Genomic DNA, 228,772 nt, shown 5'->3' with positions numbered 1-228,772 from the left:
CCTACGAGCTCTCGGACGTCCGGCCCGACACCTACCGGGGGCAGCGCGCTCACCTCTCGCAGGTCTACCGGCAGTTCCTGGACGCGCCGGTGGACGCGATCGACGCGCTGCTCGGTGAGATGCGGCGGCGCGGCACCGTACTCGACGCCACGGCGAGCGTCGTCGGCAGAATCCCGCTCAGCCCGCCCGGCGCGGCCGGGATGGCGCGCGACGTGGTCCGGCGGCTCATCGACCGCGCCCGCCACGTGGGCGTGGAGATCTGCGCCGGCACCGACTACGAGACCCCGCCGGACGACCCCTACCCCTCGCTGCACGACGAGCTCGACCACCTCGTCCACGCCATGGGGATGCCGCCCAGGGAGGTGGTCCGCGCGGCGACCCTGGGCGGAGCCGCCGCCCTGGGACAGACGGCCACGACGGGCAGCGTGGAGGCCGGGAAACTGGCCAACCTGCTCGTCGTCGCCGCCGACCCGTACGAGGACATCGGCCATCTGCGCCACATCATCACCACGGTCAAGCGCGGGCGGCGCCATGACCGCGCCGATTACGACCGGCCTCGCGCCGGCGGCGTAGAGGAAGGGACGCGAGCATGAGCGTCGACATCACCGAGCACATCGTCGTCAACGCGCTCGGCGTGCTGGACAACCCCAACGTCGCCGGCACCGGCACGCTCGTCCAGACCAGCGACTCGCTGACCATAGACGCGCGTACGCTGGCCGACGCGCACGCCTCGGGCGTGACCGCGATCAACGTCACCCTCGGCTACACGATGGGCGACTTCGACCCCTACCCGCACACCCTGCGGGAGATCGAGACGTGGGACTCGATCATCGCCACCCACCACGAGCACCTGATGCGGATCGACACGGCCGCGGACATCGCCGCGGCCAAGTGCACCGGCAAGATCGGCATCATCTACGGATTCCAGAACGCCGCCGCGGTCGAGGACCGGCCAGAACGCGTCGCCACCTTCGCCCGCCAGGGTGTCCGGATCATCCAGCTCACCTACAACCAGGCGAACCAGATCGGCGACGGCTCGATGGCGCCGGGCAACAGAGGCCTGACGCCGCTCGGGCGGGAGGTCGTGGAGGCGCTCAACGAGCAGCGCGTCATGGTCGACCTGTCGCACAGCGGCGAGCGGACCTGCCTGGAGGCCGCGCGGCTCTCCCGGCAGCCCGTCTCGATCAACCACACCGGCTGCCGGGCGCTGGTCGACCTGCCGCGCAACAAGACCGACGAGGAGCTGCGGCTGGTCGCCTCGCGGGGCGGCTTCGTGGGCATCTACTTCATGCCGTTCCTCAACGCCTCCGGGCACGCCCGCGCCAGCGACGTGGTGGACCACATCGTGCACGCCGTGAACGTGTGCGGCGAGGACCACGTGGGCATCGGCACCGACGGGACGATCACCCCCATCGACGACCTGGACGCCTACCGGGCCCGGCTCGCGGAGCACGTGGCGCTGCGCCGGCAGGCAGGGGCCTCCGCCGCCGGAGAGCGCAGCGACACCTTCCCGTTCGTCGTCGACCTGCGCGGGGTCGACCAGTTCCGGGAGCTGGCGCGGCTGCTGGAGGAGCGCGGCTACTCCTCGACCAGGATCGAGAAGATCCTCGGCCGCAACTTCCGCGCCTACGCGGAGACGGTCTGGGGCGGCTGACCCTCGCCCTACCCCCCGGGCAGCGGCCCTCGCCCTACCCCCCGGGCAGCGACCCTCTCCTCCCAACCCCCCGACGGCAACAGGAACGGACGACGTGGACACTTACCGATTGACCGGATATCGAGCCGCGACGAGGCGGCCATGAGCGGCTCCCGGAACCGGCACGCGCTCGTCGCGGCGACGCTGGCCGTCCTCCTGCCGCTCGCGGCGTGCAGCGGCGGCGGACGCGACGACGGCAAGGCCACGGCGGGCGGCCAGGCCGCCGGGAAGTCCGGCTCGCAGACGTTCGGCGAGCTGCCGGCGGAGTCGGGCACGCCCAAGGACGGCGGATCCGTCGACATCGCGCAGCAGCCCGGGGCCGGGCCCTACTACATGCTGCCGATCGTGCCCGGCGCGTTCAACTCGACCTACGTGACCTACCAGTTCCAGCGGCTCATGTACCGGCCGCTCTACTGGTTCCCCGAAGGCGCCAGCCCCAAGGTCAACCCGGCGCTCAGCCTGGCCGAGCCGCCGGAGTTCACCGACGGGAACAAGACGGTGACCATCAAGCTGAAGCCGGGCTACACCTGGTCCGACGGCTCTCCCGTCGAGGCCGGCGACGTGGTCTTCTTCATCGACCTGCTGAAGGCGGCGCTGAAGAAGAACGCCGCCAACTGGGGCGGCTACACGCCCGGGCAGTTCCCCGACAACGTCACGAGTGCCAAGGCGTCCTCGGCCGACACTGTCACGCTGAAGCTGTCGGAGGCCTACAACCCCGAGTGGTTCACCGCCGACGAGCTGACCTCGGTCGTGCCACTGCCCGCCAAGCAGTGGGCCCGCGCCTCGGCGGACGGGCCGCTGCTCGACCCGGGCGAGCCGAAGAACGCCGAGGCCATCTACACCTACCTCGACAAGGCCTCGCGCGATCCGGCCGGCTTCGCCACCGACCCGCTCTGGCAGACGGTGAACGGCCCGTACCGGCTCAGCGGCTTCGACGTGACCACGAACTTGTACTCGATGACCGCCAACGAGGCGTACACCGGCCCGCAGAAGCCTCGCATCAAGACGCTGAACTTCCGGCCGTTCACCTCCGAGACGGCGAAGTTCAACCAGCTCCTGAGCGGCAACCTGACGATGGCCACGGTGGACCAGAGCCACGTGGGCCAGGTGCAGGCGCTCAAGGCGGCCGGGTACAACGTCTACGGCGCGCCCCGGCTGGGCTTCAACTTCATCATGCTCAACTTCAAGGACACCACCGACAACGTCGACAAGATCCTCGGCCAGCTCTACGTCAGGCAGGCGCTGCAGCACCTGATCGACCAGCCCGGCTACATCGCCAGCAAGGGCATGTACAACGGCGCCGCGGCGGAGAGCTACGGCACGGCGCCCGCGAGCTCGCCGTACGCGTCGAAGGACGTCGCCACCGCGCCCTACCCCTACGACCCCCAGGCGGCGCGCAAGCTGCTGGAGGACCACGGGTGGAAGGTCGTGCCGAACGGCACCACGACGTGCGAACGTCCCGGCAGCGGGCCGTCGGAGTGCGGGGAGGGGATCCCGCAGGGCCAGGCGATCAAGTTCAACCTCTTCTACCGCAGCGAGCCGCAACTGCACGGCGCGGTCAGCACGGCGTTCGCCTCGGAGGCCCGCAAGCTGGGCATCGCGATCACGGTCGCGCCGAAGACGTTCAGCTTCCTGATCCAGAACTACAACGTGCCGGCGGCCCCGTCGAAGGCCGGCGAGTGGGCCATGTCCACCTGGGGCGGCTTCAGCACCACCCCGTACCCGACGATGACCGGGACGTTCGACTCCAAGGGGTCGGGCAACGTGGGCGCCTACAGCGACACGGAGACCGACGAGCTGATCCGCGCCTCGGTGCACGGCGACGACCGTCAGGCCGTCCAGGCCGAGATCGAGCGGCTGCGGACCGAGCTGCCCGTGCTGTGGCTGCCCACCGCGCACACCATCTGGGCCTGGAAGAACACGCTGTCCGGCCCGCGGGACACGTTCGCCGCCCTGCCCACCACGGTGCTGACGCCGGAGTACTGGTACCTGCGCTAGCACCACAGAACGACAGGAAGGAGGGGCAGCGTGCTCCAGTTCGTGCTGCGACGGCTGGCGACGTCGGTCATCGTGGTCCTGGGCGTATCGGTGATCACCTTCATCATGCTGCACGGCATGTCCGGCTCGCCCGGCCGCGCGATCCTCGGCGTGCAGGCCAGTGCGGAAGCGGTGGCCGCCTTCGACCGGGAGCACGGCTACGACCGGTCGGTGATCGTGCAGTACCTCAGCTACCTGGGCGGGCTGCTGCAGGGTGACCTCGGTTACTCCTACAAGCTGAACCAGAGCGTGAACGCGCTGCTGGCCGAGAACGCCGGCCGGACGGCGATGCTGGCCGGCACGGCCCTGGTGCTCGCGATCGCCGTCGCGGTGCCGCTGGGCGTCTACCAGGCGGTCAAGCGCAACAGCTTCGGCGACAACGTGCTGACCACGCTCACCTTCATCGCCTACTCGATGCCCGTCTTCCTGCTGGCGATGCTGCTGATCCAGGTCTTCGCGCTGGGCCTGGGCATCCTGCCCGCGCAGGCCTCGCAGTCGAGCTCGACCTGGGTGATCTTCACTGAACCGCGCGCCATGCTGCTGCCGGTGCTGACGCTGACCGGCGTCACGGTCGCGCTGTACTCCCGATATCAGCGCTCAGCGGCGCTGGACCAGCTCGCCCAGGACTACATCAGGGTGGCGCGGGCGAAAGGACTGTCGATGCGCCTGGTGCTGACCCGTCACCTGCTGCGCAACGCCTGCCTGCCGCTGGTGACGCTGATCGGCATGACCATCCCCCTGCTGCTCGCGGGCAACCTCGTGGTCGAGTCGGTCTTCAACTACCCGGGCCTCGGGCTGCTGTTCTTCAACGCCCTGAACAACCAGGACTATCCGGTTCTGCTCGGCTACACACTGGTCGCCGCGACCCTGACCGTCCTGGGCAACCTCCTGGCCGACCTGCTGGTGGCCATCAGCGACCCGAGGACGCAGCGCGCATGACCGAGACGGTTCCCAAGCCCGCCGCGCAGCGGGCCACCAGCGGCTGGCGCCTGGCACTGAGCTCCTTCGCGCAGAACCGGCTCGCCGTCGCCGGCGTGGGCATCATCGTCCTGCTCGCGCTGTTCTGCTTCGTCGGCCCGCACCTGTACGTCACCGAGCAGCTCGCCGTCGATCCGGTGAACAGCCTGCTGCCGCCGGACGCCGAGCACCCGCTCGGCACCGACGCGCAGGGCTTCGACGTGCTCGGACGGATCATGCAGGGCGGTCAGGCGTCGCTGCAGATCGGGCTGTTCGCGGCGCTCATCGCCACCGCGTTCGGCACGCTGTACGGCACCGTCGCGGGCCTGGCCGGCGGCGTCGTGGACGGGATCATGATGCGGGTGGTGGACACGCTGCTGTCGATCCCCTTCCTGTTCATCGTGCTGATCGCCGCCACCCGGTTCAGCTCCTCGGTCCTGTCGCTCAGCCTGATCCTGGGGGCGTTCTCCTGGCTGGCGCCCGCCCGGCTGGTCAGGGCCGAGGTGCTCTCCCTGCGTTCGCGGGGGTTCGTCTCCGCCGCGACCGTGATGGGCGCGACCAGGCCGCGCATCATCGCCAGGCACCTGATCCCGAACGCGCTGGGCGTCGTGATCGTGAACATCACCTTCCAGGTGGCCGACGCGATCATCGCGGTCTCGCTGCTGGGCTTCCTCGGGTTCGGGCTCAACTATCCCGACGTCGAGTGGGGCACGCAGCTCTCCGACGGGGTGAGCCACCTGTTCGAAGGCGCCTGGTGGCTGATCTATCCGGTCGGTGGCTGCCTGGTGCTGATCGTCATGGCGTTCAACTTCGTCGGGGACGCGCTGCGCGACTCGATCGACGTACGGCTGAGGCGGCGCTGATGGCCGCCCGCACGGAAAGGGGCGAGTGATGCCCGACGACGGTGACGTTCTGGCCATCGAGCGCCTGTCCGCCGGCATCCGGCTGAGGAGGTCGACGGTCGAGGCCGTCAAGGCCGTCGACCTGAGCCTGCGCAGGGGCGAGACGCTCGGCCTGGTGGGCGAGTCGGGCAGCGGGAAGTCGATGACCGGCCTGTCGATCATGGGCCTGCTCCCGCCCGGCGGGCAGGTCACCGAGGGGTCGATCAGACTCGACGGACGGGAGCTGACCGGCCTGCCGGAACGCGAATATCAGCGCGTCCGCGGCAACGAGATCGCCATGGTCTTCCAGGATCCGATGACCTCGCTCAACCCCACCAAGAGCATCGGCGAGCAGGTCGCCGAGCCGGTCAGGCTGCACCGCGGCGCGAGCCCGAGGCAGGCGCGCGAGCGGGCGCTGGAGATGCTGGCGCTGGTCGGGATCGCCCGTCCGGCCGAGAGGTACGGCGACTACCCGCACCAGCTCTCGGGCGGGCTGCGGCAGCGGGTGATGATCGCCATGGCCCTGTCCTGTGAGCCCAAGGTGCTGATCGCCGACGAGCCCACGACGGCGCTCGACGTGACCGTCCAGGCCCAGGTCCTGCGGCTGCTGCACGACCTGAAGGACCGCCTCGGGATGGCCATGCTGCTGATCACCCACGACATGGGGGTGATCGCGCGCTGGGCCGACCGGGTCAGCGTCATGTACGCCGGCGGCATCGTCGAGAGCGCCAGGACCGGCGACCTCTTCACGGGGATGCGGCACCCGTACACGCAGGCGCTGCTGGCCTGCACGCCCCGGCTGACCCAGCGGCGCGAGCACACCCTGTACTCCATCCCCGGCCTCCCGCCCGACCTGGCCGATCCGCCGGCGGGCTGCCGGTTCGCCGCCCGCTGCGCGCACGCCTCCGGCCGGTGCGAGAGCGAGGCGCCGCCGCTGGCCGACGCGCGTCCCGGCCATCTGCTCGCCTGCTGGCACCCCGTCGAAGGGCCGCTGGCGCCCGTGGCCAGCCCCGTGGCCAGCCCCGTGGCCAGCCCCGCGGCGGCTGCGGAGCCGCGCGACGGGCAGCGCGAGGAGCCGGTGCTGGCCGTCGACGACCTCGTCAAGGAGTACGGCGTGCCGCGCCGTCTTCCGCTGCTCGGTCCCGCGCGCAGCGTCAAGGCCGTGTCCGGGGTGTCGTTCGAGGTGAGGCCGGGCCAGACCTTCGGGCTGGTCGGCGAGAGCGGCTGCGGCAAGAGCACCCTGGCCAAGATGATCGTGGCGCTGGAGCGGCCGTCCTCGGGTAGCGTCACCGCCCTGGGCGGCAAGCTGAACGAGCTGCGCGGGCGGAGCCTGCGCCGGCACCGGCGCAACCTGCAGATGATGTTCCAGGACCCGCTCGACGCGCTCGACCCGCGCATGCGCGTCGGCGCCATCCTGCGCGAGCCGTTCGAGGCGCAGGGCATCGGGACCGCCGATGAGCAGCTGGAGGCCATCAGGGAGCTGCTCGACGAGGTGGGGCTGCCGCACAGTGTGCTGGAACGCCATCCGCACGAGTTCTCCGGCGGCCAGCGGCAGCGCATCGCGCTGGCCCGGGCCCTGGCGGTCAACCCGCGGGTGATCGTGGCGGACGAGCCGGTGAGCGCGCTGGACGTGTCGATCCGTTCGCAGGTGCTCAACCTGATGAAGCGGCTGCAGGCCAAACACGACCTCACCTACGTCGTGATATCTCACGATCTGACCGTGGTGCGGTACCTGGCGGACACGGTCGGAGTGATGTACCTGGGCAAGCTCGTCGAAGTCGGGTCGGCGGACGACATCTACCTCCGTCCCGCGCACCCGTACACCGCGAGCCTGATCGCCGCCATCCCGGTGCCGGACCCCGCCGCGGGCGAGGCCGCCGACCCGATGGACATCGGCTCGGAGCTGCCCAGCCCGCTCGACCCGCCGTCGGGGTGCCGCTTCCGTACCCGCTGCCCGCGGGCGCAGGCACGGTGTGCCGAGGAGGAGCCGGTGCTGCTCGGGTTCGATCCGGGTCACTCGGCGGCGTGCCACTTTCCGCTCAGGGAGCCGCAGGCCGCGGAGCCGGCGCGGCCCTGAGCCCGGCCCCTGGGCCGCGTGCGGCGCCGCTCCCGCTTCGCCCCGGCCCGGCCCCGCAGCCACAAGCGCCTCGTCCGGCTGCCCCGCCGATCGTCACCCAGGTGACGCCCGCGGGGAGCCGCGCGCATCGGCTCAAGATGTGGTTCTCGGCCCGCGCGACATCCGCCTGACTCCGGAGGCGACAACGACCTCACGTTCACGAAGGAGCTGCTGGCGCACCGGGACGGGTCCTCGTGGTCCTGGTCATGGCAGCCGGGCAGACTCCGGCTGAGCGCCATGCCGGAGCTCGGCTCCGACGGCCGGGGCGGGGTCTGGCTGTCCGGGTACTTGACCGTCGATCGGGACGTCGACAACATGGAGGAAAATCAGATTTCCGCCCTTTGGACGACAGACGGGATTCTCTCGCCCTGAATCAGGATGATTCATCGCGGAACTCCGCAGCTCAGTAACGGTTCGTCATTCCTGGGACCGAGAATTCGCCATTGAATGTTAGCGCTAACACTCGTCGAAGGGAAAACGGGCAATGACAGCGTCCGAGAAGCCGGGAGTGAGCCGCCGCACATTCGTCCGCGCATCAGCCCTCGGCTTGGCGGTGGCCGCGACGGCCGAGCCTCTTCCGGCGGCCGCCGGGGTCAAGCAGCCGATGGGGATCCCGTACGTCGGCGCGGGAAGCAACACCGCGGTCAGGCCGTTCGCGTTGCGGGAGGTGCGCCTGAACGCCGGCCTGTTGCAGGAGAAGCGGGACCGGATGAAGGCGTTCCTGGAGGCGTACGACGAACGCCGCTTCCTCATGCTCTTCAACGACCAGGCCGGCCGCCCGAACCCTCCTGGCCTGCAACTGCCCGGAGGCTGGGAGAACGGCGGGCTGCTGAGCGGGCACTGGGCCGGCCACTATCTGAGCGCCCTCGCCCAGGCCTACGCGGACCAGGGCCAGCAGGTCTTCAAGGACAAACTTGACTGGATGGTCGGCGAGCTGGCCGCGTGCCAGGCCGCCATCACCGCGCGGATGGACGCTCCCGGCGGCGGGGACGAGCCCGAGGAGCCCGTCATCGGCCGGGTCGAGGGACGCTTCGGCAAGGGACTGCGCCTCAACGGCGGCAGCGGCGCGGAGCATCTGCGGCTTCCCCAGGAAGCGGTGTCGCAGCTCACCGACTTCACGATCGCCGCCTGGGTCAATCTCGCCGCGGCACAGAGCTGGAGCAGGGTCTTCGACTTCGGTCAGAACACCACGGTCAACATGTTCCTGACCGCCCGCTCCGGCGCGTCCGGAAATCCGCCGCGGTTCGCCATCACCGTCGGCGGCAGCGGCCAGGAGCAACAGATCACGGGCACGTCCGCCCTGCCGGCCGGGCAGTGGTCGCATCTCGCCGTCACGCTCTCGGGCTCGGTCGGAACGCTGTACGTCAACGGCGCGGCGGTGGCGGCGAACATCGGCATGACGCTCAACCCGACCAGCCTCGGCGTCCCCGGCAACCTCTGGATCGGCCGGTCCCAGTACGGAGACCCGCTCCTCGACGCGACCATCGACGAGTTCCACATCTTCGACCGGGCACTCAGCGCGGAAGAGATCCAGTCCCTGACGGATTCCGCCGCGGGGTCCACGGGAGGCGGGAACATCGCCTGGTACCGCTTCGACGAGGAAGGCGGGGCGACCGCGCTCGACTCCTCGCCCAACGGCCGCGACGCCGGAATCGTCCCCGTCACGCAGGGAGGCGGCGCGTTATGGGCGCCCACCCATCCCGGCTATCTCGGGGCCATCCCGGAGGACGCCGTGATCCGGCTCGGGCCGCCCCGCTTCGCCGTCTACGGCAGCAACCTCGACACGAACGTCTGGGCGCCCTGGTACACCCAGCACAAGATCATGCGGGGTCTGCTGGACGCCTTCTACCTGACCGGCAACGAGAAGGCTCGCGAAGTCGTCGTCAAGATGGCGGAGTGGGCGCACCTCGCCCTGACCGTCGGCGACAAGAACCATCCGCAGTACCAGGGACCCATCACGCGCAGCGACCTCAACCTCATGTGGGACACCTACATCGCCGGTGAGTACGGCGGCGCCAACGAGGTGTTCCCGGAGATCCACGCCCTGACCGGCGAGGTCAGGCACCTGGACACGGCGAGGCTCTTCGACAACCGGGAGTCCCTCTTCGGCGCCTGCGTCGAGAACCGGGACATCCTCGTGGTGACCAACCCCGCCGACCTCGGCCGGCGTCGCCCGGCCCGGCTGCACGTCAACCAGCACGTCCCCAACTTCGTCGGCTACCTGCGGATCTTCGAGCAGGGCGGCGGCCAGGACTACTTCCAAGCGGCTGAGAACTTCTACGGCATGGTCGTCCCGCACCGCATGTTCTCGCACGGGGGAACCGGCGGAAACTACCCCGGCTCCAACAACAACATCGAGATGTTCCAGAACCGCGACAACATCGCCAACGCGATCGCCCAGGGCGGCGCGGAGACCTGCTCCATCTACAACGTGGCCAAGCTGGCCCGCAACCTCTTCTTCCACACGCAGGACCCGGCCTACCTGGACTACTACGAGCGGGCCGTCCTCAACCAGATCGCCGGATCGCGAGCCGACACGGCCACCACGAGCAACCCGCAGGTGACCTACTTCCAGCCCCTGACGCCGGGCGCGAACAGGTCGTACGGCAACACCGGCACCTGCTGCGGCGGAACGGGGCTGGAGAACCACACCAAGTACCAGGAAGCCGTCTACTTCAAGTCCGCCGACGGCTCGGCCCTCTGGGTCAACCTCTTCGTGCCGTCAGCCGTGACCTGGGCGGACAAGGGCTTCGTCGTGACGCAGGAGACGAGCTTCCCGCGCGAGGCCAGGACGAAGCTCACCGTCGACGGCAGCGGCCGCCTCGACATCAAGCTGCGGGTCCCCGAATGGGCCAGGAACGGTTACACCGTGCGGATCAACGGAACCAGGACGCCGATGCGCGCCGCGCAGCCGGGCACGTACGTGACGCTGCGTCGCGTCTGGCGCCCCGGGGACGTCATCGACGTCTCGATGCCGTTCAGCATCCGGATCGAGCGCGCCATCGACCGGCCGGACACGCAGTCCGTCATGTGGGGCCCGCTGCTCATGCCGATCGTCGGCGACCCCGGCGGCGGCTACCGGGAGCTGTCGCTCTACCGGCATCTCAAGCGGGACGGCGACTACTCGCGGGCGGCCATCACACCGGCCGGCACCAGCGCGGCAGGAGACCCGATCTTCACGACGCACGGCTTCACCCTGCGCCCCTGGTACGTCGGGGACACCCAGGCCCACTCCGCCTACTTCCGCCGGGTGGAGCCGCAGATCGTGTTCGGGAGCATCGACTCCGGTGTTCCCAACGTGAAACGCGACGACGGGCTGCCCAGGTACGACGTCCCGGTCAGCGGGATTCCGTCGCCCGGCACCGATGGCCTGACGTTCCTCGACGTGGTCTGGGACCACGCGCCGTTCGCGACCCACGGGACGTTCGTGGCCACGGTCGCCAGGACGGCGGGGGAGTTCGTGGCGGCGGGGCGGCTGACGGATGAGCAGAGGGACGCGGTGGTGGCGGCTGCGGCCGGAGCGCGGAGGGAGCTGACGCCGGAGCCGTAGCGAGGCCGCGGCCGCCGTCCCGATCGATCAGGCGGCGGCTCTGCGGGTCGCGACGGCACGCAGGTCGGCGGGCCGGAAATCCTTGGTGAACGAGCCCGCCAGCCACTCGGTGAGCCATTCGCCCAGCGTCATGTGGTGCGGCGGCAACGCTACGGCCGCCGTCCCCTCATCAGGCCGGTCCGGCGGGAGGTGCGGGCCCATGGGATCCCAGATCCACATGATCCCCGCCGGATCACTGCAGTCCACGAGCGACCAGATCGCCGACCCCCACGGGCAGAGCCAGACCAGGCCAGGAGGGACGAAAGCGTCCGGGCCGGAGGTCCAGATCTCATGGCAGGTGACGATATCGGCGGAGGGATGGGTGTCCGCCGTGGGCAGCGAAAGGATGCCGCGGCCCGGCCCGATCCCTCCGTTGGCCACCTCCAGATAGATTCTGCGCAGCAGGGGCGGCAGCGAGAATCCCAGGGCCTGTTCCGCCTCGGTGACGGCGGCCTGCGGCGCCGGTGGGGGCAGGCCGGGCATGCGGGAGATCATGCGTACGATCTCGTCGTCGGCCAGACGCTGCGGCGGGGTGTAGTCCAGATCGCCGGGACGCGCGTCGAACCGGCGCCGGCGTTCGGCGACGGCGCTGAGATCCGAGGTTTCGAATGCCTTCTCCAGATTGCCCTTGACGGATTCGGCGAGCCATTCGGCCAGCGTCAGGTTCTGCGGCGTCATCGGAGATTGCTCGGGATGAACGGACGCATCGATGTTCGGATCCCATATCCACATCGGCCCGGCCGGATCCCGCAAATCCACGACGGACCATATTCCGCAACCCCAGTCGAAAAGCCACAACCTGCCGGGCCAATCGGCTCGGGTGCCCTGATTCATCTCGACGATGTCGGCGACTTCGCCATGGTGCTCGTACTGGCTGCCGGCCACCCCCAATATCCCGTCCCGGGGGCCGAAGCCGCCGTTGGCCACCTCCAGGTACAGGCGGCGCAGCAGCGGGGGAAGCGGGTGCCCGATGGCCCGCTCCGCGTCCGCGACCGCCTCGGCTGCCGCGGGAGGCAGGAGCTCAGGGGTCGCGCGGATCGCCTCGACGAGCTCGTCCTCGGTCATGCGCTCCATCCTGAGGACCTGCGCCGGGCGGGGTCAAGGACGGGCCGGGCGGCCACGGCCCGTCGCAAGCCCGGACAGCTCCTTGCCTATCGTCCTCTCACCCTTCCGGACGAGCCGCCCCTGCCCCGGAAGAAGCCCGCGAAGAATGCCTGGGACGCGACCGCGGTTGCCACAAGTCCCCGGACGCCGAAGAATCCTCTGGCCTTGCGCAGGAATTCTTTGTCTATCTGCGTCCCCGCGATCATTCCGTTCGTGGTCGGCTGAACGTTCTTACGCGGGTCGCCGATGAATTTGTTCAGCCTGCCCGCGCATGCCCGCGAGCAGATCTGAACGGTGGAGAAGGCGCTGACGACGTTGGTGATCCGGCCGCCCAAGTCTCTGGTCTGTGCCGGGACGTTCTGCCGTAACCCCGCCGCCGCCCGCTCGGCGTGGCCTTCCACGCTTCTCGGAAGTGCCGCGGACGCCTTGTAGATGATGAAACTCAGCTTGGTCAGCCGGGCGTTCAGATCTTGGGGGATGCCCGCTTGGCTGGTGAAGGCGATGAAGCGGGGCACCGGAGAGTGTTCCGTCTCCACCAGGGCCTCGGTGAGGACGACGGTGAAGTTCCCCCGGGCGGCCGGGTGCATCGCCTGGAGATGTTCTCCCAGGACCTTCAGTCCTTCGCCGTATATGACCGTCCCGGCCTGCTCGATCTCCTCCGGAAGCAATCTCCTCGGCGGTGTGCTGAGGACGGGATTATTGATCTTCTCGAATTCGGGCGGGGACGGCGGCGGGGTGCAGGAACTCCTGCCGGATCCATCACCGCAGGGGTCCGGGCCCTGGCCTTGGAGCAGGGCCGTGGTGCCGGGACGGCCGCCGGTCAGGGCGTAGCCGGACATGTTCGGCTGCGTGGCCGTCACGCTCAGCTGTGCGGCTCCGACGCCCGCCTGTGCGGGGCGCGCCGGCAGGGGCTCCGGCGCGAGTGTGGTGAGCAGACCGGCCATGGCCAGGCCCAGGCCGATCCGCAGGCCGGTCTGGTGTAATCGTTGCCGCCACATCGCAGTCCTCCTCGTATGGGGGTTGGTCACCTCGCCGTACGGGGGGAGAGGGCTGCCGGGTTCAGGTTGCAGAAGTGACGACCAGCGGTCATGCCGAGGCGGTCTATGGCTTGCGCCGACGGGCGTGGCGCTTGCGTCGTTTCCCGCGCTGCCGGTCAGCCCGGCGGTGGTTCAATGATCGGCAGCGGGTATCCGCTGGGCCGCGCTGTCAGCCGCCAAGGCCGGTGGACCTGCGCGGCAGGCACGTCCACAAGCTCAGGTACGTAACGCCGCACGTACTTACCCTCGGGATCGAACCGCTGCGCCTGACGCAGCGGATTGAACCCCCGGTTGGGACGCGTGTCGTTCCCCGTCCCCGCGACCCACTGCCAGTTCCCGCAGTTGTTGGCCACGTCGCCGTCGAGCAGGTGCTCGAAGAAGTGCCGCGCCCCGGCCCGCCAGTCGATGCCGAGCACCCTGACCAGGTAGGACGCGACGATGAGGCGGGCCCGGTTGTGCATCCAGCCCTCGGCGAGGAGCTGGCGCATGCCGGCGTCCACGATGGGCAGGCCGGTCATGCCCGCGCGCCAGGCCTGCAGAGCGTCCTCCTCCTCGCGCCAGCGGCGGCCGCGGGGCCGGTAGTCGGCCCGGTTGATGCGCGGGAAGGCGTAGGTGACCTGGTGGTAGAAGTCGCGCCAGCACAGCTGGCGGACGAACTCCTGGCCGCCGGCGGCCAGGCGGGTCAGCTCCAGCGGTGACAGGCAGCCGAAGCGCAGGTACGGGCTGAGCCGCGAGGTGCGGTCACCGGCCAGGTCGTCGTGGCCGTCGGCGTAGCCCGCCAGGGAGCGGCGGATCCACTGGTGGGCGCGGTCGCGGGCGGCCTGCTCGCCGCCGGGCATGGGGCCGGGCGCCGGAGGGTCCGGCAGGCGTCCGGCGTCGAGGTCCGGGGGAGTGGGCACGTGGCGGGGCGGTGCGAGCAGGCGGCGGTGCTCGTGCCTGGTCCAGGCGCGCCAGAACGGGGTGAAGACCCGGTAGTGATCGCCGCCGCCGGACGGTTTCAGCGTGCCGGGCGGCACCACCGTGACGCCGGGGAAGAACTCGCAGGCGATCGCCTCGCCGGCCAGCCGGTCCTGCCTGCGCCTGGCCAGAGCGGTGACGTCGGCGCTGGCGAAGACCGCCTCGGCGCCGGTCCGGCGGGCCAGTCTCATGGTCTCCGTCACCACGTCGCCGTGCCGGACGATCAGGTCTCCGCCGCGCGCCCGCAGGCCGGCCCGCAGGTCGGCCAGGCATTGCAGCAGGAAGCCGCGGCGGTTGCCGGCCGGGATGGTCTCGTCCAGCACGAACAGCGGGATCACGGCGCGGGCGCGGCGGCAGGCGGCCACCAGCGCCGGGTGGTCGTGCACGCGCAGGTCCCTGTTGAACAGGACGATCACTGTGTCCATGCGATCCTCATACAGAACTCCTTCGCAGCACTGCGGACCGTGGTTGCACGCCACCGGGAAGCATGGGGCAGGTGCCGGGGGGAAGGGTCGTGAACATGTCATTTTGCCTGGTCACCGGGGCGACCGGCTATATCGGCGGGCGGCTGGTGCCCGAGTTGCTCGCGGCCGGCCACCAGGTGCGGTGCATGGTGCGCTCGGCCGGGCGGCTGCGTGATCTGCCGTGGGCGGCGCGTACGCAGGTCGCCGAGGCCGACGCCACGGACGCCGCGGCGACGCGGCGGGCGCTGGACGGGGTCGAGGTCGCGTACTACCTGATCCACGCGATGGGGGCGAGCGGCCGGTTCGCCGAGCGGGATCGGCTGGCGGCGCGCACGTTCGCGGCGGCGGCGGCCGAGGCGGGCGTGCGGCGGATCGTCTACCTGGGCGGTCTGACCGCTGATGAGAGGCTCTCGCCGCATCTGCGGTCGCGGGCCGAAGTGGGGGAGATCTTCCTGGAGGGGGCCGTGCCGGCGGTGGTGCTGCGCGCCGCGGTGATCATCGGTTCCGGGTCGGCCTCGTTCGAGATGTTGCGTTACCTGACCGAGCGGCTGCCGGTGATGACGACGCCGCGCTGGGTGCGCAGCCGTACGCAGCCGATCGCGGTGCGGGACGTGCTGCGTTATCTCCTCGCGTGGGCGCAGGTGCCGGGGACGGTCAACCGGGGGTTCGACCTCGGCGGCCCCGACGTGCTCACCTACGCCGACATGATGCACGGTTACGCGGCCGTGGCCGGCCTGCCGCCCCGGCTGATCATTCCGGTGCCGCTGCTCAGCCCCCGGCTGTCCAGCCTGTGGGTGGGGCTGGTCACGCCGGTCCCGGCGAGCATCGCGCGTCCGCTGGTGGAGTCGCTGCGCAACGAGGCCGTGTGCGGCGAGCACGACATCGCCCGTTACGTCCCCGACCCTGAGGACGGGCTGATCGGCTTCCGGCAGGCGGTGGCGCTGGCCCTGATGAAGATCAAGGAGGCGGACGTGGCCACCCGCTGGTCCTCGGCGTCCACGCCGGGAGCGCCGAGCGATCCGCTGCCCACCGATCCCGGCTGGGCGGGCGGCAGCCTGTACGTGGACGAGCGCAGCCTTGCCGTGCCGGCGAGCGCGGAGGCGTTGTGGCAGGTGATCGAGGGCGTCGGCGGCGACAACGGCTGGTACTCCCTGCCGGTCGCCTGGAAGCTGCGGGGGCTGGCCGATCGGCTCGTCGGCGGCGTGGGCCTGCGGCGCGGCCGGCGGGACCCGGCCCGGCTGCGGGTGGGCGACTCGATCGACTTCTGGCGGGTGGAGGAAGTGGTCCCCGGCGAGCTGCTGCGGCTGCGGGCCGAGATGCGGCTGCCCGGTCTGGCCTGGCTGGAGCTGGGCGCCGCCCGCGACGGCGACCGGACGATCTACACGCAGCGGGCGATCTTTCACCCGCGCGGGCTGCTCGGTCATCTGTACTGGTGGGGAATCTCGCCCTTCCACGGTCTGATCTTCGGGCGGATGCCGGTCAACGTGGCGGCGGCGGCCCGGAGGCGGGAGCAGATCTTGTCCTGATTCTCGGTCGGCCGTGAGGGACGCTTGGCACATCACGGGGCACATGCGTCCGTGACCGGGGGCGGCTGCGAAAGACAGGGTGTGCGACAGACGCGGAGCGGACAGGAAAGACGCGCGGCCCTGCGGCCGGCCCGCGTGCTGGGCGTGCTGTTCCTGGTGGCCATGATGGGCTGCCAGGTGGCGTCCGGGCTCGACGCGCGGCCTGAACGGCTCACCACCGTGATCGTGGCCCTGCTGGCGGCGTGCGCTGTGGCGTTCGCCGCGGACGTGTGGGGCGCGGGCAGAGCGGTGGCCGCGTTCGGCACGGCCGTGCTGATCGGGTACACGGCCGAGCTGGCCGGGGTGTCGACCGGGTTCCCGTTCGGCGAGTACCGCTACAGCGGCGTGCTGTGGCCGCAGGTGGGCGGCGTTCCGGTGGTGGTGGCGCTGGCCTGGGGCGGGATGGGGCTGGCGGCGTACGCGGTGGCCGCCGCCATCGCGCCGGCCGGCTGGGCGCGGACGTTCGCGGGCGCGGGCGCGCTGACGGCGTGGGACCTGTTCCTCGACCCGCAGATGGTCCGCCTCGGGCTGTGGACGTGGGCGCAGGACGGCTTCTACCGCGGCATCCCGCTGAGCAACTTCGCGGGCTGGCTGCTGGTGTCGGCCCTGGTCATGCTGGCCGTCGGGCATATCTGCGGCGGAGCCGAGGCGGGGCGGGGGCTGCTGGCGCTGTACACGGTCATGGCGGTGATGGAGACGGTCGCGTTCGCGGCGGTGTTCGACCCGCCCGACGCGCTGGTGGCGGTGGCCGGAGGGATCACGATGGGCGCGTTCGCCGCGCAGGCCTGGAGGCGGTCATGGCAGAGGTGACGGTGGTCGGCGGCGGCGTGGGCGGCATGGTGTGCGCGCTGCTGCTCGCCAGGCAGGGGCACGAGGTGCGGCTGTACGAGCAGTCGCCGCGGCTCGGCGGCAAGCTGGCCGAGCATCGCCGGGACGGGTTCACCTTCTCCCTGGGGCCGTCGCTGCTCACCATGCCGGAGCTGTTCCGCGAGCTCGGGCTGGGACGCGAACTCATCGAGCCGGACCTGCTGTGCCGTTACCGGTTCGCCGACGGCAGCGTGCTGGACGCCCGGCGCGACCCGGATCGGATGGCCGCCGAGGTCGACCTGCTCGCCCCGGGCGAGGGACAGGCCTGGCGCGCCTTCCACCGCTGGGCCCAAGGCTGCCTGGAGGCGGCGAGGCGGACCGTGTTCGCCGGGCCGCTGATCCGCCCGCCGCACGAGGCCCGGCTGTCGGACCTGCTGGCCGTGGCCCCCGCCCACACCCTGGACGGGCTGGCCCGCCGCTACTTCACCGACGCCCGGCTGCGGCAGTATGTCGGCCGCTACGCCACCTACGCCGGGTCCAGCCCCTACCGGGCGCCCGCCGCGCTCGGCTGCGTCCCCGCGCTGGAGCACGGGCAGGGCGTCTGGTACGCGCCCGGCGGCCTCGCCCGGCTGGCCGACGACCTGGCGCTGCTGCTGAAGGCCGCCGACGTGCAGGTGCTGCTGTCCGAGCCGGTCGCCGCCGTCGAGGCCGACGGCTCCCGGGTGACGGGGGTGCGGCTGGCCAGCGGCGAACGCGTGCGGGCCGACGTGGTGGTGGCCAACACCGATGCCGCCGCCCTCTACGGCCGCCTGCTGCCCGACCGCCGCCGGCTGCGCCGGATCGCCAGGCTCGGCCGGTCGTCGTCGGCGCTGCTGATCCTGGCCGGGGTCGAGGGGCGGACGCCCGGGCTGCCGCATCACTCGGTGCTGTTCTCGTCCGACTACGAACGGGAGTTCGGCGACATCTTCGACCGTGGGAGCCCGCCGCTCGACCCCACCGTCTACCTCGGCTGCTCGGCGGTCGACGACGCCTCGCAGGCTCCGGAGGGGGCGGAGAACTGGACGATGCTCGTCAACGTGCCCGCTCGTGATCCTGGGCGGTGGCCTGTCGGGGTGGAGGCGTACCGGGATCTGGTGCTGGAGCGGCTGGCCGGGCGCGGCTACGACCTGGCGGGCCGGTTGCGGTTCGCCGACGTCTTCACGCCCGCCGACCTGCGTGATCGTTACGGCGCCTGGGGCGGGGCCATCTACGGCAGCGCCTATCGGGGGCGGCTGGCGTCCTTCCAGCGTCCTGGCAACCGCGGCCCGCGCGAGGGGCTGTACCTGGTCGGCGGGTCGGCGCATCCGGGGGGCGGGCTGCCCATGGTGACGCTGGGCGCGCGCATCGTGGCCGGGCTGGTCGCCGACGACCTGCACAGGAGCGGGCGATGAGCCCGCGCCCGGCTGCGGGATCTGCTCGGACGGCGGGCGATGGACCCGCGCCTGGGTTGGGACGGTCTGCGATGAGGCTGCTCACCGCCGCGCAAGCTGTCGCGGCCGCCGTCGTGGCCGCCAGGCTGGCGCGCGGACGGCGGCGGTTGCCGCCGCTGCGGCCCATCCCGCACGCCGGCGTGGCGATCTCCGTGGTGATCCCGGCCCGCGACGAGGCCGCCAGGATCCGTCCTTGCCTGCGCGCCGCGCTGGCGTCCCCCGCCGTCACCGAGGTGATCGTGGTGGACGACGGCTCCCGAGACGGGACGGCCGAGGTGGCCGCCTCACTGGGGGCCACGGTCGTCACCGCCGATCCGCTGCCCAGCGGCTGGGTGGGCAAGCAGTGGGCGCTGCGTCAGGGGGTGGCCGCGGCCGGCGGCGAGGTGGTGGTCACGCTGGACGCCGACACCCGGCCCGAGCCGGGGCTGTTCGGGGCGCTCGCGGTGGCCCTGGAGCGCTACGACCTGGTGAGCGCGGGCCCCCGGTTCGTCTGCGACGGCGTGCTGGAGCAGGCCTTGCACGCCTCCATGCTGGCGACGCTGGTCTACCGGTTCGGGCCGGTCGGCCCGGCCGGCCCGCCGCCGCCGCACCGCGTCGTCGCCAACGGGCAGTGCATGGCCTTCCGCCGCGCGGAGATGGCAGGCGTGGACGGGTTCGCGCTGGTCCGGGATCGGATGACCGACGACGTGGCGCTGGCTCGGTCGCTGGCCGAGCGGGGGTGGCGGGTGGGTTTCCTGGACGCGGGCGCTCTGCTGGAGGTCGACATGCACGACTCGGCGGGCGAGTTGTGGCGGGAGTGGGGCCGTTCGCTGCCGTTGAGCGACGTGACGGGGCCCGGGTGGCAGGCGGCCGACCTGGCCGTCATCTGGCTCACCGGGGCGCTGCCCGTGCTGCGGCTGGCCGCCGGTCGGCCCACCGGGCTGGACGTGGCGCTGCTGGTGGCGCGGTCGCTGCTCACGGGTGCGTTGCGGGGCAGCTATCGCGGGGCCGGCGCGGGGGTGCTGTTGTCGCCGCTGCTCGACCCGGCGTCGGCGTTCCGGCTGACCCAGGCCACGCTGCGGCCGGTACGAACGTGGCGCGGCCGCACCTACCCGGCCACCGCCAAGGGAGCGGGGAGCGTCAGCGGCGGCGCGCGGCCAGTGCGGCCTGGCCGAAACGCAGCCCGATGAGGCACATCAGCCCCCCGGTGGCCGCCACCAGCTCCACGGGCGCGAACAGCAACTGCAGCACCGGCACGCCGAACACCGCCAGGCGCGCCCCCACCGCGAACGACCGCACCGCCAGCGCCACCCCCACCAGGGCGGCGATCGCCAGCACGAACGCCGGCGGGCAGATGACCGCGATGCCGCCCGCGAACGTCAGAATGGACCGGCCGCCACGGAAACCGGCGAAGACGGGCCACGCGTGCCCCGCCATCGCCGCCGCCACCGCCAGATACACCGGCGCCACGCTCGCCCCCGTCACCACGCCCAGGGCGGTGGTGTGGGCGCCGCTGACGAGCAGCCCTACCAGGGCGGCCAGCGTGCCCTTCGCCGTGTCGCCGGCGAACACCGGCACGGCCGCCCGCCGGCCGAGCTGTTCCTTGACGTTCCAGTACCCCGGGTTGCGGTCACCGACCTGGCGCGGATCGACACCATGCGCGCGCGCCGCCAGCACCGCGACCGGCACCGAGCCGAGCAGGTAACCGGAGATGACCGCCATCAGCACGTCAACCATCGCCTCGTTCCACCTCATCCGATACGGCAGCATCCGGGAGATGCGGCACATGGCTTTCGACCGGCCGTTGCTGCGGCGCACCGGCGGGCTGCTGTTCTGGCGGCTGCTCGGCACCGGCCGGGGCCGGACGATGTCGCTGGGGGCCGACCTGCGCCGGTGGGCCATGTTCGCGTTCTGGCGCGACGAAGGTGACCTGGAGGAGTTCCTGCGCACCTCGCCGATCGCCGCCCGCTGGCGGACGGAGGCGGACGAGAGCTGGCAGGTGCGGCTGGCCCCGCTCGCCTCGCGCGGCGCCTGGGCGGGACGCGACCCGTTCGGCGGGCACCCGGCCCGACCCGGCGGTGCGGGGCCGGTGGCGGTGCTCACCAGGGCGTCGATCCGGGCCCGCCGTCTGGTCGCGTTCTACCGATCGGTGCCGCCGGTCGAGGAGCTGCTGCGGCGGCAGGACGGCTGCCTGGCGTCGATCGGCATGGGCGAGTGGCCGCTGGCCCGGCAGGCGACCTTCTCGTTGTGGCGGGATCGCGAAGCGGTGAGCGCCTTCGCCTACCGGGGACAGGCGCACCAGCGGGTCATCGAGCAGGTGCGCTCGCACGCCTGGTACGCCGAGGAGCTGTTCGCCCGCTTCGTCCCGTACGCCAGCGAGGGCACCTGGGACGGCACCGACCCGCTGCGCCAAGCCCACCGCGAAACGGACCCGCGGCGCTGAGCCCGTCACGGCGCCGTCGCCGCGCCCTCGAGCCCCGCCCCGATGCCGGCCGCCGGGTCCTGCGCCGCCAGGGCGTGGGCCACCACGCAGGCCCGCGCGATGGTGGCCGCGCGCGAGGAGCCGTGCGCGACGACGACGGTGCCGCGCAGCCCGAGCAGGGTGGCGCCCCCGTGGGTCTGCGGGTCGTAGCGGCGGGCCACCTCGGCGAGCCGGTCCGGTGAGGCGATGCCGGCCTGGGCGACCATGGTCAGCGCCGTACGGACGCAGCCCTCGACGTTCTTCAGCACCACGTTCCCGGTGAACCCGTCGGTGACGATCACGTCCACCGCCCCGGTCAGCACGTCATGGCCCTCGATGTTGCCGTGGAAGCGCACCGGCGAGGCGGCGATCAGCTCCGCGGACTGGCAGGTCAGCCGGTTGCCCTTGCCCGGCTCCGAGCCGATGGACAACAACCCTGCCGTCGGGTCGGGACGGCCGAGCACGGCTCGCGCGTACCCGACGCCGAGCAGGGCGAACTGGGCCACCATGGCCGGGCTCGGATCGGCTGTCGCGCCCGCGTCCACCAGCACGCTCGCGCCGCCCGTCAGCGCGGGCAGGGCCACGGCCAGCGCGGGCCGCAGCACCCCGCCGGCGCGGCCGATGCCGCGTACCGCGCAGGAGACCACCGCGCCGGTGGACCCGGCCGACACGAACGCCCCGCCCGCGCCCCGTCCGACCAGGTCGCAGCCCACGGCCAGGCTGGAGGCCGCCAGCGCCGCGGCGCCGGCGCCGCGCTCGGTCATCGGGACCGCGTCGTCGGCGTGCACCACGGCGATCTCGCCGGTGGCGCTGTGCCGCCGCAGCTCGGCGGTCACGCGGGGCTCGTCGCCGACCAGGGTGATGGGCACGTGGTGGGTACGCCACGCCGCCACCGCTCCGGCGACGGTCTCGGCGGGCCCGTGGTCGCCGCCCATCGCGTCCAGCACCACCGGCGGCACGGTCGTCCTGGGCGTCATGGGAGCTCCACGCGTACCCGGCGTTCGGCCCGGCCCGCCTCGGCGGAGGCCAGCAGGTGGCGGGCGAACACGGCCGCCTTGCGCCGGCGCGGCACCCGTACCCGGGCGGTGAGCACCTCGAACCCGCGGCGCTCGATCTCCTCCAGGATGCCGCCGTACAGCTCGAACGCGGCGCGCACGCACGGCTGCGACGAGGCGACGAGCAGGCCGAAGCCGCCGGCGGCGGCGCGGTAGTGGTCGCGGGCGCGACCGGCCTCGAAGGCGAGCAGATCCCGTACGCGGGCCGCCGTGTGCCGGGCGCCCAGGTCCTCCGGTTCGACGCCGAACTTGTCCAGATCTTCCATCGGCAGGTAGACGCGGCCTCTGGCGTAGTCCTCGCCGACGTCGCGCAGGAAGTTGGTGAGCTGGAAGGCCAGGCCGAGCTGGCGGGCGGGTTCGCGGGCCGCATGCTCGCGGCCGGGCGCCGGCTCCAGCACCGGCAGCATCATCGTGCCGATGGCGGCGGCCGAGCCCGCCATGTAGCCGAGCAGGTCGTCGTAGGTCGCGTACCGGGTCACGGACAGGTCGGCTCGCATGGAGACGAGGAAGGCGCCGATGTCGTCGTGGCCGATGCCGAAGGATCTCACGGTGTGCAGGAACGCCGGCAGCACCGGGCTGTCCACGTCCGCGCCGGCGAGCCCGGCCGCGACCCGGCCGGTCAGAGCGTCGAGGGCGCGGGACCGGTCGGCGGTCATCGTGAAGGAGTCGACGATCTCGTCGGCGTAGCGGGCGAAACCGTACAGGGCGTGCACGTGCCGCCGCTTCCACTGCGGCAGCAGCCGGGTGGCCAGGTAGTAGGAGCGGCCGTAGCGGGCGTGCAGCCGCCGGCAGCGCTCGTAGCTGGCGGTGAGCGTCAACGGGTCTCCTCGAGTATGCGTTCGGCGGCCAGCCGGCCGGAGATCAGCACGGGCGGCACCCCGACACCGGGTGCGGTGAACATGCCGGCGAAGTGCAGCCCTGGCACCCGCCGGGCTACGGCGGATGGGCGCAGCCACGCCGTCTGGGTGAAGCGGTGGTCGAGCGCGAACGGGGTGCCCGCGCTGTGCCCGCGCGCCGCCCAGGCGGGCGGGTCCAGCACCAGCCGGGGCGCGGCCGACAGGTCGCCGTAGCCGAGCCCGGCCAGCCGGCCGAGCAGCCGCGCCTCCAGCCGTGGTCGTAGCCGCTCCCAGCCGGCGCGTTCGAGGTTCGGCGCGGGCTCCAGGACGCTGAGCGTGGCGTGCCCCGCCGGCGCGGCCTCGCCGTCCGGCTCGGGGCAGGTGACGAGCAGGCTCGGGTCCGGCTGCGGCCTGCCCGCCGCCAGGGCGCTGAACGTGTCCTCCCAGGCACGGCCGAAGTGCAGCGTGTGGTGCGCCTGGCCGGTGGGCGGACGGTTCAGGCCGGCGTGCAGCACCAGGCAGGAGGGCGAGTGGCGAGGACGGCGCAGCCGCCAGTCGTCCGCCAGGCCGGGCAGCAGCCGCCTGGCCGCCAGCCGGTCGCACGCGACGACCACCTGCCCGGCCGGCAGCCGCTCGCCGTCCGCCAGCAGGACGCCGGTGACGCCGTCGCCGTCCGTCTCGATCTCGCGGGCGCGTACGCCGTAGCGGATCCCGGCGCCCAGCTTCTCCAGCAGGGCCGCCATGGCCGCCGGGATGGCGTGCATGCCGCCGCGTTCGGGGAAGTACACGCCGCCGACGGTGTCCATGTGCGCGATGACGGCGTAGATGCCCAGCGCCCGCTGGGGCGAGAGCCCCACGTACAGGGCCTGGAACGTGTGCGCCTTGATCAGCCGGGGATCCCTCAGATGACGGGCCGCCAGCCGGTCCAGCCGGCGGAAGCCGCCCAGCGCGGCCAGCCGCAGCAGCGCGGCCGGCCGGGCCAGGCCGCGCAGCCGCGTCATGTCCGCGTCGATGAACGCCGGCCACTCCAGCCGGAACATCTCCTCCAGCAGCCGCCGGTACCGCTCGTAGCGCGCCGCCTCGGCGGGCCCGCACACGGTGCGCACCTGCTCGGTCATCGCCTCTCGCTCCGGCAGCACGTCCAGCCGCGACCCGTCCTCGAAGACCATCCGGTAGGACGGGTCCAGCCGGCGCAGCGGCAGCCAGTGCCGCAGCTCCTGCCCGGCCGCGCCGAAGACCTCGGCCAGCACGCCCGGCATCGTCAGCACGGACGGGCCGGTGTCGAACCGGTACGCGCCGAGCCGGGCGGTGCCGCAGCAGCCGCCGGGCTCGTCGAGGGCTTCCACCACCGTCACCTGGCGGCCGGCCGCGGCCAGGTGGACGGCCGCCGACAGGCCGCCCAGACCGGCTCCGACGACCACGACAGCACTCATCACAGGCTCTTCGCCGTCGAAAGGGCGGCCAGCTCCGTCAACGCCTGCCTGGCCTCCGGCGGGATGCCGGGCGGCCGGTCCAACGCCGCGATCGCCTCGTCCGTCAGTGCGGCGATGCGCTGCTCCGCCGCCTCCAGCGCCCCGCACCGCACGATCAGCTCCCGCGCGGCCGCCACCCCGCGCTCATCGGTGATGCCGTCCAGGAGCGCGCTGCCCGTCACCCGGCGGGCGTGGGCGAGCAGGAAGGTCGCCTTGCCCTGCAGCAGGTCCGCGCAGGCCTTGCCGGTGTGCGCCGGGTCGCCGAACACGCCGTTGACGTCGTCCCTGAGCTGGAACGCCGCACCCAGCGGCAGCGCGTACGCGCTCAGCAGCCGCCGCGTACGGGGGCAGCCGCCCGCGACGGCGTGGCCGAGGTGCAGAGGCCCTTCGACGGTGTACTTGCCCGACTTGTAGAGCGAGATGACGTCCGCCTGCTCCTGCCCCTCACCTGGCCCTGCCGCGGCGGCCAGGTCGAGGTACTGCCCGCCGATCGCCTCCACCCGCAGCCGGGTGAAGACGTCCAGCGCGGCGCCCAGGCGCGGGCCCGTCTCCAGCAGGGCGGCGTCGGCCCAGCTCCACGCCAGCAGCGCGAGCAGGGTCGCCACCGACTCACCGAACCGGCCCGCGTCGCCCCGCCGTCCCGACGCGCGATGCAGGGCGGCCAGCGCCACGTGCGCCGACGGCCGGCCACGCCGCGCGGCCGCCTCGTCCATCACGTCGTCCAGCAGCAGCGCCGCCGCGTGCACCAGCTCCATCGCGCAGGCCGCGGGCAGCACCTCCGCAGGCCGCTCGCCGCCGGCCGCCCGGTACCCCCAGTGGACGAACGCCGGCCGCAACCTCTTGCCGCCGCTGAGCACGAACTCCACCAGGAACTCGCGCACCAGCTCGACGTCGTGGCCGTCCAGGAAGCCGAGCCGCCCGAGCTGCTCTTCCAGCAGCTCCGCCAAACGCTGCTCGACCAGCTCGCGCGCCTGGCCGGTCTGCGAGGTCATGGTGTCCATGCACGCAACTCCTTCTGCCGCTATAGAAAGCCTTCGCAGGAGGAGCGGACCCGGTTGCACCCGATCCGAAACGCTTCTTCACGGTAACCACCGGACGCCGAATCCCGAACGGGACACGCTCGCTTATGCGTCCGAGCACCCCCACAACCGCGAAAAGATGGTCGGACACGTCGAGCGGCAGCAGGAACCATGGGCGAGGACAAACCGGTCAGCGAAGAAGAGGCGGGTTACGGCATCGGAGCCGTCTCCCGGCGGCTGGGCGTGCCCGCGCCGACGTTGCGCACCTGGAACCTGCGGTACGGCCTGGGCCCCAGCCGTCGCAGCGCCGGCGGCCACCGCCGTTACGACGCCGCCGACCTGCGCCGCCTGGCCGAGATGAAGCGCCTGATCGCCACCGGCCTGCCGGCCGCCGAAGCCGCCAGGCTCGCCCTGACCCTCCCGTCCGCGGCCCCGTCGCCGGACCCGGCCGTCCCGGCCGCGGATCCGTCACCGGACCTGGCCGTCCCGGCCGCGGACCCCTCACCGGACCTGGCCGTCCCGCCTTCCCCCGGACGGCCCGGCGCCCGCCCGGCCACGGCCGCGCTGGCTCGGGCCGCGTTCATGCTCGACAGCCACGCCGTTTCCGCCCTGGTCGAGCAGGCGCTGGACGCGCACGGCGTGGTGTGGACGTGGGAGCGGCTGCTGCTGCCCGTCCTCGACACCATCTGCCGCCGCCAGGACGAGGCGGGGGCGGGCATCGACGCCGAGCACCTACTGTCCGACCGGATCCAGGCGGCCCTGCACCGCCGCGCCGGAGACGTCCCGGCACGCGTGGACCAAGCGGCCCCGCTTCGCCGAGTCGGAGACGTCCCGGCGGTCGCGGTTCGTCCGGTGCTGCTGGCCTGCGCCGAGGACGAGCAGCACAGCCTGCCGGTGCACGCGCTGGCCGCCGCGCTCGCCGAACTGGACGTGCGGACCCGCGTCCTGGGCGCCCGGACCCCCTACACCGCCCTCGCCCACGCCATGCGCCGGCTCGGCCCGGCCGCGGTGTTCATCTGGTCGCAGCAGGCCGCCACCGGCGACACCACCCCGCTCGCCGCCCTGCCGCGGCTGCGTCCGGCCTGCCAGATCGTCATCGGCGGGCTCGGCTGGCAGGGCGATCCACCTCCGGGCGTCATCCGCGTGTCGACGCTGCCTGACGCCGTCGCACGCATCACGTCCACGCTCAGTTAGGCCCGCGACGCCCCCGGCGAAGCTTGTGGCGGCACCCCCAACCCCGCTATGAATAAGTTTTGAATAGATTTTTCGGGTGAGGGGCAAGGCCATGGAGATCAGTGACGAGGAAGCGCTCGACGAGTGTTACCGCACGCACGCCCCCGCCCTGCGCTCGTACCTGCGCCGGTTCGTGCCTGCTCAGGACGTGGAGGACATGATCCAGATCGTCTTCGCCGACCTCTGGCGCTCGCGCCGCCGCTACGATCCCACCAGAAGCCAGGCCGCCTGGGTGTTCGCCATCGCCCACCGCCGCGCCATCGACCACCTGCGCGTCCGCCGGCCCGCCACGGTCCCGCTGGACGAGGTCGGCGACCCGCCCGTACGGGAACGGCCGGTGGCGGACGTGCTGGCCGATCGCGACCGGCTCGGCAGAGCGCTCGCCGCACTGCCGCACGCCCAGCGGCAGGCCATCGAACTGGCCTACTTCGCCGACCTGACGCAGCGGGAGATCGCCGACCGGTTGCGGGTGCCGCTCGGCACCGTCAAGGCCCGCACGACGCGAGGGCTGCGCAGGCTGTCGGCGTTGCTGGCGGGTCTCGGCTGACCCGCGCTGAATTGCCCTATAAGTGCGTTTCCTGAGAAATGTTCATCCCTAGCCTTAGGGATATCAAGACTCGTTCAAGGCGCTTTATCGTCGAGTTACCAGAAAGCACTGGACTCCACCGAGAAAGCGCAAGGAGAACGACAATGGCAAAGACGTACGCGTCATGGCAGCACGGTTTCACGGCCGTGGCCGAGAACCCCGCGACGGGCACACTCCGCCAGGGATTCGGCGTCACCTTCACCCTCCCGGCGAACGGAGGCGACTGGATCCACCTCGCCATCCCCACCCCCGTCCTCGTCGAGGACCGCCGGGCCACCCTGGACAGGGTGCTCATCCTCTTCGACGCGCGGGAGACCAGCTCCCTCCTCCACGTGCACGTCTGGGACGGCCCGAACCGCATCCTGGCCAGGGACGACCTCAAGATCGAAGGCAACCACGCCCACGGCCTGAGCGGGAACAACGTCTTCCCCGTGGGCCGCGACGGCATCAACTTCGGCTGCGGGATCTCGCTGTTCTTCGCCGCCGGCCAGATCGACAGCCACGTCTTCATCGCCGGTTTCGGCGGCGACTTCTCGCACAACATCTGACAGCGAAAAGAAAGGAAACAACGATGCGTTTCCGGGCCCGTCTATTCGCCGGCCTCGTCGGCGCCGCCTTCCTGGCGCTCGGCGCCGCTCCCGCAACCGCCCAGTCCGTCTACGGCCCTTATGCCAGTTACGAGGTCTGCTGGGTGGCCGGCAACCAAGGGCAGCAGGCCGGTCAATGGGTGTCGTATTTCTGTGCGCAGAACGGCACCCCCCAGTGGTGGCTGTTCACCACCCCCTGAACGACCGGCCGTTCACCTCGGCGGGCCCTCCCCCTCCTGTCAGAGGGCCCGCCGAGGTGCGTGGGACCTCACGTGTTGAGGGACGCGATGAGTTCGTCGCGTCCGCTGGTGCCCGTCTTGCGGAACAGCGCCTTGAGGTGGTCGCCGACCGTGTAGAGGGACAGGTCGAGCGCGCGGGCGATCTGCTTGGGCGCGGACCCGCTGTAGAGGTGCTGCATGATCTGCTGTTCGCGGGCGGTGACCCCGTACCAGTCGCAGAACGACGGCATCAGCGACCTGCCGGCCGCGCGCTGGATCATGATCGCCACGTCGCCGTCGTCGCCGAGCCGCTGGGCCTCGATCGTCGTCCACCAGCCACACCCCACCGAGGGGACGCAGAGCCGCACGTGACGCGGCTGCTCGCGGGCCGCCGCGGCCAGGCACGCGAACGAGCAGTCGGCCAGCCAGTCGGGTACGGCCAGGTGCGTCCGCATCGCCTCCAGCCACGGCTGCGCCTGCGACGTCATCATCCTGATCCGGCTGTCGGCCCCGACGACGAGCATGCCCGGCTGCGGCTCGGGCGCGAGCGACCTGGCCGGCGGGGCCGTCACGTAGTTGCGGAACGCGGCGACCAGCGCGGGCCCGACCTCGGCCAGCCGCCGTGCGTCGGCGACGCCGAACGGACGGCCGCCCGCCGCCCGCATCAGGCAGAGCACGCCCCACACACCCCGCGCGGACCGCAGCGCCAGGCACAGCTCCTCGCCGGCACTGTGCGCGTCCAGCAGCCGGTCCCGCATGCCGGGCCGCAACCGCCGGGAGAACGTCACGGGGACCTGCTGCCGCGCCAGCTGGCCCAGCTCCACCAGGTACTCGCCTACCCGGTCCGGGCTGAGCAGCTCGCGGCCGAGGTCGGGCGTGTACCCGTGCCAGAACGCCAGCGTGGTGATGCCCGGGCCCGACGACGGGCTGCTCGTCCCGCAGCGCATCGCGTCATGCGGCACCACGGGCGCGATCACCCGGGACAGCTCCGCCGCGACCGCCTCCAGCCCGGCACCCGGGACCAGCGCCGCACACAGATCCCGATACAACCGGACACACTCCGTAATCACGGTTCCAGTGTGGGGCGGAACGCGTCGTCCGGGCCAGCGATTTTTCCGACCGGGCGTTACTTCCCGGCTGCGCCGTTCTTCTTGGCGAGGGACTCCTGATAGATCGCCGCGTACGTGGGCGAATCCTTGATGAGGTCGTCGGCGAAAGCGGCGACGTCGTCGCCGATGAGCTCCAGGACGCCCTTGCCGGACGCGACGCCTTCCTCGAAGAAGTCGACGATCCCAGGGAGCAACGGCCCGTCAGGCAAGTCGACGGGGCCGACCTTGAAGAAGTACTTCTGCAACTCCTTGTAGACGATCTGATAGTCCGGGGGGAGCGCCTTGACCCGCGCCATGTGCGCGCGCCACTGCTTCTTGCCCTCGATGATGTCCTGGATGCTCACGTCAGCCTCCCAACCGGCCCAGTTTCCGTGCCACGTTCCTGTTCAACTGCTCGCGCCACCGGTCGCGGAAGTTGCGGGCGCCTTCTCCGCCGGCCAGCGCCGCGCAGAAGCCCGCGATGTCGTCACCGAGCACGTCGTGAATGCTCTGCCCGTCGGACGCTGTTTCCTCCAGGAGCCCCAGGGCGCCATCGAGAATGGGCATCAGATTGCGGCCGCTGAAGTCGCCGTACAGGACAAGGTGGCCTTTGATCTGTTCCCAGGCCGCCCGGTGGTCGGCCGGCAGTGCCGCCGCCCGGGCTTCGAACGCCTTCCATTCTCTGGTGAGATCGCTGCCTGTGATGGTCTCCCAGAAGTTCATGCCCCGCCCTCCCTGAGCTTGTCGATCCGCGATGAGACGTACTCCCATTTCGCCCAGAACGTCGCGAGCTGATTGCGGCCCGCGTCGTTGAGCGCGTAGAACTTGCGCGGCGGGCCCATCCCGGACGGTCGTTTGGTGACCTGGACGAGCTTGTTCTTCTCCAGTCGCAGCAGGATGGTGTACACCGTTCCTTCGACGACGTCGGTGAAGCCGAGTTCGTTGAGCCGGCGCGTGATGGCGTACCCGTAGGTCTCCTCGCTGCCGATGATTTCGAGCACGCAGCCTTCGAGCGTGCCCTTCAGCATCTCCGTCAGGTCGTCCATCGTGGTCCTCTTCGCCTCTTGTGGTACTCGGTAGCACCAAGTACTGCTATATCGTACCACAAAGTAGCGGGAGGTTCGTTAGCTCGCACCGCCCACCGGGGAGGGCTGGGCTGCCTGAAGTGCGGCGCGAATGGCCTGCTCCACGCTGGAGTGCACGTTGAGCAGGCCCTCGACCTCGGTGACGCGCAGCAGGTGCGCCGGGCCCGGCTGCAACTCCGCCAGGTGCAGGCCGGCGCCGTTGCGGTGGGCGAGGACGTGGGTCTGCAGCAGTATGCGCAGGGCCGAGTCGTCCAGGTACGGCACTTCGCTCAGGTCCAGCACGATGTGCTCGCCTTGATGGCGGCGGGTGCGGCTGATGTAGTCGTCGAGAAGGTGGGCGGTGGGGGTGTCCACCTCGCCGGCCGCCGCGATCACGGTCACGCCGGGCAGATGCTGGGAACTGAACGTCAGCGACGGCACAGCAGCGGACCTCCATCAAAGCCCAGGGGGGACGGGCACGTGTCCGGGGTATCGCTCACACTACGCCCTCCACATGGCTCGGGCGCTACCCCTGTGATCAGCGTGAGACATGAATGTTTCTGGCTCATCCGGGTTTGTGAGAAAAATTCTTGCGTCGTCTCTGCGAATCCGCGAAATTTCTGTGACCTGGTGATGATGGTACCGGTCGGTTCGACCTACTGTTAGAGTCGTGGATCGTACCGATCGGTTCGACCTTGATGGCGGTGACGGCATGGTCAGGTGGCGCGAAAGCCGCAGCGAGGTCGCCGAGGCGGTGCGGCTGGCCGCGGGCACCGCCTCGGCGCTGGGGCTGGCCCGCTTCGCCTACGGCCTGCTCCTCCCGGCCATGCGCGACGACCTGCACTGGAGCCTGGCCCAGGCCGGGGTGATGAGCACCGCCAACGGGCTCGGCCACCTGGCCGGTGCGCTGGTGACCGCGGCCCTGGTTCGCAGGGTGAGCACCGCGGCGGCCTTCCGCTGGAGTATGGTGCTGACAGCGGTGGCGCTGGCGGCCACCGCCGTCAGCGGCCACTATGCGGCGCTGCTGGTCACCAGGGCCGCGGCGGGCGTGACGGGGGCGGTGGTGTTCATCACCGGTGGGGTGATCGCGTCGCGGATCGCCGCCCGGGCCTCCTCCGGTACGCCGATCGTCGTCTACTTCGCCGGGACCGGGCTGGGCATCGTCCTCAGCGGCGTGACGATCCCGGCGCTGGGCGCCAACTGGCGTCTCGCCTGGGTCGGCATGGGGCTGGCCGCGGGCCTGGCGGCGCTGGTGAGCTGGACGGCCGCGAGCCAGGGCGGGGAGGAGCCGGCCGCCACCGCCGGACGGGCGCGGCTGCGTCCGCTGTGGCGCACGGCCCTGGCCTACCTGCTGTTCGCCGCCGGATACATCACTTACATCACCTTCCTGTCCGCCTATCTCGCCGAGCGCGACGCGCCCCTCGTTCAGGTGATGCTCATCTGGACGGCGCTGGGGGCGGCGGTCATGGCGGCACCGGCGCTGTGGAGCCGTCCCATCACCCATTGGCGCGGCGGCGGCGCGCTCGCCACGCTGCTGGCCCTGCTCGCGGGCGGCGCGGTGATCGCGCTGGCGGCCCCGGCGCTCGTGCTCGCGTCCTCGATCGTCTTCGGCGCGACGTTCATGAGCGTGCCCGCCGCCGTGACCGCGCTGGTCAGGGCCGCAACCCCGCCCGCCGGCTGGACGGCCACGCTGGCGGCCTTCACCACCGTGTTCGCGGTGGGCCAGACCGCCGGGCCATGGATCGCCGGGCTCCTGGCCGACCACACCTCGACCGACGCCACCCTGGCCTGGACCGCGATCCTGTGCGCCGCCGCCGCGGTGATCGCCGCCACCGTACGCCCACGACCGATCGAGACCTCAACGCCCGCCACCGGACATGGAGAACGACAGTGACCACCTTCGTGCTGATCCCCGGCATGTGCCACGGTGGCTGGTGCTTCAGCGAGCTCACCGAAGAGCTGCGCTCCCACGGGCACCGCGCACACCCCATGACCTTGACCGGCCTGTCCGAGCGCAGCCACCTCCCGCACGCCGGCGTGAACCTGGACACCCACATCCAGGACGTGACCGGCGTGCTGGCGGCCGAACAGCTCCAGGACGTGGTCCTGGTCGGCCACAGCTACGGCGGAATGGTGATCACCGGGGCCGCCGACCGGATGCCCGAGCGCGTCCGATCACTGGTCTACCTGGACGCCGTCGTGCCAGGCGACGGCGAGTCCATGTGGGACCTGGTCTCCGACCGCGAACGACAGTGGTACGCCGAGACCGGCGACGCGGTGCGCCCGCTGCCCTTCTTCGACCCTCGGGCCACCCCGCACCCCCTCGCGTCCCTGCTCCAGCCGCTGCGCCTCACCGGCGGCGCCGCCCGCGACCGCCGCGACGTCTACGTGTACGCGGCGGGCTGGCCGACCCCGTCACCCTTCACCGCCACCTACCAGCGGCTGATCCAGGACCCCCGATGGATCACCCACGCCCTCGACAGCGGCCACAACCTCATGCGTGACGCCCCGCAGGACCTGCTGAAGATCCTCCTCGCGACCGGGTGACCCGCGCGCGTCACCCGGGCGTCCGCCGCGCCTTGGTCCGCTGGTAGTGCCTGGCCGCCTTGGCCCGGTTCGTTCGGCGTGCTCCCGCTCGGCGCGGTGACGGGCGGTCTGCTGGGCGACCTGCCCGGGCTGCGAGCCGGGCTGCGGGCCGGGCTGCTGGTCGGCGGCGTCGGGCTCGCGCCGGCGCCCGTGTGCGTGGTGTTCTCTCCCGTACGCCGGCTGCGCACCGCCGAGGACGCCCGCCTCCAGCCGGCCGAGGTGAGTGTCTGAACCAGCCGGCGATCGCGACGCGGCGCGCGGGTCAGTCATCGTCCAGAGAGATGGCCTGCACGGGGCAGGCCCGGGCGGCCTCTTCGACGGCGGGCCACGACGCGTCGGCAGGCGTGGCGTCGTACAACAGCTCGTCATCGTCGTCGAGGGAGAACACCTCCGGAGCGGCGAAGACGCACTGGGCGTGGGTCTGGCACAGGGTCAGGTCGACACGGACACGCATGGTCGCCTTTCGTCAGGTGGGGTTGAACCGGGAGTACTTGCCGAACGACCACCGCTGGGGGAGGTCGCCGGTGATGTGCACGACGCGTTCCACGTCGAAGTCGATCAGGCGTTGCGCGCCCGGCACGGCGGCGGCCCTGGCCGGGTCCCAGTCGGCGCGGGCGCGGCCGGTCAGGTGCAGGGTGTGGCCGTTCTCCCAGTCCAGGAACAGCAGCCCGCAGCGCGGTTCGAGTTCGAGGTTGCCCAACGTCATGTACATCGAGTTGCCGACGTAGTCGGGCCAGGTCAGCCGGCGGTCGCCGGTCACGGTGACGAAGCCGGGGTTGCCGCCCCTGTGCGAGGCGTCGGCGCCCAGCCCGGCCACGTAGGTGGCGACGAAGAACGTGTCGGCCGCGGCGATCCATCGCTGGTGGCCGGCGGTGAGAGCGTCCGTGACCAGCGCCGTCCTGCTCTGCGCAGGGGAGTCGTCGGCGTCGGCGCGGGTCTGGATGTACTTCGGGCAGTTCGAGTAGACCTGTTCGGTGCGGATGGTGAGCCGGCCGCCGTCGCCGCGGGCGCGGCCGTTGACGCGCATGCGTCTGCGGGTGGCCGGTTCGATCGCGAGCAGGCCGACGGGTCGCTCGGCGTCGAAGAGGCCGGAGAGCGGATCGCCGGTGGCGGGCAGCCGGTCGGCGACGATGGTGCGGTCGTTGGGGACGGTGACGAACCCAGGCGGGCCGGTGAGCGCACCGGCCCAGGCGGCGCCCGTCTCGTCCGCGGCTGCGATGACGATCAGGCGCTGGCGGCTGAGGAAGTCCGCGGCCACCTGGGGGATGGTCGCGCCGACCCCGGCCGACCCCCAGCCGTCGACGGTCAGGCCGGCGCGGCGCTGTACTGCGTGTTCACCTCGGTGGAACATGAGCGATGCCCTTCCGTCGCGGCTCGGGTACCGGCGATCTTTAGAAGAAGCCACAGGTAGGGGCGCCCTGGACGGGCGCCGGTGCGGCGTCGGCGCCGGTCGGCGCGTAGATCTCCAGCCGGATGCCGTCCGGGTCGCTGAAGAACACCCCGCCGGAGGACGCGCCCTCGCCGTGCGGGACGACCCCGTCGTAGGCGAACCGCACGCCGAGACCCCGCAGGACGGTCTCGTAGCGGCGGACCTCCTCGACGTCGGGCACCTGGAACGACAGGTGGTGCAGCCCGGGGCGGTCCGTGGCGAAGTCGCCGCCGCTCTGCTGCCACAGCGTCACCACCAGGGTGCCGTCGCGGCCGAGAAGGGCGAACCTGCGGTCGCCGTCGGGCTGCTCGGCCATGGTCTCGAAGCCGAAGACCTGGTTGTAGAAGGCGGTTGAGCGGGCCAGGTCGGTGACGTTCAGGGCGACGTGCCCGGTCTGCAGGGCTGGTGCGGTCATGCGGAAACTCCAATTTCTAATGGCTCAGAGCCAGATGCGACGTTAGAAATATGGCAGAAGGTTCCTAACGGCGTCAACATGGCGGTAGCGTTAGAAAAGTGGAAGTGGCTCTCCTGGCGAACGGCGGCTCCCCGCTCCTCGGCGAACCGCCGCCGATCGAACTCGGCAACACCTCGTACGCGGCGCGCGGCCGTCCCAGGGAAGGCCTGCAGAACGCCGAGCACCTGGCCGCGTGGCTGCGCGACATGCGCCCGCGCCTGGCGGTCCCGCTCGGCGACGCCGACCTGCGAGAGGTGACGGACGGCGACCTGCGCGCCGCCAGGGAGCTGAGGGACGTCATCAGGGCCCTCGCCGCGGCGGCCGTGGACGGCCGCGACCCCGACGCGGCCACGGTCGCGGCGCTCAACCGGCACGCGGGCCAGGCCCCGAGGTGGCGCGAGCTGCGCACCGATCCCGAACCGCACGTGGCGGTCCGCACGACAGGCAGGCCCGTCGAGGCCGCGATCGCCGGGCTGGCCGAGGAGGCCGTCGAGCTGTTCGCCGGGCCGCTCCGCCGTGAGCTGCGCGCCTGCCCCGGCCCCGGCTGCGTGCTGTACTTCGTCCGCGACACCTCGCGGCGCGAGTGGTGCTCGGCGGGGTGCGGTAACCGGGCGCGGGCCGCCCGCCACTACGCGAAGGTGCGGCAGGCGGACCAGGGCTGACCGTCAGGATGGTGCTAGGTACGGTAGGGGGGTAGGGTACAGAGAGATTGTGGGAGGTGGCATGTCTCGCCCGTTGCCAAGGGGCTGTCGCCCGAGCACAGGCACATGACGGCGTCGGCGACGTCTGCCGGGCTGACGTGCGGCGCTACGGCGTTGATCTGGACGTCGGCGTGCTCCCGCGCCGCCGTGCGGGTCAGCTCGGACACGGCGGTTCGTGAGGCGGTGTCCGGTGCCAGGTTGACGATGTGGCCGCCGCCCGTGCGCCGCATCGCGGAGGCCTGGTACCGGATCGCCGTCGGCAGGTCGCGGGGCTGGACGTGGTTGACGGCGAGGTCGAGGCGGCCGAACGCGCCCAGCGTCTGCTCGACGAGCCGCCGTACGGAGGCCGGGTCGCGTACGTCCACCGGAACGGCGACCGGAGCGGCCCCCGGAGCGGCCACAGGGCGGGTGGCGTGCGGGCAGGCGGCGTGCGGGCAGGCGGCGTGCGGGCAGGCGGCGTGCGGGCAGGTGGCGTCCGCGTGGGCGGCGTCCGGGCAGGTGGCGAGGACGACGGCGGCGCCCGCTCGGGTCAGCGCGGATGCCACGACGGGTCCGGCTCCGATGACGATGGCGGTGCGGCCGGTCAACGCTCCACGCCTCACGATGGTCCCGTCCCTTGCCTGCGCGGTTGTCCGGTGCCTGACGGTAGGAGAAGCATGGCCACGACCACATCGGTGAAGTCGCCGGTCTCGTCCGGCAGGCTGGTGGGCAGGGACGACGAGATCGGGCTGCTCGCGTCGGTGCTCAGGCGAGCCGCCGGAAGCCGTGGCGGCGGGGTGATCCTGCAAGGCGAGCCAGGCATCGGCAAGACCGCGCTGCTGTCCCACACCGAGGAGCAGGCCACCGGCTTCCTGGTGTTGCGCGCCGTCGGCGCCGAGCCGGAGTCCGATCTGGCGTACGCGACGCTGCACCAGCTCCTGTTCCCCGTGCTGAGCCGGGCCGGCGGGCTGCCGGAGCCGCAGGCGCAGGCGCTGGACGTGCTGTTCGGGCGGGCGCACGGGACGCCGCCCGATCCGTTCCTCGTCGCCTTGTCCACCCTGTCGGCGCTGTCCCTGCTGGCCGGCGATCAGCCGGTGCTCTGTCTCGTCGACGACGCTCACTGGGTGGATCAGCCGACGTTGAAGACTCTCGCGTTCGTCGCCCGCCGCCTGAACGACGAGCCTGTCGCGCTGGTGCTCGCCGCGCGGGCCGACGAGGGGCACGGCGCCGACCTGCCCGGTCTGCGTCGCGTCCCGCTCATGGGCCTGGACAGGCGGTCGGCCACCGCGCTGCTGGACGGGCGGCGGCTGTCCGGCGCCGAGCAGAGCCGGTTGCTGGCGGTCACCGGGGGGAATCCGCTGGCTCTGATCGAGCTCGCCGGGACGCCGATACCCCCGGAGGGCACGCCCGAGCCGCCCGCCATGACCGACGAGCTGCAACGGTCGTTCCTGGCCAAGGTCCGGGCGCGGCACGCCGGATCCTTGCCGCTGCTCCAGCTCCTCGCCGCCGACGGCTCGGCGGGCTCGGGCAGCTCGGACGGCTCAGGCAGGCCGGGCGGCTCGGGCGGCTCGGGCGGCTCGGGCGGTTTGGACGGCTCAGGCAGGCCGGGCGGCTTGGACGGTTTGGGCGGCTTGGACGGTTTGGAGCGGGCCGCCGCGTCGCTGCGGGTGGACACCGGCCCGCTGCACCGCGCCGAACTGGACGAGCTGCTGTCCTACGACGGGACGCGGCTGGCGTTCCGGCACCCGCTGATCCGGTCCGCGATCTACCACAGCGCCACCGCCGAACGGCGCGCCGCGATCCACCGCGCCCTCGCCGCGGCCCTCGACGGCACGGCCGACCAGCACCGGCGTGCCTGGCACCTCGGGCAGGCGGCGGTCGGCCCCGACGAGCAGACCGCAGAGCAGCTCGAACGCTCCGCCGAGCAGGCCGCCGCACGTGGCGGCCCGGCCGCCGCCATGGCCGCGCTGTCGAGAGCGGCCGAGCTCACCGCGGACGCCCGGCGCAGGGGACGGCGGCTGTGGACCGCCGCGCACGCCGCCCTGGAGGGCGGGTTCACCGCCAAGGCCGTGCGACTGCTCGACCGGGCCGACCGCGAACCCCACCTGGACGAGGCCGACCGGATCCCGCTGGCGGTGATGCGCGCCGTGGTGGCCGAGTTCGCCGGCTCTCCCGAAGACGCGCTGGGCCTCATCCGGCCGTGGATCCCGCACGTCCTGCGGCTCGACCGGCGGCGGTTCGCCCCGACCGTCGCCATGTACGGGGACCTCGGCGCGCGTACCCGGCAGCCGGAGGTCTGGCACGACCTCGCGGGCTGGCTTGAGGGGATCCCGCTGGAGCCGGACGACCCGCGGGACGCGGTGCTGGTGCTGCTGCGTCATGCCGCTCAGGTTCGTACCGGACGGGAGCAGGCAGCCGCGCGGTGGGGCGGGGCCGCCGCGCTGGAGTCGCTCGCCGACCCGATCCTGATGACCATGGCGGGCGCCGTGGTGCGCGCGCTGGGTGACGTCGAGCTCGCCCGGCGGCTGTATCGCGAGGCGGGGCGGCTGGCGCGGGCCGGTGGGGCGCTCGGGGCGCTGGCGTGGAACCTCGAGTACCAGGCCGCCGACGAGCTGGCGCGGGGCAGGCTCGGGCTCGCCGAGGCGCACGCGGAGGAGGGGTACCAGTTCGCCGTCGAGGTCGGCCAGCCGAGCACGGCCTGCCGCAACCGCGGCCTGCTCGCCTTGTGCGCGGCTTTCCGCGGGCGTCCTGACGCTGCCGAGCTGGCCGCCGACGTGCTGGCCGAGGCGAGCGAGCGCCGGTTGACCGACGCGATGACGTCCGCCTGGCGGGCACTCGGCCTCATCGAGCTGGCCGCCGGAAGGTACGCCGAAGCGGTGCGGCACCTGGAGGCGGCCTGCGACGGCTCACCGCATTGGGAGGCGGCCGGCGACGGCTCACAGCATTGGGAGGCGGCCGGCGACGGCTCACCGCACTTCGGGGCGGTCGGTGGTGGGGACAGTGACCTGGTCATGGGCGTCGTGCCCGACCTCGTCGAGGCGCTGGTGCGTGCCGGTGAGCGCGACCGGGCCGCCGCTGCCGCCGCGCGCTACGAGCGGTGGAGCAGCCGCACGGCCGCACCCGAGCCCGCCGCCCTCGCGGCCCGCTGCCGGGCGCTGCTCTCCACCGGCGGCACCGCCGACGCGCACTTCGCGCAGAGCCTGCGCCTCGGCTCCGCGCTGGAGCACGCCAGGACACAACTGCTGCTCGGCGAGCGACTACGCAGGGACCGGCGACGTACCGAAGCCCAGCGGCACCTGCGCGGTGCGGCGGAGACGTTCCGCCGGCTCGGCGCGCTCGCCTGGGAGGACCGGGTGCTGGGCGAGCTGCGCGCAGCAGGGGAGTCGGCCCGGCCGCACGACACGGGAGCCCTGAGCACGCTCACCCCGCAGGAGCTGCGCGTCACCCTGGCCGTCGGCGAGGGGCTGACGAACAGGGAGATCGCCGCCCAGCTCTTCCTCAGCCCCCGGACCGTGGACTACCACCTGCGCAAGGTCTTCCAGAAGACCGGCATCACCTCGCGCGCCGAGCTGATGCGGCTGGTCCTCGCCGAGCGCCCGGCCTGACCAGGAACAGCCCAGCCTGACCCGGGACAGTCCCGCCTGACCAGGGACACCCCCCGGAGACCGGCGACTTCACTGATTCGGCGACCGGCCGGGCGTTCCTAACGTTGGCGCGGTCACTCCCGAATCGTCGAAGGAATCCCCGCATGTCCTCCGCGGACCTCGACCGGCGCGCCGGTCTCAGACAATGGGCAGGGCTGGTGGTGCTGGTCCTGCCCGCCCTGCTGCTGTTCATGATGCTCACCATCCTGTTCCTGGCCATCCCCCAACTGGCCGCGGACCTGAAGCCGAGCAGCACCCAGACGTTGTGGATCATCGACATCTACGGCTTCCTGATGGCCGGCCTGCTGGTCACCATGGGCACGCTCGGCGACAGGATCGGCCACCGGCGGCTGCTGATCGCGGGCGCGGCCCTCTTCGCCGTCGTGTCGCTGCTCGCCGCCAACACCTCCGACCCCGCCCTGATGATCGTGTGGCGGGCGCTGCTGGGCGTCGCCGCGGCCACCCAGATGCCCGCCACCCTGGGCCTGATCTTCGCCACGTTCACCGACCCGAGGCAGCGCGGCATCGCGGTCGGCGTCTGGTCGGGCGGCATCTCCGTCGGCACCGGTCTCGGCCCGGTGATCGGCGGGGCGCTGCTGGAGGCGTTCTCCTGGCGGGCGGCCTTCCTGATCGCGGTGCCCATCATGGCGATCGTCGCGATCGGCGCCCCACTGCTGCTGCCCAACCCGCGCAACCCGGCCGCCGGCCGCGTGGACCTGTTCAGCGTGCTGCTGTCGCTGGCGACCCTGCTGCCGATCGTCTACGGCGTCAAGGAGCTGGCCAGGCCGGACTCCCTGCTGCCCGCGCTGGCGGGCATCGTGGCCGGGCTGGCGTTCGGCGCCTGGTTCCTCGTCCGCCAGCTCCGCCTGCCCGAGCCGCTGCTGGACGTGCGGCTGTTCGCCAACCGCACGGTCAGCGGCGCGCTGGGCGTCTTCCTGCTCGCCGCGACCGCGCTCGGCGGCGTCTACCTGCTCTTCACCCAGTACCTGCAGCTCGTCGAGGGGCTTTCCCCGCTGCGGGCAGGGCTGTGGGTGCTGCCCGGCGCGGCCCTGCTGGTCGTGGTCTCCACGCTCTCACCCGTCCTGGTACGCCGCGTCCGCCCCGGCCACCTGATCGCGGCCGGGCTGGGCGTGCAGGTGATCGGCTACCTGCTGCTCACCCAGGTGGACGTCGCAGGCGGGCTGCCGCTGCTGGTCGTGGGGTTCATGGTGCTCTATCCCGCCGTCGCGCCGTCCATGGCGCTGACCACGAACCTCGTCGTCGGCTCGGTGCCGCCGCAGAAGGCGGGGGCGGCGTCCGGGCTGGCCACCACCTGCAGCGACCTGGGCATCTCGCTCGGCATCGCGGTCATCGGCAGCATCGGCGCCGTCGTCTACCGGGCCCAGGTGAGCACCGCGATGTCCGCCGGCCTGCCGCCCGAGGTGGCCGCGGCCGGCCGCGACAGCCTCGACGGGGCGGTGTCGGCGGCGCAGGCGCTCCCTGCCGACCTCGCCGCGGCGGTGCTCGCGCCCGCCCGTGACGCGTTCGCGGGCGGGCTGAACGTGGCGGCCGTCGTCGCGGCGGTCATCGCGGCCGGCGCCGCCGTCCTGGCGCTCGTCCAGCTCCGTCACCTCCCGCCCACCGGCTGACAAGGAGATCTTTCATGGTGTCGATCCGTCGTGCCACGACCGCCGACGCGGCGACCGTGCACGCGTTGATGTCGGAGCTGGCCGGGCATCAGGGCCAGCCGTCCGCGGTCGCCGTGAGCGCCGGCCGCATGCGCGAGCTGCTCGCCCGCCCCGAGATCGGCTACCTGCTCGCGGAGCGGGACGGGCGGGCGATCGGATACGTGTCCTGGCTCGTGCGGGTCAGCATGTGGTCGGGCGAGGACTACCTCGCGCTGGACGACCTCTTCGTCTCGGACGGGGAACGCGGCCGGAAGACCGGCGAGCGGTTGATGCACGCGGTGGCCGAGGCTGCGGACGGCAAGGTGATCCGGTGGGAGGTGGCCGCGGCCAACGTGGCGGCGCAGCGGTTCTATCAGCGCATCGGCGCCACCCTGGTCTCGAAGGTGATCTGCCGGTGGCAGGTGGAGTGACGTACGGGTGGTCACCGGGCTGCGATGCGCTGCAGGATCTTCCCCTTCGCGTCGACGAAGTCGAGTCTCCGCACGTCGGCCCCCCGGGGATACTCGACGGACCACAGCCCGAGCCCCGCTGCGACACCTCGCGTGAGGTTCCCGGGAAGCCTCCTGCCGTTCTTGGTGACAGCCCTCACCCCGTGAACGGTGCTCCTGGCGAACCCGAACCAGACGTCGACACCGCGCAGCTTGCCCTCCGTGCGGGCGAACTCGCCGGCGGCGAGCGGCCGGAAGCCGGAGCAGGAGCTGCCGTTCGGCCCGCTCTCGCACAGGAACAGCTCGTTCTTGCCGGGCGCGTCGCTCACCCACATGACGAGCGGCGGCACGGAGGCGATCCTGCCCTTGGGGGGCTGCTCCTTCTTCAGCTCCGCGAATCCCCTGTAGATGGGCTGTGGCGTGGCCGTGGCGGGCACGGCGACCTGCTCCTGCCGCTCCGGCGACGGCCGGACCGTCCAGGTGGCGAGGACCACCGCGGCCGTCACCGCCGCCGTCACCGCCGCCGTCACCGCCGCCGTCACAGTCGCCCCGGCGACGGCCGCACGGCGGCGCCGGCGCACGGCGCGTCCTGTCGCGACGGCGCGGCCGACGTCCACCGCCGCAGGCGGCTGCTCCTCGCGCGTCAGCGTGTCGAACATCTGCTTGACGTCCATCAGCATTCCTCCGCACGTGCTAGACGGGGTTCCGGCTCGCCGAGCATCGCGCGCAGGGTGGCGAGGCCGCGGGCGGTCTGGCTCTTGACGGTTCCGGTGGAGCAGCCCAGCGCGTGGGCGGTCTGCTCCACGCTCAGGTCGCAGTGGAAGCGCAGGACGAGCGTGGCGCGCTGACGCGGGGGGACGGCGGCGAGGGCCCGGCGGAGGTCCATGGCCGTGTCCCGGTCGCCGTGCTCGACCGGCTGGTGGGAGGTGGCGGGCGCCAGCCGTACCCGCGAGAACCAGCCCTTGCGCTGTTCGGCGAGGAAGACCCTGATCAGGACCACCCGTACGTAGGCGTCGAGGTCGTCGGCCGCCCGCGCCCGGCGCCACTTGACGTAGAGCCGGGTGATCGCGGTCTGCACGAGGTCGTCGGCACGGTGCCAGTCCTGGCACAACGAGTAGGCGATCTTCCGCAGCCAGGACAGCCGGCCCCGCACGTAAGTGGTGTACTCCTCGTCAAGGTCCATGGGACTCCCCGATAGATGACTTCACATGAGAGGAGATGCCGCCGGACCGGGCGGGGGTTGCATCGGGCTCCAGGCGATCGGCGGCGGATCTACGAGCGTCCGCTGCCCGGAGAGGTCGCAATGAACACCGGGTGTATATACTCAGAGTATAGTCGTCAGGCATGAGTCACTTGATCGTCCTGGCCGCGCCTCGTGGGCTGCGCGGATTCCGGGGGAGGGGTCGGCTGCTCGCCGTCGCCGGGCTGGCCGCCGTGATGGCGGCCACCAGCCTCGTCCCGGCCGCGTCCGCCTCCGCCGGTGCCCCCGCTTCTGGGACGCGTGCCGCCGCCGAGCCGTACCTGCCCGCCCCCACCGGCTCCCGGCCGGTCGGCACCACGTCCCTCCACCTCAAGGACGCCTCGCGCCCCGACCCGTGGGTCCCCAGCGCCAAGGCGCGCGAGCTCATGGTCTCGCTGTGGTACCCGGCCAAGGCGCCGGGCCGCCGGCGGGCGCAGTACATGACGCCCAAGGAGTCCGAGCTGCTGCTCAAGGACGGGGAGATCACCACCGTCCCGGCCGACACGCTGAGCAAGGTGCGCACCAACGCCTTCACCGACGCCCGCCCAGCCGGAAGCGCGCACAGCCTGCCCCTCATCGTGCTCTCCCCGGGGCACAGCAAGCCCAGGTCCGAGCTGACGGCCCTGGCCGAGGAGCTGGCGAGCCGCGGGTACGTGGTGGTCGCCATCGACCACACCTACGAGAACGTCGCCCAGACCTTCCCCGACGGGCGAGTCACGACCTGTGTCACGTGCGAGATGAAGAAGGACCTCAGCGTGTGGCAGAAGCTGGAGAAGGGCCGCGCCGCCGACGTCTCCTTCGTGCTGGACGAGCTGACCGGCAAGCACCCGAAGTGGAAGGGCTCGCGGTTGATCGACACCTCCAGGATCGCCATGTCCGGCCAGTCCGCCGGCGGCGCCAGCACGCTGGCGGCCATGGCCGCCGACTCCCGGCTGCGCGCAGGCATCGACGTGGACGGCACCGTCGAGGCCGAACTGCCCGAGGAGGGGCTGTCCCGGCCGTTCCTGCTGCTGGGCAAGCCCGCCACGTACACGCCGGGCCGGCCCGGCACCGGCGCCAACTGGGAGGGCGTCTGGGCGGGGCTGCACGGCTGGAAGCGCTGGCTGCTCGTGACGGGGGCCGCGCACACGTCCTTCACCGACCTCGGGGTGCTGGTGGATCAGCTCGGCATCGAGGACGGCGCTGACATCCCGGGCGCCCGCGCCATGGCCGTCACCCGCCGGTACGTCGTCGCCTTCTTCGACCAGCACCTGCGTAAGAAGCCGCAGCCTCTGCTGGACAAGCCGTCGGCGAGCTACCCGGAGGTCAAGTTCTGCGCCCCGGAGAAGAAGACCTGCGCGTAGCGTCGGCCTCCGGCCCGGCGGGGGCGCTGCCATCACCCCTGTTGTGAGATGCGGCGTTCGGCCTCCTGGAGTCGTGACCACTTCGCCATCGACTCCTTGATCTCCTCGCGCATGAACGCGAAGAACCGCCGGGTCTCGTCCAGCCGCCGCCCGGCGGGGGAGTCGAGGCCCAGCAGCGCGGTGCCCTCGCCGGAGCCGGCCTCGATCCGGACGAGCGTCGGGTCGGACTGGCTGATGAACTCGCTCCAGGTGTGCTCGTGGATGCGGCAGAAGTCGTGCCGGGTGCCCGGTTCGCGGCCGCGTTCGACGAGCCGTACCTGCACCAGGTACTTGACCGCGCCCGAGATCGCCGGCGCGCCGGCGCCCAGTCGGTCGGCGAGCTCGGCGGCCGACAGCCGGCCGGAGTCGGTGACCAGCAGCGCGGCGTAGACGCGCGCGGCCATCCGGGGCATGCCGGACTCGACCATGATCTGTGCGAACCGTTCACGGAAACCGGCGATGGCGCCCTCGTCCGCTCGCGTCACCGGCGGCTCCCCTCCTCGTCGTGGGCCTCACAGTTTAAGCTATTCGGACACTTCACAAATTTCGTGAAATAAGAGTAGCGTCGTTGCCGTGAAGGAGACCGAACTCGTCGGGGCGCAGAAGACGCTCAGCCCCGTCCTCAAGGCCAAGGCCCTGGACAACCGGCTGCCGGACCCGATTCTCGGCGACGAGCACGCCGAGCAGGTGATGCGCCTCCTCGACCCCGGCTACGACCAGCGCCGATTCGGCACCAGCCAGCTCGGCCTCGCGGCCGTGGTGCGCACCAAGGCCCACGACGACTGGGCCCGGAGCTTCCTGGCCGGCCACCCCGACGCGGTGGTCCTGCACCTGGGCTGCGGCCTCGACGCGCGCGCGTACCGGATCGACCCGCCCGCCACCGTCGACTGGTACGACCTGGACTACCCCGCCGTCATCGAGCTGCGGCGACGCCTGCTGCCGCCACGCGAGCACTACACGCTGATCGGCTCCAGCGTCACCGACCTGACCTGGCTGGAGCGGATCCCGCGCGGCCGCCCGGTGCTGATGATCGCCGAGGGGCTGGTGCCGTACCTGACCGAGACGGACGCGCGGCGCCTGCTCACCAGCGTCGTGGACGCCTTCCCCACCGGCCAGATCCAGATCGACACGGTGCCGGTCTGGGCGTGGCGCACCTCGAAGTGGGACCCCACGCTGCGCAAGTACGGCACCCGGTTCCACTGCGGCTTCAACGATCCGGCCGCGCTGGCCGGATGGCATCCGCGGCTCGAGTACGTGGACGAGACGCCCATGTACGACTCGCCGATCCTGATGGCCAAGGCCCCCGCGAACGTCCGCCGCATGTACCGCCTCGTGCTCCTGCTGCCGGGCATGAGACGCTCCACCCGCATCGTGCGCTTCCGGTTCTGAGCGGCCCGCGTCACGGGGTGTAGCGGTAGCCCATGCCCGGCTCGGTGATGAGGTGCCGCGGGTGCCCCGGGTCGCGCTCGAACTTCTTGCGCAACTGGGCCATGTACTGGCGCAGGTAGTGGGTCTCCTTGACGTGCTTGCTGCCCCACACCTCGGTGAGCAGGTAGCGCTGGGGGATGAGCTTGCCGGGGTTGCGCAGCAGGATCTCCAGGATGTGCCACTCGGTGGGGGTCAGCCGCAGGCCGCCCGAGACGGTCTTGCTCGTCAGGTCCACGACGTGGTCGCCGAGCTGGACGCGGGCCAGCTCGCCCTCGGCGATGGCGGCGCGGCGGGAGACGGCGCGGATGCGGGCCAGGAACTCCTCGATGCCGAACGGTTTCGTCACGTAGTCGTCGGCGCCGGCGTCCAGGGCGTCGATCTTGTCCTGGTTGCCCGCCCGCCCGGACAGCACCACGATGGGGGTTTTGGTCCAGCCGCGCAGCCCGTGGATGACGTCCACGCCGTCGAGGTCGGGCAGGCCGAGATCGAGGACGATGAGGTCGGGATGCCACTCTGCGGCCTGGCGCAGCGCTGCCGCGCCGTCGGCGGCGACCGCGACCTCGTAGTGGCGGGCGGCCAGGTTGATGCGCAGGGCGCGCAGGATCTGCGGCTCGTCGTCCACGACGAGGATCTTGGTCATCGGGTCACCGCCCGGGACGAGATGGGCATGCTGACGATCATCGTGAGGCCTCCTCCTGGGGTTTCGTCGGGCGTGAGGGTGCCGCCCATCGCCTCGGTGAGGCCGCGCGAGAGCGCGAGGCCGAGGCCGACGCCGGTGCCGTTGTCGCGGTCGCCGAGCCGCTGGAACGGCAGGAAGACGCGGTCGTGGATCTCGCGGGGGATGCCGGGGCCGCGGTCGATGACCCGGATCTCCACCTGGTCTTCGTGCCGGCTCGCCGTGATGAGCACGTTCTGATCGGCCGGGCTGTAGCGGACGGCGTTGCTCATGAGGTTGACCAGGACGCGTTCCAGCAGGACCGGGTCGGCGACGATGTCGGGCAGGTCCACGCAGATGTCGCCTTCGACGCGGTCGCGCAGCGGCCCCAGGTCGTCGATGGAGCGGGGCACGATCTCCTCCAGGGCGACGGGCTGCAACGCCAGGCCGAGCACGCCCGCTTGCAGGCGGCTCATGTCGAGCAGGTTCGCCACCAGCCGGTCCAGCCGGTCGAGTGACTCGTCGGCGGTGGCGAGCAGTTCGTCGCGGTCCCCGGGCGTCCAGGTGACGTCGTCGCTGCGCAGGCTCTCGACGGCGGCCTTGGCGGCGGCCAGGGGAGTGCGCAGGTCGTGGCTGACGGCGGCGAGCAGCGCGGTGCGCATCCGGTCGGCCTCGGCCAGCGGTCTGGCCTGCTCGGCTTCCTGCTGGAGGCGTTCCTGCCGCAGCGCGACGGCCGCCTCGGCGGCGAACGCCTCCAGCACCCGCCGGTCGCTGGCGTTCAGCAGCCGGCCGCGCGCGGCGAGCACGAGCCGGTCGTCGATCTGGACGTCGTTGTCGGCCGAAGCTGGGCTGGTGCAGGGCGCGGCGCCGGAGGTGGCGATGATCCGCCACGCCTCCGGCTCCCCCTGGTCGTCGGGGGCGGGCTCGCCGAGCCGTTCGAGCAGGGTCACCGAGTCCAGCCCGAACGTCTCGCGCAGGCGGGCGAGCAACGACGGCAGCGCGGCCTCGCCGCGCAGCACGTGCCCGGCCAGCGTGGACAGCGCCTCGGCGTCGGCGCGGGCGCGGGCCGCCTCCCTGGTACGCCGGGCGGCCAGATCCACGATCGTCGAGACCGCCGCCGCCACCAGGACGAACACGATGAGAGCGAGGAGGTTCTCCGGATCGGCGATGGTGAGCTGTCCGACGGGCGGGGTGAAGAACCAGTTGAGCAGCAGCGAGCCGCCCACGGCGGCGGTGAAGGCGGGCCAGGTGCCGCCGACGAGGGCGACCCCCACGACCAGGCACAGGAACAGCAGGATCTCGCTGGGCAGCGAGATCACGTCGCGGAACGGCAGCAGGACGGCGGTCAGCAGCGGCATGCCCGCCACCGCGGTCGCCCATCCGGCCAGTCTGCGCTTCCTGTTCAGCGCGGCCCGGGACCGTTCCGGCCGGCGGCGGCCCTTCTTGACCTCCTCGTGGGTGACCAGGTGCACGTCGATGGGGCCGGACAGCGCCGTCGTCTCCACACCCACTCCGCGCGCGAAGATCTGCGCGAAGCGACCCCTCCGCGAGGCGCCGAGCACGAGCTGGGTGGCGTTGACGCCGCGCGCGAAGTCCAGCAGCGCTCTCGGGATGTCGTCGCCGACCACCTGGTGGTAGCTGCCGCCCATGCTCTCCGCCAGGGAGCGTTGACGGGTCAGGGTGGCCGGATCGCCGCCGGCCAGCCCGTCCGAGCTGGTGACGTGGACGGCCAGCAGGTCGGCGCCCTTGGTGCGGGCGGCGATGCGGGCCGCCCGGCGCACGAGCGTGTCGCCTTCGGGGCCGCCGGTCAGCGCCACCACGACCCGTTCGCGCGCCTCCCACGTCCCGGCGATGCCGTGGTCGGCGCGGTAGCGGTCGAGCTGGTCGTCCACCTTGCCCGCGACCCAGAGCAGGGCCAGCTCGCGCAGCGCGGTCAGGTTGCCGACGCGGAAGTAGTTCGACAGGGCCGCGTCCACCTTCTCGGGGGTGTAGACGTTGCCGTGCGCCATCCTTCTGCGCAGTGCCTCTGGGGACATGTCGACCAGCTCGATCTGGTCGGCTCTGCGCACCACCTCGTCGGGGACGGTCTCGCGCTGCGGGATGCCGGTGATCTCCTGGACGACGTCGTTGACCGACTCCAGGTGCTGGATGTTCACCGTGGTGATCACGTCGATGCCGGCGTCCAGGATCTGGTCGATGTCCTGCCAGCGTTTGACGTGCTTCGCGCCTGGCACGTTGGTGTGGGCCAGCTCGTCGATCAGCGCCGCCTTCGGCGCGCGCTCGATGACCGCCGCCACGTCCAGATCGGTGAACGTGGCGCCGCGGTGCACGAAGGTCTTGCGCGGGATGACCTCCATGCCCTCCAGCAGGGACGCGGTGCGGGGGCGGTCGTGGGTCTCGACGAAGCCCACGACCACGTCCCTGCCGCGCTCGCGGGCGCGGCGGCCCTCGCTGAGCATGGCGTAGGTCTTGCCGACCCCGGGGGCCGCCCCGAGGTAGACCCGCAGGCGGCCCCTGCTCATGGCCGGTCCAGGGCCAGGTTGAGTTCGAGCACGTTCACCGCCGGTTCGCCCATGAAGCCGAGCGCGCGGCCGGTGGTGTGCTCGTCGATCAGCGCCTTCACCCGGTCAAGAGCCAGGCCGCGCTCCTTGGCGACACGGGGGGCCTGGAGCTCGGCGTAGGCGACCGAGACGTGCGGGTCGAGGCCGGAGCCGCTGGCGGTGACCGCGTCTGCGGGGACGACCGCCTTGGCGTCGCCGCGGATCGGGACGGTGCGGCCGGCCGTGTAGTCCTGGCCGGGCTGCGCGCATTGGACGGTGAGGCCCTGGTAGGTGGGGATGAACGGGGTGGCGGGGCAGGCTTGGTTGACGCTGACGGCGTGGCCGGGGAAGACCTTGAGGACCGCGCCGACGCCGTCGGGGGTGCAGAAGGGGCGGGCGCCGCTGACGCCCTCCAGTTCGCCGACCGCTGTGGAGCGGGCGCAGACCTGGGTGAGCAGTGATGGGCGGTCGGGGGTGTCGAGGACGTCCTCCGGGCCGAGGTTGCTCGCGGCTGTGGAGGTCGGGTCGTAGCCGTCGCCGGCGGCTGAGGGGCGGGACTGGAAGTACTTCCTGACCGGGTTGCCGTCGGCGTCGGTGAAGGACTGGCCGATCAGCGTGCTGCCCTGGCCGGTGGCGACCATGGAGCCGTTGGCCTGGTCGTGGAACAGGGCCTGGGCGACGCCGGTGGCGGCCAGCGGGTAGATGATGCCGGTGACCACGGTGAGCACGAGCAGCGCGCGCAGCGCGGCCAGGTGCTGGCGGACCCAGCTCGGTAGGCGGTTCATTTATGCCATCCCCGGAAGGAACTGGATGATCAGGTCGATGAGCTTGATGCCGATGAACGGGACGATGATGCCGCCCAGGCCGTAGAGGTAGAGGTTGCGGGACAGCAGCTTGGAGGCGCTGGAGGGCCGGTAGCGCACACCTTTGAGCGCGAGCGGGATGAGGGCGATGATGACCAGGGCGTTGAAGATGACCGCGGCGAGGATCGCGGACTGCGGGCTGGCCAGGCGCATGATGTTGAGCGCGTCCAGGCCGGGGTAGACCGCGGCGAACATGGCCGGGATGATCGCGAAGTATTTGGCGATGTCGTTGGCGATGGAGAAGGTGGTCAGCGCGCCGCGGGTGATGAGGAGCTGCTTGCCGATCTCGACGATCTCGATCAGCTTGGTCGGGTTGGAGTCGAGGTCGACCATGTTCCCGGCCTCCTTGGCGGCGGAGGTGCCGGTGTTCATCGCCACCCCGACGTCGGATTGGGCCAGGGCGGGGGCGTCGTTGGTGCCGTCGCCGGTCATCGCGACCAGGCGGCCGCCTTCCTGCTCCTTCCTGATCAGGGCGAGCTTGTCCTCGGGGGTGGCTTCGGCCAGGAAGTCGTCCACCCCGGCCTCATCCGCGATGGCCTTGGCGGTCAGCGGGTTGTCGCCGGTGATCATGACGGTGCGGATGCCCATCCGGCGCATCTCGTCGAAGCGCTCGCGCATGCCCTGTTTGACCACGTCCTTGAGGTGGATCACGCCCAGCACGCGGCCCTTCTCCGCCACCACGAGCGGGGTGCCGCCCGAGGCCGAGATGCCGTCCACGATGTGGCCGATGTCGTCGGTCGGGTGGCGCACCCACTCCATGACGGCGGTGGCGGCGCCCTTGCGCACCTCCCGGCCGCCCAGGTTGACCCCCGACATGCGGGTCTGGGCGGTGAACGGCACCCATTCGGCGCCGTGGACCTCCCGTTCCCGCAGGCCGTAGTGTTCCTTGGCGAAGACCACGATCGAGCGGCCCTCGGGAGTTTCGTCGGCCAGGCTGGACAGTTGTGCGGCTTCGGCGAGTTCTTCTTCGCTGACCCCGTCCACCGGGAGGAACGCGGCGGCCTGGCGGTTGCCCAGGGTGATGGTGCCGGTCTTGTCCAGCAGCAGCGTGGACACGTCGCCCGCGGCTTCGACGGCGCGGCCGGACATGGCCAGCACGTTGCGCTGCACCAGGCGGTCCATGCCCGCGATGCCGATCGCCGACAGCAGCGCGCCGATGGTGGTCGGGATCAGGCAGACGATCAGGGAGACCAGCACGATCCCGGTCACACCGTCTGAGGTCAGTGCCAGGGAGTCGGCGACGCCGGGGTTGATGGTCTTGGAGTAGATCGCGAGAGGCTGCATGGTGGCGGTGGCGATCAGGAAGATGACGGTCAGCGCGGCCAGCAGGATGTTGAGCGCGATCTCGTTCGGGGTCTTCTGCCGGTTGGCGCCCTCGACCAGGGCGATCATCCGGTCCACGAAGCTCTCGCCGGGCTTCTGAGTGATCTTGACGGTGATCCGGTCGGACAGCACCTTGGTGCCGCCGGTCACGGCCGAGCGGTCGCCGCCGGACTCGCGGATCACCGGCGCGGATTCGCCGGTGATGGCCGATTCGTCGACGGAGGCGATGCCGTCGATGACGTCGCCGTCGCCGGGGATGATCTCTCCGGCTTCGACGATCACCACGTCGCCCTGCCGCAGCTCGGGCGCGGGGACGATCTCGCCGGTGACGCGGCGGGCGGTGGTGTCGCGTTTGGCCGCGCGCAGCGTGGCGGCCTGGGCCTTGCCGCGGCCTTCGGCGACGGCTTCGGCCAGGTTGGCGAAGATCACGGTCAGCCACAGCCAGAGCACGATGGCCCAGGCGAAGACGGACGGGTCGAGGACGGCGAGCACGGTGGTGAACACCGCGCCGATCTCGACGATGAACATGACCGGGTTGCGCCACATGACCCGCGGGTCGAGCTTGCGCAGCGCGTCCGGCAGCGACCGGATCATCTGTTTCGGGTCGAGCAAGCCGCCGCCCACCCGAGCCGTCGAGGGCTTCTCCAGCACAGGGGTTGACATGTCTACAGCAGTCCTTCTGCGAGCGGGCCGAGTGCGAGGGCGGGCAGGAACGTCAGGGCGACCAGGATGATCGTCACGCCCACGACCAGGCCGACGAACTGCGGCCGGTACGTCGGGAGCGTGCCGGCGGAGGCGGGCACCGGCGCCTGCCGGGCCAGCGACCCGGCCAGCGCCAGCACCAGCACGATCGGCAGGAACCGGCCGAGGGCCATGCACAGGCCGAGCGTGGTGTTGTGGAACGTGGTGTTGACGCTCACGCCCGCGAAGGCGGAGCCGTTGTTGTTGGAGGCGGAGGTGTAGGCGTACAGGATCTCCGACAGGCCGTGGGGGCCGCTGTTCAGCATCGCGGCGCGGCCGGTCTCGGTGCCCATCGCCACCGCCGTGCCGAGCAGCACCAGCGTGGGAGTTACCAGGAAGTACAGCGAGGCCAGCTTGATCTCGCGGGCGCCGATCTTCTTGCCCAGGTACTCCGGCGTGCGGCCGACCATCAGCCCGGCCACGAACACCGTGATGACGGCCAGGATGAGCATGCCGTACAGGCCCGCGCCGACCCCGCCGGGCGCGACCTCGCCGAGCAGCATGTTGAAGATCAGCATGCCGCCGCCGATCGCGGTGTAGGAGTCGTGGAAGGAGTTCACCGAGCCCGTGCTGGTGAGTGTGGTGGCGGTGGCGAACATGCCGGAGTTCGAGGTGCCGAAGCGGGTCTCGCGGCCTTCGAGAGCCTGGCCGATCGCCTGCGGCACGGTGCCGCTCGCGCTCAGCTCGGCCCACTGGGTGACGCCGACGCTGATGATCGCGATGATCGCCATCACGCTGATGATCGCGTAGCCCTGCCGGTTGTCGCCGACCATCCGGCCGAACGTGCGCGGCAGGCAGGACGCGATGACCGTCAGCAGGAAGATCGTCAGCCAGTTCGTCCACGCCGTCGGGTTCTCGAACGGGTGGGCCGAGTTGGCGTTGAAGATGCCGCCGCCGTTCGTGCCCAGGTCCTTGATCGCCTCCTGCGAGGCGGCCGCGGCCGGGGTGAAGGTCTGCTCGCCGCCGGTCAGCGTCGTCCACGTGCTGTGGTCGGCGAACGTCTGGATGGCGCCACCGGCGACCAGCACCAGGGCGGCCACGAACGCGATCGGCAGCAGGATCCGGATCGTGCCGCGGACCAGGTCCACCCAGAAGTTGCCGAGCGTGTCGCTCTTCGAGCGGGCGAAGCCGCGCACCAGGGCGATGGCCACCGCCATGCCGACCGCGGCGGAGACGAAGTTCTGCACCGCCAGCCCGGCGGTCTGCACCACGTGGCCCATCGCCGACTCGCCCGAGTAGGCCTGCCAGTTGGTGTTGGTGACGAAGCTGACCGCGGTGTTCCAGGCCAGCGACGGCTCCACCGCGTCCATCCCGAGGGACAGGAACAGGTGGTTCTGCAGCCGCTGCAACCCGTACAGGAACAGGATCGACAGCACCGAGAACGCCAGCACGCCGCGCGCGTAGACGGCCCACCGCTGCTCGCTGTCCGGCTGGACGCCGAGCAGCCGGTAGAGCACCCGCTCCACGGCGTTGTGCCTGGTGCCTGTGTAGACGCGGTACATGTAGTCGCCCAGCGGCTTGTAGCACAGGGCCAGGGCGAGCAGCAGGGAGGCGATGAACAGGATCCCCGCCATGGTCGAGGACATCAGAAACGCTCCGGGAACAGCAGGGCCGCGACCACGAAGATCACCAGGCCGACGACCACGACGAGACCCACGGCGTTGACGGCACTCACAGCCGTTCCACCGCCTTGACGACCAGCCCGAGGATCACGAAGATCGCGATCGTCAGGGCGACGAAGATGACGTCGGTCATCCCCACTCCTCAATCTGGACAAGATGTGCGCGCTGCCCCGTTCGGGCGGCGCCGAACGCCAGCAAATCCTGACTTTTGAGGGGTTTGGTCTTTCTTGACGGGTTTCATACGGCGGGGGCCTGAATATTGACGCGCTTCGTACGCGCGGGCGCGTGGTCACCCCCCGGCGCTGAGCCGTCGGCGACGGCTCAGCGCTGTCGCGGGTCAGGGGCGCAGCAGGTTGCGGAGCCGGTCGATCGTCGCGTTCGCCCGCTCCAGGTTGTCCTGAAGAGGGCCGGTGGCCTCGCGGAGCCGTTCGCCGACGAACTGCCGTTCACCGAAGAGCGCGTTGCCCGCCCCGAGGCGCTCCTCGGCCCTCCTGCGCTCACCGGCCTCGGCCTGCTCCCTGGCCTGGCGGAGCACGTCGAGGATGGTCTCGGCCAGCCGGTCCGAGTCCATGCGCATGGCCCGGGGGTTGAGCCGCAGGTCGCGCACGCCTGCCGCGCTGTCGTACACGACGCTCACCCAGCCGTCCGCGGACTCGGCCCGCACGGTGACGGCGTCGCCGGGCAGGTCGTTGAGCCGCGCGAAGAGGCGGTCGGCGTCGGCCGCGAGGCGTTCCGGGTCGATGCCGAGCGCCTGCTCGAAGTCCTTCACGCACTACTCCCAGGGGAACGAGTAAGAGCCGTCGGCGCCCTGCTCAGGCAGGTGGCGGCCGGTGATCGCCTGGCTGCCGGTGCTGACGTCGTAGGCCGCCTTGGCGCCCGCGACCTGTGGCAACCCCGCCGGGAGCGGGCTGGAGGGGCGTCCGCCGAGGGCGTGGGCGGTGAGGTCGCGTTCGACGCGGTTGGCGGTGCCCCAGACCAGCAGCGGGCCCTGGGCCATGGTGGCGGACGCCAGGTCCTTGAGCGCCGTGTCGTCGCCGCGGAGCACCTCGCGGCCCACCTGCACGGCGACGGTGGCGGTCAGCGCGGCGGCGCAGCCGTGCAGGAGCTGGTCGAGCAGCTTCTCCGTCGTCCGGTAGACGGAGAAGAGCCTGGTCAGGCACTGGGTGGCCGCGGTTCTGGCGGCCATCAGGCTGAACGGGGTGACGGCCGCGACCAGCACCCACGCGGCCACCGCCGCCAGCGCCGCCGCGACCAGGAACTGGAACAGGATGAACGCGGCCAGCGCCGCCCCCGCCGTGTGGAGGACGAGGGCGGTGACCACGGCGCGCAGCTCGATGCCGCGCAGGCCGGCCAGGTAGGCGTCCACGCGCTGCTCGAAGGCCCGGCCGTCCTCGCTGCGCCAGCCGCTTGCGGCGACCCCGCGGGTCAGGTCCCTGACGTTCCGCCGGGTGTCCGAGGCGCGGTCGTGCACGTCCAGCCAGGCGTCGGCGGCGTCGAAGAACGCCTGCGGGGTGTACTGGTGGACGTACATCTTCCCGGCGAACGGCCACGCGGCGGGCACGCCCAGCGCCGACAGCGTGACCGCCGCGCCGGCGCCCAGCATCAGGCTGCGCTGCCCCAGGTGCGCGAGGTTCATCCGATCCTCGGCGTGCCGGCGTCCTCGGCGTGCTGCCAGGCGACGGCGGACAGGGTCACGGTGTCGCGGATGCGCTCCACGTCGTCGCCCAGGCGGCGGGCCTCGGCGATGGTGAACGCCTCGGCCTCGTTGTAGGCCAGCGCCAGGGAGTAGGTGAACGAGGTGAACGCGGCCTCCGCCACGGCGAGCCCGGCCAGGCAGGGCACCACCTCGTCGAGCGGCCGGGCGGCGGCGGGGAGAAGGGCGGCGAGCTGTCTGATCCGGCCCCTGTCGATCTCGATCTCGTTCGATCCGGCGGGCGCCGGTGGAAGCGGATTACTCGGCATGGTTCGCGCTTTCGGGTCGAGTGCGGATCTTTCCACCTTCGCGGGTGATCGTCCCTGGTGGGGACGCCCTGACGCGACCTCTACGCGAACCCTGCGCGCCCCTTCGCGATCTTGACGCGGGAAAGGGCCATCGCCCCTCCGGGAGCAGGCTGAGCGGGACGTTACCCGAGGCAGGCGCGGACGGCCCTGGCCAGGTTCGCCGCGCGTGGGTCGTCGGGCCGGTAGTTCCACAGGTTCGTGACGTAGCAGAAGCCCACGCCGGCCTCCGGGTCGGCGAAGCCGATCGACCCGCCGGAGCCCGGGTGGCCGAACGACTTCGGCCCGGTCATCGGCAGCGGCGGGCAGGCCCGCCAGAAGCCGAGCGACATGTGGAAGGAGCGGTCGGCCGGCAGGTTCAGGCCGGGCGGCAGCCCGTGCATCGTCGTCCTGCCGGTCTGGACGGCGGTCATCGTCTCGACGGTCGAGGGGTTGAGCAGCCGTACCCCGTTCACGTCGCTGACCGTGGCGGCGTACATGCGCGCCACCGACCGGGCGTCCGCGAGCATGTTCGCGGCCGGGAACTCGGCCGCTCGCCAGGCCCGCGTGGCGTAGACCGAGGGGTCGGTCAGGGCGCCGCCCAGCTCGCCCGCGCGGGCCTGGACCGAGCCCGGTGCCCACACCGCGTTCACCCAGGCGGTGACCGTCTCAGCGTCGAGACCGCTGGTCGCGATCAGCCCGGCCAGCAGCTCCTCGTAGCTGAACGGGGCGGCCTCGTGCAGCTTGGCGACCCGCTGCTCCTCCTTCGCGGGCAGCCCGATCCAGGCGCTCAGCCCGAGCGGCGCGGCCACCTCCTCGGCGAAGAAGGCGCCGAGCGACTTGCCGGTGATCCGGCGGACCACCTCGCCGACCAGGAACCCGTAGGTGACGCTGTGGTAGACGTGCTCGGTGCCCGGCTGCCACAGCGGCGGCTGGGCTTCGAGCGCGCGGATGACCGGGTCCCAGGCGCAGGCCTGCTCGAACGTCAGCGGCCCGTCCACGATCGGCAGGCCCGCCTGGTGCGACAGCAGCCAGCGCACCGGGATGTGCTCCTTGCCGGCGGCGGCGAACTCCGGCCAGTACCGGGCGACCGGGGCGTCCAGGTCCAGCAGGCCGCGCTGGGCCAGCAGGTGGGCGCAGATCGCGGTGGCGCCCTTCGTCGTGGAGGCGACCTGGACGATGGTGTTCCGGCGCCACGGCCGCCTGGCCTCGCGGTCGGCCAGGCCGTCCCACAGGTTGACGACGGGCCGGCCGCCGACGTAGACGCTGCACGCCGCGCCGATCTCGCCGGCGTCGCGGAAGTTCGCGCGGAACGCGTCGGCGACCTTGCCCCAGCCGTGCTCGACACCGCGCTCGCCGTCGTGCTCGACACCGCGCTCGACACCGCGCTCGCCGTCGTGCTCGACACCGCGCTCGACACCGCGCTCGCCGTCGTGCTTGCCGTCGTGCCCGCCGCCTGCGGAGGCGCCGGTGTGCGTGGAGGCGTCGGCGCGGCCGGTGAGGGCGGCGTGCGTGCCGGCGAGCGCGCCCGCTCCCAGCACGCCCTTCAGCACGGTCCGGCGCCCGACGTGTCCGGGCGTTCCGCCGGTCGTGTCCGTCATGACGTCAGTCCTCCCAGGTGACAGGCAGGCTCTTGATCCCGTGGATGTCGGCGGCCTCCGGGCGCAGGGGCACCTGGTCGGCCGGAACGGCGAGGCGGAGCGTGGGGAAACGGCTGAGTAGGGCGGGGAGCGCCACACGGAGCTCGACGCGGGCGAGCTGCTGGCCCAGGCACTGGTGGATGCCGTGGCTGAAGGCCAGGTGGCCGCCTTCCTGCCGGTGGAGGTCGAGGGCGTGCGGGTCGGTGTAGCGGTCGGGGTCGCGGTTGGCGGTGCTGAGCGACAGGATGACCGTCGTGCCCGCCGTGATGGTGTGGCCGCCCAGCTCCACGTCCTCCAGCGCGACCCGGAAGAACTGCTTGGCGACCGACAGGTAGCGCAGCAGCTCCTCGACAGCCTGCTCGGCGAGGGCGGGGTCGGCGCGCAGGGCGGCGAGCTGCTCCGGGTTCCGCAGCAGCGCGAACGTGCCCAGGGCGATCATGTTGGCGGTCGTGTCGAACCCGGCGGAGAGCAGGATCAGGGCCATGCCCTTCAGCTCCTCGTCGGTGAGGTCGGTGTCGAGCAGGTCGCTGAGCACGTCGTCGGTGGGGGTGGCGCGCTTGGCCGCGACCAGTTCGGCGAGGTACTCCTGGGTGGCGAGGTAGGCGGCCATCAGCTCCTCGTCGCCCACCTCGCCGCCGAGGAACTTGTCGATGTTCTCCTGGAAGCGGCCCCGGTCCTCGTACGGCACACCGAGCAGCTCGCAGATGACGACGGCCGGGATCGGCTTGGCGAACGCGGTCACCAGGTCCACGGCCGGCCCGGCCTTCTCCATGGCGTCCAGGTGCTCGGCGGTGATCTGTTCGACCCGCTCGGTGAGCAGCCGCATCCGGCGGACGGTGAACCTGCCGACCAGCGGCTTGCGGTAGCGGCCGTGCTGCGGCTCGTCCATCAGCAGGAACTCGCCGGGCGGGGCCGGGGGCACCTCGATGTCGCCGTAGTCGATGGTCGGGTGGTGCTTCATCAGCTCCCTGCGGGAGCTGAAGCGCGGGTCGGCGAGGATCTGCCGGGTCAGGTCGAACCCGGTGACGACCCAGCCCTGGTGGCCGTCGGGGAAGGTGAAGTGGCTGATCGGGCTGTGCTCGCGGGCGTCGATCAGCTCCTTGGGCGGGTCGAAGGGACAGCCGGGCTGACGGCTGGTGGGCATGGAGGGGAGGGTGTGGGTCATGTGCGGCTCCTTCAGGAGATCTTGCGGCGGTAGGTGGTCATGGCGAAGCCGTAGGCGACGACGAGGATGCCGACGCACCAGGCCAGCGCGATCCAGATGTCGTTGCCGACCGGCTGCCCGGCGAACAGGGCGCGGATGGCGTTGACGATGGAGGTCACCGGCTGGTTCTCGGCGAACAGGCGCAGCGGGCCGGGCATGGTGGCGGTCGGCACGAAGGCCGAGCTGAGGAAGGGCAGGAAGATGAGCGGGTAGGAGAACGCGCTCGCGCCCTCCATGGTCTTGGCCGTCAGGCCGGGGATGATGGCGATCCAGGTCAGCGCCAGGGTGAACAGCACCAGGATGCCGCCCACCGACAGCCAGGCCAGCACGCCGGCGCTGGAGCGGAAGCCCATCAGCAGCGCGACCAGCATGACGACCACGAGCGAGACCAGGTTGGCGACCAGCGAGGTCAGCACGTGTGCCCACAGCACCGACGAGCGGGCGGTCGGCATGGACTGGAAGCGTTCGAAGATGCCGCCCTGCATGTCCATGAACAGCCGGTAGGCGGTGTAGGCGATGCCGGAGGCGACGGTGATGAGCAGGATGCCGGGCAGCATGTAGTTCACGTAGGACGAGTCCGACCCGGTCCTGATCGCGCCGCCGAAGACGTAGACGAACATGAGCATCATGGCGATCGGCATGATCGCGGTGGTGATGATGGTGTCGGGGCTGCGGGTGATGTGGCGCAGGGAGCGTCCCAGCAGGACGGAGGTGTCGCCGAAGAAGTGCTTGGTCATGGGGGGTCCTCAGGCTTTCGTGCCGACGAGGGAGAGGAAGACGTCCTCCAGTGTCGGCTGCTTCTCGATGTATTCGACCTTGGCGGGCGGCAGCAGTTGCTTGAGCTCGTCCAGGGTGCCGTTGACGATGATGCGGCCCTCGTGCAGGATCGCGATGCGGTCGGCGAGCTGCTCGGCCTCGTCCAGGTACTGGGTGGTGAGCAGCACCGTGGTGCCGCTCTCGGCCAGCTCCTTGACGGCCTGCCAGACCTCGATGCGGGCCTGCGGGTCGAGGCCGGTGGTGGGCTCGTCGAGGAAGATGACCGGCGGGTCGCCGATCAGGCTCATCGCGATGTCGAGGCGGCGGCGCATGCCGCCGGAGTAGGTGGCCACCTTCCGCCCGCCGGCGTCGGTGAGGGAGAACCGGGCCAGCAGGTCGTCGGCGACCTGGCCGGGGTTCTTCAGGTGGCGCAGCCGGGCGACCAGGATCAGGTTCTCCCGGCCGCTGAGGATCTCGTCCACGGCGGCGAACTGGCCGGTCAGGCTGATCGACTCGCGGACGTCCGCGGCCTGGGTGGCCACGTCGAAGCCGTTGACGCGGGCGGTGCCCGCGTCGGCCCTGAGCAGCGTGGACAGGATCTTCACGGCGGTGGTCTTGCCGGCGCCGTTCGAGCCGAGCAGCGCGAAGATGCTGCCGCGCGTCACCTCGAAGTTCACGCCGCGCAGCACGTGCAGATCCTTGTAGGACTTCTCCAGGTCGTGCACCTGGATCGCCGGAGCATGGGTGGTCATGTGGGGCTCCCGTCGTCTGAGGGGGTGGTCGTCGCGGGGAAGGCCGGCGGGGGTCAGGTCGAGGCCCCTTCGGTGCGCAGCCGTTCGAGTCGCTGGGTCAGGAAGCTCCAGGTCTGCCAGAACTCCTGGAGGTACTCCCGGCCTCGGGCGTTGAGGTTGTACACCTTGCGCGGCGGGCCCTTCTCCGAGGGCGTCTTCGCCACGTCGACCAGGCCGCGCTGCTCGACCCGGACCAGCAGCGCGTAGATGGTGCCTTCGGCGATGTCGGAGAAGCCCTGGTCGCGCAGCCACGCGGTGATCTCGTAGCCGTAGGCGGGCCTGCCGGACAGGATCGCCAGGACGATGCCCTCCAGCGTGCCCTTGAGCATCTCGGTCGCGAGCTTGCCCATGAGGCACCTCCACTTCCACTATTCGGTGGCACTGACTACTGGTATAAAGTAGCACTGATTACCGGTACCTAGCAACACCGGATAGTGAGGTTGAGAAAACGGCCCGTCCACCGGACGGGCCGTCTTCTTCAGCGGTGGGGCGACTTCCCTCAGCGGCGGGAGGACGGCCCGAAGGCGGTCGCCGTGCAGCGTGATGCGGTGCAGTCCGAGGCGCCGACGATGTGCGAGGTGAAGCCGGGGTTCACGAAAAGGCCCTTGCGGCCGGTCTCCGGGCGGACGCGGACCACGGGATGCTGGACGCGCCGACGATCGCCAGGAACGAGCCGCGTGGCACGTCCAGCGAGATCGGGCCGAGCGCGGTCACCACGTCGGGGCCGCTCCCGTACACGTGAACGACCTCCCGCACGCGCACGGCGGGCTCGGGGAGAGGGCATCGGGCGGGCCCTTGGTGTAGCTGGCGTCGCGCACGGTCGCCAGGGCGGGCGCGGCCTCGATCTTCTGCAGGTCCTTGAGGAACTGGGCCGCGCTGACGAGGTTGCCGGCCGACGCGCCGGGCCGCTCCTGTCCTCGGGGGCGGCCGGGGGCGTCAGTGTCGCGGCGATATCTATGTATATACGGTAGGGAAAGTTGACTTTATGTGTGGCGGTGAGTAGCGTCAAGATCATGAGCCCTCGCCTCTCGCTGGTCTCCCGCGCGTACGTGGACTTCGGCCGCGTCGCCAGCTCCCGGTGTCGTTGATCATCCGCTGGTGTGGTGACGACACGGACTCATACAGGGAGGACGCGCGAATGGGCGCGATCGTGGTGATCGGCGCGGGGGCGGCAGGGGCGTGCGTGGTGGAGCGGATCTGCGCCAACGCCCCGCGGCCGGGCGGGGAGCGGGCGGTGGAGGTCCACGTGGTGTCCGGGATGGATGCCGCTGGGGCGGAGCACGCGTACGAGTGGACGGTGCGCGACGGGCGAGGTGGCGTGCGGGTGCGGGTGCACCGGGACCGGGCGGTCGGGCTCACCGAGTCGGCGGGCAGGCAGCTCGTGCGGCTCGCGGGCGGCGAGACCCTGAAGGCGGACGCCGTGGTACTGGCCCAGGACCGTCCCCGCGTCCCGCCCGGACGTCCTGAACACGCGGAGGCCGATTTCGCCGCCCGGCACGGCCTGCTCTACCTGCCCGGCGGGTCCTCCCAGGAGGACGTGCCGCCGGGCGAGCCGGTGCTGGTGCGCGGCGCGGGACGGGTGTTCACCGACCTGCTGGCACCCCTCACCACCGGGCGCGGCGGCCGCTTCTCCGAGGGACGCCAGGGCGAGCTGGTCTACCTGCCCGGCGGCTACGAGCCCCTCCTGTACGTGGGCTCGCGACGCGGTGTGCCCCACCACGCCCGTCCCGGATACCGGCTGACCGGCGAGGCGCGGCCACGGCGGTTCCCGGACGAGGGCGACGCGCGGCAGGCGGTGGCCAAGGAACTGGCCTACGCCTACTACCAGGAGCTGTTCATCGCGCACCCGTCCCGCACGAGGATGACGTGGGAGGCGTTCGAGGACGCCTTCGTACGCGCGGAGCAGGGCGGTAAGGAGATGCGCGCCCTGATCACCAAGTCCGTGCCGCGCTTCGCCGACCGGCTCCACCTCGACCGGCTCGACCGCCCGCTGCGCGGCATGCGCTTCGGCGACCTGGCAGGGCTGCAACGGTGGACGCACGGCTACCTCGCGGCCGACCTTGAGCGGCGGGCCGATCCAGGCTTCAGCCCTGACCTGGCGCTGGTCCGGGCCCTGCTGGACGCGGGGCTGCGGATGGCGGGCGATCCGTGGTTCGACGGGCTGTCCGGGCTGCTGGCCGACGGTCCGTCCCTGACCCGTCAGGCCGAGCTGCACGCCCTGGCCAGGGCGGGTGTCGTCACCTTCATCGGCGCCGAGCCGCGCATCGAGCAGGACGAGGACGGCTGGCGGGCGAGCGGTCCCACCGTTCCCGGCGTGACGAGGGCGCGCACGCTCATCGAGGCGCGGCGGCCCCGCTCCGGGCTGACCGGCGGCGCCGACCCGCTGATCGCGTCTCTGCGCGCCAGGGGCGAGTGCCGCGAGCCGGCGGGCCTGCTGGACGTGCGCCTTCCTGATGGCCGGCTGGTCACCGGGGACGGCGCCGTCCACGGCCGCCGCTTCGCCCTGGGCTCCCTGGTGGAGGGCGCCGACCTGGCGCGTCGGGCGGAGGCGGTGGCGCGGGCCGTGCTGTCCCAGGTCTCCGGGACGCCGGTGCACGCGGCGGCCTGACCCGGCACTCTTCACAAACCAGATCCGGCATGCCAAAGTATGCATACCCAGTAGGAAATGAGGATTATCGGATGGGGGGGCGCATGGCGGCGGGGGTGGGACTGCGCGGCCTCGGCCACACCTACGGCAACGGGCACGTCGTCCTCCGGGACATCGAGCTGGACGTGCCGCCGGGTGAGATCGTGGCCATCCTGGGCCCCTCGGGCTGCGGGAAGTCGACCCTGCTGCGGCTGGTGGCTGGCCTCGAAGCCCCGGCGGCCGGCGAGGTGCTGGTGGACGGGCACGCCGTGCGCGGGATCGACGAGCGCTGCGCCGTCGTCTTCCAGGAGCCGCGCCTGCTGCCCTGGCGCGACCTCGCCGGCAATGTGGCGCTCGGCCTGCCCAAGGGCACCGGCCGGGCCGACGGGAACCGCGTCGTCCGGCACTGGCTCGACGTCGTCGGCCTGGCAGGCTTCCACGGGCACCGGCCGCGCCAGGTGTCCGGCGGCATGGCCCAGCGCACCGCGCTCGCCAGGGCCCTGGCCCGCGAGCCCGGCGTGCTGCTGCTCGACGAGCCGTTCGCCGCGCTGGACGCCCTCACCCGGCTGCGCATGCAGGACCTGCTGGCCGACGTGCAACGCGGCGCCGGAACCACGGTCCTGCTCGTCACGCACGACGTGGACGAGGCCCTGCACCTGGCCGACCGGGTCGTCCTGCTCGGCGACACACACGGCGCGGCCACACACGGCGCGGCCACACACGGCGACCCGCTCGACGACGGCGTGCCCGATGGCGGCTCGCCGGGCGCGACCGTCGTGGCCGTGCTCGACGTGCCTCATCCCCGGCCGCGCGACCGCGCCCACCCCGAGCTCGCCGCGCTCCGCGCCGACCTGCTGGAGCGACTCGGCGTACCCAGGCCCGTCCCCGCACAAGAGGCAGCCCCGTGACCGACATGACCCGCCGTCGTCTCCTGCTCACCACCGCCCTGGTCGCCACCCTGGCCACCGGCTGCGTGCAGGGAGAGAGCGACACCGCCACGCCCGCAGCAGGGCAGTTGCGGCTCGACTACGCCTACTACAACCCGCTCAGCCTGGTCATCCGCAAGCAACACTGGCTGGAGGACGAGCTCAAGGACACCAAGGTCACCTGGGTCCTGTCCGCGGGCAGCAACAAGGCCAACGAGAACCTGCGCGCCGAGACCATCGACGTCGGCTCCACCGCCGGCGCCGCCGCACTCCAGGCCCGCGCCAACGGCACCCCCATCAAGACCATCGGCATCTACACCCGGCCCGAGTGGACGGCGCTCGTCGTCGCCAAGGGCTCGCCCGTCACCGAGGTCAAGCAGCTCAAGGGCAGGAAGATCGCCGCGACCAAGGGCACCGACCCGTACTTCTTCCTGCTCCAGGCGCTGAAGGAGGCGGGGCTCGGCGGCTCGGACGTCGAGGTCGTCAACCTGCAGCACGCCGACGGCAGGACGGCGCTCGAACGCGGCGACGTCGACGCCTGGGCGGGGCTCGACCCGTTGATGGCGCAGAGCGAGGTGGACGCCGGGTCGAAGCTCGTCTACCGGAACCCGGCGTTCAACTCCTACGGCTTCCTCAACGCCCGCGAGTCGTTCCTCACCGAGCACCCGGACCTCGCGCAGAAGGTGATCGACGCCTACGAGCGGGCGCGCGCGTGGGTCGCCGCCAACCCCGACGAGGCCGTGCGGTTGCTGGCGGCCGAGGCCAAACTGACGCCCGAGGTCGCCTCGGTGGTGTTGAAGGAGCGGACGGAGGCGAAGATCAGCCCGGTGCCTGGGGCCGAGCAGCGCGCCGTGCTGGAGCGGATCCTGCCGACCCTCGTGGGCGAGAGCCAGGTGCGGTCGGAGGCGGAGGCGCGTACGGCGCTGGACTCGCTGTTCGAGCCCCGCTTCGCGGAGAAGGCGCAGGCATCCTCGTGACCGGACGCGCCGACGCCGGGCGGGGTGGTGCGGGGCGGGCTGGTGCGGGGCGGGCTGGTGCCGGTGGGCGTTGGGTGTCGCGGCCGGGGCGGATCGCCGCCGGGCTGGTGGTGCCGCTGGTCGTGCTGGCCGCCTGGCAGGCCGCCGCCACCGCCGGCGTGTTCACCGCGGCGCAGCTTCCCGCACCCTCAGCGGTCCTGGCGGCGGTGGCCGAGCTGGCGCGGCGCGGCGAGCTGTGGCAGCACGTGGCGATCAGCGGCCGGCGGGTTCTGCTGGGCTTCGCCGCCGGCGCGTCGGCGGGCGTGCTGCTGGGCGCGGCCGTCGGACTGTACCCGCCGGTCAGGGCGCTGCTCGCGCCGAGCGTCGCCGCCCTGCGCGCGGTGCCGTCCCTGGCGTGGGTGCCGCTGCTGGTGCTCTGGCTGGGCATCGCCGAAGCCCCGAAGATCGTGCTGGTGGCGATCGGCGCGTTCTTCCCCGTCTACACCACGGTCGCCACGGCGCTCGCCCACGTGGATCAGCACCTGGTGGAGGCCGGCCGCGCGTACGGGCTGCGCGGCGTGGCCCTGCTCACCCGCATTCAGCTCCCGTACGCGGCGCCCGCCGTCCTGGCAGGGCTGCGGCTCGGGCTCGCGCAGGGCTGGCTGTTCCTGGTCGCGGCCGAGCTGATCGCCTCGTCCATGGGGCTGGGTTTCCTGCTGATCGACAGCCAGAACACCGGCAGGACGGACATCCTGCTGCTGTCGATCCTGCTGCTCGCCCTGCTGGGCAAGGCGGCCGACGCGCTGCTCGGCCTGCTGGCGAGGAACCTGTCCGGGCCCCTCGCCCACGACCCCGGCTGACCCACGTCCGGGTGGAGCCCGCGTCGCGGCGGGCGGGGGTGTCAGGCGGCTGCGGTCAGCGGGGTGATCCGCGGCGGATTGCGCCGTGGTTCGCGACCGCGAGCGGCACGTCTCTACTGGAGCCCGGACCGGACCGACGTGACGCGCCGGGTGTTGAAGCCCAGCCAGTGCATCCGGCCCACGTAACGCGCGTGCTCGACCTTGAGACAGCGGTCCATGACCACGCTCACCCCGCCGTCCTCGGCGATGCGCGCGCCCTCCTCGTTGATCACGCCGAACTGGCACCAGAGGGCTTTCGCGCCGATCGCGACCGTCTCCCGCGCGATCTCCGGCAGCGCGTCCGGCGCGCGGAAGACGTTCACCAGGTCCACCGGCTCGGGGATGTCGGCCAGGCTCGGGTAGCTGGTCTGCCCGAGGATCTCCTTCTCACGGGGGTTCACGGGGATGACCCGGTAGCCGTGCCGCTTGAGGTAGTAGCCGACGAAGTGGCTGGCCCGCAGCTCGTTGCCGGACAGCCCCACGATCGCGATCGTCCTGGTGGAGTGGAGGACGCGCTGGATCGTCAGCGCGTCCTGGTAGCGGTCGAGTGCGGTCATGCCTTGGCCACCTCTCCGACGCGGGCGAAAGCCTGCTCCAGGTCCCAGATCAGATCCTCGACGGACTCGGTGCCGACCGACAGCCGCACCGTGCCGGGCGCGACGCCGGCCGCCGCCAGCTCGTCGTCACCGAGCTGGCGGTGCGTCGTGCTGGCGGGATGGATGACCAGGCTCTTGGCGTCGCCGACGTTCGCCAGGTGGGACCAGAGCGTCAGCCCGCCGATCAGGCCCTGCCCGCCCTCCCGGCCGCCTGCGCAGTCGAAGGAGAACACCGCGCCGGCGCCGCGCGGCAGGTACTTGTCCACCAGCGGCCGGTAGCGGCTGTCCGCCAGGCCCGGGTAGGTCACGTTGGCGGCCAGCTCGTGCGACCGGAGGAACTCCGCCACCGCCAGCGCGTTGCCGACGTGGCGGTCCATGCGCAGCGACAGCGTCTCCAGCCCTTGCAGGAACAGGAACGCGTTGAACGGCGACAGCGCCGCGCCGAGGTCGCGCAGCGTCTCCGCGCGCAGCTTCATCAGATAGCCGTACTCGCCGAACGTCTCATGGAAGCGCAGCCCGTGGTAGGCGGGAGACGGATCGGCGACCACCGGGAACCGCCCGTTCGACCAGTCGAACGTGCCCGCCTCCACGACGACGCCGCCGATGCTCGTGCCGTGGCCGCCGATGAACTTGGTCGCCGAGTGGACCACGATGTCGGCGCCCCACTCGATCGGGCGGCACAGGTACGGCGTCGCGAACGTGTTGTCCACGATCAGCGGCAGCCCGTGCTCGTGCGCGATGCCCGCCACGGTCTCGATGTCGAGCACGTTCCCCGCCGGGTTGCCGATCGTCTCGCCGAAGAACGCCTTCGTCTCCGGCCGCACCGCCTTGCGCCAGGCGTCGGGATCGTCGGGATCGACCCAGCTCAGCTCCACGTTCATCTTGCGCAGCAGGTGCTTGAGCTGGTTGACCGTGCCGCCGTAGAGCGCCGAGGACGACACGACGTGGTCGCCCGGCTGCAGCAGCGTGAACAGCGCCGCCGCCTGCGCGGCGATGCCGCTGGCGAACGCCACCCCGCCGGCGCCGCCCTCCAGGTTCGCCACCCGCTCCTCGAACACCGCGACGGTCGGGTTCATGATGCGTGAGTACGTGTTGCCGTACTCCTGGAGGTTGAAGTACGCCGCCGCGGACTCAGGGTCCTCGAAGACGTAGCTGGTCGTCTGGAAGATCGGCACCGCGCGGGCGCCCGTGTTCGGGTCGGGCCGTTGCCCGGCGTGCAGTTGCCGGGTCTCGAACCCGAACTCGCGGGCCTGTTCGGCACGGGGGAGCTGGTCGGTCACAAAAGCCTCTCTCTCAGGAACCGGCGGATGATCGGCGTCTGCCGCGCCTCTTCCAGCAGGAAACAGTCGTGGCCGTACGGCGCCTCGATCACCTGCAGCTCGACCGGCTTGCCCAGGCCGCGCAGCGCCTGCTCGATCTCCTCCGACGCCGACGGCGGATACAGCCAGTCGGAGCTGAACGCGATCAGCAGCGTGCGCGCGCGGACGCCGTCGAGCGCCCGCGCGAGCGACCCGCCGCCGTGCTGCCTGGCCAGGTCGAAGTACGTCAGCGCGCGCGAGGTGTAGAGGTAGGTGTTGGCGTCGAAGCGCTTGACGAACGAGTCGGCCTGGTGGCGCAGGTAGCTCTCCACCTCGAACTCCGGCTCGGTGATCGTGTAGCGCAGGTCGTCGGAGAACTGCAGCCGCCGGCCGAACTTGTCCTCCAGCGCGGGCGCGGACAGGTAGGTGATGTGGCCGACCATCCGACCGACGCCCATGCCGGCGTCGGGCGCGCGGCCCGTGCCGTAGTAGCGGCCGCCCTGCCAGTCCGGGTCGCGCAGGATCGAGTCGCGCGCGATCGCGTTCCAGGCCACGCCCTGCGGGTGCAGGGCGTGGGTGCTGGCGATCACCACGATGGAGTCGACCTGATCGGGGAACAGGACCGCCCACTGCAGCGCCTGCATGCCGCCGAGCGAGCCGCCGGCCACCGCCGCGAGCCGCTCGACGCCCAGGACGTCGAGGAAGGCGCGCTGCGTCCGTACCATGTCGGCGACCGTGATCACGGGGAAGTCCGGCCCGTACGGCTCGCCCGTCGCCGGGTCGATCGACGAGGGGCCCGTCGTGCCCCGGCAGCCGCCGAGCAGGTTCGTGGAGACGACGAAGAAGCGGTCGGTGTCGAACGCCTTGCCGGGGCCGATCATCCCGTCCCACCAGCCGAGGTCCTTGCCGTGCCCTTCGGCCCCGAACCCGTCGCGGGTGCTCTCGCCCGAGGGTGTCCTGGACCGGCCGGCCGCGTGGGCGTCGCCGCTGAGCGCGTGGCACACCAGGATGACGTTGTCGCGCCGGGGCGACAGGGTGCCGTAGGTCTCGTACGCCACCCGGACGGGGTGCAGCTCCCGGCCGCAGTCGAGGCGCACCGGCTCGGGCAGATCGAGGTAGCGGGTCTCGACTGTGCCGACACTGCTGCCGTCACTGGCGGCCGCGAGCTCGGTGGCTGGCTGCGACATAGGACTCATGGTAGCGGCCACGGAGGGCGTATGGTCAAATACCTACCGGAAATGCAGGAGATGGCGCGGTCCCGGTGAGCTGAGCGTGCAGGCGCCTGCACTCGTGGACGAAACGGATCTTCCGGGTGCCGCGCGCGAACTCGGCGACGACAGGGAACTCCCCGCGTGCGTCGGCCCAGCGCGCCACGTCGGCCGCGAAGGCGACGAGCGCGGTGTGGGTCACGGTGATGCGCTGCCCCTCGCCCGGCAACATCTCCGGCAGCAGGGCGCGCAGGATGCGCCACACCTCGCGGTGCCCGCCCGCCTCCGCCAGCTCGGTCAGCGCCTCGATGGCGGGGCGGGTCTCCTGCCAGGTGCGGCGCAGCACCAGCGCGAGCTGTCGGCCGATCGCCTCGGCGGGCAGGTCGCCCCGCGCGGCCATGTTCAGGATCAGCGGGACCATGCCGGGCACGCCGCCGGCCAGGAGGAAGGCGAGGATCACCCCGGTGGACTCGCCCATCGGGCCCTGAGCGATCTCCAGGCCGGTGAGCTCCGCCGGAGCCGACCAGGTGCCCCAGTGGTGGCGCAGCAGGAAGGGCAGGAAGTTGACGGCCACGACCTCGCGGTGCGAGGGCAGCATGGCGGGCCACGCCCGCTGCGTGCCGCCGTGCTCGTCGACCGTCCAGTCGAACGGCTCGCGCAGCAGCACCTCGTCGATCAGCCGGTGCCCGGTCGGGGCCGTCACCCGCAGCACGGGCTGCAGCCTGACCTCGGTGAAGTGCTCCGGCTCCGCGTCGCCGAACTCGACCATGGACGCGTTCACCATGTGCCGCCACACCAGGCCGCACTCGGGGTCGGCCATGCCGCCCTCGGCGAGCCAGCGGGCGGCCGAGCGCGCCGCCTCGGAGTCGATCTTGGCGGCCCGGCCGGCCGCGTCCTGGTGGCGGCCACGGGGCAACCGCAGCAGCGCCTGCGCCAGGTCGGCAGGGAGCGGCTCCACGCCGGCGGCGGCGCAGGTCTCCAGCCGGTCGATCAGCACGTCGGGGTCGAGGTGGCCGCTCATCCAGGTCGGCGTGGCCAGCAGCACCGGCGGCAGCGTGCCGTCGCGCAGTGCCCCGGCCAGCTCCGCGTAGCGGTGCAGCAGGAAGTCGGTGGGCGGGGAGACGCGGTTGGGGTGCGGCATCCGGTTGCGCCGCCGCCACTCGTCGTGCTCCGGCAGCTCCTCGGGCAGGTAGGAACGCAGCCGGGCCGGGACGAAGATGACGGTCACCTCCACCAGCGGCTCGTCGGGGCCCGGCGGGGGCACCGGCTGCCCGGCACGCATCGCCGCGATCCTGCCGGGGTCCACGCCCAGCTCCGCCATGCGGTCCCAGGCGAGGTCGAGGACCATGTCGGGCATGGCCTCCTCGGAGTCGTCGTACATGACGCCGGGCTTCGAACGCAGCTCGGACGGCTCGGGGGCGTCCCAGATCTCCCTTTCCCGCGACGGCGGCTCGAAGTCGTCAGGGGAGCCGTTCAGGTGGATCCGGCCGTGGACGAAGGGGATCTGCTGGTCGTTCTCGCGCGCCACCGCGCCTTGCGGGCCGTCGTCGGTGTTCCAGGTGATGAAGAAGACCCGCAGCGGGGTGTCGTCGTCCAGATAGCGGCCGGGCCGGTAGGCGCCGCCGATCATGAATCGCCGCGGCGACCGCTCCTCGTCGGGCTCCTCGCCGCGGGTGAGGGGGCGCACCCGCACGGAGTGGCTCGCGTTGTCCCAGAACTGCTGCGGCCCCATCGGCGGCAGCTCCGGCACGGTGCCGGGGGTGACCAGCTCGGCGGCCAGCACCGCCTGCCAGTCGTCGGGCGAGGTGTGCGTCTCGCTGGAGCGCCAGAAGCCGTGGTCCTGCTCGACGTGCGGCTTGAGCTTGCGGCGCAGCTCCGTCCGGTCCTCGGCGATCCCCGCGACGAACGCGGCCAGCCAGCGCTCCTGGTCGATCCAGCGCTCGTGGCGGTCGGGGAAGATCGACGGCTCGGGGAAGCGCCGCGGCTCCGGCAGCTCGGGCAGCGGCGGGAACTCCTTCTCCGCCGCCGGTTCCTCCGCCGGGATCTCGCCGCCGAACCGCTCGGCCAGCTTCGCGCCCAGATCGGCGGGCAGGTGGTGAACGCCGTCGCGGATCGCCTCGGCGTGGCCGTCGAACAGGGCGGCGTGCTTCATGGTCAGCTCGACCGCGCGGTTGCGCACGTCGAAGGACTTGTGCGCGTACGCCGTGGTCAGCGCCGCCACGAAGTCGCCGGCCGCCTCTGGCGTGGCCCGGATCGCCTGGTCGAGCCAGCGCAGGCCCGTGGCGGCGAGCTTGGCCTCGTCCCGGAACGTGAGCGCGTCCACCGCTTCGACCAGGTCGGCGTGGTCGAGCGGCTTCGCCTCGCGCACCTGCGCAGCCGCGAGCTCGGCGACCGTGCCCGGCGCCGACGGCAGCAACCGCAGGTAGTCGCGCAGGCGGGAAGCGGACTCCGCGGGCGTGGGGTTGAGCAGCGTGTGCAGCCGGACGAAGAAGCGCAGGTCCTGCGGCTCACCGCCACGCAGGAAGCGGCTCACGCACCCGTCGAGCACCTGTTCCCTGGGCAGCGCGCGGGCGGCGGCGGCCAGCCAGCGGGTCGGCCGGGGCTCCAGCCGCTCGTCACGCAGGGCGCGGCCGGCGCCGTCAGCGGTGAAGACCCGGGGCAGCAGGACGGTGGTCAGCGGGTCGCCGGGCACCGTCGGCGCGGCCAGCCAGGCGGCCACCAGCGGGTCGTGGTCGGGAGGCACGGCGCCGGACTCGCGCAGCAGCGCCACCGCCAGCGGCGCGATGCGGTCGGCCGGGCGGCGCACCCGCTGGGCCAGCCGCACCGCGACCTCGCGACGCCACTCCACGGGCCGGGAAGCCGCCACCTTGCACACCCGGGCGACCTCCGGGTCCCTGGCCCAGCGGCGGTTGACGTCGCGGCTGGTCATCCAGGCCACGGCCGCCGCCGGGCCGGAGATGACGCCGACGCCGGTCAGCAGCAGCGCGCCGGCCACCTCGTCGAGCAGCTCGCCGACCTCCCAGGAGGCCAGCTCCTCGAAGTCGTCGGGATGCTCGGCCCGCACCTGCTCGGTGCGGGCCCTGCGCAGCTCCTTGACCAGGCCGGGCAGCCGCTCGGCCAGTTCGGCGCGCTCCTCGTCGGTGAGCGCGGCCAGCCGGTCGGCCAGGCGGTGGACCTGGTTGCGGACGATCAGGTCGCGGATCTCCGTCCACACAGTCATCGGGAGACCTCCACGGCGGCGCGGGCGACGATCCGGGCGGCCAGCACGTGCTTGCACGGCCCACGGGAGCCGTGATGGTCCCACCACCACTCGCAGGTGCAGGACCCGTCGGCCAGCGAGACCCGGCGCGTGCCGCCCGAGGTGCGGACGGTGGCGGAGTCGCCGTCCTCGCCGTCGAGCTGGACGGCGCCCGCCTCGACGAGCTTGCGCGCCTTGGCCAGCCGCGGGTTGAGCAGCACCACGTTGTCCTTGTCGTAGGGCAGCTCGCGGTGGAAGTGGGCGGCATCCGACAGGTCGTAGCCGACCCGGCCGGCCACGCCGAGCTGCGTCAGCGCGGCCCGTACCCGGTCGGCGGGGATGCCCGCGCGGTCGGCCAGCAGGCCGATCTCGACCTCGGGCTCGAAGTTGAGCAGCATGCCCACCACGTCGGCGTCGTTCTCGGCCTCGTCGGTGGACAGGTCGTCGAGCACCGCGCCCTCGCCGGAGAAGCCGCGCCAGCGTTCGGGCGAGAGGGTGAGCGTGTAACGCATGCCGGGCAGCTCCAGCTCCCACGCGCTGGAGGCGGCGTCGGCGGGGCCGTACATCCTGAGAGACTTCGCGAAGCGCAGCAGCGGCAGGAGCGTGCCGAGCCGGTTGGGGCCGGCGAGCTGGACCGCGCCAGGCACCGGCCGGTCGTGGACCTTCAGCTCACGGCCCGACTGCGCCACGTACACGGTGCCCTTCCTGGGCAGCCCGCGCAGGAACCGCACCGCCGCCATGCCGGTCAGCTCGCCGCGCTGGTCCATGCCCGAGGCGATGACCTGCACCTCGGCGAAGCCGCGTAACCAGCGCTCGGGCAGCGGCACCTTCTTCTCCACCACCGCGCCGTCCATCGTGGTGACGACCAGCTCGTCGAGGCCCACCCCCAGGTGCAGCGGGTCGCGCGGGCCGATGCGCGCCAGCGCCTCCCTGAGCGGCGCGTTCACGTCGACGTTGGTGGTGCCCCGGTCGAACACCTCGCCGTCGAGCGCGCCGCCGAGCAGGTCGAGCCGGGCGTACACGCCGCCGCAGGCCGAGAACGACTCGAACCGCAGCCGGTCGCCGTTGCACGTCACCACCGGGTCGCGTACCCAGCCGGGCCGCGCCTGCGGCTGGTGGTAGCGGGCCAGCGCCACGTCGGCGACGCCGAGCAGGCTCGCCGCGGCGGGGGCCGCCTGCGTCACCACGCCGCTGAAGAACCGGGGGGCCAGGGCGGGGCCGGACAGGGCACGGCCGCCGGAGGTCGCCAGCCCGAGGCGACCGTCCACGAGGGAGGAGGGCGCGGCGTACGTGTACGCCTGCGTCGCTGAAGTCATGGCCGGGACAATAGATCTCCTCACCGACAAACCGGGGGTCACGCCAGGCGGGCGGCCTCCGCGGTGACGCGTTCGACGGCCTTGACGACGACCTCGGGCTGGTCGAGGTAGATGTAGTGCTCGCTGCCCGCGGCCGTGCTCAGCTTGCTGCGGCCGGACAGCGCCAGCCAGTCGCGCTGGCCCGCCGCCCACGCCTTCTCCAGGCGCGGCCCGTACTCGGGCAGGGCCGCGAGGTACTGCTTGCCGTGCTGCAGCACCTCCACCGGGATCTGCCCGGCCGAGCGGACCTCGCCGTCGGTGATGACGAGCTTCTCCGGGTTCTGGCCCTGGAAGACCGCCAGGTTCTGGGCGCGCAGCTCGGCCGCCGGGCCCTTGGCGGACTCGGGGATCACCTTCTTGATGTCGGCGATCATCGTGGACGGGGTGGCGTCCATCAGCACCAGCCCCTTGACGCGGTCCTGGTGGTCGGGGGCGTACCTGGCGGCGATCAGGCCGCCCAGCGAGTGCCCGGCCAGGACGACAGGGGCGTCACCGGCGATCCGGTCGAGCACGCCGGTCAGGATCTCGCCGGTGCCGGCGAAGTCCTGCGGGCCTTCCGGCTGGTCGCTGGCGCCCGCGCCGAGCCGGTCGTAGGAGCAGACCCGGTTCCCGGCGCTCAGCGTCTTCTGCAGGGCGGCCAGCTTGTCCAGCCCGTCGCCGCCGCCGTGCATCAGGACGACGACCGGCTTGCCCTCCTCCTGCTCGCCCGCGCAGGACACGTTCACCGACCGGCCCGCGACCTCGATCTTCTGGGTGCCGGAGATGGGGGTCCGGGTGGGGAAGGGGTCCCAGTTCTCCATCGCGTCGCCGTCGCAGCCGGTGACGGCCGCGCCGAGGACGGTGCAGCAGAGGGCGGCCACGACGGACGACTTGAACTTGCGGAGCATGGGGTTCCTCCAGTGAGGGAGTCGGCGCCAGCGGGGTTCCGTGGTCGCGTCGTAACGCTACGGATCGGGCGGTCCGAGATCGTCCCCGTACGGTGGACATTCGGCGGTAGCTCCTGCGAGGGACACGCCGTGCAGCTCGATCGCGCTCAGCCGGTCGTGAGCACGATCTTGCCCTGGAGGTGGCCGCGGGCGGCCCGTTCGTGCGCCTGCCGGGCCTGCGCGAGCGGGAACGTGCTGTCGATGGCCACCCGGACCGTGCCCGCGTCGAGCAGCCGTCCGAGCTCCGCGAGCTGCGGGCCGTTCGAGCGCACCTGGGTGGCCGAGGTGGTGACCCCCAGCTTCGCGACCTCCTCGGGGTCGAACGCGGCGACGAACACCGGGTACAGCGCGCCGCCGCGCCTGAGCGTGCGCAGGAAACGGCTGCTGCCGGGGCCGCCGACGGTGTCGAGGACGAGATCGACGTCGTGCGCCAGCTCCTCGGGGGCGCTCCTGGTGTAGTCGATGAACTCGTCGGCGCCCAGCTCGCGCAGGAACGCCTCGTGCCCGCCCGACGCGACCGCGATGACGTGCGCGCCCTTCCACTTCGCCAGTTGCAGCCCGAGATGCCCCACGCCGCCCGCCGCGCCGTTGACCAGCACCGTCATCCCGGCGGTCAGCGGCATCGGGCGGTGCCGCGCCTCCTGGAACGGGGACGGGTGGTCGTGTCCCAGCTCGATCAGGAACTGCCACGCGGTCAGCCCCGCCATGGCGGACGCCGCGGCGTGCACGTGATCGAGGTGGGCGGGCTTGCGGGCGAGGTCGGACGCGGGTGCGGCGACGTACTCGGCGTAGGCGCCGCCCTCCAGGCCGGGGAAGCGGAGCAGGCCGAAGACCTCGTCGCCGGGGGAGAAGCCGGCCACGTCCGGGGCGACGGCCTCGACGACGCCCGACACGTCCGTGCCCGGGATGAGGGGCAGGCTCAGCGGGGGTCTCAGGTCGGGAGGGACGTTGGGCAGGCCCTCGCGTACGTACCAGTCGGGGGGATTGACGCCGATCGCGTGGACGCGGACGAGCACCTCGCCCGGCTTCGGCTCCGGGACCGGCACCTCCTCGTGACGCAGCACTTCAGGGCCGCCGAACTCGTGCAGCCTGATCGCCTTCATGACACTTCCCCGTTCAGGTCGATGGGGTGGGATATGCTCAAGTGAAGCAGTGCTCCGATTATGTGGAGCACTGCTCCGGATGTCAACGGGGTGGGTGGGATGCGGGCTGACGCCAGGAAGAACTACGACCAGCTACTCGCCGTCGCCGGGGCCGTCGTGACCGAGCAGGGCGCCGACGCGTCGCTGCGCGACATCGCCCGCCGGGCCGGCGTCGGGCTCGCCACGCTGTACCGGCACTTCCCGACACGGGAAGCCCTGCTGGAGACGCTGCTCCGGGCGGGGTTCGACGAGCTGACGGCCAAGGCCGGCGAGCTGGAGACGTCCGGCTCGGCCGAGGACGCCCTCGTCACGTGGCTGCGGGCCTGCGTCGCCTGTGCGCACTCGTACCGGGGCGTCACCGAGCACATGATGGCCGCCATCGGCGACCCCGAGTCGGCGCTGCACGCCTCGTGCGTCGCCATGCGGGCAGCGGGGACGCGGCTGCTCAGGCGGGCTCAGGACGCGGGGGTGGCGCGTGGCGACATCGACGGGGGGGATTTGTTCGCGCTGGTGGGGGCGCTCGCTTGGCTCAACGACCAGCCTTCGCTGGCGCCGCGCGCGGATCACCTCTTCGGCGTGATCGCCGGGACGATACTGAACGGTCGAGCGGGCGGCGCCTGAGCGAGCGGCGCGTCTGGAGGAGCGGCGTCCTGAGGGGGCGGCGTCTATACGAGAGGGGTGGGGGTCGCCGTCCACAGGCGCGGGCCGGTGCGGTGGTCGAGGCGGCGCAGGAACGACAGCACGCCCGCCGCGCCGGTGCCCCACGTGTACCCGGCCTTGTCCAGGTCGTTCCCAGGAAAGACAGGGCTCTCGAACGCGCCGCCCGCCCGCAGCAGCATCAGCTCGGCGATCTCCTCCGCACCACGCCAGTAGGCGGCGTCGCCGGTCATCAGGGCCAGGTCCACGAGCGATTCGCCGATTCCCGCCAGCCCGCAGCACTGCGAGACCACCCAGGCTCCAGGGGCGAGGGCCAGGCAGGCGCGCGCGCCCCGCTCGGCCAGGTCCAGGTGACGGTCCTCGCCGAAGACGTGGGCGGCGTGGGCGAGCGTCGTCACGATGCCCGCCATACCCTGGCACCAGGACGCCCCCATCGGGCGCGCGTCGGGCCCGGCCAGCTCGCCCAGCAGCGCCTCCGCCGTCACGGCCAGCGCGGCGATCTCCCGGGCGGCTGCCTCGCGGACCGGGCCGTCGCCGGTGGCCTCGTGGTAGGAGAGCAGGAAGTCGGCGCAACCGGCCGCGCCGTGCGCGTAGGCGGCGTCCACGGCCACGCCGGTGCCGGGCTGGGCGGGGGCGACCGCGTCCTCGGATGTGGTGATCTCGCCGGTGAGCAGCCTCCTGGCGCACTCGGCGGCGACGGCGAGGTGGCGGGGGTTCTGGTCGAGCACCGCGAGCGCCAGATGCCCATTGCCGATCCCGGCGACACCGTGCGCCTGGTCGGCCCGCTGATCACCGCTCAGCTCAAGGGGCACCGGCTGCGGGAGCCCGGGCACGGCGGCCAGGCGGGCGGTGGACAGGAACACTTCTGTGCCGGTGCGGCCGAAGTAGAGGCCGGGCGGCAGGACGGCGCTCGGCATGACGCGGGCCGTCCAGCGGGCCAGGTCGAGGGCGACGTCCCTGCTCTCGGGGTGGTGCAGCAACTCCATGCCCAGACCGGCCGACCCGGCGTAGACGTTGGTCACCGGTGGGGTGGCGCGCCGGGCGTCGTCCGGGACCTCCATGAGGCTCTCGGCGAAGCGCGCGCACTCCCGTACGGTGTGCTGCATCACCCGCGACAACAGCTCACCGGTGTAGCGGACGGACGCCGACGATCGGGGACGGCCGGTGGACCGGTCGGCGTTCTGGCTGGCGGCTGGACGGCTGGGGAGGCGCCCGTCGGTCGGACGGCTGGTGAGGTGGCCGGCGCGCAGGTCGGCGGCTGCGGCGGCGCGCGTGGCAGGGTCCAGGCTCATCAGCCGCGGCACCAGCCCCACGACCCCCGTCGTGACGCCGGGAAAGAGGCGGTCAAGGATCAGGAGGGTGCGTTCGGCGTTGACGGCCGGGTCCGGGTCGATCATGAGGGGATTCATGCCGGCGCAGGCGAAGAAGAGCGTGGCGCCCAGCGAGAAGTAGTCGTCGGCGGGCTCGGAGTCGCGGCCGGTGTGCTGGTCGGGCACGCTGTAGCCGCGGGTCCAGCCTGGAAGCTGCAGGCCGTCGTACCTGCTGTTGCCGAAGTCGATCAGGGTGCAGGAGCCGTCGTCGCCGAGGACGACGTTCTTGGGTGAGAGGTCGCGGACCACGACGCCGCACTCGTGCACGGCGTCCAGCACCGACAGCAGCCGGGTGGCGAGCGCGCCGAGGTCGCGGGCGTCCCCGCCGTCGGTGAACAGGCCGTTCTCGCCGACGTAGCGGTTGAGGTCGAGGCTGCCCGCGTCGGTCATGACGAGAAACTCGTCCTCACCGTGGCGGAAGTGGTCGAGCGGTGCCGGGACGCCTGCCAGGCCGCGTAGTGCGCCGAGTACGCGCAGCTCGTTGCGCAGGTACATGCGCAGGTCCCAGCCCTCGGTGTTCTCGCCGACGTAGGCGCGGGCCTCCTTGACGATGACGGGGCGGCCGTCGGGGGTGGTGGCGCGGTAGACATTGCCGCGCGGGCCGCGCACGACTCCCGAGGTGACCTGGTAGCGGTTGCCGATCAGTCGGGCGGGCCGGTCACCGGTGACGTTCCTTGCCTGGCCACCGGTGCCTTCCGCGGGCTGGTCCCGGACTTCCCCGGGACGCCGGGCTTCCGTGGACCGGACGCCGGAGGGCGGGCGGAACGGGTCGGTGGCCCAGGGCGGGCAGGAGAACTCCGGCCCGGCGGCGCCGGGCAGGCGTTCCCCGTCCGGACCCACCACGACCAGCTCGAAGTCCCCGTTCTCATCCACGCGATACTGCGGTGCGAACGGCGCGTACCTGTAGTAGACGGGAGCATCGGAACGCACCCGCCGATCACTGACGATGCGCGGCGCGGCCATCCCGGCCAGCGCGTCCGCGAGGGCGTGCCCGAGCGCGACCACCCGGTCCTGGGCCGGGTAGGCGGTGATGGCCTTGCCGACCGCCCCCGCGTCGAGGTCACCGGAGTTGAGCTCCCTGAGCGTCTCGGGCGACCGTGCGACCTTGAAGTCGCAGCCGTGGTCGAGCAGCACCGGCAGCGCGCGGGCGAGCGTCTCCGCGAGCGTGCCGGGACGCGCCGACACGTGGATCTTCCACCCCTGCGAGGGCGTGCCGCCGGCCGGGTCGTGCACGCTGATCCAGGTCTCGTCCTGGTGAACGTCGCGGCCGTGCGCGGCGGCGACTTCGGCCAGGACGTCCGGCACATTGACAACGGCGGACACGCTCATGATTTCTCACCTCGGATGCATGAAATACGGCCATTTTTCGACATGGCGAACGTGCGGTTCCGCATTACACGGATCCGCACGCCGGTTACCGAGGAATCACACGATGGACGGGCAGCAGGGGAAGCTGCTGCAGACCGTCCGCTTGCAGGTGTTGACGCAGGCCTGAGGCCCGTGCAGGAGCTTGGTCAGCTCACCGTCGAAGTCGACGTCGAGGTCCTCGAACTCCAGTACACCGGCGTCGCGGGGCTCCAGAGCCAGTACCGACATGAGGTCTCCTTCCCTGACCGCTGTAAGCGGTCTTCACTGGTACGGGCGTGGCACGCGCACCTGGTAGGCGCCGTTACCGATGCCCTGACCGTGACTCACAATGAGAGTTACGGCCAAACGGAGGCATTATGGGCACGGCTGCGCTGATATGTCCATAAGCATGCAGCAATGAATGATCACGGTGTGAATTGTGTTTGCGGCGGACCTTTACAGCCCTGGAAGGCTGACCTAGATTGACAGGATGATCTGCCCTAATCCGTATGCGGCATGAGATTTTGGGAAAAACTGCGCCGTAAATCCAGCGGCTCGCCGATCGGGGATCGGTCGGGGCTGGCGGCGGCGTACTGGGAGAGCCGGGACGAGGAACTGCTGACGGCGAGCCTCGGCAAGATCGCCCGCCGCCTGCCGTCCCTGATCGCCTCCGCGCTGCGGCTGGCGTGGCAGGCCGCCCCCTTCGACACGGCGGTCGCGCTGGCGGGCAACGTCCTGGCGGGCGTGTTCACCGTCTATGGGTTGGTGGCGACCTCGGACGTGCTCGCCTCGCTGTTCTCCGGCGGTCCCACGCCGGAGCGGGTGCGCGGCGCGCTGCCGTCCCTGGCGCTCGTGGCCGTCGCGACGGGGCTGCGGGGCGCGCTGCTCGCCGCCGCCGGCTGGGCGCAGGCCCGGCTCAAACCGCAGGTCGAACGGCTCGCGGAGACGCGGCTGTTCGAGCTGACCACGCAGGTGGAGCTGGCCGCCTTCGACGACGACGACTTCCACAACGCGATGTTGCGCGCCCGCGACAGCGGGGTGCCCGACACGGCGACGGTCGTGGAGACCACCATCTCCGCGCTGACCGGAGCGGTCGGCGTGGCCGCGGCGACGGCGGCGCTGGGGTTCCTGCACCCGGTGCTCATGCCGCTGCTGCTGGTCACCGCCGTGCCAGCGGGCTGGGCCGCGATCCGTACCGCGAGGCTCGGCTACCAGGCCTTCTACCGGCTGTCGGCCGCGCGGCGGCGCAAGTTCATGCTCTCCGACCTGATGGCCGAGCGACAGCCCGCCGCAGAGGTGCGCACGTTCGCGCTGCGCGACTTTCTGCTCGGTGAGTACGCCAAGGTGGCGGACCTGGAGCAGGACGTCCAACTCGACGTCGCGCGCCGCCGTACCGTGGTGAAGGCGGGTGGCGACGCGCTGACCGGCGTGGCCACCCTCGCCGTCTACGGCGCGCTGGCCGCGCTGCTGGCCGCCGGCGTCATCCCGCTCGCCGTCGCGGGCACCGCCGTGCTCGCACTCAGGACCGGACAGTCCTCGCTGGCCGGGCTCGTCCAGACGCTCAACCGCCTGTACGAGGCGGGCCTGTACTTCGGCGACTACCTGGCCTTCCGCGAGCAAGCCCGGACTCGCACGCCGCCCGCGCCCGCCCGCGCCCCCTCGAGCCTCGGCCTTCTGGCCGCCGACGGGGTGAGCTTCACCTACCCCGGGGCCGACAGGCCCGCGCTGCGCGACGTGAGCGTGACCGTCGCGCGCGGCGAGGTCATCGCGCTGGTCGGCGAGAACGGCTCTGGCAAGACCACGCTGGCCAAGCTGCTGGCGGGGCTGTACCGGCCGCAGTCCGGCACGATCCGCTGGGACGGCCGCGAACTGGCCGACCTCGACCTGCGCCGGATGGTCTCGGTGATCGCCCAGGACCACACCCGCTGGCCGCTGACCGTCCGCGAGAACATCCTCATGGGCAGGCCCCTGGAGGAGGAGCGGCTGGCCGAGGCCGTCGCCGCGGCGGGGACGGACGAGGTCGTCTCGACGCTTCCGCTCGGCTACGACGCGCTGCTCGACCGCCGGTTCCGGGGCGGCCACGACCTGTCGGGCGGGCAGTGGCAGCGGGTCGCGGTGGCGCGGGGCTTCTACCACGACGCCGAGCTGGTGATCTTCGACGAGCCGACCTCCGCTCTGGACGCCCGCGCCGAGCATGCCCTGTTCGAGCGCATCCGGCGGCACGCCGACGGGCGGGCCGTGGTGCTGATCACGCATCGGCTCGCCAGCGTTCGTTACGCCGATCGGATCTACGTGCTGGATCGGGGGCGGGTAGCTGAGCAGGGGACGCACGCGGAGTTGATGGCGCGTGACGGGCTTTATGCCGACCTGTATGGGTTGCAGGCCGCCGCCTACCAGTACGACGGCGGGACGGTGGCTCAGGCAGAGGAGGCGGTGCGGTGAGTTCGGACGGGGTGGCGATCGTGTGCGCCGCCGCGTCCCTGGGGCTGGTCGCGGTGCTGCTCGCCGCCGCGCTGACCAAGGTCAGGGACGTGCGCGCCTTCGCCCGCGACATCGCCGGATACCGCCTGCTGCCCGGCCGCCTCACCACGGCCGCCGCCCCTGCCGTGATCGCGGCGGAGGTCGTCGCGGTCGTGCTGCTGGCCGTTCCGGGAACCCGGCGGTGGGGCGGGGTGCTGGCCGCGCTGCTGTTCACCGCGTTCCTGACCGCGATCGGCTCGGCGCTCGTCCGCCGCCTCGACGTCCCGTGCGGCTGCTTCGGCGGCGCGGCGGACCGGGTGAGCGTGCGCACGCTGGCGCGCACCGGGCTGCTGCTGGTCCTCGCGGTCATGGCGGTGCTCGCGGGGGACGTGCCGTTCGAGCCCGTGCACCTGCTTCCGGCGCCGCTGCTCGTGGCGGCGGCTTTGCTGGCGCCTGCGCTCCTTCCCGCGAAGTCCGCCGTGGCCGTCCCGCCGGGGCCGCGTGCGGGTGATCGCTTCGTCCTGTCCGGCCGTCCCGCCGAGCCCGGCTCGGAGCCGGTCCTGTACGCGCTGATCTCGCCCGCCTGCCGGTTGTGCACCAGCATCCTCCCGGCCTTGATCGAGGCCGCCCTGACGGTGAACGTGGTGCTGGTGACCGCCGCCGACGCGGAGGAGTCCCGTCGCTACCTGGCCGGGCACGGGGTGAGGCTGCCGCTCGTCGTCGCCCCGGATGTCTTCGAGGCCAACGACATCCCGTGGCCGCCCTACGGGGTGGTCGTCGGGAGGGACGGGCGCGTCCTGGCGGCGGGCGGCGTTCCCGCTCCCGCCGACGTGGCCGCCCTCGTCACGCGAGCGTTGCCGGAGCGGGGCGCCGTCCCCTCGTCGTGAAGGCCCGCGTCGTGAAGGCTCGCGCCGTGAATGCCCGCGCCGTGAAGGCCCGCGTCGTGAAGGCCCCGCGCCGTGAAGGCGCACGCGTGCGATCACCGGCGCTTCGCCGTGAACGTCAGGTGCGTGACGCCGGAGGGCGTCGAGACCGCCTCGATGTCGTACGCCTCCTCCAGCGACTCCAGCCCGTCCCACAACCGCACGCCCCGCCCCAGCAGCATCGGGACCTGCACCACGTGCATGTGATCGACGAGCCCCTCGGCGAGGAAGTCGCGGACCACCGAAGGCCCGCCGCCCAGCCGCACGTCCTGGCCGCCGGCCGCCTTGCGGGCCGCTTCGAGCGCCTCGGCGGGGGTGGCGTTCAGGAAGTGGAACGTGGTGCCGCCCTCCATCTCGATCGACGGCCGGGGCCGGTGGGTGAGCACGAAGACGGGGGTGTGGAACGGCGGGTTGGGGCCCCACGCGCCCTTGTAGTCGAGGTCGTCCTGCCAGCCGGGAGGGCCGAACTTGCCCGCGCCCATGATCTCGGCGCCGATCCCGGGGCCGTGCATCGCGGCGAACGCGTGGTCGGCGCCGCCGCTGCCGCCACGGCGGCCGCCCATCTCGGACCAGAACCGGGTGGCGAACATCCACTCGTGCAGGCGTTCCCCGGCGTGGCCGAACGGTGCGTCGGGGGCCTGGCCGGCGCCGGTGGCGAAGCCGTCGAGGGAGATCGAGAAGTTGTGCACGCGTACAACGGACATCGGGGGCTCCTTGTCAGATGGGCTTTCCGCACCCAGCATCGGCCCAGCGGATACATGACGTCTAATGCCTGAATTTCGGCAATGGCATCGATATCGTCGATGAATGCTGAACCTGGTTCATCTCAAGGTTCTGGCCGCCGTGGCGCGGCACGGGTCCGTCACCGAAGCGGCGAAAGAGCTGCACTACTCGCAGTCGTCCGTCAGCCACCACCTCGCCCGCCTGGAGGCGGCCACGGGCGCCAGGCTCGTCCAGCGCGTCGGGCGCGGGATCCGGCTGACCCCCGAAGGGCGGCTGCTGTCCCTGCGGGCCACCGAGATCATGGGACGGGTGGACGCGGCCACCAACGAGCTGGCGGCACAGGTCGGCCTGCGGACCGGGCGGGTGCGGCTGGCGGCCAACGCGTCGGTGCTGAGCACGATCGTGCCCGAGGCGGCCGTGGCACTGGCCCGTACCAACCCCGGGCTGGAACTGGTCCTGATCGACCGGCACCCCGTCGAGGCGCTGCAGATGCTGCGGGACGGAGAGATCGACGTCGCGCTCGTCTTCCAGCACGCCGACACGCCGTTCGAAGGAGAAGACGGGTTCCGTCTCGTGCACCTGTGCGACGACCCGATCCACCTCGTGAGCCGGCGGCCGGATGACAGCCTCACCGGGCATCGCGACTCCGACTGGATCGGTGGTTGCCGGCGGTGCCAGGACGAGCTGATCACCGTGTGCGGGCGGGAGGGCTTCACCCCGCGCATCGCGTCGCTCAGCGACGACATGGTGGTCGTGCAGGCGCTCGTCGCCGCCGGCAAGGGCGTCACCACGCTGCCGGGGCTGGCGCTCCAGGCGCACCGCCGTTCCGACGTCCACACCACCGAACTCGTCGGCTTCTCCCGCCGGATCCACGCCGCCACCTACGGCGAGCCGCCCGACCCGCCCGCCGTCGCCGCCGTCCTGGCCACCCTCGTCGAGACAGCCGGGCTCCGGGCCGCTGACACCGCCGCTCGTCGAGACGGCAGAACGCGCTGAGCCCGCCGCTCGTCGAGACGGCAGAACGCGCTGAGCCCGCCGCTCGTCGAGACGGCAGAACGCGCTGAGCCCGCCGCCCGTCGGGACGGCAAGACGCGCTGAGCCCGCCGCCCGTCGGGACGGCAAGACGCGCTGAGCCCGCCGCCCGTCGGGACGGCAAGACGCGCTGAGCCCGCCGTCCGTCGGGACGGCAAGACGCGCTGAGGACGGCGCCGGTCCATGATGGCTACGCTTCCGGCAGTCATTGCCGGACTCGGAAGGACAATCCGTGCGCATCGCACTCGCAGGGCTCGCCACCAGCCACCCCTACACCGACGCCCGCACCCTGTCCCGCCACGCCGAGCTCGTGGTGTGGGAGCAGGACCAGGAACGGCTCGCCCGGTTCACCGCCGAGCACCCGCAGGCGAAGGTGGCGGGCAGCTTGCGGGAGGTGCTGGCAGGGCAGCTCGACGGGGTGGTGCTGACCGTGCCCAACCCGCAGGTCCCGCAGGCGCTGGCCGAGGTGCTGAAGACCGGGCTGCCCTGCTTCGTGAACAAGCCCGCCGCCGCCAGCCGGGCGCAGCTCGACCAGCTCGACCGGCTGCCGATCCACGACCGCGTCCTGTCCGGCTCGGTGTTGCGGTTCGCTCCCTCCTTCGCCGGTACGCGGGTCGAGCGGGACGAGGTGCTGGCGGTGCGGGCGACCGTCCGGCACGACGTGGGCCTGTGGGCGAACGGCTACAACGCCTGGCAGGACACGCCGGGCGAAGGCGGCGGCACGATGGTCACCATGGGCATCCACGGCGTGGAGCTGCTGGTGGCGCTGCTCGGGCCGGACGTGCGGCTGGTGGGCGCGGCGGGGGCGCGGCGGCACTACACGACGCTCCGCTCGGAGGACACCGGGGTGATGGCGTTGCGCTGGGACGACGGCATCACCGGCAGTGTCGAGATCCTCGGCGTGTCCGAGTCGGAGTCGTACAGCGTGACGCTGCACAAGCGGGACGGAAGCGAGACGATCGTGATCGAGGGCGGAGACGATCCGGTCCAGGGGCTCGGGTACGAGGGGACGATCGGGGCGTTCCTCGCGATGATCGGTGGCGCGCCCAGTCCGGTGCCGTGGGCCGAGACCAGGGCCGTCCTCGACGTGCTGGTCCGCGCGCGAGAGGACTTCGCGACGACGTGAGAGCCGGGCGCGCGGCTCCCGCGTCCGAACATCCGCGCGGCTCGCGGGCCTGAGCATCCGCGCGGCTCGCGCGTGCGCACGGGTCGCGCGTCTGAGCATCCGCGCGGCTCGCGCGTGCGCACGGGTTGCGCGTCGAGCGCCGCGCCCCCGACATGCCAGCCCGTTGACAGCCGGAGCTTCGCGCGGTTACGGTCTGGACCGTAAATCGAATGTGGAGGAGACCGCGTGCGGACGACAGCGGAACTCGAGGAGCGGCTGGCACGGCCGACCCCCGGGCTCGTCGACGATCTGGGCAAGCTCGACGGCGACATCATGATCCTGGGCGCCGGCGGCAAGCTCGGCCCGAGCCTCGTACGCCTGGCGCTGAACGCCACCGCCGGCGACAGGCGGATCATCGCGGTGTCCCGCTTCTCCGAGCCGGGCCTGGCCCAGGCGCTCCAGGACGAGGGCGCCACGGTGGTCGCGGCCGACGTCGCCGACGAGCAGGCCCTGCGCGAGCTGCCGGACGCGCCCAACGTGGTGTTCCTGGTGGGCGCCAAGTTCGGCACCAGCGGGCGGGCGCACGCCGCCTGGTTCACCAACACCTACCTGCCGGGACGCGTCGCCGAACGGTTCGCGGGAAGCAGGATCGCCGCGCTGTCCACCGGGAACGTCTACCCCCTGGTCCCCGTCACCAGCGGCGGCAGCACCGAGGGCTCGCCCACCGGGCCCGTCGGCGACTACGCGATGAGCTGCCTCGGCAGGGAGCGTGTGCTGACGTACTTCGCCGAGCGGAACGGCACCCCCGTCTCGCTGCTCCGCCTCAACTACGCGGTCGAGCTGCGTTACGGCGTGCTGGTCGACCTCGCCCAGAAGGTGCTCGCGTCGGAGCCCGTCGACCTGGCGACGGGCCAGGTGAACGTGGTCTGGCAGGGGTACGCCAACGAGGTCGCGCTGCGGTCGCTGCTGCTCGCCGACGTGCCGCCGTACGTGCTCAACGTGACCGGGCCCGAGCTGATCTCGGTACGGCAGGCGGCGCTGGCGCTCGGCGAGGCGCTCGGCAAGGAGCCGGTGTTCACCGGCGAGGAGGCGCCGACGGCGCTGCTGTCGAACGCCTCCCGCTGCCACCGCCTGTTCGGCTATCCCGAGCTGACCCCGGCCGAGCTGATCGAGCACACGGCGCGGTGGGTCGCGGACGGCGGGCCGCTGCTGGGCAAGCCCACCAAGTTCGAACGCCGCGACGGGCGTTTCTGACGCACGTGCCCGCTCTCACACGACACACGCGTGCCCGCGTCGCGCGGCACGCCCGCACGTGTCCACGTCACGTGGCAGGCGTGCATGCTCACTTCACATGGCAAAGGGGGACCTCACGTGCTCGGCACGGCTTCTGAGGCGCAGACGTCCGTACGCGACCTGTTCAGGCGAGGTCTGGTGATCCCGGCGCACCCGCTGGCCCTGACCGAGGACAGGAAGCTGGACGAGCGCCGCCAGCGCGCCTTGACGCGCTACTACGTCGAGGCCGGCGCAGGCGGGCTGGCGGTGGGCGTGCACACCACGCAGTTCGCCATCCACGGCACCGGCCTGCTGGCGCCCGTGCTCGAACTGGCGGCGGGCACGGCCAGGGAGTCCGACCGCGAGGTGGTGCTGGTGGCCGGCGCGACCGGGCCCACCGAGCAGGCGGTCGCGGAGGCGGAGCTGGCGCGGTCGCTCGGGTATCACATGGTGCTGCTCAGCCCGTACCGGGAGCTCGACGAGGACGAGCTGATCGCGCGGGCCAGGGCCGTGGGCGAGGTGCTGCCCGTGATCGGGTTCTACCTGCAGCCCGCGGTGGGCGGGCGGCCCCTGTCGCGTGACTTCTGGACGCGGCTGGCGAGCATCGAGTCCGTGGTGGGCGTCAAGGTGGCGCCGTTCGACCGGTATCGGACGCTGGACGTGCTGCACGGCGTCGTACGGGCGGGGCGGGCCGGGGAGATCGCGCTCTACACCGGCAACGACGATCACATCCTGGCCGATCTCGTCACCTCGCACCGGGTGGTCGTGGACGGGCGGCAGGTGGAGGTGGAGTTCGTGGGCGGGCTGCTCGGCCAGTGGGCGGTCTGGGTGCGGCGGGCGGTGGAGCTGCTGGAGGAGGCCACGCTGGCGCGGTCGGGCGACGACGCCGCCGTGCGCCGGCTGCTGGGGCTGGACGGCCACCTCACCGACGCCAACGCGGCCATCTTCGACTCGGCGAACGGCTTCCGGGGGTGCATTCCCGGCATCCACGAGGTGCTGCGCCGCCAGGGGCTGCTGGCGGGCCGCTGGTGCCTGGACCCGGAGGAGGACCTGTCGCCGGGGCAGCTCGCCGAGATCGACCGCGTCTGGGCCGCCTACCCGTGGCTGCGCGACGACGACTTCGTCGCCCAGGGCCTGGACCGATGGCTGGCCTGAGCACAGCGCCCCGCGCCGCCGCCTGCGGCCTTGCGCTGGTGACCGGCGCGGGCGGGGAGTGGCGCGGGCGGCTGGTGGCCGGTGTGGTCGTGGAGTGGCGCGGGCGGCTGGTGGCCGGTGTGGCCGTGGGGTGTCACGCCGCCCGCTACAGGGTGAGGCGGTAGAGGGTGAGGGGACGGCCGCTGGATCCGCTGGTCAGGTTGCCGGTGCGTTCGGCCAGCCCGGCCAGCTCCAGCCGGTGCAGCATGCGCCGCGCGGTGCGCTGCTGGACGGCGAGCCGCTCGGCGATCTCGCGGGTGGTGAGCGCCTCGCCGCCGGCCGCGTCCCGGGCCTCGAGCAGCTTCTCCAGGGTCGGCACCGACAGCCCCACGCGGCGCGCGATCAGCGGCAGGTTCTGTTCGCCGGCGGGCGCGCTGATCACCGACTCCAGCACGATGTCGGTGTCGGCACGCAGCGACAGGACGGCGGCCACGTTCCCGATGCGCCTGGCCCTGGCCAGGGCGCGGCGGGCCAGGCTCTCGGCTTCGGCGGCGCTGCGCCCGAGCCCGAAGCCCACCCGAGCCACGCTGCTGTGATTGGCCAGCCGCGCCAGCATGGGCAGCCCCGTGAAGCCGCCGGTGGCCTCGTAGAGCGGGCCGCGGGTGGTCACCAGCAGGTGCTTGCCGCCGCGGAACCCGGCGAGCGTGCCCGCCAGGGCGCCGGCCTCGCGCAGCAGGCCTTCCTCACTGTCCACCTCGACCAGGCCGAGCGCGATCTGCGCGTCCTCCTGGGCCTGGCCCTCGGCGGTGAGCAGGAGCTGGCGCAGCGCCGCGCGCACCGAGTGCTCCGACGGCGCCAGCCGCAGCACCTGCATCTCGCCGCGCAGCGCCTCGTGCACGGAGCTGAGGCAGGTGATCACGGGGTGGTCGGGGGAGCGGCGGTGAAAGGCGATGATCTTCTTGGACGTGGTCTCCGGCCGGTAGCCGAGCGTGCGCAGGTCGCCGGTGGGCAGCCCGGCCTCGTCGAACGTGGCGGTGACGTCGGCGGGCGAGATGGTGTCGATGGACAGCCGCGTGATGTCCTGCCCCTCGTGCTGGAGCCGCACGAGGGCGCTCAGCAGCGTCGCGCCGGAGTAGTCGACGAACACGGCGGGGCGGGTGAGCACGTCGGCGCCGCGTGCCAGCATGTACGGCACGATGCCGGTGAACAGCCAGCCCTCGACGGAGCCGGCGTGGGCCTCGACGACGGCGGGCGCCTGCGACTCGTGGTCGTAGTCGAGCCGGAGGGCGCTCACGCCGGGCTGCTCCTCGCAGGTGGCCGCGACGTCGTCGACCAGGTCGTGCGGGCCGATGACTCCGATGACGAACCCCACCCGCGTCTCCCTTCCCCTTCTTTACGGTCTAGACCGAAAGGCTATCCGGTGACCCTGCACTTTCCCAACATGGCCGAACCCGCGGGCCGCACCCTCGGCGACGAGGAGGTGGCCGCGCTGGAGCGGGTGATCCGCTCCGGCATGCTCAACTCCGTGTGGGGGACCGAGGCACGGGCGCTGGAACGCGAGGTGGCGGAGCTGTACGGCTCCCGCCACGCGATCGCGTGCGCGTCCGGCACGGCGGCCCTCCACCTGTCGGTCGTGGCGGCGGCGCCGGACCCCGGTGACGAGATCATCACGACGCCGATCACGGACTTCGGGACCGTGGCCCCCATCTTGGCGCAGAACGCGGTTCCTGTCTTCGCCGACGTGGACCCGTCCGACGGGAACCTCGACCCGGACGCCGTGGCCGCGCTCATCGGGCCGCGCACCCGCGCGATCATGGTGGTGCACCTGTTCGGCGCGCCCGCCAGGGCCGGCGAGCTGCGCCGCCTGGCCGACCGGCACGGGCTGGCGCTCATCGAGGACTGCGCGCAGGCGTGGCTGACCGAGCTGCCGGACGGCCGGTACGCGGGCACGGCCGGGCACGTCGGCACGCTGAGCCTGCAGCAGTGGAAGCACATCACGTGCGGTGACGGCGGGCTGGCGCTCACCGACGACGACGAGCTGGCCAGGCGGATGCGGCTGTTCGCGGACAAGGGGTGGGACCGGGCGGCGGGGCGTTCGCACGAGAGCCTGGGGCTGAACTACCGGATGACCGAGTTGCAGGCGGCGGTGGCGCGCGCCCAGCTCGCGAAGCTGCCGGAGGTCGTCGAGGCCAGGCGCCGCACGGCCGGTCAGCTCATCGAGGCCCTGCGCGCGCTCGAACCGCATGATGTCCACCTGGGGCTGCCGCGGCCTGACGGGCACGCGTGGTGGCTGTTCCCGCTCGTCCTGCCCAACGGCGACGCCCCCGAGCTGGCCGCCCACCTGTCCGCCGCCGGAATTCCGGCAAGGGCCGGTTATCTCAAGGAGCCCCTCAACCGCGCCCCCCTCTGGGACGCCCCCGTCTACGGCTCCTCCCGCTACCCCTTGGAGGACTACCGCCCCGCCCCCTGCCCAGAGGCCGAACGCCTGGTCGCCACCACGCTCCTGATCATCGACTGGAACGAGCACTACACGTCGGAGCACGTCAAGGTCATCACCGAAGCGGTCGCCGGCTACCTCGGCCGGCCGTAGTTACGTTCATGTATCAAGCATTGACCGGACCATCCCCGATCACTAGGTTTCGGTCAGGACCGGTATTCAGGAAAGGAACGCCGCCGATGAGAAACATTGCGGCAGCCGGCATCGCGGTCGCCCTCAGCGTCGCGGTCGGCGGGTGCGGTTCCGGTGGCTCGGGCTCGGACAAGAGCGCGGTGACTCTCTGGATGTACCCCGTGATCTCGGACCAGGCCAAGAACAAGGCCTTCTGGGACAAGGTCGAGAAGGACTTCGAGGCCAAGAACCCGGCGATCGACGTCACGGTCGACCAGCAGCCCTGGGAGGGCCGCCAGGAGAAGATCACCACGGCGCTGGCCTCCAGGAAGGGCTTCGACCTGGTCGTACTCGGCCCGGACCAGATCCCCCAGTACGCCGAGCAGGGCACGCTGGAGCCCGTGGACGACGTGATCGCGGCCGACAAGGGCGGCTACCTGCCCAACGCCCTCACCGCGCTCACCGTGAACGGCAAGCTCTACGGCGTGCCGATCTACCAGACGATCACCGCCCCCATCTACAACAAGAAGCTCTTCGCCGACGCGGGCGTCACCAAGGTGCCCGAGACGCTGGCCGAGCTGAAGGAGGCGGCCCCCAAGCTGGCCGCCAAGAAGGTCGCGGTGCTCGACTACCCCGGCAAGCCGGAGGTCTCGCTCAACCAGAGCTTCTACCCCATCCTGTGGGCCAACGGCGGCTCGGTGTTCTCGCCCGACGGCAAGAGCGTGACCGTCAACAGCCAGGAGGGCATCGCCAGCCTGCAGTTCCTGCTGGACCTCAAGGCGGTCGGCGGCCTGCCGGAGAACGCCGCCAGCAAGGGCAACGACATCGAGGGCGGCCCGCTGGCCGGCGGCAAGACCGCCATGTACCACGCGGCCACCGCGCTCAACGCCGACCAGCTCGGCGCCGCCATCGGCGCGGAGAACGTCGGCGTGGGCCTGCCGCTGGAGGGCGCCAAGCGGGTCGCGTTCGGCATCCCCGGCGGCCTGGTCATGGCCAAGCACTCGGAGAACAAGGACGCGGCCAGGAAGCTCGCCGCCTACATCGCCTCGCCGGAGGTCGCCGGGTCGCTGGCCAAGGAGTCCGGCTTCTTCTCCGCGCGCACCGACGTGACGATCCCCGAGCAGTCGGCCACGTCCAAGGAGTTCGCCAAGTCGCTGCAGTACGCCTTCCCCGGCGACACCCATCCCAAGGCCCGCCAGGTCATGGCGATGGTCGCGGCTCACATCCAGGCGGCGCTGATCGGCGAGGAGGACGCCAAGACGGCCCTCGACGCCGCCGCCAAGGAGGGCAACGACCTGCTGGCCAGCGGTGGCTGACCCGATTCGGGCCTCCTCCAGGGGAGGCCCGTCCGCTTCGAAAGGTGTGAGCGCCGGTGCGTCATCGGCTGCGTGATCCGGTCACGGGACTGCTGTTCGTCCTCCCGGTGCTGGTGCTGTTCCTGATCTTCAAGATCTTCCCCACGCTCGGGGCGGCGGGCATGAGCCTGACGAACTGGAACATCGGCGGCGAGTGGAGCTTCATCGGCGCCGACAACTACGCGCGGCTCGTGAACGACCCGAACTTCTGGTCCAGCCTGCGAGCCACGCTGGTGTACACCGTCATCTACGTGCCGCTCGTGATGGCCGTCTCGCTCGGCACCGCCCTGCTGCTCAACTCGATCGTGTTCATGCGCGGGCTGTTCCGCGGCATCCTGTTCCTGCCGTACGTGACCAGCTTCGTGTTCGCCGGCCTCATCTGGCGCTGGATCTACGAGTTCGACGGCCTGATCAACGGGGTGCTGGCCAAGCTGGACCTGGGGCCCGTCGGCTTCATGGAACGGGCGGAGCTGGTGCTGCCCGCGCTGGCCGTCGTCTCCTGCTGGAAGGGCTTCGGCTACTCCATGCTGATCCTGCTGGCGGGGCTGAAGGCCATCCCGGGCTCCTACCTGGAGGCGGCCAGGGTGGACGGGGCCGGCCCGTGGCAGCGCTTCCGCAGCATCACCCTGCCGCTGCTCAAGCCGGCGATCTTCTTCGTGCTGGTGATCGAGACGATCGCCTCGTTCCAGGTCTTCGACACCATCTACGTGATGACCGGCGGCGGGCCCGCCAAGGCCAGCTACACCCTCATCTACGGCATCTTCGAACGCGGCTTCCGCTTCTGGGAGTTCGGCTACGCGGCCACCTGGGGGATGGTGCTGTTCGCCATCGTGCTGGTCGTCTCGCTGATCCAGCGCCGGTTCGTCGGCAAGGAGAACACATGACGATGACGGCCACGCGCCCCGCCGCCGTCCGCGACCGGCAGGCAACCCCGCCGCGCCGCCGCGGCCGGCGGTGGCCGCTCTACACGCTGCTCACGGTCATGTCGCTGCTGACGCTCGGGCCGTTCGTCGCGATGGTCGTGGTGGCGCTGTCGCCGCGCGGCGAGCCGACCGTGCCGGCGCAGTGGCCCGACTCGCTCACCTTCGACAACATCATGCAGGTGCTCAGAGCCTCGGGATTCGCCGAGTGGACGCTCAACTCGCTGATCTACTCGGTCGTCTCCGTGGTGATCATCCTGCTCACCGCGTCGATGGCCGGGTACGCGTTCGCCAAGAAGCGCTTCCCTGGGCGCGACGCCATGTTGTGGACGTTCCTGGCCACCATGATGGTGCCGTTCCAGGCCACCCTCATCCCGCTGTACGTGCTCGTCTCCGACCTCGACGGCGTGGACACCTTCTGGGGCCTGATCGTGCCGACGCTGGCGAACTCGCAGGCGGTCTTCCTGATGCGCCAGTTCATCCTGGGGCTGCCGGACGAGCTGTTCGACGCCGCCAAGGTCGACGGGGCCTCCGAGCTGCGCGTCTACTGGACGATCGTGGTGCCGCTGACCAAGCCGATCCTGGCCACGCTCGGCGTGTTCGTCTTCCTGTGGCACTGGAACGACTTCCTTTGGCCGCTGGTGATCTCGCAGAGCGACGCCACGCGGACGCTGACCGTCGGGCTCACCGTGCTGAAGACGGAGGAGCTGCAGTGGTCGATGCTGATGTCGTCGGCGGCCGTCTCGGCGGTGCCGTGCCTGGTCGTGTTCTTCCTGCTGCAGCGTTACCTGGTGAACAGCATCGCGATGACCGGGCTGAAGTGACCGGCTGATCTCGGACGGCCTACGCTTGTCGCCCGGAAGTCCGGTGAGAGGCCGGTGCGGGGCCGGCGAGGGGAGCGATGATGAGCACGCCGATCGACGCGCGGGCCGCCGGGTTGCGTGATCGCCTGCGCGGGAGCCTGACCGCCGCCGCGCTGACGCCGATGAACCCGGCCGGGGAGGTGGATCTCGACGTCGCGGAGTCGTACTTCCGGCGGCTGGTCGCCTCGGGCGCCGACGCCTTGGCCGTCCTCGCGCACACCGGGCGCGGGCCCTTCCTGCCCGCGCCGGTGCGGGCCGAGGTGATCACCCGCGCCCGCCGCGCGGGCGTCCCGGTCATCGTCGGCGTCGGCGGCGCGCGGCCTGACCAGGCGTCCGATGCGGTTGCGGACGCGCGGACGGCCGCTGAGCTGGGAGCCGACGCGGTGCTGGTGTTCCCCGAGCCGGGCGACCGCGTGGCGCTGCACGAGGCGGTGTGGTCGGCCGCCGGCCTGCCGATGATCGCGTTCGACCTCTACACGAACCCCTGCCCGCCCGGCACCCTGCGCCGCCTCCTGAGCCTGCCGGGCGTGGCGGGACTCAAGACGGCGCTGCTGTCGGACGCGATGGCCTGCCAGCAGACGATCGCCCTGACCCGCGACGCGGACAGGCTGGCCATCACCGGCGAGGACCGCATGTTCGCCGCCTCGCTCCTGTGGGGCGCGCAGGCGGCGCTGGTGGGCGTGGCGGCGGCGTCGGTGGGGACGACGGCGGCGGTGCTGCGCGCCTACGAGGGCGACGACCTGCGCGGCTTCGAGAAGGCCGCCGCCCGCCTGGACCGGCTGGCGGCGGCCACGTTCACCGCTCCGATGGAGGGCTACGTCCAGCGCATGGCCTGGCTCGCCGCCGCGGAGGGGCTCATCCCCGAGGACCACGCCCACGACCCGTACGGTCCCGCACTGCCGGACGGCGAGCGCGCCAGGGTGCTGGCCGCGTAGCCTCAGATGGCCACGCGGATCAGGTCGCGTCCCTTCAGCGCGTAGAGCGCCCTGCGGGACGGGTCGATGTTGATCCGGGAGCCGCCGCCGAACCAGTCGCTGGCCAGCCCCGTCACGAGCTTGCTCGCGGTGAGCCGCGCCAGGTCGATCTCGTAGACGGCGTCCTCGTCGCTGGTGTAGGCGTGGCGTCCGGCGAGCACCAGGTCGCCGCCCCGGTCGCAGACCTTCAGCGTGCGCGTGACCTTGCGCCGCAGCAGGTCGTACTCGAACAGCACGCCCGCGTCGGTGATCCCGTACAGGGCGAGCGCGGTGTGCTTGAGGCTCGTGACGGCCTTCGCGCCGGCGACCGGCTCGATCTCCCACTTCACCTCACGGGTACGCAGGTCGAACGCCGCCAGCCGGGCCGTGGACGTCACCGGTGGCGCCCCGAGGCCCTCCTGCGTGCTGGTGCCCAGGTAGACGGTGCCCAGCCGGGCGGTCAGCGAGAACACCGTCTGGCGTTCGACGACCGGACGGTAGGTGTCCACCCGGCCGGTCCTCGGGTCGTAGACGTCGAGCGCGCCGTTCTGGTGCCCAGGCTCCGGCTGGGTGGACATCACGATCAGCCCGGTCAGCTTGTCGTGGACCAGGTCCTTGGGCCGGTCCTGGCTGTGGCCGGTGCGGAAGATCAGGTTGGCCTCGGCGTCGCCGGCGCGGTGCGAGTAGAGGGCGGCCTGGGTGTAGACGCCGAGATAGGTGGTGCCCGCGGCGGTCATGATGGTCTTGGGCTCGCCGGGGATGGGCAGCCGGGTGACCTCGCGGGTGGCCAGGTCGTGGATGTCGCAGCCGCCCTTGCCGCCGACGTAGACGCGCTCGCCGTCGCAGTGCACGGACATGGGCTCCTCGGGGGCCGCTCTGAAGCCCTTCTGCACGTGGCTGACGTAGCCGAGGTCGCCGGTGGCCGGGTCGTAGACGAAGATGCCCGGCTCCTGGACGCCGTAGACGCGGCCGCCGTGCTCCAGGATGCGGACGGTCTGCGCCTCCGGGAACGGCACCCCGAGCACCTCGTACGCGCCGGTCGCGATGTGGTAGCGGTAGAGGGTGCCGGAGGGGCGCCCGGCGAAGTAGACCCAGCCGTCGTGGATCAGCACCGAGACGATGTACTTCTCGCCGGGGGCGGTGGCCTTGACCACCTTGTACGCGGCAGGGTCCGCCTTGTCCAGCACGAGCAGCTCCGCCAGCGAGTTCATGCCGCCCGCCACGTGCGTGCCGCTGATCGCCATGCTCGACACCCAGTCGCGGTCGGCCACCTCGGCGGGCAGCAGGTCGCGCTTCTCGCCGGTCCGCCGGTCGATGGCGACAAGGTGGGCGTTGGTGCCGACGCCGGCGTAGACGTGGGTGTCGTCGGCCTGGATGCTGCGCACGTACGCCTCGCCGGGGGCGGGCTCGCCCAGGTCGCGGGTGGCGCCGGTGGCGGGGTCGTACTCCAGGACGCGGCCGGGCTGGGAGGTGCCCAGGTAGACCTTGCCGTCGGGGGAGGCGGCCATGGTCCAGATGTAGTCGTCGGAGTACTGGGCGAGCAGGGTGGTGGCGCCGGTGAGGGTGTCGATCCTGTAGAGGTCGGAGCGGGTGTGGGTGCCGACGTAGACGTCGGTGCCGACCTTGCACATCGCCCAGATGCCCACGCCGGTGGGGATGTCGAAGTGCGCCGTGACCTTGTCCTGGGCCAGGTCCCAGGCGCCCACGACGTTGGGTGACAGGCCGCGCGAGCCGAGGTAGAGGACGTCGCCGACGAACTCGGCGTTGCCCAGGGGGCTGGCCACGCTGGCAGGGCCGAGGTCGGTGATCGTGCCTTTCTGCTCCCTGCCGGTTGTGAGCGCGGTGGCGGCCTGTGCGGTGGCGGCCTGTGCGGAGGTGGCCTGTGCGGAGGTGGCCGGGAGGGTGACGGTTCCTGCGGAGATGGCTGCGGCTTGGAGGAAACTGCGGCGGTTCATAAGGCTGTGATCACTCCTCGGGAAGGTGGCCGCACGCTATAACGGACTAGGCCGTAATGTCCAGATCGAAAAGCCGCACCGCGTTCCGCCACGCGACCAGCTCGGCCGTCTCCTCGTCCAGGCCCGCCGCCGCCACCGCGCCGAACGCGGAGGCCGGGTCGATCAGCGTCGAGTCGGTGCCGAACAGCAGCCGCGTGCGGTCCACCGCCGCCGCGACCTGCGCGATCCGGCCGGCGGGCGCGTGCGAGTAGCAGGGTTCGAGGTAGAGGCGGTCGCAGGCGCCGGCCGCCTCGATCGCGTGGGCGTGGCCGTCGGCGCCCATGTGCCCGGCGATGACCCGCAGGCCCGGCGTGTCCAGGCAGACCTGGGCCAGGTCCAGCACCGTGGCGCCCCACGTGTGGACGAGCGCGGGCACCCCGGCCGCCGCGACCATGGCCAGCGCCTCGCGCGTCTGAGGTGAGGAGACCGGCGAGCGGGTGTAGTCGGTGTGGATCTTGACGCCGACGAACCTGCCGGTGGGCAGGTACGCGCGCAGGTCCCGCTCGGCCTCCGCCTGCCTGCGCGGGTTGACGGTGACGTAGCCGAGGTGGCGGTCCTGCCGCTCCAGCCAGGCGGCCAGGGCCCGGTTGCCCGCCGGGGCGTCGTAGATCACCGCCTCGGTGGCCGAGACGATCGACAGGTCGATGCCGAACCTGTCCATGGTGCTCACGTTCGCCCTGGCCACGTCCATGGTGAAGAACCACGGGCCCCAGTGCGCGTGCACGTCGATGATCATCCGAGCAGCCTCCTCGCGTTGCCGCCCGCCACGGCGGCGATCTCCTCGGGCTTCAGCCCGCTGGTCGCCAGCCGCAGCAGGGGGACGACCGGCTCGTAGTGGGGGGTGCGGGAGCCGTACAGGAGCCGGTCGGCCGGTACGGTCTCCAGCGCGTCGGGGGAGTTCAGCAGGCGGGTCGAGGTGTGGAAGCCGGGCTCGTCGGCGGCCACCACGAGGAAGTCGCCCAGGTGGTAGAAGTGCGTGTCGAGGAAGACCACCGTGGCGTCCAGGCCGGAGAACGGCTGCCAGAAGCGCCGCACGTCACCCCCGGTCAGCACGACGAGGCCGAGCCGCGCCGCCGCCCTGGCCACGTGGCGGACCGACGGGAAGCCCGCCTCCACGCCCTGCTCGTCCGGGAAGAGCCTGACCGCCCTGACGCCCAGCCCGGCCAGCCGGTCCAGCTCGCGTACGGCGCCGACGGGGTCGCGCAGGTCCACGGTCCCGACCGGGACCGCCGGCGGCTCCAGCGCCAGGACCTCGTCGTTGCCCGAGCGCACGTCGAACAGCGCGGCGCGCAGGGACGCGACCGCGCCCGCCCGGATGCCGTGCGCGGCCAGCGTGCCCAGCACCGAACCGGGCGTGCCCGGCGGGCCGTCCCGGTCGGGGTAGGCGCCGACCAGGACATCCACGTCCAGGCTCACCTCAAGGTCACCGATCAGTCTGCTCGCGTCGAACGCCGTCACAACCGCCTCCATTGACTTATCAAGCTCAGCACATTACGGTCTGGGCCAAAATTGGGCAACACGCTCACGTGGAGGTGCGGCTGTGCCGCGTAGATCCCTCGCAGTCCTCGCGGCCATGACCGCCGGCCTGCTCCTGCCGCTGACACCGGCCCAGGCAGCCACACCCGGCGAGGCGGCTGCCCCGAATCGGGCGGCCTCGTGTGCCGGGCCACGGGTGGAGACGTTCGGAGAGGCGTCGATGACCGGCGCCATCGTGGGCGCCACCGTCCACGACGGCAAGGCGTACGTCGTCACGCGCGGCCAGAAGCCGCCCGTACTGGCCGAGATCGACCTGGCCGGCCGCAAGGTCGTCAGGAGCGTGCGGCTGCCCGACGGCCCCGCCACCGGTGAGCCGGAGGGCGGCTGGGCCACGACGGTGTCGGGCGGCAAGATCTACGTCGGCACCTACCCCGTCCCCGACCTCTACAGCTTCGACCCGGCCACCGGCGAGGTGGCGCACCTGGCCTCCTTCGGCAAGAACGGCGGCTACATCTGGACGCTGGCCACCGCCCCCGACGGCACGGTCTACGCGGGCACCTACCCCGACGGCCGGGTCAGGGAGTACGTCCCCGCCACCGGCGCCGTGCGCGACTTCGGCGTGCTGGCCGCCGGCGAGCGGTACGTCAGAGCGGTCGCCGCCGACGACGTGAACGTCTACGCGGGCCTGCTCGACAAGGGCAAGCTCGTCGCGATCAACCGGGCGACCAGCGCCGTCACCGAGCTGGCCCAGGGCACGACGGGCATCGGGGTGGTCGCCGAGCACGGCGACCGGGTCTTCGCGACCAGCGGCGCGACCCTCATCGACGTGCGCAAGGACGGCACCGACGACCGGCGCGTCCCGCTCGGCGGCAGCAGCTTCGACGCGCTCACCGCAGCCGCCGACGGCACCCTCTACGCCACCTCCCGCCCCGACGGCACCGTCTACCGCTACCGCACCGGCGACAGCGCGCCCGTCAAGGTCGCCGAGCCGCCGTCGCGGGACGACGAGACCCGGCGGATCGTGCTGACCGGCGACGACACGCTGGTCGGCTTCTCCGGCAGCGGCGGCATGTGGTCGCTGGACCTGGGCACCGGGCAGTCGCAGTTCACCGACCTGATCGAGGCCGGCCTGCCGGCCGGCGCCGAACGCCCGCAGAGCATGCTGCTGGTGCCCGGCCGCGCCGTCTACGTGGGCGGCCACTTCTTCATGGACGTGCGCGACCTGCGCACCGGCGAGCAGCGCCGCTTCCGCGTCCCCGGCGAGCCCAAGGACCTCGTGCGGCGCGGGAACAAGATCTACGCCGCCATCTACCCCAGCGGGAACATCATCTCCATCGACCTGCGCACCGACGAGGTCCGCAGCCTCGGCTACCTGGGCCAGGGCCAGCAGCGCCCCTGGGACATCGAGTACGACCCGGTGCGCGACAAGCTGCTGGTCGCCTCCGCCCCGCTCGGCGCCGAGCTGGAGGGCGCCCTGTCGATCGTGGACCCCGACACCGGCCGGATCGACGTCTACAAGGGCGTCATCCCCGGGCAGAGCCTGATGAGCCTGTCGCTGGACGCCCGCAAGGGCGTCGTGTACCTCGGCGGCGACGTGCTCGGCGGCGGCGGCACCCCGCCGGTGCACACCTCGGCCTCCGTCGCGGCGTTCGACCTGCGCACCCGTACGGTGCTGTGGCAGGTGGACCCGGTGGCCGGTCACCGCACCTTCCAGGACATCAAGGTCCACGGCGGCCTGCTGTACGGCGTCTACAAGCGCAACTCCGGCGCCTGGATCGCCCTCGACCCGGCCACCAGGACCGTCAAGTACCAGGGCGCCCTGTCCGGGTACGGCGAGCTGACCACGCACCGGGGCCGGGTGTTCGTCAGCACGTTCTTCGGCGGCGGCAACGTCTACGAGCTGAGCGACCACACCACGCACCTCGCCACCGGCCTGGGCGACGACTGGTACACCAACCCGCAGCTCCACTTCGAGCCCGGCTCGTGGAAGGCGTGGGCGCTGAGCGGGAGACACCTGGCCAGGATCGACCTCGATCCGCGCTGCCCGCTGCTGACCGTCACCCCGCCGCAGGCCTGATGCCGTACACCGTCATGGACGCCCACCGGCTCATCGGCCCCGTGCCCTTCGACGACCTGCCGGAGGACCCGAGGCCGGACATGGACCGGCTGGGCGTCCAGCGCGCCTGCGTCACCCACACCCTCAGCCTCTACTCCGACGTCCGCGCAGGGAACGAGGCGCTGCTCGAACTCGGCGACCCGCGGCTCGTCCCGGTGCCGGTGCTGCTGCCCGAGCCGTTCGAGCCCGTGCCGGACTGGGACGTGCCCATGGTCAGGCTCTGCCCGGACCGGCACCGCTTCGAGCTGACCGGGCCGACCGCCCTGCGCTGGCTGGCGGCGCTCGGCCGGATCGTGGCCATCGACCTCGACGAGACCTCGCCCGCCCAGCTGCTCGCCCTCGCCCGCGAGCTGCCCGAGCAGCGCGTCCTGCTGCTCAACCCCGGCTACCGGCGGCTGCGCGCCATCGGCGAGCTGATGGCCGCCATGCCGAACCTGTGGCTGGAGATCGGCACCGTCAACACCCAGCGCGGCGTCGAATGGCTGGCCGGGCACTTCGGGGCCGGGCGGCTGGTGTTCGGCACCGGCGCCCCCGTCATGGACGACTGCGGGCCCCGCTTCCTGCTCGACCACCTCGACCTGCCGGAGGACGACATCGCCCTGATCGCGTCGGGAGGCGACCTGCTGTGATCCTCGACGCACACGGCCACCTCGGGCCGTGGCCCGACTTTCTCATCCCCGACCAGTCGGCCGACGGCATGGTCACCCTCATGGACCGCGTCGGCGTCGACGCCATCGGCATCAGCCACCTGCTCGCCGTCGGCCCGGACGCCGAGGAGGGCAACCGGCTCGCCTTCGCCGCCGCCGAGCGGCACCCCGGCAGGTTCGGGGTGTGGCAGGTCTACAACCCGCACCAGCGCAACCGGCTCACCCGCGAGGGCGTCTGGGGCGTCAAGCTCCACCCGGACGTGCACCAGTGCGCGCTCGACGACCGCCGCTACGACCCCGTCTGGGAGCTGGGCCTGCCCGTGCTCGCCCACGGCCAGACGGACTCGCCATGGAGCGACCCCGAGCGGTTCGTCACCGTGGCCCGCCGCCATCCGGGCGTGCCGCTGCTGCTCGGGCATGCCGGGCTCTGGCCGTACGGGTTCGCGCGCGCCGCCGAGTTCGTCCGGGACCATCCGAGCGTGTACCTGGAGATCTGCGGGTCCAAGATGACCGGGCGGTGGATCGCCAGGCTGGCCGGTCTGGCCGGCGCCGACCGGGTGATCTACGGCTCCGACGCCTGCTTCCTCGACCTGCGGGTCGGCTTCGGCCGCGTCGCCCTCGCCCCGCTCTCCGACGCCGACCGGGCCCTCATCCAGGGCGGCAACCTCGCCCGCGTCCTGGGCTGCTCCGGCCGCATCCTCGCGCCTTTGGAAGGACCTGTCCCATGACGCTCGCCATCGACGGCGGCACCCCCGTGCGCACCGCCCCCTGGCCGTCGTGGCCGCCCCCGCTGGACGACACCCAGCGCAGGCTCGTCACCGCCGTCCTGGAGAGCGGCCGATGGGGCGCCACCCAGGGCGGCTCGGCCTGCGCGGACCTGGTCGCCGCGTTCGCCCGCCGCTCCGGCGTCGGGCACGGCGTCGCCGTCGGCAACGCCACCCTCGGGCTGTTCGCCGCGCTGCGCGGACTCGGCGTCGGGCCGGGCGACGAGGTGATCGTGCCGGCGTACACGTTCGTCGCCACCGCCACCGCCGTCCTGCTCACCGGCGCCACCCCCGTCATCGTGGACGTCGACGCCACCGACCTGCACCTGTCACCGGCCGCGGTCGAGGCGGCGCTCACCCCCCGCACCGCCGCGATCGTCCCGGTGCACCTCGCGGGCAGCCCCGCCGACATGGACCCGCTGAACGCGATCGCGGCCCGGCACGGCCTGTCCGTCGTCGAGGACGCGGCCCAGGCGCACGGCGCCGCCTACCGTGACCGGCCGGTCGGCGGCCTGGGCGACGCCGGGGTCTACAGCTTCCAGTCCAGCAAGGCGATGACGGCGGGGGAGGGCGGCCTGATCGTCTGCCGGTCCAGGGAGGTCCACGAGGCCGTCTGGTCGGTCTGCAACGTGGGACGCACGCTCGACGGCGCCTGGTACGGCCACCCGCACGTCGGCTGGAACCTGCGCCTGACCGAGATCCAGGCCGCCCTCCTGCTGCCCTGGCTGGACCGGCTCGACGACGAGATCGACCGCAGGAACGCCTTCGCCGCCGCCGCGGAGCGGGAGCTGGCCCGCCACGACCTGGTGACGGTGGTCCCGCGGCCGCCCGGCACCACGCGCGACTCGCGCCACCTGCTCATGCTGCGCGTCCACCCGCCCTTCGACCGCTCGTCCCTGCTGGCGGCCATGGCGGCGGAAGGGGTGCCACTCGACGGCGGCTACCCGCCGCTCGGCACGATGGGCGCGCTGACCGAGGCGGGCGCCCGTACGGAGCCCTGCCCGTCGGCCGAGGCGGCGGCCCGCGAGGTGGTCTGGGTCCGCCAGGCCATGCTCATGGACGACTCCGGCGGCGCCGCCCACCTCGCCGAGGCACTGTCGAAGGTCCTCGCGAGCCTGCCGCCGCACCGCTCAGGTCACAGGTGAGGAGGCCCGGGGCCGCCTCAGGCCCCGGGTGAGGCCGCCGCCTCAGGTCCAGTTGGCCAGCAGGCGCTCGAACTGCTCGCTCGCCTCCACCGGATCGAAGTCCGGCATGGCCGCGCGCATCAGCTCGTGCGTCTGCCGCTGCGCGTCCGCGCACGCCGCCCGCACCGCGCTCAATGTCTCCTCCGACAGCTCCCGGCTGCCCATGCGGGTCACGCGCGGGCCGTAGCCGATGCCGAGGACCCGGCCGTTCACGTCCGCGGTGGCCTTGACCTGGCCCTGCGCCGCTTCGCCCGCTCCCACGATCTGGTCGAGGTCAGGCTGCGCCGTCTCCAGCCAGGCCAGCACCCGCTCACCCTGGCGGGTCAGCTCGTCGATGCGCTGGTCGCTGATGTCGGCGGGATCGAACTGCTGGCCGTGCACCCTTACCTCCGAACCTATTGAAGAAGATCGCGGGCGACCTGCTCGACCCGCCCGCGCACGAACGTCTCGTCGAGCGGCTGGGGCAGTGCGGCGGCGCTCTCCGCCGCGTCCGCGATCTCCTGCGCCTTGCGCGCCGCGTCCTCCTGCGCCGCCCGGAGCACGGCGGCGACCTCGCGGGCGAGCGCCGGCTCCCCGAGCCGCATCGCTCGCGGGTCGATGTGCAGCCGGGTGAGCCCGCCCTCGCCGTCGGCGGCGGCCTCGATCAGCCCGTCCCTGCTCGCCGCCACGCCCTCGACCTGACGGATCGCGTCCTGGGCCGCCCGCAGGTCGCGCATGACCTGCTGACCCTGGGCGAAGTAGTCGAGGAGGTACTCCTCGTCGTGGTCGGGCGTGGGTGGCCGCATGTCGGACCTCCGGTTGTCAGGAGAGCGCGGACGGCCACCCAGTCTAGACAGCTCTTTTCGCGATCTTGACAGGGAGATTCATATCTCATGAACGACAAATCCTGTAAAGAGGATGTTGTGTGACGATATGGTGCTTCGGCATGACGGGACTTGAAATCGCCTTGGGGGCGGTGGGGCAGCAGGCCGGCCGCATCAGCGCCCACGGAGAGGACTATCGCACCGCGCTCGCACCGCTCGAAGCCCGCGGCGACGGCGTGTCCTCGTTCGGAGATGACGGTCTGTTCTCCATGTTCACGAGCATGTACGCCGAGTGCCGCGCCGTGTCGATGGCCGCGCTCTCCGGGCTGTCCACCGCGATCACCGACACGGGCGACAACCTGCGGGCCGTGATCGGGAACACCCGCGACAGCGAGGCCGCGACCACCCAGTACGTCGAGAACGCGGGCGCATGGCAGTAGTGCTCCCCCCGGCGGCGGCCGGGATGATGCAGCTGCTCGGCCCCTGGCCGAACATCGACGAGGACGACGTCAGGGCCGAGGGCAACGCCGCGCGGACCGCCCAGGCCGTGTCGGCCCCGGCGGCGGGCGGCGCCGACGCGGCGGTGCGCGGCGCGCAGCAGGTCTACCGTGGCGACTCCGCCGCCATGATGGAGAGCACCTGGAACAGGACCGGCGCCCAGGGCGGCCACGTCGCCCAGGCGAACCAGGCGATGCGGGTGATGCCGGCGGCCCTGGACGGCACCGCCTCCGTGGTGTCGGCGGTGAAGGTCGCGGCGGGCACGCAGGCGGTGTTCACCGCGGTGGGCGTGGCCAAGGCACTGGCGTTCGGCGGGGCGGTCGGGGCGACCGTCGCGACGGCCCGGGTGCTGGCCTCGCGCCAGGCGGTCAGGAAGATCCTGCGCGAGGGCAGCGAGGGCACCGGCAAGGTGATCGCGCCCATCGTGCGCCGCAGGGTCACCGAGCCGATGCGCCGCATCCTGGACGACCTGCGCCGCCCCGGCGGCACCGGCGGGCCACGCCTGGCCACGGCCGGCGGGCGCGGCGCGGTGCCCGTGCGGACGTCCGGCCTGCGCAACCCCTCGGGACCCAGGTCCGTCGAGGACGGCATCGCCCGGATGGGCCGCAGGAACAACCGCGACAACAACCGCGGGCGCGGCAGCGGCGGGAACAGCCGCGGCGGCGGAGGCTTCTTCTCCCGCAACTCCAACCAGGGCTCGCGCCACGACGGCAGGATCCACGGCGACCCGCCCACCAGCGCCAGGGGCATGTCCGAGGCGGAGGCGAAGAAGGCCGAAGAGATGCTGAAGAAGAGCATCAAGGCGCGCAAGGCCGAGGAGGACAGGAAGGGCTACGAGGTCGGGCACGCCGAGCGGATCAGAAGGGAAGAGAGGGCTCTCAAGGACCTTCAGGACAGCATCCGGCGAAAGCAGTACGATTCCACGCCCGACACCTCGTCCAGCGGAGGCACGTACAACAGCGGAAGCTCGCAGGCTTCCGCCGACCGCTATCCCACCGACGCCGAGTGGGAACAGCAGAAGAAGAACAGGAGGTGGTAGGGCCGATGCCGACACAAGCGGGCGAGGAGCTGATCGAGCGCATCCTCGCGCATCCGGGCGACGGCGACCTCGTGGGCCCGGCGGCCAACGACCTGCTGAGCGAGCTGTACGCGGGCTTCCCCGTCGAGAACCTCACCCGGCTGCTGCACAGCGGCGACGACCGGATCCTGCCCACGGCGACCTGGCTGTTGTCCGAGATCCCTGGGCTCGCCGCGCCGCTGATCGGCGAGGTGCCCGCCCTCCTGGCCAGCCCGATCCGCGGCGTGCGCTACGACGCGATCGAGGTGGTGCTGGAGAACGCCGGCGAGCGGGACGGCCCCGTCATCGCCCAGGTGATGAGCCTGAGCGGCGACCCCGAGAGCGCCGTCCGGTGGAAGGTGCTGGAGTTCCTGACCGAGGCGTCGATCGAGCAGTTGGAGGCGGGGGCGGCGAGCCTGCCTCCCGGCCAGCTCAAGGAGCTGGCCGAGTGGCTGATCCTGCAAGACGGAGAGGATCCCGATCTGCCCGGAGTGGTCATCCGGCTCGAAGCGGGTGATCCGGTGACGCGGATGTTCGCCACGGCCGCCGCCGCGAGCCTGTCCAGCGAGGGCGACGTGAACCTCCTGATGCACGCGGTCATGGTCGAGGAGGAGGAGATCCGCTCTTTCGCCCAGGAGCGGCTGAGCGAGCTGAGCGGAGAAGAGCCCGGCTAGAGGTTCAGATGCCCACCACCGCCGTGTGCGTGTGGCCGCGGCTGCCGCCCACCTCCACCTTGATCGCCCGCTTGGCCCTGCGCACGCCCCGGTCCTTCTCCTTGACCGACTTCACCGGCCAGGGCAGCGTGATCTTCACCTCGTCGGCCGTCCTGGACGGGTCGGAGACCGCGAGCCGTACGCGCCGGTCGTCCCGGCGGACCAGCAACGTGCACGGGCCGTCGGCGGCGAGCGGCCCGTGCGGGGTCTCCACCCGCCCCGCCCGCCAGAAGACGGCGGCGAGCAGGTCGCCCCGGGAGATGGCCTGCACCGTTCCCGAGTTGGCCAGGATCCTGACCCGCAGCCCGTACGCGGCGGTCTGCGCGGCGCAGGCGTCGGGCAGCACGGCGTAGGCGTAGCGCGCCTGGCGCGGATCGACGCCGTGGTCGAGCACGATCGTGGTGTAGTGCCTGGTCACCGGGGTGTCGTCGCCGCCGGTGGTGGCGCCCTTGTCGATGTCCGACCAGCGGCCGGTGCGCTCCTTGCGGATCACCTGCGCGGCGGGCCCGTCGAGCAGCACGTAGCCGGCCACGCCGGGCAGGTGGATCCAGCGGTCGCCCCGGGCCAGCGGGGGATGGCCGTCGTGGGTGTTGCGGTTCTCCACGACGGTCTCGACGCGGCGGCCGTCGGAGGCGGTGATGCCGGCGCCGAGGGCGATCACCGCGTCGTCGAGCAGGAACCACGCCTTCTTGGCCCGCAGGGAGGAGCCGCCCGCGATCAGCTGCATGGCGGCCACGCCGTACTCGCCGTCCAGGGCCGTGCCGCCCGCCCACGGGGTGGGCGGCAGGCGGCGGTGCCCGTGCTGGAGGTCGGCGCGCCTGCGGACGTCCACCGTCGTGCCCGGCAGCCGGTACGGGTCGATCGTCGGCCACAGGTCGTCGTTCCAGTGGGTGAGGTCGCCCGTGTAGAGGTAGGTCATGCCGTCGCCGGTGTACCAGCCGTGCAGGTTCTCCCTGTTCATCGCCTCCGCCGCGCCGGTGCGCCGCGAGCTCATCGCGATCGCGCAGGCCCAGGTGGGGCGGCGGTGCACGACCCGGTCCATGTCGGCGAAGACGTAGGTGCCCGTCGTGCGCGGGCCGACCGGCACCGACGGGTCGTCCAGCAGGGCCCTGGCCTTGGCGATGCTCGACAGCGGGGCGATCGTGTCGTACGGGACGGCCGTGTTGCGGGTGAGCCAGCCCTTCACCAGCGGCCGCCAGCGTTTCGCGTGGCGTTCCGGCGCGGCCTCCAGCAGGTTGAGCATGGCCTCGACCGTCTTCTGCCCCGAGTGGTGGTCGCGGTGGCCCTGGCGGGAGATGGACCGGCCGCGCACGCAGTCCATCATCATCCCGTCGAAGACGAACGGCACGAACGAGCGGTCCACGATGTCGTAGACCTCGCCGACGTCGCGGATCTCCCACGGCGAGCGCGCGAGCATGGCGATCAGCCTGGCGACGCTCTCCAGGTAGTCGACGCCGTAGCTGCCGTTGTAGGGGTAGACGTCGTGCTGGATGAACGACCCGTCACGGTAGAAGCCGTCGCCAGGACCCCTGGTCGGGCGCAGCAGGTCGGAGACCGCGTCCCTGGCCCGCTTGATCAGGCGGGCGTCGTGGGTGAGCAGGCCGCGCATCGCCACCGCCATGGCCTTGCCCGCGCGGTTCGCGCCGGTCTCGACGACGCCGGGGTGGCTGACGCGGCGCTCCGGGTCGGGGCACCAGCGGCGCAGCGGGCGCAGCCAGCGTTTGAGCCGGTCCTTGGGCAGGCCGTCGTAGAGCAGGGCGCAGGTGTCGGTGAGCGAGCGGGGGACGCCGATCTCCCACCAGTACCAGTTGCTGCCGCGCGGGTCGAAGCTCTCGTGGTAGGCGTGCTCGTACAGGAAGTCCAGCGCCCCGGCCGCGACCTCGGCCACCTGCCTGTCGCCGTGCATGGCGGTGCCCGGCGTGGCCCAGCCCAGCGCCAGCGTGCGCATGCGGTTGTAGGCGCGGTTGAAGTTGCCGGTCCGAGGGTCGTCGAGCGGCAGGTCGGGCCAGAGGCTGGGGCGGCCGGCGGTGGGCTTCAGCTTGCGCAGCACCGCGTTGGCCGACCCCTCGATCGCCTGCGTCTGGTCGGTGTAGGCGGTGTTGTACTCCCCTCCGGCCAGCAGGCGCACCCACCGCTCACGCGCGGCGTCGAACGCTGCGGCACCGACCTCCGCGGCGGCCGGTCTGTCGCAGAGGGCGAGCCCGGCCACGGCCGCCGTACCCAGCAGAGCGGAACGCCGGCTCGGGGGGTTGATCACCATACATATTAGGATATGGACACCCGATAATCGCGCACCCACGCGTTCAGCTCGACGAGGTTCACCAGCAGTTGGGCGCCGCTCGACCCGCCGGGCAGTTGCGCCCGCAGCTCGCCCGCGCCGATCCGCTTCAGCAGGTCGTTGAGGCGCGGCGCGTCGAACATGGCCCGCAGCGGCGACTCGCTCGCGTTCACGATCCACGTCGCCTCACGCACCAGCGCCTGATCGTGCGCCGGGTTCTGGACGTGCGGGTACGCGCTCTTCTGCCGGGTCAGCGTGGACGGCGGCAGAATCGCCGCCATCGCCTCCTTGAGCAGGCTCTTCAGCCCGCCCCCGCACTTCATCGACCAGGGCACGTTCCACACGTACTGCACGAGCCGGTGATCGCAGAACGGCAGCCGCACGTGCAGCCCCTGCGCCGCGCTCATCCGCTCCTTGCGGTCCAGCACGACCGCCAGCGGCCCCGCCATCCCGAGGTACAGTACCTCCCGCATCCGCGCGTCCAGCCCCCGCTCGCCCGGCAGGCGCGGCACCTCGCCCATGAGCTGCGCGTATCGGGCCTTCTCGTCGCCGTCCCGCGCCAGCTCGGGCACCAGGTAGTCGGCGAGTCTCGGCCCGTCCCCGAGCCACGGGAAGGCGTCGCGCCCGACCAGCTCGCTCTTGAACAGGTACGGGTACCCGCCGAAGAACTCGTCCGCGGCCTCCCCGGACAGCGCCACCCTCGTGTCCTGCCGCATCCGCTGGAACAGCAGGTACATCGACGCGTCGAACTGCCCCCAGCCGGGCAGGTCGCGGGCGCGGCGGGTCGCCGGGATGGCCGCGAGCAGGTCCGGCATCGTCGCCGTCAGCGTGGTGTGCCTGCTGCCCATGAACCGGGCCGCCGCCGCGGCGTACGGCGCGTCCACGTCCGGGCGCAGCTCGGTCGGCGCGAAGTGCTCCTCGTCGCTGTCGAACTCCACGCAGTACGTGTCGAGCGGGTGCGGCAGCAGCCGCGCCGCCAGCGCCGCCACCGACGTCGAGTCCACGCCGCCGGACAACATCGCCCCGCACGGCCCGGAGGCGGGCAACTGGCCGGCCACCGCGTCGTCGAACAGCTCCCGCACGCGCTCGGCGGTCCGGGCGGGCGGGTGCTCGTGCGGCTCGCTCGTCAGCCGCCAGTACGCCCGCGAGACGGGGCTCCGGCCGGGAGCGTAGGTGACGACGTGCGCCGGCTTGACCTCGCGCAGCCCGGCCAGCGGCGTCTCACCGGCGAGGGTGAGGCGCGGCTGCAGCACCATCGTCATCAGCGAGTGGTCGAGGCGCGGGGTGAACAGCGGGTTCGCCATGATGCCGCGGGGGAGTGAGGCGAACAGGATCCCGCCCGGGTAGGCGTGGTAGTAGAGCGGTTTCAGTCCGAGGTGGTCGCGGGCCAGCAGCAGCCGCCGCTGCCGCCCGTCCCAGATGGCCAGCGCGAACGCGCCGGTCAGGTGGGTGACGAAGTCCGCGCCGTGCGTCAGGTAGGCGTGCAGCAGCACGTCGGTGTCGGTCGCGGCGGGGGACAGGCCGAGGGATCGGCGGACGGCGGCCAGGTTGTAGATCGCGCCGTCGCAGGCGAGCGCGACGCCGTCCCCCTCCGGTGCCGGGAACACCGCCGGCTGGCGGCCCTCGGCGGCGCCGGGGAGGGCGAGGTGGCGGTGGCCCAGGGCCGCGTGCCTGGTGAGGTGCAGCGCGCCCCCGTCGGGGCCGCGGTCCGCCATCGTGTCCGTCATCGCGCGTACGACGTCCGCGTGCTGCGTGAGGTCGCGTTCGTGGTCGATCCATCCGACGAGACCGCCGCTCATCCGGTCAGCTCCCATGCAGTCGTAGTGAGCGCCCGCCGCACGCGGGTCAGCGCCTCGCGGGTGCGGTCCTGCGCTTGGACGAGGGCGATGCGCAGGTGCCCGGCACCGGGATTGACGCCGGTCCCGGCACCGGGATCGCCTTCTGAACCGGCACCCAGATAGCGGCCCGGCATCGTCATGACCGCCTCCTCGCGCCACAGCCGCCGCGCCGCCTCCTCGTCGTCCGGCACCGGCAGCCACAGGAAGAACCCCGCCTCGGCCCGCCGGTAGCCGGGCAGGTCGCCGAGCAGGTCGTCCGCCACGTCCCAGTTCGCGCTCACGGCCGAGCGCAGGCGCGCCACGTGCGCGTCGTCCGCCCACAGCCGGGCCGCCACCGCGCACACCGGCTCCGCCGTCGAGACCCCGCAGGCCCGGTTGTGCGCGGCGTACGCCGCCACGCTCGCCGGGTCCCCGATCACGAACCCGGACCGCAGCCCCGGCATCCCCGACCGCTTGGACAGGGTGTGCAGCACCAGGAACCGCCCGGCCTCGCCGGCGACCCCGGACGCCAGGAACCCGCCGCCCGAGGGCGCGCCGTGGACGAGGTCGATGTAGCACTCGTCCACGACGAGCAGCGCCCCGGCCTCCCGCGCCGCCGCGGCGATCTCCCGCAGCCGGCCCGGCGGGTGCGTCTCGCCGCGCGGGTTGCCCGGCGAGCAGAGGACGACCGCGCCGACGTCCCGCCGGCCGGCCACGGTGGCGGCGAGCTCGTCCGCGTGCGCGTAGAAGACGGCCCGCCCGCCGGACGTCTCCGTCGCCGCGTGGTAGGTGGGATAGAACGGGTTGGGCAGCACGACGGCGGGCGCGAGCGCGGTGACGGACAAGGCGATGGCGGCGGCGACGGCCTGCTTGGTGCCGGGGGACGGCTCGATCGCCAGGGATCCGTCGCGGACGGCGACGGCCACGTGGCCGCCGAAGCGCCGGGTGAGCCAGCCCGTGTAGGCGGCGCGCAGCTCGGGGGTGCCGCCGAGCGGCGGGTAGCGGGTCCAGCCCGCCACGTCGCCGAGGAGCCGGCCGTCCACCGGCGGCGTGACCAGGCGGGCCTCGCCGAGGTGGAGCGGGATCGGGGTGCGGCCGGCGGGCGCGGGCACGTTCGCCAGAAGCGCGCGCAGCCGCTCGAACGCGCTCGGCGTCGATCGCAGAAGTGTCATGGGATCGCAGGGGTGTCTCGGGGGCTGAGGGGGTCAGTCGCGGACGAGGTCGTTCAGTGCCGTCTTGCCGCGGGTGCGGTCGTCGGCGTGCTTGACGATGACCGCGGCGTACACCGAAATTTCGGGATTTGTGGGGTCGGTGCGCGCGCCCGGGACCACCACCGCGTTCTCGGGCACCTCGCCATAGGTCACCTTGCCCGTGGCGCGATCGACGATGGGCGTGGACCTGCCGAGGAACACCCCCATGCCGATCACGGCGCCCCGCCGCACCACCACCCCCTCGGCGATCTCCGAGCGCGCGCCGACGAAGACGTCGTCCTCGACGATGACGGGTTGCTCGCCGAGGGGTTCCAGGACACCGCCGATGCCGGCGCCGCCGGAGATGTGGCAGCGCGCCCCGATCTGGGCGCAGGAGCCGACGGTGGCCCAGGTGTCGATCATCGTGCCGGGCCCGATGTGGGCGCCGACGTTGACGAAGCACGGCATCAGCACGACCCCGGGCGCCACGTACGCGCCGAGGCGGACGACGCCGCCGGCCACCACCCGCAGGCGGGCGTCGCGGAAGGCCGGCTCGTCCCAGCTCTCGAACTTGAGCGCGATCTTGTCGAAGCTCTTCGGCCGCCGCGGGCCGCCCGTCCCGACCTCGTTCCGGTTGATCAGGAACGACAGCAGGATGAGCTTCTTGACGAACGTGTCGACCACCCACTCCGTCCCCTGCGGCCTGGCGGCGCGCAGCTCACCGCGGTCGAGAGCCGCCAGCCCGGCGGCGACGTGCGGCGCCAGCGCCGCCAGGTCGCCGCCGGACAGCGACTCCCGCCGTTCGAAGGCGGCTTCGACCAGACTTCTGTTCACGGATCACGCTCCTGTTCGAACCGGCGCTTCCCAGCGGACGGTCGCCGTGTAGTCGTCGTAGGTCTCGGCACGCCGGATCTCCACCACGTCGCCGCCGTCGGTGAGCATCAGCTCGGCGGGCCGCAGGCGGCCGTTGTAGGTGAAGCCCATGGCGTGGCCGTGGGCGCCGGTGTCGTGAACGAGCGCGATGTCGCCGTCGCGTGGCTCGGGCAGCTCGCGGTCGATGGCGAACTTGTCGAGGTTCTCGCAGAGCGCGCCGACGACGTCGAACCTGCCCAGTGGTCTCCCCTTGGCGTAGGGGAGCGAGATGTGGTGGTAGGCGCCGTACAGGGCGGGCCGCATCAGCGACGACATCGACGCGTCCAGCCCGGCGATCTCGTGGCCCTTGCGGCAGCGGTTGATGACGCGGGTGACGAGCACGCCGTGCGGGCCGGTCACGTACCGGCCGATCTCGGTCAGGATGCGCGGCCCGCCGGAGCCGAAGTACTCCTCCTTGGCGGCGACGATCTCCTCCGCATACGCGGTGAAGTCGATGGGTTTGTCGTCCTCCCGGTACGGGATGCCGAGGCCGCCGCCGACGTTCACGTACGCGAGCCCGATCCCGATCCGGTCGGCGATCCGCGCGCCGATCCTGATGACGTCGGCCGCGGCCCGCGCGGCCCGGCCGGTGTCGAGCTCGTTGGCGAGCGTCATGCCGTGGATGCCGAACCGCCGCGCGCCCCGCGCGACGGCGTCGGCGTACGCGCCGGCGAGCTCGTGCACGGGCACCCCGAACTTGCTGTGCGCCGCGCTGCCCATGAGCGCGCAACCGGCCGTGAGACCGCTGGGGGAGATGCGGAAGGCGACGGTCTCGGGAAGCTCGTCGACTTTCTTCAGGAAAGATCTGTCGTCGAAAGTTATCAACGCCCCCGCGGCGCGGGCGAGCTGATATTCGGACAGCGCGGTGTTGTTGGAGGTGAATACGATGTCGCCGGCCTGCGCGCCGACCGCCAGGGCGAGGCGCACTTCGACCGCCGAGGAGCAGTCGAAACCACTTCCGGCGGCCCGCAGCAACGCCAGGACATTCGGGTTCGGCAACGCCTTCACCGCGAAGTACTGCCGGTACGCGGCGTTGCCGAATGCGCGGACCATGGCCTCGTGGGTGGCCACGATGCCGCGCGCGTCGTAGATGTGGAAGGGGGTGTCGTAACTCGCGACGAGATCGGGGAGCAGCGGCAGCAGCCGCTCGGCGAATTCAGCCGACATCGGCACGGCGGGATCCGATCATCATGGCACGAGGGCGACGCAGATGGTTCGGTTACGCATTCCGCTGACCGGCCGCTGGTACGGGAAATAATAGCTTTCCAGCGGCTCGAACCCGAAAGAAATCAGGCCCTTGTGCAGATAGTCCTTGGCGATGAACCAGAATCCGTCCACGTGCTCGTGCATCGCGAAGTCGGCCTTGCCGTCGCGGGGCGCGTCGTTGGACAGGACCAGATGCGAGCCCGCCGGCAGGTTCAGGTCGCGTAGTTTGCCGAGGGCGGGGTCGAGCCCCTCCGTGGCGTCGAAGAGGTGGCCGAGCAGCCCGTCGGCGTAGACGGCCGAGACGTCGCCTGTGTCGGCCGGACCCAGCTCGAAGAAGTCGGCGGTACGCGCGTCGACGCCCTTCTTCCTGGTCAGCTCGACGGCTTCGGCGTTGCAGTCGATCGCCCGCACGTCTCTGCCCAGCCCGGCGAGGTCGCCTTCGACGAAGCCGTTGCCGCAGCCGAGCGACAGCACGGCCGCGCCGGGCGCGGTCAGCATGAGGATCTTCAGGACGATGTGCGAACGGTATTCGGGAACGTAGGTGGACGGCGTTATGGAGTCGTTGAACGCGCCCCCGCTCTCCCATATGTCATAGATGCTCTGCGAGGCAGAGCCGACGGGGCGGGGCAGGCAATAATAGTCGTGAATGCGCGCCAGCTCCGGTTTGGATTGCGGCACTCTTCCCTCCCTGGTTCGAGCGGTGTCGAGGCCGTGCCCGGTAAGGCGGATAACTCGCCTTTGTTTTTTCTCGGCCATCGAACACGAGGCTGCAGCGTAACACGCGGCCGGCGGAAGGCGGAAGGCCGCTTTTTTAGTGGCCCAGTCAAGATCCAAAAATTGTTTAATCCGGAGGTGTGAGATGTTCGTAACATGTTAACTCCCTGCTCGGAGCGGGTGTGCGGGTTTTTGTCACGACACTTACCAGGGCCGTTTGTCGGGCCGTTTCCGGAGTAGGAAGTGGCTCTTCCTTCCTTGCGCCGCGCTCCGGCGGCGTCGTATGCTCCCGCCATTGCCGCTACGAGCTCACGCGAGGTTCCCGCTATGCTCGAACTGATTCCCATCACGGAATGCATTGGCACCGAAGTTCGTGGCCTCGACGTCGCCGGTTATATTTCTGACCAGGATTTCGAGCGCATCTATCAGGCGTGGATCGACCGCACGATTCTGTTGATCCGCGGCCAGGAAATGACCCCGGCCGAGCAGGTGAAGTTCACCCGCAGATTCGGCGAGGTGGTCACCTACACGCGGTCCCAGTTCAACGCCGACGAGTTCCCCGAGATCCTCGTCCTGTCGAACCTGACCCGCGACGGCAAGCCGATCGGCTCGGCGTACAGCGGCCGGGTGTGGCACAGCGACGGCGCCTACCTCAGCGACCCGCCGGCGGGATCCATGCTGTACGCCCGTGAGGTGCCGCCCGTCGGCGGCGACACGTGGTACGGCAACATGTACGCCGCCTACGACGCGCTGCCGGACCACGTCAAGGACCGGATCGCCGATCTGAAGGTGGTCATCAGCCGGGTGCAGTCCCGGCCCTACAACTATCCGGACCGGCCACCGCCCACCGAGCGGGAACGCCTGGAGTGGGTGGACGTCGCGCACCCGATCGTGAAGGTGCACGACGTCAGCGGGCGCAAGGCCCTGTACGTCGGCGGCAACGTGCCCTGGCGGATCGAGGGCATGCCCGAGGACGAGAGCCGGCCGCTCATCACGTTCCTCCAGGAGTTCGCCACGATGCCGCGCTTCACCTACCGGCACCGCTGGCGGGCCGGCGACATCGTGCTGTGGGACAACCGCAGCGCCATGCACATGGCCACCCCGTACGACCACGTCAACCACCGGCGCCTGATGCACAGGACCACCCTCGCGGCGGTCCTTTGAGATGCGGGCCGACTACATCATCGTGGGGGCCGGCGCGGCGGGGTGCGTGCTCGCGTCGCGGCTGTCCGAGGACCCCGGCGCCCGGGTGCTCCTGCTGGAGTCGGGGTCGCGGCGGCGCAGCCCGCTGCTGACGATCCCGGCCGCCGAGACCATCCTCATGGGCAACCCCGCCTACGACTGGTGCTTCGAGACCGACGCCGACCCGACGATCGGCGACCGCAGCCTGCGCATCCCGCGCGGCCGGCTGCTCGGCGGGTCCAACCAGATCAACGGCATGATCTTCGTGCGCGGCCAGCGCGAGGACTACGACGAGTGGGAGCGCCTCGGCAATCCCGGCTGGTCGTGGGCCGGCGTGCTGCCGTACTTCAAGAGCCTGGAGAGCACGGCGATCGCCGGGCCGAGCCGGGGGCGCGACGGGCTGATCCGCGTCGGCCTGCCGCGCGAGCGCGACGAGCTGTGCGAGGCGTTCCTGCTGGCCGCGCAGAAGTCCGGCTACCGCGAGAACCCCGACTACAACTCCGGTGACCAGGAGGGCTTCGGCTACTACCAGGTCAACCACGACCGCGGGCGCCGCTCGTCGGTCGCCGGGACGTACCTGCGCCGCGCGCTGCGCCGGCCGAACCTGACCGTGCTCACCGACGCGCACGTCACCGGGCTCCGGTTCGACGGCACGCGCTGCGTCGGCGTCCGATTCCGGCACCGGGGCCGCTCCTGGCAGGCCGGGTGCGCGCGCGAGGTGATCGTCAGCGCGGGCGCCGTCCAGTCGCCGCAGCTCCTCGAACTGTCGGGGATCGGCTCCGCCGACGTGCTCGCCGCCGCCGGGATCCCGGTAGTGCACCACCTGCCAGGCGTCGGCGAGAACTTACGCGACCACTACGCGACCCGGCTGCGCTGGCGGGTCCGCCGCCCCATCACCTTCAACGAGCGCTCGCGCGGGCTGCGGCTGGCCGGCGAGATCGCGACGTACCTGACGCGCCGGCGCGGGCTGCTCAGCCTGCCCATCGCGCTCGGGCACGGGTTCGTCCGCTCGTCCGACGCCGAGCCGCGGCCGGACCTGCAGTTCCACTTCGCCCCCGCCAGCTACGGCGCGGGCGCGACCCGGCGGCTCGACACCTCACCCGGCATGACCGTCGGCGTCTACCCGCTGCGGCCCGAGTCGGCCGGGTCCATCCACATCCGCTCCGCCGACCCGGCGGCGCCGCCCGCGATCCGGCCGCGTTTCCTCGACTCGGCGGCCGACCGCGCGCGGCTGGTCGCCGGGATGCGCATCGCGCGCCGCGTCGTCGGGGATCCCGCGCTCGACCCGTACCGGGCCCACGAGCTGATCCCCGGCAAGGACGTCAGGACCGACGAGGAACTGGTCGCCTACGCGCGGGAGAACGGCGACACCTCCTACCACCCGGTGGGAACGTGCCGGATGGGCGACGACCCGATGGCGGTCGTCGACCACCGGCTGCGCGTGCACGGCCTGTCCGGCCTGCGCGTGATCGACGCCTCGGTGATGCCGACCATGGTCTCGGGCAACACGAACGCCGCGAGCATGATGATCGGCGAGAAAGGCGCAGCGCTCGTAATCGCCGATTCCCTGGAGAAAGCATGAGGTTCGACTACGCACGCAACCGAGCCGCCGTCGGGACCTTCCGCGACCGGCGCAGCGCCTTCTGGCCGCCGTCCGGCGGTTACCAGCTGGCCTGCCTCGACCTGGCGGCCGAGACGCCCGACCTCGGTGCCGGCCTGCTCGCCGGGCTGGCCACGCTGAAGTCGGCCGTGGACGCCGAGTGGCATCACGCCAAGGACGCGGCGGTCGACACAGCGGCGGCGCCCGCGGGCAGGCCGGGCGCGCCCGCGCCGGAGGGCGCGCGGCGCTTCCACACGCCGGCGCTGGTCGCCTCCGCCATGCGGGACGTCGCCAAGCACCTGCCCCGCGACGCCGACCGGCGCGCGCTGCGGCTGCGCGCCGATGCCGTCGAGCACGGCTACCCGGACCGGGCCCTGCGCGAACTGGCGGAGCTGCGCGAGGACGTGACGCTCGTCGCCGGCCACATCGGCACCTGGTCGGGCAAGGACCCCGGCGGGCTGCCCACCGCGTTCGCCTGCCGCCGCGACGACACCGGGCAGGAGTTCGTGGCCGCCGCGCTCGCCGAGCGGGACCGGGTCGAGCCGTACCTGCGCTCGCTCATGGTGGACCTGCGGCTCGGCGACCTGCCGGCGTTCGCCGCGACCCGGCTGTTCTTCATGGCCGGCGAGGGCAACCTGCACCCCAAGCACATCGCGTACTTCCTGCCGGAGGACGAAGGGGTCAAGGAATCGCCGTACAAGAAGACCTACTACTTCCGCAACACCCACCGGGCCGTCCTCGACGCGGTGTCCGCGCCGCTGTCCGCCCGGTACGTGCGGGTGGGCGACGGGTTCGACCCGGCGGCCGATCGTTTCGCGGGCATCCCGGTGCTCGGCGTGCTCAGCCACGAGTTCGGCCACTTCGTGCACCGGCCCGCGACGGACTTCGACCCGCTGTGGCGGGCCGACCACTGGGTCGTGGGGGTGCTCCAGGAGACGGCCGCCGACGTGTTCGGCGTGCTCTTCCTGGCCGAGGTGTGGGCCGCGCGGCTCGGGATCGACAAGGCCGACGTGGTCGCGTACTACCTGGCCGAATGCCTGCGCTACGTGGACCGCGGGCTCGGCACGTTCCCCGACAGCGACGGCATGTTCCTGCAGCTGTCCTACCTGACCAGGCTCGGCGCGCTCGCCCCCGACGGGCCCGTGCTCACCGGCGAGCCCGACGTGGTGATCGCCGGGCTGCGGTCGCTGGCCCGCGTGCTCGCCGAGGTCCTGCTGCTGCCCGACCCGGCGCCCGCGCTCGCCTTCCACGCCGCGTACGGCCCGGCCGACCCCGGGCCCCTCGCCCCGCTGGTCGAGGAGCTGCGCCACCGGCCCATGCAGTCCGTCGAGTACGTGCAGGAACACCTCCATGTTCGTTGACTCCCTGGTGGACAGGCTCGCCGAGCATCCCGGGCAGCGGATGCGCTTCCTGTCGCGGGACGGCGGCACACTGGTCAGGACCTACGCCGAGATCCACGACGACGCCGCGCGGCTCATGGGCGAGCTGCGCGACAGCGGGCTCGGCGCGGGCGACCTGGTCGGCGTGCTCGGCCCGAACTCCTACGAGTGGATCCTGGCCGACCTCGCGCTGCTCGCCCTCGGCTGCGTGCCCGTCGCCATCCCGGCGGAGAACCGCTCGGACCCGGCGCGGATCGGCGGGCTGGTCGGCGCGTACCGGCTGGCCGCGCTGCTGCTCACCCAGCCGCTCCCGGACGGCGCCGCGCCGCCCCCGGCCACCGCGGTCCTCACGGACCGGCCGGTCAAGCTGGACCCGGTGCGGCACGCCGACGCCCCGGCGCTGCCGCCCGGCGTGCGCACCATCGCGTTCTCCTCGGGGACCGCCGGGACGCAGAAGGGCCTGCTGCTCACCGACGACGGCATCGCCAACACGGTCGAGCTGTCGGCCCGCGCGTGGCGGGTCACGACGGACGACGACATCGCGATCGTGATGCCGTACTCCAACTTCCAGCAGCGCTACCTCACCTACCTCGCGATCTGGACGGGCTGCGCCGCCACCGTGGTGCCGCCGGAGATCATGTTCCAGGCGTTCAAGGCCGTCGAGCCGACGATCATCCTGGGCCCGCCATCCTTCTTCGAGCTGCTGTACAACCGGGTGATGGCCGCCGACCCGGCCGGGCGCGTCGAGAAGGGCCGCGGCTGGCTGTCGATGTACGGCTCGCGGGTGCGGCTCATGTACACCGGGTCCGCGCCCGTCCCACCGGCCATGGTCGCCCTGTTCCACGAGCTCGGCGCGCCGCTCTACGAGCTGTACGGCAGCACTGAGATCGGCTGGATCGCGATGAACGTGCCCGGCCGGGCCAGGGCGGGCACCGCAGGACCGCCCGTGGACGGCGTCGCCGTCGAGCTGGGTGACGACGGCGAGGTGATCGTGCGCGCCGACCGGCCGCAGGTCGCCGGCTACGTGTACGAGGGCGTCGAGACGCAGGACGCGGTCTTCCTGCCCGACGGCAGGATCGCCACCGGCGACCTCGGCGTCATGGAGGACGGGTTCCTGCGGCTGACCGGCCGCAAGAAGAACGTGATCATCACCAGGAGCGGGGTGAAGATCAACCCGGCCGAGCTGGAGGCCGGCATCGAACGCGCCCTGCCCGGCGTGCGCGCCCTGGTCGCCCTGCCGGACGGCGCCGCGCTGCTCGCCTGCGTCGTCTGGACCGAGGACCCGGGCAGGGCGGCCGAGGCGGAGGCGGCCGTCGAACGGCTCAACGCCGCCCGCGAGCCCTCGCACCGGATCGCGACCACCATCGTCCGGCCGATGGCGGAGCTCACCGTGGAGAGCGGCCTGCTGACCAGGAACTTCAAGATCGACCGAGGCGCGGTGACGCGCGCCGTGTGGAGGAGTGGCGACAGGTGACCGAGGAGGCGCTCTGCCAGATCATCGCCAGCGTCCTGCCCGGCAGGGACGTGGCGCCGTCCATGAGCCTCAGGAACGACCTCGGCGTCGACTCGATCGGGCTCATGAGCATCGTGTTCGTGCTGGAGGAGCAGACCGGCATCGACGCCATGGGACACATCCAGAAGTTCATCGAGGCCGAGTACGTGCACGACCTCGTCGGCATCTGCCTGGGGGCGAACTCATGACGATCATCGACTTCCACTGCCACGTCGCGGCCGAGATGTGCTTCCCGCCGTCGTTCCGCGACGGGGTCATCGACAACATGGCCGCCGCCATGCAGGCCCGAGGCCTGCCCGCGACGAAGGAGCGGCTGCGCCGCATGCACGACGCGACCCTCCAGGACCCGCTCTGCGACCAGCTCGTCAAGGAGATGGACGACGCGGGCATCGACGTGGCCGTGCTGCTGCTGCCCGACTTCACCTACACGCTCAAGGACGGCACGCACTCCATCGAGGAGATCATCGACCACCACAAGCTCGTGGTGGACCGGCACCCCGGCCGCTTCCGCGTCCTCGTCGGCGTGGACCCGCGCTGGGGCGCCGACGGGATCACGCTGTTCGAGCGGGCCATCGTCGACTACGGCTTCGACGGCATGAAGCTCTACCCGCCGTGCGGCTACCGCCTCGACGACAAGGCGCTCTACCCGTTCTACGAGATCTGCGCGCAACGCCGGCTGCCGGTGCTGTCGCACATCGGCGCCACCTCCCCGGCGCTCGACTTCGAGATCGCGCTGCCCATCTACGTGGATCGGCCCGCGCGCGACTTCCCCGGCGTGGACTTCGTGCTCGCGCACGGCAGCGTCCACTACCCCGACGAGTGCGCGATGCTCTGCAACAACCGGCCGAACGTCTACATCGACGCCAGCGGCTACGAAGCGCCCGACGGCGTGGCCGGGCTCAACCGGTTCTTCCGCCGCAACATCAACCACAAGGTGCTGTTCGGCACCGACTGGCCGATCTTCCGGCTGCAGGGCAAACAGACCAACTTCGTGGAACGGCTCACGGCGGAAGGGGCCTTCCCGGCCGAGATGCCGCAGGCCGACCGCGAACTTTTCATGTGGAAGAACGCACAACGGCTCCTCGACAAGAAGGGCACAGGCGAATGACCTCGTTGACCGACGGCCTCACCGCCGAGCAGATCCAGTTCTTCAAGGACAACGGCTATGTTGGCCCCTTCGATCTCTACGAGCCCGGCGAGGCTCAGCAGATCTGGAGCAAGGCCATGATCGAGATGGCGCTGTCGAAGAACAAGCCGCACAACTCGACGATCATCAACTACGACCGGCACCTCGACTGCGACACCCTCTCCGAGCACATCTCGCGGCCGGAGATCGTCAACAAGCTGCGCTCGCTCCTCGGCGAGGACATCATCTGCTGGAAGTCCAACATCTTCCAGAAGCCGCCCGGCAGCGCGGGCACCGGCTGGCACCAGGTCGAGAAGTACATCGTCGGCGAGACCACGACCGCCGCCACGCCGTCGCTCAGCTTCGCCTTCGACCGCGACGACGACACGGTGCTCCAGGACGTCAGCGTCTGGACCGCCTTCTCCCCGGCCAGGCGCGAGAACGGCTGCCTGCGCTTCATCCGTGGCAGCCAGAAGCGCTGGTTCTACGACGAGGCCAGGCGGCTCACCAAGAACCCGGAACGCAAGACCGACTTCTTCGGCTACGACTACTCCGAGCTGCAGCTCGACCCCGACTGGGACCCGGAGAAGGACGACGTCGTGGAGATGGAGATGGAGCCGGGACAGTTCGTGCTGTTCGTCGAGAAGTGCGTGCACGGCTCGCTGCCCAACGTCAGCGACCAGACCCGCCTCGGCTACGCCTCCCGCTACGTCATCCCGCAGACCAAGGTGTACGAGCACGTGGACCGGCTGGTCGAGTTCGGCGACGAGATCAGCCTCGACTACCACGGCTGCGTCCTGGTCTCCGGCGAGGACAGGTACGGCCACAACCGCATCTACACCGAGAACCTCAACGGCTTCGCCTTCAAGCGGGTGGCCGCCGATGCCTGACCTCGACGACCGGCTGAGGAACTTCGTCGACTTCCTCGGCACCCAGCCGATGGCGCCCCCGCTCACCTACGACGACGTCGCGCCCGGCATGTCGCGCGCCGAGCTCGGGATCAGCTCGCTCAACATCCTCATCCTGGTCAACAGCTACATCGAGGAGAAGGCCAGCGGGAAGATCGCGCTGCGCCCCGAGTGGGTGCCGCTGCTCGACGACGTCGAGGGCATACTGAAGGTGCTCGACGAGATCGACGCCTGCGCGCCGGCCGAGGTCTGAGTGTCCGGCACCATATCCACGCACGTGGCCGGAATCTCATCCTTCGCGTACGTGGCCGGCGACGCCGAGGGCCGCCCTGAGGACATTCCCGGCTTCGACGACCTGTGGCGCGCGGTGTCGCCGGACACCGCGTTCTCCGCGATGGGCACGGGCACGTACCGGAAGATGACCGGGCCGCTCGTGCCGTACGTCGCCGACTGCGTGGCCAAGGTGCTGAGCGCGCACGGGGTCAGGCCCGCCGAGGTGGACCGCCTCGTGCTCGCCACCTCCGACGGCGCGCTCGGCCTGCTCGGCAGGGACGTCGCCGTCGAGGTCATGCGCGCCGCCGGGCTGACCGCGTGCGTGCCCGCGATCGTCTCGCTCCAGCAGTGCTGCAGCTCCGTCGAGGCCCTGCGGTACGGCTGGGACCTGGCCGCCGCGGGCGCGCGGAACGTCGTCCTGGTGGCGCTGGACCGCACCCCGGACGACCGCGACAGGGTGAAGTCCTTCGCGCTGTTCGGCGACGCCGTGGCCGGTTGCCTGATCAGCCGCGACCACGGCGGCCTCACCCTCGCCGGCGCAGGGCTGGCCGCCGACTTCTCCGGCATGGTCGGGCAGGACACGTTCGCGTCCAGGCAGGCCGTCGCCCGCGCCGCGCTCGACCAGGCGTACGAGCAGGCGGGCCGCGCGCCAGGAGACGTCACGAAGATCTTCACCTCCAGCCTGTACACGCCCATCGCCGGCTTCAACGCGATGGCCGCCGGGCAGGCCCGCGGGCTGCTGCACTTCCAGGAGCCGATGACCAGGTACGGGCACTGCGGCAACGCCGACTGGCTGATCAATCTGATGGACTACACCGACAAGACAGGCCTGGAGCGGGGCGCGCTCTACCTGGCGCAGGCCTCCGCCCCCGGCTTCTTCGCGTGCGCACTACTGGAGGCGAGTCAATGAAGATCGTGGTCGACGACCTGCGCGGGCCGGAGATCGCCGCGTTCCTGGAGGAGCACCTGGAGGAGATGCGCGCCATCACCCCGCCGGGCAGCGTCTACGCGCTCGACCTCGACGCGCTGCGCGTCCCCGAGGTCACGTTCTGGTCCGTCTACGACGGCGACCAGCTCGTCGGCTGCGGCGCGATCAAGCGCATCGAAGGCACGCACGGCGAGATCAAGTCCATGCGCACCGCCTACGAACGGCGCCGCGACGGCATCGCCGCCCAGCTCCTCACCCACATGCTGGCGGAGGCCAAAGCCATGGGCCTGACCCGGCTCAGCCTGGAGACCGGCTCGACCGAGCACTTCGCGCGGGCCAGGAAGCTGTACGAGAAGTTCGGCTTCGAGCCCTGCGGCCCGTTCGCCGGCTACGGCCCCGACCCGCACAGCGCCTTCATGACCAGGGCGATCTGACGCCATGAAAGACGACGTCTACGGCTACGACCAGCAGTTGTACGACCGGTCGTTCCTCAACTGCTACCAGCGGCAGGCCATGGTCATGCTCGCCGAGCGGGTGCCCGACCTGCCGCTGGCCTTCTCCCCCTGCCTGGTCGCCGGCGACGACATCGCCGACCAGGTCATCCGCATCGGCCGCCCGAAGTACGACTTCCAGAGCGCCCTTCTCGACCCCGCCAACCTCGCCCGCGTCGGCGTCGCCAGGGAGTACCTGCCGTTCGACACCTACGCGCAGGCGCGCGACCTCATCATCGAAACCGTCCGCCGCGCCGGGTACGTGATCCTGTTCGTGGACGTCTACTACCTGCCGCACACCCCCGAATACCGCGTCGACCACGTCGTGCACACCATCACGCTCACGTCCTTCGCGGACGGGCGCTGGTCGATCCTCGACGACAACCGGGCGAGCGTGCTGTGCCGCTACGCCTACCCCGAGGACGTCATCGCCGCCGCCTACGACAACGGCAAGCTGCGGCACGTGAGCTGGTTCCCTGCCGGGCCGTACGACGTGCACGCCGCCGTGACCGGCTCCGCGGCGGCGTTCACGGAGGTGCTGCGCGACCACGACGACACGTACGCGCTGCTGGACGGGGTGGCCGACCTCCTGGCCACCCCGTGGATCGCCCCCGCCCGCACCATCGCCCTGCTCTACGACGCCTTCTCCGTCTACGAGGGGTCGCGGGCCTGCCTGCGCGCCTTCGCGGCGCGGCAGCCCGCGTACGCGGACGCCGAACCCGCGCTCGCCGACCTCGTCGCGCGGTGCAGGGACATCAGGAACCAGTTGATGATCGGCAAGGCCCTCGGCCAGGTGGACGCCGTCCGCGTGGCCGCCGCCTGCGCGGACCTGCGCGCGGCGGAGGAGGGCACGCTCAAGCTGCTGCGGGAACGAGGAGGAATCTGATGGCCATCGACCCACGCCTCGTCGTGACCGGGTTCCGCCCGGACGGCGCGGCGGTCATCGCCGGCGACACGCTCGTCACGCCGATCACCGCCCGCGCGCTGCCCGGCCAGGAGATGTACCTGATGTGGGGCAGCCCCGACGGCGGCGCGACCGTCGGCCCCAAGGCGGCCCCGCCGGTCACCCTGCCGTTCTTCGCGGGCGCCGGCGGGACCCGGCTCCTGCTCGTCCGCTTCCCGCCCGCCTCGTCCGTGCCGCCGCCCTCTCCTGAGGAGCGGGCCGAGATCGACGCGGAGGTCGAGGAGCGGCTGCCAGGGCTCATGGACGTCTTCGAACCGGGCGACACCTCGGGCATGCACACCACCGACACCCTCGACTACGGCATCTGCCTCGAAGGCGAGCTGTGGCTGGAGCTCGACTCCGGCGACGAGGTGCGGCTCACCCCCGGAGCGTGCGTCGTCCAGCAGGGCACCCGCCACGCCTGGCACAACCGCGCCGCCACGCCCGCGCTGATGGCGTTCGTCGGCATCGGCGCCGAGTGGGCGTCGTGAAGCGGCCCGTGGATCGGCCCGTGGATCGGCCCGTGAATCGGCCCGTGAAGCGGCTCGTGGTCGTGGCGACCGGGCCGCGTCTGTACCGGGAGTTCATGCTGCGCCAGATCGGCGAGCGGTACGAGGTGCACCTCGTCATCGGCAGGCCGGTCGACTGGGAGGCGCCGTACATCGCCTCCGCCGCCGTCGTGCCCGGCATGACGACCGGCGGCATCGTCGCCGCCGTCCGCGAGGTCGTCGCGCGGGTGGCCGCCGACGGGGTGATGACCTGGGCCGAGGACCACGTCGTGGACACCGCGCTCGCCGCCGCGGCCGTCGGCCTGCCCGGCGCAGGCCCGGATGCCGCCCGCGCCTGCCGCGACAAGCACGCCACCCGCTCCGCCCTCGCCGCGTACGCCGCTGACCAGCACGCCACCCGCTCCGCGCTCGCCGACCAGCTCACCACCCGCTCCGCCCTCGCCGCGGACGGCACCGGCCGGCGCGGCGTGCCGCAGCCGCAGTCCGTGCTGGTCGGCGACTTGGCCGAGGCGCTCGCCGCCGCCGACAAGTTCGGCTTCCCGGTCGTCGTCAAACCCAGGGCGGGGGTCGCCAGCCAGGCCGTCGCGCTGGTTCGCGACGGCGGCGAACTGGCCGACCACTTCGCCTCCGCGCACCGCCTCCCCGCCGCCGGCCTGCCGTCCGCCGACCGTTTCGTGCTGATCGAGGAGTATCTGACGGGGCCGGAGGTCGCCGTCGACTGCGTCGTACAGGACGGGCGGGTCACGCCGGTCTTCGTCTCCCACAAGGAGATGGGCTTCGCGCCGTACTTCGAGGAGACCGGCCACTGGACGGACGGGGACGACCCGCTGCTCGGCGACCCCGCGATCGCAGGCTTCCTCGACCAGGTCCACGCGGCCGTCGGCTACGAGACCGGGGCCACGCACACCGAGTTCAAGCTCACCGACGAGGGGCCGAAGCTGATCGAGATCAACGGGCGGCTCGGCGGCGACCTGCTGTCGTACCTGTGCCACTGCGCCTCCGGCGTGGACCCCGGCCTGGCCCTCGCCGCGGTGTCGTGCGGCGACGCGCCCGACCTGACGCGGACGCGGGCGCTGTGCTCGGGGATCAGGTTCGCCTACCCGCCGTGGCACGAGACCCGGATCGAGGAGATCGCCTTCTCCGCGGACGGGCTGCCGCCGGAGGCCGATCTCGCCGTTCCGCTCGTCGGGCCCGGTGAGGTCGTCCTGCTGCCGCACAAGGACCTCATGGAGGGGCGGGTCGCGTTCGCCACCGCCACGGCGGCCGGTCGCGAGGAGGTGTCCGCCGCGCTCGACCGATCGCTGGCGGCGTTACGCTGCGCCTGGAGCCCCGCATGACGGCCCCGTCGGGCGAGGGGACGCCCACCGACGGGATCGGCGCCGACGGGACGCCCGCCGGTGGGACGCCCGCCGACGGGGCGCCTGCCGGTGGGGCGCCCGCCGACGAGGCGCCCGCCGACGAGGCGCCTGCCGGAGTGCTGCGGACGCTGCGCGAGTTGCCCCGCTCGGCGATCGTCCTGCTGTTCGGCATCGCACTCAACCGCATGGGCAGCTTCGTCGCCCTCTTCCTCGTCCTCTACCTGACCGGCATCGGCTACAGCCCGGCACAGGCGGGCCTCGTCCTCACCGGCTTCGGCGCCGGCTCCATCGTGGGAACGTTCGTCAGCGGCACCGCGACCGGCCGGTTCGGCGCCCGCACGGTGATCATCTGGTCGATGCTGCTGTGCAGCGTCGCCACCGCCGCACTCGCCGCCGTCACGGCGATCGTCCCGCTGCTGGCCATCAGCTCCGTCGCGGGCGCGTTCGGCCAGATGTACCGCCCGGCCGCCTCCACCATGCTCGCCGAGCTGACCCCGCCGCAGCGGCTCGTGATGGCCTCGGCCGCCAGCCGCTTCGGACTCAACCTCGGCGCCGCCATCGGCCCGCTGCTCGGCGTCTGGCTGGCCGCCGCGTACTCCTACCAGGTGGTCTTCGTCGTCAACGCCGTCGTCAGCCTGCTCTTCGCCGTCGTCGTGCTGCTCGTCATCCCGCCCGCGCCCCGCCGCCGCACCACGGAGAACGCCCCGGCCCCCGAGGACACCGCCCGCTACCGCGACCTCCTGCGAGACCGCCGGTTCCTGCTCTTCCTCGCCGGCATGTTCATCACCGCGGTCGCCGAGGTCCAGTACCAGTCGACGCTCCCGCTCGAAATACAGCAACGCGGCTACCCGACCGCACTCTACGGCGCCGTCGTCGCCCTCAACGGCGCGCTCGTCATCTTCGTCGAGCTTCCCCTGACCACCCTCATCCAGCGCTTCTCCATGCGCGCCACCGTCGCCGCCGGCTGCCTCCTCCTCGGCGTCGGCCTGGGCCTGTTCGGCCTGCCCTTCGGCCCGTGGATCTTCGTCGTGGGCGCCGTCGTCTGGACCCTCGGCGAGATCATCAGCGCCCCGTCCATCGGCGCCTACCCGGCTCTCGCCGCCCCGGCCCCCGCCCTGCGCAGCCGCTACATCGGCGCGCTGTCCACCTGCCAGACGGCGGGCTGGGCGGTCGGGCCGAGCATCGGGACGGCGTTGTTCCAGTACGTGGGGGGTGCGGTGTGGGTCATGTGCGCGGGGCTCGGGGTGCTCGCCTGCCTGGGGATGCGGGCGGGCGTCCGGGACCCCGTCGTGCGTTGATCAGAGAGTTCACGAAGGGGCCTTCGCCTCCTGCGCCCCTTCGCAGACGACCATGGTGTTCTCGACATGACAGACGTCCACCCGCTCGAGCCGCTCGCGTGGGACCGCCCGCATGAGCCACAGTCTCCGGTTCTGCGCGTCATGCGGCTCTTTGCCCATCGGAAAGGTGATCGCGCCGGTAGCGCCGGCGACTTCGAGGCCACGCAGGTTGTCCTGCACTCCGGCGCTGACGTCCATGCCGTCCGTATAGCCGCGGATCCAGTCGAAGGCGGTGGTGACGGCGAGCGCCGCGTCGTGGGTCAGCATGACATGGTCGGCAGGCAGTGGCACGGGTGCCGGATGGCCCTCGTGCGTGCTCTTCTTACGTTCGGCCTCGACCTGCTTCATGATCTCGCGGACGACACTCTCGTGGTTGTTCGCGGCCGGGGCGCTCTCGTCCGTACGGGGATCGCTGAGCGAGATGAACCGCACATCCATGTTGTGTCCCTGCGGGTTGCGCTTCGTCTCCGTGGCCACCATGCTCGTCACATCGTCAGAGGACAGCACAGGCACATTTCGCTTCGCACAGTGAGTCCGCCACGCGTCATCCAGCACCGGGAACAGTGCGGCGCGGCCCGTGTAGAACAGGGCTCCGTATTCCCGGCACGCTTGTTCGACCATGTACCGCAGATCTTTGTCGTCGGTGTAGACGTATCTCCGGTAGAGGTTCGCTGGATAGATTTTCGCGAACTCGTCCGCCATGTCCTCGCTGTAGATCTCCAGCTCATCTCGTTGCTGCAGAATCGCCACCTTGGGGTTCTCGGGCAGCTTGCCCTCCTGCAACGGCAGGCCCGTTTTCAGCCAATGGACCGCGACTCTGGCCTGGTGTGAGTTGAGTGCCGCCATCCGGTAGAAATACGGGCACATCTTGCCGCCGAGCGGGCGCAGCCGATCGGCGCCCGCGGAGGTCGTGACCGCCGGCAGTTGCGCCCCGCACAGGATTTCCAACGCTGTTCGCACCTCGGTGCGGCTCCAGCCGAGGCCGACCACGGCCGCGATGGAATGATCCCAGGCCGCGCGCTTGACGATCGCGTCGGCGGCCATGTGGGCGTTCGTGAAATCCTGCCCCGGATTGGCGAACTCGACCTGCACCTTCCAGTCGCTCTGCTGCTTGTTGGTCTCGAGCTGCCTGGCGTAGAGCCTGGTCAGCTCCGCGGCTGTGCCGACCAGGCTGTGACCGGGATCCTGCTCCCCGGAGCGGGTGAGCTGCCCGAAGTAGATGATGCGGTAGATCTTGGCGTCCGCAGGGATGGAGTCGTTCTGATCGGTGATGAGGCGCAGGATCGGCGCGAGCGTGGAGTCGTAATTGACGGTGGCGCTACTCAGGCCGATGCATTCGCCGTTCATCGAGGACAGACCTGACCCGCACGGGCGCAGCACCCACCACCCGCCTCCGCCGAGCGGCAGCAGAATGGTCGTCGCGACCAGCAGCCAGTATCCGACGGGACGAAATCGCCGGAGGGCGCGCCGCTTGACCTGCGGCACGTCCGTGAACTTCTCGTAGGCCGCGCTCCGGTCCATGACCAGGTAAGGGCAGGGCGACACCCGCTGTGCGGAGTCCTGCCAGTCGGCATGGGCCCGGAGCAGGTCAGGGCCCGCCGGGTTCACCCGGGCCGCGGACGGATGGTCGTCGCCGCACAGGCCCGCGGGCCACACGTCCGCCTCGGCGACGACGAGCAGCGGCACCTTCCGTCCTGTGTCCGTGAGCACCCGATGCATGACCTTGAGGAAATTCGTCCGCTCGGCGTCACGGCCGATGTCGCCGAGCCGGAGAACGGCGTAGCCGCCCCTGCCCCACCCCGGCCAGGGCGCCTTGCGGCGGTAGGCGAGGCGCAGATCCTCGAGGAAGGCGAACATGAGCAGCCGCTCGATGACGGCGTCGTCCTCCTGCTCCGCCACCCTGCGCAGGTAGGCGGGCAGTGCTTCGCGCTCGCCGCGCCGCACATACGGCTCCGTGCAGAACCAGCGATGCCGGTACGTGCCACTGGACCAGAAGCGGGCCATCGCCAGGGCGGCCAGTACCGCGCCGACGAAGGAACCCGCGAGGATGAACACGTTGGCCGCGCCGGCGGTCTCCAGCCACTTCGTGAGCAGCACCGTGACAATCGCCGCCACGATGGACGGGCCGCCCAGGAATCGCACGAAATATTCGAAACGGCCGCCGAACGATCGCAGGGGGGCGCGCCGGCGCCGCCATTCTCGCAGGCGTTCTTCGTAGACCGCGTCCCGGGACCTTTGCGAGCCGCTGCCGGCCTGGTCGCCCCGGTTCTCTTCGGGTGGTTGTTCTCGCTCCTCATGGATTCGCAGCGCGAACAGAATGATCTGGGTGAGCGGAAATCGCGGCGCCGGCAACCAGGAACCCGGCACTCGGGCGCCCAGATCTCCCGTCTCCCCGGCCGCGCGGTCGATGAGTGTCCGGAAGGTCGTCTGGCGCCCGTGGTCGTGGCTCACGTCCGCGTTCGGCACCTCACCGGCGACCGCACCGGCGAAGATGGAGGCCTGCGCCTCGCGGTGCGGGCCGGTGAAGATGACCGCAGGAACGAACGTGCTTCTCTTCCAGACCGCCGATCGGCGGACCATTTTTATGGCCAGGGATCGAATCGGAGAAGCGCTCACTTTTGACTCCCGTGACCTTGACGAGAACGAATCCCGACCACGGTAAGTCGTCGCGGCCAGGCGCGAGAGACAAATGCTGGAACGCGCATTTCTTTATCTCAGCCGGTCGCCGCGCAATACCTATTCATTCCCTGCCGGTGCCATGGAAATATCCCAAAAAGCGGCGTAGCGCCCGCCCCGGTGGAGCAGCTCGTCGTGCGTGCCCTCTTCCACGATCCGCCCCCCGTCCAGAAAGGCGATGTGATCGGCGCCGCGCACGGTCCGCAACCGATGCGCCACCATCACCACGGTCCGCCCCGCCATCAACCGCTCGATCCCCTCATGCACGGCCGCCTCGTTGACCGGGTCGAGAGCCGAGGTCACCTCGTCCAGCAGCACGACGGGCGCGTCCTTCAGCAGGGCGCGGGCGATGGAGACGCGCTGGCGCTCGCCGCCCGACAGCAGGGCGCCGCCTTCGCCGACGGCGGTGGCCCAGCCGTCCGGGAGGCGTTCGATCACCTCGTCCAGGCGGGCCGCGGTCGCGGCCGCGCGGACGTCGGCCTCGGCGGCGTCGGGGCGGCCGAGGCGGATGTTGTCCTCGATGGTGCCGTCGAAGAGGTAGACGTCCTGGAAGACGATGGCGATCCGGGACATCAGCTCCTGCGTGTCGATGTCGCGGACGTCGGTGCCGCCGATGCGGACGGCGCCGGCGTCCACGTCGTGGAAGCGGGCCAGGAGTTGCAGGAGGGTGCTCTTGCCCGCGCCCGACGGGCCGACGACGGCGAGGCGCCGGCCTTCGGGGACGGTCAGGGACAGGTCGTCGATCACCGTGTGGTCGCCGTGGCGGAAGGTGACGGCGTCGAACCGCAGGTCGTGGCTGGTCGGGATGATCGGCGAGCGGGGTTCTGGCAGGGGCGGGGTGCGGAGGAGGGTGTCGAGCCTGGACAGCTCGGCGCGGGCGCCGCGGAGCTGGCCGCCGATGTCGCCGAGGGAGAGGAGGGGGTCCGCGCAGCGGGTGGCCAGGACGAGCGCCGCGAGCAGCTCGGCAGGGCCGATGGCGCCGCCGAGCGCCAGGTTGGCGCCGAGGACGAGGAGCGCGGTGAACAGAGCCTGCACGGTGAGGGAGAGGCCGAGGACACCCGGCAGCGCCGACAGTGCGGAACGGCGGGAGGCGCGCTGCAGTTCGCGCAGCGAGTCGTCGAGCAGGCCGAAGCGCTCGGCGGTACGGCCGCCGGCCCGCAGCACCGGCTGGGCCTGGAGGTATTCGACGACCCGGCCCGCGGCGCGCTGGTCACGGTGGTGGCGTTCATCGTCGGCGGCGGCCGTCGCGCGGCCCGTCCAGAGCTGGACGGCCGCCACGACCGGCGCGGTGAGCAGCGCGGCGAGCCCGAGCTGCGGGGTGAAGGCGAGCATCACCACGACGATCGTCAGCGGGGTGACGGCGGCGGAGATGTACGGCGCCAGCACGTGCGCGAGCACGCTCATCGCCTGCAGCACGCCCCTGCCGGCCAGCAGCGACACCTCGCCGACGCGGCCTGGCCCGTACCAGCCGATCGGCAGGCGGGCCAGGTGGTCGCCGAGCCGGTGGTACGTGCCGCGCAGCAGCGTCGTCCCGACGCGGAAACCGGACAGGTCACTGGCGTAGCGCAGCGCGGCGTAGCTCGCGACCGCCGCGCCGAACGCGATCAGCCACGGGCGGGCGGCGCCCGGATCGCCGCCGAACAGGGCTCGCAGCACGGGCACCAGCAGGGCGTACGACAGGCCCTCGACGACCGCGGTCGCCGTCATCAGGGCCACGGTGCGGCGCACCGGTCGCGCGTACCGGTGTCCCAGGACGCGCAGCAGCATGCGGATCATCGGGGTTCGTCTCCTCGGTGGGTCTGCCAGAACGCGGCGAACCGGCCGTTCCCGCTCAGCAGCTCGGCGGGCGTGCCGCGTTCGACGACGGCGCCGTCGTCGAGCATCACGACGGTGTCGGCGTCGGCGATCGTCTCCAGGCGGTGGGCGATGACCACGATCGTGCGGTCGCCGCGCAGCGTGGCCAGCGCCTGCCGGACGGCCTGCTCGGTCTGCGGGTCGGCGAACGCGGTCGCCTCGTCCAGCACCAGCACGGGGGTGTCGGCGAGCAGCGCGCGGGCGATGGCGATGCGTTGCGCCTCGCCGCGCGACAGCTCGGCCTCCTCGCCGAGCACCGTGTCGTAGCCGCGCGGCAGCCGCAGGATCCGGTCGTGGATGCCTGCCAGCCGGGCGGCGCGGATCACCCGGTCCTGGTCGGCCTGCGGGACGGCCAGCGCGATGTTGTCGGCGACGGAGGCGCGCAGCAGGCGGATGTCCTGGAAGACGAAGGAGACCGTCCGGTAGAGCTCCCGGCTGCCGAGGTCGCGCAGGTCGACGCCGCCCAGGGTGATCGAGCCGTGCGTGGGGTCGAAGAACCGCGGCAGGAGCTGCACCAGCGTGGACTTGCCGCTGCCCGACGGGCCGACGATCGCGGTGACCGTGCCGGGCTCGAAGGCCAGGTCGATGCCGCGCAGCACCTCGCGCCCCGCGTCGTAGCCGAAGCGCACGTCCCGCAGCTCCACCCGGTGGCCGCGCGCCGCGACCGGGCGGGCGGGCTCGGGCAGCGGCTCCACCGCCAGGACGTCCCTGATCCGGCCGGCCGCGCGCCAGGCCGCCGTCATGTCGTCGAACCCGTGCCCCAGCGCCGCCACCGGCGCGGTCAGCCCCAGGCCCAGCAGGAGGAAGGGCAGCAGGTCGGCCGGCGCCAGGCCGCCGCCCGCGATCAGCGCCGTGCCGCCGACCAGCACCACCAGCAGCACGAACGGCGGCGCCAGCGCCGTCTGCATCCCGGCGGCGATCGGCGCCAGCCCGCGCGCCCACCGCAGGAACGTGCCGGCGAACTCGTCGGTGGCCGTCAGGAACTTCCGGTGCGTACGACCGGCGCCGCCGAACGCCTTGACCACCGCGATGCCCTGCACGAACTCCACCGCCGAGTCGGCGATCCGCCCCATGGCCGCGTCGAACTCCCGCTGCTCCCGCTCCCGCGCAGGCGTCATCATCAGCGGGACCAGCGCCACCGCCATCAGCACCGGGATCAACGTGATCAGTGTCAGCCGCCAGTCCACGGTGAACAGGTAGACCAGCGACACCAGCGGCACCACGAACGCCGAGACCAGCTCGCCGGGCGTGTGCGCGATGAACGGGTGCACCGCGCTCACGTCCTCGCCCACCACCTTGGCCAGCTCGCCCGTGCCGCGCCGGGAGAACCAGCCGATCGGGACGCGGCCCAGGTGCTCGGCCAGCCGCCGCCGGAACGCGAGCTGCACCTGGCCGTCGAGCAGGTGCCCGATCCCCGACGACGCGGTGGTGAACGCCAGCCGGACCAGCAGGCCCGCCACGCCGATGAGCACCACGCCCCAGACGTGGGCGCGGTCGGCCGGGGCGGGGGACAGCAGGACGCGCCCCAGCTCGGCCACCGCCAGCAGCGGCGCCAGGCCCGCCACCGCGCCGATCACCTGGAACATCACCAGGGCGGCGAAGCCGCCGGCGTGCGGGCGCAACAACCCCGCGACGCTCTGAACGCGCCCGTGCGCCGGGGGGCTCCCGTCTGCGTGGGGACTTCCGTGCGGTGGGAGGCTTTGGCGCGCTGGGGGAGCCTCGGAGGGGGCGGCGGGCTCAGGCACCGAGGGACTCCCGGAGGAAGGCGAGGATCTCCGCCCGCGCGGGCGTCGCCTGCGGCACCATGCCCGGCATGCTGAGGAACGCGTGCCCCGCCTCCGGGTACTCACTGAGCCGCGCGGGCGTCCCGGCCGCCTGGAGCCGTTCGGCGTAACGGCGGCCGTGGTCGGCGAGCGGGTCGTGGGTCGGCACCACCACGAGCGCCGGGGCCAGGCCGTCCAGGTCGTCGGCGTACAGCGGGGACAGCGCGCGGGCGTCGGCGCCCTCGGGGACGGCCAGCCGCTGGAAGAAGCGCAACTGCGGGAGGGAGAGGGAGGGCGTCTGCGGGAACTGGGCCATCGAGTCGTACGACAGGGCCGTCGAGGTCACGTCCACCGCGGGGTTGACCAGCACCTGCGCCCGCAGGGACAGGCCCTCACGCCTGGCCCTGACGGCCGCCAGCGCGCTGATCAGCCCGCCGCAGCTCTCGCCGAAGACGGCGACGCGGGACGCGTCGACGCCCCACGCCGCGGCGTGCTCGACCACGTGGCGGAGTACGTCCCAGCCGTCGGCGGCGGCGGCCGACAGCGGCGTCTCCCAGTCGAGGAGGCGGTGCTCGACCGAGACGACGAGCGCCGGCAGGTGGGCGGCGAGGTGGCTGTTGATCCAGTCGCTCTGCGCGGCCGTGCCGACGAACCCGCCTCCGTGCACGTGGATCACGAGGGGCAGGAGGCCTGCGGCGGAGGGCCGGTACACGCGGACGGGGACCTCACGGCCGGACAGCTCACGGCCGGGCAGCTCACGGCCGGGCAGGTCGTGGCCGGGGAGGTCGCGGTCGGACAGGTCGCGGTCGGACAGGTCGCGGTCGGGGAGTGCCACCTGTTGCCAGCCGATCGTGGCGCCGGGGTCCGGCTCCCCGGTGATCACCCGTGCCGCGGCGGACGCCCGGACGCGGTTCTCGGCGTCCCGGAAGGCGGTCAGCTCCTCGGCGGTCACGGTGGACGACCAGTCCGGCTCCGCCGGGCGTCCCATCGCGGTGATGTCGGTCATGGACCCTCCTGAAGGTTCCGCTACTTGAGGTTTCGAAACTAACGGTAGCGCAATTCGGTATCGTGTGAGCATGAGCTCGACCACACCCGCCCGCCCGCCCGGCCGCCCGCGTTCCGGCGTCAACGACGCGGTCTTCGCCGCGACGCTGAGCACGGTCCAGGAGCTGGGCTACGCGCGCGCCACGGTGGAGCGCATCGCCGCCGCGGCGGGCATCGCGAAGACGACGATCTACCGGCGCTGGCCGACGAAGGGCGCGCTGATCGTGGACGTCCTGCTCGACGCGTTCGGCCCGGTGCCGCTGGAGGGTGGCAGCCGGGCCGAGATGATGTCCTCGATCATCCGCTGGAGTGCGGCCAAGATCGGTGAGCCGGGGGTGGGGGACGCGTTCGCGGGCGTGTTCAGCGACGCCGTCAGCGATCCCGAACTGCGCGAGATCCTCTCGTCGCGGTTCCAGGATCCCTACCGGATCGCGCTCCAGGAGGCGCTCGACGAGCCGGAGCAGCGGGTGCTGTTCTTCATCGACGTCGTCGTGGGCACCCTGCTGCACCGGATGGGCATGACCGGCGAGCCGATGGTGGACGAGGACGTGGACGCGCTGGTGGAGCTGGTCCTGCCGTCCTTCAGGTGAGGCGTTCCGGCTGGCGCTCGTGGACGCGGAAGACGGGATGCCGGGGCGCGATCCGCAGGAACTCCGCCAAGGGGGCCGACGGCCCGAGCCTCAGGTGCGGGCGGGCGCCGGGTGCGCCGGCCAGGTAGCGGCGCAGGATCTCGGGCCGTTCCTCCGCCGGGATCTCCTCCAGCAGGATCGGCGTCTCGCGGCCCTGGCGGCGCAGCGCGGCGTGCCCGCCTGCGGCTCTGACGTTGCGCACCCAGCCCGCGTCCGGGCCGAGCATCGAGACGAGGAAGTCGGCGCCGCGGTGGCGGGTGACCGCGACGGGGACCGACGTGAGGTTCCCGGTGCGGCGCCCCGCCACCTTCAGCACGGCGGCGTGCGGCGGTGACAGCCAGCGGGCCCCGTAGGCGAAGGCGTCGAGCCGGTTCCACAACCGCATGACCCCGTTCGGCCGACCGTCCCGGTACATCGCCCGCTTGAGCGCGGCCAGCCCGCGCTTGAGTGCCGCGAGCCCGCGCGTCCCCGCGCGATCTCCGCTCATCCCGCCCTTCTCCACAGCGCGACCGCCGCGGCCCCGGGGACGCACGGCAGCACCAGCAGCCAGCCCAGCAGCGGCGCCAGCCCGACGTCGCCGGAGACGTCCCGGACGGTGAGCCCGGCGACCGCGACGCACAGCGCCACCGCGAGCAGCCCGGCCCCCAGCCGCCGGGACCAGCCCTTGCCCGCGCGGGCCGCCCAGATCGTGCCGAGCCAGCCGACCAGCCCCAGCGCCCCGACCACGGCCAGGATGACCAGGTACGCCGTGACGGCGGCGTCGATCGCGCCCGGCTCGTAGGACGGGTAGCCCGCCCTGAGGTGGTCCGCCAGGACGGCCTGGTCGAGGAACGGGAAGACGGCGGCGACCGCGGTGAGCGCCGCCCCGATGTACATGATCACCAGGACGCCTGATCTCTGTGCCATGGCGCAGATCCTCTCGATTCAGACAGTTACTTTCTCCAGCGAGTGACTCTAGGGTCGCATCTCTGGCTAGTCAATGTCTTTAGAAAGTGACTATCTGATACGCTGTACGCCATGACCGGGCTACGCGAACGCTGGCGACTCAAGGCCATGCGCGCCATCCAGGAACGCGCCCTCGACCTGTTCGACGAGAAGGGGTTCGGCGCCGTCACGATCGAGGAGATCGCGGCCGCCGCGGAGGTCTCGCCCTCGTCGGTGTACCGGATCTTCGGCACGAAGGAAGGCATCGTGGTCGCCGACGTCGAGTTCGACAGCATGAGTCCGGAGGCGCTCGAAGGCATCATGGATCCGGCCGATCCCATCGGCAGCCTGCTGGAGGCCGTGCGCGCCTACGAGGCGCCGTCCGAGGGTGAAGGCGCCAAGGCGGGGAAGGGGCCGTGGCGCAGGGTGCGGTACTTCTTCGCCGAGCCCTCCGTGCGCATGGCCGTCTGTGCCACGCTCGATCGGGCGAGCGGGCGTATCGCGCCGCTGATCGCGGCGGCCGGGCGGCTGAGTGACCCGCAGGCCCGCGTGGCCACCAACGCGCTCACCTTCGGCTACTTCGCCGCCCTTGAGCAGTGGTACCTCGACGGCGGGGAACGCCCCATCGCCGACTACGTCGAGGAGGGCATGCGCCCCCTGCGCGGCATCTGGGATCCGCCGGAACCCGCCTGACCGCCGGACTCGGCCTGCGCGCCCGGATCGGCCTGCGCGCCGGGATCACGCTGCGCCGGGATCGGCCTGCGCGCCGGATCCAGTCCGGCTGCCGGTCCGGCCTGACCGCCGGATCCAGCCCGAGCGGCGCTTACTTCAGGTCTGCGAGAAGCGCGTCGAGGGTCGCGCGCAGGGAGTCGGAGCCGGCCTGGTCGAACCAGGTGGTGCGGACGCGCTCGTTGAGCCCCTTGGGGGTCTCGTGGTCGGCCGCGAGCTGCCGCAAGGAGCGGCTCCCGTCGCTGAGGCTGCGGCCCACGCCTTCGAAGAGGCCGCGCACGTAGCGGTCGGCGTCGGCGGCGGCCATGCCGTGCCCGGCGGCCCACGACGAGAGCGTGGCGAGGTAGGCGTAGTGCGTGCTCAGGGTGGCGGTCAGGGCGGAGAAGACGTTGAAGGCCGCCTCGTCGGCGACGGGCAGCGCCCCTCCCAGCGAGGCGAAGAGCGCGTCCACCACCGGATGCGAAGGGCACGTCACCGTGACCGAGCGGCGGTCGCGGACGGCGGGCAGCGGGATGGCCCGCACCACCGGCGCGCCGGTGCCGAGCGCGCGGCGCACGTCGTCGTTGGCGACGCCGCCCATCACGTTGACGACGATCTTGTCGTCGTCCACCCGCAGGCCGGCCAGCGCCTCGTGCCGGTCGTGGGGGCGCACGGCGATGATCACCAGGTCGGAGCCGGTGATCACGTCCTGGTTGCCGGCGCACACCCGCACGCTCTCGTAGCGTTCGGCCAGCTCGGCGGCCACGCGGGCGCCCCGCGGCGAGAGGAGCACCTCGGGCGCCTCGCCGTCGCCCTCGCACAGGCCGGTCACGATGGCCCGGCCGATCTCGCCCACCCCGACGATGCCGATGCGCACTGCTGCTACCTCCACGTGAACAGGCAAGACGTGCGAACGTGAGCCTATCGGCGACTCGGCTCCCCACTCACCCGCGGGCGCGGCCGGTGCCCGGTGACCTCGTGCCCGGCGTCCGGACGCAGCATCGTCATCAGCAGGGCGCCCACCAGCGCGACCGCCCCCGACAGCCAGAAGGCCACGGCGAAGTCGCCCTGGGTGAGCGGGGTGGCGGCCGGGCCGTGCGCAACCTGGAGGACGATCGCGGCGGCGGCCACCCCCAGCGCCATGGAGATCTGCTGCATCATGCTGAAGAACATGGAGGCCGAGGCCCGGTCCTCGGGCCCGATGTCGGCGAACGACAACGTGTTGATCCCGGTGAACTCGATCGACCTGGTCACCCCCGCGACGAAAGCCACCGCCGACACCACGACGAACCCCGTACGCACGTCCAGCAGCCCGAAGGCCGCGATCGACAGCGCCACCCCCACCCCGTTGCCGATCAGCACCGTGCGGAAGCCGAGCCGCCGCAGCAGCGGCGTGGTGATCGTCTTGACGACCAGGTTGCCCAGGAAGTACACCAGCACGATCTGACCGGCCTCCAGCGGCGTCAGCCGCCACGCCTCCTGCAGCATGAGCGGCAGCAGGAACGGCGTCGCGCTGATGGCCAGCCGGATGAGGTTCCCCGCGTGCAGGGTGGAGGCCGCGAACGTGGGCACCCGCAGCGGCGCCAGCTCGATCAGCGGGTGGGCGGCCCGGCGGAACCACCGGACGGCGGCCACGCCCACCAGCGAGCCGACGGCGAGCAGGGCGAGGTCCAGGCCGACGGCCGACGGGTGCGCCAGCTCGGACAGGCCGTAGATGGTCAGGCTGAGCGCGGTGATGATGAGGACCGTTCCCGTGCGGTCCAGCGGCCTGCGGTCCGCCTCGCGTGCGCCGGGGACGAAGGCCAGCACCAGCGCGGTGCCGGCGAGCGCGAGCGGCGCGTTCAGCAGGAAGATCCACTGCCAGCCGTACCAGGTGGTCAGCGCGCCGCCGACGACGGGGGCGATGACGGGCGCGATCAGGCCGGGCCAGGTGATCAGCGCCGTCGCGCGCAGCAGGTCCTCCTTGCCGGCGTTCCTGAGCACGATGATGCGGCCGACCGGCATCATCAGGGCGCCGCCGACGCCCTGCACGACGCGGGCCAGGACGAACTGCCACAGCTCCGTGCAGGCCGCGCAGCCGACCGAGGCCAGGCCGAACACCACGATCGCGGTCGCGAACACCCGTTTGGCGCCGTACCGGTCGGACAGCCAGCCGCCGAGCGGGATGAAGGCGGCGCCCGCGACGACGTACGCGGTGATGCCGATGTTCACGCTGACGGCGTCCACGCCGAACGTCCTGGCCAGCTGGGGGAGGGACGTGTTGATGATCGTGGTGTCGAGGTTCTGCATGAACCACGCCACGGCCACGATCAGCGCGACCCGCCGGGGAGCGGCCGTTGTGGGCGGTGAGCCGTGCGTCATCTTCTCTCCGGGGGTGCCGGTCGGCGCGGGCCTCGGGCGGGATCGAGGGCGGCCGGCCGGCTCTGGTGCTCGGGGAACATGGTCACATATCCGTGCGAAACCACCCCACGGTGGGGCCGGACCGGCCGCGATAAGGTACGCGCGTGAACACGGGGGAGGACGGGGCGACCCGGCGGCGCGGCGCCCGGCTGGAGGACGCGCTCCTCGACGCCGCCTGGGACGTCCTGCTGGAGCACGGCTACCTCGGCTTCACCTACGAGGCGGTCGCCGCCCGCGCCGGCACCAGCCGCCCCGTCCTCTACCGGCGCTGGCCGCGCCGCGAGGACCTGCTGCTGGCCACGCTCACCAGGCACTGGCGCCCGATCGCGATCCCCGACACCGGGAGCCTGCGCGGCGACGCGATCGGTTTCCTGCGCAACGCCGACGCCGACCGCGCGGGCATGATCACGCTGATGAGCGTGCAGCTCGTGGACTACTTCCAGGACACCGGCACGAGCCTCGGCGAGCTGCGCGACACCCTCCTGCCGCCCGGCCACCCGACCGCCTTCGAGACCATCGTGGCCCGCGCGGTCGGGCGCGGCGAGCTGCCGGACGTGCCGCGCCCCGCCCGCGTCCTGAACCTGCCGCTCGACCTGCTGCGGCACGACATGTTCATGACGATGCGCGCGGTGCCGGACGAGGCGATCGCGCAGATCGTGGACGAGGTGTGGCTGCCGCTGCTGACGGTCACTGGGCCGTCGTGAACGGCAGCACGAGCCGCGACAGGTGGGCGGCGTCGCGGTAGACCTTGTGGCTGGTCGCGCGGCCGGACGGCAGGTGCATGGCCTCGGGCGGCAGCAGGGAGTTGTGCGTGTCGGCCAGCGGCTCGTCGCAGGACAGCTCCACCTCCAGGCGGTGCCCCGGCTGGAAGGAGTTGGCGAAGGGGTAGAGCCGCACCACGTACTCCTCGATCACGCCCGGCTCGACGGGGACGGCGCGGGTGTGCGGGTGGTACGGGTCGCCCTCGGTGGTGCGGTCGTCCAGCTCGCGGTGGGAGGCCTTGAGGTAGCCGGTGGTGACGAGCTGACGCCTGCCGTCGGAGGCGGTGTCCCAGAGGCGGAGGATGAGGTTCGTGTCGTCGGTGTCGATCTCCACGAACAGGTGCGCGGCGCCGGTGCCGGCCATCTCCGTCTCCTCGGCGAACGGCTCGGTGGCCCAGGTCAGCGTCTCGACCTGGTCGGTCACCGTCAGCGGCGCCTGGTAAAAGCCGTCGGGGGCGGCGTACTCGGGGCCCAGCGGCTCGGGCTTGTCCGACAGCCTGCGGCGGGGGCGCAGGTAGAGCGGCCGGTGCTCGACCCCGTCCAGCGGCCACTGCGGTGACGTCACCCACTCGCGGGAGCCCTCGACGAAGACCTTGACGGCCGGCTCGTCCATCACGCCGGTGTCGATGCCCTTCAGCCAGTGGTCGTACCACCGGAACATGTCGTCGTGGACCTCGTGGAACGGGCGTTCCTGCATCGGCGGGTAGGGGAGGAGGTCGAGCTTCCTGGGGCCCCTGAGCGCCTTGAACAGCTCGATGCTGCCGTCCACGGTCCAGCCCCGGCCCCAGTTGATCTGCACGTAGACGGGGATGTCGATGTTCGGGGCGAGCGTGATGGGGTTGCGCTCCTCGTAGTACTCGCCGTCCAGCTCGTTGAGGATGATGTCGTACCAGAGCTCGCGGTTCTTCGGGTAGTGCAGGATGTGGGCCAGGTTGGGCCACCGGGCGACGTCGGGGTCGGTGAGCCGCGCCTCGACGCGCGCGGCCAGCTCCTCGGGGGAGAGCTGCGCCTGCATCCTGGACCTGATGTCGGCGACGGCGATGCCGGAGTCGCCGCCGCGGCCCTCCCGCGCGGCGCGGGGCATGAACCACAGGATGCCGCCGTGGTAGGAGGTCTCGTAGAAGTCGTAGTGGCCGCCGCTGCAGAAGATCGCCTTCAGGTGCGGCGGGCGCTCGGCCGCGGCCAGCACCTGCATCGAGGCGAAGTACGACACGCCCACCATGCCGACGTTGCCGTCGCACCAGGGCTGGTCGGCGACCCACTCGATGAGGTCGTAGGCGTCCTGGCCGAGCGGCGTGCCGCCGGCGTTGTAGTTGCCCACCATGACGCCGCCCGAGGCGCCGGAGCCGCGCAGGTCGGCGATGACGTGCGCGTAATCCTCCCCGGCGATGCGGGCGATGTCACCGGCCTCCAGGCAGCCGTCCCACAGCGGGCTGGGGCGGCGCTGCGGCGGCAGCATGAGCGACTGGGCCTGCAGCTCCTTGCCGTACGGGCTCATGGCGACCAGCGCGGGCCGCGGCTTGTCCTCCGGGCCGTGGTAGACGTCGAGCGCGAGGGTGACGCCGTCGCGCATCGGGGCGCCCAGGTCCTTGCGGATGGTGATCTTCTGCCCGCCCGCGTCCCAGGTCTTGACTTCGACCATGAGTGTGCGGCTCCCTTCGCCTGACTTGTGCATATTATTATATTAAATGATCGAAAGAGAGGCAGTGATGGCGCACGACGTTGACATCCACCCGCTGGTGTCGCCCTGGGGACGTTTCGGTCTCTACAGCTACTTCATCGACGCCCCCGAACCGGCCGTCGTCGACACGGGCATCGCCGCCTCTCCCGCCGGCGGCATGGCCCCCGAGCTGAAAAAGCTCGGCCGCCGCATCGAGGACGTGCGCTGGATCCTGCTCACCCACGGCCACATCGACCACCTCGGCGGCGCGCACGCGCTGTGGGAGCTCACCGGCCGGCGCGCCGAGATCGTGATCCACGAGGCCGACGCGCACCTGCTGCGCGCCCGGCAGGCCCACGTGGACCAGTACGTCAGTGTGCGGCAGCGGTACCTCGACGACCCGCACGGCGTCCAGAAGCAGACCGAGGCCGCCGCCGCGGTGATCTCCGGCGAGCTGGAGCCGACCGTGCTGCTGCGTGGCGGCGAGAAGCTGCCGCTGGGCGGCGGCGTCACCGTCTCCGTGCACCACGTGCCCGGCCACACTGCCGGATCCGTCGCCTACGCCGTGGATCTGCACGGCGACGCCGTCTTCGTCGGCGACGCCGTGCAGATCCACGGCGCCGCCAACGGCTTCCCCGGGTACGAGGACCCGGACGCCTACCGGGCGAGCCTGCTCCGCCTCCGTGACGAGATCCGGCCCGGCGCCCTGTACCTGGGCCACCCGTACCGGGGCGCGGACGGCGTCGCCTACGACGTCGTGCTCGACCGCGAAGGAGCCGAGCGGGCACTGACGGAGAGCCTGGACATCGAGGCCCGCATCGGCGAGGTCGCCGGCCGCTACCTGCGCGGCGGCCCGCGGCGCAGCGACTCGGTCTACTCGCCGTTCGCCCCGGTCGCCGAGGAGCTCGGCTACCACGGCGATCCCCGGCTGGAGCCGTCGCCGTTCTTCACGACGCTCCACGGCTATCTGCGACGGCGGGAAGCGGCTCGCTGACCTCCTGGCCGGGCGTCGCGCCGGCGCGTACGAACCAGAAGGCGAGCGCCGCGATGACGCCCGGCACCGCGAACGAGACGAAGTTCAGCTCGGCGGGCAGGCTCAGCGAGAGCAGGATCCCGCCGTACGTCGGCCCGACGATGGCGCCCACCCGCCCCACGGCGGAGGCCAGGCCGATGCCCGTCGCCCGCATCGAGGGCCGGTAGTACTGCGAGACGAAGGAGTAGGCGATGTTCTGCGAGCCCGTCGTGCACGCGCCGGCCACGAAGACCAGGACCGCCAGGATGGCGAAGCCGTCCGCGAAGCCGAGCAGGCTGAGAGCGACGGCCGAGACGACGAACATGGGGATGAGCACCCGCTTGGTGCCCCAGCGGTCGGCCAGCCTGCCGAGCACCAGCGTCCCGGCGACGGCGCCGACGTTCAGGATGATCAGGAAGGGCAGGCCGGAGCCGAGGGCGTAGCCCGCGCCGACCATGAAGCCGGGCAGCCAGATCGTCAGCCCGTTGATCATCAGCAGGCACATGAAGAAGGCGACGCCGATCATGATCGTGGCCAGGGCGCGGCGGTTCCTGAACAGCTCGGCCAGGGGCAGGCCGCCGGGGCTCTGCCGCGTGCCCACCTCAAGCTCCGCGTCGAGGGCGATCGCGGCGTCGGGGTTGACGCGGGCCAGGAGGGCGCGCAGCTCGTCCGTCCGTCCCCTGGCCAGCAGCACCGCGGGCGACTCGCGGAAGTGGCGCACCATGAACGGCAGGAACGGGACCGGCAGGATCGCCACCCAGTAGAGGCTGCGCCAGCCCAGGCCGGGCAGCATGAGCAGGGCCAGGGCGGGCGCCAGGATGCTGCCCAGCGAGAAGCAGCACAGCACGATGCCCGTCATGGTGTTGCGCAGCCGGGTGGGGGCGTAGTCGGTCAGCAGCGCCAGCACGTTCGGCATGATGCCGCCGATGCCCACGCCGCCGACGAAGCGGAACAGGGAGAAGGAGACGGGCCCCGTCGCGAACGCGCACAGGAACATGAACACGCTGAACAGGAACACGCTCACCACGAGCACGTTCCGTCTGCCGAACCAGTCCGCCAGGACGCCGAAGCAGATGGCGCCCAGCATCATCCCGAAGAACCCGTAGCTGCCGATGAGCCCGCCCTCGACGGGCGACAGGTTCCACTCGCGCATCAGCTCGGGCAGGACGGAGGCGTACCTTCTCGACGTTGACCGATGACATGACGCTCTCCTTGAGCGGGCGGTGGGGGGGAAGGAGAGAAGCTCAGCGCCGGTTCAGGAACTCGCCCGCGTCGCGGAAGGCCTGGTAGTACTCAGGGATCCACGCGAAGTTGACGACGAAGCCGTGATTGGCGCCCGCGTAGCGGCGGACCGTCGCGGGCACGCCCGCTTCCCTGAGCTTCTGGCCGTAGAGCTCGCCCTCGTCGCGCAGCGGGTCGTACTCCGCCGTGATGACCAGGGCAGCGGGCAGGCCGGTGAGGTCCTGCCGCTTGATGGGGGAGACGAGCGGGTCCGACGGGTCGGCGCCGCTGTCGAGGTAGAAGGAGTTGTACGGCTTCAGCGCCACCGTCTCCAGGCCGTAGCCCTCGGCGTTGTCCCGGAGCGAGGCGTAGCGGCCGGTGTCGAAGTCCAGGTCGACGGAGGGGTAGAAGAGGATCTGGTGCGTGATGCGGCCGAAGCCCTCGTCGTGCGCCAGCGCGGCCACGGCGGCGGCGAAGGTGCCGCCCGAGCTGTCACCGGCGACGGCGAGGTTCCCGCCGTCCCACTGGAGCCGGTCGCCGTTCTCTGCCGCCCAGCGGACCACCGCGTAACAGTCCTGGAGACCGGCCGGGTAGGCGGCCTCCGGGGCCAGGCGGTAGCCGACGGAGACGACCCGGTGGCCGGTCTCCCTGGCCAGCGACCGCGCCACGCCGTCGTGGGTGTCGAGGCCGCCGGAGAAGAACGCGCCGCCGTGGAAGTACACGAGCAGCCCGTACGACTCGGCCGCCACCGGCGTGTAGATCCGCACCGGCACGCCCGCCGCGGTGGTCTCCTCGACCGCGTGCAGCGGCAGCCGGTCCTCGGGCGCGGGGACGTGCGCCTGCTCGGCGGCGCGGGCCGCCACCGGGTCGGGCCTGCGGCCGTCCCCGGGCGGCAGCGTGGCGAGGATCTTGGCGATGTCGGGATGCACAGTCATGGGTTCACGCAATCACTTGATCGAGGACTTCTCCGGGAACGCGGTGTCCACCGAGTCCGCCTGCCAGGACTCCCGGGAGATGCGCTGCAGCGCGTCCGTGTCGGGCTTGCGCCTGGCCTGGTAGAGGGCCAGCGCGTCCTTGACGGAGCCGGCCTCGCGCAGGGCGCAGGCGAGCCCGCCGGCGTCCTGGATGGCCTGGTTGGCGCCCTGCCCCTGGTGGTGCAGCATCGCGTGGGCGGCGTCGCCCAGCAGCGTGACGGAGTCGGAGTGCCACCGCTCGACCGGGTCGATGTCGAACACGGCGCGGCTCGTCACCGTGTCCATGTCCAGGTCGCGGGTGATGTTCACGAGCCGCTCGTCGAAGCCGTCCATCAGCGCCACCAGGTCGTCCTTGGTGACCCGGGGCGCCCACGAGTCGTCGGCGGACAGCGCCGTGATGTCGAAGGACACCTGGCCGCGGTGGCGCAGCGGCAGGAAGTAGACCATCGTGCCGCGCTCGTTCATGTAGAGGCGCAGGTTGTCGTCCACGCACAATCCGTACGTGTCACCGGCGGAGATCACCGCACGGTACGCGTGCGCCCCCGCGAACACCGGCTCGTTGTCGCTGAACAGCTGCTTGCGCACCACGGAGCGGATGCCGTCGGCGCCGATCACCAGGTCGGCCGTCACCTGCTTGCCGTCGGCGAAGGTGAGCGTGGCGTGGTCGCCCCGGTCCTCGATGCCGGTCATCTTGTGGCAGATGTGCACCATGCTCTCGGGCAGCAGCCTCAGCAGGGTGTCGATGAAGTCGCCGCGGTGGATGAACCGGGTCTTGTTCACCTGGGCGTAGTCGCCGGCCTTCGGCCAGTCCTCGCGCTGGATGACCTCGCCGGTGGCGGTGAGGATCTCGAAGTAGTCGCTCGGGGAGCTGACGGCCGCGATCGCGTCGAAGATCTCCAGCTCGCGGAACAGCTCGATGGTGGGCGGGCGCAGGCCGATGCCGGCGCCGACCTGCCGGATTGCGCTGGCCTGCTCGTAGACGCTGACCTTGGCGCCGAGCCGCCCGAGTGCCACCGCCGCCACCGCGCCGCCGTACCCTCCGCCGACGATGGCGATGTCCAGGTCCTTCAGGTCTGAGGTCTGCATGATCGTCTTCCTTGAACGGGGCGCATGGGGTTCAGTTCTGGATCGTCAGGAAATCGGCGGGGTTGTGGACGAGCAGCCTGGTGATCGTCGCCTCGTCCAGCCCGGCGTCGCGCAGGTCGGGGACGAGCTCCTCGAACAGGTAGTTGACCGTGTGGCCCTTGACGCCGGGCCAGCCCAGCGGGCTGCAGTTGGCGTCGGCCGAGACCAGCGCCTGATCCAGGAAGCCCTTGCCGAGGAAGCCGAGGAAGTGCGCCAGCCGCTCGCGCCGGGGACGCGCCCAGAACGGCGGGTCCTCCAGCTCGGTCTCGTAGCCGAAGGTGTCGAACCCGATCCGGCCGCCACGGCCGGCGAGCCAGGTGTCGGGCGTGTTCGGCGCGTTCAGGCCGTCGTCGGCGTGCCCGAACAGCACCCGGTGCAGCGGCAGCCCCTCCTCCTCGAAGACGGCGACCGCGGGCTCGACGTCGATGGCCAGGTGGGTGAGGATCGGCACCCCGGTGCTGACGGCGGCGCGGGCGGCGGCCCGGTAGATGCGCAGGTCCAGGTCGGTCATCCGGCCGCCGCGGCTCACCCCGACCTTGATCACGCCGGCCCGGCTGCCGGTGCCGCCGATGCCCACGGTGATCTCGTGCACGAACTGCCTGGTCAGGTAGTCGACACCGGCCCGTTCGAAGAACGGCAGCGCCGTGTCGCCGCCGACGAAGCCGGTGCAGGCCACGATGTGCACCCCGGTCTTGGCCGACAGCGACTTGTAGTAGTCGATGTCGCGGCCGTTGCAGATGCCGGTCACGTCCACGAACGTGCCGCCGCCGTACTCGTGGAAGCGGCGCAGCTTCGGCACGGTCTCGGCGTAGCGCTCCTCGGGCGTCTTCCACCACCGGGTGTCCAGCTCCGAGCCAGGCATGCCGTAGCCGACGTGCTCGTGCACGGCCACGACGCCGAGCTCCTCCGGGGCGACGGGGCCCAGCACGGTGTTCACCTTCGACATGGTCCTCAGCCCTCTCGCCGCGGGGTCAGCAGGTTGCGCGGGTTGTCCACGAGGACGCGCCTGGCGTCCTCGGCGCCGAGCCCCAGCGACGTCGCCAGGGGGATGAACGCCGAGGAGACGTGGCTGTAGGGCAGGTCGTAGGCCGGCAGGCCCTTGGCCACGCCGATCGAGTTGCACGACAGCAGCACCTGGCCGGCGTGCCCGGCGCGGACCAGGTCGAGCAGCAGGCCGGCGCGCTCGCGGTCGGTGACGCAGGCGTCGTCGTCGTTCAGGCCGACGTGGTCGAGCGCGACGTACGCGCCGAGGCGGGCGACCTCCAGGTGCGCGCCGGCGGCGACCGCGTCCGCGCGGTCGAGCCCGCCGACCACGACGCGGTCCGCCGGGAGCCGCTCGTCCAGGACGACCTGGAGGTCGTGCGCCGCGTCGTGGCCGTAGCGCAGCGAGAGCGGGACGCCGGTGGCCAGCGCCGCGCGGGCCGCGCCGCGCAGCAGGCTCTCGTCGGTCGCCGTCATGCCCGCGCGGGTCGCGGCGGTGGCGACCAGGCCGGCCGGGGCCCGCCGCTCCACCCGGGGGACCACCATGCCGTCGGTGATCTCCTGGGTGAACAGGCCGGCGAACTTCTCGGCGGGCCACGGGGTGGGCGGGTTGGTCTGCGGGGTCAGGAAGTAGCCGCCGAGCAGCGCCTCGGGGCCCATGCCGGTGGAGGCGACGATGTGCACGCCGGTCGAGCGTGACAGCGCCTCGTACAGCGGCAGGTCGCGGCCGTGGAACATGCCGGTGCTGTCGACGATCGTCCCGCCGCCGTGGGCGCGGAAGTCGGTCAGCTTCCCGGCGAGCGTCCCGAAGATCTCGGAACGGTCCATCGTGATGTCGTAGCCGTGCTCGGCGCCCGGCAGCACGGACAGCAGGGCCTCGTGGACCGCGACGACCCCCAGATGGTCGGCCGGGACGGGCCCGAGGACGGTGTTGACGGCTGGTTCGCCCGTCTTTGGCATGTGCATTGGCTCCTCGCCGGCCTGGTTTCTGGCAGGTTAATATATTGTAATACCAAAGTCAACGACCAGAACGTGGCTCGTTTTCAGGGTATAACCGCAGGTCAGCCGCTCGTGACGAACCGGTACTTGAACTGCTCGGCCTGGTGCACCGCCGACCGCCAGCCCGCCGGCAGGCCGCCCGTCGTGAAGAAGACCGTCTCGATGACGAGCAGCGGGCTGCCCTCACGCACCCCGAGAGCCGCCGCGTGGGCGGCGGTCGCGGCCGTCGCCCACGCCTCGTGCTCCGCCCGGTCGAGCGTGATGCCGAAGTCCCGCTTCAGCAGCTCGAACGCCGAGCCCTCGTCCTCCAGCTCCGCCGCCGTGGGTGAGAAGTCCTCGGGGGCGCGGATGTAGACGTCGGCCTCGACCAGCGGCTCGTTCTCGACCGAGATCAACCGGGTGAAGTGCAGCAGCCGCTCGTGCGCCCCCGTGCCGAGGCGGTGCCGGATCCGGGCGGGCGGCTCCGCCCGCTCGATGCCGGACACGGTGGAGGCGGGGTGCAGGCCCGTGTCGTAGAGGTACTGGTAGAGCGCGCCCGGCCGCACGTCGGCCGGGCGGTGCACCCGGGTGCCCGGCACCGGGAAGGTGCCCTTGCCCTGCTTCCTGTAGACGTACCCCTCGTTCGCCAGCTCCTTCAGCGCCTGGCGGATGGGGGCCCTGCTCACCTCGAACCGGCTGAGCAGCTGCTCCTCCGTCATCGGCCGCTGGGGGTCCGCCGCTCCGCCGGCGATCTCCTTGCGCAGGATGTCCTTGATCTGCCGATAAAGAGGGACCCCCGATGAAAGGTCGAGTTCGCTGTTCGGCATCGGTGTTCGGGCCCTCCGTGTCGCTGGTCGCCGGGGTACTGGGTCGCCGGGGTACTGGTTTCCGGGGTACGTCTGCAGGAAGTCAAGCACACCGGCGCAAACCCGAACGGGACACTCAGCGCAGCACGTCGCGCAGCAGCCCCGTCGAAGAACGTCGGGTTCGCCGCCTCGCCCGCCGGGGTCGCGCCGCCGGAGGTCTCCAGGACGAGACCGCCGTCGCGCATGGCGGACTCGTGCACGTAGGCGTAGGTCTGCATGAGCGAAGTCACCAGGGAACGCTACGGCCTTGCACCGACAGCACGGCGTCGACTGTCACTTTGTCGGTCCGGCCCGCCATACTCGCCGCTGTTGATCACGAGGCGATGGAGGTGTTCCTGCATGACCGCGAATCAGACGCTGACCAGGGACGGCGGCGAACCGGCGACGTTACGCGACGGGACGGCCGGGGACGAGGACCGGCTGACGATGCCGGCCTCCTGGCTGCGCGCCCTGCACCCGCGCCGGGGTGGAGCGAAGGTCACGGTGAAGCGGCCCGACGCCGGGGCCCCCGAGGCGCTCGCCGCGAAGCTGGCCGGGCACCGCCAGACGGTGCTCGACGAGCTGCCCCGGTGGCGCGACCAGGAGCTGGCCGCCGCAGGCGCGGCGTACCTGGCGGGGGAGCCCGGCGCCACGCCGCTGGGCGCCGCGGTGGCGGCGGTGCGCCTGTCATGGCAGGACCAGACTCTGGTGCCGCTGTTCGCCGGGGGCTGGCTGGCCGGACGGGGCCTGGAGTTCGCGGCGGCGGCCGTGGCGGAGCTGGCCTCGCTGGACGGCGAGATCGCTCAGGACACCTGGGGAGCGCGGCGGCTGACCGCCGGCCAGTACCCGAACAACTGGCACGCCTGGAACCGGACGGAGCTCGCCACGCGGGTCAGAGCCGCACTCGCGGCCGCGTCGGACGCAGAGTACGCGCAGGTCGTCGCGGCGCTGGCGGCGATCAGGGAAGGCGGCCCGCACCACCGGGTGGCGGCCTCCTACCTGGCGCCGACCGAGACCGACTGGGTCACGGCCGACTGCGCCGAGGCGAGCAACGTCAACCCGCACCTGGCTAACACCCTCGTCGCCGCGATCAGCACACCAGAGCAGGCGGCGCTCATCGCGGACCACACCTATCCCTACTGGACGCTGCGCTCCCTCGCCCTGCCCGCCACGCTCGTCGACGGCATGGGCGCCGAGGCCGCGCTGCCGGTGCTGGCCGGATGGATCGGCCGCAGCTACGACGCGGACGGCGAGCGGCGGCTGCTGGGCGTGCTCGCGGAGCTGCCGACCGACGAGGCGATGCGGACGCTGCTCGACCGCATCGACCAGAGGTACACCCAGCCGGCCTTCATGAGCGCGGCGGCCCGGTTCCCGCGCCGGGCGATGCGGTTTCTGGCCGCCTCCACCGGCAAGCACGTGGACCTGCTGCTGAGCGCGCATGTGCTGGGCCACCCCGACCTGGTGCCCGAGGTGGTGGCGACCGTCGGCGAGGCCGCCGCCGAGCGGATCCGCAAGATCGCCGACGCCGTGCCCGTCGCCGCCGCCCCGCCGGAGGCGCTGCCCCCGGTGCTGGTCAGCCCGCCCTGGACCCGCGCGCGCAAGGCCAGGAAGCCGGTCGTGGTGAGCGGCCTGACGTGCTCCGACGAACCGGCCGTGCTGTGGGCGCCGGGCGAGCGGGACAACTGGCGTTCCGGAGACGCCTATTGGGGCCAGATCTACAACCAGACCTGGGAGCAGATCGCCCAGCAGGCCGCCGGCAACGGTACCCTCCACCGCTTCTGGTACCACGAGGTCCCCCTGTTCGTCGCCGGGCCCGAGAAGCTGGCCCGGCCGCTGCTCGACACGTGGCGCCCGACCGGCGCGTGGAGCATCGCCTCCTGGCTGCCGCAGGTGGCCGCCAGGTTCGAGCTGGCCGCCCTGCCCCTGGTGCTGGACCTGGCCCGGAGCGGCCCCGCCTCGGCCGGCGCGATGCTGCTCCCGTTCACCTCCCCGGAGATCGCCGTGCTGATGGCCGACTGGCTGTCCCGGCTGAAGTCGGTACGCGCCACCGCGCTGGCGTGGCTGACCCGCCACCCCGAGACCGCCGCCAGGGCGCTGATCCCGCCGGCCCTGGGCAAGGCGGGCGCGGCCAGGCGGCAGGCCGAGCAGGCGCTGACCGCGCTGAGCGCGCGCGGCGCGCGCGACGTGGTGCTGCGGTCCGCCGCCGGGTACGGCCCCGACGCCGAGGCCGCGATCGACGCCCTGCTCGCGGCCGACCCGCTCGACGCGCTGCCCGCCAGGATGCCCGCCGTGCCCGACTGGGCGGACGCCGCGATCCCGACGCCGATCAACCTGCGCGGCGACGCGGGCGCGCTGCCGCCCGAGGCGGTCCGGCACGTGATGACGATGCTGGCGATCTCCAAGCCCGGCCACGCCTACCCCGGCCTCGCCCACGTCAAGGAGGCCTGCGACGCCCGCAGCCTGGCGGAGTTCGCCTGGACGCTGTTCCAGCGCTGGCAGGCGGCCGGCTACCCGTCCAAGGAGAGCTGGGTGATGAACGCGCTGGGGCTGCTCGGCGACGACGAGACCGTCCGCAGGCTGACCCCGCTGATCAGGACCTGGCCCGGCGAGGGCGGCCACGCCCGCGCCGTCGCCGGCCTTGACCTGCTGGCGGGCATCGGCTCCGAGGTCGCGCTGATGCACCTGCACGGCATCGCCGAGAAGGTCAAGTTCAGCGGGCTCAAGAGCCGGGCCAAGCAGAAGATGGACGAGGTGGCCGCGGAGCTGAACCTGACGCCGCTGGAGCTGGCCGACCGGCTGGTGCCCCGCTTCGGGCTGTCCGCCGACGGCAGCATGACTCTCGACTACGGGCGCAGGCAGTTCGTCGTCGGCTTCGACGAGCAGCTCAAGCCGTACGTGGCCGACGCCGCCGGCAAGCGGCTGAAGAACCTGCCCAAGCCGGGCGCCAACGACGACCCGGAGCTGGCGCCCGCCGCCCACCAGCGCTTCGCCGGGCTGAAGAAGGACGTGCGCGCCGTGGCGTCCGACAACATCCGCCGCCTGGAGCAGGCCATGGTGAGCCGCCGCCGCTGGAGCGCCGCCGACTTCGGGCGGCTGCTCGTCGGCCACCCGCTGCTCTGGCACATCGTCCGGCGGCTCGTGTGGGGCGTCTACGACTCGTCCGGGCAGCTCACGGGTGCCCTGCGGGTGGCCGAGGACCGCAGCTTCGCCGACGTCGAGGACGACCCGCTGACGCTGCCCGAGGACGCCGTCGTCGGCGTGGTCCACCCGCTGGAGCTGGGGGACGAGCTGGCCGCCTGGGCCGAGGTGTTCGCCGACTACGAGATCCTGCAGCCGTTCCCGCAGCTCGGGCGGGAGACGTACGCGCCGGATCCGGCGCTCGTCGCCGAGATCGAGGCCGCCAAGATCCCCACGGGGGCGGTGATCGGCCTGGAACGGCGCGGCTGGCGGCGCGGCGAGCCGCAGGACGCCGGCATCCAGGGCTGGATCGAGCGCGACCTGCCCGACGGCCGGATCTTCACGGTCCACCTCGATCCCGGCATCGCGATCGGCTACTTCGAGTTCGCCGAGGAGCAGCACCTGGTGGACGCGTCCGTCACCGGCCTTGACCCGATCACCGCGTCCGAGATCCTGCGGGACCTGCTGGAGATCGCCCGATGAACGAGCACGCGCAGCGGCCACCGGCCGAGATCCGCTACGCCGGCGAGCTGGCCAGGCTGCGGGAGGACGACACCGACGCCCGCCCGCCCGGCTGGGCGCTGAGCCTGCGCGCCGCCCGCCGCTTCGTGCTCGGCGACGAGAAGCTCGGCATCAGCCGCAAGTTCGTCGGCGACCCCTCCCTGATCGACCGGTCCCTGGTGTCGCTGGCCACCAACCGAGGGCTGATGCTGGTGGGCGAGCCTGGCACGGCCAAGTCGCTGCTGTCGGAGCTGCTGGCCGCGGCCGTCAGCGGCACCTCCACCCTGACCATCCAGGGCGGGGCCGCCACCACCGAGGACCAGATCAAGTACTCGTGGAACTACGCGCTGCTCGTCGCCGAGGGGCCCTCCACCCGGTCGCTCGTCGCCGCCCCGCTGCTGCGCGGCATGGCCGAGGGCAAGGTGGTGCGCTTCGAGGAGATCACCCGGTGCCCGCTGGAGGTGCAGGACTGCCTGCTGTCTCCGCTGTCGGACCGGGTGCTCGCCGTACCGGAGCTGAGCGGGCCCGAGTCGATGGTGTTCGCCCAGGAGGGGTTCACCGTCATCGCCACCGCCAACACCCGCGACCGCGGCGTCAACGAGATGAGCGCCGCCCTCAAACGCCGCTTCAACTTCGAGACCGTCTTCCCGATCGCCGACTTCCAGACCGAGCTGACGCTGGTCGAGGCCGAGGCCACCGCGCTGCTCAAACGCTCGGGCGTCGAGGCGCCGCCGCGCCGCGACGTGCTGGAGGTCCTGGTCACCGCCTTCCGCGAGCTGCGCGAAGGACAGACCGCGCGCGGCGACGCCACCGACCGGCTCTCAGGCGTGATGAGCACCGCCGAGGCCGTCTCCGTCGCGCACGCCGTCGGGCTGCGCGGCTGGTTCCTGCGCGGCGAGCCGGGCACGGCCGCCGACCTGGTCTCCTGCCTGGCCGGCACCGCCGCCAAGGACAACGCGGAAGACCTGGCGAAGCTGCGCAGGTACCTGGAGCAGCGGCGGCGGCACGGCGACCAGTGGCAGGCCCTGTACGAGGCCCGACACCTGCTGCCGGGCTGATCATGGCGGTCACGTACATCGGCGTGCGGCACCACAGCCCGGCCTGCGCCCGGCTCGTCGCCGACACCATCGCCTCCCTGCGGCCCGCGTACGTGCTGGTCGAGGGCCCGTCCGAGATGAACGACCGGATGGACGAACTCCTGCTGGGCCACGAGCTGCCCATCGCCGTCTACACCGGTTACCGCGACCCGCGGCGCCGCCACGGCTCGTGGACGCCGCTGTGCGAGTACTCACCGGAGTGGACGGCGCTGACCGCCGGCCGGGACGTCGGCGCCGAGCTGCGCTTCATCGACCTGCCCGCCTGGCATCCGGCGCTGGCCGACGTCCACAACCGGTACGCCGACGCCGAGGCCCGCTACGGGGAGGTGGTCGCGCGGCTGTGCCGCACCTTCTCGGTGGACAACGTGGATGCGCTGTGGGACCACCTCTTCGAGATCGAACCGGCCGATGGGCTGGCCGAGCGGCTGGCCACCTACTTCGACCTGGTGCGCGGCGACACCGAGACGGGGGCCGAGGATGCGGCGCGGGAGGCGTACATGGCGCGCTGGATCCGCGCCGCCGCGGCCTTCGCGGGCGATCGGGCCGTCGTCGTGGTCACGGGCGGCTTCCACCGGCCCGCGCTGATCCGGCTGGCGGGGCAGGGCGACACAGGCTCACCCGAGGCGCCGGGCCCGCCTGACGACGTGGCCTGGCCGGAGGTGTCGCGCCCGCCCGAGGCGCCAAGCCTGGCCGGTGGCGTGTGCTGGCCTGAGGTGCCGAGCCCGCCCGGTGACGCGGCCGTCGGGAGCTACCTGGTGCCGTACTCGTTCCGGCGGCTGGACGCCTTCGACGGCTACCAGTCGGGCATGCCGTCGCCGGGCTACTACCAGCGCCTGTGGGAGTCCGGCCCCGCCGAGGCGGCCCGCGGGCTCACCGAGGCGGTCACCGCCAGGCTGCGCGCCAGACGCCAGCAGGTGTCCACCGCCGACCTCATCGCCGCCAGGACCACCGCCGACGGCATCGCCCTGATGCGCGGCCACCGGCACCCGGCCCGCGTCGACGTGCTGGACGGCCTGGCGAGCGCGCTGGTCAGCGAGGCGATCGAGACCCCGCTGCCCTGGGCGTCCCGCGGCCCGCTGCCGCCGGGCAGCCACCCGGTGATCGTGGAGATGATCGCGGCGCTCAGCGGCGACCGGGTGGGCCGCCTGCACCACTCGACCCCGCTCCCGCCGCTGGTCCACGCGGTGCTTGCCGTACTGGGCGAGCCCGGCGAGGAACGGCTCGACCTGACGGACGAGGCCGGCCGAGAGCGCAGCCGCCTGCTGCACCGGTTGCGGGTGCTGCGCATCCCCGGCGTGGAACGCACCTCGGGACCCCGCCCGGCAGGTCCGGCCGAGCTGGCCGAACAGTGGGTGCTGACCGAAGCGGAGGACCGGCTGCCCGCCCTCATCGAGGCCGGCGGGTACGGCGTGGACCCGCAGGAGGCCGCGGCCGCCGCCCTGGCGGAACGCGTCACCGGCGCGGACCTGGACGAGCTGGCCGACGTCCTGTTCGACGCGGCCCTGTGCGGCATCGGCGAGCTGGCCGGGCAGGTGCTGGACGACCTGGCGCGGGCCGTCGGCGCGGCGGCCGACCTGGGGCCGCTCGGCCGCACCCTCACCGTCGCCCTGGCGATGTGGCGCCACGACGACCTCTTCCGCACCAGCGGCAGCGCCACCCTGGGCACGGTCGTCCGGGCGGCCACCTCGCGGGTGCTCTGGCTGGCGGAAGGGGTGCGCGGCGGCCCGGCGCCGGCCGACCTGCCGCGCGTCAACGCCATGATCGCGGTCCGCGACGCGCTCCGGCACGCGGGCGCGTCGCTCGGCCTGGACACGCCGCTGGCCCTGTCCGTCGCCGACCGGCTCGCCGCCTGCCAGGACGCCCCGCCCGACCTGCGCGGCGCGTCACTAGGCCTGGCCTGGTCACTACGCGGCTCGCCGCCCGGCCCGCCGCCCGGCCCGGCGCCCGGCCCGGCACCCGGCCCGGCGCCCGGCTCGCCCGGCACGCCGCCTGGCTCGCCGCCCGACACGATGCCCGGCGATCTCGCGAAGGTGCCCGGCGATCTCGCGAAGGTGCCCGGTGCTGCGGGTGGGGAGCTCGCGAGGGCGGTGCGTGGCGCGTTCGTGCCCGCGACGGCAGGAGACTGGCTGGCCGGGCTGTTCGCGCTCGCCCGCGAGGAGGTGCTGCACACCCCCGGCATGCTGGAGCTGCTGGACGAGCTGGTCGGCGCGCTGACCGACGACGACTTCCTGGTGGCGCTGCCCGCGCTGCGCCAGGCGTTCGGCTTCTTCCCGCCCCGCGAGCGGCACCTCATCGCCACCCGCCTGGTCGAGCGGCGCGCCGCGGGCGCGTCCGGATGGGACCTGATGCGGCTGGAGGCGGCCCCGGAGCTGGTGGCCGCAGGCATGGCACTGGACGAGCGGGTGGACACGGCACTGCGCCGGGAGGGACTGATCACACCATGACCGACCCCACTCTCGAACGGTGGCGGCTGCTGCTCGGCGAGCCCGGCGGCGCCTGCCTCGGCGGCGCGCCGCTCGGCGCGCGGGCCGCCGCCCGCGACGCGGCCGTCGACTGGCTCTACGGCCGCGACGAGGACCTGCGCAGGCGCGGCGTGCGCCAGGCCGGCAGCGGCCCCTCGACGCTGACCACCTTCGACTGGCTGGACGACATCGCCGAACTCTTCCCCAAGGCGACCGTGGAGCGGCTGCAACGCGACGCCGTCGAGCGTTACGAGATCCACGACGTGGTGACCGACGCCGCCGTGCTGGCGCGCATCGAGCCCAACGCCGCCCTGCTCAAGGCCGTGCTGCGGACCAAGCACCTGATGAACCCGCAGGTGCTGCGGCTGGCCAGGCGGATCGTGGAGCAGGTGGTGCGCGAGCTCATGGACAAGCTCGCCACCGACGTGCGCACCGCGTTCACCGGCACCAAGGTACGGCGGTCCGGCCGGCTGCGGCTGGCCCGCAACTTCGACGTGGTCAGGACGCTGCGCGCCAACCTCGGCCGCTACCAGCCGGACACGGGCAAGGTGGTGATCGAGACGCCGTACTTCTTCTCCCGCACCCGCCGCCACCTGGAGCAGTGGCAGGTGATCCTGCTCGTCGACCAGTCCGGGTCGATGGTCGAATCGGTGATCCACTCGGCGGTGACGGCGGCCTGCCTGTGGGGGCTGCCCGGGGTGCGCACCCACCTGGTGGCCTTCGACACCGAGGTGGTGGACCTGACGGCCGACGTGGACGATCCCGTGGAGCTGCTGATGAAGGTCCAGCTCGGCGGCGGCACCGACATCGCCCGCGCGGCGGCGTACGGCGCGGGGCTGGTGGACCAGCCGCGGCGGGCCATCGTCGTGCTGATCTCCGACTTCTACGAGGGCGGCGATGCGGGACGGCTGGTGCGCATCGTGCGCGAGCTGGTCGGGCAGGGCAGCAAGGTGCTCGGGCTGGCGGCGCTCGACGAGCAGGCCAACCCCGCCTTCGACCGGGAGCTGGGGCAGCGGCTGGCCGACGCGGGGGCGTACGTGGGGGCGATGACGCCGGGTGAGCTGGCGTCGTTCGTGGCGGAGCACGTGGGCCGATGAGGACGGATCTGCTCGGCCTCACCACCGACTCCCTCGCCGCGCTCACCAACCGGGGGCTGGTCAAGCGGGCCGGTAAGGAGGCGGTGCCGGAGCTGCGTACCGATGAGGACGGCACCGTGCACGGCGACTTTCCCGGCGGGCCGGCCACCAGCCTGCCGACCGGCGGGCTGGACGTGGCGAGCTGCACCTGCGGCGCGATCGGTGTGTGCAGGCACGTCATCGCGGTCATCCTCGCCTACCAGCGCCTGTCGCCCGAGGCGGATGCCGATGCGGGGACGGCCCAGGAGGCCGCCAGCGGGGCCGCGAAGGGGACCGCTACCGGAACCGAGGAAGCCGCTTCCATCGCCGTGCCGAGGGGCGTGCGAGGGGCGGCTTCCGGAGCCGCGCCGGAAACCGCGCAGGGGGCCCCGCCCAGGGCGGCGTCGGGGGCCGCGCCCGGGGTGGCGTCGGGGGCCGCGCCCGGGGTGGCGTCGGGGGCCGCGCCCGGGGTGGCGTCGGGGGCCGCGCCCGGGGTGGCGTCGGGGGCCGTGCGCGGGGTGGCGTCGGGGGCCGCGCCAGGGACGGTGCCGGGAGCCGTACCCGGCGTGGCGTCGGGGAGCGCGCCGGCCGCGGCGCTCTGGTCGCCGGGCCAGGTGACCGACGAGCAGCTCACCGCCAGGATCGGCACCCGCCTGATGGCCGCCGCCCGCCGCGCGGAACGGGCCGGATACACCGCCCGCATCCGCCGCCCGACCCCCGCCGACCCCGTGCCGCAGGTGGAGCTGGCCACCGCGACCGTGCGTTTCCTGATCCCCGGCGACCTGGGTTTCGTGCACACCGACAGCGTCGCGGGAAGCCGCGACGACGTCATCGCGCTCGCGGTGTGGGCGTTCCGGACGGCCGACGAGCTGCACCCCGACGCCCCCGACGTGCGGGTGGACGTCGGGGGAGGGGCGGAGGAAGGCGCGGGGTCCGGGCTGGAGCGGGCGCTGGGGCTGGCGGGCACGGTGCTGCGCGAGGGCGCGGCGCATCTGGGCCACGGCCTGGACGCCACCATCGCCGACGTGCAACGCCACCTGGACGGCGCGGGGTTGCGCTGGCCGCTGCTGGCCGTCGGCGACCTGGCGGAGCAGCTCGCCGCCTACCGCGACCGCGCCGCCCACTACCGTCCGGAACAGCTCGCGAGCCACCTGGCCGAGCTGCACGCCAGGCATCGGGCGGTGACGCGGCCGGACGCCACGCTGCGCAGCAGCGTGCTCGGCACCGCGGAGGCCGCTGAGACGCCGCTGCGCAGGGCCAGGCTGGAGGGCCTCGGCTGCCGGGTCCGCGGCCTGGGCGGGCAGCGGTTCGCGGAGGTGTACCTGGCCCACGCCGACAACGCGATGGTGCTGGTCCTGCGCCGCAGGTGGGACGGTGATGACGACGGGGCGGTGCTGGCGCGGCGGCGGATCGCCACGTCCACGCTGGGGGCGCTGGCCACGGGCAACCTGGTGACGGAGTCCGCCGTCCGCAGCGCGAGCCGGACGGTGCGGCTGGCCACCGGGCGGGTCGCCAAGAGCACGGTCAGCCCGTCGCGGGGCGACTGGGGCGAGCTGCCCGCGCCGCTGGTGGTCACCGACTACGCCGCGCTGGGTCGTGAGCTCGACGCGCTGCCGCTGCGTCCCGTCCGGCCGCGTGTGGAGGCCGAGCTGGTGCGGGTGCTCGCGATCGCGCAGGTCGAGGCCATCTGGTACGCCCCCGGCGACCAGCGCCTGGACGCCGTGATCACCGATTCGGCGGGCAACCCTGCCGTTGTCAGGGCCGTTCACAGCACCGCCGCTCCTGGACGGCTCGACGCGCTGGCCGCCGTGCTGGCCGGTGAGGAGGGCGAGCCGCGGTTCGTCAGCGGCGTGGTCGGCCGCGGCGTGGTCGGCGGCGGCGTGAGTGGGCTCGGTGCGGGCGGCCACGGTGCGGGTGGGCGTGGCGTGGGTGGGCTCGGTGCGGGCGGGCTCGGTGCGGGCGGGCTCGTCGTCGAGCCGCTCGGGCTGGCGGCCGGTGACCGGGTGATCGTCCCTGACCTGCGCCCCGCCGGCGGCGGCAAGCTCGATCTGGGCGCGGACGAGCGGCCGGAGCCGCTGGCGGCGGTCCTGGCCGACACGCGGGGCCTGCTGGCTGAGGCCGCCCATCACGGGCTGGCGCACCTGCCGTCCGCCTTCGGTGACAGGCTCGCCGCCGCCGCCCAGCGGCTGAGCGTGCTCGGGCTGCATCGGATCGCGCGGGCTGTCACGGCGTTCGCGGCGGCGCGGGCGCACGGCTCGGAGGAGGCGGCCGAGCAGGCGTGGGTCGACGCGTACCTGCGGCTGGAGGTCGCTCTGGACCTGAGCTGACGCGTGCTTCCGTTGCCCGGCTAACCGCCGCTGATGGGAATGCCGGGGAACTTCCCGAGAAGCATGAGGTCGATGTCCGCCTTCTGCACGTTCGCGGGCACCTCGAAGATCGCGTGGAACTTGTGCGTCTTCCCCGGGGACACCTCCGCGAGGGAGCTCCACTGGGAGCACACGCAGGCCCCGCTGCGCTCGATCGGGTGGATGGGCTCGCCGGAGGATCCGGCGGGGATCAGGCCGATGCCCGCGAGGTCCATCTCCGAGGTGCCCTTCATGAGCACCAGCAGGTCGAGGCGGTCCTCCGCCGAGTCGTTCGTGATGGACCACTGCAGCGTCACCTCGCCACCCCTGCGGGTGAGCGAGGCGATCCTGACGCTCACCGGCACGCTCGCTCCCGACGCGTTGGTGGTGAAGGTGTCCGCGTCGGCGAGCACCTTGACGTCCGGCGCCGAGGAGGAGGGGGCGGGGGTGTCCGTGCGAGCGCGGGTGGTGCCGTCCGGTTCGGGGGACGTGGGCGTCGTCGCGGTGCGGTCCGGTTCGGGGGACGTGGGCGTCGTCGCGGTGACGGTCACGGTAGTGGTGGGTCCGGCCTGGGGCCGGGTGTTCGACGGGGGCTGCCACGGCTGCCAGATCAGCACCCCCGCGGCCAGCAGTGCCGCGACGGCGATCCCCGTCGCGGCCGCCATGGTGGCCACGCGGCGGTTCCCGGCGGCGGCGTCCGGAACCGCCGGGCTGGTCGGGGGCGGCGTCCAGGCGCCGCTCACCACGCGGGTCGCGATCGCCGGGGTGGCCGACTCCCTGCCGAGCAGCCTGTCCAGGAGTTGCTGGGCGGTCGGCCGCCGGGACGGGTCCTTGTCCAGAGCCTGCGCCACGAGAGGCCGCAGCCGCTTGTCCAGCCCGTCGAGCCGGGGAGCGTCGTGCACCACCCGGTACAGCACCTGCGGGATGGGCCCGGTGCCGAAGGGCGGGCGACCGGCTCCCGCGTACGCCATCACGCCTCCCCAGGCGAACACGTCGGTCGCCGGCGTGTCAGGCAGGCCGTTGGCCTGCTCGGGAGCCATGTAGGCGGGCGTGCCGGAGATGACGGCGGAGCGGGTCGCGTCGGACTCGGTGATGCGGGCGATGCCGAAGTCGATGACGCGCGGCCCCACCGCGCTCAGCAGGATGTTGGACGGTTTCAGGTCACGGTGGACCACGCCGGCCTGGTGGATGGCGGCCAGCGCGGTGGCCACCCCCGCCGCCAGCGCCTCCAGGCTGGACCCGCGCATCGGCCCGCGCGTCTCGATGACCGACGCGAGGTCCGGCCCGTCGACGTACTCGGTGACGATGTAGGCGATCCCACCGTCCATCCCCACGTCCAGCACCGGCGCCGTGCAGAAGCGCGCCACCTGCCGGGCGGCCTCGGCCTCCCGGTGGAAACGCTTGCGGAACCGGTCGTCGGCGGCCGGACCGGAACGCAGCACCTTCACGGCCACCGGCCGGAAGTCCCGGTCCTGGGCCAGGTAGACGACACCCATGCCGCCCTCACCCAGCTTGCGGACGATCTGGTACGGGCCTATCTGATGTGGGTCAGGATGCACCCGACACATTGTCATGACATCACCTGCAAGGGGCTAGCAAAAACCGCTAAATCGGGTTCGGCCGAGAGGGGTTGCCAACATAGTCTCTGTAAGAGACGATGTTTTGGGCGCCTCGTGGGAAGAGGTGCCGGGCGTGGTAGTAGTGGGGGTCCGCGAAGGAGGCAGAAAGGGCGAGCTGGTGCACTCATGACCGAGCGCTATCTCGGTGTCCTCGGCATGGCCGAGGCCCTGGGGGTGACCCGGCACGCGGTGCACAAGTGGCGCACGCGCCACCCGAGCGGCAGCGAGCATCCGTTCCCCGAGCCGGACGTCGAGGTGGACGGGGCCCCGGGCTGGCGGGCCGACCGGGTGGGGGAGATCGTGCGGTGGCGGGAGAGCCTGCCGGGCCGCGGCGTCGGCGGCGGACGCCCCACCGCCGCGCGGCAGGAGTACCTCAAGGCGGCGATGGCGCGCGGCCTGGACCGGGACGAGGCGCTGCGCGCGCTGGCGACGTTCCAGGCGGAGTTCCCCGAGATGAGCGAGCCCGAGCTGTGCGCCTGGCTCGTCGAGAAGTTCCGCCGCTGACCCCGTCCCTCAGACGAAAGGCGATGACACATGCACGCAGACGGCCCGGCGGTGGACGGCGAGACGGCCCCGGGGTTCGAGGAGGTACGCGAGGCGTTCGCGGCCAACCTGGCCTCCGGCGAGGAGATCGGGGCGGCGGTCGGCGTCTACCTGCACGGGAGGAAGGTCGTCGACCTGTGGGGCGGCATCGCCGACCCGGAGACGGGCCGCCCCTGGCGGCGCGACACCCTGCAGGTCGTCTACTCCACCACCAAGGCGGTGACGGCGGCGTGCGCGCTGCTGCTGGCCCAGCGCGGCGAGCTCGACCTGGACGCGCCCGTGGCCCGCTACTGGCCCGAGTTCGCGGCGGGCGGCAAGGCGCACATCCCCGTACGGTGGCTGCTCACCCACCAGGCCGGCCTGCCCGCCCTCGACGACCCGATCACCCCGGCCGACGCCATCGCCGGTGAGCCGGTGGTGCGGGCGCTGGCGGCCCAGCGGCCGTTCTGGGAGCCGGGCACGGAGCACGGCTACCACGCGCTCACCTACGGATGGCTCGTCGGCGAGGTGGTCCGCCGGGCCTCCGGCCGGTCGATCGGCACGTTTCTCGCCGAGGAGATCGCCGCGCCGCTCGGCCTGGACCTGTGGATCGGGCTGCCCGAGCGGGAGCACCACCGGGTCAGCCGGATCGTCGCCGACCAGGCCGCCTTCGACGCCGCCGCCATCGACCTGGACGCCGTCCCCGAGCCCATGCGGGACGTGCTGGCCGCCTACACCGACCCGGCGTCGCTGACCACGCGCGCGATGACGCTCGTCAAACCGCCGCTGGACCACAACGACCCCGTGGAGCAGGCCGCCGAGATGCCCGCCACCAACGGCATCTGCACGGCGCGCTCCCTGGCCGCCTTCTACGCCGCCCTCATCGGGCACCGCGTCCTCACCCCCGCCGCCCTGGCCGCGGCCACCGCGGAGCAGGTGTCGGGGATCGACCGCATCCTGCGCGTGCCCGTACGGATCGGCACCGGCTTCGGCCTGCCCACCCCCGACGCGTTCTGGTACTCGCCCACGGCCTTCGGGTTCGGCGGTTACGGCGGCTCGATCGGCTTCGCCGACCCGGACAGCGGGCTCGCGTTCGGCTACGTGATGAACCGGCTCAGGGAAGGCGTCCCCGACCTGCGGGCGGCGCGCCTGTACGACGCGGTCGTGCGGGCGATGAAGGCACACACCTGAGTGCCGTCACCATCGCCACATGCTCACCCGAGCCCGCACCCCCGGCGACGCGTGCAGGACAGGCTGCCCCTCCGGCGCGGGCAGCCCCGCCGCCTGCACCAGGCTCTGGTCCAGCCCGTCGAGGTGGGCGTGGTGCAGCGGCCACGGCGGATGCTCCACCAGGGCGGTCGCGAGCCGCCCTGCCACCACGCTGAACAGCCGGAACCGGGCGGTCAGGAAGTGCGCCAGCTCGTCACGCTCCCGCTCCACCAGCGGCACCCCGGCCTCCACGTCGGCGTCGCACCGAGCGCCGGCGGGGCCGGGCAGGCGACGGCGGCACCGGTACCGGGTGTGGCCGTCGCGGACGTCCACCGACATGCCTGACCAGTAGTAGGGCAGCCAGAAGCCGCCGCGCCCGCCGAGCGCGGCGGCCAGGCGCGCCGCGTCCAGGGAGAAGAACCAGATCCCGGTACGCCCGCGGGCGTCGCGCACGTACGTCCGTAGGTTCGTCTCGGGAAAGGCGGACATCCACGGCAGCGCGGGAACGCCGGGCACCCGCACGTCCCGCATGCGGAAGCAGGCGAGCCCGACCCACGCCGCCCCGTCGAACGGCTCGACCCGGAGCTGCGGCGGAAGCAGCGCCTGGACCTGCTCGGGCCGGTAACGCCAGTGGATGAACGTCATGCGCTCCCACCGCTGGTACATCACGGGCCAGGCGACACGGGGAGAGGACGGAGCTCGCACCCCCGCTTCCTGCCCGCCCCTGGCACGTGCAATCCGCCGGGTTGTCCGTTTCTGTGCTCCGCGACAGGGCAAGGGCGGGTGCATGGTGATCCCGGACGCGGCCGATGCCTCGCTGGAGACCGTGCGGGTGGTGGCTTGGACCACCCTCAGGCGCTGGCGTCCCGGATGGCGTACAGGCGGCGGGCGTGCCCGGCCGAGTGGTGCAGCCGGTCCAGCAGGATGCCCTCGCGCAGCGCCCACGGGCAGATGCGCATCGCCTCCAGCTCCAGGGCGGCCATGGTGGCGTCGGCGACGATGGCTCCGGCGAGGATCTGGCGGGCGCGGGCGGCCGAGACGCCGGGGAGCTGCGCCCGCTCCGCCGGGGTCCTCTCGCCCAGCAGCTCGATGGCCTCGCGCAGGTCGGCCCGGCGCAGCTCGCGTACGACGTGCGGCCCCGCCTTGGCCTTGGGCGCCCCGCACAGGCGGGCGAGCTGGGCGAACGTCCTGGAGGTGGCGACCGCGGTGGCCTGGCCGGCGCGGTGCCTGGCGGCGATCTCGCCGACGCGCTTGGCGAGCACGGACTCCACGTGTTCGCGTAACGACCTGCGGTGCCGCTTCTTGACCCGCTCGGGGTCGGGCAGCCGGTGGCGGGTCAGCCGCCCGGCCCCCAGAGGAAGGCAGAGCGCCAGGTCGGGGGTCTCGCCGTCGCCGTAGGCCAGCTCCATGGAGCCGCCGCCGATGTCGGCCAGCAGGATCGGCCCGGCCGACCAGCCGAACCAGTGGCGCACGGCCAGGAAGGTCAGCCTGGCCTCCTGCTCCGCGTCCAGGTAGCCGACGCGCACGCCCGAGGTGGCCTGGATCTCCGTCAGGATCGCGTCGCGGTTGGCGGCGTCCCGGATGGCGGCGGTGGCGTACGGCACCAGCTCGTGCACCCGGTGGCGCGCCGCGACGTCGGCGGCCTCGCTGACGGCCTCGGTCAGCCGGTCGATCGCCGCCCGGCCGATGACGCCGTCCCTGCCGATGGCCTCCGCTAAGCGGAGCCGGCGTTTCAGCGTGGCCACCGGTTGCGGCGGGTAGCCCGCCGTGAGGTCCGCGATGCGGAGATGGGCGGTATTGGAGCCGATGTCTAGCACGCCGAGTCGCATGGTCAGCCGGTACCCGCCAGCGAGGCCGACAATCTTCAAGCCGACTGCTCGCGCGGGCCGCGCTTCCTGGCCATGGCGGCGCGGCCGAGGGGGATCAGGCTCGGGTTGACGTTCTGCAGCACCGTGTCCTCGGTGATCAGCACGTGGGTCACGTCGGTGCGGCCGGGCACGTCGTACATGACGGGCAGCAGCACCTCCTCCATGATGGCCCGCAGGCCGCGCGCTCCTGTGCCGCGCAGCAGCGCCAGCTCCGCGATCACCTCCAGCGCGTCGCGGGTGAAGTCGAGCCGCACGCCGTCGAGCTCGAACAGCCGCGCGTACTGCTTGACCAGCGCGTTGCGCGGCTCGGTGAGGATCTGGACGAGGGCGTCGCCGCTGAGGTCGTGCACCGTGGTGACGACCGGCAGGCGCCCCACGAACTCCGGGATCATCCCGTACTTGACCAGGTCCTCAGGCATGAGCGCGGCCAGTGAGCCGGTGTGGCCCGGCTGCTCGCCCGCCGGGCGCAGCACCGAGTCGAAGCCCGTCCTGCGGTGCCCGACCCGCTGCTCGATCAACTGATCGAGGCCCGCGAAGGCGCCGCCGCAGATGAACAGCACGTTGGTGGTGTCGATCTGGATGAGCTCCTGCTGCGGATGCTTGCGCCCGCCTTGCGGCGGCACCGACGCCGTGGTGCCCTCCAGGATGCGCAGCAGCGCCTGCTGGACGCCCTCGCCCGACACGTCCCTGGTGATGGACGGGTTCTCGCTCTTGCGGGCGATCTTGTCGATCTCGTCGAGGTAGACGATGCCCGTCTCGGCCTTGCGCACGTCGTGGCCGGCCGCCTGGATGAGCTTGAGCAGGATGTTCTCGACGTCCTCGCCCACGTAGCCGGCCTCGGTCAGCGCCGTCGCGTCGGCGATCGCGAACGGCAGGTCCAGCAGCTTCGCCAGCGTCTGCGCCAGCAGCGTCTTGCCCGAACCCGAGGGGCCGAGCAGCAGGATGTTGGACTTGGAGATCTCGACGTCGCCGCCCCGCCGGCCGGCGCCGCCGGAGAAGATGCGCTTGTAGTGGTTGTAGACCGTGACCGACAGCGTCTTCTTGGCCTTGTCCTGCCCGACGACGTGCGCGTCGAGGAAGGCGTAGATCTCGCGCGGCTTGGGCAGGTCGTCGCGCCTGACCTCGGTGGTCTCCGCCGCCTCCTCGTCGATGATCTCGTTGCAGATCTCGATGCACTCCTGGCAGATGTACACGCCGGGGCCGGCGATGAGCCGCTTGACCTGCCGCTGGCTCTTTCCGCAGAACGAGCACCCGAGCTGGTCCGCGCGATCACCGAGGCGTGCCATTCGCAGTCGCTCCAGAGGGGGGCAGGAGTGATGTTTCCAGGCTGTTTCGCTCTAAAGCGTACACGCCTGGCCCTGGGCCTCCAGGGGTTCAGGCGCGCGGCGCCACCGGCGCGGGCAGGCCCGCCTCGAACAGGCGCGCGTCCACCTCGTCGATCGCCAGCCGCAGCGCGCCCAGCGCGACGCTCTCGGCCCCCAGCGTGGAGGCCCTGATCTCGGGAACGCGCAGGCAGATGCGCCCCAGCTCGCGGGCGAGCTGGTCGAGCATGAGGTCGGCGGAGCGGGAGAAGCCCCCGCCGAGCACGACCATCTGCGGGTCGAGGGCGAGCACCAGGGCGGCGGTGCCCACGGCGAGGTCGCGGGTGAAGCGGCGCACGGCCGTCCTGGCCGTCTTGTCGCCGGAGCGGGCCGCGTTGAACACCCAGGCGGCCGCGTCGTCGGTGTCGATGCCCGGCGGCAGGCTGGCGCAGCTCTCCAGGTGGCGGGGCGCGGTGAGCCAGCGGACGGCGGGCAGCGCGCCGATCTCGCCCGCCGCGCCGCCGTAGCCGCGCCGCAGCGTGCCGTCGATGATCAGGCCGGCGCCGACGCGCATGCCCGCCAGCACGTAGACGATGTCGTCGGCGTCGCGCGCAGCCCCCTGCCACCGCTCGGCGAGCGCGGCCAGCTTGCAGTCGTTCTCCACCTGGACGGGGCAGGAGAAGCGGGCCGCCAGGTGCTCGGCCAGGCTCACGCTGGCCCAGCCGGGCAGCGGGGTGAACAGGGCGGTGCGGCCGCTGGCGTCGACCGGCCCCGTCACCCCGACACTGATCGCCCAGATGTCTCCCGGGCTCAGGCCGGCCGCCGCCATGCACTCGTCCACCGCCGCGTCCACCACGGCCAGCCGCGCCGCCGGGTCGGCGCCGGGATCGACCGGCAGCCGGCTGGTCGCGGCGACCGTGCCGTCGAGGTCGGCGAGCATCGCCAGCACCTTGTGGGCGCCGACGTCCACGCCGACCACGTGGCCGGCGCCGGCGTTGAACCGGTAGCGGCGGGCGGGGCGCCCGACGACGCTGCTGCCGTCGGGCTCCACCACGGTGAGCCAGCCGTCGGCGACCAGGCCCTGCACGATGACGTCCGTCCCCGGCCGGGACAGCCCGGTGCGGGTGGCCAGCTCCGTGACGGTGGACGGCGGGTTGCCCCGCAGCGCCCTGACGATGCTGAGCGCGTTGAGCTCCCGCATCCGGTTGACGTCCGTCCCGGTCGTGACCTGCTCGGTCACCGTGGCACCCCCTGAATAACGATGCGCTCTTGACAAAAGAGTAGTGCGACCTCAGGAGATCGGATACCACTGCCCGTCAGGAGCGACGGCCGGGCCGAAGTCCACCTCCCGGCCGTCGATGGCGAACACGTACCGGCCCTTGCGCACCACGGCAGGCCTGGCCGACAGGTACGCCGTCATGTCCGCCAGCTCCTCCGCCCGCAGCCACCCGGGCGGGTCGGACAAGGCGCGGAAGCCGCACACCGTGGCCAGATCCCGCAGCCAGTCGAGCTGCTGGTCGCTGAGCAGGTTGAGGCGGCTGCGGAAGTACACGACGTCCGGGTCCACCTCGGCCAGCGGCGCGTGCCAGAGCCGGTGCAGCGTGTTGACGACGGCGTTGCGCGCCATCGCGTCTGACGGGTCGTCGCTGGCGTAGTTCTGCCACATCGGCGCCACGTCGGGGCCGCTGCGCAGCCCGTCGAGCAGGCCCAGCGAGGGCAGCAGGATCGCGCCGCTGCCCAGCAGGTACACGTCCTCGCCGGCCGTCCGCCTGATCAGTTCGAGCGCCTCGCGGTAGGCCCGCTCGCGGCCGAGGCCACCCTGCCGCACGCCGGGCGCGGCGCCCGCGTTGATGAAGTCGAGCTTCAGGTAGCGGAAGCCCCACTCGTGCACGACCCGGTGGATGAGCCGCTCCACGTGGCCGAGCGCCTCAGGCTTGGACAGATCCAGCGCCCAGTAGCCGGTGCCCCAGTTGTGCCCCGCGATCACGGGTTCGCCGTGCTCGTCGCGCAGCAGCAGCTCGGGGTGCTCGCGAGCGGTACGTGAGCCCGGCAGCACAATGAACGGGGCCAGCCACAGCCCCGGCGTCATCCCGGCGCCGGCGATCCGGTCGGCCAGCGCGCGCATCCCGGACGGGAACTTGGCGTTCGGCTCCCAGTCGCCGACCATCTCCTCCCAGCCGTCGTCCACCTGCAGCACGTCGAAGGGCAGCCCGTTCAGCGCGTCGATGTCCTTGGCCAGGCCCGGCTCGGTGATGCCCTCGTAGTAGGCGTACCAGCTGCACCAGACGTTGCCCGCGCGCCGCGCGCCGGTGCCCAGGCGGCCGGCCAGCGCGCGGGTGTAGGCGCCGAAGACCTCCTCCTCTTCGCCGTAGGCGAGGAACCACGGCGCCCCGTCGTCCTCGTACCAGCCGGCGAGCGTGTCGCGGTCGGCCGTCAGCCGGGGGGTGCCGATGCCGAGCGCGCCGAGCAGCAGGACCCGCCCGTCGTCGCCCTGCAGCGCGGCGACCGCCGAGGAGTGGTGGCGGGCCGGATCGTCCCAGACGGGGTCGTCCGCGGTGATGCGGCGCCGCGGGTCGGCGATGCGCAGCGGCGGCTCGGACAGCCGCCGCCACCCGCACGGGCTCCACGAGTTCTGCCCGTGCCGGTAGAACAGCGCGTCGCCGAGGCCGTGCAGCACGGCCACGCGGCCCGGCGGCAGGACGACCCCGCCCTCGATCTGCTGGAGTGGCTCGGAGCCGGTCGGCTCAAGGGCTACGGTACGGCCTGCCAGCTCGACGAGCAGCGGCATGATGCTCCTTTTCTCTGTGAGTCGGTCGATCAGGTGAACAGCGCGTTGACCTGGTCGTTGGCCTTCTTCAGCCCTTCGGCGGCGCCGATCTGGCCGAGGATGATCGACTGGATGGCGTCCTGCACGATCGTGTTGATCTCGTTGCCGTGGTCGGTGATGGGCAGCAGGAACGTGCTGCCCTGAGTCTTCGTCGGGTCGAGGTAGGCCTGCACGTCATGCCCCTTGGCCTCGTGGGCCGCCGCGGCCTTCTCACTGGCCGTCTTGATCGCGGGGAAGACGACGGCGTTGTCCGCGACGACGTTCTGGCAGTCGGCGGAGCCGAGGTACTTCACCCACTTCCACGCCTCTTCCTTGTGCTCCGTGCCCGCGAAGATGGCGTCGGACAGGCCGTTGATGGCGGTCTTGCGGGTGCCGGCCGGGCCGAGGGGCATCGCGGCGAACGCGAACTTCTGCTCGGCGTCGGGGCCGAGGAAGGTGCTGATCGTCCACGAGCCGGCGAAGGACATCGCGCCCTTGCCCGCGTTCAGCACCGCGTCCCTGCCCAGCGTGGACTGCTTGTCGAACTTGGGCGCGTAGCCCTTGTCGACGAGCTGCTTGTACCAGTCGATGACCTGGGCGAGCTTGGGGTCGTCGTACTTGTACTGGGTGCCCCACGGGTTCTTGTCCAGGTAGGTCCAGCCGTTGGCCACGGCCAGGTCGCCCCAGCCGTTCTGGCCCTGGGCGCCGTCGGCCCACTCGGGCAGGAAGCCGTACACCTTGACCTTGGACTTGTCGAAGGCCGGGTCGAGGCCGTTGTGCCCGTTCTCGTCCACCGTGAGCTTGGCGATGACCTGCTGGAGCGTGCCGCCGTCAGTGGGGTTCCAGGTGAGGTCGGCCATCTCCTCGGGCTTGACCTTCTGCTCCTCCAGCATCGTGGTGTTGTAGACGAGCGCGACGGTGTCCCAGTCCTTGGGCAGGCCGTACCGCTTGCCGTCCTTGACCCACAGGTCGGCCAGGCCGTCCTGGTACTGCGCGAGGTCCACCTTGTCGCGGGTCACGAACGGCTGGATGTCCATGATCTGGCCGCTGCTGACGAACTGCGGGTAGTAGGAGCCGTGGTCGGTCCACACGTCGGGGGCCTGGCCGGCGGCGAGCTGGGTGGTGAGGTTCTGCCAGTACTGCGCCCACGCCGTCTGCGTGATCTTGACGCTGACGTCCGGGTTGGCCTTCTGGAAGGCGTCGGCGCAGGCCTGGTACGCCGGGAGCTGCTTGTCGTCCCAGAGCCAGTAGTCGATGGTGACCTTGCCGCCTGCCGCGTCGCCCTGTGACTCGCCGCCGCCGGAGCCGCAGGCGGCGAGCGTGCCGGCCAGAGCCAGCGACAGCAGCGCCATGCCTGCCCGCTTGGTGGTGTTCATGATGCCTCTTTCAGGGGGGTTATTTGATTCCGGAGAAGTTGAGTGACTGCACCAGCCGCCTGCCGAGGAAGATCAGCAGGAGCAGGACAGGGAGCACCGAGAGGGTGGAGCCGGCCATGAGTCCGGTCCAGTCGGGGCGGGTGTTGGGCGACTGCTGGAGGAAGACGCCGAGTGCCACGGTGAGCAGGCGCGTCTCCTCCTCGCGCCCGACCAGCAGCGGCCACAGGTAGTCCTTCCAGGCCCACACCGTGGTGGTGAGCCCGATGGTGATCAGCGGGCCCCGGCTCATCGGCAGCACGATGCGCCAGAACACGCCCCACGCGCCGTTGCCGTCCAGCCGGGCCGCCTCCTCCACGTCCCGGGGGATGGACAGGAAGAACTGCCGGAGGAAGAAGACCGCGAACGGGGTCATCAGGATCGACGGGGCCACCATCCCGGCGAAGGTGTTGACCCAGTCGAGGTTCTTGATCAGCACGAAGTTGGGCAGCAGCGTGAAGATCGGCGGCACCATCAGCGCGGCGATCATGATGCCGAAGACCAGCTCGCGGCCGGGGAAGCGGAGCCGGGCGAACGCGTAACCGGCCATCGCGCAGAAGAACGTCTGCAGGACCGCGATCAGGCCGCTGTAGACGATCGAGTTGAGCAGGTAGCGGGCGAAGTCGATCTGCGCGCCGGATCCGCCCGCCGCGCGCGCCTCCTCCTGGCTGGTGAGCCCGAGGATGCGCTGGAAGTTCACCAGGGTCGGGTTGCTGGGGAACAGGGCGCCGCTGTCGGTGTAGAGGTCGGCGGCCGGGGTGAGGGCCGTGCGGACCATCCAGTAGAAGGGGAAGATCGTGAGCATGAGTGCCACGACCAGGACGGCCCAGGCCGGTACCCGGCCAAGAGCGGAGATGCGCTTCATCGTGTCGCCTCCTCAGGCCAGGTCCGAGCGGGACGCCCGCAGCAGCCGCAGTTGCACGAACGTGAGCACGCCGAGGATGAGCGCGAGCAGCAGCGCCGCGGCCGAGGCGTAACCCATGTGGAAGTACTGGAAGGCCTGCTGGTAGATGAAGTAGTAGATGACCCTGATCGCGCTGCTCGCGCCCGCGCCGCCGGCGGCCACGGCGACCGTGTCGAAGATCTGGAAAGAGCCGATCAGCGAGACGACCAGCACGAGGGCCAGGACGGGCCGCAGCATCGGCAGGGTGACCGAGCGGAACATGCGCAGCTCGCCCGCGCCGTCGAGGGCTGCGCTCTCGTACAGGTGTGTGGGGATCTGCAGCATGCCGGCGTAGAGCAGGAGCGCGGTGTAGCCGGTGTAGGCCCAGGTGTTGACCATGCCGATGGTCGGGATGGCCCAGTCGGGGGAGATGAAGAAGCCGACCGTGCCCAGGCCGAGCGCCTTCAGCAGGTGGTTGACGAAGCCGAGGTCGGCGTCGAGCAGCCAGATCCACAGCAGGGCGACGGTGACGTTCGGCACCAGCCACGGCAGCAGCAGCATCGCGCGCAGCGCCATCGACCGGGTGAGGCGGTGCATGAGCGCGGCCAGCAGCAGCCCGAGCAAGAGCTGCGAGCCGATGTTGATCACGACGTAGTAGACGGTGATCCCGAGCGAGCGCCAGAACTGCGGGTCGCGCACGAGCTGGGCGTAGTTCTCCCCGCCGACGAAGGCGGGGTCGTTGAGCAGGTTGTAGTCGGTCAGCGAGTACCAGATGCCGCGCACCGTCGGGTAGCCGTAGAAGATCACGAAGCCGGCGATGGCGGGGATCAGGAAGAGCCAGGCCGCCCGGCGATCGTCACGCGGCCGCGGCCGTCTTCGCCGGGAGGCGCCGGGTTGGCTCGGCGGCTCGGCGACCTGCGACCGTTCCTCGGTCCGCATCGTTCTCATCATCGTCCTCGGCGCTTGGTGAAATTGCCCTCTTGCCACGGGGTGACTCCCGAATAATGATGTGAGGCATCGTAAGTTTGTCAACAGCTCCTCATAATCTGACGAGCGCCTCACACCCTCTCCGAGCCCTTCCTTCGCACGTCAACCCCCGCGTGGCGGGCCGCAGCGGCTCGCCCGCAGCCACGTATCCCGGAGGTTTCTCACCCATGTCAGCCCCTGTACGGCCGTCACGCCGGCTTCGCCAGGCCGTCTTAGCGGCCGTGGCCGCCGTCGCGGTAGCCCTGCTCCCGGCCGCCCAGGCCTGGGCGCTCGCGCCCGTCCCCGGCGGGGTCCCGCCCCGGCCGACGGCCCCCGCCTCGCCCGACCCGTCGCTCCAGGCGCACCCGCTGACGGCGGCGCCCGCCCCGCTGGACAACCCGCTCAAGGGCTTCGCCCGCTTCTACTGGCCGGGCGGCGACCAGAACACCGGCTACCCGCACTCCCTCACCTGGAGCTACTTCGGCCTGTCCGAGGTGATGACCGACCCGGCCGACTGCTCGAAGATCAACTGGTCGGTGCTCGACAGCGCGCTGAACGAGATCGCCTCGTACGGCAACCAGGCCGCCGTGCGGTTCTACATCGAGTACCCGGACGGCAGCGGCAGCCACCCCGCCAACGCCATCCCGCGCTGCTTCGACGGGCACGTCACCTACCGGACCAACACCCGATGGGGCACCACCAGCCCCGATTACGACAGCCCGTACCTGCTGGACGCGCTGAGCGACTTCATCGCCGCCTTCGGCGCCCGCTACGACGGCGACCCCCGGATCGGCTTCATCCACCTGGGCCTGATCGGGCTCTGGGGCGAGTGGCACACCTGGCCGTACGACACCGACACCAGCGGCGACACCTACCCGAACTACATGCCGACCGACGCGCACGCCGCGCAGCTCCTCCAGGCCTACGACGCCGCCTTCGACCGGACGAAGCTGGAGGCGCGCTACCCCGACTCGGCGGCGGGCGCGGCGACCGGCCTGGACATCGGCTACCACGACGACTCCTTCTGCTTCCGCGAAGGCTCGCCGCTGTCGGGCGTCACGCTGCCGCAGTCGCTCGGCGGCGCGAGCTACTCGCAGCTCCAGCGGGCGCTGAACGTCGGCGCCGAGAACAAGTGGATCACCGCGTCGATGGGCGGCGAGGTCAGGCCCGAGATCCAGTCGTCGGCGTTCGCGTCCTGGCCCGGCGGCTCCGGCCAGGTCGACAACATGAAGGCGTGCATCGAGCTGGAGCACACCACCTGGAAGATCAACGAGCAGAGCCAGAACTACGCGGCAGGCGACCCCGGCGTCGCCGCCGCCGTCCGGCTCATGGGCTACGACCTCACCGTCGACAACGCCTACTACCGGAACACCGCGAGCGGCGCCACGAACGTCGGCGTGCGGATCAGCAACAACGGCGTCGCCCCGTTCTACTACCCGTGGACGCTCACCCTCGGGCTGAGGAACGGCTCGGGCACCGTGGTCAAGACCTTCGACACCTCCTGGGACCTGCGCACGGTCATGCCGCTCAAGATCCGCGCGTTCCCCGACTGGGGCGTCGGCGCCGACCCGACCTACCGCGACTTCGGCTACCCGCAGTACTTCCAGACCGGCGTGAACCTCACCGGCGTGCCCAACGGCGGCTACCAGTGGGTGCTGCGGGTGAAGAACCCCCTGGAGAGCGTCTCCGCGAACGCCAAGAAGCTCCGCTTCGCCAACGCCGCCCAGGGCGCCGACGGCTGGCTCGCCCTCGGCCCTGTCACCGTCGGCTCCGGCGGCGGCACCGACACCACCGCGCCGTCCGCGCCCACCGGGCTGACCTCGCCGTCCCGCACGGCCGGCTCGGTCTCCCTGTCCTGGACGGCCGCCACCGACAACGTCGGCGTGACCGGCTACCGGGTCTACCGGGGCTCCACGGAGGTCGGCACCTCGGCGACGACCTCCTTCACCGACACCGGGCTGAGCGCCGCGACCGCCTACACCTACACCGTGCGGGCCTACGACGCCGCGGGCAACACCTCCGCGGCCTCCTCGCCCGTCACCGTCACCACCCTTCCGGCGTCGTCCACCGGGCTCGTCCTCGACGACTTCGACGGCGACCCGGCCTACCCGTCGGCGGCGAGCAACGACCTGGGCAGGTGGACCGGCGGCAACTGCTTCCTCAACGGCGGCGGCTCGGGCGTCGTGTCCGGCGGGGCGCTCGCCCTGCGCTACGACAACTGCGGCTGGTTCGGCAGTGACGTCAACACGAGCCTGTCCGCGTACACCCACCTCGTGATCCGGATCAGGGGCGCGGCCGGAGGCGAGCAGAGCCACTTCCACGTGGCGCTCGGCGGCGTGACCAGGACCCTGGCCGGCTACACGCTCGACGGCGGCGGCCACCCGGCCGTCACCACTGCCTACCAGGACATCAGGATCCCGATGGCGGCCAACGGCATCAACCGCTCGTCACCCGGACAGCTCGCCATGGGCTTCTGGTACGGCGGCAACAGCACCGTCACCATCGACTCGATCTCGTTCCAGTGACCCGCGGGGGGCCGGGGACACCCGGCCCCCCGGTTGCTCGAACCCCCATACCCCCCTTGAATGGGGACTTATGTTCCTCCGCAGGCCCAAGCCCTCCAACCGGCGCCCCACCGAACTGCTGATCGGGATCGGGTTCTTCGTGGCAGTCGCCGCGTGCGCGATCACCGCCCTGGTGGTTCCCGACACCCAGGTCGAGGCGCGGTTCGCCGTGATGGGGCTGGCCGCGTGCCTGTACGCCGCGGTCGCGGCCGATCTGTGGGCCGCCGCCGCGACGGGCATCCTGGCCTGGACGCTGGCCACCGGCTTCCTCATCCATCCGCCGGGCGAACTGGTCTTCACCGGCGGCTCCGACGCGATCCGCCTCCTGGCGATCATCGGCATCTCGCTGGCGGGCGGCCTCTACGGCGTCTACCGCCGCCGGACGTGAGTTTCGCCGGATGAAGACGGATTGAAACAGCCCCGGCGTACCCTGACAGGCGTAGTCAAGATCCTGCGCAACCGTCAGCACAGTCTGGGGAAAGGCAGTGGCGATGCGACTGACCGGGATCGTTGCCGTGGGCATGGCAGTGGCGCTGGCGATCAGCGCGTGCGGGGACGGGCAGGGGCAGGAGGGCGCACCCGCCTCCGGCGGGCTGGAGAAGACCCAGCTCCTGATCGGCGTGGTGCCGGTCGCTTCCTCGGCCTCGCTGTTCATCGCCGAGAAACGCGGCTTTTTCAAGCAGGAGGGCCTGACCGTCAAGACCGAGATCATCCAGGCGCCGACCGCGGTCATGCCGAAGATCATCAACGGCAGCATGGACGCCTTCCTGACGAGTTACGTCTCGCTCATGACGATCAACGACTCGGGCGCGGCCAAGCTCAAGCTGTTCCAGCACACCATGGGCGGCGCCCCCGGCTTCTGCGCCGTGGTCGTGGCCAAGGGCTCGCCGATCAGGACGGTGGCCGACCTCAGGGGCAGGACCATCGCGGTCAACGTGCTCAAGACGCTCGGCCACACCGTGGTCAACGCGCACCTGCAGCAGGCCGGGCTCAAGCCGGACGACGTCAAGTTCGTCGCCGTGCCCTTCGCCGACCAGCTCGGCGCGCTGGCCTCGGGCAAGGTGGACGCGGCCTGGCTGGCGGAGCCGTTCCTGAGCGCGGCCAGGAAGGACGGCGCCGTGCAGATCGTCGACACCATCGGCGGGCCCACGGAGGGGGTGCCGATCGACGGGTGGGGCGTGACCGAGCAGTGGCTGGCCAAGTACCCGAAGACGGCCGCCGCCCTGCACCGGGCGCTGGCCAAGGGGCAGCAGATCGCCGGCTCCGATCGCCAGGCGATCGACGAGGTGGTGCCGACGTACACGCAGATCTCCGCGGACGTGGCGGCGGCCATGCGGGTCGGCGAGTTCACCATGGAGGCCGACAGGGCGGGCGTGCAGAAGCTCGCCGATCTCATGCACGGCTTCGGGTTCCTGAAGGCCAAACCGGACGTGGCGCAGATCTTCGCGCCGGCGGCCGAGTGACCAGGGCAGATTGCGAATCACGTTCGCTATTAACTAAGGTGGCCCTAACTTGATCATATAGCGGAAGAGATCGCCCATGCGCTTCGCCCTGGACGTCGCCCCCCTCCGCAGCCAGGCCTTCCGGCGGATCTTCGCCGCCCGCACCGTGGCGATCTTCGGCATCGGCTTCGTCATGGTCGCCGTGCCACTGCAGGTCTTCTCGCTGACGGGCTCCACGGTCGCCGTGGCGCTCGTCAGCACCGTGGTCGGCGGCGCCGCGCTCGGCGGCACCCTGCTGGGCGGGATGCTCGCCGACCGCGGCGACCGCAGGAAGCTCATCCTCGGCGCCCGCGCCACCGCCGCCGTCGCGTTCGCGGTGCTCGCCGGGAACGCGCTGCTCCCCGAGCCGCAGCTCTGGCTGATCTACCTGTGCGGGGTCGTGGAAGGCGTCGCCAACGGCGTGTCCGGGTCCGCGCTGATGGCCGCCACGCCCAGCATCGTGCCGCGCGACAAGCTCGCCGCGGCCGGCGCGCTGATGGCCGTCATGGCGGACCTCGGCTCGGTGGCCGCGCCCGCCCTCGGCGGGCTGCTCGTCTCCGCCACCGGCTTCTGGGGCAACTACGCGCTGTGCGCCCTCGCCGGCACCCTCACCGTCACCCTCCTCGGCCGGCTCCCGCCGCTGCCGCCGCCGCAGACCGCCGCCAAGGAGTCGCTGCCGCAGGCGGTGCGCGCCGTCGCCGGGTACGTGCGCCGCGACCGCGTCGTCGGCCCCACCCTGCTCGCCGGGCTTGCCGCGGGACTGCTGTCAGGCTGGAACGTGCTGCTGCCCGCCTTCGGCCAGGAGGTGCTCGGCGTGCGGCCCGACGTACTCGGCCTGCTGTACGCCGCCCCCGCCGCCGGCGCCCTGCTGGGCTCGCTGACCAGCGGCTGGACGGGCACCGCCGACCGGCTCGGCGCCCTGTGCATGGGGGCGCTGCTGGTGTCGGGCGCCGGGCTCGTCGTCGTCGGCGTCACCGGGTACCTCGCCGTCGCCATCGCCGGGCTCGTGTGCTTCGGGGCCGGACGGGTGGTGGGCGACGTGATGCGGTACACGATCGTGCAGGAGTACACGCCCGAGCGGTACCGCGGGCGGCTCGCCGGGCTGTGGAGCGCCCAGATCAGCGTCGCGATGTCCCTGGGAGCCGTGGCGGCGGGCGGGCTGTCCGCGCTCGTGCCGGCCGGCGTCGTGTTCCCCGTCTACGGCGCCCTCGGGATGGGGAGCGCGGTGCTCCTGGCGCTCCTGCTGCCCACGTTGCGGCGGCTGCGGCGCTCGGCCCGGCCGGCTGACGTCACCGCCGAGCCAGGGCGTCGGTGACGAGCCTGCTCACCCTGCCCACCGCCGTCACCCCCGCGCCCATCGAGCCGTGCCGGTCCGAGACGACCGCGATCAGGAACGTGTGCCCCCGGTCCCGTACCCGCCCGATGCTGTTGACCGTCCACCGCCCGCCATGCCTCGGGCGCGGCAGCCAGCCGTTCTTCAGCGCGACGCCCCCGCGCCCGGCCGCGCTCACACCCCACGCCTGCTCCGGCGCCACCCCGCCCATCAGCCCCAGCACGTACCGGCGGTTCTTCGCCGACAGCGGGCTCCCGGGAGAGGTGAGCGCGGTCAGCAGCCGGACCTGGTCGGCGGCGCTGGTCGTGGTCGAACCCCACGCCCCGCTCGGGTCGGGCCTCGTCTCGCGCAGGCCGAAACGCTTGTTAGCGGCGGCCAGCCCCGGCGCGCCGCCGATCGCGGCCCACAGCGCCGAGGCGGCGGCGTTGTCACTGACCTTGATGGCGCGCGCGGCATGCTGCCGCTCCCCGGTGGTCAGGCCGCGCCGCCGGCTCTGGGCCTTGAGCAGCAGCGCCATCACGATGTCCACCTTGACGATGCTGGCCGTGGCCGTCCTGAGGCCACGGTTGTAGGAGTAGGACCGGCCCGTGGTCAGGTCCTTCACCGACACCGCGACCTGGCCGGGGACGGTGCCGAGATAGCGGTCGATCGTCCTGGTCAGCGGCTTCTTGAACGCCGCGGCCCTGGGAAGGGTCAGCGGCTTCCTGAACGCCGTGGTCCTGGGGATCGCCACGGCCGCGACGGTCCTGTGCGTGACGGCCTCCTGGACCGTTCCAGATCCGGCCGCCGGATGCCCCGCTCCGGTGATCGCCAGCGCCAGGGCGGCCGTGGCGAGCGCGCGCGTCTTACCCCCGATGTCCATCTGTCCCCCTGGCGCGCCGCCCCCGGCGCGCTCCCCGTGTGGTGGGTCCCGGCCACCCCGCGCACCGGGACCACCACCTCATATGTGTGCGGCCGCAGCCGTTTGTCCTTCTTCGTCGCGCAGCGGCGTCCGGATGATTCGGGTGTCAGGCGGTCGCGGCGGTGAACCGCACGGGCAGGGCGACGGGGCCGCGGGTGATGCCGGCGGGCAGCCAGCGCACCTGCGCCGACGGGTCGGCCCAGGCCAGGTCCGGCAGCCGGGACAGCAGCACGCGCAGCCCGGCCGCCGCCTCGATCCGGGCCAGCGGCGCGCCCAGGCAGTAGTGGACGCCGTGGCCGAAGGCCAGGTGCCGGGGTTCCGCGCGGGTCACGTCGAGGCGGCAGGACTCGTCAGGGGGCAGGGTGTCGCGCCCGGCCGAGGTGAGGGCGACCGCGACCGCCTGCCCCGCCTTGATGCGCTGCCCGCCGAGCGTGAGGTCCTCGGTGGCGAAGCGGGCGGGCGTGGTCTCGACGGGGGCGTCGTAGCGCAGGAACTCCTCCACCGCCGCAGGGATGAGGTCCGGCCGCGCCGTGAGCCGCGCGGCCTGCTCCGGGTGGTCGAGGAGCGCGGCCAGGGCGTTGCCGAGGAGGTTCACGGTGGTCTCGTGGCCCGCGACGACCAGCAGGACGGCGGTGCCGAGCAGCTCCGTGTCGGACAGGCGGCCGTGGTCGTCGTCGTGCACGCGGATGAGCTGGGACAGCAGGTCGCCGGTGGGGGTGCGGCGCTTGTCGTCGAGCAGGCCGCGCAGGTAGGAGTTGAGCGACAGCAGGGCGGCGCGCTGCTCCGCGGAGGGGTTGCTCATGCCTTCGCGGGTCCAGCGCTGCAGGTCGGCGCGGCGCTCCCCGGGGACGCCGAGCAGCTCGCAGATCACCGCCATGGGCAGCGGCCTGGTGAAGGCGGCCACCAGGTCCGCCTGGCCGGCGGGGGCGACGGCGTCCAGGAGGGTGTGGGAGAGCTGCTCGATCCGCGGGGCCAGCCGCTCGGCGGCGCCCGCGGTGAACGCCTTGGACACCAGGCGGCGCAGCCTGGTGTGCTCCGGAGGGTCGGCGGTCAGCATGTTGCCGCCGAAACCGGAGCCCGCGAGCATGATGTGCTGCCCGGCCGCGCGCAGCCGCTCCGCGAACGGCTCGGGGTCCTTGCTCAGCTTCGGGTGGGCCAGCGCCTCCCGGCCCAGCTCGTACTCGACGACCAGCCAGACGGCCGAACCGTCGGCGGAGCGCACGCGGTGGATCGGGCCCCGCGCGCGCAGCTCGGCGTAGCGGGCGTGGGCATGGGCCTTGAAGTCGGGGGTCCCGACAAGGATGGTGTCATCGCGGGTGGTCATGATTCGCATGCTCCGCCGATGACCATCCCCGCGCCAGTGCGCGCACACCGTTCGCCTTGACCTGGACCCCACTCCAGGTGGCAGCGTCGTCCTCGGGACATCACATGGCACGAGGGAGTTGGACATGATCGTCCGGGAGCTGGGGCGCAGCGGCATCCAGGTGAGCGCCGTCGGGTTCGGCGCGTGGGCCATCGGAGGGCCGTTCGTCTCCGGCGGCAAGCCCGCCGGCTGGGGAGAGGTGGACGACGACGAGTCCGTGGCGGCGGTGCACCGCGCGCTCGACCTCGGCGTCACCTTCTTCGACACGGCCGACGTCTACGGCGCGGGCCACAGCGAGCGGGTGCTCAGGCGGGCGCTGGCGGGGCGGCGGGACGACGTGGTCATCGCCACCAAGTTCGGCAACGTCTTCGACCCCGCGACCCGCACCGTCACCGGCCGCGACATCTCGCCCGGCTACATCCGGCAGGCCTGCGCGGCCTCACTCGAACGGCTGGGCACCGACCGCGTCGACCTCTACCAGCTGCACATCGGCGACGCGCCGCTGGAGCAGGTGGACGACCTGATCGCCACCCTGGAGGCGCTCGTCGACGACGGGCTGATCCGCGCGTACGGGTGGAGCACCGACGACCCGGAACGGGCGGCGGCCTTCGCCAAGGGGCCGCACTGCGTCGCCGTCCAGCACGAGCTGAGCGTCCTGCGCGACGCCCCGGCGATGCTGGCCGTCTGCGACACGCACGAGCTGGCGTCCGTGAACCGGGGGCCGCTGGCGATGGGGCTGCTGTCCGGCAAGTACGGGCCTGAGTCCAAGCTGCCGGACGACGACGTCCGGGGGGACTCGCCCGCGTGGATGACGCTCTTCCGCGACGGGCGGCCCGCGCCGGAGTTCCTCGCCATGATGGCGGCGATCCGGGACGTTCTGACCTCCGGCGGGCGGACACTCGCTCAGGGGGCGCTGGGGTGGTTGCTGGGGCGGAGCGAGCGGACGGTGCCGATCCCGGGGATCAGGACGGTGGCGCAGGCCGAGGAGAACGCGGGCGCGCTCCAGCACGGGCCGTTGAGCGCGGCGGAGCTGGCGCAGATCGGCGAGCTGCTCCACCGTCCGGCCTGAACCGTCGCCCGCCTCAGCGCCAAGCTACGGCTTCAGCGCTGGGCGGCGATCTGGCGGACGCATTCGTCGGCGACCCGGCGGGCGAACCCGGCCGGGTCCTCGTGCGCGGGGGCGTGCTCCGGCACCACGGCGTGCACGATGCCCTCGGCGAGCAGATCCACGGCGCGCACCCGCTGCCGCCTGGCCACCGACGGCGCCTGCTCGGGGCCGCCGTGCAGGATCGCGCTCGCCCCCTCCGGCGGCAGCGGCGACAGCCACGCGTTGCCCGCCGCGATCACCCGGCGGGACGGCAGCAGCGCCAGCGCGCCACCGCCGCTGCCCTCGCCCAGCAGCACCGAGACGGTGGGGACGGTCAGCTCCACCATCTCGGCCAGGCAGCGGGCGATCTCGCCGGCCAGCGCGCCCTCCTCGGCCGCCGCCGACAGGTCCGCTCCCGGGGTGTCGATGACGCACACCAGCGGCAGGCGCAGCTCCTGGGCGATGCGCATGCCGCGCCGGGCGCCGCGCAGGGCTGCCGGGCCGAGGGGGCGGTGCTGGGACTGGGTGCGGCGGTCCTGGCCGACGAGGACGCACGGGGTGCCGGAGAACGAGGTGAGCGCCAGCAGGAGCGCGTCGTCGGTCTCGCCGAGCTGGGTGCCGTGCAGCGGCAGGACGTCGTCGGCGGCGTGCCGCAGCAGCTCACGGACGCCCGGCCGGTCGGGACGGCGGGTGAGGCTGATCGACGCCCACGCGTCGCCCCCGCCGTGAGTAGGCCGGGCGTCGGCTGCGGGTGGCCGTGGAGCGTCGGCGGCGGGCGGTGGAACGGGTCCGGAGGTGCCGGAGAGGAGGGCCAGGGCGCGGGCCGCGACGCCGGCCAGCTCCTCCGTGGGCACGACCGCGTCCAGAATGCCCTTGTCCACCAGGTTCTCCGCCACCTGCACCCCTTCGGGAAACGGTTCACCGCGCAGCGTCCGGTACACGACCGGCCCGAGGAACCCGATGAGCGCCCCAGGCTCGGCGACGGCGACGTGCCCCAGCGACCCCCACGAGGCGAACACCCCGCCGGTCGTGGGATGGCGCAGGTAGACGAGGTAGGGGAGCCCCGAGGCCTTGTGCGCCACGACGGCCCGGCTGATCTCGACCATCCGGACGAACGCCGGCGTGCCTTCCTGCATGCGGGTCCCGCCCGAGGCGGGCGCGGCGATCAGCGGCAGCCGTTCGCGGGTGGCGCGGCGGACGGCGGCGACGATGCGTTCCGCCGTGGCCACGCCGATGGACCCGCCGAGGAAGCCGAACTCGCTGACGACGAGCGCCGCCGCGTGCCCGCGGATCGACGCCCGCCCGGTGAGCACGGCCTCGTCGGTGCCGGCCTTCTCCTGCGCCCGCCGCAGCACGGCGAGGTAGCCGGGATCGTGCCCGCCGCGGTCGATGGGCTCGTCCCAGGAGCGGAAGCTGCCGGGATCGACCGTGGCCTCGATCAGGGCGCGGGCGGCCGGGCGGGTCATGCGCCGGGCAGCCGGGCGTCGTTGCCGACGATCGGGTTGCGCAGCGTGCCGAGGCGGTCGATCTCGACCTCGACGACGTCGCCTGGCCGCAGCAGCCACGGGGGAGTGCGGGCGTAGCCGACGCCGGCGGGCGTGCCGGTGGCGAGCAGGTCGCCGGGGCGGAGCGTGAACGTGCGCGAGATGAGCGAGAGCGTGTCGCCGACGGTGTAGACCATCTCGTCGGTGCTGCCGTCCTGCACGACCTCGCCGTTGACCCGGGTGCGCACCCGCAGGCCGTCGCGCAGGTCGCCGACCTCGGCGGCGGGCACCATGGGGCCGAGCGGGCCCGAGTGGTCGCCGTTCTTGCCGAGGATCCACTGGCTGGTCAGCTTCTGCGCCCTGCGCGAGGTGATGTCGTTGAAGGCCGAGTAGCCGACGACGGCGTCCAGCGCCTGCCCGGGGTCGGCGTCGGCGAGGGGCGCGCCGACGTACGCGACGACCTCGCCCTCCCAGTCGAGGCCGTCCTCACCGGACGGGACAGGCACCGGCGCGCCGCCGACGGTCAGCGACTGCGTCCAGCGGGCGAACAGCGTCGGGTACGGCGGCAGGTCCTTGCCCGCGAAGGAGCCTTCGGCGACGTGCTTGAGGTAGTTCAGCCCGATGCAGATCACCCGCGCGCCGGGCAGCACGGGCGGGACGAAGGTGACCTCCGCGGCCTGGACGGTCTCGCCGGCGGGCTCCCGCGACACGTGGCCGCGCGCGTCGGCCCAGAAGTCCTCCAGCGGGGCGAGCACCGCGACCTCGGTGCCGTCCGGTGACAGGGACGCCACCTCGACCGGGCCGCCGTTGCGGCGGATCCCCACGATCCTCATCGGTCATCTCTCCTTGCGGCGGACGAAGGGTGCGAACCCTTCTAAAGGTTCGAAGGTTTGTGCTTAGATAAGGACTATGCCGCAGAGTTCCTCATCCGGACAAGCCCTGACCGGCTTCGGGCAGGGCGCGCGTACCCGTGCCGAGCAGCTCGCCGCCCTGCTCGACGACCGGATCCGCACGCGCGGGCTGGCTCCTGGCGAGCCGGTCGGCACGCTGGAGTCGCTGCGCGCGGAGACCGGCCTGGCCTACGCGACGGTCAGCGAGGCCGTCCGGCTGCTGCGCGACAGGGGCGTGCTGGAGATCCGCCCGGGGCGCGGCGGCGGGCTGTTCGTCGCCGAGCGCGGGCCCGTGGTGCGGCTGCGGCACACGCTGCTCAGCGTCGAGGAGGAGCCGGGCACGGTCGCCGACGCCATCGAGCTGCGCGACCACCTGGAGGAGCTCATCGACGTCGGCGCCGCCCGCCACCGCACCGGCCAGGACGTCGCCGACCTGCGCGGCCTGCTGGCGCAGCTCCGCGCCGCCCCCGACTGGGACGGCTTCATGCGCGCCAACTGGGCGCTGCACGAGCGGATCGCCGCGATCAGCCCCAACGCGATGGCGCGGGCCGTCTACACCGGCACCCTGGGCCACCTGGGCGCCGCGTCCTCCCGCCTCGACGACGACCCTGCCGCCGCCGGCTACCGCGCCGAGCGCTACCAGGTCCACGCCGACCTGGTGGCGGCGATCGCCGCCGGTGACGAGGCCGCGGTTCGCGCCGCCGTCGCCCGGCACAACACCACCACGTAAGAAGGGGCTCCCCATGCCCGGCGAGTACCGCCAGTACCTGTTCCCGCACGATCACCCGAGGCTGGCCGAGGTGCGGGGGCTCGACCCGTACGCCTATCGCGAGTTCGCCAGGAAGCCGGGCACGTTCACCGGCGGCCTGGTCGAGGGCTGGACGCCGCTCTACGAGAACGACTTCCACGGCGTCACCGAGGACGGCGCCCTGCGCGCGGGCCTCCACCCGCTCAAGCCGGCCGAGCCGGGGGAGGAGGCGCCGGTCGAGGCGATGGTGACCGCCGCGAACGACCTGCTCTCCGCCCTGGACGCCGAGGGGCGCGAGCGGATCACGTTCGCCGTGGACGCCGTCGAGTGGCAGACCTGGGCCAACCCGGAGTTCATGCAGTTCGACACCGGCGTGCGGCTGGACCTGCAGCCGCGGGCCGTCCGCGAGCGGGCGCTGGCCCTGGTGCGCGCCTCGCTCTCCCCTGAGGGCTACCGGCTGGCGCACGCGATGATGCTGGTCAACGGCTTCCTCGGCGAGGTCGTCGGCCTGGAGACCATCCTCAACGAGTTCAGCTACAACCTCGCACTCTACGGCACCCCCGACCCGCGGGCCCCGTGGGGCTGGCAGCTCTACGGCCACCACTGCGCGCTCAACTGCCTGGTCGTCGAGGGCCGCATGGTGCTGTCGCCGGTGTTCCTCGGCGCCGAGCCCGACGAGATCGATGCGGGCCCGCACGCGGGCCTGCGCGGCCTGTTCGCCGACCGGGTGGAGCTCGGGTTGCGGCTGATGGGCGCGCTGACGCGGGAGCAGCGCGGGCAGGCCGTCCTGTACGAGCGGATGGTCGATCCCGCGATGCCGGAGGGCCGCGTGCACCCCGGCGACGAACGGCACCTGGCGGGGGCGTTCCAGGACAACCGCGTCATCCCGTTCGAGGGGGTGAGTCTCGCCGACGCGCCCGCCGAGGCGCGCGAGCACGCCCTGGCGATCGCCGAGTGCTACGTCCGGCTGCTGCCGGAGGGGCCGCGCGCCGCCCGCATGAGGGAGATCGCCGAGCACCTGGACGAGACCTGGTTCTGCTGGATCGGCGGCCACCGGCCGGGCGACGTCTTCTACTACCGGCTGCAGTCGCCGGTGCTCATCGCCGAGTTGGACCACCACTGCGGGGTGTTCCTCGACTACGACACGCCCAAGCCGTTCCACGTCCACACCGTGCTGCGCACCCCGCACGGCAACGACTACGGCCGCGCCTGGGTCCGCCAGTGGCAGGCCCGATGACTGCTGAGGTGCGTACGGTGGACGAGGTCCACGCATGGGAGCAGACCCGGTCGCAGGGGCTGGTCGTGGAGGTCGAGCACCGCGAGCACACCGCCCCACCGGTGCTCTACGCCGACGGGGCGGCCATCCGGGCGGAGCTCAGCGAGGGGCCCGGCGCAGCCGTACCGCCAGAAGGATCAGGACGATGGGAAGCAGCACGTACAGCACCCACGCCGAGGTGACAGGGCTGGTCACCTCGTCCGAGGACAGCCCGCAGCCGAGCACGGGCAGCCAGCTCACCATCAGGTCACCGGCCACCAGCGGCACCACCGTCAGCCAGCCCGCGACCCGGGCCGCCGGCCGGTGACCGGTGCCCGCCAGCAGCGCCCACAAGCCGAAGCCCACGGCGACCACGATCGGATCGGGAAGAAGGGCCAGGACGGCCGTCGCGAACATGAGCTCCCCCGAGTTGCCGAAGCAGACGCCGTCGATGAACGACATCCCCATCTCGCTCGGCCCGGAGGCCAGGATCCCCACCAGCATCGCGTAGGGAACGCTCACCAGCACCAGGGCCGCGCTCCACATGGCCAGCGGCCACCGCCAGCGCAGCGGGAGGAGCTCACGCGCCTGGTGGTGGAGTAGCCGGTGGAGCGCCAGCAGCAGCCCCGCGCCCGCCAGGCAGGCGAGCGCGAGCAGCAGCAGGAACTCGCCGCTCCAGGGAAGGCCGCTCAGCGCTTCGCTGGAGAGCAGGGCGGCGGAGTCGGCGGGTCCGCCCCTGGCGTGCTGGAGCGTCAGAGCGACCTGGAGCTCCTCCGGGCTCGGCGCGCCCAGCCCGGTGAGCGACGGCGTGGCGGCGGCCACGGCGAGCAGGGCCAGCAGCGCGGCGCCCAGCCGCGGCGCCCACCGCCTGCGCCGCAGCACCACGACGGGCACGACCAGGAACGCGGTGACGGCCACGCAGGTGGCCGCGTTCGCGGCTCCGGGCAGGACGGCGGCGGGGACGAGCGGCACCAGGAGTGCCAGGGCGCATAAGCCGGGTAAGGCGATTCTGGATGACACGAGCGACGGACCTATCGGTCCTGCCGCAGAGGTGTCAAGCTCCCAGCGCCGCGTCCCGGTCCAGCGGGAAGATCGGCCGCTTCAGGTTCCGGTACGGCAGCCGGTGCAGGTCCTGGTCCACGCCTCCGGGCGTGAGCGCCAGCATCCAGCCGGCCGCCGCCTCGAACAGCTCCGGCTCCAGGTACCCGATCTTGACCGTGACGATGTCCACCTGACCGACGTCCACCCCGAGCCGCCGGTACGACTCCAGCAGCCGGTACTGCATGCGGCGCGAGGTCAGGAAGACGCTCAGCCCGCCGACGCGCACGCTGACCACCTGCCCGCCGTCGGGGTCGTCGGCGACGGCCTCCAGCGTGCCCTCCAGCAGGAGCGGCCCCGGCGGCCGGGTGTCGAGGCGCCCGCCGGCGCGGACGCTGACAGGCGAGCCGACCGGGAGGTGCGCGACCTGCGCCACCGCCTCGGGGTCGAAGAGGGAGGCGAAGACGGCGCGGGTGGAGCCGTCGCGGATCTCGGGCCTGGCCAGCATCCGCTCCAGCGCGTAGGTGACGTCGTCGGCGCCGCCCGCTCCCGGGTTGTCGCCGGAGTCGCTGATGAAGTACGGCCGGGCGGAGCCCTCTTTGAGGGCGGCGTCCAGGCACTCGTCCATGGAGCCGGTGGGCGCGACGAAGGCGAAGTCGTCGCGCGCGTCCCAGAACGCCTGCCCCAGCTCGCGGGCCGCCTGCTCGGTGGCGGCGGCGTCGGTGCCGGTGGCCACGACAGCGCCGGTGCAGCGCGGCTCGTCGGCCCAGGCGAAGCCGATCCAGACGGCCGCGTCGATCACGCCGGGCCTGGCCTCGATGCCGGGGATGCGGGCGTACAGGCCGCGGGCGGGCTCGACGCGGGTGCTGGTCATCTCGCCTGGGAGCAGGATGGGCACGTGGACCAGCGACTTGTGCGGGCGCCCGCCCCTGCGCAGGGCCTCGACGAGGTTGCGGGCGGCGCGCTCGCGGGTCTCCCAGACGTCCACGTGCGGCGCGGTGCGGTAGCAGGTCAGCAGATCGCAGCCGGCGAACAGGGTGGGGGAGACGTTGCCGTGCAGGTCCATGGCCGCCGACACGAGCGGCTCCGGGCCGATGACGGAGCGGATCGCGGTGATCAGGTCGCCCTCGGCGTCCTGGCGGCCGACGACGCTCATCGCGCCGTGGATGTCGAGCAGCACCCCGTCGAACGCGCCGCTGGACAGGCCCTGGACGATCTCGGCCCGCCACGCGTCGTACGCGGCGGGCTCGACCGCGCCGCCGGGCAGGGCGCGGGCGTGCACGATGGGCACCCATTCCACGTCGGCCGCCCACGGGTCGGCGAGCCAGTCGTACCTGTCGAGCAGGGCCTGGCCGCGGGTGACGGTGAAGTCGCCGGCGCCGCTGAGGTGCGGCGAGAAGGTGCTGGACTCGATGTGGACGCCACAGATGGCGATGCGCAGAGACAACGTGGTGGTGCTTTCTAGGAGGGGCGGACGTCGGCGGTCTCCCGCAGGAGCCGGCCCAGCCCGATGAGGGCCGCGTCGGGGCCGGCGATGCTCGCCTCGATGGACAGCGACTGGGTCAGGGGCGGCAGGCAGCGCTCGTAGAGCATGCCTTTGACGGCCGCCACGTAGACGTCCAGGCTCGACAGCGCGCCGCCGATGACGACGCTGTCGGGGTTGAGGAAGTTGACCAGGCCCGACAGGGCGACGCCCAGGTGGCGGCCGGCCTGGCGGACGAGGGTGACCACGGCGGGGTCGGCGTTGACGGTGGCGGCGATGACGTCGCGGAGGCTGGTCACGGGCAGGCCGCGGCCTGCCAGCTCGCGGGCGAGCGCGGCGCCGCTGGCGACGGTCTCCAGGCAGCCGCGGCTGCCGCAGGTGCAGTCGCGCTCGCCGCTGTCGGCGACCCGCACGTGGGTGACGTCGCCGCTCAGCCCGCGTCCGCCCCGGTAGATCTGGGCGCCGCTGACGAGGCAGCCGCCGATGCCGCTGCCGGCCTTGACGTAGATCATGTCGCCTGCCTCGCGGCGGGTGACGTGCTCGCCGATCGCGGCGGCCTTGGCGTCGTTGTCGACGACGGCGGTCACCTGGAAGCGGTCGCGCAGGTCGCGCTGGACGTCGTAGCCGCTCCAGCCGGGCATGCGGGCGGGGCCGACGAGCCGTCCGTGCGGGAAGTCCACCGGGCCGGGCAGCGCCATGCCGACGGCCAGCAGCCGGCGGCCGGGCGCGTGGGCGGTCCTGATGCCGTCGAAGGCCTCGGTGATCCGGTCGAAGATCGCTTTGGGGCCTGCTCCTATGTCGACGGCGAACTCCTGGACCGCCTGGAGGGCGCCGGTGGGGGAGCAGAGGCCGACGCGGGCGTGGCGGGCGCCCAGCTCGGCGACCACGAACACGCCGCCGTCCTCGCGCAGCCGCAGGATCCTGGGCCGGCGCCCGCCGGTGGAGGCGCCCACGCCCTCCTCCAGGATCGTGCCCTCCTCCAGCAGGCGGCGCACCACGCTGGAGACCGTGGACGGAGCCACCTCCATGATCTCCACCAGATCCGCGCGGGAGGCGGCCTTGCCGCTGGCCAGCAGGCTCAACGCCTGCTCGCGCAGATTGGCGGGCGGCTCCGACATGCCTCTCCTCCCCTTGATGGAACACCCATCATCGGGCACGAGAACGATCACCCGATAGATGCTTCGCCGGGGACTCTATCCCGAAATAAGTGTCCCGAACAAAGGTGATTTTTCGCATTGACTTAGAACTTGTACCTCTATACATTCTCCCGATTGAAGGGCCCCTGGAGGGCACGCGCACGTTCCGACGAGGAGAAACATGGGGACGAGAACCCGCATCCTGAGCGGCGTGGTGGCCATCGGGCTCAGTCTGACCGCCTGCAGCGCGGGCGCCGGCGGCGGCAGTCCGCAGCAGGGCGGCGGCGCGCAGGGCAAGGACACCGTGACCGTGGCCCTGCGCACGCCGAACTGGATCCTGCCGATCTCGGCCCCCGGCTTCACCCAGGGCGAGAACGACATCTTCTCCACCGCCCTGTACCGCAAGCTGTACAGCTACCAGCTCGACGGCTCCAGCACCGACAACGTCAACCCGCAGCGGTCGCTGGCCGAGCCGCCCGTCGTCAGCGACAAGGGCAGGACACTGACGATCACGCTCAAGGACAACACCTGGTCCGACGGCAAGCCGATCACCACCAAGGACGTGAAGTTCTGGTGGGACCTGGTCACCGCCAACAAGGACAAGTGGGCCTCCTACAAGCCCGGCGGCTTCCCCGACAACGTCGAGTCCTTCAAGGTCAAGGACGACAAGACGTTCTCGCTGACCACCACGAAGGCGTACAACGCCGCCTGGTTCGTCGGCAACCAGCTCAACCGCATCGTGCCGCTGCCCCAGCACGCCTGGGACAAGGGCGACGCGAAGAAGACCTTCGAGGAGCTGACCGCCGCCTCCAAGGACCCCAAGTCGTACGCGACCAACCCGCTGTGGAAGACCACCAGCGGCCCGTGGAAGCTGGCGAGCTACGTGCCCAGCGGCGAGGTGGTCCTGGCCAAGCAGGAGGCCTACTCCGGCCCCGACAAGCCGAAGCTGAACAAGATCGTGCTGCGCCCGTTCACCGGCGACGACGCCGAGTTCAACGTGCTGCGCGCCGGCCAGATCGACTACGGCTACATCCCGCCGGCCAACCTGTCGCAGAAGGCCTACCTGGAGTCGAAGAGCTACAAGGTCGCCCCCTGGTACGGATGGTCGATCACGTACCTGCAGCTCAACTACAACAACCCCAAGTCAGGGGTGTTGTTCAAGCAGCCGTACCTGCGCCAGGCGCTGCAGATGCTCATCGACCAGCCCACGATCAGCAAGGTGATCTGGTCGGACATGGCCGCCCCCACCTGCGGCCCGGTGCCCGCCAAGCAGGGCTCGCCCGCCGGCCAGGGCTGCGCCTACCCGTTCGACCCGGCCAAGGCCCAGCAGTTGCTGGAGAGCCACGGCTGGAAGGTGACCCCCGACGGGCAGACCACCTGCGCCGACCCCGCCCTGTGCGGCGAGGGCATCGCCAAGGACACCCCGCTGAGCTTCACCGTCACCAGCCAGTCCGGCTTCGCCGCGACCACCAAGATGTTCGCCGAGATCAAGTCGACGATGGCCAAGGTCGGCGTGCAGCTCACCATCAAGGAGGTGCCCGACTCCGTCGCGGTCACTCCGGCCTGCAAGCCCGAGGAGTCCAAGTGCGACTGGGACATGTCGTTCTTCGGCTCGCAGGGCAGCTGGTACTACCCGGCCTTCGCCTCCGGTGAGCGCCTGTTCCAGACCGACGCCCCCGTCAACCTCGGCAGCTACAGCAACCCCGAGGCCGACGAGCTGATCGAGAAGGCGCAGTTCTCCGACGACGCCGCCGCCCTCCAGGAGTACAACGACTTCCTGGCCAAGGACCTGCCGGTGCTGTGGATGCCGAACCCCGTCTACCAGATCTCGGCGTACAAGTCGGGGCTGCAGGGCGTCGAGCCGCAGGACCCGATGAACCTGATGTACTTCCAAGACTGGTCCTGGAAGAGCTGACCGTTGGCCCGCTACCTCCTCACGCGCCTGGGCCAGGCCCTGGTCATCGTGATCCTGGTGACGCTGATCACGTTCGTGATCCTGCACCTGCTGCCCGGCGGTGCGGCGCGGGCCATCCTCGGCAAGGAGGCGACGCTCCAGCAGATCGCCGCCTTCAACCACGAGATGGGGTACGACCGGCCGCTGTGGCAGCAGTACGCGATGTACCTGCAGCGGCTGGTCCAGGGCGACCTGGGCTACTCCTTCCAGCTCAACCAGTCGGTGACCGAGGCCATCTGGCAGCGGCTGCCCAAGACCATGCTCCTGTCGCTGGCCTCGACGTTCCTGGCGGTCGTGGTGGCCGTCCCGCTGGGCGTGGTGCAGGCGGTGCGGCGCAACCGCTGGCCCGACTACACCATCAACGGGCTGGCGCTGCTGGCCTACGCCACGCCCATCTTCTTCATGGGTCTCATGATGATCATTCTGTTCTCCCAGGTGTGGCCGGTGCTGCCGCCCGAGGCCCCGCAGGGCTTCACCATGGCGGAGGTGCTGGCCGACCCGGCCGGGCTGGTGCTGCCGACGCTCACCCTGACGATCCTCACCGTCGCGGTCTACTCCCGCTACGTGCGCTCGTCCATGGTCGACAACCTGAACGAGAACTACGTCCGCACGGCACGCAGCAAGGGCCTGTCGGAGGGCCGGGTGATCGTCGGGCACACGCTGCGCAACGGCCTGTTCCCCGTCATCACCCTGCTCGGCATGTACCTGCCCGCGCTGTTCAGCGGCGCTCTCGTGGTCGAGCGGCTGTTCAACTACCCGGGCATGGGGCTGCTGTTCTGGCAGGCGGCGCTCAAGCGGGACTACCCGATCCTGCTCGGCGTCACGCTGCTGATCTCGGTGGCCACGGTGCTCGGCGCGCTGGTCGCCGACGTGCTCTACGCCGCGGTCGATCCGCGCGTACGACTCAAGGCAGGCCGGTCATGACCGCTCCGCAGGAAGAGGCGCCCGTCCGCGGGATGTGGCGGCAGGGGCTCGAGGTCTTCGTCGAGAACCGGCTCGCCCTGGTCGGCGTGGGCCTGTTCGTGCTGCTCGCCGCCTTCTCCTTCCTCGGGCCGCTGTTCTACCAGACCGACCAGGTACACACCGACCTGACGAAGGTCTTCCTGACGCCAGGCACGGACGGCCACCCGCTCGGCACCGACGGCGTCGGCTACGACCAGCTCGGGCGGCTCATGCTGGGCGGGCAGACGTCCATCATCGTCGGCCTGGCCGCCGGCCTGCTGGCCACCGTCGTGGGCACCGTCTGGGGCGCCGTCGCCGGGTTCGCGGGAAGCTGGGTGGACGCGGTCATGATGCGCGTGGTGGACGCCATGATGTCGATCCCCGCGCTGTTCCTGTTCATGCTGATGGCCTCGATCGTGACGCCCACGGTGCCGATGCTCATCCTCATCATCGGCGCCTTCGCCTGGCTCGGCCCCGCCCGGCTGGTCCGCGGCGAGGCGCTGTCGCTGCGCACCCGCGAGTACGTCATGGCGATGCGCGGCATGGGCGGCACCGGCGGGCGCGCCGTGCGCAGGCACATCATCCCGAACGCCATCGGCACCGTGATCGTCAACGCCACCTTCCAGGTGGCCGACGCGATCCTCTACGTCGCCTACCTGTCGTTCCTCGGCCTGGGCGTGCCGCCACCCGCGGCGAACTGGGGCGGCATGCTGTCCGACGGCCTGTCGGACACCTTCAGCGGCCACTGGTGGCTGCTGTACCCGCCGGGCATCGCCATCATCCTCATCGTCCTCGCCTTCAACTTCATCGGCGACGGGCTGAGGGACGTCTTCGAGGTCCGCCTCCGGCGGCGCTAGCAGGAGGTTTCGTACATGGAGGTTCCCGGCGAGCCGCTGCTGCGGCTGCGCGGCCTCAGCACCGACATCGCGCTGCGGCGCGGCACCGTGCACGCGCTCGATCAGGTGGACCTGGAGGTCAGGCAGGGCGAGACGCTCGGCATCGTGGGCGAGTCGGGCAGCGGCAAGACCATGACCGTGCTGTCGATCATGGGGCTGCTGCCCCCGGGCGGAAGCGTCGTCGGCGGGGAGATCCTCTTCGACGGCCGCGACCTGCGCACCATGCCGGCGCCCGAGCTGCGCCGGGTGCGCGGCGTCGAGATGGGCATGGTCTTCCAGGACCCGCTCACCTCGCTCAACCCCACCATGCGCATCGGCGCCCAGGTGGCCGAGCCGCTGCGGGTGCACCAGGGGGTCGGCAAGGCCGAGGCGCGCGAGCGGGCCGTGGAGATCCTGCGCCGGGTCGGCATGCCCCGCCCCGACAAGATCGTGGATGACTACCCGCACCAGCTTTCGGGCGGCATGCGCCAGCGCGTCGTCATCGCCATGGCGCTCATCCGCTCCCCGCGCCTGCTCATCGCCGACGAGCCCACCACGGCGCTGGACGTCACCACCCAGCGCCAGATCCTCGAACTCATCGACGATCTGCGCGAAGAGTTCAAGATGGCGGTCATCCTGGTCACCCATGACCTCGGGGTGATCGCCGGCCGCGCCGACAGGGTCGCCGTCATGTACGCGGGACGCGTGGTGGAGACCGCCACGACCGCCGAGTTGTTCCGCGCGCCGCGCCACCGCTACACCGAGGCGCTCATGCGCGCCCTGCCCGAGTCGGCTCATGACGGGGACGGGCGGCTCTACAGCATCCCCGGCCTGCCGCCTGACCTGTCACGGCCGCTGACCGGCTGCCGCTTCGCGCCCCGCTGCCGCTTCGCCACCGACGAGTGCCGCACCACCGACGTCCGGCTCACCGGGGACGGGCACGCGTTCGCCTGCCTGCACCCTGTCACCGAGCCCGTCACGATCGCGGCCTCGGCCGGCCACGCCAGGGCCGCCACCGCGCCGGCCGAGCCGATCCTGAGCGTGCGGGACCTGGTCAAGGAGTACGACGCGGGCGGCGCGGGCCTGCGCAAGGGCGCCGGGCGCGTCAGCGCCGTCGCCGGGGTGTCCTTCGAGGTCAAGCCCGGCGAGACGCTCGGCATCGTGGGCGAGTCCGGCTGCGGCAAGTCCACCGTCGGCCGCCTCGTCGCCGGGCTCGAAACCCCCACGGGCGGCCGCATCGTCGTGGACGGCACCGACATCGCCGGCCTGGACCGGCGCGAACGCCACCGCATGCACCGCAAGGTGCAGCTCATGTTCCAGGACAGCTACGCGGCCATGAACCCGCGCATGCGCGTCGACTCCATCCTCACCGAGCCGCTGGAGATCCAGCAGGTCGGCGACGCCGCCGCGCGCCGCGCCCGGGTCAGCGAGCTGCTCGACCAGGTCGGCCTGCCGAGGCGGGCGCTGGAGCGCTATCCGCACGAGTTCTCCGGCGGGCAGCTCCAGCGCATCGGCCTCGCCAGGTCGCTGGCGCTGCGGCCCCGGCTGATCGTGGCCGACGAGCCGGTCAGCGCCCTGGACGTGTCGGTGCAGGCGCAGGTGCTCAACCTGATGCGCGACCTCCAGGGCGAGCTCGGCCTGTCGTACGTGTTCATCAGCCACGACCTGTCCGTGGTCGACTACATGGCCGACCGCATCGGCGTGATGTACCTGGGCAAGCTGGTGGAGGTGGGGCCCGCCCACCAGGTGGTGCGGGCGCCGCGCCACCCGTACACGCAGGCGCTGCTGGACGCCGTGCCGTCGCCCGACCCCGGCCACACGCCCAGCCCTGACACGACCATCAGGGGTGAGCTGCCGAGCGCGCTCAACCCGCCGACCGGCTGCCGCTTCCGCACCCGCTGCCCGCTGGCGCAGGACGTCTGCGCCACCGAGCCGGTGCTGGAGGGCGGGCCGCACCAGGTCGCCTGCCACTTCCCGCTACGGGAGGTGGCCGACTAGCGGCGCACGCGGTAGAGGAGGTGCAGGACGCGGTCGCCCTGGATCACCACGTGCGGGTCGTCGAGCAGGTGCGGGGCGGCGACCGAGCCGAAGTACCGCTTGCCCGACCCGAGGACCGCGGGCACCACGTCCATCGCCACCTCGTCCACCAGCCCGAGGGCGAAGGCCTGCCCGCCGACCTCGCCCGCCGCGACGGCGACGTTGCGCCGGCCCGCCAGCTCCCGGGCCAGCGCGACCGCCCGGGCCACGTCGTCCACGAAGTGGTACGACGCCTCGGGGTGCCACCCTTCCGGCTTGGGCCGGTGGGAGACCACGACCACGTGCTCACCCGTCGGCGGCCTCCCCTCCCAGCCGTTGGTCATGTCGAACAGGTGCCGCCCGATCACCATCGACCCGATGGCGGCCCAGATCGGCTTGACGTAGTCGGCCGAGGTCCTGGAGACCTTGATCCCCGAGCCCTCCACCAGCTCGACGTCGCCGTTGGCGTACCAGTCGAACAGCGGCCCGATCCCGTCGTGCTCGTCGGCGATGAAGCCGTCCACCGACACGACGTTGTGCATCACCACAGTGCTCATCACATCTCCCGTTGGTGTGTTCCGCGCTCTCACCAACGCGTCGATCGCACCACGCCGGAATCGACATCGCCCGGAAAAGATTTCCGCGCTCCGTCACATGACGGTGGTGAGGTGGCCTTTCGTGCGCCGAACCGGCCGCCGGATTCCGCCGTCATGTGACTGATGTGCCGTGCCCGCCGCCAGGGCCAGAGTTGAGCCATCGCGGCAGGGACCCGGCCGGACCTGCCGCGCAGCGATGACGCGTACTCCAGTGATGGGACATCCATGAAGAGACTCCTGGCCGCCTTCGCGGCCGGTGTGCCGCTGGCGGCGGCGATCTGCCTGCCGACCAGCGCCTCGGCGGCCACCGCCGCCCCGTTCACCTGTGCCTCCTCGATCTCCGTGAAGGCCCCCGACGGCACCGCGGTGGAGTCGGTGACGGCGGAGCGCCGCGAGGCGGGCACCGTGCACGTTCCGCCGGTGACGCCGCTGCCCGCGGTGGACGTCCCCGACGTGCCCGCGCACTGCGCGGTCACGGTCACGCTCACCCACCCGGGCGTCGGCGACCACGCCAAGGTGCAGGTGTGGCTGCCCGAGCAGGGCTGGACCGGACGGTTCCAGGCGGTCGGCGGCAGCGCCTTCGCCGCCGGCGACTACGGCGCCGCGCTGGCCGGCGCGGTCAAGACCGGCTACGCCGCCGCGACCACCGACGCGGGCGTGAGCACCTACATCGACACGGGCTGGGCGCTGAACAGCGCGGGCGCGGTCAACACGGCACTGCTGAAGAACTTCGCCGACCGCTCCCAGCACGAGATGACCCTGGTCGCCAAGCAGGTCATCGACGAGGTGTACGGCAAGCCCGCCTCCTACTCCTACTGGAACGGCTGCTCGACCGGCGGCCGCCAGGGCTACATGGAGGCCCAGCGCCATCCCGGCGACTACGACGGCATCCTGGCCAACGCCCCGGGCATCAACTGGGACGAGTTCGAGGTCGCCACCCTGTGGCCGCAGGTGGTGATGAACCAGGAGAAGAACTATCCCGCCGCGTGCGAGTTCAACCTGTTCAACCAGGCCGCCGTCAAGGCCTGCGACGCGCTGGACGGCGCCCGTGACGGGATCGTCGGCGACCCCGCCAAGTGCGCCTTCGACCCGCGCAAGCTCATCGGCCAGACGGTCGAGTGCGACGGCGTGAAGGAGACCATCTCCGCGGCCGACGCGGCGGTGGTGCGCAAGATCTGGGACGGCCCGCGCACGCCCTCGGGCAAGAAGCTCTGGTACGGCGTGCCGATCGGCGCGACCTTCGACCTGGCCGCGACCGTGCCGGGCGACGACGGCAAGCGGGTGGGCCAGCCGTTCCCCGTCCCGGCCGCCTGGGTGCAGACCTGGCTGAAGCGCCAGCCGTCCTTCGACCTGACGACCATCACCTACGCGCAGTTCGCCGAGCTGTTCAAGCAGTCGCAGGCCGAGTACGACGCGGTCATCGGCACCGACGACCCCGACCTGTCGGGCTTCCGCAAGGCCGGCGGCAAGCTGCTGACCTGGCACGGCCAGGCCGACCAGCTCATCCCCACCCTGGGCACCGTCGACTACCGCGAGCGGGTGGAGCGGCGGCTGGGCGGCTCGCGCCGGGTCGACGACTTCTACCGGCTGTTCCTGGCGCCGGGCGTGAACCACTGCGGCTCCGGCGGCACCGCCCCGGTGCCCACCGACGCCCTGGGCGCGCTGACCGCCTGGGTCGAGCAGGGCAAGGCGCCGCGCACGCTGAGCGCCGCCGCCAAGGACGCCTCAGGCAAGACCGTCACGCGCGAGCTGTGCCTGTACCCGTCCGTCTCCCGCTACACCGGCCACGGCGACCTGGCCGACGCGGCGAGCTACCGGTGCGTCCAGCCCCGGCACTGACCGGTCCGCGTCCCCGGGGCCTTGGCACGGCCCCGGGGACCGGCGATTTTGAGTCATTCGACTGTTCCCGCAGGCGGCCCGCTCGCCCGATCCTTGACGCACACCAAGCGCTCCCGGAGGATCCGTGAACCCCACTCCCGTCGTCTTCATCCATGGCGTGTGGCTGCACGCGCTGTCCTGGGCGCCGTGGGACGAGCGTTTCTCCAGTTTCGGGTTCGCCGTCTACGCGCCCGGCTGGCCGGGGGAGCCCGCCACGGTGGCGGAGGCCCGGCAGCGGCCGGGGGCGGAGGTGGGGCTCGACGCGCTCACGGAGCACTACGCGGACATCGTGCGGTCCTTCGACACCCCGCCGGTGATCGTCGGGCACTCGGTGGGCGGGCTGATCGCCCAGCACCTGCTCGGCACGAACCTGGGCCGCGCGGCCGTGGCCATCGCCCCCGTCCCGGCCGACCCGGTCGGGCGGGAGCCGTGGCCCGAGTCGCTCGACGCCGGGCTGTTCCACCGGCTCCTCGCCAACACGGTGACGGCGGAGGAGTCGGCGCGGCTGCACGAGACACACGTCGTGCCCGCGCCGTCCCGGCTGCTGACGGAGCTGGGCGGCGGCGCGCATCCCCGCGCCGCGGTGGACGCGGGCAACGCCGCGCGCGGGCCGCTGCTGCTGATCTCGGGACAGGAGGACCGGCTGGTGCCGGACGCCGCCACCCGCGCCGTGTACAAGCTGTACGGCGACTCGACGGCGGTGAGCAGCCTCAAGCAGTTCCCCGACCGGGCGCATTCGCTGGTCGTGGACAGCGGCTGGCGGGAGGTCGCCGACTACGTCCTGCTCTGGCTCGCCGAGCGGGGCATCCGTGCCTGAGGGGTCACTGACCGAGCTTGCCCAGGGCGTCGCGCAGCGCCGCGCGCGAGGCGATGCCCAGCTTCGGGAAGATCCGGTAGAGGTGCGAGCTGACCGTGCGCGGCGACAGGTGCATGCGCTCGCCGATCTCCTTGTTCGTCAGCCCGCTCGCGGCCAGCTCGGCGATCTGGTGCTCCTGCCAGGTCAAGGAGGTCAGGTACGAGGTGCGCGCGGGCGTTCCCGAGGCCCGCAGCTCGGCCTGCGCCCGCTCGGCCCAGCCGGCGGCGCCGAGCCGCTCGAACGACTCGGCGGCGCGCATCAGCAGCGGCCTGGCCGCCTTGGGGCCCTGGGTGTGCCGCAGCCGGACGCCGTGCGCCAGCCGGATGCGGGCCAGCTCGAACGGGAAGCCGGACGCCGCCGGAAGGGCCTCGGCCCGCGCGTACATGTCCTCGGCCTCCTTCTCCTCCCCGGCCGTCATGGCCAGCGCCCCGTAGGTGACGAGGGCCAGCCGGGGGGAGATCCCGGGCAGCCCGGCGTCGAGCGCGGCCCTGGCGTGCTGGCGGGCCTGCTCCAGACGGCCCGTGTGCACGGCGGCCTCGACCAGGTCGAGCAGCGTGCGGGAGGCCTGGTGCGCGTACGGCTCGAACGAGCCAGGCTGCGTGATGCCGATGGCGTGCAGGTAGGCGGCCTCGTAGTCGCCCTCGCTGAGCGCCGCCGCCGTGCCGATCGCCTCCGCGATCTGGGTCAGGAAGCCGACGCCGCGCGGGCGCGCCCAGGCGTCCACGACCGCCTGCAGCTCGCGGGCGCGTTCCAGCCTGCCGCGCAGCGCCGCCAGGAGGCCCAGGTAGGCGCGGGTGTGGTGGGCGAACAGGGCGTTGCGGTGCCCGAGGTTCAGCTCCAGCGCGCGCTGACCCGTCCGCTCGGCGTCGTCCCACTCGCCCGTGGCGAGCTGGTCGAGCATGATCAGGTGCAGCATGGTCATGCCGTTCGCCACCGCGCCGGTCTCCACCTCGCGGTCCACGGCCCGCTGCAGGTAGGGGCGGTAGCGGCTGAGCGTGTCCACGTGGTAGGCGGCCACGGCCAGGCGGGAGACGTCCCACGGCTCCAGGACCGACACGTCCGCGAACGCCCGCTCGACCCGCTCGTGCACGCCCGCGCCGCCGCGCACGACGTCGCTCCAGGCGTCGCGGTAGATGGCCGAGTGCGGGTGTACGCGGCCGTTCAGCGCGTCCATGAGCTGTTCGGTGCGGTGCCACGACGCGCCGTCGCCGGCGTACTGGCTGGTGGCGAGCAGCAGGTCCACCAGCCGGGTGGGCGTCCGCGCGTCGTCGTCCCGCAGGTTCTCGATCGCCGCCGCGACCCGGCGGTGCGCGGAGCGGACGTCGCCGTCCTCGTACAGGGCCACGTACGCCGAGGCGATGGCCGTCGCGGAGGACTCCGCCGGGCCAGGCGCCGGATCGGCGCGGACCAGCCGCTGCGCCTGGTCCAGCAGCGCGGCGTGCCCGGCGATGAACGCGGCGTTCCCGAGCCGCCTGGAACGGTCGGCCGGCGTCTCGCTCAGCTCCGCCGCCCTGGTCAGCCACGACACGGCGGCGACCGCGCCGCCACGCCTGGTGGCGGACTCTGCCGCGGCCTCCAGCGCGGCGGCCACCCCCTCGTCGGGGTCCACGATCGAGGCCGCCAGGTGGCGGGCTCGGCGTTCGACGTCGTCGCGGTGGACTTCCGCCAGCTCGGCGTGGGCCGTGCGGCGCTGGTTCGGGGTGGCGAGCTGGACGACGGTCGAGCGGATCAGCGGGTGACGGAAGAGCAGGTCGCCGGTGGCCGGGTCGGTGTCCAGGAGCCCGGCCGCCACCGCCTCGTCGGCCCCGCGCATGCGGTAGCGGGGGCCGGGGGTGCGGTGGCCGCCGGGGCCGTTGAGGGCGGGGGCGCGGTTGCCGCCCGGTCCTGCGCCGACGCCGTCCAGGGCGCCGCGCAGCAGCTCCTCGCGTACGGGGGCGGGCAGGCGTGCTATCCGCAGGCCGTATACGTGTTGCAGACGGCGCGACAGCGGGATGACGCCCTCCTCCCACCCCACGTGAGGCGGCAGCTCCAGCAGCGCGAGCGGGTTGCCCATGGCGTGCTCCAGGACGAGACGCCTGGCCCGCGGGCCGAGCCCCGGATGCCGCAGGTCCAGCAGCTTCTCGGCGGCCTCGGCGGGCAGCGCCGGCAGCGGCAGCTCCGGCAGCGCCGCCGTGTCGAACCGCGAGCCGACGTCCGACCGCACGGCGACGATCAGCTTCACCGAGCTGCCGGCCAGCCGCCGCCCGACGAACCCGCACACCTCGATGCTGGAGGCGTCCAGCCACTGCCCGTCGTCGAGCAACAGCAGCAGCGGCCGCTTCGAGGCGGCCAGGGACAGCAGGTCCAGCACGGCGATGCCGAGGGACATGACCGACGGCGCCCCGCCCGCCCGCAGCCCGAACACGACGTCGAAGACGGCGCGATGCGCCTCGTCCAGGCCGGACAGGTGGGGGAGCAGCGGATAGAGGAGCTGGTGCAGGCCCGCGTAGGGCAGCTCCGCCTCCGCCTCCACCCCGGCCGCCCTGACCACCTCGTACGCGGGCGCGGCGAGAGCGGCGGCCTCGTCGAGCAGCGCGCTCTTGCCGACCCCCGTCTCGCCCCTGACGACCAGTGCCCGCCCGCCGGAGGCCGCCAGGAAGGCCGACAGCTCCTCCCGCTCCCCGTCACGGCCCACCATCGCCGATCCCCCCGAATCGGTCATGACAGCAGGTCCGCCAGGCGATCCAACTGCGCCAGGTCGTCGGACCAGCAGCTCAGCATCACCTCATGCGCGCCCAGATCCCGGTACGCGGCCACGACGTCCCGCACCCCGGCGGCCGTCGTCGCCATCGCCCGCACCGACTGGGCGGCGAGGTCCGGCGCGAACGCGTAGTAGCGCAGCAGCGACTCCCGGGCCTGCGCCACGGTGGGCTCCGGGCCCAGTGCCACGTTGACCTGACCGACGAGCAGCGGCTCGCCCGGCCTTCCCGCGTCCTTCCACTGCCGCCTGACCAGCTCGAACAGCCCTCCCGCGAACCCGGGCGGCGCCGGGCAGACGTAGCCGCTGCCCCAGCGGGCGACCCGCGCCAGCGCCGGCGGCGCGAACCCGCCGAACAGCAGCTCAGGGCCGCCCGCGCCCACCGGCGCCGGGCCTACGGGGCCGAGGCCGGGAGCGGCGGGCTCGCCCGCCCAGATCCGGCGCATCGTCGCCAGTTGCTCGTCCATCCGCCGTCCCCGCGAGGCGTGGTCGGCGCCCACCGCGCGGAAGTCGTCCTCGCGCGCGCCGACCGCCAGGCCCAGGGTGAACCGGCCGCCGGACAGCCGGTCGAGCGTCGCCGCCTGCTTGGCCAGCAGCACGGGCTCGCGCAGCGGCGCGAGCACCACCTCCGACTGCACCCGGATGCGCTCCGTCGCCGCCGCCATCGCCGCCAGCATGACCATCGGCTCAGGGTTGTCGTACACGATGCGGTCCGGCACGCCGATCCTGCCGTACGGGCCCGCGTCCGCGCGCCGCGCCCACGCAACCAGCGCGGCCGGATCGGTGAAGGGCACCGCCACTCCGAGAGTCATCCCCGCCTCAGCCTTCCGTACCCGACAGCCGGTGTTGATGGACATGCCATGGCAGCCTAGGAGCGGGGCTCGCAGACTCCGTTGACGAACGGTCGGCGGGCGGGCCTGATGTCCCGGCGGGATGTATACGTCGCGTTGCAGCAGGACGTGGGCGTTCGGGTAAGGTCCCCCACGACTCGCGTATCCGAGATGAGGGGTCGCACCACCATGCCGCTTTTCGGGCGGGAGGCCGAACTGGAGGCCCTGGCCGGGCTCGTCGCCGGGCTCCGGGGGCGTGGCGGGGTCCTGATCGGGGGAGAGGCGGGCATCGGGAAGTCCGCGCTGGTCGCGGCGGTGGTCTCGGCGGCGGGCGGGGCCGGGGCGCGGGTGCTCACGATCACCGGGGTCGAGGGGGAGCGGAACCTCGCGTATGCGGGGTTGCACCAGCTGGTGTTTCCGGTGCGGGCGGGGGTGGACGCGCTTCCCGCCGGGCAGCGCGACGCCTTGCGCGGCGCCCTCGGCGACGTCGTTCCCGATGCGGCGGGGCCTGGCACGTATCTCGTCGGGCTGGCCGCGCTGACCCTGCTCGCCGAGATCGCCGCCGCCCAGCCGCTGCTCGTGGTCGTCGAGGACGCGCACTGGCTCGACCGCGCCAGCGCCGACGTCCTCGCCTTCGTGGCGCGCCGGATCGAGTCCGAGCCCCTCGCCATGGTCGTCACCCTCCGGGACGACGAGCCGTCGCCGCTGCGGGAGGCGGGGCTGGCGGCGATGCCCGTGGGCCGCCTCTCCGGCGAGGCCGCCGCCGGGCTGCTCGACTCCACCGCCCCCGGCCTCACCGCGTCCGCCAGGGAACGGATCCTGGCGGAGGCGGACGGGAACCCGCTGGCGCTGATCGAGCTGCCCGCGACCCTGAACGACTCGGGCATGAACGGCCCGCCCGCGCCGCTGGGCGAACGGCTGGAGCGGGCGTTCACGGCCCGGGTCGCCGCCCTGCCCGCCCCGGCGCGCACCGCTCTGCTGGTGGCGGCGCTCAACGAGAGCGAGTCGGTCGCGGAGACGCTCGCGGCCACCCGCCTGATCCTGCACGCACCACCACCCGCCACCGCCACCGCCACCGCCACCGCCACCGCCCCCGCCACCGTCCCCGTCCCCGTCCCCGTCCCGAACACGGAAGCCACCGGAGCCGCCGGCCCGGCCCCGAGCGTGGAAGCCGCCGGAGCCCCCACCTCCCCGCCGGTCGAGCTGGAGATCTTCGCCCCGGCCGTCGAAGCCCGGCTGATCGAGCTGGGCCCCGGCACGGTGCGTTTCCGCCATCCCCTGATGCGCTCGGCCATCCCCGCCACCACCCCCCTGGCCGCCTACCGGCAGGCCCACCTGGCCCTGGCCGAGACTCTGCGCGACCACCCCGACCGCCGGGCCTGGCATCGCGCCGCCGCGACCGCCGGGGCCGACGAGGAGGTCGCCACCGAGCTGGACACCGCCGCGGCCGAGGCCAGGCGCCGGGGCGCGGCCCCCGCCGCGATCGCGGCGCTGGAGCAGGCGGCCAGGCTGAGCGAGGAACGCGAGGCCAAGGCGCTCAGGTTGCTGCGCGCGGCCGAGCTGGCGGTGGAGTCCGGCAGCCGCGACACGGCGGAACGCCTGGTCCGCGACGCGCGCGACCTCGACCTGTCGCCCCGCCGCCGCGCCACCGCCGCCTGGCTGCTCAGCGGCTTCGAGGACGGAGTGCGCGAGGACGTCTCCCGGGTGCCGGAGCTGGCCGGGCTGGCCGCGTCGGTCGCCGCCGAGGGCCACGTCGAGCCGGCCGTCCGGATCCTGTGGGGCGCAGCCATGCGCTGCTTCTGGTCCGAGCCGGGCCAGGAGGCCCGCCGCCTGGTACTGCGGGTGGCCGACGGGCTGCCGCTGCCGGCGGGCGACCCGCGCATGGTGGCGATCAACGCGTACGCGGCGCCGTTCGAGCGGGGCGCCGCCGTGCTGGGCGGGCTGCGCGAGCTGGCCGGAGCCGCGGGCGCCGACCCGGAGACCGATCGGTACCTGGGCAGTGCGGCCATGCAGGTCGGCGCGTTCGACCTGGCGGCCCGCCTCTCCGCGGCGGCGGCGCCAGGGCTGCGCGCGCAGGGCAGGCTGGGGCTGCTGCCCCGGGCGCTGGCCGTCCAGGCGTGGAGCGCGACCAGGCTGGGCGACCTGGCCACGGCCGTCCCCGCCGCCGAGGAGGCCGCCAGGCTCGCCAAGGAGACCGGCCAGCCGTTCATGTACGGGCTGGCCACGGCCGTTCAGGCGGAGATCGCCGCGTTGCGGGGCGAACACGAGCAGGCCAGGGCGCTGGCCGACGAGGCGGAACGGGTCGCGCTGCCCGCCGCCGCCAGGCCCGTGCTGGCCACCGTCCAGCTCGCGCGCGGCCTGGCCGCCATGAGCGAGGGACGCTTCGAGGACGCGTTCGCCGACCTGAGCCGGATCCTCGACCCCACCGACCCCGCCTACCAGCTCGGCCTGCGCGCCTACTTCCTGGCCGAGCTGACGGAGGCCGCGTTGCGCGCCGGGCGGACCGCCGGCATGCGGGACGTGCTGCGCGACCTGGAGCCGCCGGCCGCGTCCACGCCGTCGCCAGCGCTGCACATCGGCCTGCGGTACGCGCGGGCCGTGCTCGCCACCGGCCCTGAGGCGGAGGAGCTGTTCGCGGCGGCGCTGCGGGCGGACCTGACCGGGTGGCCCGCCGAGCGGGCGCGGCTCCACCTGGCGTTCGGCGAGTGGCTGCGCCGGCGGCGGCGGGCCGTGGAGTCGCGCATGCACCTGCGTACGGCCAGGGAGTCCTTCGACGCGCTCGGCCTGGCAGCCTGGGGCGAGCGGGCGCGGCGGGAGTTGCGCGGCGCGGGCGAGTCGAGCCCTATCCGCGATCCCGACGCGCGGGACCGGCTGACCCCGCACGAGCTGAGCATCGCGCAGCTCGCCGCCGAGGGGCTGACGAACCGGGAGATCGGGCAGCGGCTGTACCTGTCGCACCGCACCGTCGGGACGCATCTGCACCGGATCTATCCCAAGCTCGGGGTGAGCTCCCGCGCCGACCTCGCCCGGATACTCCAGACCTACCGGCCGGACGACCGGTGACACCCGGCCCGCCACCCCGGTGCGGGCGTGGGGCGAGGACGCGGCCGCGGACCGGCCAAGGCCGCGCCGGTGCGGGCGTGGGGCTCAGACCAGGGACGCTCCGGCGGCCGTGCTGATGCGGGCGTGCATTCTGCGCAGGCCGGGCCCCGGGTCCAGGCCGAGGTCGTCGTCCAGCAGCCGGGCGATGCGCCGGTAGGCCGCCAGCGCCTCCGTGCGGCGGCCGTCGCGGTCGAGCGCCCACATCAGCAGCTCCCACAGCCGCTCGCGGTAGGGCTCGGCCGCCGTCGCGAGGTCCAGCTCGGCGATCGCCTCCCCGTAGTCGCCCCGTTCGATGTCCAGCGCCCAGCGCTCCTCCATGACGGAGGCGCGCAACTGCTCCAGCCAGGTGCGGCGGCCCTCGAAGAACGCGCCGCCCAGCCCGTCGAAGGCGGTCCCCCGCCACAGCGCCAGCGCGCCGCGCAGCAGCCGGGACGCCTCCGCCGTGTTGCCGCGCTCGCGGGCCTCCCGCGCGGCGGCGGTGGTCTGGCGGAACACGGTCACGTCCACGGTGCCCGGGTCCACGACGAGCTGGTAGCCGCCGCCCGCCGACCTGATCTCGGCCTCGGCGCCCAGCCCGGCGCCCCCGCCGTCGGCCAGCACCCGGCGCAGGCGCGAGACGTACGTGCGGGTGCTCACGACGGCGCTGCGCGGCGCCTCGGCGCCCCACAGCGCGCTGACGATCTCGTCGAGCGAGACCTGGCGCCCCTCCCCGAGCAACAGCAGGGCGAGCACCCCGCGCTGTTGCGGGGACCCCGCGTCCAGCTCCTCCCCGCCGCTCCAGACGTTGATCGGGCCCAGCAGCCCGAAACTCACCCCGCCCATCGAGGTTCCCCCACCTCTTCGCTTCGCGTGTCACGTCGCAGATGCCGTGAAGGGCATCTCTGACCGACCTTACTGACGACGCGTCGATGATTCGGCGCATTGTCAGAGTTGTCCGCAGTCTGTAAGTTCTGCGACACGATATGGGGTTCGGCGGGGTACATACACATGACGTACACACATGGCGTCATATGACGGTCGCGGCGCAGACCTGGGCGAACCTACCTTTACCTGCATGCTTCTGCCCTGCCGGTTCACCATTCTCGGACCGCCCGGCCTGGCCTGCGGTGACACCCGGCTGGACCTGGGCACGCCGCAGCAACAGGCCGTGCTCATGCTGCTGCTCGCCAACAGCGGCAGCTTCGTCCGCATCGGCGAGGTCATCGACGGCCTGTGGGGCGAGCACGCGCCCGCCACCGGCGAGGCCGTCGTCAGAACGTATATCTCCCGGCTCAGGCGGCTGCTGTCGGCGCACGGGCTGGACGCGGCGATCAGCTCGCGGTCCGGCGGCTACATGCTCGATCCCGCGCTGTTCGCCGTGGACGCCATGGAGTTCGCCGAGCTGCTGGAGGCCTCCAGGCAGGAGCGCGAGGAGGGGCACGTCCCCGGCGCGGTGAAGCTGCTGGAGCAGGCGCTCGCCCTCTGGACGGGCACCGCGCTGGCCGGGGTGCCGGGGGAGGCGGCCGAGCGGGAGCGGTTCCGGCTGGAGCGGCTGCGGCTGGTCGCCGTACAGGAGCTGCTGCGGCTGCGGCTGGAGCGCGGCGAGCACGCCGAGGTGGCGGCCGAGGTGCCGCTGCTCATCGAGCGGAACCGGCTCGAAGAGCCGCTGTACGAGATCTATCTGCTCGCCCTGTACGCGGGCGGCAGGCGGGCGGAGGCGCTCGAGGTCTACCGGATGGTCTACGACCTGCTCGGCAAGGAGCTGGGGGTCAGCCCTGGGCCGCGGCTGCGGGCGGTGCACGACCGGATCCTGCGGGCCGAGGCGGATCCCGACGAGCTCGCGCCCCGGGTGGAGCCTCCCGCCAGGAGGGAGCCGTCGCTGCGGCCCGCCGGGGCGCGGTTCGTGGGCCGGGCCGCCGAGCGGGCCGCGTTCCTGGATCTGCTGGAGCAGGATCGTCCCGGGGTGCTGTTCGTGCGCGGGCCGGCCGGTTCCGGCAAGTCGGCGCTGCTGGGCCAGCTCGCCGACGACGCCGCCGCCGAGGGCAGGACGGTACGGCGCCTGGACGCCTCCACCGCGAGGCGAGCACCCGATTCGGCCGCGTCGCACGCGGCCGGGCTGCGGGAGCGGCTCGAGCGGTGTGCGGAGGAGCTGGCAGGGGCGGCGGGCCTGGTCCTGCTCGTGGACGCCTTCGAGAAGCTGGCGGAGCTGGAGCCGTGGCTGCGCGACGACTACCTCCGCCGCCTGCCCGCGGACGCGCTGATCGTGGCGGCGGGCAGGACCGGACCGAGCGCCGCCTGGCTCACCGACCCCGCCTGGTCGGGGACGATCGTGATCCGGCACCTCGAACCCCTCACCACCGCCGAGTCCACGGCGCTGCTCGAAGCCCGCGGCGTCGAGCCGGGCCTGCGCCCGTCCATCGTGGACTTCGCCGCCGGCCATCCCTTCACCCTGTCGCTGGCCGCCGAGGTGGGCAGGAGCATGTCGGCCACGGGCCAGCCGGCCCGCCGCGAGGCGGCCCGCCACGTGGTGGACACGGTGCTGGCGCTGCTGGCCGGCGACGCGCCGTCCGACCTGCACCGGCGGGCGCTGCACGTGTCCGCGCACGCCCGCCACACCACCGAGGACCTGCTCGCCACGGTGCTGCCGGACGGCTCCGCGCCGGAGCTGTTCGACTGGCTCAGGACGCAGCCGTACGTGGAGACCGCCGCCCACGGCCTGGACGTCGGCGGGGTGCTGCGCGAGGCCCTCGACCACCATCTGCGCTGGCGCGACCCGGTCGGCTACGAGCGCATGCACCGCACGATCCGCCACTACGCGATGGGCGAGCTGCTGCGCGGCGCCCGTGACCCGCACGCGTCCGTGGCGGTGATGCGCACGATCAGCCACCTGCGCAGGCGCGGCGGCGTCCTGAGCCGGTACGTGTCGCAGGTCGGCGAGGAGGACGTGCGCGCGTGCGAGGTGACGCCCGCCGACCACGACGAGGTCGTGGCGATGGCCCGCGAGTCGCAGGGCGAGCTGACGGCCGCGTCGGTCCGGTTCTGGCTGGAGCGCAGGCCGGAGGCGTTCACGCTGCTCCGCTCCCGGGGCAGCGACCGGCTGCGGGCCTACCTGACGTGGCTGACGCTGCGGCGGCTCGAACCGGACGAGCTGGACGCCGACCCCGTCGTCGGGGAGATCTGGCACGACGTGAGCCGCCGCATGGCGCTGCCGCAGGGGGCGCACGTGGGGATCGCGCGGCACCTGATCTGCCCCGCGTTCGAGGCGAAGCCGTCGCCCATCACGGACGTGTTCCAGGCGTGGATGCTGCGCCGCTGGCTGCACGAGCCGGGGCTGGCGGCCTCGTACCTGCTGGTCGCGAACGGGCAGCTCTGGCGGCCGCTGATGGCGTACCTGGGGCAGTACGAGCTGACGCAGGCGGGCGCCGACCACCCCTACGCGATCTTCGGTCATGACTGGTTCGCCGATCCGCCCGAGGTGTGGCGCGACCGTCACCTGGACGAGGAGCTGTGGGGGGAGCGGCGTCCTGGCCTGTTCGTGCGCCAGGAGGGGTGACAGTCGTGAGGTGCTACAGTGGAAAGTGCTCAATCGTGACCAATAGGAGAGCAGACGTGGCAGGTGACGACGACATCTCCGGGTGATACCGGAGGTTGACCCGGCCCCGGCCGACGCGCGGAGCGTCGCCGGTGTGGCCCGTCTCGTCGATCCCTTGTTCCCCTGCCGGGCTCCGTGCCCGGGTCACCTTCTTCGAGGTCTTCTCCGATGTCCGACGCATTCGTCATCTGTTCCGGGCTGTCCTTCTCCTGGCCCGACGACACTCCCGTCTTCACCGACCTGTCCTTCAGCGTGGGCGGCGGCCGTACCGGCCTGGTCGCGCCGAACGGGGCGGGCAAGAGCACGCTGCTCAAGCTCATCGCCGGCGAGCTGCGGCCGTCGAGCGGCGACATCTCCGTCAAGGGGGTGCTCGGCTACCTGCCGCAGAGCCTGCCGCTCACCGGCGACCTCACCGTGGCCGAGGTGCTCGGCATCGCCCCGGTGATCGCCGCGCTGGACGCCATCGAGTCCGGCGACGCCGCCGAGGAGCACTTCACCACGATCGGCAACGACTGGGACATCGAGGAGCGCACCCGTGCCCAGCTCGACCGGCTCGGCCTCGACGGGCTCGCCTTCGACCGGAGGCTGGAGACGCTGAGCGGCGGCCAGGTCGTCTCGCTGGGCCTGGCCGCGCAGCTCCTCAAGCGGCCCGACGTGCTGGTGCTCGACGAGCCGACCAACAACCTCGACCTCGCGGCCCGCCACCGCCTGCACGACCTGCTCGGCGACTGGAACGGCTGCCTGCTCGTGGTCAGCCACGACCGCGCCCTGCTCGACCGCATGGACCGGATCGCCGAGCTGGAACGGGGCGAGCTGCGCTTCTACGGCGGCGGCTTCACCGCCTACGAGGAGGCCGTCCGCACCGAGCAGGAGGCGGCGGAGCGGACCGTGCGCAGCGCCGAGCAGGAGCTCAAGCGGGAGAAGCGGGAGATGCAGCAGGCCCGCGAGCGCGCCGAGCGCCGAGCGGGCAACGCCGCCCGCAACCTCAAGAACGCCGGCCTGCCGCGCATCTTCGCCGGCAACATGAAGCGCGGCGCGCAGGAGTCGGCCGGCCGGGCGGGCCAGATGCACGCCGCCCGCGTCAGCGACGCCAAGGCCAGGCTCGACGAGGCGGGGCGGGCGCTGCGCGACGACCAGCGCATCGCGCTGGAGCTGCCGGGCACGAACGTGCCCGCCGGGCGCACCGTCTTCCAGGGCGAGCACCTGCAGGCGCGCGGCCTGTTCGCCGGGCAGGGCCTCGACCTGACCGTGCGCGGCCCCGAGCGCATCGCGCTGACCGGCGCGAACGGCGCGGGAAAGTCCACTCTGCTGCGCATGATCAGCGGCGACCTGACGCCGGACGGCGGCACCACGCGCAGGGCCGACGGCCGGGTGGCCTACCTGTCGCAGCGGCTCGACCTGCTCGACCTCGACCGCACCGTGGCGGAGAACCTCGCCGACGCGGCCCCCGCCATGCAGGCGGCGGACCGGATGAACCTGCTGGCCCGCTTCCTGTTCCGCGGCCAGCGGGCGCACCTGCCGGTGGGCGTGCTGTCCGGCGGCGAGCGGCTGCGCGCCACCCTGGCCTGCGTGCTGTGTGCCGAGCCCGCGCCGCAGCTCCTGCTGCTCGACGAGCCGACCAACAACCTCGACCTGGTCAGCGTGGGGCAGCTGGAGAGCGCGCTCGCGGCGTACGAGGGGGCGTTCATCGTGGTCAGCCACGACGAGCGGTTCCTCGCGGAGATCGGGGTCGAGCGGTGGCTGGAGCTGTCGGACGGCCGCCTGCTGGAAAGCTGAAACGATCCGGCCGCGGCTGAGCCGCGGCCGGATCGCGGCGTTCTCAGAGGCGCAGACCCACCAGCAGCGGGTCGTGGTCGGAGGAGCGGAACGCGTCGGGCGCGTACAGGTAGGGCGGGTTGAACTCGGTGTTGTAGTCCATGAACCGGCCCTCGTCGGCGTTGACGTGCCAGATCGTGGCGCCGGTCACCAGCTTGCGGGCGCCCTTGTCGGCCAGCACGTGGTCCAGCTCGCCCGACAGGCCGTCGAAGACGTAGCTGTAGCGCTCGTCCTCGTCCACGTACCTCTTGCTCAGGCTGGTCAGCCCGCCGGCCTCGAAGGTGTCGATCGGGTCCTCCTCGCCGTAGGCGTTGATGTCGCCGAGGACGAGCGCGTTCTTCAGCTTCAGCTCGCCGATCAGGGACAGCACGGCCTGCGCCTGCTTGACGCGCTTGGCGTTGTAGCAGCTCTGCCCGTCGCCCTGGTCGGCGTCCGCGCCGGTGGCCGGGCCGTCCACGTCGGTGCAGCCCTTGGACTTGAAGTGGTTGACCAGCACGGTGAACGTCCTGCCGTGGCCCTTGGCCCCCGCGAACGTCTGCACCAGCGGCGGCCGGTTGAAGATCGGGTCGGTGGAGGAGCGCGCAGGGCCGACCGGGGTGACCTTGGCCGGCTGGTAGATCAGCGCGGTCTGGATCAGGTCGGTGCCCGGGTTCGGGTGCGTGATCGCCTGGTACGTGCCCGCGCCCGCCTTGGCGTTCAGCGCGTCCACCAGGGCGTTGAGCGCCACGTCGGAGTTGCGCTCGACCTCCATCAGCCCGGCCACGGCCGGGTCGAGCGTGGTGATGTTGGCCACCAGCTTGGCGAGCTGCCGGTCGCGCTCCCCGGCGTTGGTGGCGCCGCGCGAGCCCAGCGTGGTGAACCAGTTGAGCGTGTTGAGGCTGGCCACCCTGACGTCGCCGCCGACCCGCTCGGGGCGGGCGGGGCGCGGGTTCTTCGCGCGGAAGACCACGGGCTCGGTCGGCTGGACGCGGTAGACGTCGAAGCCGTAGGTGAGGACGCCCGTCAGGTCGCGCACCTCGTCACCGACGCGGACGGTGTTCGAGCCCTGGGTGTGGTACGGCAGCGTGGGCGGGTTCTGCGCGTTGGAGCCGTCGTCGAGCAGGATCCTGCGCCGCGCGTCCCTGTCGGTGTCCACGCCGTCGCGGTCGGTCGGCTGGAAGAGCCGCTCGTCCTCGGCCAGCAGCAGCTCGCCGTACCGGGCCAGGTTGTAGGTCTCGGAGATCGCGAGGTCGTCGTCGAAGGTGACGAGCATGTTCTCGTACCGCTCGAAGGTCAGGCCCTTCCTGAGCGGCAGGTCGATCTCGGTGCGCCGGACCGTGCCGGTGCCGCAGACGTTCACGGCGGTGGCGGGGGAGATCTCGGTCAGGCCGTTGTACTCGATCGCCTTGCCGGAGACGAGCACCCGGTCGCCGGCCTTGACCGGCGAGGAGGAGAACACGAACAGGCCCTCGGAGGTCGCCGGGTCGGCGTCCGGCCGGGCGGCCTGGAGGGAGAAGCCGCCGAGGCCGCCGGAGCCCTGGAACGAGCCGGTCACCACGCCCTCGACGCGGACGTTCTGCCCGGCCACCGGGCTGGCGTCGCCGTTGCCCTGCACCTGGGGGATCTGGTGCGTGGCCGGGGTGTCACAGGTCTCCGTAGGAGTGGGGGTCGGCGTCGGGGTCGGCTCGCCGTCGCCGCAGGGGGCCGCGGCCGTGGCGCTGTTGCGCGGCGCGGGGGCGGCGGTCTCGAAGTCGGCGCCGTTGTCGTCGGTGTCGGCGCAGCCGCCGCTCTTGCGGAACCCGCCGGTGGCGTTGGTGAGGGCGGGGGCGGCGGTGCCCTCGAAGAAGTTCGCGGCGCCGTACCCGACGAGGTCGGCGAGCTGCGCGAGCTGGGCCTCGGTGCAGGCGGTGGAGGAGCCGTTGCAGGCCAGGCCCTCCGTCGAGCGCACCAGCGCCACCTTGCCCGCCGTGCCGCTCATGTTGATCGAGCCGGTGCCGTCGGGCTGGGGCAGCGCGCCGCTGGGCGTGCTGCCCGCGGCGAGCTGGAGGAGGTGGTACTGGCCGGGTGCCAGGGTGCCGGACAGGTCGGCCTTGTTCGAGGCGAAGTTCCCGGTGCCGCTCGCGCTGGTGTACTGCACGGACCAGCCGTCCAGCGACACGGGCGCGGTGCTGCGGTTGAACAGCTCGACGTAGTCGTTGGAGAAGGGGGCGCCGGTGTTGCCGCCTCCGCCGTAGACCTGGCTGATGACCACGGTGCCTGGCGCCGCGGCGGCCACGGAGGGTGAGGACAGGGCGGCGATCGAACCGGCGAGGCCGGCTACGACGAGGATCGCCGTGACCCGGGACTTAACACGCATGCCGGGGAGCGTAAACCGACAAACGACGAAAAATCCTGTATTGGGTGTGGACGTGTCATGAAATCTTGAACATTGACACTTCGTGTCCATTTGGAGCCCTGGATGTGGCGGCTTCGGACGATGCCAAGCCGCCGTTCCTGAGGGTCAGGGCGACATCACGAACCCCTCGTAACCCTTGGCCGCGATCTCGTCGCAGGTGGCCCGATAGGTTCCGACGCCCCCGGCGTACGGCATGAAGACCCGCGGCTTGCCCGGGATGTTCGCACCCAGGTACCAGGAGTCGGCCCGCGGGTAGAGCGTCTGCTCCGCCACCTCGCCGACGTGCCGCATCCACGCGTCCTCGGCGTCCGCGTCCGGCTCGATCACGGTCGCGCCCGACTCCGCCAGGTGCCGCAGGCAGTCGGCGATCCAGTCCACGTGCTGCTCGATGGAGACGAACATGTTGCTGAGCACCGACGGGCTGCCCGGCCCGGTGATCGTGAACAGGTTGGGGAACCCGGCGGTCATCAGCCCCAGGTACGTGCGCGGCCCGGCCGCCCACTTCTCCCGCAGCGCCGCGCCGCCCGCGCCCGTGACGTCGATGGCCAGCAGCGCGCCGGTCAACGCGTCGTAGCCGGTCGCGTAGACGATGACGTCCACCTCGTACGTCGCCTCGGCGGTGCGCGGCCCCGCCGCCGTGATCTCCTCGATCGGCGTCCTGCGCACGTCCACGAGCCGCACGTTCGGCCGGTTGAACGTGGCGTAGTAGTCGGTGTCGAAGCACGGCCGCTTGGTGCCGATCGGATGGTCGCGGGGCGACAGCAGCTCGGCCACCCGCGGGTCCTCGACGGTCTGCCGGATCTTCTCCCGGACGAACTCCGCCACCAGCTCGTTCGCCCGCGGGTCCACCGGGGTGTCGGCGAAGGCGCCCAGGAAACCCGGCCCGCCGTGGGCCCACCGCGCCTCCAGCTCGTCGCGCAGCTCCTGCTCCGACACCTCCAGCGCCGAGCCCGTGTTGAACGACGCCGCGATGCCGAACAGGGAATCGCGCATCGTGCGGCGGATGTCGGCGTAGTTGTCCTTCACCCAGCGGGCGTACTCGGGTCGCAGCGGGCGGTTCCAGGCCGGGATCGTGTAGTTGGGGGTGCGCTGGAAGACCGTCACCTCGGCGGCCAGCTCCGCCAGGACCGGGATGATCTGGATGCCGGAGGAGCCGGTGCCGATGACCGCCACCCGCTTGCCCGCCAGGTCCACCTCCTCGTGCGGCCAGCGTCCCGTGTGGTAGCTCTCGCCGTGGAAGGACTCGGCGCCGGGGAAGCCGGGCACGCGGGCGTCCGACAGGCAGCCCACCGCCGTGATGACGAAACGGGCCGTCACCCGGTCGCCCCTATCGGTCTCCACCCGCCAGCGCGCGGCGGCCTCGTCGTAGGCGGCGCGGGTGACCCGCGTCCGGAACCTCATGTCGCGGCGCAGGTCGAAACGGTCGGCGACGTGCTCGGCGTAACGCAGGATCTCCGGCTGCGACGGGTAGCGCTCGGTCCAGTCCCAGTCCTGCTGCAGCTCCTCGGAGAAGGAGTAGCAGTACTCGACGCTCTCCACGTCGCAGCGGGCGCCCGGATACCTGTTCCAGTACCAGGTGCCGCCGACGCCGCCACCGGCCTCGTAGAGCCGGGCGGTCAGGCCGAGGCCGCGCAACCGATGCAGCATGTACAAGCCGGAGAACCCGGCGCCGATCACCACCGCGTCGAAGGACGTGGCTTCGGTCATGGCGATCACCCCTTGTCGGCTCGGTCGGTGCCCGTAACCCTGACATGGGCGTGACCGGCGGCCAAGATCTCGCTACAGGATTGGCACTCGGGGGTTTCTGAGCCATGACCGCACGATATGAGTCGTTGCGGGCGGAGGCGGTGGTTTAGGTTCCCCGAGTGGCGAGGTTTTCCGTGGGACGGCGGGGGCCAGGTGGCGGCGGATGACGAAACTATCGGTGCGCGAGGCGCTTCCCGTCACGACCGAGGTGATCGGGATCGATGACCTGCCCGCCGGGCTGTCCGGCCAGGAGTGGCACGCGGCCTCCGTGAGCCTGATGCCCGGCAGGGCCGGCCGCCACTACCTCTCCGCCTCCTGGGAGACGGAGATCGTGCTGGCCACCGGGGAGGGCGGCGGCGTCCTGGGGTTCCTGCCCGTGCAGCGGGTGAAGAGCCGGGCCGTGCCGAGCGCCGTGTTCGACCCCGCCGTGCTGGCGCCGCGGCTGTTCTGCGAGGTCGGGGACGCGCGGGCGTACCTCTTCGTCGGAGGCTGCGCCGACCTGGTGGCGGGGGCCGTGACCAGCGCCGGCCTCACGGCGGGCCGGGCGGAGTCGGTCCGGCGGGCGCTCGTGGGGCGGGCGCGGGCCGAGGCGGAGCACCGCGGCCTGGTCGCGGCGGCCGTCTACGTGCGCGACAACGAACTCGCCGCCTTCCTGCCGGACGGCGACCCGGCCTTCGCTCCGGACGGCGTCGCGGCTCTCGCTCCGGACGGCGACCTCGCGGTCTTCGCTCCGGACGGCGGCGACCCGCGGCGGGAGCGGATCGGTCACCTCTCCACGCTCGCCGTCCCGCCCGACGACGAACGGTTCCTCGCGGCGCTCACCGCCGGCCGGCGCAGGACCGTGCTCAAGGACCGCCGGGCGGCGGCCGAGGCCGGGCTGCGCTGCGAGGTCACACCGGCACGGGACGCGGTCGCCCCGGGCGCGGACCTGGTGGCGGCGGTCAAGCGCAGGCACGGCATCGAGGAACACCCACGCCTGCTCAGGACGCGCCTGGCCCAATGGGCGGCCGAGCCGGTGGGCGAGCGGGTCGCCTTCGCGGTGTACGCCGCCACCACGCCGGACTGCCTGGCCGTCACGTTCGGCTGCGCGATCGGCGGACGGCTGGAGATCTACGAGACCGGCGTCGCCGACGACACCCCGCACCGGCACGAGGCGTACGTGGAGAGCCTGATCCACGCCCCGCTCCGGTACGCCCTCGACCACCGCCTCACCGGCATCGACCTCGGCATCGACGCCGAGACGCCCAAGACGCGCAGGGGCGCGACGCTCTCCCCCGTCTGGGCCGTGAGACTCACCTGATCGCTACGTGACTGGAGGATGCGCGGACATGGCTGACGTGGACATGACTGACGTGGACATGGCTGACGGCGTGGTTCTGGCCGAATGGTGCGACGTGCTCGACGTGGACGCCCCCTCGGCGGACGACGACTTCTTCGAGCTGGGCGGCAACTCCCTGCTCGCGGTCACGCTCATCGAGCGCATCGAGTCGCGCCTGGGCGTCGAGGTGCCGCTTGAGCAGTTCTTCGTGGACGGCAGGCTGGGCACGCTGCTCGACAGCGCCCGCTCGGCCGGCGCCCGCTAGCGGGGCGGGCCGGCATGCCCGAGCCCATCGTGCCCAGACTGGGCGTCTGCCACCGCCCGGACGGCGCCGCCAACCTCCGCGAGATCTACGTCGCCTCCCAGGGCGTGTGCGAGGTGGTGATGCTGGTCAGGGCGGCGGTCGCGGCGGCTTCTCCGGACGTCATGCGAGTCGCGGAGCGGTTCTTCGAATGCCACGTGCTGCCCGAGCAGGGGTACGGGGAGCTGGTCGCCTCGCTCGGGCTGCGCGGCGTGACCACGTTCCACGACGACGAGCTGGAGCTGGCCGACGAGCTGCACGCGGCGGCGACCGCGCCTGCGCCCGATGCCGCGTCCGATGCCGTGGCGCATGCCGTGGCCCATGCGGCGTCCTATGCCGTGGCCGATCCGTGGGACAAGCTCGTGCAGCGGCGGCTGCTCAAGCAGCACGGCCTGACCTCGGTGGAGGCCGTGCCGGTCGAGGGGCCGGAGGACCTGGTGGCGGGGTTCGCCGCGCTCGGCCGTCCCTGCGTGCTCAAGCCCAGGCGGGCGGCCGGCGGCCAGGGCGTCGCGTTCCTCGACGACGAGCGGGACGTGCGGCGGCAGCTCGGCCTGCGTCACGGCTGGGCGGGGCTGATGCTGGAGACGCGGATCGATCCTGCGCCGCATCCCACGGGCCCGGACTGGCTGGGCAGCCTCGTCTCGGTCGAGACCCTCTCGACGCGTGACGGGCGGGTGCACCTCGGCGTGCTCGACAAGCTGCCGGTCGCGGTCACCAGGGGCGCGGGGGCCGCGGGCGCCGACGCGGTGAACGTCCAGGGCGACATCCTCCCGTCCTGTCTGCCCGAGGAGCGGTGCCGCGCGGCCGAGGAGTACACCGGGCGGGTGCTCGGCGTGCTCGGCGTGCGGTCCCGGCTGACGCACACGGAGCTGCTGCTCACGGCGGAGGGGTTCGAGCTGCTGGAGGTGAACGGGCGGCTGGCCGGGCACACGGCGCGGCTGTTCCGCCTGCTCGACGGGCCCGACCTGGTCGCGATGGCGCTGCGGGTGGCGGCCGGTGAGACGCCGGAGCCCGGCTCGGCCGCGCTGGGCGGCGCGGCGGCCGGCGTGTTCCCCACGTTCGCCGACAGGGCGGGGCCGGTCCGCACCTCGCTGCGCCGGCGCGAGCTGCGCGCGCTGCCCGGCGTGTGCGCGGTGGACGAACTGGCCGAGGACGGCGCGCCCAAGTCGGCCACGCAGTTCCGGATGGCCAACGTGACGCTGCGCGCCGGCGACCGGCCCGCGCTCGACGCCGCCGTGGCCCGCCTGCTGCGCGTCCTGGCAGCGGAAATGGGGGCGGAGATGGGGGCGGAGATGGGGGCGGAGCGGTGACGCGGTGGAAGGAGTCGCTGGCGCCGCTGCGGCACCGGGCGTTCAGGTACCAGTTCGCGGGCTTCTCGGTGTCCGTCACCGGCAACATGCTCAGCCTGGTAGCGCTCACGGTGGGGCTGCTGCAGGTCACCGGCTCGGGCGCGGCGGCCGGCATCGCGCTCGGGGCGAGCACCATCCCGCTGGTCGTGTTCCTGCTGATCGGCGGCGTCTGGGCGGACCGGCTGCCGCGCCACCTGATGATGGCCGGCATGGACGTGGTCCGCGGCCTGGTGCAGCTCGGCCTCGGCGCGATGATCCTGTCCGGCGAGATCGACCTGGTGCTGCTGATCGGCCTCCAGGTGCTGTTCGGCACCGCGCAGGCCTTCCATTTGCCGGCCGCCGGCGGGCTGACCGCGTTCACCGTCCCCAAAGAGGACCTGCAGCGCGCCAACGCGCTGATGTCGATCACCAGGAGCCTGTCCGGCATCGCCGGGCCGCTGATCGCCGGAGCGCTGGCGGCCACCATCGGCGCGGGCTGGGCGCTGCTCCTGGACGGCGGCACCTTCCTGCTCAGCGCCTACCTCGCCTCCCGGATCAGGGTCCCGGCGGCCCCGCCGCGCGCGGGCGGCGGCATGCTCAAGGAGCTGTCCGACGGCTTCCGGCTGGTCACCCGCACGCCGTGGATCTGGACCAGCGTCACCTGCTTCGCCTGCACGCACGTGGCCATCGCCGTGTTCCTCGTCACGGGGCCGGTGCTGGCCTTGCAGGAGCAGGGCGGCGCGTTCGGATGGGCGCTGGTCGTCGCGGCGCTCGGCGTCGGCGACGTGCTCGGCGACCTGGTGCTGCTCGGCGGCTACCAGCCCAGACGCCCCCTGCTGGTCGCCAGGCTGGCCGAACTACTGCTCGTCCCCGCGCTGCTGCTGATCGCGCTCGGCGTGCCCGCACCCGTGCAGGCGGTGGCGATCGCGCTGGCGGGGGCCGGAATGACGGCCGCCGACTCGATCTGGATCACCACAATGCAGCAGCACGTGCCGCCGGACGCGCTGTCGAAGGTCTCCTCCTACGACTGGCTCAGCTCGCAGGCGCTGCGCCCTGTCGGGTACGCGCTGGGTGCCGTGGCCGCCGCCGACGGCGACAGCGCGGCGGTCGTGCTGGCCGTGATGGCGGTCGTGGTCGCCCTGCCGCGGCTGGTCAGCCTCGCCTATCCGAGCGTACGCGAACTGCGCCCCCCGCGACCCGAGCCGGCCCCGGCGAACTGATCGGAGCAGGACCATGCATGACATCGTCGCCCAGATCGGGGAGACGGCCGGACGCCGCCGCTCCCTGACCGCACTCAGCCTCCAGGACAGGGACCTCACCTACGGCGAGCTGTGGGACCTGTCCGCGGTGGTCAGCGCCCACGTGGCGCCCCTGCTCGGCGGCACCCGCAGGGTCGCGCTCCGCGGCGACAGATCCGCCCTCACCTACGCCGCCTACCTCGGCGTGCTGCGGGCGGGCGGCGCGGTGCTGCCCATGAGCCCGCGCTGGCCGGACGCCCGGATCCGCGACGTCGTGCGCGCCGCCCGGCCCGACCTGGTGCTGCTCGACGGACCGCCCGCGGACCTGGGGGCGCCCGTCATGACGATCCCCACGGAGGGCGCCAGAACCCCCGCCCCCGGCCCGGACCTGGACGACGACGCCTACGTCATCTACACCTCAGGCTCCACGGGCACCCCCAAGGGCGTGCCGATCACGCACCGCGCGCTCGCGCACTACCTCGGCCACGTGTGCCCCCTGTACGAGCTGGGGCCCGGGGACCGCGTCGCCCAGGCCGCCGAGCTGACCTTCGACGCGTCCGTGTTCGAGCTCCTCGCGACCTGGGCCACCGGGGCGACGCTCGTCGTGGCCGGGCAGCGCACCTGGCTGAGCCCCGTACGGTTCCTGCGAGAGCAGCGCATCTCCCACCTCGACACCGTGCCGTCCATCATCACCCTGTCGCGGCGCACCCGTACCCTCACCGACGGCTGCCTGCCCGACCTGCGGTGGAGCATGTTCAGCGGCGAGCAGCTCAGCTACGCCGCCGCGACCGCCTGGCGGCGCGCGGTCGGCGCGAACGTCATCGAGAACAACTACGGGCCCACCGAACTGGCCGGCGTGTGCGCGAACCACCGGCTGCCCGCCGATCCGGCCGACTGGATCCCCACCAGCAACGGCACGGTGCCCATCGGCCGGGTCTACCCGCATCTCGACTCCCTGGTGCTCGACACCGGCGAGCTGTGTGTACGTGGCGGGCAGCGCTTCTCGGGGTACGTCGATCCGGCGGACAACGCCGGGCGGTTCCTGCGCGGCGACGGGCCCTGCGAGCCGGTGGATCTTCCGGGGGCCGCCGACTGGTACCGCACGGGAGATCGGGTGCGGTGGGAGGGCGGCGCGCTGGTTCACCTCGGGCGGGTGGACCGGCAGGTCAAGTTGCGCGGGTACCGGGTGGAGCCGGACGAGGTGGAGGCGGCGGCACGGGCTCATGACGGGGTGAAGGAGGTGGCCGTGGTCGTGGTGGACGCGCAGCTCGTGGCCGTGTACGTGGGGGAGGAGGTCGGCTCCGCCGAGCTCAGGAGGCACGTGGGGGCCAGGGTGCCCGATTACATGGTGCCGGTCGCGTGGCGGCGGGTGGACGCGCTGCCGCTGACCGCCAACGGCAAGCTCGACCGGGCCAGGCTGGCCGAGGAGGCACGGTGACGGCTGGGCGGGGTGCGGCTGGGCTGGGTGCGGCTGGGCGGGGTGCGGCTGGGCGGGGTGCGGCTGGGCGGGGTGCGGTGGGATCGACTACGGAGTCCGCGGCGCTGGTCGCGGAGCTGGGTGAGCTGGCCGGGCGGTGGCGGCTGGGGGCGGCCGGTGGGCTGGACCTCGCGGGGCTGACACCGGAGCAGGCGTTGCGGCTGGCCATGCGGCTGTCGGTCCGGCTGGGCACCGACGTGCGCGTGCCCGACGTCCTCAGCGGCGGCTCCCTGCCCGAGCTGGTGGAACGGGCGGCTTCCTGGGTCCCCGGCGGGAGCGCGGGTGTGCCCGTCCCCCTCTCCCACGGCCAGCAGCGCTTCCTCCTCGACGAGACGCTCGCCCCTGGCCAGGACGACAACCACGTCGTCCTCGCGTACCGGCTGTCGGGCCCCCTCGATCCCGAAGCGCTGGCCACGGCCTACGGCGACGTGGTGGAGCGGCACCCGATCCTGCGCACCGTCCACTACTGGGACGACGAGGGCGAGCCACTCCAGCGCGTGCTCCCCCCGGACCGCACCCCGTTACCGCCGACCAGCCCCCTCCCCGCCGCCGACCTCTGCGCCGACTGGTGGGACCAGCCCTTCGACCTGGAGGAACACCCCCCACTCCGAGCACGCCTCGCGCGACTGGGCCCTGACTCCTGGCTGCTCTGCCTGAGCATGCACCACATCATCTTCGACGGCCGCTCGGAGCTGATCCTCCTCGAAGACCTCGGCACCGCCTACGCCGCCCGCGCCGCAGGCCGGGAGCCCGGCTGGCCGCCCGTGCCCGGTTACCACCATTACGCGCAGTGGGAGCACGACATGGTGGAGCAGTGGGTGTCCCGCGACCTCCCGTTCTGGCACGACCTGCTCGCCACGGACCCCCCACCCCTGCTCCCCACGCCTCCAGGCCAGGCCCCGCGCCACGAGCACGAGATCACGCTCGACCCGGTGACCGTCGGCGAGCTGTCGGCGGCGGTGCGCGCGCGAGGGGCCGTCCCGCTGGCGAGCGTCCTGTACGGCACGGCCCGCGCGCTGGGCCGCGTCTTCGGCGCCGACCGGCTGAACCTGGCCACGATCGCGTCGGGCCGCTTCGAGAGCGTGTTCAACTCCGTCATCGGCTGCTTCGTCAACCCTGTCGTGCTGCCGTTCGACTCGGTGCGGGACGGCCGTCCTGAGGAGCGCGTCCAGGAGACGGCCCGCCTGACGTTGCGCGCCCTGCGCCACGCGCGCACCCCGTACGACCGGCTCGTCCGCTCCCTCCGGCCCGGGGCCGCCCGCCCTCCCCTGTACGAGGTGATGGTCGCCTTGCAGGCTCCCCTGGAGACGGGGACGTTCGGCGGCACGGGGATCGCCGTCGAGCCGGTGCGGGTGCGCGCGCCACGGGCGAGCGCGCCGCTGGTCGTGGAGGTGGAGCCGCAGCCGGACGGCGGCTGGGCGGTCGCGGCCCGGTGGCGGGAGGACGTCGTGGACGAACGGTCGGGGCGCGCGGTGGTCAGCGAGGTGGCGGACCTGCTGACCAGCCTGCGCGCCCCCTGAGAAGGCCCCCGAGAAGGCATCTGCGACGTCAGGACAGGCGCAGCATCATGGCCGAGGCGACGTAGTGCCCGTTGAGCACCGCGACGAAGACGGAAGTGTGCACGTCCGGCCTGGGACGGTACGCGACCAGGTCGGTCTCCGCCGTGTACGTGACCGTGCCGTACGGCGCGACCGTGACGGGCGAGGCGGTCTCGGGCGGCAACCCGAACCGCTTGCGCAGCGCGAACGCGAACCCGATCCCCCCGCGCAACGTCTCACCGCCCCCGTTGCGGATCTGCCGGGTGGGCCGGGCGACGGTGCCGCGCACGGCGTCCACGTCCACCGGCCCGTGCAGCACCACGGTGGGCTCCCCGCTCTCGCTGGTCCACCAGATGTCGCCGCACCTGCGGCACTGCAGCGTCCGTACGGTGAGCCCGTCGTGGACGACGTGCCGCAGGGTGACCAGCACGGCGGTGTCGCGCAGGCAGCTCGGGCAGGTCTCGTCGCGCTGGGCCACCTGCCGGAGGCCGTCGAGTGAAGGGCCGCCGTAGTTCCAGCCGGAGACGTAGATGCCGGCGGCCACCTCGCGGACGGTCCGCACCTGGAAGTCGGCGATCTCGTTCTCCAGCCGGGTGACCTGGCCGGCCAGGCCGGGCGCGAGCAGGTCGGCCGACAGGTCGCGCACCTGGTCGCGCAGGCCGGCGATCTCGGCGGCGTCCACGGCGGGCTCCAGCCAGGGCAGCCGTTCCAGCCTGGGCAGGATGACGTTCTGGAGCTGGGACAGGCGGCGCACGACGGCCTCGTCGGCGCGCGGGCCTGGGGTGCTCCTGAGGGCGGCGCGCCCGTCCGGCCACGGCACGACCAGGCCGGGGTCGCCGAGCAGGCCGAACCGGTTGAGGTAGCCGTTGATGGGGTGGACGCGCCCGGCCAGCCGTTCGACGACGCGGCCCAGCGGCAGCCCGTCGGCCAGCGCCGACTCGAACTCGGCCTGGGCGCTGCGCTGCACAATGTGCACGCCCATGGCGCCGACCACCGCGACGGCCGTCCCCTCCATGAATCCCAGGGCGAGGGCGATGTGGTTGGGGTAGATGTTGGCGCCGACGCCGATGGATCCGCAGCTGTGGGTGAAGACGACGGTGGCGTGCACGTCGGCGGCGGGCAGCCGCTGGTCCTCGGTGAGGTCTGCGCGGTGGCAGCCTTCGCCCTTCATGCAGGGCATGTGCCGGTAGTGCGGCTCGAAGGGCGACAGCGGGCCGTCGATCGGGTCGGAGCGCCCGCAGATGATGCCGTCGGGCAGCCCCACGCAGCACTCCTTGCCGAGGCTGCGCACCACCACGACCTTGAGCCTGCGCTCGCGGATCACGTCGAGGCCGGCGAACTCGACGGTGTCGGCCGACTCCGAGTCCTCCAGCATGGGGTGGGAGGCGATGAAGACGCGGTCCTCGCCCACCGCGCCGACCGTCAGGCTCCGGTAGACCAGGCAGGCCAGGGACGGCAGGTCGCGGGCGGTCAGCACGCCGACGCTCGCGCCGGTCGCGCCCGGCCAGTCGCCGGCCGCCGTGAGGTCCTCCGCCAGGCCCACCACGGCGACCAGCTCGCCCGCGTATCCGGCCAGCCGCTTGAGCAGGTGCTCGGGCTCGACCAGGTGGTGCTCGCGGCCGGTGGCGGCGGCCAGCATGCGGCCCGCCGCCGCCGCGTCGCCGACGGACATCACCACGCCGGGCCGCTCCGCCCGTTCGATCGCGGGCAGCGTGCCGCCGTCAGGGAACAGCGACCGGTACCGGTCGAGCGCCCGGCAGGCCAGCAGCGGGAAGGGGCGGCCGGGCGTCCACTCGGCGGCGGCGCTCGCGTAGCCGGCGGCGTCGCGGCACAGAACGGTGGCCTCCATCACTGGGCCTGCCTGTCGGGGAGCGCGGAGACCAGCGCGTCGAGGTTCCTGCCGGCGTCGTGGCGGCGGAGCATCGCGGCCTGCTCCGAGAGCCTGCTGTTGCGGAAGTAGTCGCGTAGCGGGGGCTGCGTGCCGAGCACGGCGCGGACTCTCGCGCGCAGCCTGCCGACCAGGACGGAGTGGCCGCCGATGACGAAGAAGTCGTCGTCGGGGCCCTTGGGGGCGATGCCCGTCAGCTCGGTCCAGACACCCGCCAGCCAGCTCTCCAACGGCGCCACCCCAGCCAGCCCCGCCTCGCCGCCCACGCCCGCGTCGGCGCTGGTCGGGGCCGCGTGGGCGAAGGGCGGGCCTGCCTCGGCGCGCCGCTCCCCGGCGATCGCGGTCAGTGCCGCCCTGTCCAGTTTGCCGGTGGACGTCAGCGGCAACCGGTCGAGCACCGTCAGCCCCGGCACCATCCACAGCGGCAGCCGCTCAGCCAGATGAGCCCGCAGCCGCCCAGGAAGATCCCCATCAGCCCCCCGGGCGGGAACGACATACGCCGCCAGCCTCCTGCTGTCCCCCTCACCCTCGACGAGCACGGCACCCCCGGCCACGTCCGGATGCGCGATCACCTGCGCCTCGATCTCGCCCAGCTCGATGCGGTAGCCGCGCAGCTTCACCTGCCTGTCGATCCGCCCGGCGAACCCCAGCACCCCGCCGGGCCCGCGCCGGGCGAAGTCGCCCGTCCGGTACATCAGCTCGCCCGGCACGGCCGGATCGGGCACGAAGGCGGCCTCGGTCAGCTCGGGCCGGTTGAGGTAGCCCAGCGCCAGGCACGGCCCGGCGAGGCAGAGCTCGCCCGGCTCGCCGTCCGGCACCGGCCGCAGGTCCTTGTCCAGCACGTACGCCCTGACCTCCCCCAACGGCAGCCCGATGGGGATCGAGCGGGCGTCCCCGGCGACGGCGGTGACCTCGTGCCACGTCACGAACGTGGTCGCCTCCGTGGGGCCGTAGGCGTTGAGCAGGTGGCCGGGCCGCCCTGCGGCCAGCACGTCACGGGCCCTGCGCGGGTCGAGGGCCTCGCCGCCGGTGACCAGCACGCGCAGCGGGGCGAAGGCGGCCGGGTTCCCGGCCGCGATCTCGTGGAACACCGACGTGGCGAGCAGCGCCGTGGTGACGCCGTGCCGCTTGATCGCCTCGCCGAACTCGGCGGGGTCGGTGAGCAGGTCCCTGGAGATGATCACCAGGCAGCCGCCGCTGGTGAGCGCCCCGTACACCTCGAAGGTGGTGGCGTCGAAGGCCGGGTTGTTGACCTGGGCCATGCGGTCCGACGGCGACAGGGCGGGGTCGCGCAGGCCGCGCAGGAAATGCGCGACGCCTTCGTGGGAGATGAGGACGCCTTTCGGCGTACCGGTCGTCCCGGAGGTGTAATAAATGATGGCCACTTCGTTGCCGGGCCGGGCGGGCGGCGGTTCCGGCGGCATCGCGGCTATTTCGGCGCGGTCGGTGTCGACCAGCAGTGCCGGTGTCCCGGGGAAATGTCCGGCGAGTTCTTCGACGGTGATCACGATATCGGCCCGGCTGTCGTCGGCGATGAATTCATGGCGGGCCTTGGGCTGGGCCGGGTCCATGGACACATATGCGGCGCCGGCCTTTCCCGCGGCGAGGAACGCGGCGATCCTGTCCACGCCCTGGGGCAGGCATACCGCGACCTTGCCGGCCGCCGGCAGGCCGCGCGCGACCAGCGCCCGGGCCAGCCGGTTCGCCTCGCGGGACAGGTCACGATAACTCAGCTCGCGCCCCGCGTCCGGATGCTGAACCGCAGGCGCGCCGGGCGTCCTGGCGACCTGCGCCTCGAAAAGACTGGTAATTGTCGGGCTCATTCTCACTCCTGATGGCAGGACATATCGCGGGCGCTTGCCGCCCGGCGCGCACGCTCCGGGAGAATTTCCGCCCTCGTCGGAACGGTCGCCATTCGTTACGATCGCCGTTGTGACTGATCATCTCTTTTCCGTGGACCGGGCAGTCGATTCTTCGCCGGAACTCGTCACCGTCGCCGATCCGCGGACGGGCGCGGCGCGCGGGGCGTACCGGCCGGCGAGGGAGCAGGAGGTGACCGAGGCGGTGTCGGCCGCGCGGGAGGCGCTGCCGCGCTGGTCGGCGCACGTGCCGGGCGAGCGGGCTCGTGCGCTGCTGCGCCTGGCGGAGGTCATCGAGGAGCGGTCCGCCGACTACGCCGCGGCCGAGCGGGCGGGCACCGGCAAGCCGGAGGCGGACGCCGTCGCGGAGGTCGCGACGAGCGCCGACGTGCTGCGCTTCTACGCCGGGGCCGCACGCGCCGACCTCGCCCCGGCGGGCGGCAGGCGGCTGCCCGGACGGGAGAGCTGGGTGCGGTGGGAGCCGCTGGGCGTCGTGGCGGCCGTGGTGCCGTGGAACTATCCGCTGCTCATGGCCATGTGGCGGCTCGCGCCCGCCCTGGCGGCGGGCAACACCGTGGTGCTCAAGCCGGCCGAGACCACGCCCGACAGCGTCCTGCTGCTGGCCGGTCACGCCGAAGAGACGCTGGGCGCCGGCGTGCTGGCCGTCGTGCCGGGCGACAGGGAGACCGGCAGGCTGCTGGTGCGCGCCGAGGTGGACGCGGTGGCGTTCACCGGCAGCGTGGCCGGCGGGCTCGACGTCGCCGCCGCGGCCGGGGTGCGCAGGGTGAGCCTGGAGCTGGGCGGCAACTGCCCTGCGCTGGTGCTGCCGGGCGCGCCCGCGTACACGTACGGGGAGCTGGCCGCGGCCTCGACGTACAACGCGGGGCAGAGCTGCGCGGCGCCCGCCCGCGTGATCACCCTGCGCGACAACTACAAGGAGACCGTCGAGCGCCTCGCGGAGGCGATGGCGGCGCGCGCGGCCGGCGTCGGGTTCGGCCCGCTGAACAACGCGGGCCAGGCCGACCGGCACGACCGCATCCTCGCGCTGAGCGGCGCGGGCGTCGAGCACACCGGCCCCGTCACGGCCGGGCCCGGCGAGTCCGGCGGCTACTGGCGGCCCGCCCGCGTGCTGGCCGACCTCGAACCCGGCGCCCCGGCGATCGTCGAGGAGGTGTTCGCGCCCGTGCTCACCGTGCAGGCCGCCCGCGACCTGGAGGAGGCCGTGCGGCTGGCCAACGGGCTGCCGCAGGCGCTGGCGGCCAGCGTCTGGGGCGCCGAGGTGGGGCCGGTGCTCGACCTGGCGGGCGCGTTGAACGCGGGGGAGGTGTGGGTCAACTGCCACCTGGAGCAGACCGCTGAGCTGCCGCACGGCGGGCGGGGGCAGTCCGGGCACGGCACCGACCTGAGCGTGCTGGCACTGGCCGAGTACCAGCGACCCAAAACCGTCACCGTACGACTGAGGTAGCCAGGGGCGGGAGGTCATGCGCGGGCCTCGTTCCGTTGGGCAGGGTGAGAGGTCATGGGCGGGCCTCGTCCCGCTGGAACGGGCGCCTGCCCAGCCGTTCCGTCACCCGCGCCGCCAGGTGCACGCCGAACAGGTGGTACAGGAACGGCGACAGCTCCTCGCGCACCCGCCCCGCCACCGGGAACGTCGCGTGGGCCGCCGCCTCCGTGTCGCCGTCGTCCGCCACGACGACGACGTGCCTGCCCAGCTCGCGGGCCCGCGCGGCGATCCGGCCCGCGTGCGCGCGGGAGCGGCCGGGCGGCGCGAGCACGTACACCGGCATGTCGCGCGGGTGAGCCCACCGCTCGACGTGCGCCCACTCCTCCAGGTCCTGGCCCAGGGCGAACAGCCCGGCCGACTCCACCAGCTTGGCCGCCGCGAACATGGCCGTGCCGTGACTCGGCCCGCTGCCCAGGACGGCGGCGGACGCGTGCCCGGCCAGGTACGCGGCCTCCTCGCTGGCGCGCTCGCCGGTGGCCCGGTGCGTCGCGGCCACCGCGTCGGCGAGCGGGCCGAACTCGGCGTGCAGCGCCTCGGCCGCGCCCAGCCGCATCGCGATCAGCGTCAGGCCCAGCAGGCTCGCCTGGTACGTCCGCACCCCCGGCGACGGCTCCAGCCCGGGCAGGTCCACCAGCAGGACCCGTTCGGCCACCTTCGTCACCGGCGAGCCGTCCGTGCCGGTCACGACCAGGGTGAGCGCGCCCTCGGCGGCGGCCCGTTCGAGCGCGGCCAGCACGGCGGGCGTACGTCCTGACGCGGTCGCCGCCACCACCAGCGTCCGCCCCCCGCCGGGCGTCGGCTTCCCGCCGGGCGTCCGCCCCCCGCCAGGCGTCGGCTCCGCGCCAGGCGCCCGCCCCTCGCGAGACGTTCGTCCCCCGCCGGGCCGGTGGGCCCACGGCGCGTCGTAGGCCGAGAACCGGAAGGCGCCGGCAGGCCGGCAAGCCACCCCGCCGATCGAGGCGAAGGCAAGCTCGGCCGCGCACGAGGCGTGATAGGAGTCCCCGTCACCCACCAGCCAGACCCGCTCGATGCCGCCGACCTCCGCCTCGCCCAGCAGCCCGGAGGCCCGCCGCGCGAACACCCCGGCCCGCTCCCGCAGATCGTCGGCGAGCCGCTCCGCCTGCCGGACGAGAACCTCGGGATTCACTTGATCCCCCTGACGATCTCGACGTACCGCCTGACCAGCTCCACGTCCACGCTGCCGCCAAAGCCGCCGCGCTCCAGGCAGCTCCCCACGAACGCGCCGTCGGCCTGGGCCAGCAGCCTGGCGGCGTTGGCGTGGTCGGTGTGCCCGGCCAGGATGATCGGCACGTCGGGGACGGCGGCGCGGACCGAGGCGATCAGCTTCGTGGTCCTGCGTTCGTCGGCGTGACCGAGCACCACCGCGTCGGCGCCCACCTTCACGGCCGCCCTGGCCACCTCGGACGTCGGCTTGTCGCCGCCGTACCAGGTGAAGTGGCTGGAGTCGACGTCGGCGAGCACCCGGACGCCCCGCGCCCCGACGCGGTGGCGGTACTCCATGACGCCGATCGGGTCGGCCGTCACCATGCCGTGCTCGGTGAGTGTCGCGCCGACCAGCGTGCCCGCCCTGATGAAGGAGGCTCCGGTGACGGCGGCGACCGCGAGCGAGGCCTTGAGCGCGTTGCGCATGAGCTGGACGCCGACCTGGAAGCCGGGCCCGGCGGTCTGGACGATCGCGTTGACGACGAGGGCCATGGCGGCGGTCCTGGCCGCGTCCGACTCGTCGTCCACCCGGTAGACCCGCTCCACGGTCTGCACCAGGCAGCCGTCCGCGCCGCCGTTGAACAGGGCGCGGGCGGACTCGACGGCGGTGTCGAGGGTGCGCTGGAAGCTGCCCTCCTCGTAGTACGGGGTGCCGGGCAGCGGCTTGAGGTGCACCATGCCGATGATCAGTTTCGACATGGCGTCACCGTGGCGTGGCCAGGGTGAAGGCGGACTCCAGCCGGTCGAGCGCGGCCCGCAGGTCCTGCTCGCGGCGCGAGCTGGTGATGCGGACGACGCCGCCGGAGAAGCAGAAGGTGAGGATGCCGGGGAAGACCGACACGCCGCTGTCGCGCAGCAGGTCGCGGAAGCAGCGGTAGGAGTCGTCCCAGCCGGTGAACTCGACCATGGTGTTGATGGAGTAGCGCGGCTCCAGCACCCGCGCGGGGATCCGCGCGAGCACGCTGCTCGCCTGGCCGCGCAGCGCCGTCAGGCCCGCCTCGCGCCGCAGCCGCTCCTCCCGGTAGGAGCGGTAGGCCGCGATCAGCGGGCCGAGCCGCATGCCGTAGGCCGGCTCGAACTCGCCGACCTCGGCGGCGGTGGGCGTGACGAGGCCGGTCAGCAGCCAGCGCTCCATCCTGGCCAGCACTTCGACGATCGTGTAGAAGAACGACGGCGGCCCGCCGAACGTGGTGGAGGCGTACTCGTAGTAGTCGGCCACGAACCGCTCGTCCGCCAGCAGCCAGCCCACCTTCAGCCCCGGCGCCGACCAGGTCTTCGACAGGCTGGAGACGCGGATGACGTTCGGCGCGGCCCGGTCGGCCGAGCACGGCCGCGCCGGGCCGAGCCACTCGTGGCACTCGTCCAGCACGATCATGGTGGACGGCGAGGCGGCCCTGATCAGCCGGGCCAGGTCGGCCTCCTCGACGGCTGCGCCGGTCGGGTTGCCCACCGTCTGCAGCAGGATCATCGGGGTGTCCGGCGTCAGCGCGTCGATGAGCGGCTGGAGCGAGGTGCGCCCGTCCAGCGAGGGCAGCGGCACGAGCCGCACCTGCGACCGGCGGGCCACGGTCTCGACGAGCGGCGGGTAGTTGGGGATGGCGCACAGCGCGGGCGAGCCGGTGGGCGCGGCGTCGTGCAGGACGAAGTCGGCCAGCGAGCTGACCGCGAAGGTGCCGCCCATGGTGATCGCCACGTTTCCGGCGCCGTAGGCGGGGGTCTCCATGCGGGCGTTCTCGTACTCGGCGACGGCCTCGCGCACCGGGAGGCGGCCGCGGGAGTCGGAGTAGCCGTACCAGTCCATGTCGAGGGCGAAGCGGACGCAGTCCTTCAGCGTCTGCGGCAGGCCCCACGCCTGCTCGTCGATGGACCCGCCGGACAGGATGTGGGTGGCCTGCGGGCGCAGCTCGCCGTAGAGGTCGTCGCGGAAGTACCAGTTGAACAGCTCCTTGACGAAGCGCACCGTGGCCCTGGACCCGAGCACGTCAGCGGGCCCGACCGTGCGCAGCACGGTGGCGGAGCGCCACCGCTCGGCCTGCCCCGCGCGCAGCGCCCGGGCGCCCAGCTCGCACTCC

General features: G+C 72.4%; 195 protein-coding genes (2 of these 195 only partly in view). 97 read left to right on the top strand and 98 right to left on the bottom strand.

Going from position 1 to position 228,772, the window contains the following annotated elements; genetic code table 11:
- The 7 genes from FXF51_RS08670 to FXF51_RS08640 all read left to right on the top strand — a co-directional run.
- Window positions 1-593 carry the final stretch of an amidohydrolase family protein gene (locus FXF51_RS08670; protein WP_148433743.1) on the top strand. The gene continues 763 nt to the left of window position 1, outside the view, so only the last 593 of its 1,356 coding nucleotides appear in the window; the start codon falls outside the window, past its left edge; its stop codon occupies window positions 591-593.
- Window positions 590-1,654, top strand: a complete 1,065-nt coding sequence (locus FXF51_RS08665; protein ID WP_148433742.1) for a dipeptidase — start codon at window positions 590-592, stop codon at window positions 1,652-1,654. Before FXF51_RS08670 ends, FXF51_RS08665 begins: the two co-directional genes overlap by 4 nt.
- Before the next feature lie 141 nt (window positions 1,655-1,795).
- Window positions 1,796-3,691, top strand: a complete 1,896-nt coding sequence (locus tag FXF51_RS08660) for an ABC transporter substrate-binding protein (RefSeq protein ID WP_148433741.1) — start codon at window positions 1,796-1,798, stop codon at window positions 3,689-3,691.
- Between the two features lie 30 nt (window positions 3,692-3,721).
- The gene (locus tag FXF51_RS08655) at window positions 3,722-4,669 is read left to right on the top strand and encodes an ABC transporter permease (protein WP_148433740.1); all 948 of its coding nucleotides are present in this window, start codon (window positions 3,722-3,724) and stop codon (window positions 4,667-4,669) included.
- Window positions 4,666-5,550, top strand: a complete 885-nt coding sequence (locus FXF51_RS08650) for an ABC transporter permease (protein WP_148433739.1) — start codon at window positions 4,666-4,668, stop codon at window positions 5,548-5,550. The genes FXF51_RS08655 and FXF51_RS08650 overlap by 4 nt, the downstream gene beginning before the upstream one ends.
- 28 nt (window positions 5,551-5,578) lie before the next feature.
- Window positions 5,579-7,645 (top strand): ABC transporter ATP-binding protein, encoded by a 2,067-nt coding sequence (locus FXF51_RS08645; RefSeq protein ID WP_148433738.1) that lies wholly within the window; start codon window positions 5,579-5,581, stop codon window positions 7,643-7,645.
- Window positions 7,646-8,192: 547 nt separating this feature from the next.
- The gene (locus tag FXF51_RS08640; RefSeq protein ID WP_222871192.1) at window positions 8,193-11,234 is read left to right on the top strand and encodes a beta-L-arabinofuranosidase domain-containing protein; all 3,042 of its coding nucleotides are present in this window, start codon (window positions 8,193-8,195) and stop codon (window positions 11,232-11,234) included.
- 27 nt (window positions 11,235-11,261) lie between these two features.
- Here FXF51_RS08640 and FXF51_RS08635 read toward each other — a convergent pair whose 3' ends face one another.
- From FXF51_RS08635 to FXF51_RS08625, 3 genes are all read right to left on the bottom strand, one after another.
- Window positions 11,262-12,338: an SMI1/KNR4 family protein gene (locus tag FXF51_RS08635; protein ID WP_148433736.1), complete on the bottom strand. Its 1,077-nt coding sequence runs from the start codon at window positions 12,336-12,338 to the stop codon at window positions 11,262-11,264.
- A gap of 86 nt (window positions 12,339-12,424) precedes the next feature.
- Window positions 12,425-13,375 (bottom strand): hypothetical protein, encoded by a 951-nt coding sequence (locus FXF51_RS08630; RefSeq protein ID WP_148433735.1) that lies wholly within the window; start codon window positions 13,373-13,375, stop codon window positions 12,425-12,427.
- Window positions 13,376-13,530: 155 nt separating this feature from the next.
- Window positions 13,531-14,796 (bottom strand): cryptochrome/photolyase family protein, encoded by a 1,266-nt coding sequence (locus FXF51_RS08625; RefSeq protein WP_148433734.1) that lies wholly within the window; start codon window positions 14,794-14,796, stop codon window positions 13,531-13,533.
- 95 nt (window positions 14,797-14,891) lie between these two features.
- On the opposite strand from FXF51_RS08625, the gene FXF51_RS08620 reads away from it, so the two are divergent.
- From FXF51_RS08620 to FXF51_RS08605, 4 genes are all read left to right on the top strand, one after another.
- Window positions 14,892-16,361, top strand: a complete 1,470-nt coding sequence (locus tag FXF51_RS08620) for an SDR family oxidoreductase (RefSeq protein ID WP_148433853.1) — start codon at window positions 14,892-14,894, stop codon at window positions 16,359-16,361.
- A gap of 81 nt (window positions 16,362-16,442) precedes the next feature.
- Entirely contained in the window at window positions 16,443-17,210 is a 768-nt protein-coding gene (locus FXF51_RS08615) for a carotenoid biosynthesis protein (RefSeq protein ID WP_262379359.1), read from the top strand.
- Window positions 17,198-18,637, top strand: a complete 1,440-nt coding sequence (locus FXF51_RS08610) for a phytoene desaturase family protein (protein WP_187414258.1) — start codon at window positions 17,198-17,200, stop codon at window positions 18,635-18,637. The genes FXF51_RS08615 and FXF51_RS08610 overlap by 13 nt, the downstream gene beginning before the upstream one ends.
- A gap of 71 nt (window positions 18,638-18,708) precedes the next feature.
- The gene (locus FXF51_RS08605) at window positions 18,709-19,845 is read left to right on the top strand and encodes a glycosyltransferase (protein ID WP_148433733.1); all 1,137 of its coding nucleotides are present in this window, start codon (window positions 18,709-18,711) and stop codon (window positions 19,843-19,845) included.
- On the opposite strand, the gene FXF51_RS08600 is transcribed toward FXF51_RS08605, so the two are convergent.
- The gene (locus tag FXF51_RS08600) at window positions 19,796-20,392 is read right to left on the bottom strand and encodes a glycerol-3-phosphate acyltransferase (RefSeq protein ID WP_148433732.1); all 597 of its coding nucleotides are present in this window, start codon (window positions 20,390-20,392) and stop codon (window positions 19,796-19,798) included. The genes FXF51_RS08605 and FXF51_RS08600 overlap by 50 nt on opposite strands.
- Before the next feature lie 40 nt (window positions 20,393-20,432).
- Here FXF51_RS08600 and FXF51_RS08595 point away from each other — a divergent pair, with 40 nt between their 5' ends.
- Window positions 20,433-21,098, top strand: coding sequence for a spheroidene monooxygenase (locus FXF51_RS08595; RefSeq protein WP_262379358.1), 666 nt, complete (start codon window positions 20,433-20,435; stop codon window positions 21,096-21,098).
- Between the two features lie 5 nt (window positions 21,099-21,103).
- Here the strand turns inward: FXF51_RS08595 and plsX are convergent, their stop codons facing one another.
- The 4 genes from plsX to FXF51_RS08575 are packed head-to-tail and all read right to left on the bottom strand — an operon-like array spanning window position 21,104 to window position 25,480.
- A complete protein-coding gene (gene plsX / locus FXF51_RS08590; RefSeq protein WP_148433731.1) occupies window positions 21,104-22,093 on the bottom strand; it encodes a phosphate acyltransferase PlsX in 990 nt (329 codons plus the stop codon).
- Window positions 22,090-22,989, bottom strand: coding sequence for a phytoene/squalene synthase family protein (locus FXF51_RS08585; protein WP_148433730.1), 900 nt, complete (start codon window positions 22,987-22,989; stop codon window positions 22,090-22,092). The genes plsX and FXF51_RS08585 overlap by 4 nt, the downstream gene beginning before the upstream one ends.
- Window positions 22,986-24,440 carry a phytoene desaturase family protein gene (locus tag FXF51_RS08580; RefSeq protein WP_148433729.1) on the bottom strand — a complete coding sequence of 485 codons (1,455 nt, stop codon included), beginning with the start codon at window positions 24,438-24,440 and terminating at the stop codon, window positions 22,986-22,988. The genes FXF51_RS08585 and FXF51_RS08580 overlap by 4 nt, the downstream gene beginning before the upstream one ends.
- Complete coding sequence (locus FXF51_RS08575; RefSeq protein ID WP_148433728.1) at window positions 24,440-25,480, bottom strand: polyprenyl synthetase family protein; 1,041 nt, start codon at window positions 25,478-25,480, stop codon at window positions 24,440-24,442. The genes FXF51_RS08580 and FXF51_RS08575 overlap by 1 nt, the downstream gene beginning before the upstream one ends.
- Before the next feature lie 189 nt (window positions 25,481-25,669).
- Here FXF51_RS08575 and FXF51_RS08570 point away from each other — a divergent pair, with 189 nt between their 5' ends.
- The 4 genes from FXF51_RS08570 (at window position 25,670) to FXF51_RS08555 (ending at window position 28,104) form a co-directional block, all read left to right on the top strand.
- Entirely contained in the window at window positions 25,670-26,692 is a 1,023-nt protein-coding gene (locus FXF51_RS08570) for a MerR family transcriptional regulator (RefSeq protein WP_148433727.1), read from the top strand.
- Window positions 26,693-26,783: 91 nt separating this feature from the next.
- Window positions 26,784-27,278: an RNA polymerase sigma factor gene (locus FXF51_RS08565; protein WP_148433726.1), complete on the top strand. Its 495-nt coding sequence runs from the start codon at window positions 26,784-26,786 to the stop codon at window positions 27,276-27,278.
- Between the two features lie 143 nt (window positions 27,279-27,421).
- Entirely contained in the window at window positions 27,422-27,865 is a 444-nt protein-coding gene (locus FXF51_RS08560) for a DUF6623 family protein (RefSeq protein WP_148433725.1), read from the top strand.
- 23 nt (window positions 27,866-27,888) lie between these two features.
- Window positions 27,889-28,104, top strand: coding sequence for a hypothetical protein (locus FXF51_RS08555; RefSeq protein ID WP_148433724.1), 216 nt, complete (start codon window positions 27,889-27,891; stop codon window positions 28,102-28,104).
- 68 nt (window positions 28,105-28,172) lie between these two features.
- Here the strand turns inward: FXF51_RS08555 and FXF51_RS08550 are convergent, their stop codons facing one another.
- The 5 genes from FXF51_RS08550 to FXF51_RS08530 all read right to left on the bottom strand — a co-directional run bounded on the left by FXF51_RS08550 (window position 28,173) and on the right by FXF51_RS08530 (window position 30,715).
- Window positions 28,173-29,192, bottom strand: a complete 1,020-nt coding sequence (locus tag FXF51_RS08550; protein WP_148433723.1) for a helix-turn-helix transcriptional regulator — start codon at window positions 29,190-29,192, stop codon at window positions 28,173-28,175.
- A gap of 56 nt (window positions 29,193-29,248) precedes the next feature.
- Window positions 29,249-29,575 (bottom strand): DUF1048 domain-containing protein, encoded by a 327-nt coding sequence (locus FXF51_RS08545; protein WP_148433722.1) that lies wholly within the window; start codon window positions 29,573-29,575, stop codon window positions 29,249-29,251.
- Between the two features lies 1 nt (window position 29,576).
- The gene (locus FXF51_RS08540; RefSeq protein ID WP_148433721.1) at window positions 29,577-29,933 is read right to left on the bottom strand and encodes a DUF1048 domain-containing protein; all 357 of its coding nucleotides are present in this window, start codon (window positions 29,931-29,933) and stop codon (window positions 29,577-29,579) included.
- Entirely contained in the window at window positions 29,930-30,256 is a 327-nt protein-coding gene (locus FXF51_RS08535) for a PadR family transcriptional regulator (protein WP_148433720.1), read from the bottom strand. Before FXF51_RS08535 ends, FXF51_RS08540 begins: the two co-directional genes overlap by 4 nt.
- A gap of 78 nt (window positions 30,257-30,334) precedes the next feature.
- Window positions 30,335-30,715 (bottom strand): STAS domain-containing protein, encoded by a 381-nt coding sequence (locus FXF51_RS08530; protein WP_148433719.1) that lies wholly within the window; start codon window positions 30,713-30,715, stop codon window positions 30,335-30,337.
- 229 nt (window positions 30,716-30,944) lie between these two features.
- On the opposite strand from FXF51_RS08530, the gene FXF51_RS08525 reads away from it, so the two are divergent.
- From FXF51_RS08525 to FXF51_RS08515, 3 genes are all read left to right on the top strand, one after another.
- A complete protein-coding gene (locus FXF51_RS08525) occupies window positions 30,945-32,168 on the top strand; it encodes a YbfB/YjiJ family MFS transporter (RefSeq protein WP_262379357.1) in 1,224 nt (407 codons plus the stop codon).
- A complete protein-coding gene (locus FXF51_RS08520; protein ID WP_148433718.1) occupies window positions 32,165-32,821 on the top strand; it encodes an alpha/beta fold hydrolase in 657 nt (218 codons plus the stop codon). Before FXF51_RS08525 ends, FXF51_RS08520 begins: the two co-directional genes overlap by 4 nt.
- Before the next feature lie 78 nt (window positions 32,822-32,899).
- Window positions 32,900-33,091, top strand: coding sequence for a hypothetical protein (locus FXF51_RS08515; RefSeq protein ID WP_148433717.1), 192 nt, complete (start codon window positions 32,900-32,902; stop codon window positions 33,089-33,091).
- A gap of 31 nt (window positions 33,092-33,122) precedes the next feature.
- Here FXF51_RS08515 and FXF51_RS08510 read toward each other — a convergent pair whose 3' ends face one another.
- From FXF51_RS08510 to FXF51_RS08500, 3 genes are read right to left on the bottom strand one after another with little or no spacing between them, the layout of a single operon-like run.
- Entirely contained in the window at window positions 33,123-33,314 is a 192-nt protein-coding gene (locus FXF51_RS08510) for a ferredoxin (RefSeq protein WP_148433716.1), read from the bottom strand.
- Window positions 33,315-33,326: 12 nt separating this feature from the next.
- The gene (locus FXF51_RS08505; protein ID WP_148433715.1) at window positions 33,327-34,211 is read right to left on the bottom strand and encodes a pyridoxamine 5'-phosphate oxidase family protein; all 885 of its coding nucleotides are present in this window, start codon (window positions 34,209-34,211) and stop codon (window positions 33,327-33,329) included.
- 40 nt (window positions 34,212-34,251) lie between these two features.
- Window positions 34,252-34,704 carry a VOC family protein gene (locus FXF51_RS08500; RefSeq protein ID WP_148433714.1) on the bottom strand — a complete coding sequence of 151 codons (453 nt, stop codon included), beginning with the start codon at window positions 34,702-34,704 and terminating at the stop codon, window positions 34,252-34,254.
- Between the two features lie 98 nt (window positions 34,705-34,802).
- Between FXF51_RS08500 and FXF51_RS08495 the strand changes: the two genes are divergently transcribed.
- The gene (locus FXF51_RS08495; protein WP_262379356.1) at window positions 34,803-35,405 is read left to right on the top strand and encodes a CGNR zinc finger domain-containing protein; all 603 of its coding nucleotides are present in this window, start codon (window positions 34,803-34,805) and stop codon (window positions 35,403-35,405) included.
- Between the two features lie 14 nt (window positions 35,406-35,419).
- Here the strand turns inward: FXF51_RS08495 and FXF51_RS08490 are convergent, their stop codons facing one another.
- Window positions 35,420-36,031: a hypothetical protein gene (locus FXF51_RS08490; protein ID WP_148433713.1), complete on the bottom strand. Its 612-nt coding sequence runs from the start codon at window positions 36,029-36,031 to the stop codon at window positions 35,420-35,422.
- Between the two features lie 69 nt (window positions 36,032-36,100).
- Here FXF51_RS08490 and FXF51_RS08485 point away from each other — a divergent pair, with 69 nt between their 5' ends.
- The 3 genes from FXF51_RS08485 (at window position 36,101) to FXF51_RS08475 (ending at window position 41,144) form a co-directional block, all read left to right on the top strand.
- Entirely contained in the window at window positions 36,101-39,028 is a 2,928-nt protein-coding gene (locus FXF51_RS08485) for a helix-turn-helix transcriptional regulator (RefSeq protein WP_148433712.1), read from the top strand.
- 143 nt (window positions 39,029-39,171) lie between these two features.
- Window positions 39,172-40,695, top strand: coding sequence for an MFS transporter (locus FXF51_RS08480; RefSeq protein WP_148433711.1), 1,524 nt, complete (start codon window positions 39,172-39,174; stop codon window positions 40,693-40,695).
- 14 nt (window positions 40,696-40,709) lie between these two features.
- Window positions 40,710-41,144 (top strand): GNAT family N-acetyltransferase, encoded by a 435-nt coding sequence (locus FXF51_RS08475; protein ID WP_148433710.1) that lies wholly within the window; start codon window positions 40,710-40,712, stop codon window positions 41,142-41,144.
- Between the two features lie 11 nt (window positions 41,145-41,155).
- Here FXF51_RS08475 and FXF51_RS08470 read toward each other — a convergent pair whose 3' ends face one another.
- Both FXF51_RS08470 and FXF51_RS08465 read right to left on the bottom strand, forming a co-directional pair.
- Window positions 41,156-41,836 carry a hypothetical protein gene (locus FXF51_RS08470; protein WP_148433709.1) on the bottom strand — a complete coding sequence of 227 codons (681 nt, stop codon included), beginning with the start codon at window positions 41,834-41,836 and terminating at the stop codon, window positions 41,156-41,158.
- Window positions 41,836-42,345, bottom strand: coding sequence for a SigE family RNA polymerase sigma factor (locus tag FXF51_RS08465; RefSeq protein ID WP_148433708.1), 510 nt, complete (start codon window positions 42,343-42,345; stop codon window positions 41,836-41,838). The genes FXF51_RS08470 and FXF51_RS08465 overlap by 1 nt, the downstream gene beginning before the upstream one ends.
- A gap of 161 nt (window positions 42,346-42,506) precedes the next feature.
- Between FXF51_RS08465 and FXF51_RS08460 the strand changes: the two genes are divergently transcribed.
- Window positions 42,507-43,745, top strand: a complete 1,239-nt coding sequence (locus FXF51_RS08460) for an alpha/beta hydrolase family protein (RefSeq protein WP_222871191.1) — start codon at window positions 42,507-42,509, stop codon at window positions 43,743-43,745.
- 32 nt (window positions 43,746-43,777) lie between these two features.
- Here the strand turns inward: FXF51_RS08460 and FXF51_RS08455 are convergent, their stop codons facing one another.
- Window positions 43,778-44,269, bottom strand: coding sequence for a GbsR/MarR family transcriptional regulator (locus FXF51_RS08455; RefSeq protein WP_148433707.1), 492 nt, complete (start codon window positions 44,267-44,269; stop codon window positions 43,778-43,780).
- Window positions 44,270-44,357: 88 nt separating this feature from the next.
- Between FXF51_RS08455 and FXF51_RS08450 the strand changes: the two genes are divergently transcribed.
- Entirely contained in the window at window positions 44,358-45,173 is an 816-nt protein-coding gene (locus FXF51_RS08450) for a class I SAM-dependent methyltransferase (protein WP_148433706.1), read from the top strand.
- A gap of 10 nt (window positions 45,174-45,183) precedes the next feature.
- Here the strand turns inward: FXF51_RS08450 and FXF51_RS08445 are convergent, their stop codons facing one another.
- The 14 genes from FXF51_RS08445 to FXF51_RS08375 all read right to left on the bottom strand — a co-directional run bounded on the left by FXF51_RS08445 (window position 45,184) and on the right by FXF51_RS08375 (window position 59,674).
- Window positions 45,184-45,852, bottom strand: coding sequence for a response regulator (locus FXF51_RS08445; RefSeq protein ID WP_148433705.1), 669 nt, complete (start codon window positions 45,850-45,852; stop codon window positions 45,184-45,186).
- A complete protein-coding gene (locus FXF51_RS08440; protein ID WP_148433704.1) occupies window positions 45,849-48,389 on the bottom strand; it encodes a DUF4118 domain-containing protein in 2,541 nt (846 codons plus the stop codon). Before FXF51_RS08440 ends, FXF51_RS08445 begins: the two co-directional genes overlap by 4 nt.
- The gene (locus FXF51_RS08435; RefSeq protein WP_148433703.1) at window positions 48,386-49,192 is read right to left on the bottom strand and encodes a potassium-transporting ATPase subunit C; all 807 of its coding nucleotides are present in this window, start codon (window positions 49,190-49,192) and stop codon (window positions 48,386-48,388) included. The genes FXF51_RS08440 and FXF51_RS08435 overlap by 4 nt, the downstream gene beginning before the upstream one ends.
- Window positions 49,193-51,256, bottom strand: a complete 2,064-nt coding sequence (gene kdpB / locus FXF51_RS08430; protein WP_148433702.1) for a potassium-transporting ATPase subunit KdpB — start codon at window positions 51,254-51,256, stop codon at window positions 49,193-49,195.
- 2 nt (window positions 51,257-51,258) lie between these two features.
- Window positions 51,259-52,920, bottom strand: a complete 1,662-nt coding sequence (gene kdpA, locus FXF51_RS08425; RefSeq protein WP_148433701.1) for a potassium-transporting ATPase subunit KdpA — start codon at window positions 52,918-52,920, stop codon at window positions 51,259-51,261.
- Window positions 52,920-53,009: a K(+)-transporting ATPase subunit F gene (gene kdpF / locus FXF51_RS08420; RefSeq protein WP_148433700.1), complete on the bottom strand. Its 90-nt coding sequence runs from the start codon at window positions 53,007-53,009 to the stop codon at window positions 52,920-52,922. Before kdpF ends, kdpA begins: the two co-directional genes overlap by 1 nt.
- A gap of 284 nt (window positions 53,010-53,293) precedes the next feature.
- Window positions 53,294-53,725: a YbaB/EbfC family nucleoid-associated protein gene (locus FXF51_RS08410; protein ID WP_148433699.1), complete on the bottom strand. Its 432-nt coding sequence runs from the start codon at window positions 53,723-53,725 to the stop codon at window positions 53,294-53,296.
- A 3-nt stretch (window positions 53,726-53,728) separates the two neighbouring features.
- Window positions 53,729-54,592, bottom strand: coding sequence for a hypothetical protein (locus FXF51_RS08405; RefSeq protein ID WP_148433698.1), 864 nt, complete (start codon window positions 54,590-54,592; stop codon window positions 53,729-53,731).
- Window positions 54,589-54,918, bottom strand: coding sequence for a hypothetical protein (locus FXF51_RS08400; protein WP_148433697.1), 330 nt, complete (start codon window positions 54,916-54,918; stop codon window positions 54,589-54,591). Before FXF51_RS08400 ends, FXF51_RS08405 begins: the two co-directional genes overlap by 4 nt.
- Before the next feature lie 161 nt (window positions 54,919-55,079).
- A complete protein-coding gene (locus FXF51_RS08395) occupies window positions 55,080-56,534 on the bottom strand; it encodes a serine hydrolase domain-containing protein (RefSeq protein ID WP_222871190.1) in 1,455 nt (484 codons plus the stop codon).
- 4 nt (window positions 56,535-56,538) lie between these two features.
- A complete protein-coding gene (locus FXF51_RS08390; protein ID WP_148433696.1) occupies window positions 56,539-57,738 on the bottom strand; it encodes a cytochrome P450 in 1,200 nt (399 codons plus the stop codon).
- 11 nt (window positions 57,739-57,749) lie between these two features.
- Entirely contained in the window at window positions 57,750-58,514 is a 765-nt protein-coding gene (locus FXF51_RS08385; RefSeq protein WP_148433695.1) for an ABC transporter permease, read from the bottom strand.
- A 9-nt stretch (window positions 58,515-58,523) separates the two neighbouring features.
- Complete coding sequence (locus FXF51_RS08380) at window positions 58,524-59,285, bottom strand: ABC transporter ATP-binding protein (RefSeq protein WP_148433694.1); 762 nt, start codon at window positions 59,283-59,285, stop codon at window positions 58,524-58,526.
- Window positions 59,286-59,338: 53 nt separating this feature from the next.
- Window positions 59,339-59,674, bottom strand: coding sequence for a PadR family transcriptional regulator (locus tag FXF51_RS08375; protein WP_148433693.1), 336 nt, complete (start codon window positions 59,672-59,674; stop codon window positions 59,339-59,341).
- A 788-nt stretch (window positions 59,675-60,462) separates the two neighbouring features.
- Here FXF51_RS08375 and FXF51_RS08360 point away from each other — a divergent pair.
- The 4 genes from FXF51_RS08360 (at window position 60,463) to FXF51_RS08345 (ending at window position 64,692) form a co-directional block, all read left to right on the top strand.
- Window positions 60,463-61,932, top strand: coding sequence for an FAD/NAD(P)-binding protein (locus FXF51_RS08360; protein ID WP_148433691.1), 1,470 nt, complete (start codon window positions 60,463-60,465; stop codon window positions 61,930-61,932).
- A gap of 71 nt (window positions 61,933-62,003) precedes the next feature.
- Window positions 62,004-62,858 carry an ABC transporter ATP-binding protein gene (locus FXF51_RS08355; RefSeq protein WP_148433690.1) on the top strand — a complete coding sequence of 285 codons (855 nt, stop codon included), beginning with the start codon at window positions 62,004-62,006 and terminating at the stop codon, window positions 62,856-62,858.
- Window positions 62,859-62,863: 5 nt separating this feature from the next.
- Complete coding sequence (locus tag FXF51_RS08350) at window positions 62,864-63,853, top strand: aliphatic sulfonate ABC transporter substrate-binding protein (protein WP_148433844.1); 990 nt, start codon at window positions 62,864-62,866, stop codon at window positions 63,851-63,853.
- A gap of 74 nt (window positions 63,854-63,927) precedes the next feature.
- Entirely contained in the window at window positions 63,928-64,692 is a 765-nt protein-coding gene (locus FXF51_RS08345; protein ID WP_222871187.1) for an ABC transporter permease, read from the top strand.
- Between the two features lie 113 nt (window positions 64,693-64,805).
- On the opposite strand, the gene FXF51_RS08340 is transcribed toward FXF51_RS08345, so the two are convergent.
- The 7 genes from FXF51_RS08340 to FXF51_RS08310 form a co-directional block, all read right to left on the bottom strand.
- The gene (locus FXF51_RS08340; RefSeq protein WP_148433688.1) at window positions 64,806-65,288 is read right to left on the bottom strand and encodes a CoA-binding protein; all 483 of its coding nucleotides are present in this window, start codon (window positions 65,286-65,288) and stop codon (window positions 64,806-64,808) included.
- Entirely contained in the window at window positions 65,285-66,607 is a 1,323-nt protein-coding gene (locus tag FXF51_RS08335) for an O-acetylhomoserine aminocarboxypropyltransferase/cysteine synthase family protein (protein ID WP_148433687.1), read from the bottom strand. Before FXF51_RS08335 ends, FXF51_RS08340 begins: the two co-directional genes overlap by 4 nt.
- The gene (locus FXF51_RS08330) at window positions 66,604-67,812 is read right to left on the bottom strand and encodes a homoserine O-acetyltransferase MetX (protein ID WP_148433686.1); all 1,209 of its coding nucleotides are present in this window, start codon (window positions 67,810-67,812) and stop codon (window positions 66,604-66,606) included. Before FXF51_RS08330 ends, FXF51_RS08335 begins: the two co-directional genes overlap by 4 nt.
- Before the next feature lie 34 nt (window positions 67,813-67,846).
- Window positions 67,847-71,053 carry a hypothetical protein gene (locus FXF51_RS08325; protein WP_148433685.1) on the bottom strand — a complete coding sequence of 1,069 codons (3,207 nt, stop codon included), beginning with the start codon at window positions 71,051-71,053 and terminating at the stop codon, window positions 67,847-67,849.
- A complete protein-coding gene (locus FXF51_RS08320; RefSeq protein WP_148433684.1) occupies window positions 71,050-72,387 on the bottom strand; it encodes an SWIM zinc finger family protein in 1,338 nt (445 codons plus the stop codon). The genes FXF51_RS08325 and FXF51_RS08320 overlap by 4 nt, the downstream gene beginning before the upstream one ends.
- 38 nt (window positions 72,388-72,425) lie before the next feature.
- Complete coding sequence (locus FXF51_RS08315; protein ID WP_148433683.1) at window positions 72,426-73,313, bottom strand: alpha/beta fold hydrolase; 888 nt, start codon at window positions 73,311-73,313, stop codon at window positions 72,426-72,428.
- 146 nt (window positions 73,314-73,459) lie between these two features.
- The gene (locus FXF51_RS08310) at window positions 73,460-74,455 is read right to left on the bottom strand and encodes an NADP-dependent oxidoreductase (RefSeq protein ID WP_148433682.1); all 996 of its coding nucleotides are present in this window, start codon (window positions 74,453-74,455) and stop codon (window positions 73,460-73,462) included.
- 99 nt (window positions 74,456-74,554) lie between these two features.
- Between FXF51_RS08310 and FXF51_RS08305 the strand changes: the two genes are divergently transcribed.
- Complete coding sequence (locus FXF51_RS08305) at window positions 74,555-75,115, top strand: TetR/AcrR family transcriptional regulator (protein WP_148433681.1); 561 nt, start codon at window positions 74,555-74,557, stop codon at window positions 75,113-75,115.
- Between the two features lie 44 nt (window positions 75,116-75,159).
- Here FXF51_RS08305 and lanL read toward each other — a convergent pair whose 3' ends face one another.
- Window positions 75,160-77,850: a class IV lanthionine synthetase LanL gene (lanL, locus tag FXF51_RS08300; protein ID WP_148433680.1), complete on the bottom strand. Its 2,691-nt coding sequence runs from the start codon at window positions 77,848-77,850 to the stop codon at window positions 75,160-75,162.
- A gap of 96 nt (window positions 77,851-77,946) precedes the next feature.
- On the bottom strand, window positions 77,947-78,117 hold the full coding sequence (locus tag FXF51_RS60665; RefSeq protein WP_187414257.1) for a hypothetical protein: 171 nt from the start codon (window positions 78,115-78,117) through the stop codon (window positions 77,947-77,949).
- Between the two features lie 267 nt (window positions 78,118-78,384).
- Here FXF51_RS60665 and FXF51_RS08295 point away from each other — a divergent pair, with 267 nt between their 5' ends.
- On the top strand, window positions 78,385-80,310 hold the full coding sequence (locus tag FXF51_RS08295) for an ABC transporter ATP-binding protein (protein ID WP_148433679.1): 1,926 nt from the start codon (window positions 78,385-78,387) through the stop codon (window positions 80,308-80,310).
- A complete protein-coding gene (locus tag FXF51_RS08290) occupies window positions 80,307-81,215 on the top strand; it encodes a MauE/DoxX family redox-associated membrane protein (protein WP_148433678.1) in 909 nt (302 codons plus the stop codon). Before FXF51_RS08295 ends, FXF51_RS08290 begins: the two co-directional genes overlap by 4 nt.
- 92 nt (window positions 81,216-81,307) lie before the next feature.
- On the opposite strand, the gene FXF51_RS08285 is transcribed toward FXF51_RS08290, so the two are convergent.
- Window positions 81,308-81,955, bottom strand: coding sequence for a dihydrofolate reductase family protein (locus tag FXF51_RS08285; protein ID WP_148433677.1), 648 nt, complete (start codon window positions 81,953-81,955; stop codon window positions 81,308-81,310).
- A 103-nt stretch (window positions 81,956-82,058) separates the two neighbouring features.
- On the opposite strand from FXF51_RS08285, the gene FXF51_RS08280 reads away from it, so the two are divergent.
- The 5 genes from FXF51_RS08280 to FXF51_RS60660 all read left to right on the top strand — a co-directional run bounded on the left by FXF51_RS08280 (window position 82,059) and on the right by FXF51_RS60660 (window position 86,702).
- Window positions 82,059-82,970, top strand: coding sequence for a LysR family transcriptional regulator (locus tag FXF51_RS08280; RefSeq protein WP_148433676.1), 912 nt, complete (start codon window positions 82,059-82,061; stop codon window positions 82,968-82,970).
- A gap of 268 nt (window positions 82,971-83,238) precedes the next feature.
- Window positions 83,239-84,132: a Gfo/Idh/MocA family protein gene (locus tag FXF51_RS08275; RefSeq protein ID WP_148433675.1), complete on the top strand. Its 894-nt coding sequence runs from the start codon at window positions 83,239-83,241 to the stop codon at window positions 84,130-84,132.
- A gap of 225 nt (window positions 84,133-84,357) precedes the next feature.
- Window positions 84,358-85,365, top strand: a complete 1,008-nt coding sequence (locus FXF51_RS08270; protein ID WP_148433674.1) for an NAD-dependent epimerase/dehydratase family protein — start codon at window positions 84,358-84,360, stop codon at window positions 85,363-85,365.
- Between the two features lie 117 nt (window positions 85,366-85,482).
- Complete coding sequence (locus tag FXF51_RS08265) at window positions 85,483-86,538, top strand: dihydrodipicolinate synthase family protein (RefSeq protein WP_262379355.1); 1,056 nt, start codon at window positions 85,483-85,485, stop codon at window positions 86,536-86,538.
- A complete protein-coding gene (locus tag FXF51_RS60660; protein WP_187414256.1) occupies window positions 86,526-86,702 on the top strand; it encodes a hypothetical protein in 177 nt (58 codons plus the stop codon). The genes FXF51_RS08265 and FXF51_RS60660 overlap by 13 nt, the downstream gene beginning before the upstream one ends.
- Here FXF51_RS60660 and FXF51_RS08260 read toward each other — a convergent pair.
- Window positions 86,684-87,889, bottom strand: coding sequence for a hypothetical protein (locus tag FXF51_RS08260; RefSeq protein WP_262379354.1), 1,206 nt, complete (start codon window positions 87,887-87,889; stop codon window positions 86,684-86,686). The two genes, FXF51_RS60660 and FXF51_RS08260, sit on opposite strands and share 19 nt — an antisense overlap.
- Window positions 87,890-87,958: 69 nt before the next feature.
- Here FXF51_RS08260 and FXF51_RS08255 point away from each other — a divergent pair, with 69 nt between their 5' ends.
- From FXF51_RS08255 to FXF51_RS08235, 5 genes are all read left to right on the top strand, one after another.
- Window positions 87,959-89,107: a DegT/DnrJ/EryC1/StrS family aminotransferase gene (locus FXF51_RS08255; protein WP_187414255.1), complete on the top strand. Its 1,149-nt coding sequence runs from the start codon at window positions 87,959-87,961 to the stop codon at window positions 89,105-89,107.
- 86 nt (window positions 89,108-89,193) lie between these two features.
- Complete coding sequence (locus tag FXF51_RS08250) at window positions 89,194-90,441, top strand: ABC transporter substrate-binding protein (protein ID WP_187414254.1); 1,248 nt, start codon at window positions 89,194-89,196, stop codon at window positions 90,439-90,441.
- Window positions 90,442-90,497: 56 nt separating this feature from the next.
- Window positions 90,498-91,364, top strand: coding sequence for a carbohydrate ABC transporter permease (locus tag FXF51_RS08245; protein ID WP_148433671.1), 867 nt, complete (start codon window positions 90,498-90,500; stop codon window positions 91,362-91,364).
- Window positions 91,361-92,224 (top strand): carbohydrate ABC transporter permease, encoded by an 864-nt coding sequence (locus tag FXF51_RS08240; RefSeq protein WP_148433670.1) that lies wholly within the window; start codon window positions 91,361-91,363, stop codon window positions 92,222-92,224. The genes FXF51_RS08245 and FXF51_RS08240 overlap by 4 nt, the downstream gene beginning before the upstream one ends.
- Before the next feature lie 80 nt (window positions 92,225-92,304).
- Window positions 92,305-93,198, top strand: a complete 894-nt coding sequence (locus FXF51_RS08235; protein ID WP_148433669.1) for a dihydrodipicolinate synthase family protein — start codon at window positions 92,305-92,307, stop codon at window positions 93,196-93,198.
- A gap of 2 nt (window positions 93,199-93,200) precedes the next feature.
- Here the strand turns inward: FXF51_RS08235 and FXF51_RS08230 are convergent, their stop codons facing one another.
- Genes FXF51_RS08230 through FXF51_RS08220 form a run of 3 tightly spaced genes read right to left on the bottom strand, consistent with a single transcriptional unit; the run spans window position 93,201 to window position 96,668 of the window.
- Window positions 93,201-95,171, bottom strand: coding sequence for a PQQ-binding-like beta-propeller repeat protein (locus FXF51_RS08230; protein ID WP_148433668.1), 1,971 nt, complete (start codon window positions 95,169-95,171; stop codon window positions 93,201-93,203).
- Window positions 95,172-95,217: 46 nt separating this feature from the next.
- Window positions 95,218-95,946: an amidohydrolase family protein gene (locus tag FXF51_RS08225; protein ID WP_148433667.1), complete on the bottom strand. Its 729-nt coding sequence runs from the start codon at window positions 95,944-95,946 to the stop codon at window positions 95,218-95,220.
- Window positions 95,943-96,668: an amidohydrolase family protein gene (locus FXF51_RS08220; protein WP_187414253.1), complete on the bottom strand. Its 726-nt coding sequence runs from the start codon at window positions 96,666-96,668 to the stop codon at window positions 95,943-95,945. The genes FXF51_RS08225 and FXF51_RS08220 overlap by 4 nt, the downstream gene beginning before the upstream one ends.
- 82 nt (window positions 96,669-96,750) lie before the next feature.
- On the opposite strand from FXF51_RS08220, the gene FXF51_RS08215 reads away from it, so the two are divergent.
- From FXF51_RS08215 to FXF51_RS08200, 4 genes are read left to right on the top strand one after another with little or no spacing between them, the layout of a single operon-like run.
- Window positions 96,751-98,763, top strand: a complete 2,013-nt coding sequence (locus FXF51_RS08215; RefSeq protein WP_262379353.1) for a PQQ-binding-like beta-propeller repeat protein — start codon at window positions 96,751-96,753, stop codon at window positions 98,761-98,763.
- Window positions 98,763-99,431, top strand: a complete 669-nt coding sequence (locus tag FXF51_RS60655; RefSeq protein WP_187414252.1) for an amidohydrolase family protein — start codon at window positions 98,763-98,765, stop codon at window positions 99,429-99,431. Before FXF51_RS08215 ends, FXF51_RS60655 begins: the two co-directional genes overlap by 1 nt.
- Entirely contained in the window at window positions 99,428-100,177 is a 750-nt protein-coding gene (locus tag FXF51_RS08205; RefSeq protein WP_148433666.1) for an amidohydrolase family protein, read from the top strand. Before FXF51_RS60655 ends, FXF51_RS08205 begins: the two co-directional genes overlap by 4 nt.
- On the top strand, window positions 100,174-101,358 hold the full coding sequence (locus FXF51_RS08200; RefSeq protein WP_148433665.1) for a DegT/DnrJ/EryC1/StrS family aminotransferase: 1,185 nt from the start codon (window positions 100,174-100,176) through the stop codon (window positions 101,356-101,358). Before FXF51_RS08205 ends, FXF51_RS08200 begins: the two co-directional genes overlap by 4 nt.
- A 42-nt stretch (window positions 101,359-101,400) precedes the next feature.
- Here the strand turns inward: FXF51_RS08200 and FXF51_RS08195 are convergent, their stop codons facing one another.
- Together FXF51_RS08195 and FXF51_RS08190 are read right to left on the bottom strand one after the other, a co-directional pair.
- Window positions 101,401-101,778, bottom strand: coding sequence for a YbaB/EbfC family nucleoid-associated protein (locus FXF51_RS08195; RefSeq protein WP_187414251.1), 378 nt, complete (start codon window positions 101,776-101,778; stop codon window positions 101,401-101,403).
- A 14-nt stretch (window positions 101,779-101,792) separates the two neighbouring features.
- A complete protein-coding gene (locus FXF51_RS08190) occupies window positions 101,793-102,182 on the bottom strand; it encodes a YbaB/EbfC family nucleoid-associated protein (protein WP_148433663.1) in 390 nt (129 codons plus the stop codon).
- Between the two features lie 140 nt (window positions 102,183-102,322).
- Here FXF51_RS08190 and FXF51_RS08185 point away from each other — a divergent pair, with 140 nt between their 5' ends.
- From FXF51_RS08185 to FXF51_RS08175, 3 genes are read left to right on the top strand one after another with little or no spacing between them, the layout of a single operon-like run.
- Entirely contained in the window at window positions 102,323-102,640 is a 318-nt protein-coding gene (locus FXF51_RS08185; RefSeq protein WP_148433662.1) for a hypothetical protein, read from the top strand.
- Window positions 102,631-103,737 (top strand): hypothetical protein, encoded by a 1,107-nt coding sequence (locus FXF51_RS08180; protein WP_148433661.1) that lies wholly within the window; start codon window positions 102,631-102,633, stop codon window positions 103,735-103,737. Before FXF51_RS08185 ends, FXF51_RS08180 begins: the two co-directional genes overlap by 10 nt.
- Window positions 103,738-103,742: 5 nt before the next feature.
- Window positions 103,743-104,429 (top strand): hypothetical protein, encoded by a 687-nt coding sequence (locus FXF51_RS08175; protein ID WP_148433660.1) that lies wholly within the window; start codon window positions 103,743-103,745, stop codon window positions 104,427-104,429.
- Between the two features lie 4 nt (window positions 104,430-104,433).
- Here FXF51_RS08175 and FXF51_RS08170 read toward each other — a convergent pair whose 3' ends face one another.
- Genes FXF51_RS08170 through FXF51_RS08145 form a run of 6 tightly spaced genes read right to left on the bottom strand, consistent with a single transcriptional unit; the run spans window position 104,434 to window position 112,627 of the window.
- Window positions 104,434-106,728 (bottom strand): polysaccharide lyase 8 family protein, encoded by a 2,295-nt coding sequence (locus FXF51_RS08170; protein ID WP_148433659.1) that lies wholly within the window; start codon window positions 106,726-106,728, stop codon window positions 104,434-104,436.
- A gap of 5 nt (window positions 106,729-106,733) precedes the next feature.
- Complete coding sequence (gene asnB, locus FXF51_RS08165; protein WP_148433658.1) at window positions 106,734-108,545, bottom strand: asparagine synthase (glutamine-hydrolyzing); 1,812 nt, start codon at window positions 108,543-108,545, stop codon at window positions 106,734-106,736.
- Window positions 108,542-109,735: an aminotransferase class I/II-fold pyridoxal phosphate-dependent enzyme gene (locus FXF51_RS08160; protein ID WP_148433657.1), complete on the bottom strand. Its 1,194-nt coding sequence runs from the start codon at window positions 109,733-109,735 to the stop codon at window positions 108,542-108,544. Before FXF51_RS08160 ends, asnB begins: the two co-directional genes overlap by 4 nt.
- A gap of 33 nt (window positions 109,736-109,768) precedes the next feature.
- Window positions 109,769-110,587: a 2,3,4,5-tetrahydropyridine-2,6-dicarboxylate N-succinyltransferase gene (locus FXF51_RS08155; RefSeq protein WP_148433656.1), complete on the bottom strand. Its 819-nt coding sequence runs from the start codon at window positions 110,585-110,587 to the stop codon at window positions 109,769-109,771.
- A gap of 3 nt (window positions 110,588-110,590) precedes the next feature.
- Window positions 110,591-111,832, bottom strand: a complete 1,242-nt coding sequence (locus FXF51_RS08150; RefSeq protein WP_222871184.1) for a diaminopimelate decarboxylase — start codon at window positions 111,830-111,832, stop codon at window positions 110,591-110,593.
- Between the two features lie 21 nt (window positions 111,833-111,853).
- Complete coding sequence (locus FXF51_RS08145; protein WP_222871183.1) at window positions 111,854-112,627, bottom strand: class I SAM-dependent methyltransferase; 774 nt, start codon at window positions 112,625-112,627, stop codon at window positions 111,854-111,856.
- A 285-nt stretch (window positions 112,628-112,912) separates the two neighbouring features.
- Here FXF51_RS08145 and FXF51_RS08140 point away from each other — a divergent pair, with 285 nt between their 5' ends.
- From FXF51_RS08140 to FXF51_RS08075, 14 genes are read left to right on the top strand one after another with little or no spacing between them, the layout of a single operon-like run.
- Window positions 112,913-113,749, top strand: a complete 837-nt coding sequence (locus FXF51_RS08140) for a TauD/TfdA dioxygenase family protein (protein WP_148433654.1) — start codon at window positions 112,913-112,915, stop codon at window positions 113,747-113,749.
- A 1-nt stretch (window position 113,750) separates the two neighbouring features.
- Window positions 113,751-115,349, top strand: a complete 1,599-nt coding sequence (locus FXF51_RS08135) for a GMC family oxidoreductase (protein WP_148433653.1) — start codon at window positions 113,751-113,753, stop codon at window positions 115,347-115,349.
- The gene (locus tag FXF51_RS60650; RefSeq protein ID WP_187414250.1) at window positions 115,346-116,728 is read left to right on the top strand and encodes a hypothetical protein; all 1,383 of its coding nucleotides are present in this window, start codon (window positions 115,346-115,348) and stop codon (window positions 116,726-116,728) included. The genes FXF51_RS08135 and FXF51_RS60650 overlap by 4 nt, the downstream gene beginning before the upstream one ends.
- Complete coding sequence (locus FXF51_RS08125) at window positions 116,718-118,220, top strand: AMP-binding protein (protein WP_148433652.1); 1,503 nt, start codon at window positions 116,718-116,720, stop codon at window positions 118,218-118,220. The genes FXF51_RS60650 and FXF51_RS08125 overlap by 11 nt, the downstream gene beginning before the upstream one ends.
- A complete protein-coding gene (locus FXF51_RS60645) occupies window positions 118,217-118,447 on the top strand; it encodes an acyl carrier protein (protein ID WP_187414249.1) in 231 nt (76 codons plus the stop codon). Before FXF51_RS08125 ends, FXF51_RS60645 begins: the two co-directional genes overlap by 4 nt.
- The gene (locus tag FXF51_RS08115) at window positions 118,444-119,367 is read left to right on the top strand and encodes an amidohydrolase family protein (RefSeq protein ID WP_148433650.1); all 924 of its coding nucleotides are present in this window, start codon (window positions 118,444-118,446) and stop codon (window positions 119,365-119,367) included. Before FXF51_RS60645 ends, FXF51_RS08115 begins: the two co-directional genes overlap by 4 nt.
- Window positions 119,364-120,275, top strand: coding sequence for a chlorinating enzyme (locus FXF51_RS08110; RefSeq protein ID WP_148433649.1), 912 nt, complete (start codon window positions 119,364-119,366; stop codon window positions 120,273-120,275). Before FXF51_RS08115 ends, FXF51_RS08110 begins: the two co-directional genes overlap by 4 nt.
- A complete protein-coding gene (locus tag FXF51_RS08105; protein WP_148433648.1) occupies window positions 120,268-120,546 on the top strand; it encodes a hypothetical protein in 279 nt (92 codons plus the stop codon). Before FXF51_RS08110 ends, FXF51_RS08105 begins: the two co-directional genes overlap by 8 nt.
- Window positions 120,547-120,570: 24 nt before the next feature.
- The gene (locus tag FXF51_RS08100; protein ID WP_148433647.1) at window positions 120,571-121,476 is read left to right on the top strand and encodes a hypothetical protein; all 906 of its coding nucleotides are present in this window, start codon (window positions 120,571-120,573) and stop codon (window positions 121,474-121,476) included.
- Window positions 121,473-121,928, top strand: a complete 456-nt coding sequence (locus FXF51_RS08095) for a GNAT family N-acetyltransferase (RefSeq protein ID WP_148433646.1) — start codon at window positions 121,473-121,475, stop codon at window positions 121,926-121,928. Before FXF51_RS08100 ends, FXF51_RS08095 begins: the two co-directional genes overlap by 4 nt.
- A 4-nt stretch (window positions 121,929-121,932) precedes the next feature.
- Complete coding sequence (locus FXF51_RS08090; RefSeq protein ID WP_148433645.1) at window positions 121,933-122,871, top strand: hypothetical protein; 939 nt, start codon at window positions 121,933-121,935, stop codon at window positions 122,869-122,871.
- Window positions 122,871-123,419: a cupin domain-containing protein gene (locus FXF51_RS08085; RefSeq protein WP_148433644.1), complete on the top strand. Its 549-nt coding sequence runs from the start codon at window positions 122,871-122,873 to the stop codon at window positions 123,417-123,419. The genes FXF51_RS08090 and FXF51_RS08085 overlap by 1 nt, the downstream gene beginning before the upstream one ends.
- Before the next feature lie 32 nt (window positions 123,420-123,451).
- Window positions 123,452-124,774, top strand: coding sequence for an acetyl-CoA carboxylase biotin carboxylase subunit family protein (locus FXF51_RS08080; protein WP_148433643.1), 1,323 nt, complete (start codon window positions 123,452-123,454; stop codon window positions 124,772-124,774).
- Window positions 124,771-126,093 carry an MFS transporter gene (locus FXF51_RS08075; RefSeq protein WP_148433642.1) on the top strand — a complete coding sequence of 441 codons (1,323 nt, stop codon included), beginning with the start codon at window positions 124,771-124,773 and terminating at the stop codon, window positions 126,091-126,093. The genes FXF51_RS08080 and FXF51_RS08075 overlap by 4 nt, the downstream gene beginning before the upstream one ends.
- Window positions 126,094-126,102: 9 nt before the next feature.
- On the opposite strand, the gene FXF51_RS08070 is transcribed toward FXF51_RS08075, so the two are convergent.
- From FXF51_RS08070 to FXF51_RS08055, 4 genes are all read right to left on the bottom strand, one after another.
- Window positions 126,103-128,748 carry an ABC transporter substrate-binding protein gene (locus FXF51_RS08070; protein WP_148433641.1) on the bottom strand — a complete coding sequence of 882 codons (2,646 nt, stop codon included), beginning with the start codon at window positions 128,746-128,748 and terminating at the stop codon, window positions 126,103-126,105.
- Between the two features lie 120 nt (window positions 128,749-128,868).
- Window positions 128,869-130,584, bottom strand: a complete 1,716-nt coding sequence (locus FXF51_RS08065; RefSeq protein WP_148433640.1) for an ABC transporter ATP-binding protein — start codon at window positions 130,582-130,584, stop codon at window positions 128,869-128,871.
- Entirely contained in the window at window positions 130,581-132,287 is a 1,707-nt protein-coding gene (locus FXF51_RS08060; RefSeq protein WP_262379352.1) for an ABC transporter ATP-binding protein, read from the bottom strand. The genes FXF51_RS08065 and FXF51_RS08060 overlap by 4 nt, the downstream gene beginning before the upstream one ends.
- 112 nt (window positions 132,288-132,399) lie before the next feature.
- Window positions 132,400-133,431, bottom strand: coding sequence for an alpha/beta hydrolase (locus FXF51_RS08055; protein WP_148433639.1), 1,032 nt, complete (start codon window positions 133,429-133,431; stop codon window positions 132,400-132,402).
- Window positions 133,432-133,501: 70 nt separating this feature from the next.
- On the opposite strand from FXF51_RS08055, the gene FXF51_RS08050 reads away from it, so the two are divergent.
- Window positions 133,502-134,059, top strand: coding sequence for a TetR/AcrR family transcriptional regulator (locus tag FXF51_RS08050; protein ID WP_148433638.1), 558 nt, complete (start codon window positions 133,502-133,504; stop codon window positions 134,057-134,059).
- Here the strand turns inward: FXF51_RS08050 and FXF51_RS08045 are convergent.
- Window positions 134,052-134,585, bottom strand: a complete 534-nt coding sequence (locus FXF51_RS08045) for a nitroreductase/quinone reductase family protein (protein ID WP_222871182.1) — start codon at window positions 134,583-134,585, stop codon at window positions 134,052-134,054. The genes FXF51_RS08050 and FXF51_RS08045 overlap by 8 nt on opposite strands.
- Window positions 134,582-135,004 carry a hypothetical protein gene (locus FXF51_RS08040; RefSeq protein ID WP_148433637.1) on the bottom strand — a complete coding sequence of 141 codons (423 nt, stop codon included), beginning with the start codon at window positions 135,002-135,004 and terminating at the stop codon, window positions 134,582-134,584. Before FXF51_RS08040 ends, FXF51_RS08045 begins: the two co-directional genes overlap by 4 nt.
- A 111-nt stretch (window positions 135,005-135,115) precedes the next feature.
- Here FXF51_RS08040 and FXF51_RS08035 point away from each other — a divergent pair, with 111 nt between their 5' ends.
- The gene (locus tag FXF51_RS08035; protein ID WP_148433636.1) at window positions 135,116-135,715 is read left to right on the top strand and encodes a TetR/AcrR family transcriptional regulator; all 600 of its coding nucleotides are present in this window, start codon (window positions 135,116-135,118) and stop codon (window positions 135,713-135,715) included.
- Window positions 135,716-135,845: 130 nt separating this feature from the next.
- On the opposite strand, the gene FXF51_RS08030 is transcribed toward FXF51_RS08035, so the two are convergent.
- Together FXF51_RS08030 and FXF51_RS08025 are read right to left on the bottom strand one after the other, a co-directional pair.
- A complete protein-coding gene (locus tag FXF51_RS08030; protein WP_148433635.1) occupies window positions 135,846-136,622 on the bottom strand; it encodes an NAD(P)-binding domain-containing protein in 777 nt (258 codons plus the stop codon).
- A 29-nt stretch (window positions 136,623-136,651) separates the two neighbouring features.
- Window positions 136,652-138,091, bottom strand: a complete 1,440-nt coding sequence (locus tag FXF51_RS08025) for an MFS transporter (RefSeq protein WP_148433634.1) — start codon at window positions 138,089-138,091, stop codon at window positions 136,652-136,654.
- 143 nt (window positions 138,092-138,234) lie between these two features.
- On the opposite strand from FXF51_RS08025, the gene FXF51_RS08020 reads away from it, so the two are divergent.
- Entirely contained in the window at window positions 138,235-138,834 is a 600-nt protein-coding gene (locus tag FXF51_RS08020; protein ID WP_148433633.1) for a TetR/AcrR family transcriptional regulator, read from the top strand.
- Here the strand turns inward: FXF51_RS08020 and FXF51_RS08015 are convergent.
- On the bottom strand, window positions 138,818-140,533 hold the full coding sequence (locus tag FXF51_RS08015; RefSeq protein ID WP_148433632.1) for a CocE/NonD family hydrolase: 1,716 nt from the start codon (window positions 140,531-140,533) through the stop codon (window positions 138,818-138,820). The genes FXF51_RS08020 and FXF51_RS08015 overlap by 17 nt on opposite strands.
- Before the next feature lie 67 nt (window positions 140,534-140,600).
- Between FXF51_RS08015 and FXF51_RS08010 the strand changes: the two genes are divergently transcribed.
- A complete protein-coding gene (locus FXF51_RS08010; protein WP_148433631.1) occupies window positions 140,601-141,545 on the top strand; it encodes an MBL fold metallo-hydrolase in 945 nt (314 codons plus the stop codon).
- Here FXF51_RS08010 and FXF51_RS08005 read toward each other — a convergent pair.
- From FXF51_RS08005 to FXF51_RS07980, 6 genes are all read right to left on the bottom strand, one after another.
- Window positions 141,499-142,728 carry an MFS transporter gene (locus FXF51_RS08005; protein WP_262379366.1) on the bottom strand — a complete coding sequence of 410 codons (1,230 nt, stop codon included), beginning with the start codon at window positions 142,726-142,728 and terminating at the stop codon, window positions 141,499-141,501. The genes FXF51_RS08010 and FXF51_RS08005 overlap by 47 nt on opposite strands.
- A gap of 79 nt (window positions 142,729-142,807) precedes the next feature.
- A complete protein-coding gene (locus FXF51_RS08000; RefSeq protein ID WP_148433629.1) occupies window positions 142,808-143,719 on the bottom strand; it encodes an alpha/beta hydrolase in 912 nt (303 codons plus the stop codon).
- Window positions 143,720-143,731: 12 nt separating this feature from the next.
- Window positions 143,732-144,844: an FAD-dependent oxidoreductase gene (locus FXF51_RS07995; RefSeq protein WP_148433628.1), complete on the bottom strand. Its 1,113-nt coding sequence runs from the start codon at window positions 144,842-144,844 to the stop codon at window positions 143,732-143,734.
- Window positions 144,845-144,875: 31 nt separating this feature from the next.
- Window positions 144,876-145,829, bottom strand: a complete 954-nt coding sequence (locus FXF51_RS07990; protein WP_148433627.1) for a phosphotriesterase — start codon at window positions 145,827-145,829, stop codon at window positions 144,876-144,878.
- Window positions 145,830-145,834: 5 nt separating this feature from the next.
- Window positions 145,835-146,824: a phosphotriesterase gene (locus tag FXF51_RS07985; protein WP_222871180.1), complete on the bottom strand. Its 990-nt coding sequence runs from the start codon at window positions 146,822-146,824 to the stop codon at window positions 145,835-145,837.
- A 101-nt stretch (window positions 146,825-146,925) separates the two neighbouring features.
- Complete coding sequence (locus tag FXF51_RS07980) at window positions 146,926-147,669, bottom strand: GntR family transcriptional regulator (RefSeq protein ID WP_148433625.1); 744 nt, start codon at window positions 147,667-147,669, stop codon at window positions 146,926-146,928.
- A gap of 378 nt (window positions 147,670-148,047) precedes the next feature.
- Here FXF51_RS07980 and FXF51_RS07970 point away from each other — a divergent pair, with 378 nt between their 5' ends.
- From FXF51_RS07970 to FXF51_RS07950, 5 genes are read left to right on the top strand one after another with little or no spacing between them, the layout of a single operon-like run.
- On the top strand, window positions 148,048-151,347 hold the full coding sequence (locus tag FXF51_RS07970; protein ID WP_148433623.1) for a DUF4132 domain-containing protein: 3,300 nt from the start codon (window positions 148,048-148,050) through the stop codon (window positions 151,345-151,347).
- Entirely contained in the window at window positions 151,344-152,423 is a 1,080-nt protein-coding gene (locus FXF51_RS07965; protein WP_148433622.1) for an ATP-binding protein, read from the top strand. The genes FXF51_RS07970 and FXF51_RS07965 overlap by 4 nt, the downstream gene beginning before the upstream one ends.
- Before the next feature lie 2 nt (window positions 152,424-152,425).
- Window positions 152,426-154,906 (top strand): DUF5682 family protein, encoded by a 2,481-nt coding sequence (locus FXF51_RS07960; protein ID WP_148433621.1) that lies wholly within the window; start codon window positions 152,426-152,428, stop codon window positions 154,904-154,906.
- Window positions 154,903-156,021, top strand: coding sequence for a VWA domain-containing protein (locus tag FXF51_RS07955; protein ID WP_148433620.1), 1,119 nt, complete (start codon window positions 154,903-154,905; stop codon window positions 156,019-156,021). Before FXF51_RS07960 ends, FXF51_RS07955 begins: the two co-directional genes overlap by 4 nt.
- Window positions 156,018-158,366, top strand: a complete 2,349-nt coding sequence (locus FXF51_RS07950; RefSeq protein ID WP_148433619.1) for a hypothetical protein — start codon at window positions 156,018-156,020, stop codon at window positions 158,364-158,366. Before FXF51_RS07955 ends, FXF51_RS07950 begins: the two co-directional genes overlap by 4 nt.
- A 20-nt stretch (window positions 158,367-158,386) precedes the next feature.
- On the opposite strand, the gene FXF51_RS07945 is transcribed toward FXF51_RS07950, so the two are convergent.
- The gene (locus FXF51_RS07945; RefSeq protein ID WP_187414248.1) at window positions 158,387-159,943 is read right to left on the bottom strand and encodes a serine/threonine-protein kinase; all 1,557 of its coding nucleotides are present in this window, start codon (window positions 159,941-159,943) and stop codon (window positions 158,387-158,389) included.
- A 186-nt stretch (window positions 159,944-160,129) separates the two neighbouring features.
- Here FXF51_RS07945 and FXF51_RS07940 point away from each other — a divergent pair, with 186 nt between their 5' ends.
- The gene (locus FXF51_RS07940; protein ID WP_148433617.1) at window positions 160,130-160,507 is read left to right on the top strand and encodes a hypothetical protein; all 378 of its coding nucleotides are present in this window, start codon (window positions 160,130-160,132) and stop codon (window positions 160,505-160,507) included.
- A gap of 30 nt (window positions 160,508-160,537) precedes the next feature.
- On the top strand, window positions 160,538-161,716 hold the full coding sequence (locus FXF51_RS07935; protein WP_148433616.1) for a serine hydrolase domain-containing protein: 1,179 nt from the start codon (window positions 160,538-160,540) through the stop codon (window positions 161,714-161,716).
- Between the two features lie 6 nt (window positions 161,717-161,722).
- Here FXF51_RS07935 and FXF51_RS07930 read toward each other — a convergent pair whose 3' ends face one another.
- The 8 genes from FXF51_RS07930 to FXF51_RS07895 all read right to left on the bottom strand — a co-directional run bounded on the left by FXF51_RS07930 (window position 161,723) and on the right by FXF51_RS07895 (window position 170,943).
- Window positions 161,723-162,400: a YqjF family protein gene (locus FXF51_RS07930; protein ID WP_262379351.1), complete on the bottom strand. Its 678-nt coding sequence runs from the start codon at window positions 162,398-162,400 to the stop codon at window positions 161,723-161,725.
- Between the two features lie 185 nt (window positions 162,401-162,585).
- A complete protein-coding gene (locus FXF51_RS07925; protein WP_262379350.1) occupies window positions 162,586-163,602 on the bottom strand; it encodes a Ppx/GppA phosphatase family protein in 1,017 nt (338 codons plus the stop codon).
- Window positions 163,599-164,888, bottom strand: a complete 1,290-nt coding sequence (gene clpX / locus FXF51_RS07920; RefSeq protein WP_148433615.1) for an ATP-dependent Clp protease ATP-binding subunit ClpX — start codon at window positions 164,886-164,888, stop codon at window positions 163,599-163,601. Before clpX ends, FXF51_RS07925 begins: the two co-directional genes overlap by 4 nt.
- Before the next feature lie 88 nt (window positions 164,889-164,976).
- Window positions 164,977-166,143 (bottom strand): ROK family transcriptional regulator, encoded by a 1,167-nt coding sequence (locus tag FXF51_RS07915; protein WP_222871178.1) that lies wholly within the window; start codon window positions 166,141-166,143, stop codon window positions 164,977-164,979.
- Window positions 166,144-166,194: 51 nt separating this feature from the next.
- On the bottom strand, window positions 166,195-167,691 hold the full coding sequence (locus FXF51_RS07910; protein ID WP_148433614.1) for a glycoside hydrolase family 36 protein: 1,497 nt from the start codon (window positions 167,689-167,691) through the stop codon (window positions 166,195-166,197).
- Between the two features lie 29 nt (window positions 167,692-167,720).
- A complete protein-coding gene (locus FXF51_RS07905; RefSeq protein WP_187414247.1) occupies window positions 167,721-169,085 on the bottom strand; it encodes an ABC transporter substrate-binding protein in 1,365 nt (454 codons plus the stop codon).
- Between the two features lie 19 nt (window positions 169,086-169,104).
- Entirely contained in the window at window positions 169,105-169,986 is an 882-nt protein-coding gene (locus FXF51_RS07900; protein ID WP_148433613.1) for a carbohydrate ABC transporter permease, read from the bottom strand.
- A 12-nt stretch (window positions 169,987-169,998) separates the two neighbouring features.
- A complete protein-coding gene (locus FXF51_RS07895; protein ID WP_148433612.1) occupies window positions 169,999-170,943 on the bottom strand; it encodes a carbohydrate ABC transporter permease in 945 nt (314 codons plus the stop codon).
- 269 nt (window positions 170,944-171,212) lie between these two features.
- On the opposite strand from FXF51_RS07895, the gene FXF51_RS63420 reads away from it, so the two are divergent.
- The 4 genes from FXF51_RS63420 (at window position 171,213) to entS (ending at window position 176,330) form a co-directional block, all read left to right on the top strand.
- On the top strand, window positions 171,213-173,495 hold the full coding sequence (locus FXF51_RS63420) for a fibronectin type III domain-containing protein (protein ID WP_316247610.1): 2,283 nt from the start codon (window positions 171,213-171,215) through the stop codon (window positions 173,493-173,495).
- A gap of 70 nt (window positions 173,496-173,565) precedes the next feature.
- Window positions 173,566-173,922, top strand: a complete 357-nt coding sequence (locus FXF51_RS07885; RefSeq protein WP_148433610.1) for a hypothetical protein — start codon at window positions 173,566-173,568, stop codon at window positions 173,920-173,922.
- Window positions 173,923-174,025: 103 nt separating this feature from the next.
- A complete protein-coding gene (locus FXF51_RS07880; protein ID WP_148433609.1) occupies window positions 174,026-174,997 on the top strand; it encodes an ABC transporter substrate-binding protein in 972 nt (323 codons plus the stop codon).
- Between the two features lie 76 nt (window positions 174,998-175,073).
- Entirely contained in the window at window positions 175,074-176,330 is a 1,257-nt protein-coding gene (entS, locus tag FXF51_RS07875; RefSeq protein WP_148433608.1) for an enterobactin transporter EntS, read from the top strand.
- On the opposite strand, the gene FXF51_RS07870 is transcribed toward entS, so the two are convergent.
- Both FXF51_RS07870 and FXF51_RS07865 read right to left on the bottom strand, forming a co-directional pair.
- Window positions 176,305-177,210 carry a serine hydrolase gene (locus tag FXF51_RS07870; RefSeq protein ID WP_148433607.1) on the bottom strand — a complete coding sequence of 302 codons (906 nt, stop codon included), beginning with the start codon at window positions 177,208-177,210 and terminating at the stop codon, window positions 176,305-176,307. The two genes, entS and FXF51_RS07870, sit on opposite strands and share 26 nt — an antisense overlap.
- 145 nt (window positions 177,211-177,355) lie before the next feature.
- Window positions 177,356-178,573 (bottom strand): cytochrome P450 family protein, encoded by a 1,218-nt coding sequence (locus tag FXF51_RS07865; RefSeq protein ID WP_148433606.1) that lies wholly within the window; start codon window positions 178,571-178,573, stop codon window positions 177,356-177,358.
- 124 nt (window positions 178,574-178,697) lie between these two features.
- Here FXF51_RS07865 and FXF51_RS07860 point away from each other — a divergent pair, with 124 nt between their 5' ends.
- Window positions 178,698-179,681, top strand: a complete 984-nt coding sequence (locus FXF51_RS07860; protein ID WP_148433605.1) for an aldo/keto reductase — start codon at window positions 178,698-178,700, stop codon at window positions 179,679-179,681.
- 32 nt (window positions 179,682-179,713) lie between these two features.
- Here FXF51_RS07860 and FXF51_RS07855 read toward each other — a convergent pair whose 3' ends face one another.
- A complete protein-coding gene (locus tag FXF51_RS07855; RefSeq protein ID WP_148433604.1) occupies window positions 179,714-181,165 on the bottom strand; it encodes a carboxyl transferase domain-containing protein in 1,452 nt (483 codons plus the stop codon).
- Window positions 181,162-182,016: a fumarylacetoacetate hydrolase family protein gene (locus tag FXF51_RS07850; RefSeq protein ID WP_148433603.1), complete on the bottom strand. Its 855-nt coding sequence runs from the start codon at window positions 182,014-182,016 to the stop codon at window positions 181,162-181,164. The genes FXF51_RS07855 and FXF51_RS07850 overlap by 4 nt, the downstream gene beginning before the upstream one ends.
- 76 nt (window positions 182,017-182,092) lie before the next feature.
- On the opposite strand from FXF51_RS07850, the gene FXF51_RS07845 reads away from it, so the two are divergent.
- Entirely contained in the window at window positions 182,093-182,803 is a 711-nt protein-coding gene (locus FXF51_RS07845) for a FadR/GntR family transcriptional regulator (protein WP_148433602.1), read from the top strand.
- A gap of 13 nt (window positions 182,804-182,816) precedes the next feature.
- Entirely contained in the window at window positions 182,817-184,058 is a 1,242-nt protein-coding gene (locus FXF51_RS07840) for a DUF3500 domain-containing protein (protein ID WP_148433601.1), read from the top strand.
- Window positions 184,059-184,196: 138 nt separating this feature from the next.
- Here FXF51_RS07840 and FXF51_RS07835 read toward each other — a convergent pair whose 3' ends face one another.
- Genes FXF51_RS07835 through FXF51_RS07825 form a run of 3 tightly spaced genes read right to left on the bottom strand, consistent with a single transcriptional unit; the run spans window position 184,197 to window position 187,715 of the window.
- Window positions 184,197-185,096: a hypothetical protein gene (locus FXF51_RS07835; protein ID WP_148433600.1), complete on the bottom strand. Its 900-nt coding sequence runs from the start codon at window positions 185,094-185,096 to the stop codon at window positions 184,197-184,199.
- A gap of 34 nt (window positions 185,097-185,130) precedes the next feature.
- The gene (locus FXF51_RS07830) at window positions 185,131-186,561 is read right to left on the bottom strand and encodes a M81 family metallopeptidase (RefSeq protein ID WP_222871177.1); all 1,431 of its coding nucleotides are present in this window, start codon (window positions 186,559-186,561) and stop codon (window positions 185,131-185,133) included.
- A gap of 14 nt (window positions 186,562-186,575) precedes the next feature.
- On the bottom strand, window positions 186,576-187,715 hold the full coding sequence (locus FXF51_RS07825) for an ROK family transcriptional regulator (RefSeq protein WP_148433599.1): 1,140 nt from the start codon (window positions 187,713-187,715) through the stop codon (window positions 186,576-186,578).
- Window positions 187,716-187,914: 199 nt separating this feature from the next.
- Between FXF51_RS07825 and FXF51_RS07820 the strand changes: the two genes are divergently transcribed.
- Genes FXF51_RS07820 through FXF51_RS07805 form a run of 4 tightly spaced genes read left to right on the top strand, consistent with a single transcriptional unit; the run spans window position 187,915 to window position 193,502 of the window.
- The gene (locus tag FXF51_RS07820; RefSeq protein ID WP_148433598.1) at window positions 187,915-189,648 is read left to right on the top strand and encodes a peptide ABC transporter substrate-binding protein; all 1,734 of its coding nucleotides are present in this window, start codon (window positions 187,915-187,917) and stop codon (window positions 189,646-189,648) included.
- A 3-nt stretch (window positions 189,649-189,651) separates the two neighbouring features.
- Window positions 189,652-190,611, top strand: a complete 960-nt coding sequence (locus FXF51_RS07815) for an ABC transporter permease (protein ID WP_148433597.1) — start codon at window positions 189,652-189,654, stop codon at window positions 190,609-190,611.
- The gene (locus FXF51_RS07810) at window positions 190,608-191,486 is read left to right on the top strand and encodes an ABC transporter permease (RefSeq protein ID WP_148433596.1); all 879 of its coding nucleotides are present in this window, start codon (window positions 190,608-190,610) and stop codon (window positions 191,484-191,486) included. Before FXF51_RS07815 ends, FXF51_RS07810 begins: the two co-directional genes overlap by 4 nt.
- A 15-nt stretch (window positions 191,487-191,501) precedes the next feature.
- Window positions 191,502-193,502: an ABC transporter ATP-binding protein gene (locus FXF51_RS07805; protein WP_148433595.1), complete on the top strand. Its 2,001-nt coding sequence runs from the start codon at window positions 191,502-191,504 to the stop codon at window positions 193,500-193,502.
- On the opposite strand, the gene FXF51_RS07800 is transcribed toward FXF51_RS07805, so the two are convergent.
- On the bottom strand, window positions 193,499-194,077 hold the full coding sequence (locus FXF51_RS07800) for a dihydrofolate reductase family protein (protein ID WP_148433594.1): 579 nt from the start codon (window positions 194,075-194,077) through the stop codon (window positions 193,499-193,501). The genes FXF51_RS07805 and FXF51_RS07800 overlap by 4 nt on opposite strands.
- Before the next feature lie 264 nt (window positions 194,078-194,341).
- Between FXF51_RS07800 and FXF51_RS07795 the strand changes: the two genes are divergently transcribed.
- Both FXF51_RS07795 and FXF51_RS07790 read left to right on the top strand, forming a co-directional pair.
- On the top strand, window positions 194,342-195,955 hold the full coding sequence (locus FXF51_RS07795; protein ID WP_148433593.1) for a DUF6351 family protein: 1,614 nt from the start codon (window positions 194,342-194,344) through the stop codon (window positions 195,953-195,955).
- 124 nt (window positions 195,956-196,079) lie between these two features.
- Window positions 196,080-196,811 carry an alpha/beta hydrolase gene (locus tag FXF51_RS07790; RefSeq protein ID WP_148433592.1) on the top strand — a complete coding sequence of 244 codons (732 nt, stop codon included), beginning with the start codon at window positions 196,080-196,082 and terminating at the stop codon, window positions 196,809-196,811.
- Window positions 196,812-196,815: 4 nt separating this feature from the next.
- On the opposite strand, the gene FXF51_RS07785 is transcribed toward FXF51_RS07790, so the two are convergent.
- Complete coding sequence (locus FXF51_RS07785; RefSeq protein ID WP_148433591.1) at window positions 196,816-199,527, bottom strand: helix-turn-helix transcriptional regulator; 2,712 nt, start codon at window positions 199,525-199,527, stop codon at window positions 196,816-196,818.
- Between the two features lie 20 nt (window positions 199,528-199,547).
- The gene (locus FXF51_RS07780) at window positions 199,548-200,399 is read right to left on the bottom strand and encodes an LLM class flavin-dependent oxidoreductase (protein WP_148433590.1); all 852 of its coding nucleotides are present in this window, start codon (window positions 200,397-200,399) and stop codon (window positions 199,548-199,550) included.
- A 189-nt stretch (window positions 200,400-200,588) separates the two neighbouring features.
- Here FXF51_RS07780 and FXF51_RS07775 point away from each other — a divergent pair, with 189 nt between their 5' ends.
- Window positions 200,589-203,480 (top strand): AAA family ATPase, encoded by a 2,892-nt coding sequence (locus tag FXF51_RS07775; protein WP_222871176.1) that lies wholly within the window; start codon window positions 200,589-200,591, stop codon window positions 203,478-203,480.
- 84 nt (window positions 203,481-203,564) lie between these two features.
- Here the strand turns inward: FXF51_RS07775 and FXF51_RS07770 are convergent, their stop codons facing one another.
- On the bottom strand, window positions 203,565-204,341 hold the full coding sequence (locus tag FXF51_RS07770; protein WP_148433589.1) for an AfsR/SARP family transcriptional regulator: 777 nt from the start codon (window positions 204,339-204,341) through the stop codon (window positions 203,565-203,567).
- Window positions 204,342-204,573: 232 nt separating this feature from the next.
- On the opposite strand from FXF51_RS07770, the gene FXF51_RS61800 reads away from it, so the two are divergent.
- Window positions 204,574-207,051 (top strand): BTAD domain-containing putative transcriptional regulator, encoded by a 2,478-nt coding sequence (locus FXF51_RS61800; protein WP_148433588.1) that lies wholly within the window; start codon window positions 204,574-204,576, stop codon window positions 207,049-207,051.
- A 207-nt stretch (window positions 207,052-207,258) separates the two neighbouring features.
- Window positions 207,259-208,866 (top strand): ABC-F family ATP-binding cassette domain-containing protein, encoded by a 1,608-nt coding sequence (locus tag FXF51_RS07760; RefSeq protein WP_148433587.1) that lies wholly within the window; start codon window positions 207,259-207,261, stop codon window positions 208,864-208,866.
- 43 nt (window positions 208,867-208,909) lie between these two features.
- On the opposite strand, the gene FXF51_RS07755 is transcribed toward FXF51_RS07760, so the two are convergent.
- Window positions 208,910-211,240, bottom strand: a complete 2,331-nt coding sequence (locus FXF51_RS07755; RefSeq protein WP_148433586.1) for an ExeM/NucH family extracellular endonuclease — start codon at window positions 211,238-211,240, stop codon at window positions 208,910-208,912.
- Between the two features lie 144 nt (window positions 211,241-211,384).
- Entirely contained in the window at window positions 211,385-212,986 is a 1,602-nt protein-coding gene (locus FXF51_RS07750; RefSeq protein ID WP_148433585.1) for a flavin-containing monooxygenase, read from the bottom strand.
- Window positions 212,987-213,188: 202 nt separating this feature from the next.
- Here FXF51_RS07750 and FXF51_RS07745 point away from each other — a divergent pair, with 202 nt between their 5' ends.
- The 6 genes from FXF51_RS07745 (at window position 213,189) to FXF51_RS07725 (ending at window position 220,207) form a co-directional block, all read left to right on the top strand.
- Complete coding sequence (locus FXF51_RS07745; protein ID WP_148433584.1) at window positions 213,189-214,325, top strand: GNAT family N-acetyltransferase; 1,137 nt, start codon at window positions 213,189-213,191, stop codon at window positions 214,323-214,325.
- Window positions 214,326-214,353: 28 nt separating this feature from the next.
- Window positions 214,354-214,608 (top strand): phosphopantetheine-binding protein, encoded by a 255-nt coding sequence (locus FXF51_RS07740; protein ID WP_148433583.1) that lies wholly within the window; start codon window positions 214,354-214,356, stop codon window positions 214,606-214,608.
- A gap of 14 nt (window positions 214,609-214,622) precedes the next feature.
- A complete protein-coding gene (locus FXF51_RS60635; protein WP_187414246.1) occupies window positions 214,623-215,954 on the top strand; it encodes an acetyl-CoA carboxylase biotin carboxylase subunit family protein in 1,332 nt (443 codons plus the stop codon).
- Complete coding sequence (locus FXF51_RS07735; protein ID WP_187414245.1) at window positions 215,951-217,192, top strand: MFS transporter; 1,242 nt, start codon at window positions 215,951-215,953, stop codon at window positions 217,190-217,192. Before FXF51_RS60635 ends, FXF51_RS07735 begins: the two co-directional genes overlap by 4 nt.
- A gap of 13 nt (window positions 217,193-217,205) precedes the next feature.
- On the top strand, window positions 217,206-218,648 hold the full coding sequence (locus tag FXF51_RS07730; RefSeq protein WP_148433581.1) for an AMP-binding protein: 1,443 nt from the start codon (window positions 217,206-217,208) through the stop codon (window positions 218,646-218,648).
- Between the two features lie 77 nt (window positions 218,649-218,725).
- A complete protein-coding gene (locus FXF51_RS07725; RefSeq protein WP_148433580.1) occupies window positions 218,726-220,207 on the top strand; it encodes a condensation domain-containing protein in 1,482 nt (493 codons plus the stop codon).
- A 28-nt stretch (window positions 220,208-220,235) separates the two neighbouring features.
- Here FXF51_RS07725 and FXF51_RS07720 read toward each other — a convergent pair whose 3' ends face one another.
- Window positions 220,236-222,074, bottom strand: coding sequence for a hypothetical protein (locus tag FXF51_RS07720; protein WP_148433579.1), 1,839 nt, complete (start codon window positions 222,072-222,074; stop codon window positions 220,236-220,238).
- Window positions 222,074-223,936: a non-ribosomal peptide synthetase gene (locus tag FXF51_RS07715; RefSeq protein ID WP_148433578.1), complete on the bottom strand. Its 1,863-nt coding sequence runs from the start codon at window positions 223,934-223,936 to the stop codon at window positions 222,074-222,076. The genes FXF51_RS07720 and FXF51_RS07715 overlap by 1 nt, the downstream gene beginning before the upstream one ends.
- A 109-nt stretch (window positions 223,937-224,045) precedes the next feature.
- Between FXF51_RS07715 and FXF51_RS07710 the strand changes: the two genes are divergently transcribed.
- Complete coding sequence (locus FXF51_RS07710) at window positions 224,046-225,437, top strand: aldehyde dehydrogenase family protein (protein WP_222871175.1); 1,392 nt, start codon at window positions 224,046-224,048, stop codon at window positions 225,435-225,437.
- 52 nt (window positions 225,438-225,489) lie between these two features.
- On the opposite strand, the gene FXF51_RS07705 is transcribed toward FXF51_RS07710, so the two are convergent.
- The 3 genes in view from FXF51_RS07705 to FXF51_RS07695 are tightly spaced (at most 4 nt apart) and all read right to left on the bottom strand, a layout consistent with a single transcriptional unit that may run on beyond the window.
- Window positions 225,490-226,623, bottom strand: a complete 1,134-nt coding sequence (locus FXF51_RS07705; RefSeq protein WP_148433577.1) for an SIS domain-containing protein — start codon at window positions 226,621-226,623, stop codon at window positions 225,490-225,492.
- Window positions 226,620-227,399 (bottom strand): BtpA/SgcQ family protein, encoded by a 780-nt coding sequence (locus FXF51_RS07700; RefSeq protein WP_148433576.1) that lies wholly within the window; start codon window positions 227,397-227,399, stop codon window positions 226,620-226,622. Before FXF51_RS07700 ends, FXF51_RS07705 begins: the two co-directional genes overlap by 4 nt.
- 4 nt (window positions 227,400-227,403) lie before the next feature.
- A protein-coding gene (locus FXF51_RS07695) for a pyridoxal phosphate-dependent aminotransferase (protein WP_148433575.1) crosses the window boundary here: on the bottom strand, window positions 227,404-228,772 show its 3' portion. 191 nt of this gene lie beyond the right edge of the window; the window shows 1,369 of its 1,560 coding nt (coding positions 192-1,560); its start codon lies off the right edge, out of view — the gene reads right to left on this strand; the stop codon is at window positions 227,404-227,406.

The organism is Nonomuraea sp. PA05, from assembly GCF_008086045.1.
Taxonomy (GTDB): Bacteria; Actinomycetota; Actinomycetes; order Streptosporangiales; family Streptosporangiaceae; genus Nonomuraea; species Nonomuraea monospora.
The sequence above is the reverse complement of the archived record's forward strand: the minus strand, read 5'-3'. Positions and strand labels throughout refer to the sequence as shown.

Excerpts from the sequence above, each read along its gene's own strand:
- FXF51_RS08085 (WP_148433644.1), top strand. The coding sequence starts at position 122,871 with ATGGCCATCGACCCACGCCTCGTCGTGACCGGGTTCCGCCCGGACGGC.
- FXF51_RS07715 (WP_148433578.1), bottom strand. The coding sequence starts at position 223,936 with ATGAGCCCGACAATTACCAGTCTTTTCGAGGCGCAGGTCGCCAGGACG.
- FXF51_RS08325 (WP_148433685.1), bottom strand. The coding sequence starts at position 71,053 with ATGACTGTGTGGACGGAGATCCGCGACCTGATCGTCCGCAACCAGGTC.
- FXF51_RS08625 (WP_148433734.1), bottom strand. The coding sequence starts at position 14,796 with ATGGACACAGTGATCGTCCTGTTCAACAGGGACCTGCGCGTGCACGAC.
- FXF51_RS08350 (WP_148433844.1), top strand. The coding sequence starts at position 62,864 with ATGACCCGCCGTCGTCTCCTGCTCACCACCGCCCTGGTCGCCACCCTG.
- FXF51_RS08620 (WP_148433853.1), top strand. The coding sequence starts at position 14,892 with ATGTCATTTTGCCTGGTCACCGGGGCGACCGGCTATATCGGCGGGCGG.
- FXF51_RS08015 (WP_148433632.1), bottom strand. The coding sequence starts at position 140,533 with ATGGTCGAAGTCAAGACCTGGGACGCGGGCGGGCAGAAGATCACCATC.
- FXF51_RS08140 (WP_148433654.1), top strand. The coding sequence starts at position 112,913 with ATGCTCGAACTGATTCCCATCACGGAATGCATTGGCACCGAAGTTCGT.
- FXF51_RS07845 (WP_148433602.1), top strand. The coding sequence starts at position 182,093 with ATGCCGCAGAGTTCCTCATCCGGACAAGCCCTGACCGGCTTCGGGCAG.
- FXF51_RS60665 (WP_187414257.1), bottom strand. The coding sequence starts at position 78,117 with ATGTCGGTACTGGCTCTGGAGCCCCGCGACGCCGGTGTACTGGAGTTC.
- FXF51_RS08110 (WP_148433649.1), top strand. The coding sequence starts at position 119,364 with ATGACCTCGTTGACCGACGGCCTCACCGCCGAGCAGATCCAGTTCTTC.
- FXF51_RS07800 (WP_148433594.1), bottom strand. The coding sequence starts at position 194,077 with ATGAGCACTGTGGTGATGCACAACGTCGTGTCGGTGGACGGCTTCATC.
- FXF51_RS07900 (WP_148433613.1), bottom strand. The coding sequence starts at position 169,986 with ATGAAGCGCATCTCCGCTCTTGGCCGGGTACCGGCCTGGGCCGTCCTG.
- FXF51_RS08090 (WP_148433645.1), top strand. The coding sequence starts at position 121,933 with ATGAAAGACGACGTCTACGGCTACGACCAGCAGTTGTACGACCGGTCG.
- FXF51_RS07700 (WP_148433576.1), bottom strand. The coding sequence starts at position 227,399 with ATGTCGAAACTGATCATCGGCATGGTGCACCTCAAGCCGCTGCCCGGC.
- FXF51_RS08605 (WP_148433733.1), top strand. The coding sequence starts at position 18,709 with ATGAGGCTGCTCACCGCCGCGCAAGCTGTCGCGGCCGCCGTCGTGGCC.
- FXF51_RS08505 (WP_148433715.1), bottom strand. The coding sequence starts at position 34,211 with ATGTTCCACCGAGGTGAACACGCAGTACAGCGCCGCGCCGGCCTGACC.
- FXF51_RS08035 (WP_148433636.1), top strand. The coding sequence starts at position 135,116 with ATGACCGGGCTACGCGAACGCTGGCGACTCAAGGCCATGCGCGCCATC.
- FXF51_RS08045 (WP_222871182.1), bottom strand. The coding sequence starts at position 134,585 with ATGAGCGGAGATCGCGCGGGGACGCGCGGGCTCGCGGCACTCAAGCGC.
- FXF51_RS07865 (WP_148433606.1), bottom strand. The coding sequence starts at position 178,573 with ATGACCACCCGCGATGACACCATCCTTGTCGGGACCCCCGACTTCAAG.
- FXF51_RS07940 (WP_148433617.1), top strand. The coding sequence starts at position 160,130 with ATGACCGAGCGCTATCTCGGTGTCCTCGGCATGGCCGAGGCCCTGGGG.
- kdpB (WP_148433702.1), bottom strand. The coding sequence starts at position 51,256 with ATGTCAACCCCTGTGCTGGAGAAGCCCTCGACGGCTCGGGTGGGCGGC.
- FXF51_RS08445 (WP_148433705.1), bottom strand. The coding sequence starts at position 45,852 with ATGACCAAGATCCTCGTCGTGGACGACGAGCCGCAGATCCTGCGCGCC.
- FXF51_RS08250 (WP_187414254.1), top strand. The coding sequence starts at position 89,194 with ATGAGAAACATTGCGGCAGCCGGCATCGCGGTCGCCCTCAGCGTCGCG.
- FXF51_RS07985 (WP_222871180.1), bottom strand. The coding sequence starts at position 146,824 with ATGCCAAAGACGGGCGAACCAGCCGTCAACACCGTCCTCGGGCCCGTC.
- FXF51_RS08645 (WP_148433738.1), top strand. The coding sequence starts at position 5,579 with ATGCCCGACGACGGTGACGTTCTGGCCATCGAGCGCCTGTCCGCCGGC.
- FXF51_RS08485 (WP_148433712.1), top strand. The coding sequence starts at position 36,101 with ATGGCCACGACCACATCGGTGAAGTCGCCGGTCTCGTCCGGCAGGCTG.
- FXF51_RS08115 (WP_148433650.1), top strand. The coding sequence starts at position 118,444 with ATGACGATCATCGACTTCCACTGCCACGTCGCGGCCGAGATGTGCTTC.
- FXF51_RS08475 (WP_148433710.1), top strand. The coding sequence starts at position 40,710 with ATGGTGTCGATCCGTCGTGCCACGACCGCCGACGCGGCGACCGTGCAC.
- FXF51_RS07860 (WP_148433605.1), top strand. The coding sequence starts at position 178,698 with ATGATCGTCCGGGAGCTGGGGCGCAGCGGCATCCAGGTGAGCGCCGTC.
- FXF51_RS08200 (WP_148433665.1), top strand. The coding sequence starts at position 100,174 with ATGACGCTCGCCATCGACGGCGGCACCCCCGTGCGCACCGCCCCCTGG.
- FXF51_RS07805 (WP_148433595.1), top strand. The coding sequence starts at position 191,502 with ATGGAGGTTCCCGGCGAGCCGCTGCTGCGGCTGCGCGGCCTCAGCACC.
- asnB (WP_148433658.1), bottom strand. The coding sequence starts at position 108,545 with ATGAGCGGCGGTCTCGTCGGATGGATCGACCACGAACGCGACCTCACG.
- FXF51_RS07960 (WP_148433621.1), top strand. The coding sequence starts at position 152,426 with ATGGCGGTCACGTACATCGGCGTGCGGCACCACAGCCCGGCCTGCGCC.
- FXF51_RS07820 (WP_148433598.1), top strand. The coding sequence starts at position 187,915 with ATGGGGACGAGAACCCGCATCCTGAGCGGCGTGGTGGCCATCGGGCTC.
- FXF51_RS08510 (WP_148433716.1), bottom strand. The coding sequence starts at position 33,314 with ATGCGTGTCCGTGTCGACCTGACCCTGTGCCAGACCCACGCCCAGTGC.
- FXF51_RS07740 (WP_148433583.1), top strand. The coding sequence starts at position 214,354 with ATGGCTGACGTGGACATGACTGACGTGGACATGGCTGACGGCGTGGTT.
- FXF51_RS08295 (WP_148433679.1), top strand. The coding sequence starts at position 78,385 with ATGAGATTTTGGGAAAAACTGCGCCGTAAATCCAGCGGCTCGCCGATC.
- FXF51_RS08660 (WP_148433741.1), top strand. The coding sequence starts at position 1,796 with ATGAGCGGCTCCCGGAACCGGCACGCGCTCGTCGCGGCGACGCTGGCC.
- FXF51_RS08650 (WP_148433739.1), top strand. The coding sequence starts at position 4,666 with ATGACCGAGACGGTTCCCAAGCCCGCCGCGCAGCGGGCCACCAGCGGC.
- FXF51_RS08400 (WP_148433697.1), bottom strand. The coding sequence starts at position 54,918 with ATGCCGAGTAATCCGCTTCCACCGGCGCCCGCCGGATCGAACGAGATC.
- FXF51_RS07840 (WP_148433601.1), top strand. The coding sequence starts at position 182,817 with ATGCCCGGCGAGTACCGCCAGTACCTGTTCCCGCACGATCACCCGAGG.
- FXF51_RS07995 (WP_148433628.1), bottom strand. The coding sequence starts at position 144,844 with ATGCAGACCTCAGACCTGAAGGACCTGGACATCGCCATCGTCGGCGGA.
- FXF51_RS07780 (WP_148433590.1), bottom strand. The coding sequence starts at position 200,399 with ATGACTCTCGGAGTGGCGGTGCCCTTCACCGATCCGGCCGCGCTGGTT.
- FXF51_RS07795 (WP_148433593.1), top strand. The coding sequence starts at position 194,342 with ATGAAGAGACTCCTGGCCGCCTTCGCGGCCGGTGTGCCGCTGGCGGCG.
- FXF51_RS08540 (WP_148433721.1), bottom strand. The coding sequence starts at position 29,933 with ATGAACTTCTGGGAGACCATCACAGGCAGCGATCTCACCAGAGAATGG.
- FXF51_RS08565 (WP_148433726.1), top strand. The coding sequence starts at position 26,784 with ATGGAGATCAGTGACGAGGAAGCGCTCGACGAGTGTTACCGCACGCAC.
- FXF51_RS08310 (WP_148433682.1), bottom strand. The coding sequence starts at position 74,455 with ATGAAGGCGATCAGGCTGCACGAGTTCGGCGGCCCTGAAGTGCTGCGT.
- FXF51_RS08235 (WP_148433669.1), top strand. The coding sequence starts at position 92,305 with ATGAGCACGCCGATCGACGCGCGGGCCGCCGGGTTGCGTGATCGCCTG.
- FXF51_RS07775 (WP_222871176.1), top strand. The coding sequence starts at position 200,589 with ATGAGGGGTCGCACCACCATGCCGCTTTTCGGGCGGGAGGCCGAACTG.
- FXF51_RS08040 (WP_148433637.1), bottom strand. The coding sequence starts at position 135,004 with ATGGCACAGAGATCAGGCGTCCTGGTGATCATGTACATCGGGGCGGCG.
- FXF51_RS08320 (WP_148433684.1), bottom strand. The coding sequence starts at position 72,387 with ATGACTTCAGCGACGCAGGCGTACACGTACGCCGCGCCCTCCTCCCTC.
- FXF51_RS08630 (WP_148433735.1), bottom strand. The coding sequence starts at position 13,375 with ATGTGGCGGCAACGATTACACCAGACCGGCCTGCGGATCGGCCTGGGC.
- FXF51_RS07730 (WP_148433581.1), top strand. The coding sequence starts at position 217,206 with ATGCATGACATCGTCGCCCAGATCGGGGAGACGGCCGGACGCCGCCGC.
- FXF51_RS08255 (WP_187414255.1), top strand. The coding sequence starts at position 87,959 with ATGGCCGAACCCGCGGGCCGCACCCTCGGCGACGAGGAGGTGGCCGCG.
- FXF51_RS07990 (WP_148433627.1), bottom strand. The coding sequence starts at position 145,829 with ATGTCGAAGGTGAACACCGTGCTGGGCCCCGTCGCCCCGGAGGAGCTC.
- FXF51_RS08050 (WP_148433638.1), top strand. The coding sequence starts at position 133,502 with ATGAGCTCGACCACACCCGCCCGCCCGCCCGGCCGCCCGCGTTCCGGC.
- FXF51_RS08330 (WP_148433686.1), bottom strand. The coding sequence starts at position 67,812 with ATGTCGCAGCCAGCCACCGAGCTCGCGGCCGCCAGTGACGGCAGCAGT.
- FXF51_RS08225 (WP_148433667.1), bottom strand. The coding sequence starts at position 95,946 with ATGATCATCGACGTGCACGCGCACTGGGGCCCGTGGTTCTTCACCATG.
- FXF51_RS08360 (WP_148433691.1), top strand. The coding sequence starts at position 60,463 with ATGGGCGCGATCGTGGTGATCGGCGCGGGGGCGGCAGGGGCGTGCGTG.
- FXF51_RS08570 (WP_148433727.1), top strand. The coding sequence starts at position 25,670 with ATGGGCGAGGACAAACCGGTCAGCGAAGAAGAGGCGGGTTACGGCATC.
- FXF51_RS07750 (WP_148433585.1), bottom strand. The coding sequence starts at position 212,986 with ATGACCGAAGCCACGTCCTTCGACGCGGTGGTGATCGGCGCCGGGTTC.
- FXF51_RS60635 (WP_187414246.1), top strand. The coding sequence starts at position 214,623 with ATGCCCGAGCCCATCGTGCCCAGACTGGGCGTCTGCCACCGCCCGGAC.
- FXF51_RS07955 (WP_148433620.1), top strand. The coding sequence starts at position 154,903 with ATGACCGACCCCACTCTCGAACGGTGGCGGCTGCTGCTCGGCGAGCCC.
- FXF51_RS08055 (WP_148433639.1), bottom strand. The coding sequence starts at position 133,431 with ATGACCGACATCACCGCGATGGGACGCCCGGCGGAGCCGGACTGGTCG.
- FXF51_RS08240 (WP_148433670.1), top strand. The coding sequence starts at position 91,361 with ATGACGATGACGGCCACGCGCCCCGCCGCCGTCCGCGACCGGCAGGCA.
- FXF51_RS08380 (WP_148433694.1), bottom strand. The coding sequence starts at position 59,285 with ATGACCACCCATGCTCCGGCGATCCAGGTGCACGACCTGGAGAAGTCC.
- FXF51_RS08435 (WP_148433703.1), bottom strand. The coding sequence starts at position 49,192 with ATGAACCGCCTACCGAGCTGGGTCCGCCAGCACCTGGCCGCGCTGCGC.
- FXF51_RS07880 (WP_148433609.1), top strand. The coding sequence starts at position 174,026 with ATGCGACTGACCGGGATCGTTGCCGTGGGCATGGCAGTGGCGCTGGCG.
- FXF51_RS08065 (WP_148433640.1), bottom strand. The coding sequence starts at position 130,584 with ATGATCCGCATGCTGCTGCGCGTCCTGGGACACCGGTACGCGCGACCG.
- FXF51_RS07970 (WP_148433623.1), top strand. The coding sequence starts at position 148,048 with ATGACCGCGAATCAGACGCTGACCAGGGACGGCGGCGAACCGGCGACG.
- FXF51_RS08635 (WP_148433736.1), bottom strand. The coding sequence starts at position 12,338 with ATGACCGAGGACGAGCTCGTCGAGGCGATCCGCGCGACCCCTGAGCTC.
- clpX (WP_148433615.1), bottom strand. The coding sequence starts at position 164,888 with ATGGCACGCCTCGGTGATCGCGCGGACCAGCTCGGGTGCTCGTTCTGC.
- FXF51_RS61800 (WP_148433588.1), top strand. The coding sequence starts at position 204,574 with ATGCTTCTGCCCTGCCGGTTCACCATTCTCGGACCGCCCGGCCTGGCC.
- FXF51_RS07895 (WP_148433612.1), bottom strand. The coding sequence starts at position 170,943 with ATGCGGACCGAGGAACGGTCGCAGGTCGCCGAGCCGCCGAGCCAACCC.
- FXF51_RS08175 (WP_148433660.1), top strand. The coding sequence starts at position 103,743 with ATGCCGACACAAGCGGGCGAGGAGCTGATCGAGCGCATCCTCGCGCAT.
- FXF51_RS60655 (WP_187414252.1), top strand. The coding sequence starts at position 98,763 with ATGCCGTACACCGTCATGGACGCCCACCGGCTCATCGGCCCCGTGCCC.
- FXF51_RS08575 (WP_148433728.1), bottom strand. The coding sequence starts at position 25,480 with ATGGACACCATGACCTCGCAGACCGGCCAGGCGCGCGAGCTGGTCGAG.
- kdpA (WP_148433701.1), bottom strand. The coding sequence starts at position 52,920 with ATGTCCTCGACCATGGCGGGGATCCTGTTCATCGCCTCCCTGCTGCTC.
- FXF51_RS08125 (WP_148433652.1), top strand. The coding sequence starts at position 116,718 with ATGTTCGTTGACTCCCTGGTGGACAGGCTCGCCGAGCATCCCGGGCAG.
- FXF51_RS07870 (WP_148433607.1), bottom strand. The coding sequence starts at position 177,210 with ATGGACATCGGGGGTAAGACGCGCGCGCTCGCCACGGCCGCCCTGGCG.
- FXF51_RS60650 (WP_187414250.1), top strand. The coding sequence starts at position 115,346 with ATGAGGTTCGACTACGCACGCAACCGAGCCGCCGTCGGGACCTTCCGC.
- FXF51_RS07785 (WP_148433591.1), bottom strand. The coding sequence starts at position 199,527 with ATGGTGGGCCGTGACGGGGAGCGGGAGGAGCTGTCGGCCTTCCTGGCG.
- FXF51_RS60660 (WP_187414256.1), top strand. The coding sequence starts at position 86,526 with ATGGCTGGCCTGAGCACAGCGCCCCGCGCCGCCGCCTGCGGCCTTGCG.
- FXF51_RS08160 (WP_148433657.1), bottom strand. The coding sequence starts at position 109,735 with ATGACACTTCTGCGATCGACGCCGAGCGCGTTCGAGCGGCTGCGCGCG.
- FXF51_RS08010 (WP_148433631.1), top strand. The coding sequence starts at position 140,601 with ATGGCGCACGACGTTGACATCCACCCGCTGGTGTCGCCCTGGGGACGT.
- FXF51_RS08180 (WP_148433661.1), top strand. The coding sequence starts at position 102,631 with ATGGCAGTAGTGCTCCCCCCGGCGGCGGCCGGGATGATGCAGCTGCTC.
- FXF51_RS07885 (WP_148433610.1), top strand. The coding sequence starts at position 173,566 with ATGTTCCTCCGCAGGCCCAAGCCCTCCAACCGGCGCCCCACCGAACTG.
- FXF51_RS08555 (WP_148433724.1), top strand. The coding sequence starts at position 27,889 with ATGCGTTTCCGGGCCCGTCTATTCGCCGGCCTCGTCGGCGCCGCCTTC.
- FXF51_RS07755 (WP_148433586.1), bottom strand. The coding sequence starts at position 211,240 with ATGCGTGTTAAGTCCCGGGTCACGGCGATCCTCGTCGTAGCCGGCCTC.
- entS (WP_148433608.1), top strand. The coding sequence starts at position 175,074 with ATGCGCTTCGCCCTGGACGTCGCCCCCCTCCGCAGCCAGGCCTTCCGG.
- FXF51_RS08145 (WP_222871183.1), bottom strand. The coding sequence starts at position 112,627 with ATGGCCGAGAAAAAACAAAGGCGAGTTATCCGCCTTACCGGGCACGGC.
- FXF51_RS08535 (WP_148433720.1), bottom strand. The coding sequence starts at position 30,256 with ATGGACGACCTGACGGAGATGCTGAAGGGCACGCTCGAAGGCTGCGTG.
- FXF51_RS08595 (WP_262379358.1), top strand. The coding sequence starts at position 20,433 with ATGCGGCACATGGCTTTCGACCGGCCGTTGCTGCGGCGCACCGGCGGG.
- FXF51_RS08075 (WP_148433642.1), top strand. The coding sequence starts at position 124,771 with ATGACGGCCCCGTCGGGCGAGGGGACGCCCACCGACGGGATCGGCGCC.
- FXF51_RS08230 (WP_148433668.1), bottom strand. The coding sequence starts at position 95,171 with ATGAACCGCCGCAGTTTCCTCCAAGCCGCAGCCATCTCCGCAGGAACC.
- FXF51_RS08305 (WP_148433681.1), top strand. The coding sequence starts at position 74,555 with ATGCGGGCTGACGCCAGGAAGAACTACGACCAGCTACTCGCCGTCGCC.
- FXF51_RS08105 (WP_148433648.1), top strand. The coding sequence starts at position 120,268 with ATGCCTGACCTCGACGACCGGCTGAGGAACTTCGTCGACTTCCTCGGC.
- FXF51_RS08135 (WP_148433653.1), top strand. The coding sequence starts at position 113,751 with ATGCGGGCCGACTACATCATCGTGGGGGCCGGCGCGGCGGGGTGCGTG.
- FXF51_RS07770 (WP_148433589.1), bottom strand. The coding sequence starts at position 204,341 with ATGGGCGGGGTGAGTTTCGGGCTGCTGGGCCCGATCAACGTCTGGAGC.
- FXF51_RS07760 (WP_148433587.1), top strand. The coding sequence starts at position 207,259 with ATGTCCGACGCATTCGTCATCTGTTCCGGGCTGTCCTTCTCCTGGCCC.
- FXF51_RS08095 (WP_148433646.1), top strand. The coding sequence starts at position 121,473 with ATGAAGATCGTGGTCGACGACCTGCGCGGGCCGGAGATCGCCGCGTTC.
- FXF51_RS08480 (WP_148433711.1), top strand. The coding sequence starts at position 39,172 with ATGTCCTCCGCGGACCTCGACCGGCGCGCCGGTCTCAGACAATGGGCA.
- FXF51_RS07910 (WP_148433614.1), bottom strand. The coding sequence starts at position 167,691 with ATGCCGCTGCTCGTCGAGCTGGCAGGCCGTACCGTAGCCCTTGAGCCG.
- FXF51_RS08000 (WP_148433629.1), bottom strand. The coding sequence starts at position 143,719 with ATGACTGTGCATCCCGACATCGCCAAGATCCTCGCCACGCTGCCGCCC.
- FXF51_RS08340 (WP_148433688.1), bottom strand. The coding sequence starts at position 65,288 with ATGACCGCACTCGACCGCTACCAGGACGCGCTGACGATCCAGCGCGTC.
- FXF51_RS08285 (WP_148433677.1), bottom strand. The coding sequence starts at position 81,955 with ATGTCCGTTGTACGCGTGCACAACTTCTCGATCTCCCTCGACGGCTTC.
- FXF51_RS08280 (WP_148433676.1), top strand. The coding sequence starts at position 82,059 with ATGCTGAACCTGGTTCATCTCAAGGTTCTGGCCGCCGTGGCGCGGCAC.
- FXF51_RS08025 (WP_148433634.1), bottom strand. The coding sequence starts at position 138,091 with ATGACGCACGGCTCACCGCCCACAACGGCCGCTCCCCGGCGGGTCGCG.
- FXF51_RS08470 (WP_148433709.1), bottom strand. The coding sequence starts at position 41,836 with ATGGACGTCAAGCAGATGTTCGACACGCTGACGCGCGAGGAGCAGCCG.
- lanL (WP_148433680.1), bottom strand. The coding sequence starts at position 77,850 with ATGAGCGTGTCCGCCGTTGTCAATGTGCCGGACGTCCTGGCCGAAGTC.
- FXF51_RS08580 (WP_148433729.1), bottom strand. The coding sequence starts at position 24,440 with ATGAGTGCTGTCGTGGTCGTCGGAGCCGGTCTGGGCGGCCTGTCGGCG.
- FXF51_RS08375 (WP_148433693.1), bottom strand. The coding sequence starts at position 59,674 with ATGGGCAAGCTCGCGACCGAGATGCTCAAGGGCACGCTGGAGGGCATC.
- FXF51_RS08385 (WP_148433695.1), bottom strand. The coding sequence starts at position 58,514 with ATGACCAAGCACTTCTTCGGCGACACCTCCGTCCTGCTGGGACGCTCC.
- FXF51_RS08465 (WP_148433708.1), bottom strand. The coding sequence starts at position 42,345 with ATGGACCTTGACGAGGAGTACACCACTTACGTGCGGGGCCGGCTGTCC.
- FXF51_RS08665 (WP_148433742.1), top strand. The coding sequence starts at position 590 with ATGAGCGTCGACATCACCGAGCACATCGTCGTCAACGCGCTCGGCGTG.
- FXF51_RS07905 (WP_187414247.1), bottom strand. The coding sequence starts at position 169,085 with ATGAACACCACCAAGCGGGCAGGCATGGCGCTGCTGTCGCTGGCTCTG.
- FXF51_RS08440 (WP_148433704.1), bottom strand. The coding sequence starts at position 48,389 with ATGAGCAGGGGCCGCCTGCGGGTCTACCTCGGGGCGGCCCCCGGGGTC.
- FXF51_RS07935 (WP_148433616.1), top strand. The coding sequence starts at position 160,538 with ATGCACGCAGACGGCCCGGCGGTGGACGGCGAGACGGCCCCGGGGTTC.
- FXF51_RS08190 (WP_148433663.1), bottom strand. The coding sequence starts at position 102,182 with ATGCGGCCACCCACGCCCGACCACGACGAGGAGTACCTCCTCGACTAC.
- FXF51_RS08600 (WP_148433732.1), bottom strand. The coding sequence starts at position 20,392 with ATGGTTGACGTGCTGATGGCGGTCATCTCCGGTTACCTGCTCGGCTCG.
- FXF51_RS08460 (WP_222871191.1), top strand. The coding sequence starts at position 42,507 with ATGAGTCACTTGATCGTCCTGGCCGCGCCTCGTGGGCTGCGCGGATTC.
- FXF51_RS07980 (WP_148433625.1), bottom strand. The coding sequence starts at position 147,669 with ATGCCGAACAGCGAACTCGACCTTTCATCGGGGGTCCCTCTTTATCGG.
- FXF51_RS07965 (WP_148433622.1), top strand. The coding sequence starts at position 151,344 with ATGAACGAGCACGCGCAGCGGCCACCGGCCGAGATCCGCTACGCCGGC.
- FXF51_RS07855 (WP_148433604.1), bottom strand. The coding sequence starts at position 181,165 with ATGACCCGCCCGGCCGCCCGCGCCCTGATCGAGGCCACGGTCGATCCC.
- FXF51_RS08355 (WP_148433690.1), top strand. The coding sequence starts at position 62,004 with ATGGGGGGGCGCATGGCGGCGGGGGTGGGACTGCGCGGCCTCGGCCAC.
- FXF51_RS08610 (WP_187414258.1), top strand. The coding sequence starts at position 17,198 with ATGGCAGAGGTGACGGTGGTCGGCGGCGGCGTGGGCGGCATGGTGTGC.
- FXF51_RS08395 (WP_222871190.1), bottom strand. The coding sequence starts at position 56,534 with ATGACGGACACGACCGGCGGAACGCCCGGACACGTCGGGCGCCGGACC.
- FXF51_RS07825 (WP_148433599.1), bottom strand. The coding sequence starts at position 187,715 with ATGTCGGAGCCGCCCGCCAATCTGCGCGAGCAGGCGTTGAGCCTGCTG.
- FXF51_RS08185 (WP_148433662.1), top strand. The coding sequence starts at position 102,323 with ATGACGGGACTTGAAATCGCCTTGGGGGCGGTGGGGCAGCAGGCCGGC.
- FXF51_RS08560 (WP_148433725.1), top strand. The coding sequence starts at position 27,422 with ATGGCAAAGACGTACGCGTCATGGCAGCACGGTTTCACGGCCGTGGCC.
- FXF51_RS07720 (WP_148433579.1), bottom strand. The coding sequence starts at position 222,074 with ATGGAGGCCACCGTTCTGTGCCGCGACGCCGCCGGCTACGCGAGCGCC.
- FXF51_RS08315 (WP_148433683.1), bottom strand. The coding sequence starts at position 73,313 with ATGCTCCGCAAGTTCAAGTCGTCCGTCGTGGCCGCCCTCTGCTGCACC.
- FXF51_RS07810 (WP_148433596.1), top strand. The coding sequence starts at position 190,608 with ATGACCGCTCCGCAGGAAGAGGCGCCCGTCCGCGGGATGTGGCGGCAG.
- FXF51_RS07930 (WP_262379351.1), bottom strand. The coding sequence starts at position 162,400 with ATGTACCAGCGGTGGGAGCGCATGACGTTCATCCACTGGCGTTACCGG.
- FXF51_RS08500 (WP_148433714.1), bottom strand. The coding sequence starts at position 34,704 with ATGACCGCACCAGCCCTGCAGACCGGGCACGTCGCCCTGAACGTCACC.
- FXF51_RS08390 (WP_148433696.1), bottom strand. The coding sequence starts at position 57,738 with ATGACCCACACCCTCCCCTCCATGCCCACCAGCCGTCAGCCCGGCTGT.
- FXF51_RS07745 (WP_148433584.1), top strand. The coding sequence starts at position 213,189 with ATGACGAAACTATCGGTGCGCGAGGCGCTTCCCGTCACGACCGAGGTG.
- FXF51_RS08170 (WP_148433659.1), bottom strand. The coding sequence starts at position 106,728 with ATGGTGATCAACCCCCCGAGCCGGCGTTCCGCTCTGCTGGGTACGGCG.
- FXF51_RS08405 (WP_148433698.1), bottom strand. The coding sequence starts at position 54,592 with ATGAACCTCGCGCACCTGGGGCAGCGCAGCCTGATGCTGGGCGCCGGC.
- FXF51_RS07850 (WP_148433603.1), bottom strand. The coding sequence starts at position 182,016 with ATGAGGATCGTGGGGATCCGCCGCAACGGCGGCCCGGTCGAGGTGGCG.
- plsX (WP_148433731.1), bottom strand. The coding sequence starts at position 22,093 with ATGACGCCCAGGACGACCGTGCCGCCGGTGGTGCTGGACGCGATGGGC.
- FXF51_RS08150 (WP_222871184.1), bottom strand. The coding sequence starts at position 111,832 with ATGTCGGCTGAATTCGCCGAGCGGCTGCTGCCGCTGCTCCCCGATCTC.
- FXF51_RS07950 (WP_148433619.1), top strand. The coding sequence starts at position 156,018 with ATGAGGACGGATCTGCTCGGCCTCACCACCGACTCCCTCGCCGCGCTC.